158 protein-coding genes (1 of these 158 only partly in view) are annotated in these 186,311 nt (G+C 39.0%); 112 read left to right on the top strand and 46 right to left on the bottom strand.

Going from position 1 to position 186,311, the window contains the following annotated elements; translation table 11 throughout:
- Nucleotides 1-391: 391 nt before the first annotated feature.
- The 5 genes from H5118_RS06255 to H5118_RS06235 all read left to right on the top strand — a co-directional run bounded on the left by H5118_RS06255 (nt 392) and on the right by H5118_RS06235 (nt 7,683).
- Nucleotides 392-1,186, top strand: a complete 795-nt coding sequence (locus tag H5118_RS06255) for a VOC family protein (RefSeq protein WP_182748186.1) — start codon at nt 392-394, stop codon at nt 1,184-1,186.
- 88 nt (nt 1,187-1,274) lie between these two features.
- Nucleotides 1,275-1,640, top strand: a complete 366-nt coding sequence (locus tag H5118_RS06250; RefSeq protein ID WP_002959878.1) for a hypothetical protein — start codon at nt 1,275-1,277, stop codon at nt 1,638-1,640.
- Entirely contained in the window at nt 1,637-3,970 is a 2,334-nt protein-coding gene (locus H5118_RS06245) for a fatty acid cis/trans isomerase (RefSeq protein WP_182748185.1), read from the top strand. The genes H5118_RS06250 and H5118_RS06245 overlap by 4 nt, the downstream gene beginning before the upstream one ends.
- Before the next feature lie 132 nt (nt 3,971-4,102).
- A complete protein-coding gene (locus tag H5118_RS06240) occupies nt 4,103-5,830 on the top strand; it encodes a response regulator (RefSeq protein WP_182748183.1) in 1,728 nt (575 codons plus the stop codon).
- Between the two features lie 440 nt (nt 5,831-6,270).
- Nucleotides 6,271-7,683: an ATP-binding cassette domain-containing protein gene (locus tag H5118_RS06235; protein ID WP_182748181.1), complete on the top strand. Its 1,413-nt coding sequence runs from the start codon at nt 6,271-6,273 to the stop codon at nt 7,681-7,683.
- Here the strand turns inward: H5118_RS06235 and H5118_RS06230 are convergent.
- The 7 genes from H5118_RS06230 to H5118_RS06200 all read right to left on the bottom strand — a co-directional run bounded on the left by H5118_RS06230 (nt 7,673) and on the right by H5118_RS06200 (nt 14,993).
- Nucleotides 7,673-7,864 carry a hypothetical protein gene (locus H5118_RS06230; protein WP_182748179.1) on the bottom strand — a complete coding sequence of 64 codons (192 nt, stop codon included), beginning with the start codon at nt 7,862-7,864 and terminating at the stop codon, nt 7,673-7,675. The genes H5118_RS06235 and H5118_RS06230 overlap by 11 nt on opposite strands.
- 70 nt (nt 7,865-7,934) lie before the next feature.
- Nucleotides 7,935-8,813 carry a TraB/GumN family protein gene (locus tag H5118_RS06225; protein ID WP_182748177.1) on the bottom strand — a complete coding sequence of 293 codons (879 nt, stop codon included), beginning with the start codon at nt 8,811-8,813 and terminating at the stop codon, nt 7,935-7,937.
- A 49-nt stretch (nt 8,814-8,862) separates the two neighbouring features.
- A complete protein-coding gene (locus tag H5118_RS06220; protein ID WP_182748175.1) occupies nt 8,863-10,299 on the bottom strand; it encodes a HAMP domain-containing sensor histidine kinase in 1,437 nt (478 codons plus the stop codon).
- Nucleotides 10,280-10,954 (bottom strand): response regulator transcription factor, encoded by a 675-nt coding sequence (locus tag H5118_RS06215; RefSeq protein ID WP_182712166.1) that lies wholly within the window; start codon nt 10,952-10,954, stop codon nt 10,280-10,282. The genes H5118_RS06220 and H5118_RS06215 overlap by 20 nt, the downstream gene beginning before the upstream one ends.
- A gap of 63 nt (nt 10,955-11,017) precedes the next feature.
- Nucleotides 11,018-12,964 carry an LTA synthase family protein gene (locus tag H5118_RS06210; RefSeq protein WP_182748173.1) on the bottom strand — a complete coding sequence of 649 codons (1,947 nt, stop codon included), beginning with the start codon at nt 12,962-12,964 and terminating at the stop codon, nt 11,018-11,020.
- A complete protein-coding gene (locus H5118_RS06205) occupies nt 12,955-13,326 on the bottom strand; it encodes a diacylglycerol kinase (protein ID WP_007582120.1) in 372 nt (123 codons plus the stop codon). The genes H5118_RS06210 and H5118_RS06205 overlap by 10 nt, the downstream gene beginning before the upstream one ends.
- Complete coding sequence (locus H5118_RS06200; RefSeq protein ID WP_182748171.1) at nt 13,323-14,993, bottom strand: phosphoethanolamine transferase; 1,671 nt, start codon at nt 14,991-14,993, stop codon at nt 13,323-13,325. The genes H5118_RS06205 and H5118_RS06200 overlap by 4 nt, the downstream gene beginning before the upstream one ends.
- 540 nt (nt 14,994-15,533) lie before the next feature.
- Between H5118_RS06200 and ilvG the strand changes: the two genes are divergently transcribed.
- The 8 genes from ilvG to H5118_RS06160 all read left to right on the top strand — a co-directional run bounded on the left by ilvG (nt 15,534) and on the right by H5118_RS06160 (nt 24,651).
- A complete protein-coding gene (gene ilvG, locus H5118_RS06195; protein WP_024605308.1) occupies nt 15,534-17,183 on the top strand; it encodes an acetolactate synthase 2 catalytic subunit in 1,650 nt (549 codons plus the stop codon).
- Complete coding sequence (gene ilvM / locus H5118_RS06190) at nt 17,180-17,425, top strand: acetolactate synthase 2 small subunit (protein WP_002959893.1); 246 nt, start codon at nt 17,180-17,182, stop codon at nt 17,423-17,425. The genes ilvG and ilvM overlap by 4 nt, the downstream gene beginning before the upstream one ends.
- Before the next feature lie 103 nt (nt 17,426-17,528).
- On the top strand, nt 17,529-19,385 hold the full coding sequence (gene ilvD / locus H5118_RS06185) for a dihydroxy-acid dehydratase (protein ID WP_024596945.1): 1,857 nt from the start codon (nt 17,529-17,531) through the stop codon (nt 19,383-19,385).
- A 2-nt stretch (nt 19,386-19,387) separates the two neighbouring features.
- The gene (gene ilvA / locus H5118_RS06180) at nt 19,388-20,941 is read left to right on the top strand and encodes a threonine ammonia-lyase, biosynthetic (RefSeq protein ID WP_039485942.1); all 1,554 of its coding nucleotides are present in this window, start codon (nt 19,388-19,390) and stop codon (nt 20,939-20,941) included.
- Between the two features lie 97 nt (nt 20,942-21,038).
- Nucleotides 21,039-22,073: an ABC transporter substrate-binding protein gene (locus H5118_RS06175; protein ID WP_182748169.1), complete on the top strand. Its 1,035-nt coding sequence runs from the start codon at nt 21,039-21,041 to the stop codon at nt 22,071-22,073.
- A 60-nt stretch (nt 22,074-22,133) separates the two neighbouring features.
- Nucleotides 22,134-23,309 carry a methyltransferase gene (locus tag H5118_RS06170; protein ID WP_182693863.1) on the top strand — a complete coding sequence of 392 codons (1,176 nt, stop codon included), beginning with the start codon at nt 22,134-22,136 and terminating at the stop codon, nt 23,307-23,309.
- Nucleotides 23,310-23,339: 30 nt separating this feature from the next.
- Complete coding sequence (can, locus tag H5118_RS06165; RefSeq protein ID WP_002959903.1) at nt 23,340-24,002, top strand: carbonate dehydratase; 663 nt, start codon at nt 23,340-23,342, stop codon at nt 24,000-24,002.
- A 4-nt stretch (nt 24,003-24,006) separates the two neighbouring features.
- Nucleotides 24,007-24,651, top strand: coding sequence for an NAD(P)H-binding protein (locus tag H5118_RS06160; RefSeq protein ID WP_002959904.1), 645 nt, complete (start codon nt 24,007-24,009; stop codon nt 24,649-24,651).
- A gap of 217 nt (nt 24,652-24,868) precedes the next feature.
- Here the strand turns inward: H5118_RS06160 and ubiK are convergent, their stop codons facing one another.
- On the bottom strand, nt 24,869-25,132 hold the full coding sequence (gene ubiK, locus H5118_RS06155; protein WP_002959905.1) for a ubiquinone biosynthesis accessory factor UbiK: 264 nt from the start codon (nt 25,130-25,132) through the stop codon (nt 24,869-24,871).
- 161 nt (nt 25,133-25,293) lie between these two features.
- Between ubiK and rep the strand changes: the two genes are divergently transcribed.
- Nucleotides 25,294-27,312: a DNA helicase Rep gene (gene rep, locus H5118_RS06150; RefSeq protein ID WP_024596949.1), complete on the top strand. Its 2,019-nt coding sequence runs from the start codon at nt 25,294-25,296 to the stop codon at nt 27,310-27,312.
- A gap of 15 nt (nt 27,313-27,327) precedes the next feature.
- Here rep and H5118_RS06145 read toward each other — a convergent pair whose 3' ends face one another.
- The 3 genes from H5118_RS06145 to elbB all read right to left on the bottom strand — a co-directional run bounded on the left by H5118_RS06145 (nt 27,328) and on the right by elbB (nt 31,333).
- Nucleotides 27,328-29,892 (bottom strand): diguanylate cyclase domain-containing protein, encoded by a 2,565-nt coding sequence (locus tag H5118_RS06145; RefSeq protein WP_182724151.1) that lies wholly within the window; start codon nt 29,890-29,892, stop codon nt 27,328-27,330.
- A 164-nt stretch (nt 29,893-30,056) separates the two neighbouring features.
- Nucleotides 30,057-30,452, bottom strand: a complete 396-nt coding sequence (locus tag H5118_RS06140; RefSeq protein WP_002959908.1) for a cytochrome c5 family protein — start codon at nt 30,450-30,452, stop codon at nt 30,057-30,059.
- Nucleotides 30,453-30,685: 233 nt separating this feature from the next.
- A complete protein-coding gene (elbB, locus tag H5118_RS06135; RefSeq protein ID WP_182748167.1) occupies nt 30,686-31,333 on the bottom strand; it encodes an isoprenoid biosynthesis glyoxalase ElbB in 648 nt (215 codons plus the stop codon).
- Nucleotides 31,334-31,856: 523 nt separating this feature from the next.
- On the opposite strand from elbB, the gene polA reads away from it, so the two are divergent.
- The 3 genes from polA (at nt 31,857) to H5118_RS06120 (ending at nt 36,185) form a co-directional block, all read left to right on the top strand.
- Complete coding sequence (gene polA, locus H5118_RS06130; protein ID WP_138488411.1) at nt 31,857-34,592, top strand: DNA polymerase I; 2,736 nt, start codon at nt 31,857-31,859, stop codon at nt 34,590-34,592.
- Nucleotides 34,593-35,082: 490 nt separating this feature from the next.
- Nucleotides 35,083-35,670 carry a YceI family protein gene (locus H5118_RS06125; protein ID WP_182694000.1) on the top strand — a complete coding sequence of 196 codons (588 nt, stop codon included), beginning with the start codon at nt 35,083-35,085 and terminating at the stop codon, nt 35,668-35,670.
- The gene (locus H5118_RS06120; RefSeq protein ID WP_182696383.1) at nt 35,667-36,185 is read left to right on the top strand and encodes a DUF1285 domain-containing protein; all 519 of its coding nucleotides are present in this window, start codon (nt 35,667-35,669) and stop codon (nt 36,183-36,185) included. The genes H5118_RS06125 and H5118_RS06120 overlap by 4 nt, the downstream gene beginning before the upstream one ends.
- Before the next feature lie 9 nt (nt 36,186-36,194).
- On the opposite strand, the gene yihA is transcribed toward H5118_RS06120, so the two are convergent.
- A complete protein-coding gene (gene yihA, locus H5118_RS06115; RefSeq protein ID WP_002959920.1) occupies nt 36,195-36,863 on the bottom strand; it encodes a ribosome biogenesis GTP-binding protein YihA/YsxC in 669 nt (222 codons plus the stop codon).
- Nucleotides 36,864-37,144: 281 nt separating this feature from the next.
- On the opposite strand from yihA, the gene H5118_RS06110 reads away from it, so the two are divergent.
- The 3 genes from H5118_RS06110 (at nt 37,145) to H5118_RS06100 (ending at nt 39,643) form a co-directional block, all read left to right on the top strand.
- Nucleotides 37,145-37,777, top strand: coding sequence for a cytochrome c (locus H5118_RS06110; RefSeq protein ID WP_182682808.1), 633 nt, complete (start codon nt 37,145-37,147; stop codon nt 37,775-37,777).
- Nucleotides 37,778-38,530: 753 nt separating this feature from the next.
- Complete coding sequence (yihI, locus tag H5118_RS06105) at nt 38,531-39,115, top strand: Der GTPase-activating protein YihI (RefSeq protein ID WP_002959924.1); 585 nt, start codon at nt 38,531-38,533, stop codon at nt 39,113-39,115.
- Nucleotides 39,116-39,127: 12 nt separating this feature from the next.
- Complete coding sequence (locus H5118_RS06100) at nt 39,128-39,643, top strand: DUF2489 domain-containing protein (protein ID WP_002959926.1); 516 nt, start codon at nt 39,128-39,130, stop codon at nt 39,641-39,643.
- 76 nt (nt 39,644-39,719) lie between these two features.
- Here the strand turns inward: H5118_RS06100 and hemN are convergent, their stop codons facing one another.
- Nucleotides 39,720-41,093, bottom strand: coding sequence for an oxygen-independent coproporphyrinogen III oxidase (gene hemN / locus H5118_RS06095; RefSeq protein WP_182748165.1), 1,374 nt, complete (start codon nt 41,091-41,093; stop codon nt 39,720-39,722).
- A 123-nt stretch (nt 41,094-41,216) separates the two neighbouring features.
- Nucleotides 41,217-41,750 carry a ribosome biogenesis factor YjgA gene (gene yjgA, locus H5118_RS06090; RefSeq protein WP_002959930.1) on the bottom strand — a complete coding sequence of 178 codons (534 nt, stop codon included), beginning with the start codon at nt 41,748-41,750 and terminating at the stop codon, nt 41,217-41,219.
- Between the two features lie 144 nt (nt 41,751-41,894).
- Here yjgA and pmbA point away from each other — a divergent pair, with 144 nt between their 5' ends.
- The 3 genes from pmbA to H5118_RS06075 all read left to right on the top strand — a co-directional run bounded on the left by pmbA (nt 41,895) and on the right by H5118_RS06075 (nt 46,294).
- Nucleotides 41,895-43,244, top strand: coding sequence for a metalloprotease PmbA (gene pmbA / locus H5118_RS06085; RefSeq protein WP_165742846.1), 1,350 nt, complete (start codon nt 41,895-41,897; stop codon nt 43,242-43,244).
- Between the two features lie 72 nt (nt 43,245-43,316).
- Nucleotides 43,317-43,796: a DUF721 domain-containing protein gene (locus tag H5118_RS06080; RefSeq protein ID WP_002959934.1), complete on the top strand. Its 480-nt coding sequence runs from the start codon at nt 43,317-43,319 to the stop codon at nt 43,794-43,796.
- 422 nt (nt 43,797-44,218) lie between these two features.
- Entirely contained in the window at nt 44,219-46,294 is a 2,076-nt protein-coding gene (locus tag H5118_RS06075; protein WP_182748163.1) for a M13 family metallopeptidase, read from the top strand.
- Between the two features lie 36 nt (nt 46,295-46,330).
- Here H5118_RS06075 and H5118_RS06070 read toward each other — a convergent pair whose 3' ends face one another.
- The 4 genes from H5118_RS06070 to H5118_RS06055 all read right to left on the bottom strand — a co-directional run bounded on the left by H5118_RS06070 (nt 46,331) and on the right by H5118_RS06055 (nt 53,027).
- Complete coding sequence (locus H5118_RS06070) at nt 46,331-47,431, bottom strand: phosphotransferase enzyme family protein (RefSeq protein WP_182748161.1); 1,101 nt, start codon at nt 47,429-47,431, stop codon at nt 46,331-46,333.
- A 21-nt stretch (nt 47,432-47,452) separates the two neighbouring features.
- Nucleotides 47,453-47,851, bottom strand: coding sequence for an 8-oxo-dGTP diphosphatase MutT (mutT, locus tag H5118_RS06065; protein WP_007377262.1), 399 nt, complete (start codon nt 47,849-47,851; stop codon nt 47,453-47,455).
- Between the two features lie 68 nt (nt 47,852-47,919).
- Nucleotides 47,920-50,628, bottom strand: coding sequence for a preprotein translocase subunit SecA (gene secA, locus H5118_RS06060; protein ID WP_182672761.1), 2,709 nt, complete (start codon nt 50,626-50,628; stop codon nt 47,920-47,922).
- A gap of 371 nt (nt 50,629-50,999) precedes the next feature.
- Nucleotides 51,000-53,027: a methyl-accepting chemotaxis protein gene (locus H5118_RS06055; RefSeq protein WP_182682813.1), complete on the bottom strand. Its 2,028-nt coding sequence runs from the start codon at nt 53,025-53,027 to the stop codon at nt 51,000-51,002.
- A gap of 116 nt (nt 53,028-53,143) precedes the next feature.
- Here H5118_RS06055 and H5118_RS06050 point away from each other — a divergent pair, with 116 nt between their 5' ends.
- Complete coding sequence (locus H5118_RS06050) at nt 53,144-53,914, top strand: NADP-binding protein (RefSeq protein WP_182682814.1); 771 nt, start codon at nt 53,144-53,146, stop codon at nt 53,912-53,914.
- Here H5118_RS06050 and hutH read toward each other — a convergent pair.
- From hutH to hutC, 3 genes are all read right to left on the bottom strand, one after another.
- A complete protein-coding gene (hutH, locus tag H5118_RS06045) occupies nt 53,911-55,446 on the bottom strand; it encodes a histidine ammonia-lyase (protein WP_182748159.1) in 1,536 nt (511 codons plus the stop codon). The two genes, H5118_RS06050 and hutH, sit on opposite strands and share 4 nt — an antisense overlap.
- Before the next feature lie 2 nt (nt 55,447-55,448).
- Nucleotides 55,449-57,122 (bottom strand): urocanate hydratase, encoded by a 1,674-nt coding sequence (gene hutU / locus H5118_RS06040; RefSeq protein ID WP_182712155.1) that lies wholly within the window; start codon nt 57,120-57,122, stop codon nt 55,449-55,451.
- A gap of 66 nt (nt 57,123-57,188) precedes the next feature.
- Nucleotides 57,189-57,896 (bottom strand): histidine utilization repressor, encoded by a 708-nt coding sequence (gene hutC / locus H5118_RS06035; RefSeq protein WP_002959947.1) that lies wholly within the window; start codon nt 57,894-57,896, stop codon nt 57,189-57,191.
- A gap of 119 nt (nt 57,897-58,015) precedes the next feature.
- On the opposite strand from hutC, the gene hutI reads away from it, so the two are divergent.
- Together hutI and H5118_RS06025 are read left to right on the top strand one after the other, a co-directional pair.
- Complete coding sequence (hutI, locus tag H5118_RS06030) at nt 58,016-59,263, top strand: imidazolonepropionase (RefSeq protein WP_182748157.1); 1,248 nt, start codon at nt 58,016-58,018, stop codon at nt 59,261-59,263.
- A gap of 120 nt (nt 59,264-59,383) precedes the next feature.
- On the top strand, nt 59,384-61,048 hold the full coding sequence (locus H5118_RS06025) for an EAL domain-containing protein (RefSeq protein WP_182682819.1): 1,665 nt from the start codon (nt 59,384-59,386) through the stop codon (nt 61,046-61,048).
- Here H5118_RS06025 and H5118_RS06020 read toward each other — a convergent pair.
- Nucleotides 61,045-62,094: a formimidoylglutamase gene (locus H5118_RS06020; RefSeq protein WP_182748155.1), complete on the bottom strand. Its 1,050-nt coding sequence runs from the start codon at nt 62,092-62,094 to the stop codon at nt 61,045-61,047. The genes H5118_RS06025 and H5118_RS06020 overlap by 4 nt on opposite strands.
- A gap of 1 nt (nt 62,095) precedes the next feature.
- Nucleotides 62,096-62,593: a ribonuclease E activity regulator RraA gene (gene rraA, locus H5118_RS06015; protein WP_002959955.1), complete on the bottom strand. Its 498-nt coding sequence runs from the start codon at nt 62,591-62,593 to the stop codon at nt 62,096-62,098.
- Nucleotides 62,594-62,794: 201 nt separating this feature from the next.
- Between rraA and H5118_RS06010 the strand changes: the two genes are divergently transcribed.
- The 3 genes from H5118_RS06010 to H5118_RS06000 all read left to right on the top strand — a co-directional run bounded on the left by H5118_RS06010 (nt 62,795) and on the right by H5118_RS06000 (nt 66,352).
- A complete protein-coding gene (locus H5118_RS06010) occupies nt 62,795-63,334 on the top strand; it encodes a phosphatase PAP2 family protein (protein ID WP_024596307.1) in 540 nt (179 codons plus the stop codon).
- Entirely contained in the window at nt 63,331-64,362 is a 1,032-nt protein-coding gene (locus H5118_RS06005; RefSeq protein ID WP_002958362.1) for an MJ1255/VC2487 family glycosyltransferase, read from the top strand. Before H5118_RS06010 ends, H5118_RS06005 begins: the two co-directional genes overlap by 4 nt.
- A gap of 109 nt (nt 64,363-64,471) precedes the next feature.
- On the top strand, nt 64,472-66,352 hold the full coding sequence (locus H5118_RS06000; protein ID WP_165723718.1) for a methyl-accepting chemotaxis protein: 1,881 nt from the start codon (nt 64,472-64,474) through the stop codon (nt 66,350-66,352).
- Between the two features lie 29 nt (nt 66,353-66,381).
- Here the strand turns inward: H5118_RS06000 and H5118_RS05995 are convergent, their stop codons facing one another.
- The 5 genes from H5118_RS05995 to priA form a co-directional block, all read right to left on the bottom strand.
- The gene (locus tag H5118_RS05995; protein WP_182748153.1) at nt 66,382-66,756 is read right to left on the bottom strand and encodes a gamma-butyrobetaine hydroxylase-like domain-containing protein; all 375 of its coding nucleotides are present in this window, start codon (nt 66,754-66,756) and stop codon (nt 66,382-66,384) included.
- A 62-nt stretch (nt 66,757-66,818) separates the two neighbouring features.
- On the bottom strand, nt 66,819-68,147 hold the full coding sequence (hslU, locus tag H5118_RS05990) for an HslU--HslV peptidase ATPase subunit (RefSeq protein ID WP_024596310.1): 1,329 nt from the start codon (nt 68,145-68,147) through the stop codon (nt 66,819-66,821).
- Between the two features lie 11 nt (nt 68,148-68,158).
- Nucleotides 68,159-68,677 (bottom strand): ATP-dependent protease subunit HslV, encoded by a 519-nt coding sequence (hslV, locus tag H5118_RS05985; protein WP_002958366.1) that lies wholly within the window; start codon nt 68,675-68,677, stop codon nt 68,159-68,161.
- Between the two features lie 79 nt (nt 68,678-68,756).
- Nucleotides 68,757-69,284 (bottom strand): SPOR domain-containing protein, encoded by a 528-nt coding sequence (locus H5118_RS05980; protein WP_024596311.1) that lies wholly within the window; start codon nt 69,282-69,284, stop codon nt 68,757-68,759.
- 20 nt (nt 69,285-69,304) lie between these two features.
- The gene (gene priA, locus H5118_RS05975; protein WP_182696195.1) at nt 69,305-71,491 is read right to left on the bottom strand and encodes a primosomal protein N'; all 2,187 of its coding nucleotides are present in this window, start codon (nt 71,489-71,491) and stop codon (nt 69,305-69,307) included.
- 230 nt (nt 71,492-71,721) lie between these two features.
- On the opposite strand from priA, the gene rpmE reads away from it, so the two are divergent.
- Nucleotides 71,722-71,937 carry a 50S ribosomal protein L31 gene (rpmE, locus tag H5118_RS05970; RefSeq protein ID WP_002958369.1) on the top strand — a complete coding sequence of 72 codons (216 nt, stop codon included), beginning with the start codon at nt 71,722-71,724 and terminating at the stop codon, nt 71,935-71,937.
- Nucleotides 71,938-72,463: 526 nt separating this feature from the next.
- On the top strand, nt 72,464-73,705 hold the full coding sequence (locus H5118_RS05965; RefSeq protein ID WP_002958370.1) for a malic enzyme-like NAD(P)-binding protein: 1,242 nt from the start codon (nt 72,464-72,466) through the stop codon (nt 73,703-73,705).
- Nucleotides 73,706-73,769: 64 nt separating this feature from the next.
- Here H5118_RS05965 and metJ read toward each other — a convergent pair whose 3' ends face one another.
- Nucleotides 73,770-74,090, bottom strand: a complete 321-nt coding sequence (gene metJ / locus H5118_RS05960; RefSeq protein WP_002958371.1) for a met regulon transcriptional regulator MetJ — start codon at nt 74,088-74,090, stop codon at nt 73,770-73,772.
- Nucleotides 74,091-74,379: 289 nt separating this feature from the next.
- On the opposite strand from metJ, the gene metB reads away from it, so the two are divergent.
- Nucleotides 74,380-75,627, top strand: a complete 1,248-nt coding sequence (metB, locus tag H5118_RS05955; protein WP_039485856.1) for a cystathionine gamma-synthase — start codon at nt 74,380-74,382, stop codon at nt 75,625-75,627.
- Nucleotides 75,628-75,796: 169 nt separating this feature from the next.
- The gene (metL, locus tag H5118_RS05950) at nt 75,797-78,142 is read left to right on the top strand and encodes a bifunctional aspartate kinase/homoserine dehydrogenase II (protein ID WP_182748151.1); all 2,346 of its coding nucleotides are present in this window, start codon (nt 75,797-75,799) and stop codon (nt 78,140-78,142) included.
- A 64-nt stretch (nt 78,143-78,206) separates the two neighbouring features.
- Here metL and H5118_RS05945 read toward each other — a convergent pair whose 3' ends face one another.
- Nucleotides 78,207-80,699: a penicillin-binding protein 1A gene (locus tag H5118_RS05945; protein WP_182712150.1), complete on the bottom strand. Its 2,493-nt coding sequence runs from the start codon at nt 80,697-80,699 to the stop codon at nt 78,207-78,209.
- Between the two features lie 130 nt (nt 80,700-80,829).
- Between H5118_RS05945 and H5118_RS05940 the strand changes: the two genes are divergently transcribed.
- The 9 genes from H5118_RS05940 to H5118_RS05900 all read left to right on the top strand — a co-directional run bounded on the left by H5118_RS05940 (nt 80,830) and on the right by H5118_RS05900 (nt 89,757).
- Nucleotides 80,830-81,909, top strand: a complete 1,080-nt coding sequence (locus tag H5118_RS05940; RefSeq protein WP_024596029.1) for a pilus assembly protein PilM — start codon at nt 80,830-80,832, stop codon at nt 81,907-81,909.
- A complete protein-coding gene (locus tag H5118_RS05935) occupies nt 81,897-82,469 on the top strand; it encodes a PilN domain-containing protein (RefSeq protein WP_002958376.1) in 573 nt (190 codons plus the stop codon). The genes H5118_RS05940 and H5118_RS05935 overlap by 13 nt, the downstream gene beginning before the upstream one ends.
- Nucleotides 82,459-83,064: a type 4a pilus biogenesis protein PilO gene (locus H5118_RS05930; protein WP_024596028.1), complete on the top strand. Its 606-nt coding sequence runs from the start codon at nt 82,459-82,461 to the stop codon at nt 83,062-83,064. Before H5118_RS05935 ends, H5118_RS05930 begins: the two co-directional genes overlap by 11 nt.
- Entirely contained in the window at nt 83,061-83,600 is a 540-nt protein-coding gene (locus H5118_RS05925) for a pilus assembly protein PilP (RefSeq protein ID WP_182748149.1), read from the top strand. Before H5118_RS05930 ends, H5118_RS05925 begins: the two co-directional genes overlap by 4 nt.
- On the top strand, nt 83,587-85,692 hold the full coding sequence (locus H5118_RS05920) for a type IV pilus secretin PilQ (protein ID WP_182748147.1): 2,106 nt from the start codon (nt 83,587-83,589) through the stop codon (nt 85,690-85,692). The genes H5118_RS05925 and H5118_RS05920 overlap by 14 nt, the downstream gene beginning before the upstream one ends.
- A 184-nt stretch (nt 85,693-85,876) precedes the next feature.
- Complete coding sequence (aroK, locus tag H5118_RS05915) at nt 85,877-86,395, top strand: shikimate kinase AroK (protein WP_004589350.1); 519 nt, start codon at nt 85,877-85,879, stop codon at nt 86,393-86,395.
- Between the two features lie 27 nt (nt 86,396-86,422).
- Entirely contained in the window at nt 86,423-87,493 is a 1,071-nt protein-coding gene (gene aroB / locus H5118_RS05910) for a 3-dehydroquinate synthase (protein WP_182748145.1), read from the top strand.
- Nucleotides 87,494-88,846, top strand: a complete 1,353-nt coding sequence (locus H5118_RS05905; RefSeq protein WP_182748143.1) for an SPOR domain-containing protein — start codon at nt 87,494-87,496, stop codon at nt 88,844-88,846.
- Between the two features lie 53 nt (nt 88,847-88,899).
- Nucleotides 88,900-89,757, top strand: a complete 858-nt coding sequence (locus H5118_RS05900) for a Dam family site-specific DNA-(adenine-N6)-methyltransferase (RefSeq protein ID WP_002958383.1) — start codon at nt 88,900-88,902, stop codon at nt 89,755-89,757.
- On the opposite strand, the gene H5118_RS05895 is transcribed toward H5118_RS05900, so the two are convergent.
- Nucleotides 89,714-89,899, bottom strand: a complete 186-nt coding sequence (locus H5118_RS05895) for a DUF2970 domain-containing protein (protein WP_002958384.1) — start codon at nt 89,897-89,899, stop codon at nt 89,714-89,716. The genes H5118_RS05900 and H5118_RS05895 overlap by 44 nt on opposite strands.
- A 3-nt stretch (nt 89,900-89,902) precedes the next feature.
- Nucleotides 89,903-90,199 (bottom strand): hypothetical protein, encoded by a 297-nt coding sequence (locus H5118_RS05890; RefSeq protein WP_182748142.1) that lies wholly within the window; start codon nt 90,197-90,199, stop codon nt 89,903-89,905.
- Nucleotides 90,200-90,360: 161 nt separating this feature from the next.
- Between H5118_RS05890 and rpe the strand changes: the two genes are divergently transcribed.
- Genes rpe through trpS form a run of 3 tightly spaced genes read left to right on the top strand, consistent with a single transcriptional unit; the run spans nt 90,361 to nt 92,746 of the window.
- Complete coding sequence (gene rpe / locus H5118_RS05885; RefSeq protein ID WP_002958386.1) at nt 90,361-91,044, top strand: ribulose-phosphate 3-epimerase; 684 nt, start codon at nt 90,361-90,363, stop codon at nt 91,042-91,044.
- Nucleotides 91,044-91,709 carry a phosphoglycolate phosphatase gene (locus tag H5118_RS05880; protein WP_182748141.1) on the top strand — a complete coding sequence of 222 codons (666 nt, stop codon included), beginning with the start codon at nt 91,044-91,046 and terminating at the stop codon, nt 91,707-91,709. The genes rpe and H5118_RS05880 overlap by 1 nt, the downstream gene beginning before the upstream one ends.
- Nucleotides 91,710-91,741: 32 nt before the next feature.
- A complete protein-coding gene (gene trpS / locus H5118_RS05875) occupies nt 91,742-92,746 on the top strand; it encodes a tryptophan--tRNA ligase (protein ID WP_002958388.1) in 1,005 nt (334 codons plus the stop codon).
- Between the two features lie 114 nt (nt 92,747-92,860).
- Here trpS and H5118_RS05870 read toward each other — a convergent pair whose 3' ends face one another.
- Both H5118_RS05870 and H5118_RS05865 read right to left on the bottom strand, forming a co-directional pair.
- Nucleotides 92,861-93,781: a TraB/GumN family protein gene (locus H5118_RS05870; protein ID WP_182712146.1), complete on the bottom strand. Its 921-nt coding sequence runs from the start codon at nt 93,779-93,781 to the stop codon at nt 92,861-92,863.
- A 36-nt stretch (nt 93,782-93,817) separates the two neighbouring features.
- Nucleotides 93,818-94,183, bottom strand: coding sequence for a hypothetical protein (locus H5118_RS05865; RefSeq protein ID WP_024595272.1), 366 nt, complete (start codon nt 94,181-94,183; stop codon nt 93,818-93,820).
- 282 nt (nt 94,184-94,465) lie between these two features.
- Between H5118_RS05865 and H5118_RS05860 the strand changes: the two genes are divergently transcribed.
- Nucleotides 94,466-96,607: a transcriptional regulator gene (locus H5118_RS05860; protein ID WP_182748140.1), complete on the top strand. Its 2,142-nt coding sequence runs from the start codon at nt 94,466-94,468 to the stop codon at nt 96,605-96,607.
- 204 nt (nt 96,608-96,811) lie between these two features.
- Here the strand turns inward: H5118_RS05860 and uvrA are convergent, their stop codons facing one another.
- Complete coding sequence (gene uvrA / locus H5118_RS05855; protein ID WP_182692803.1) at nt 96,812-99,637, bottom strand: excinuclease ABC subunit UvrA; 2,826 nt, start codon at nt 99,635-99,637, stop codon at nt 96,812-96,814.
- A gap of 162 nt (nt 99,638-99,799) precedes the next feature.
- Between uvrA and H5118_RS05850 the strand changes: the two genes are divergently transcribed.
- From H5118_RS05850 to H5118_RS05825, 6 genes are all read left to right on the top strand, one after another.
- A complete protein-coding gene (locus H5118_RS05850) occupies nt 99,800-101,167 on the top strand; it encodes an MFS transporter (protein ID WP_149602041.1) in 1,368 nt (455 codons plus the stop codon).
- A gap of 20 nt (nt 101,168-101,187) precedes the next feature.
- Nucleotides 101,188-101,901, top strand: coding sequence for a single-stranded DNA-binding protein (gene ssb / locus H5118_RS05845; RefSeq protein ID WP_182712142.1), 714 nt, complete (start codon nt 101,188-101,190; stop codon nt 101,899-101,901).
- 263 nt (nt 101,902-102,164) lie between these two features.
- The gene (locus H5118_RS05840) at nt 102,165-104,894 is read left to right on the top strand and encodes a response regulator (protein ID WP_182748139.1); all 2,730 of its coding nucleotides are present in this window, start codon (nt 102,165-102,167) and stop codon (nt 104,892-104,894) included.
- A 184-nt stretch (nt 104,895-105,078) separates the two neighbouring features.
- Nucleotides 105,079-105,795 carry an arsenical resistance protein ArsH gene (arsH, locus tag H5118_RS05835; protein ID WP_182748138.1) on the top strand — a complete coding sequence of 239 codons (717 nt, stop codon included), beginning with the start codon at nt 105,079-105,081 and terminating at the stop codon, nt 105,793-105,795.
- Nucleotides 105,796-105,804: 9 nt separating this feature from the next.
- A complete protein-coding gene (gene arsB, locus H5118_RS05830) occupies nt 105,805-106,821 on the top strand; it encodes an ACR3 family arsenite efflux transporter (protein WP_024595324.1) in 1,017 nt (338 codons plus the stop codon).
- Between the two features lie 226 nt (nt 106,822-107,047).
- Nucleotides 107,048-108,736 (top strand): EAL domain-containing protein, encoded by a 1,689-nt coding sequence (locus H5118_RS05825; RefSeq protein WP_182712139.1) that lies wholly within the window; start codon nt 107,048-107,050, stop codon nt 108,734-108,736.
- Between the two features lie 3 nt (nt 108,737-108,739).
- On the opposite strand, the gene H5118_RS05820 is transcribed toward H5118_RS05825, so the two are convergent.
- Entirely contained in the window at nt 108,740-109,648 is a 909-nt protein-coding gene (locus H5118_RS05820; protein WP_182748137.1) for a 1-aminocyclopropane-1-carboxylate deaminase/D-cysteine desulfhydrase, read from the bottom strand.
- Between the two features lie 76 nt (nt 109,649-109,724).
- On the opposite strand from H5118_RS05820, the gene H5118_RS05815 reads away from it, so the two are divergent.
- The 25 genes from H5118_RS05815 (at nt 109,725) to tldD (ending at nt 138,900) form a co-directional block, all read left to right on the top strand.
- Nucleotides 109,725-110,648 carry a hypothetical protein gene (locus H5118_RS05815; RefSeq protein ID WP_024598058.1) on the top strand — a complete coding sequence of 308 codons (924 nt, stop codon included), beginning with the start codon at nt 109,725-109,727 and terminating at the stop codon, nt 110,646-110,648.
- Nucleotides 110,645-111,244 carry a PilN domain-containing protein gene (locus H5118_RS05810; protein ID WP_024594795.1) on the top strand — a complete coding sequence of 200 codons (600 nt, stop codon included), beginning with the start codon at nt 110,645-110,647 and terminating at the stop codon, nt 111,242-111,244. Before H5118_RS05815 ends, H5118_RS05810 begins: the two co-directional genes overlap by 4 nt.
- Nucleotides 111,241-111,918 (top strand): hypothetical protein, encoded by a 678-nt coding sequence (locus H5118_RS05805; RefSeq protein ID WP_024598056.1) that lies wholly within the window; start codon nt 111,241-111,243, stop codon nt 111,916-111,918. The genes H5118_RS05810 and H5118_RS05805 overlap by 4 nt, the downstream gene beginning before the upstream one ends.
- Nucleotides 111,896-112,222, top strand: coding sequence for an agglutinin biogenesis protein MshK (locus H5118_RS05800; protein ID WP_024594540.1), 327 nt, complete (start codon nt 111,896-111,898; stop codon nt 112,220-112,222). The genes H5118_RS05805 and H5118_RS05800 overlap by 23 nt, the downstream gene beginning before the upstream one ends.
- The gene (mshL, locus tag H5118_RS05795; RefSeq protein ID WP_182748192.1) at nt 112,206-113,864 is read left to right on the top strand and encodes a pilus (MSHA type) biogenesis protein MshL; all 1,659 of its coding nucleotides are present in this window, start codon (nt 112,206-112,208) and stop codon (nt 113,862-113,864) included. The genes H5118_RS05800 and mshL overlap by 17 nt, the downstream gene beginning before the upstream one ends.
- 2 nt (nt 113,865-113,866) lie before the next feature.
- Complete coding sequence (locus H5118_RS05790) at nt 113,867-114,769, top strand: ExeA family protein (protein WP_182748136.1); 903 nt, start codon at nt 113,867-113,869, stop codon at nt 114,767-114,769.
- Nucleotides 114,766-115,908: a tetratricopeptide repeat protein gene (locus H5118_RS05785; protein ID WP_024594537.1), complete on the top strand. Its 1,143-nt coding sequence runs from the start codon at nt 114,766-114,768 to the stop codon at nt 115,906-115,908. The genes H5118_RS05790 and H5118_RS05785 overlap by 4 nt, the downstream gene beginning before the upstream one ends.
- A complete protein-coding gene (locus H5118_RS05780; RefSeq protein WP_024594536.1) occupies nt 115,905-117,632 on the top strand; it encodes a GspE/PulE family protein in 1,728 nt (575 codons plus the stop codon). Before H5118_RS05785 ends, H5118_RS05780 begins: the two co-directional genes overlap by 4 nt.
- Nucleotides 117,619-118,839: a type II secretion system F family protein gene (locus tag H5118_RS05775; RefSeq protein ID WP_182733628.1), complete on the top strand. Its 1,221-nt coding sequence runs from the start codon at nt 117,619-117,621 to the stop codon at nt 118,837-118,839. Before H5118_RS05780 ends, H5118_RS05775 begins: the two co-directional genes overlap by 14 nt.
- 4 nt (nt 118,840-118,843) lie before the next feature.
- Entirely contained in the window at nt 118,844-119,428 is a 585-nt protein-coding gene (locus H5118_RS05770) for a prepilin-type N-terminal cleavage/methylation domain-containing protein (protein ID WP_182736318.1), read from the top strand.
- A 22-nt stretch (nt 119,429-119,450) separates the two neighbouring features.
- A complete protein-coding gene (locus H5118_RS20810) occupies nt 119,451-119,981 on the top strand; it encodes a prepilin-type N-terminal cleavage/methylation domain-containing protein (RefSeq protein WP_165739287.1) in 531 nt (176 codons plus the stop codon).
- 8 nt (nt 119,982-119,989) lie between these two features.
- Nucleotides 119,990-120,481, top strand: coding sequence for a type II secretion system protein (locus tag H5118_RS05760; protein WP_182694811.1), 492 nt, complete (start codon nt 119,990-119,992; stop codon nt 120,479-120,481).
- Nucleotides 120,468-121,007 (top strand): prepilin-type N-terminal cleavage/methylation domain-containing protein, encoded by a 540-nt coding sequence (locus H5118_RS05755; protein WP_121953562.1) that lies wholly within the window; start codon nt 120,468-120,470, stop codon nt 121,005-121,007. Before H5118_RS05760 ends, H5118_RS05755 begins: the two co-directional genes overlap by 14 nt.
- Complete coding sequence (locus tag H5118_RS05750; RefSeq protein ID WP_182748135.1) at nt 121,007-121,849, top strand: type II secretion system protein J; 843 nt, start codon at nt 121,007-121,009, stop codon at nt 121,847-121,849. Before H5118_RS05755 ends, H5118_RS05750 begins: the two co-directional genes overlap by 1 nt.
- Nucleotides 121,839-122,330 carry a hypothetical protein gene (locus H5118_RS05745; protein ID WP_024594530.1) on the top strand — a complete coding sequence of 164 codons (492 nt, stop codon included), beginning with the start codon at nt 121,839-121,841 and terminating at the stop codon, nt 122,328-122,330. The genes H5118_RS05750 and H5118_RS05745 overlap by 11 nt, the downstream gene beginning before the upstream one ends.
- On the top strand, nt 122,327-126,067 hold the full coding sequence (locus H5118_RS05740) for an H-type lectin domain-containing protein (RefSeq protein ID WP_182748133.1): 3,741 nt from the start codon (nt 122,327-122,329) through the stop codon (nt 126,065-126,067). Before H5118_RS05745 ends, H5118_RS05740 begins: the two co-directional genes overlap by 4 nt.
- Nucleotides 126,068-126,188: 121 nt before the next feature.
- Entirely contained in the window at nt 126,189-128,237 is a 2,049-nt protein-coding gene (locus H5118_RS05735) for a formylglycine-generating enzyme family protein (RefSeq protein ID WP_182748131.1), read from the top strand.
- Nucleotides 128,238-128,370: 133 nt separating this feature from the next.
- Nucleotides 128,371-129,414 carry a rod shape-determining protein gene (locus H5118_RS05730; RefSeq protein ID WP_002958401.1) on the top strand — a complete coding sequence of 348 codons (1,044 nt, stop codon included), beginning with the start codon at nt 128,371-128,373 and terminating at the stop codon, nt 129,412-129,414.
- A complete protein-coding gene (gene mreC, locus H5118_RS05725) occupies nt 129,414-130,256 on the top strand; it encodes a rod shape-determining protein MreC (RefSeq protein WP_173400216.1) in 843 nt (280 codons plus the stop codon). The genes H5118_RS05730 and mreC overlap by 1 nt, the downstream gene beginning before the upstream one ends.
- A complete protein-coding gene (gene mreD / locus H5118_RS05720; protein ID WP_002958403.1) occupies nt 130,249-130,728 on the top strand; it encodes a rod shape-determining protein MreD in 480 nt (159 codons plus the stop codon). The genes mreC and mreD overlap by 8 nt, the downstream gene beginning before the upstream one ends.
- Nucleotides 130,728-131,297, top strand: coding sequence for a nucleoside triphosphate pyrophosphatase (locus H5118_RS05715; RefSeq protein WP_002958404.1), 570 nt, complete (start codon nt 130,728-130,730; stop codon nt 131,295-131,297). Before mreD ends, H5118_RS05715 begins: the two co-directional genes overlap by 1 nt.
- A 1-nt stretch (nt 131,298) precedes the next feature.
- On the top strand, nt 131,299-132,771 hold the full coding sequence (gene rng / locus H5118_RS05710) for a ribonuclease G (protein ID WP_002958405.1): 1,473 nt from the start codon (nt 131,299-131,301) through the stop codon (nt 132,769-132,771).
- Nucleotides 132,771-136,628 (top strand): YhdP family protein, encoded by a 3,858-nt coding sequence (locus tag H5118_RS05705; protein WP_182748129.1) that lies wholly within the window; start codon nt 132,771-132,773, stop codon nt 136,626-136,628. The genes rng and H5118_RS05705 overlap by 1 nt, the downstream gene beginning before the upstream one ends.
- Nucleotides 136,625-137,464 (top strand): carbon-nitrogen hydrolase family protein, encoded by an 840-nt coding sequence (locus tag H5118_RS05700; RefSeq protein WP_182748127.1) that lies wholly within the window; start codon nt 136,625-136,627, stop codon nt 137,462-137,464. The genes H5118_RS05705 and H5118_RS05700 overlap by 4 nt, the downstream gene beginning before the upstream one ends.
- Nucleotides 137,461-138,900: a metalloprotease TldD gene (tldD, locus tag H5118_RS05695; protein ID WP_024597409.1), complete on the top strand. Its 1,440-nt coding sequence runs from the start codon at nt 137,461-137,463 to the stop codon at nt 138,898-138,900. The genes H5118_RS05700 and tldD overlap by 4 nt, the downstream gene beginning before the upstream one ends.
- A gap of 153 nt (nt 138,901-139,053) precedes the next feature.
- Here tldD and H5118_RS05690 read toward each other — a convergent pair whose 3' ends face one another.
- The 4 genes from H5118_RS05690 to gorA all read right to left on the bottom strand — a co-directional run bounded on the left by H5118_RS05690 (nt 139,054) and on the right by gorA (nt 142,261).
- Nucleotides 139,054-139,890, bottom strand: a complete 837-nt coding sequence (locus H5118_RS05690; RefSeq protein ID WP_024597410.1) for a mechanosensitive ion channel family protein — start codon at nt 139,888-139,890, stop codon at nt 139,054-139,056.
- 108 nt (nt 139,891-139,998) lie between these two features.
- Nucleotides 139,999-140,220, bottom strand: coding sequence for a hypothetical protein (locus H5118_RS20585; RefSeq protein ID WP_259397899.1), 222 nt, complete (start codon nt 140,218-140,220; stop codon nt 139,999-140,001).
- 52 nt (nt 140,221-140,272) lie between these two features.
- Nucleotides 140,273-140,635 carry a hypothetical protein gene (locus H5118_RS20580; RefSeq protein ID WP_259397898.1) on the bottom strand — a complete coding sequence of 121 codons (363 nt, stop codon included), beginning with the start codon at nt 140,633-140,635 and terminating at the stop codon, nt 140,273-140,275.
- 264 nt (nt 140,636-140,899) lie between these two features.
- Nucleotides 140,900-142,261, bottom strand: a complete 1,362-nt coding sequence (gene gorA, locus H5118_RS05680; protein WP_182712125.1) for a glutathione-disulfide reductase — start codon at nt 142,259-142,261, stop codon at nt 140,900-140,902.
- A gap of 78 nt (nt 142,262-142,339) precedes the next feature.
- Here gorA and H5118_RS05675 point away from each other — a divergent pair, with 78 nt between their 5' ends.
- From H5118_RS05675 to H5118_RS05645, 7 genes are all read left to right on the top strand, one after another.
- Complete coding sequence (locus H5118_RS05675; protein ID WP_138488457.1) at nt 142,340-143,014, top strand: DUF2461 domain-containing protein; 675 nt, start codon at nt 142,340-142,342, stop codon at nt 143,012-143,014.
- 86 nt (nt 143,015-143,100) lie between these two features.
- Nucleotides 143,101-145,140, top strand: coding sequence for an oligopeptidase A (gene prlC / locus H5118_RS05670; RefSeq protein ID WP_182748125.1), 2,040 nt, complete (start codon nt 143,101-143,103; stop codon nt 145,138-145,140).
- A gap of 140 nt (nt 145,141-145,280) precedes the next feature.
- Nucleotides 145,281-146,459, top strand: a complete 1,179-nt coding sequence (locus H5118_RS05665) for a response regulator transcription factor (protein ID WP_182716452.1) — start codon at nt 145,281-145,283, stop codon at nt 146,457-146,459.
- Between the two features lie 57 nt (nt 146,460-146,516).
- On the top strand, nt 146,517-147,272 hold the full coding sequence (locus H5118_RS05660) for a class I SAM-dependent methyltransferase (RefSeq protein ID WP_182748124.1): 756 nt from the start codon (nt 146,517-146,519) through the stop codon (nt 147,270-147,272).
- Nucleotides 147,273-147,596: 324 nt separating this feature from the next.
- On the top strand, nt 147,597-148,145 hold the full coding sequence (locus H5118_RS05655) for a TnsA endonuclease N-terminal domain-containing protein (RefSeq protein WP_259397897.1): 549 nt from the start codon (nt 147,597-147,599) through the stop codon (nt 148,143-148,145).
- The gene (locus tag H5118_RS05650; RefSeq protein ID WP_182748120.1) at nt 148,142-149,983 is read left to right on the top strand and encodes a Mu transposase C-terminal domain-containing protein; all 1,842 of its coding nucleotides are present in this window, start codon (nt 148,142-148,144) and stop codon (nt 149,981-149,983) included. Before H5118_RS05655 ends, H5118_RS05650 begins: the two co-directional genes overlap by 4 nt.
- A complete protein-coding gene (locus tag H5118_RS05645; protein ID WP_182748119.1) occupies nt 149,980-150,981 on the top strand; it encodes a TniB family NTP-binding protein in 1,002 nt (333 codons plus the stop codon). The genes H5118_RS05650 and H5118_RS05645 overlap by 4 nt, the downstream gene beginning before the upstream one ends.
- A 232-nt stretch (nt 150,982-151,213) precedes the next feature.
- On the opposite strand, the gene H5118_RS05640 is transcribed toward H5118_RS05645, so the two are convergent.
- Both H5118_RS05640 and H5118_RS05635 read right to left on the bottom strand, forming a co-directional pair.
- Entirely contained in the window at nt 151,214-152,110 is an 897-nt protein-coding gene (locus H5118_RS05640; protein ID WP_182748117.1) for a TIR domain-containing protein, read from the bottom strand.
- Between the two features lie 2 nt (nt 152,111-152,112).
- Nucleotides 152,113-152,397: a hypothetical protein gene (locus H5118_RS05635; RefSeq protein WP_182748115.1), complete on the bottom strand. Its 285-nt coding sequence runs from the start codon at nt 152,395-152,397 to the stop codon at nt 152,113-152,115.
- 601 nt (nt 152,398-152,998) lie between these two features.
- Here H5118_RS05635 and H5118_RS05630 point away from each other — a divergent pair.
- The 4 genes from H5118_RS05630 to H5118_RS05615 all read left to right on the top strand — a co-directional run bounded on the left by H5118_RS05630 (nt 152,999) and on the right by H5118_RS05615 (nt 155,901).
- Complete coding sequence (locus tag H5118_RS05630; RefSeq protein WP_024591674.1) at nt 152,999-153,604, top strand: DUF998 domain-containing protein; 606 nt, start codon at nt 152,999-153,001, stop codon at nt 153,602-153,604.
- Between the two features lie 338 nt (nt 153,605-153,942).
- A complete protein-coding gene (locus tag H5118_RS05625) occupies nt 153,943-154,635 on the top strand; it encodes a hypothetical protein (protein ID WP_182748113.1) in 693 nt (230 codons plus the stop codon).
- Nucleotides 154,632-155,447: a hypothetical protein gene (locus H5118_RS05620; protein ID WP_182748112.1), complete on the top strand. Its 816-nt coding sequence runs from the start codon at nt 154,632-154,634 to the stop codon at nt 155,445-155,447. Before H5118_RS05625 ends, H5118_RS05620 begins: the two co-directional genes overlap by 4 nt.
- A 52-nt stretch (nt 155,448-155,499) precedes the next feature.
- A complete protein-coding gene (locus tag H5118_RS05615) occupies nt 155,500-155,901 on the top strand; it encodes a hypothetical protein (protein ID WP_182748111.1) in 402 nt (133 codons plus the stop codon).
- Between the two features lie 244 nt (nt 155,902-156,145).
- On the opposite strand, the gene H5118_RS05610 is transcribed toward H5118_RS05615, so the two are convergent.
- Nucleotides 156,146-157,534: a DEAD/DEAH box helicase gene (locus H5118_RS05610; protein WP_182748110.1), complete on the bottom strand. Its 1,389-nt coding sequence runs from the start codon at nt 157,532-157,534 to the stop codon at nt 156,146-156,148.
- Entirely contained in the window at nt 157,528-158,112 is a 585-nt protein-coding gene (locus tag H5118_RS05605) for a hypothetical protein (RefSeq protein ID WP_182748109.1), read from the bottom strand. Before H5118_RS05605 ends, H5118_RS05610 begins: the two co-directional genes overlap by 7 nt.
- Before the next feature lie 156 nt (nt 158,113-158,268).
- On the opposite strand from H5118_RS05605, the gene H5118_RS05600 reads away from it, so the two are divergent.
- Nucleotides 158,269-158,523, top strand: a complete 255-nt coding sequence (locus H5118_RS05600; protein WP_182748108.1) for a helix-turn-helix transcriptional regulator — start codon at nt 158,269-158,271, stop codon at nt 158,521-158,523.
- 81 nt (nt 158,524-158,604) lie between these two features.
- On the opposite strand, the gene H5118_RS05595 is transcribed toward H5118_RS05600, so the two are convergent.
- Nucleotides 158,605-159,894 carry a pentapeptide repeat-containing protein gene (locus H5118_RS05595; protein ID WP_182748107.1) on the bottom strand — a complete coding sequence of 430 codons (1,290 nt, stop codon included), beginning with the start codon at nt 159,892-159,894 and terminating at the stop codon, nt 158,605-158,607.
- Between the two features lie 259 nt (nt 159,895-160,153).
- Here H5118_RS05595 and H5118_RS05590 point away from each other — a divergent pair, with 259 nt between their 5' ends.
- From H5118_RS05590 to H5118_RS20570, 10 genes are all read left to right on the top strand, one after another.
- The gene (locus H5118_RS05590; protein WP_182748106.1) at nt 160,154-161,767 is read left to right on the top strand and encodes a class I SAM-dependent DNA methyltransferase; all 1,614 of its coding nucleotides are present in this window, start codon (nt 160,154-160,156) and stop codon (nt 161,765-161,767) included.
- Nucleotides 161,757-163,310 carry a restriction endonuclease subunit S gene (locus H5118_RS05585; RefSeq protein ID WP_182748105.1) on the top strand — a complete coding sequence of 518 codons (1,554 nt, stop codon included), beginning with the start codon at nt 161,757-161,759 and terminating at the stop codon, nt 163,308-163,310. Before H5118_RS05590 ends, H5118_RS05585 begins: the two co-directional genes overlap by 11 nt.
- A 51-nt stretch (nt 163,311-163,361) precedes the next feature.
- On the top strand, nt 163,362-166,673 hold the full coding sequence (locus H5118_RS05580; protein ID WP_182748104.1) for a type I restriction endonuclease subunit R: 3,312 nt from the start codon (nt 163,362-163,364) through the stop codon (nt 166,671-166,673).
- Nucleotides 166,674-166,848: 175 nt separating this feature from the next.
- Nucleotides 166,849-167,613: a hypothetical protein gene (locus tag H5118_RS05575; protein ID WP_182748102.1), complete on the top strand. Its 765-nt coding sequence runs from the start codon at nt 166,849-166,851 to the stop codon at nt 167,611-167,613.
- A 70-nt stretch (nt 167,614-167,683) separates the two neighbouring features.
- Nucleotides 167,684-167,968, top strand: a complete 285-nt coding sequence (locus H5118_RS05570; RefSeq protein ID WP_182748100.1) for a hypothetical protein — start codon at nt 167,684-167,686, stop codon at nt 167,966-167,968.
- 68 nt (nt 167,969-168,036) lie between these two features.
- Nucleotides 168,037-169,332, top strand: coding sequence for a TniQ family protein (locus tag H5118_RS05565; protein ID WP_310736091.1), 1,296 nt, complete (start codon nt 168,037-168,039; stop codon nt 169,330-169,332).
- 4 nt (nt 169,333-169,336) lie between these two features.
- Nucleotides 169,337-171,424 carry a type I-F CRISPR-associated protein Csy2 gene (locus tag H5118_RS05560; RefSeq protein ID WP_182748098.1) on the top strand — a complete coding sequence of 696 codons (2,088 nt, stop codon included), beginning with the start codon at nt 169,337-169,339 and terminating at the stop codon, nt 171,422-171,424.
- 14 nt (nt 171,425-171,438) lie between these two features.
- Nucleotides 171,439-172,491, top strand: coding sequence for a type I-F CRISPR-associated protein Csy3 (csy3, locus tag H5118_RS05555; RefSeq protein WP_182748097.1), 1,053 nt, complete (start codon nt 171,439-171,441; stop codon nt 172,489-172,491).
- A gap of 2 nt (nt 172,492-172,493) precedes the next feature.
- Nucleotides 172,494-172,850, top strand: coding sequence for a type I-F CRISPR-associated endoribonuclease Cas6/Csy4 (cas6f, locus tag H5118_RS20575; RefSeq protein WP_259397896.1), 357 nt, complete (start codon nt 172,494-172,496; stop codon nt 172,848-172,850).
- Nucleotides 172,851-172,945: 95 nt separating this feature from the next.
- A complete protein-coding gene (locus H5118_RS20570) occupies nt 172,946-173,104 on the top strand; it encodes a hypothetical protein (protein WP_259397895.1) in 159 nt (52 codons plus the stop codon).
- A gap of 462 nt (nt 173,105-173,566) precedes the next feature.
- On the opposite strand, the gene H5118_RS05545 is transcribed toward H5118_RS20570, so the two are convergent.
- Nucleotides 173,567-174,016, bottom strand: a complete 450-nt coding sequence (locus H5118_RS05545) for an antitoxin Xre/MbcA/ParS toxin-binding domain-containing protein (protein WP_182748096.1) — start codon at nt 174,014-174,016, stop codon at nt 173,567-173,569.
- Nucleotides 174,017-174,374: 358 nt separating this feature from the next.
- On the opposite strand from H5118_RS05545, the gene H5118_RS05540 reads away from it, so the two are divergent.
- The 13 genes from H5118_RS05540 to H5118_RS05480 all read left to right on the top strand — a co-directional run.
- Nucleotides 174,375-175,142: a DUF1883 domain-containing protein gene (locus H5118_RS05540; protein ID WP_182748095.1), complete on the top strand. Its 768-nt coding sequence runs from the start codon at nt 174,375-174,377 to the stop codon at nt 175,140-175,142.
- A gap of 460 nt (nt 175,143-175,602) precedes the next feature.
- A complete protein-coding gene (locus H5118_RS05535; RefSeq protein WP_182672628.1) occupies nt 175,603-176,049 on the top strand; it encodes a hypothetical protein in 447 nt (148 codons plus the stop codon).
- 123 nt (nt 176,050-176,172) lie between these two features.
- The gene (locus H5118_RS05530) at nt 176,173-176,658 is read left to right on the top strand and encodes a hypothetical protein (protein ID WP_182748094.1); all 486 of its coding nucleotides are present in this window, start codon (nt 176,173-176,175) and stop codon (nt 176,656-176,658) included.
- Nucleotides 176,659-176,812: 154 nt separating this feature from the next.
- The gene (locus H5118_RS05525; RefSeq protein ID WP_182748093.1) at nt 176,813-178,030 is read left to right on the top strand and encodes a HEPN domain-containing protein; all 1,218 of its coding nucleotides are present in this window, start codon (nt 176,813-176,815) and stop codon (nt 178,028-178,030) included.
- 429 nt (nt 178,031-178,459) lie between these two features.
- Nucleotides 178,460-179,185 carry a tRNA (cytosine(32)/uridine(32)-2'-O)-methyltransferase TrmJ gene (gene trmJ / locus H5118_RS05520; protein WP_002958423.1) on the top strand — a complete coding sequence of 242 codons (726 nt, stop codon included), beginning with the start codon at nt 178,460-178,462 and terminating at the stop codon, nt 179,183-179,185.
- Nucleotides 179,186-179,422: 237 nt separating this feature from the next.
- Entirely contained in the window at nt 179,423-179,914 is a 492-nt protein-coding gene (gene iscR / locus H5118_RS05515) for a Fe-S cluster assembly transcriptional regulator IscR (RefSeq protein WP_007586371.1), read from the top strand.
- Nucleotides 179,915-179,938: 24 nt separating this feature from the next.
- Entirely contained in the window at nt 179,939-181,156 is a 1,218-nt protein-coding gene (locus H5118_RS05510) for an IscS subfamily cysteine desulfurase (protein WP_002958425.1), read from the top strand.
- Nucleotides 181,157-181,197: 41 nt separating this feature from the next.
- The gene (iscU, locus tag H5118_RS05505) at nt 181,198-181,581 is read left to right on the top strand and encodes a Fe-S cluster assembly scaffold IscU (RefSeq protein ID WP_002958426.1); all 384 of its coding nucleotides are present in this window, start codon (nt 181,198-181,200) and stop codon (nt 181,579-181,581) included.
- A gap of 12 nt (nt 181,582-181,593) precedes the next feature.
- Nucleotides 181,594-181,917: an iron-sulfur cluster assembly protein IscA gene (iscA, locus tag H5118_RS05500; protein WP_002958427.1), complete on the top strand. Its 324-nt coding sequence runs from the start codon at nt 181,594-181,596 to the stop codon at nt 181,915-181,917.
- 82 nt (nt 181,918-181,999) lie between these two features.
- Nucleotides 182,000-182,527: a co-chaperone HscB gene (gene hscB / locus H5118_RS05495; RefSeq protein ID WP_182748092.1), complete on the top strand. Its 528-nt coding sequence runs from the start codon at nt 182,000-182,002 to the stop codon at nt 182,525-182,527.
- A 41-nt stretch (nt 182,528-182,568) separates the two neighbouring features.
- Nucleotides 182,569-184,431, top strand: a complete 1,863-nt coding sequence (hscA, locus tag H5118_RS05490; protein ID WP_002958429.1) for a Fe-S protein assembly chaperone HscA — start codon at nt 182,569-182,571, stop codon at nt 184,429-184,431.
- An 11-nt stretch (nt 184,432-184,442) separates the two neighbouring features.
- Nucleotides 184,443-184,781, top strand: coding sequence for an ISC system 2Fe-2S type ferredoxin (fdx, locus tag H5118_RS05485; protein ID WP_002958430.1), 339 nt, complete (start codon nt 184,443-184,445; stop codon nt 184,779-184,781).
- Between the two features lie 252 nt (nt 184,782-185,033).
- Nucleotides 185,034-186,311, top strand: partial view of an NAD-dependent succinate-semialdehyde dehydrogenase gene (locus H5118_RS05480; protein ID WP_182748091.1) — the 5' portion only. It continues 150 nt past the right edge of the window; only the first 1,278 of its 1,428 coding nucleotides appear in the window; its start codon is at nt 185,034-185,036; its stop codon lies off the right edge, out of view.

Raw genomic sequence — 186,311 nt, 5'->3', positions numbered from 1 at the left:
GTGAAACGAAACAGCGCCGATGATAGTGTAGCATTTGCTATGTGAAAGTAGGACATTACCAGGCTTCAAATTGTAGAGAGCCCGACTAGAAATAGTCGGGCTTTTTTACGTCTGCAGAAAAGTGATTTAGGTATTCCTCTAAGCGAAGCGCTTCTTGGCGAATAATTTGTATCAATCAGCAATAATATTTAATCAATTTGAGGGATTAAATCTGACCCTAACTGCTTTAAAAACCTCAAATATGAAACAACTGGATAACGAATTTTTGTCCTTCTTTTATCGACTCCGCTTAGTTATTGCTCTAATCTCAATTTATGATCTGTTCAATTATGTAGTTTATAAAATGTGACAGAGTTCGTTTAGGTAAAATTAGAATAATAAGGGCTTAATCATGAGTAAAGTTGAAAACCACCCGCATGGTGTTTTTTGTTGGTCAGAGCTTTGTACGCACAATTGGAAAGACGGTAAGGCGTTTTATACATCATTATTTGATTGGGGGCATGACGATCAACCTATTGGAGAGAACATATACTACACCATGCTACAAAAGCAAGGTGATGATATCGCTGCAATGTACGAAATGCCTAAAGAGCAAATTAGTGCAGGTATCCCAAGTCATTGGTTGGCTTACATTGCCGTCGATAATATTGATGATTGTGCGCTAAAAGCAAAAGAACTAGGTGCTGAGGTTATTGCCGGTCCTCATGATGTTATGAATGCAGGACGAATGTTGATGCTAAAAGATCCAGTAGGCGCAACTGTTGCACTATGGCAGGGGAATGAGCATAAAGGTTGTAAGTACTTAGGTGAATTAAATACGCCTTATTGGCATGAGTTAGCAACAAGAGATAGTAAAGTAAGTCGAGACTTTTACTGTGCTTTACTAGGCTGGGAAAGCGAAATAAAGCCTATGGAAGGGATGGACTACATTTTATTTTTAGTCGATGGACAACCAATTGCCGGTATGCTTGAAATGACAAGTGAATGGCCTGATGATACCCCTGCTCATTGGATGATTTATTTTGCAGTAGAGAGTTGCGATGTAATTGTTAGTAAAGCCGCTAGCTTAGGTGGACAAGTATGTGTTCCTGCAACAGATATCCCCGATGTTGGTCGTTTTAGTGTTATATGCGACCCTCAAGGTGCTGTATTTTCGGTGATCGAATCTGTTATGGATGACGTTTAAACACAGTTAAATTAGCTTTAGCGTTAATTTGCTCGCTAGTTTGATATAATACTCGTCAATTAAATCGTCAGAAAGTGCAGAGAACGCAATGGAATTTGAACAAGATAGTAATTTAACCCTCCCTTTATTTCTATTAGATGAATCATTAAGTAATAGAGACTTAGAGCAGCCTGATTTTGAAATATCAATTGGACTTGATGATGAGTTACTTGCTCAAATTTGCCAGAACCCAAGTGAAGATAGCAGTGTCGCTATTACTGTTAGCGGTTATGAGTTGCTTATAACTAATCCTCTGTACTTAGCTATATTAGATCAAGAGCACGATGCGCAGATAACATTAACGCATGGCCCTCTTTTAAGTATTGTTTTGAATACTGAAGGTCAGAATACATTCGTTTCTCCTCAAATGGATATGATGCCCACCTTTGATTTAGGTGATGAGGACGACGAATGAGAAAAATACTAATAAGTACGATAGTACTCATTATTTTAAGTGGTTGTGCATATTTGGGAAATGCTCACTACGATGATCTTTTTGGACCTGAACAAACACAAGAGAGAATGGTGCCTCATACAACAGGTGCTGGTGCTGATTTCTTACAAAATGTAAAACCTGTACTCGATACCCGCTGCGTCGTTTGTCATGGTTGTTACGACGCACCATGTCAACTGAAGCTCTCATCCCCTGAAGGTATTGACCGAGGTTTGAGTAAAGAGCTCGTTTACGATGGAACTCGTTTATTGGCAACGACCCCAAGCCGTTTATTATTTGATGCAACTAACACTCAGCAATGGCGAGAAAAAAATTTTACGCCAGTGCTAAATGAGCGCGTACAAAGTGAAGAAGCTAACTTAGCAGGCAGTGTGTTATTTAATAGCTTAGTGTTAAAGCAAAGCCATGAATTGCCAGTAAATGAAGTGTTAGGTGATGAGTTTGACTTTTCGTTAGCGCGTTCGCAAACCTGCGCAACAATGGGTGAGTTCGATCGATTGGTAAGTGAACAACCTCATGGCGGCATGCCTTATGGTTTACCTGGTGTTTCGCGTGAAGAGTTTAATCACTTACAGAGCTGGCTTAAAGGTGGTGGTAAAATGTCACATATTCAGCCACCAAGTAAATATGATCAGAATAAAATAGCGGGCTGGGAAGCATTTTTAAATCAAGATAGCTTAAAGTATCAGTTATCAGCACGGTATATTTATGAGCATTGGTTTTTAGCACATATTTATTTTACTTCAGAAAACCCACAAAGCTTTTTCAAACTAGTTCGCTCAAGTACGCCTCCTGGTGAGGAAATAAAGTTAATTAACACGCGTCGCCCATACGATGACCCTAAAGTTAGCCGTGTTTATTATCGTTTTATGCAAGAGCGTACAACCATACTTTCTAAAACACATTTACCTCTTGAGCTTAATGAAGCTAAATTACTGCGTTTATATGAGCAGTTTATTGCGCCAGATTATACGGTTACGCAAATGCCGAGTTATGAGGCTAAGGCAGCATCTAACCCTTTTAAAACTTTCGAAGTTATTCCAATTAATTCTAAGTATCAATTTATGCTTGATGAGGCAGAGTTAATTATAATGGGCTTTATAAAAGGGCCTGTTTGTCGTGGTCAGATTGCTTTAAATGTTATAAACGATCATTTTTGGGTGGCTTTTGCTGATCCTAATAAAGTAGCGACTCCGGCTGTAGGGGAAATGCTAATGCAACATGAAGAGGCATTAGAACTTCCTGCCGCTGAGGAAAGTAATGCCTTACCCATTTCTAGCTGGGTTAAATATTCAGTTCGCGAGAAAAAGTATTTACAGGCGAAAGTTGAGCTTGCTAACAAAATGTTCAAAGGTGGTGAGCACCTTACAACAGACTTACTTTGGAAAGGTGATGGGCATAATAAAAATGCGGCACTAACTATTTTCCGCCATTTTGATAGTGCAACTGTAGTTAAAGGTTTTATTGGTCAAGAGCCTAAAACCACCTGGATATTAGATTATGCTTTGTTTGAGCGTATTCACTATTTGCTTGTAGCAGGCTTTGATGTGTACGGAAATATAGGCCATCAATTAGTGACACGCCTATATATGGATTTTTTACGTTTAGAGGGAGAGCAAAACTTTTTAGCATTGTTACCTGAGGCTAAACGTAATCAAATTAAAAAGCAGTGGTATCGTAATTCACCACCTGACTTATCTAAGTTCTTTAAAAATAATCGAGAATTTAGTCAGCCAAGTGGTATTAACTATAAAACTGATGATCCACAGCATGAGCTATATACTTTGATGAAAGAAGCCTTAGCGCCAGTTTTAAGTGAAAGATACAACTACACTGAAGTACCAAAGCCGTTAAATGTAGTAAGTAATATGCCAGCAAAAGCGGTAAACTTGTTACCCCAGCTTTCTTTTGTACTTGTAAAGCAAAAAGATAATAGTCATAAGGGCTACACTATTATTCATCATAATGCGCACTACAATATATCTAGTTTATTAAACGAAGATGGCCAACGTGCTTATGATGAAGATACCGCGACTATTGTTCCTGGCTTTATCGGTGATTACCCAGCAGCTATTTGGTATTTAAATAACGAGCAGCAAGTAAATGCTTTTGCCGAGCAATTGCCTATGATGCAAATAGAAGCCGATTATGGTGCTTTGAAATCTAAGTTTGGTATTCGACGTACTCATCCACAGTTTTGGCAATACAGCGATATATTGCACGATACAGCTAAAAAGTATCGTGGGATAGAATATGGAATGTTCGATTATAATCGATTAGAGAATCGCTAATATAATTTTACTACTATGGCCCAGCTTGATGCTGGGCTTTTTTATTGGGTATTAATAATTCGCTTAATTATTTTGACTGATTCTTCGTTTTAAAAAATTAGTCTACACTTATATAAAAAAACTGGTTTATACATGTTCAATATTATTAAAAGCGTGAGAACACGTTACCGATGGGCACTAATTGCAATAGCGCTATTAATAAGTGGCTCTGCTTTATTAATGCAGCATAGTTTTTCTGTTCAAAAGTTTGATGCAAAAATTATTAACATCGCTGGTAGCCAGCGTATGCTCTCACAGAAAATTGCTTGGCACAGTAATGCTATGATTAACATCAGTAATTACTCGCCCGCTCATACTGAGTCACTTGAAAAGTCCCTTAATACATTTAAAAAGTCCCATCAAATATTATTAACTAAAAACTCTGATGACGAATACATTTACTTAAATCCAGCGTTAGTAGACTTATATTTTGGTGAAACGATTGGGCTAGATAAAGCGGTATTTGACTATATAGAACAAACAGAGCGGCTTTTGTATCAGCAAGGAGAGATAAACCACTCAGTATTTTCTATAAAGCATGTTGAAACGTTATTAACAAAGCTTGATAAGGCAGTGAGCTTATTTGAATCTCAAGCTGTAAAAAAAGTAAATTGGGTCGCCATCCTAGAGATACTATGCTGGTTATTGGCAATGACATTATTACTTATTGAGTTAAGATTTGTTTTTATACCAATGGAAAAAGAGGTTTCAGACACGCTTTTAGAGCTACAAAAACAAAAAGATTTTGTTTATCAAACAAGTCAAAATAAAGAACATTTTATTGCCAGAGCTAGTCACGAATTTAGAACACCTTTGCAGGGACTTATTACGTCTATTGAGGAGCTAGAGGTTTCTGATAAACAGCAAAGCGTTAAAACCCAAGCTAACTATTGCGCGCTTAGGTTAATAGCCATATTAGATGAATTACAAGACTTGCAGGCTTTAAGTGCAGGTAAATGGGTACCGCATTTAAATGACGAAAACCTTTTAGAGTCGTGTAATAAAGTAGTAATAGCTTACAAGCATGCGTGTAAGCAAAAAGGCCTAAAACTAGTTAGCTCTTTAGATGAATCGTTAAATTGTGTATGTAAATTGGATCATCAACGTTTGCAGCACACACTTACAGAATTAATTAGTAATGCAATTAAGTTTACACAAAAAGGTGAAATTACTGTTTCAGCTAAGCTTTTAAATGATGAATTTCATTTGACAGTGAGTGACACTGGCAGTGGCTTTTCGAAGAATATTACCAGTCTTGAATTTGACTCATTTAAACAAACCAATCACTTTCAAGGGTTGAGAACAGGCCTAACCCGGGTTCAATACGTTGTAAAAGCACTGCATGGTGAAATTACTTTTACAAATAATAAAACTCATGGTGCTTTGGTGTCTTTGTATTTACCAGTGACAATAAGTAAAGCTCTCCCAACACCTCTTAAAGTAAACAACAAGCTAACGTGTTTAGTCGTTGAAGATAACCCATTAAACACTATGTTATTAACCCGCATACTTAGTTTATTAGGTTTAAGCTATGATTGCGCAGAAAATGGTAAAGTCGCGTGTGATATGGTGAGTGAAAATCAGTACGATATTGTTTTTATGGATCTAAATATGCCAGTAATGGATGGGTTTGAGGCGATTAAAAGAATACGTTCCGATCTTAATAAAGTAATGCCAATTATTGTTATAACAGCAAATACCTCACAAAATGATATAGAGCGAGTTTATGAATACGGAGCTAACCTCCATATCCATAAGCCAATAAGCCAGCAAGCAATTAAAGACGCATTAAATAGTATTAGCGTTGTTAGGGCGTGTTGATCTTTGGTAGTTAAATTTGCAGCAGTATGTTTGGTTTTTAGGCAAGGCAGAGCCTATGTAGTGTGGTTATTCCCCATAAATAGGCGATAACGCAGCATAAATACCAAACATGCGCTGCCCATTGGGTTCTTTCTAGGGACGATTAACTCTTTGTTGCCTACATGGATGTAGGTAAGGGGCGTGAGCAGGACGCGGAAGCTTTACTCGGTTTTGACTTATTCTTACATGGATGTAAGCCATTAGAATAACGCAGGAGCAGTTATCGAGCCCACTAGGTTACAAACCTCGCGCCGCGATTTAATCTTCCTTGGATTGAACAAATTTCAATCCACAAAGATCAATACGCCCTAGTGAAATAAATTAATTTTGCGGATAACAAGCTTGCTAAGCACTTTTAATATACGTTAACTTGCTGTTTTAAGGTTTATTAGGAAAAGTTAGTGCAGTCAATTACGCTTGAGCAATTTAATGGTTACTTACAAGGGCAAGGTAAAAGCCGTTACGATATATGCAACCTAGATTGGCAAGTAAACCTAGGAGAACATTGGTTACTTTTAGGTGCTAATGGAGCTGGTAAATCTGCACTGACAGCTGCGTTAATCGGTGAGGCTAAGTGCGAAAGTGGTAAGCGTATAAGTAGTATTAATAAGCTTATGCTCGTGTCTTCAGATTCGCATAAACAGTTACTAGCTCAAGAATTAGAGCATGATAAGCACACCCTCGTTAAAGACCTTGTTTTTACAGGGCATAGTAATAATGATGAGTTATTAGCGCAGCTAATAGAGTTATTTAAATTTAGCTCATTACTAAATAGGCATTTTAGAGACCTTTCAACGGGTGAAACTCGTAAACTCCTACTTATAAAAGCACTCAGCTCCCATAGTGAGTTAGTCGTGCTTGATGAGCCATTTCATGGACTCGACGTACAATCTTGCCAGCAGCTTAATAGAATACTCATAGAACTTAGCCAAACTATTACTTTTGTTTTTGTACTAAACCGCCTAGACGAAATCCCTTCATTCATTACTCACTATGGCTATGTAAACCAAGGTTGCTTGTTACATACTTTGGCAAAGCCAGACAGTGAGCAATTGAGTGATTTACTAAAACTACTTCATTTAGAACATACCTCATTGGATGTGCCATCTCCGGATACTGAACAAGAGCAAAAGGCATTCACCGGTAATACCTTAGTTAAATTGAGTAATGCTAAAGTTAGTTACAGTGATGTAAGCATATTCAAAAATCTCAATTGGACTATAGAAAAGCATCAGCATTGGCAGCTCAGTGGAGCGAACGGTTCAGGCAAAACATGCTTATTAAATTTAATAACAGGTGATAACCCACAGTGTTATAACAATGACATTGAAGTGTTCGGTTTTAAACGTGGGACAGGGGAGAGTATTTGGGATATAAAACAGCATATTGGTTTTATATCTAACGCGCTACATATGGATTACCGCGTAAGTATATCGGCTTTAAATACTGTTATTTCAGGATTTTACGACAGCATAGGTTTATATCAAAAACCGAGCGACGCACAAATTAATATTGCTAAGCAGTGGCTGGCATTTATTGGTTTAAGTGACAAGCAAAGCACCTCATTCACCCAGCTATCGTACGGCGATCAGCGTATGTTATTAATTGTGCGGGCTATGGTAAAACATCCAACGTTACTTATTTTAGATGAACCTTGCTTGGGCTTAGATGAAGCAAACAGGCAGCGTGTACTGTTACTAATAGAGAAAATTTGTGCTGCCAATACAAGTACTGTGATTTATGTAAATCATCATGCGGCAGACAAAATTAAAGGAATAGAGAATTACTTAAAAATGGAAGACTTTAGTTGTTAGTTCGTTTTTTATATTTTTTATTAATGCTTTCTATTAAGTTAATAACAATTTCAATCGCAATAAAAATAGAGGCAAGGATTAACCCACCACTTGGTTTAAAATACCCCTCTTGGTAGTAATATACTCCATTGATAAAAAGCATCGTGAGAAAAAATAAAATCTCAAATTGAAAACGTTTCATAATTTACCTAAACATTATGAGCTTACTTAGCGAGTTTGTTTACGTAAGCTCTATTGGGGTCATTTTTATTTTAAAGACGAGTAACGCTAAAGCCTTTATCTCGAAGTTGTTTAAGTAACCCGTGTTTTTCAGGTAAATGCAAAGCGCCTACAGCAATAAATAGCTGCTCGTTTGCTAAACGCGGTGTGAGTTGTTTAACCCAATTATTATTGCGGTTAGTTAGCATTACTTGCTCGCTAATTTCACCGTAATTACTGTCATCAAAACTCATGTTGTAGTAATCGGTTAGTGTGTCCATGTCACCGCTTTTCCAGGCATTAACTAACTTGATAAAGTAAGTATTAATATCGGCTAGTTGCTCAAAAGTTTCTTCAATCATTTCATTGCTTAATAGCGCCATACCATCAAACATTTGTAGTTGTTGTTCTAGGGTTTCAAGCTCGCCAATTTTAATATTATGCTCTTTAGCATAACTAAGCACTTGCTTGTCTATGCCGGTTTTATCTGAATATCCTGCATTTTGAAATTCAATTTGCATCATAGTCACCATAACAGCCCAGGGCTTTAAGCCATTAAACATAGCAATATCAATCGACTTTTTAGTAAAGTAATCTTTTAGCTTGGTATAATTTTGCTTTGAAAGCTCAGTTTGTAATGTTTTACCGTCACTTAGCATCATAAATGGCATTGAACGCTGCTGCATTTCAAGTGGAGTAAGTTTGCTTATATCAACTTCAACAATCACTTCTTTGCTTGCACTAATTGCATCGGTTACATTTTTAGGTAAGCCTTTCATGCTGGCATCACCAACGTGTACAGTGCCAAATAGGTAAGAGCTAACGCCATTTTTTTCTATTTTATATAAGGCAGGAGCTGCATAGCTGTTCAGGCTAAATGTTATAAGTAACGCCACAATAAAAAAGTGGCTAATACGGCTAAGAGCATTCATGGTTTGTCCTTAAAATCTCAAAATTAGTAGTGTAAATACTAACCTAAATTTACTTCAGAGGTAACGTTAATATAAACGTTAACGTATTGTTTTCGGTATTACTGGCCGTAATAGTAAAGCCATTTAAGTTACATAAGCTCTGTACAATTGATAATCCTAAACCATGGCGCTGATTATTAGTTCTAGATGAATCTAGCTGATAGAGCGGGTCAAAAATAGCAATTAGCTGTTCACCACTTAGTGGTTTATTTACTTTGTTACTAACAGAGATGCTCATGTTTGTGCTGTTATTTACGGCAGTTAATTTAATTGGTGCCTCAGGGAGTCCATAAAATAGTGCGTTATCGATTAAGTTACATAAAATGGTATTTAAACTAAATTCGTCAGCATTAAGTGTAAACTTGTCAGTTATCTCATTATTTAAACGCGTTTTGATACTTGGATGCTTAAAGGTCAGCTCATCAATAATTTGATTTACTAAGTTATTTAGCATGATATTTTGTGCATTCAATTGCATAGCACTACTACTTGAGCGCTGCAATAATAAGAGGTTGCTAACAATTGTTTTCATACGCTGTGAAATATTAAGCACATCACTGGTATAGGTGTCGCTAATGCGTTTATCGTCAGGGTAGCGAATAGCCACTTCTGAAAGGCTTATGAGTTCAGCTATAGGGGTTTTAAGCTCGTGTGCAATGTCGCTTGTTAGCCGTTTTTCATTACTATAGAGTTGCTGATTAACGGTAATAAACTTATTTAGCTCGTTACGTATAGGTTCTATTTCTTCTACTTTAAAGTCGCTTTCTATTGTTTGCGCAACACCGGTAATATCGAGTAACTTAATTTGATCGTTTAAGTTGTGTAGTGGGTGCAGGCCTTTATTTACAATACGTGTCACTAAATAGCGCACACCAAACACACCAAGTACACAGGTTAAAATAAAGACCACATCAATAATAATCAGTACTTTATTAAGTTCGGCTGTCGGCGCTGCAATCGCAAGAGTCATGGTATTAAAAACAGCAGAGTGAGTGGGATTTCTATCATCTTTTTGGGCTACAAAGTGACTTATAAGTGCGCGACCATTACGCCCGTTAGGAAGCTCGTAATCTATAATTTTAGATTCGTTTATCGGCATTTCTAAAAAAGGCAGGTTAGCATTTTCATAAAGCGCTAATGAGTCCGAGCGCTCAAACACATCACGGCCATGCCATAACTGGTAAAACTCCGTGGCATCTGCAGCTTCATACTCCGACATAAACTCACCAGCAAAATCAAATTCAACCACGTTGTTGTCATCTTCAACTAAGGTTTTTAAGTAGTTAGCTTTATTAGTTAAAGACTGATTGAACTGATCTTCCACCCAAGTATCAACACTTAAATCAACGGTTAAAAATATGGTGAATAAAATAACTGAGATCACAGCGCTAATATTATTAACGAGTTTACGTTTTATTGAGTGATTTTTATTTTGTTGTTGCGACATAACCAAATCCACGTTTATTTTTTATCGGGAGCTCGCCATCAAACTGTCTTACTTTTTTACGTATGGTTGAGATGTGTGCTTCAAGCGCATTTTTAGAGAGCATATCAAACTGACCTACCACCGCTTCACTTATAAGCTCGAGCCCTAATACTCGCTCTGGGGCGTTAAATAAGCATTCTATTATTTTGTATTCATTGCGCGTGAGCTCAATGGCATGTTGCTCGTAATGAAGAGTTTTAAGGGAGAGATCTAATACGCAATCTCCTACGGTTAGGGTATTTTGTTGGTTTTGCAGTGAACCGCGACGAAGTAATGCAAGGACACGAGCATGGAGTTCTTCAAACGAAAATGGCTTAGTTAAATAATCGTCAGCGCCTTTCATAAGGCCACTAATTTTATCTTGAGGCTCACTTCGTGCCGATAAAATTAGCACACGGCTTTGGCTATTACTGCTGCGCAGTGCTTGTAAAATACTCATGCCATCAACGCTCGGTAGCATTAAATCAAGTACGAGGAGGTCGTAGTTTCCACTCAGTGCCATACTCAACCCTTCTGAGCCATCACCAGTTTCATCTACAGTAAAACCAAGGTTGCTAAGGCCAACTTGCAAGCTGCGTCTTAGTGCTTCAGAGTCTTCAATAACGAGGATTTTCATGTTTACTCGGTTTATAAAAATAGCCTTGTTACTTTAACAAGGCTTTATTATCAAGTCACTTGGTTAATGATACCAACCATTTGTATAAGCTAGATTACCTAAGTTCGCGTGGGCTAGGGCTTTTTTAACTAGTTGCTCATCGTTTTCACATGGTACAAGCTGGTTATTGCTATACGTATAGGTGGTTGCTGGTTTTTGTGGTTGTAACACCACCACTTTATTATCGTGCATGTAGGCAAAGTTTTTGTCGTATTGCATCATTGCGCGTTGTTTGTTGTCGCTAATTTTTTTTGATAAATCATGACCTATCATTGGGTGCTTACCACTTGCGCCAATTAAAGACAGTAGAGTAACAGGAATATCGAGCTGACTGGCTAGTTGGCTATCTCGTTTATGGGTAATACCTTTTCCAAAAATAACGGCCGGAATTTTAAAGTGATCAACCGGTACTAAATTTGAACCCGATACGCGCGAGTCGTGATCGGCAATAACTATAAATACAGTATTATCCCAGTAGCTCGATTTTTTAGCTTTTTCGATAAAGGTGCCTAGTGCGTAATCGGCATACTTGGCAGCATTATTACGGGTTTGTTTTTGTTTATCGTACAGCGTTATTTTATCGTCAGGAAAGTCATACGGGCTATGATTAGAGCTTGAGAATATAAGGCTAAAAAAGGGTTTGTTTTGATTTTTAAGCTTAGTAAGTTCTATGTCGGCCTGGTCGTACAAGTCTTCGTCTGATGCGCCCCACGAGCCATTAAAGTCTATTTTTTTAAAGTTATTTGTATCTACGATACTTTTAAAACCGTTGCCTAAAAAGAAGCTGCGCATGTTATCAAAATGGCTTTCGCCACCATAAATGAACTGCGTGTTGTAATTTTGCTTCGCTAAAAAATCAGCAATGGTAAAAAAGTCACGTTGTGATTTATCAAGCTTAACAACTGCACGCGAAGGCGTTGGTGTAAACCCTGTAATTACAGCCTCAATTCCACGTACTGAACGTGTACCCGTGGCGTATAAATTATCAAACCCCCAGCCTTGTTTATAAAGGGCGTCTATATTAGGTGTAAGCGGTAAACCGCCAAGTGTGCCTACATAACGAGCACCTAAACTTTCTTGTAAAATAATGACTAAATTTTTGGGTTTACCTGTATTACTTGCGCCATGAAACGTTTTTGTAGGGGCGGTTACATCACTAAATGTGCCTTGCGTATTTTGCATGTTACTACGCACAATACTAAGTAATTCATCGGTGGGCATTTTACCGTAATAGTCTTGGCTCGATTGCTCATTAGAAAGTTGCTTAACTGCAAACGCGACGCTATAAAGTGAGTTAAGGGTTAAGTCGTTAAGTAAATGATCGGTAGAAAACGAGACCATGGCGGGGTTAAGTGGTCTGTGTCCTAATGAGTTGCGGGCGCCAAAAATAGTTAAGCATACTAAAACAAGCGCTAAAATTGATTGATTTAAACCTGTTAGTGATGACTTGCTTTGCCATTGATTGCTAAATATTTTACTTGCAAATTTACAGCTTAAAATAAGTGCTATAACAGCAATAAATACTTCTACCTTATAGCCTGAAAAAATCATTTTTGTGACTTCTTTAGGATAAATTAAATATTCTATAAATAAGCGGTTTGGGCGTAAATCGTACTCGTTTATAAACGTAGGCGTAATCACTTCAAAAAAAACAAGTAAAGCAGACATCGTCACTAAATAAATTTTAATGAGGCCGCGTACTTTATTTTGCCAACCTACGCTTTGCATCAGTAAAGTAAGTAGTAATGCGGGCATAATAATGTAGCTTAGAGTGGCTATATCAACTCTTAAACCACCTATAAATATAGATAACCACGCATGCAATCCAAATACACGCTCCCCTTGCCATACACTTAATCCAAAGCGAGCAAGTGTTAAAAAGCTAAGTGCCAAAACAGCAAATACAACAAAAATCCATACAGGGCCAAGTGCATTTTGTATTTTAGGTATAAAAGTTAGCTTTATGCCCATAACACAGCCCACCAAATAAGAGCGGCAATTAGCATAGCTATAAACACGCTTGCAGAGGCTATATCTTTAGCTAGCCCCGAAAGCTCATGGTATTCACTGCCAATTCTATCAACTACAACCTCAACTGCCGTATTTACCAGCTCAGCAAACAATACAAAAAGCAGGCTAGCTATAAGCAGTAATTTATCCCTTAGTGCAATTTCTTGTAGCCACACAAACACACCGAGTAATGAAAACAGTGCTAGCTCTTGTTGAAACGCCGCTTCAAATCGACTCATCCATTTTAAGCCGTTAAAAGAATGGCTTAAGGTAAAAATAAGGCGCATTAAGCCTTGGCGTTTTATAACGGTTTTATTACTCATAGTTTTATTTCGCTTGGTGTTGTTTGGCAGTTAGCAAGTAAATCAAGTGATGCCTGATACGTTTTGCTTTTAATGCCAATTAAATTTAAAAGGGTGTGAAAAATATTGTTGTGTGAGCGTGCAGCGCGGGTGTCTAAATTAGCTAAACAGGTATTAGTAATGCGCTGATTATGCTCATCAGCCCACATATAAAGAGGAACGTGCGTTTGTGTGCTAGGTGCAAAGCTATACGGAAAACCATGTAAATAAGCACCGGCTTCGCCAAGTGATTCACCATGATCAGAGACATATAAAAACTGCTTATCTATGTTGTTTGGCAGCGCTTTTAATTGCTCAATTACCTGGGCGTTAACAAAGTCGCTGTACGCAATTGTGTTGTCGTAGGTATTAACTAATTCATCGAGTGAGCAGTTTTGAATGTCGCTTCTGTCGCACGTGGGCGTAAATTGCTTAAATTTTTCTGGGTAGCGTTTAAAGTAGGTTGGTCCGTGTGAGCCCATCATGTGTAGGACGATAACGGTATTAGCTTGGTTTAAATTAGCGAGTTTGCGCTTAAGTGGAGCAAGCAGTGCTTCATCAAAACAATATTTTCCATCGCAAAGCGCTGATGGGGTGGTTGGGATATCAATGTTAACAACACGGGTGCATACGTTTTTACAGCCGCTGTTGTTATCAACCCACAGTACGTCGCTGCCAGCTTGTTGTGCTAAGTCAACCAGGTTTTGTTGGTTGTCGGCTGCTAAACGATCAAAGTTATCTTGTGTTTGCAGTGAAAACATACACGGCACAGACACAGCAGTAGCGGTGCCACAAGACGCCACATTATTAAAATACGTCACATTATACTTTTGTGTATAAGGGTTGGTGTTGCGCTTATAACCTTGATAAGAAAAGTTTTCTGCTCGTGCGGTTTCGCCAACAACTATAACTGTTACGCTGGTGGTATTAGCCGCAATTAGGGTAGGTGCTGCATCTATGTTTTTAAATTCCATATTGGTATACAGCAGCTGATCGCGCATATATTTATAACCGCTAGAGAGATACTGAAATGGGATGAGTTCTTTTTTCAAAATGCGGTTATTGCGGCCAGTGGCTGCGTAATCGGCGTAAAAGTTTACGACCACTAAAGCAATTAGTGAGCAGCACGCTACAATAAGTTTTATACGACTAATCGCTTCTTGGTGAGGGCGGGTAAAGTGTATTTTTACTTTGCTTAATATAAAAACAGGTAGCGCACAAAACAGTAGTAGAAAGCCTATGAGCTGCGGATTTAAATAGCTCAGTGCTTCGCTTGAATCTGTTTCGAACGTGTTTTGAATCATTGAATAGTCAAACACGACGCCGTAATTTAATGAGCCGTAAAGTACGGCACTCGAAATTATCAGTAAAAGGTAGTTAATTGGTTTTAGTAACCACCTAATCGACACTATTGAAAAGAAAATAATTAAAAGGCATAACAACAGCAGTGGCACTGAAAGTAAAAATAGCCATGAAAAAGATGCAAGGGAGGTGATGGCGCTAAACGAACCTTGAATAAAAGGAATGTTTATAACTAAACAGTAATAACAGGCAATCATCACTACAAAGGCATTTGCACTACAGTGAATGTAAAACCGCTTACTACGATTTGGCTTTTTTTGTGCTGGTGTTTGGCTAGTTATGTTCATATTTAGGCTCGTTTAAAATAACAACGCCATGCTATGCAACAACACTTAAGAGTCGCTTAAGAGAACCTACGCATTACCTGAAGGTGATAAATAATTTTATTTATAAAAATATTCTCAAAAATTAATCAAACCTTAAATAAGGGATATAAGAATAGTGAATTTCTGAGATTAAAATTAGAGCATAAAAAAACCACTACCAGCTTGTATAATGAATTTTAAAACCTGATAAATTGCCTTTTAGTCTTTTTGTTAGATTAACTTTGGTGTTGACTTAAAGGGCCTAGCGCGGTACTAATATAAAAAGAGAGCGAAGGAATAACCTTCGCGATAATTGAACAAAATTTGGTATTAATTACATGCTTACAAACGCACTTAACCTAGTCCTGATTATTATCGTGGTGATTATTCCCGCGAGGGCTTCGTAGTGCTTTAAAAACTTAAGCATTAAAAAAGCCCTCCGCACTTAACCGTTCGGAGGGCTTTTTAGTTTTAAGGGTAAAATTTGTAATTGGGTTGTCACTGAGGAATGAGGGTTTATTAATGACAGGCGCAGAACTAACAATCGACTTATTGGCCAAACACGGCGTAAATGAAGTATTTGGCTACCCAGGCGGAGCTATTATGCCAATTTACGATGCGCTGTATGGCGCGCCAGTCAAACACTACCTAACTCGCCATGAGCAAGGTGCAGGGTTTGCAGCAGTTGGTTATGCTCGCAGCACACGTAAATTAGGCGTATGTTTTGCAACATCTGGCCCAGGTGCAACTAATTTAATAACCGCTCTTGCTGATGCGATGATGGACTCAGTGCCATTATTGGCGATCACCGGCCAAGTGCCTACTGCAGCGATTGGTTCAGATGCGTTTCAAGAAATAGATGTACTAGGTATGTCGCTTTCGTGTACTAAGCACAGCTACATGGTAGAACGAGCTGAAGACTTAGCAGAGATATTACAAGAAGCAATTCATTTAGCGCAAAGCGGCCGCCCAGGTCCTGTACTTGTCGATATCCCAAAAGATATTCAAATGGCTCAAGTCCCTTTTAAACCTTGGCTAGCAGCTGATGAATACTTACCAGAGTTAGATTTAAAGCAAGTTGCTATTGCTAATCAATTGTTGAGTGAGGCTAAACAGCCTGTAGCGTATGTTGGTGGTGGTGTACAAGCCGCTGATGCGCAAGACGAACTAATGCAATTTTTAAATAAAACTCAGATGCCAGCTGTATCAACACTTAAAGCGCTGGGCAGTGTATTACCAGATTACGAACATTACTTAGGTATGTTGGGTATGCATGGTGGTCAAGCTGCTAATATCGCAGTGCAAGAATGTGATGTACTTGTATGTATAGGGGCACGCTTTGATGACCGCGTAACAGGCAACTTAGCTAAATTTGCAGCTAAAGCTAAAGTAATCCATTTAGATATAGATGCTGCTGAAGTTGGTAAGCGAAAACCTGCTAAAGCTTCATTAATTGCCGATTTAAAAACGTCGTTACCCGCACTTGAGTGCTTTGTAACACCTAAAGCTTGGTGTGACACAAATAAAGAAATAAATATTAAGCATGCGTGGCGTTACGACTACCCAGGTGAGAAGGTTTTTGCACCGTACTTATTAAACCAACTAAGCCAACGCATGCCAAAAACAGGGGTTGTGTGCTGCGATGTTGGTCAGCACCAAATGTGGGTAGCACAACACATGAAGTTTACTCATCCGAGTAATCATTTAAGCAGTGGTGGTGCAGGCACAATGGGCTTTGGTCTACCTGCGGCTATTGGTGCACAAGTAGCACGCCCTGATGACTTTGTTATCACTGTATCGGGTGATGGTTCTATAATGATGAATATTCAAGAGCTGGCCACTATTCGTCGTAACAATTTACCTGTAAAAATATTAATTTTAGATAACCAGCGTTTAGGGATGGTTCGCCAATGGCAAGAACTATTTTTTGAAGGGCGTTATTCTGAAACTAATCTGTCGGATAACCCAGACTTTGTGCAATTAGCTGCTGTATTTGGTATCCCAGGGCAAACAATTACTCACGCTAACCAAGTTGATGATGCGATAACTGCATTAGTTAACAGTAAAGGTCCGTACATAGTACATGCCTGTATTGATGATAAAGAAAATGTTTGGCCACTTGTACCACCTGGGGCTGCTAACGACGAAATGATGACGGAGAAAGCAAAATGAAACATAGCCTAACTATTGCATTAAAAAGCCAAAGTATAGCGGTAGAGCGCTTTTTACGAGTGGTGCGTCATCGTGGTTTTGACCTTACGCATTTTCAGCTCAATATGGACGATGGTTTTTATAATGTAGACATGACGGTAGATAGTGATAAACCAATTCACCTTTTAACCAGCCAGTTAAATAAGCTGGTGGATGTCAAAGAAGTCACTTTACAAAATTTACAGCAACAACAGGCTGTGTAATTACGAACTGAAAAACAATTTACGAGTAACTGAATCACTCGGTTACTCACCAATTTTAGAATGAGGAATGCCCGCTTATTTTGCGGCAAAAACTGAGGTAACTATGGCTAAATTAAGAAGTGCAACAACAACTGAAGGGCGTAAACGCGCAGGCGCTCGTGCATTATGGCGCGCAACAGGTATGACCGACACCGATTTTGGTAAGCCGATTATTGCCGTAGTTAACTCGTTTACACAATTTGTACCAGGGCATGTTCACCTTAATCAGTTAAGTGAACTTATGGCTGAAACCATTACACAAGCCGGTGGCGTCCCTAAAGAATTTAATACTATTGCGATTGATGATGGTATTGCAATGGGTCACGGCGGCATGCTTTATTCGCTGCCTTCACGCGACTTAATTGCTGACTCAGTTGAGTATATGGTAAATGGTCATTGTGCTGATGCGATGATTTGTATTTCAAACTGCGACAAAATTACTCCAGGAATGATGCTTGCAGCACTACGCTTAAATATTCCGGTAATATTTGTATCAGGCGGCCCAATGGAAGCAGGTAAAACTAAGCTTGCTAACATCGATATTAAACTTGATTTAGTAGATGCCATGGTTAAAGGCGCTGATGAATCGGTAAGTGATGCAGATTCAGAGCAAGTAGAGCGCTCTGCGTGTCCAACATGTGGCTCGTGTTCAGGCATGTTTACTGCAAACTCAATGAACTGTCTGCTAGAGGCGATTGGTTTAGCATTGCCAGGTAACGGTACGACGCTTGCGACTCATAAAGACCGTAAACAACTTTATGTTGAAGCGGGGGCTCGTATTGTTGATTTATGTCGTGAGTATTATCAAAAAGATAATCAAGATGTATTGCCACGTGCTATTGCTAACAAAACAGCCTTTATGAATGCAATGGTTGTTGATATTGCAATGGGTGGCTCGTCAAATACGGTATTGCATTTACTTGCTGCAGCGCAAGAAGCGGGCGTTGATTTTGATATGTCGCACATTGATGCGCTCTCTCGTAAAACACCATTTTTATGTAAAGTTGCACCAGCAACACCTGAATATCACATTGAAGATGTGCACCGCGCAGGCGGCATGATGGCAATCGTACGTGAACTTGGCAAAGCAGGCTTAGTTGATATGTCAGTTAATCATGTTGCAGGGTCAACTATGGCTGAGCTCGTTAAAAAATGGGATGCAACAGATCCTACTAACGAAGCAGCGCGCAAATTTTACCGTGCTGGCCCTGCGGGCATTCGTACCACTAAAGCAATGAGCCAAGAGTGTCGTTGGGACGAGGGCGATAATGACCGTGTTAATGGGTGTATCCGAAGTGTCGAACACGCTTTTCGCCAAGACGGTGGCTTAGCTGTACTTTCGGGTAATTTAGCAGTTGATGGCTGTATTGTTAAAAGCGCTGGCGTTGTTGATGAAATGCTACATTTTGAAGGTACTGCAGTCGTGTACGAGTCACAAGATGATTCTGTAGAAGGTATTTTAAACGATGAAGTAAAAGCCGGTGATATCGTGGTTATTCGTTACGAAGGCCCTAGAGGAGGCCCTGGTATGCAAGAAATGCTATACCCAACTAGCTACTTGAAATCAAAAGGCCTAGCTGAAAAATGTGCACTTATTACTGATGGTCGCTTTTCGGGTGGTACTTCGGGTTTATCAATTGGTCATGTGTCGCCAGAGGCGGCAAGTGGTGGTGCAATTGCTTATGTTGAAAATGGCGACAAAATCATTATTGATATCGCAACACGTGAAATCACATTAGCGTTAAGTGATGAAGAGCTTGAAGCACGTAAACAAAAACAATTAGCACGCGGAAAACTGGCGTACAAACCAGTTGATCGTGAGCGCTATGTATCGTCTGCTTTAAAGGCTTATGCATTACTTGCAACAAGTGCTGATAAAGGCGCAGTGCGTGACTTAGCTAAATTGGAGGCGCTTAGTTAATTATGGTCTCTCAAGAGCTCGATTATTTTCGCGCTATTATTCAAGCAAACATGGAGCCTTTGGCTAAAGTTACCGAGGTCAGCGAAATGGCTGAGCTCGGTGCTAAATTAGGTAACCATGTTTGGTTAAAGCGTGAAGACCAACAGCCCGTGTATTCATTTAAATTACGCGGTGCGTATAACAAATTAAATAAATTACCTAAAGGCTCAGTGGTTATCACTGCTTCAGCGGGTAATCACGCTCAAGGGGTTGCACTAAGTGCTTCTCACTTAGGGCATCAAGCTACAATTGTAATGCCAGTAACAACGCCTGAAATAAAAGTCAGTGCGGTACGTGCGCTTGGTGGTGAAGTTGTGCTACATGGACATCATTTTGATGCCGCAAAAGCACATGCGCTTGAGCTTACAGAGCAACGAAACGGTATATTTGTTCCACCATTTGATGACCCAGACGTCATTGTTGGTCAAGGTACTGTAGCACGTGAGCTTATGCAGCAATTAAACGAGCTCGATGCGGTGTTTATTCCTGTTGGCGGCGGCGGTTTACTTGCTGGGATGGCGGTTTATATTAAATCGCTGCGTCCAGATATAAAAGTAATTGGTGTAGAAGCCGACGAAAGTGCATGTTTACAAGCGGCACTTAAAGCAGGCAAACCGGTAGAGCTTGAACGCGTTGGTAGTTTTGCTGATGGCGTAGCGGTTAAAATTATTGGCACTGAAACATTTCGCTTAGCGCAAAAGTTTTGTGATGAAGTTATAACCGTCACCAGCGACGAAATATGTGCTGCCATGCAGGATATTTTTGTATCTACCCGTGCAATAGCAGAGCCTTCAGGTGCACTTGCAACGGCAGGGCTTAAAAAGTGGAGCCAGCAGTCGGGTTTAAAAGGGTTACATTTAGCGGCTGTTTTATCCGGTGCTAATTTAAACTTTGATCGCCTGCGTTATGTTGCAGAGCGCACTGCGCTGGGTGAAAAAAACGAAGCGTTATTAGCGGTTACTATTAAAGAAGAAAAAGGCAGCTTTAAACAGTTTTGTGCTTCTTTAGGTGGCCGTGCTATTACTGAGTTTAACTACCGTTATGCAGGACCTGGTGAAGCACAAATATTTGTAGGTATTGCCCTGCGCCAAGGCGAGCAAGAGCTTAATGAGCTAAAGCAAGACTTAACAAATAATGACTACCAATTTTGCGATCTGTCGGATAACGAACTCGCTAAATTACATGTGCGCTACATGGTTGGCGGAAAAGCACCCGAGCAATTACATGAGCGCTTACTTCGCTTTGAATTTCCAGAGTATCCAGGTGCGCTTGCACGCTTTTTAGATACTTTAGGTAGTAATTGGAACATTACCTTATTCCATTATCGTAATCACGGTGGTTCGATGGGGAATGTACTGGCAGGTTTTGCTATTGAGCCGAGTCAGTATGAGATGTTTAACGAGCACTTAAATCGTTTAGGTTACAGTGTACAAGATGAAACACAAAATCCGTGCTTTAGCCAATTCTTAACATCAAAGCCCCAAGCAGAAAAAGCCGAAAAACTCGCCTCAGTATAATCCTACTTTATAGGCAGGCACCTAACTAGGGTGCTTGCTTTATTACACGTTTTACATATAGTTACAGGTAATCGTCATACTTTTTGAGGACACCTAGTTGCTATTTAAAGGATTAATCATTGGATTGTGCTTTTTTTGTAGCCATATCGCGGCGCAAGAATCAGTCACATTACAGCTAAAATGGACACATCAGTTTCAGTTTGCTGGCTACTATATGGCAAAGCAAAAAGGCTTTTATAATGAAGCGGGCCTTGATGTAACCATTAAACAAGCTAATCCAATGAAACCTGATACCTTTGCTCCTGTCGCCAGTGGCGAAGCACAATTTGGAGTAGGGCACTCTGGTATTTTACAGCAACGTATTAATGGACAATCTCTTGTTGCTATGGCTGCCTTATTGCAATTTTCACCTTACTGCTGGATGGTTAAAGACACGTCTGATATTTTTCATCCACGTGACTTTGTTAATAAACGTATCACTGCGGTAAGCAAAAATGATGGTACCGAACTACTTATTATGCTTAAACGCAGTGGCGTTGATGTGGATAAACTCAAAGTTTACGATGGCGAAAATCCAGGCCAGGCTTGGATTGAAAACAAGCTAGATGCTATGCAAGTATATGTTACTACAGAGCCTTATTATATGACTCAACAAGGTGTAGCTCATCGACTTGTTTGCCCACAGCGTTATGGTATGGATGTATATAGCGACATTTTATTTACCAGCGAAAACATGCTTAAGAAAAACCCTCAAACGGTCGAAAAATTCTACCAAGCGAGCCTAAAAGGGTGGCGTTATGCAATGATGAACATGGATGAAGCCATTGCAGTCACCCAGCAAAACTATGCACCGGGTAAAAGCTTTTATCAGCTCGCTTTTGAGGCTGAAGTACTAAAAAGTTATATAACCCCACCCACTACCAGTTTAGGACATATGTCGATAGCAAAGTGGCGCTTAATTGCGGACTTATATGGCATACCGCAAAACGAATTTGACGAAGTGAAATCTCACTTTATTTATAAATATCAAGAGCCTGAAAAAATGCAGTTATCGTGGATGCTCATGGCAGCTATTTTGGTAAGTATTATTTCAATACCTTTGTATTTACGGCTGATTTTTAGTAAAAATTAACTGCTTAGGTAATTCACGAAACTGATATAATTAATTGTCTTTTTTATTTTTTAAGCTGTTATGACTTTAGCTGAGCAATTTTTAGCACTTGATTCTCTTTTAATACATCATCGTCAGTATTGGCAGTGCACTGCATTTGATTTTGACACTATACCTTGGCCAGAGCTACAAGGCATACTTAGCGAACTAACTGATGATCAGGTAAGCGTTCTTGATAACGATCAAAACCAGCTATACCAATTTTTTAGCCAGCACATAAACCAACTTGATGAACTTGCAAAGTTATGCGAGTTACCTAGCACAGCCCACTCTCGAGCTGATTATCCATTTTGGATAAGTAACGGCATTAAAGGTCGTAAGTTTGCACAGTTACAAGATTTTGTATCTGCACTACCTAATACCAAGCAACCTGTTTTAGAGTGGTGCGCGGGTAAAGGGCACTTAGGTCGAATGCTTGCGTTTAATGGCGCAAGTAATGTGCATAGTATTGAACTGCAACAAAGCTTATGCGAGCAAGGACAAAAAAGTGCACAGCAACAAGGCTTAGCAATGCACTTTAGCCAAGCCGATGTATTAAAAGACGATATCACTCAATTTTTTAATACAGACATGCATGCTGTAGCACTTCACGCATGCGGTGGCTTACACCAAGCATTTATGCGCCAAGCAAGTTTAGCGAAAGTACAGCAAATTAGCTTTTCACCTTGTTGCTACCATTTATTCACGGCTAATGAGTACCGTGCAATGAGTGAGGATGCAAATAAAAGTGAGCTTAATCTAACGCATCGTGATTTAAAGCTCGCATTACAAGAAACTGTCACAGCGCCTTCTCGTTTGGAAAAAGTACGTAAAACAGAACTTGAGTGGCGACTTGGTTTTGATGCACTAAGAAAGTCGATCACTGGCGAGCAATATTACGTAAGCGTACCTTCGGTCAACAAAGCTATATTCTCAGATTCGTTTAAATCGTTTTGTGCATGGGCTGCAGATAAAAAGGCATTAAAATTACCTCAAGATACTGATTATATTAAGTATTTAGAGGTTGGGGTGGCTCGAAAAAAAATAACTGACCGAGTTGAACTGGTTCGACATGTGTTCAGAAGGGCAATTGAAGTTTGGCTTGTGCTCGATCGTGCTTTATATTTGCAACAGCAAGGTTATCAAGTAAGCGTTAAAACGTTTTGTGAAAAGCAGTTAACGCCTCGTAATATTTTGATTCTTGCTAATGTCCATTAAATTTCCGTCCTCGACTTAATAAGAGATGCAATGAGAAAGTTAAAAAATTTATTCGATAACAACAAACGTTGGGCTGCTCGTACAAGTGAAGCAGACCCTGAGTTTTTTAAAATTTTATCTATGCAACAAAATCCAGAGTATTTATGGATTGGTTGTTCAGACTCTCGTGTACCTGCAAATCAAATAGTTGATTTATTACCAGGCGAATTATTTGTACATCGTAACGTTGCTAACGTGGTTGTACACACTGACCATAACTGTTTGTCGGTTATGCAGTACGCTGTAGAGGTTTTAAAAGTAAAACATATCATGGTAGTAGGTCACTATGGCTGCGGTGGCGTACAAGCCGTTTTAAACAATGCAAAATTCGGCTTTATTGATAATTGGCTACGCCACGTAGGGGATGTAAAAGAAAAGCATCTTGAACAACTTGATGCAATGCCAGAAAGCGAACGTTTAAGCCGCCTTATTGAGCTAAATGTAATTGAGCAAGTACGTAATGTGTGTCGTACTAACATTGTGCAAGATGCATGGGAGCGAGGCCAAGAACTAAGCGTTCATGGTTGGGTTTATGGTTTAGAAAACGGCCATCTTCATGATTTAGAATCTGTAGTAACGTGCGCGAGTGAAGAAACGCAAAGCTACAAAAAAGCAGTGCAACACGTATTTAAAAAAGTGGGTGAAAATAAATAAATCCATGACTAAAACGGCGGTGTTAATAGGTGCTACAGGCTTGGTCGGTAATGAGTTGCTCCATAAGTTACTTAATAGCGATCGTTATACAAAAGTAGTTACGTTAAGCCGTCGAGCTCTGCCTGTCACACATGCAAAGCTAGTTAATCACGTTATTGATTTTGAAAAATTAACTCAATATGTTGAGCTTTTTAAAGGTGATGTATTGTTTTCGTGTTTGGGCACAACCCGTAAACGAGCGGGCTCGATACACGCTCAGCGTAAAGTAGATTTTGATTATCAGTTTATAGCGGCGCAGTTAGCGGCATGTAATGGCGTTACGCATTATTGCTTAGTGTCATCAAGCGGGGCAAATACACACAGTAATAGTGCTTATTTGAAAATGAAGGGAGAGCTTGAGCAACATATTAAAGCACTCCCTTTTGATAAAATAAGTATTTTACAACCATCTTTATTATTAGGTGATCGTGAGCAATTTAGAGTGGCAGAAAAGATAGGCAGTATTATTTTTCCTGTTATTACACGATTTGCGTTTTTAAAGCGTTACAAACCAATAACTGGCGAACAAGTTGCGCAAAAAATGCTGAGTGTGAGTTTAGCTCAGCAGGCTAAGTTGTCTTATTATGTACTTGATGAGCTATTTGAATAAACTGAGTAAAACGCAAAAGGCAGCCTAAGCTGCCTTTTTTGTACATTATATTAATACCAATTTTATTAAAAAAATGATCATTTTAGCGTATTAAATAACTCACTAACTACGTTAAAAATTATTTATATAGAACAACTACGTACCATAATTTTAGCCTTGTTATTGAGCTATTTTCTTATCGCTATAATAGAACACTAATTTAATGCAATTGGTATAATTATTCAGCGTCAGTTTTAGCGCTAAGTTGTTGCTCAAGCAATGAAACTTTAGCTTCAAGTTCGGTTAACTTTTCGCGAGTACGAATAAGTACTTGGCTTTGCACATCAAATTCTTCACGGCTCACAAAGTCCATCTCAGCAAGCTTGTTTTGTAGAACTTGCTTTGTTTTACCTTCGAGTGTGTCTGCTAGGTTTTTTACACCTTGTGGCATATTGCTAGTAATTTGCTTAGCAATTTCTTCAAGTTTTGCTGGGTTGATCATATTTGTCCCTTCGGCATTGCCTAAATGATAATAACTAATATTACCTTATACCCACGGTATTTAACACATGATCATCTTTACCTTAATTAATTAAGGCAATTGCTATGCTCGCTGTAATGGTTACGTTAAAATTGCGCGTCTTTTAAATTTCTTTGGTCGTTATGAAACTCAATCCTAAACAAGATGAAGCCGTAAAATATATTAGTGGTCCCTGCTTAGTACTCGCGGGCGCAGGCTCTGGTAAAACCCGTGTTATTACGAATAAAATCGCTTATTTAGTGAAAAAATGTGAGTACAAAGCGCGAAATATAGCCGCCGTTACTTTTACCAATAAAGCAGCCAAAGAAATGCGTGAGCGAGTACTGCAAACGCTCGGTAAACAAGACGCTAAAGGTTTATGGGTATCAACGTTTCATACACTCGGTTTAGAAATAATAAAAAAAGAGTTAAGCACATTAGGGTTTAAACCCGGCTTTTCGTTATTTGATGATCAAGATACCAATCAGCTTCTTAGTGAACTCACCGAAGACGAGCTCAAAAAAGACAAGGACTTACTTAAACTACTTAAAATGGAAATTGGCAGTTGGAAAAACGAATTAGTACTGCCAGAGCAAGCAATACGCGAAGCGCGTGATCCGCAAAAAGCATTGTTCGCGCAGTTATATGGGCGCTATCAAAACCAGCTGCGTGCTTATAATGCACTGGATTTTGATGATTTAATTATGATCCCTACTTTGTTACTTACTAATAACGCCACATCTCGTGAGCGCTGGCAGCAACGCTTTAAATACTTGCTGGTGGATGAGTATCAAGATACCAACACAAGCCAATATCAACTTGTTAAATTGCTAGTAGGCGAGCGTGCCCGTTTTACTGTGGTAGGTGATGACGATCAATCAATTTACTCATGGCGTGGTGCTCGCCCGCAAAACTTAGTGTTATTAGGTAAAGACTACCCAGGGCTTAGACTTATAAAGCTTGAACAAAACTATCGAAGTGCAGGGCGAATACTAAAAGCGGCTAACATTTTAATTGCCAATAACCCACATGACATAGAGAAAAAGTTATTTAGTGAACTAGGTTATGGTGAGCCGATTAAAGTAATAGGGTGCCGCGATGAAGAGCATGAATCTGAGCGTGTGGTTGCTGAAATAATTTCACATAAGTTTATGAAGCGAACCAGCTATAAAGATTACGCGATTTTATATCGTGGTAATCATCAAGCACGTGGCTTTGAAAAATCACTAATGAGTAACCGTATCCCTTATAAAATTAGTGGCGGTATGTCGTTTTTCGCTCGCTCAGAAATTAAAGATATTATGGCGTACTTACGCCTATTAGTTAATCAAGATGATGACAATGCGTTTTTACGTATCGTAAATACACCGCGACGCGAAATAGGCACGGTTACCCTTGAAAAGCTTGGTACGCTTGCTAATGAAAAGCACGCGAGCTTGTTTGCTACCTGTTTTGATAACGATTTAGGCTACAGACTAAAAGGGCGTGGCTTTAATGCGCTTGCTGGATTTGCACGCTGGGTTGTTGAGCTATCTGATAACGCAGTACGCGGTGATACGCTCGAAGCTGTTAAAGACTTAGTGCGTAATATTAATTACGAGGCATATTTGTACGAGTCGTCACCGAGTGCAAAAGCGGCTGAAATGCGTATGAAAAACGTATCAGAGCTGTATCGTTGGATAACAGATATGTTGACCGGTGATGCCGACAACGAACCAATGACATTAGCCGAGGTTGTTAGCAAGCTAACCCTTCGCGATATGCTTGAGCGTAACGAAGAAGAAGATGAAACCGATGCAGTGCACTTATCAACACTACATGCATCAAAGGGCTTAGAGTACCCGTACGTATTTATGGTGGGTATGGAAGAGGGTTTACTTCCGCATCAGGTAAGTATTGATGAGGACAACGTAGATGAAGAACGTCGCTTAGCTTATGTTGGTATTACTCGCGCACAGCAGGAGTTAACACTTACTTATGCAAAGATACGTCGTCAATTTGGTGAAACTTCACAAACTGAATTAAGCCGATTTGTACAAGAGTTACCGCAGGACGATCTTGCGTTTGAAAACAAAAAGGCGCCAAATACCCAAGCAGAGCGCATGGAAAAAGGCCAAGCAAGAGTCGCTAACTTACGAGCGATGTTTAAAAAGCCTGAGTAATACCTCAGGCTAACTTTATAAAGACTGGGTTGCTTGCACTTCAGGTAACTCAGAGCATACTAAAGCGTGTTGTTTACCTACAAAAAATGCCAAACCGTGTTTATCTAATAAAGCTCTAAAATTAAGTATTGATGGGCCTTTAGCAATGACCTTCATTGCTTTGAGCTTTGTAATTGCAAGCACGCCCTGTAGCTGAAAATCGTATCTTTCTTGTTGTAAAACACGTTTACTAAAGGTCGAGCTAAGTAGTAAATAATCAAAATTAATATCGGTTAGTAAATTAAGTTCGCACCTGTCTTTAGCAAAATTGTTTAAACCAATTGAATAACCAAGTTGTGATAGCGTTTTGAGGTTTTTTATTTGCGTTGCACATGCGTGGCGAATTTCTTGTTCATCAAACAATAAACAGAGTTGGCTTTGTCCTTGTTGTTTATTTAGCGTATCGGTAAATAAAACAAATTCGTGTTCCTCAAGTAGCAAACCAGAGCAAGGAACCAATGCCATAGCTACATTTGCAGTAATTGCTTGTGCATAGGCGCGTTGTAATAGTTGTAACTCTACTTGCAGATGCTGCTCTTTATCTGATGCAAACTTTTTCAAAATATCAAAGCTAGTAAAGCCAAGTATTGGGTGTTCACCAAATGCTTCAAATAAAGATTCAGACTGTTGTTGCTCATCAAGCGTAATTATTTCTGAGCTTCTAAAACTCATAGGTAATATATCAAGGTGATGTTGTGCTTTTAGAGTCTGCGCAGGTATTGATTGCGTTAATAGCGGATGAAATAACTCGTAACGATTTTTTCCTGAGTTTTTGGCGTGATACATGGCGGCATCGGCATCACGAATAATTTCATCTGTATGCGTATAGCTTTTCTTTGAGTAGGTTATCCCTATACTTGCGCCACTTTGTAAAGACTCACCTTTAAGATAAAAGGGTTTTTTCATTAAATCTATAATACGATTTGCAACATCTTCTGCTTGTTGAGGCTCAGTTAAATGGGTTAATAAAATAACAAATTCATCCCCGCCTAAACGTGCTAGTAAATCATGCTCGCGTATACATTGGGCAAATAACTCACTTACGTTAATTAAAAATTGATCGCCTGCATGGTGGCCAAGCTGATCGTTAATATCTTTAAATTTATCTAAATCGATAAACAAAACAGCAAAGTGGTGCTCAGGAAAACGTTGATAATGTTGTAGCGTTTTTTCGAGCTGAGTTAAAAATAGACTACGATTAGGCAAGCTCGTAAGTGAATCGTGATGTGCATCATGATAAAGCTGCTGCTCTATTTTTTTTCGCTCATCTATTTGCATTTGTAAGTGCAGATTAGTTTGACGCAATTCTTTGGTTTTTTCGTTTACTCTAAATTCGAGTTCTTGATGGCTTTTTGCAATTGCTTGATTGACGAGCTTTGTTTGTAAAACAGCTGCAATTTGATGCGATACAAAGGTAATTAACTCGCAATCATCTCGGCTGAAAATATGTTTGTTATCGTAGGCTTGGCAAACAATAAGGCCGATAACACCTTGAGCTGTTTTAAGTGGAGCGCCTAACCAGCTAGTGGCCATTTGCTCTTTTGGTACAGGTGCTGAACGTTGTACCACACCGCTTACTATTAATTCTTTTGCTCTACATGGGTGTATTAGTTGTGTTTCTTCGGTGCTTATTACCAGTTCGCTATAACCTTTAGCAAAGCGTCTTGGCTGTGTATTTTCTTTAAATTCATCTACGCAATAAGGAAAACTAATCCACCCTGTTTCTTTATCATAAAGCGCAATATATAAGTTTTCTGCGTAGGTAATTGTTTTTATTATTTCGTGTATCTTAAAATAAGCGTCATCAAGGTTTTTAGCTTGTGTTGCTATCTCAGATATTTTAAATAGAATTTGTTGGCGTTGAAGTGCGCGTTTACGCTGCTCTATTTCAAGGTTTAGTGCATCGTTACTTTGAGTGAGTGCGCGGGTGCGAATTTTAACTTCTGACTCAAGAAGCTCTCGTTTTTTTACACGCTCTATTGCTGTAGCCAAATAAAGCGACATAAACTCAAGTAATTGTATTTGCTGTGAGCTATAGCCTTGTTTTGTATCGTAACTTTGCGCTGCTAAAACACCGATAATATTATGTTCTTGGTAAACAGGTACGCCTACCCAATGTTCGGCAGGAGTGCCTAATGCTTTAAATAAACCTTCTGCTGCAGCATCTTGCATTTGCTGCTTGGTAAAACATGTGGTTTTACCCTGTTTAAATACATAACCCGTGGCGCCTTCATCAAAGCTATTTGATTGGTTAAGGGCGACGGCAATACCATCTTTTTCATCTGAAAAGTAAGAAAGCTCTAGTGATTGGCTGTATTGATTTAGCAGCACCACATAAAAACTTTTACTAGGTACGTACTTTTGTAAAATGTCATGGATGGCGGGGTATAGCAGGGTTAGCTCGGCCACAGTACTTGCCTGCTCTGATAATTGGATCAGGGCATTTTGTAAGTGATGTGATTGTTTGTATTTTTCGAGAAGCGCTCTAAGGCGTTTATTTTGATACGCCAATTTACTCGATACTGATAGTTTATCTTCCAATGATCTAACCGGCTATTTTTATTGTATAGTTATTAGCCTTATACTTTCACTTTTAGTGCTTATCGTCAAGTTGATATTCCTACTAAAGCAGTAGCTAGACACACTATTTTAGGCATTAAAAAAGGCTTACAGAAGTAAACCTTTTTTGTATATTTCAATCGAGCTTATTTAGATGTCATAAAGTCGATAGCAGCGCTAATCTCATCATCAGAACAATCCATACACGTGCCTTTTGGAGGCATAGCATTAAAGCCATTTAGTGCATGCTCAAGTAAAGTGTCTTTACCTTTAGCAATACGTGGAGCCCAATCGTCAGCCGATTTAGGCGCGCCTAGTGCACCAGTGCCGTGACATGCAAAACATGCACCTTGATATACTTGCTCACCAGAGCGAGGACCGGTAGGCGCCGCTGCAACTGCAGCTTTATCGCCTTCAAGGTATACAGCACCAACCGGCGCGAGACGTGCTTTAATTGCATCTTCAGTCATAGAGTTATCATATGGCTGTGCGTATGCAGTGGTTGCTAGCAATAATAATGCTGCAGCTGTTAATTTTTTCATTTTGCCTTGCTCACTTCGATTTGAACGTGATCAATCACGATTAAAGATGACGGAAATTAAACCGATTATAACTCTCTGGGCCAATTTATAAAATGCTAAGAGCCGTTTTTATTAATAAAACTGACTACTTTTTGCGTTAACGCAATAAAATTTAATTATTTACTGTTTTTTGTTAAGCAATTTAATAAGCGTAATCAGTCATACAATTAACTTTTTAGATCCTAAGATCAAAATCAATTTATTGATAATACGCTACTAACTAGTTTTGCGATCCCTGCGTCGGCTTCAAGAATCGATTCTGCCAACATGTAAGCAGGGGTGGTAACTAACTTATTTGGTTCATCGATAACTACACCGTCAACCGCACAATCTATATGTTTAGCGCCTAATGTGCTTAGCGCTTGTGCTGTCTCTACATCGTTACCAATAGTAAGTGCGGCGTTATCGTAAATAAATGGGATCAATGCGGGTGCAATACACATATAACCTGCGGGTTTACTTGCTTTTGCGAATGCTTTACACGCATAAAGTACGTCTTCATTAATATTTGCTTGCGCGCCTTTAATTGCAAAATCGCATAAGTTTTTTGCAGCACCGAAACCGCCAGGTACAATTAATGCGTCAAACTGAGTCACGTCTAGTTCAATCAGCGATTTAATGTCACCTCGTGCAATGCGAGCAGCTTCTGTTAATACATTGCGTTTATCAGGCATTACTTCACCTGTTAAATGGTTAATGGTATGAAGTTGTTCAATATCTGGTGCAAAACACTGATACGTTGCGCCATTTTTGGCTATATGTAATAAAGTTAAAATTGCTTCATTAATTTCACTACCATCGTACACACCAGACCCTGCTAATATTACTGCTACGTTTTTCATGCTTTTGTCCCCTAAAGTCTTTTTTATAAGTCGATCGGATGAAGTTTAACATGCTCAAAATTTCTCGCGAAAATAAATTTTTAGTACAAAAATCATTCGCAGTGCAAGTCGTTTTGCGGTTTATGCCATTTGCGATCACTTTGCCTTTAAAAAAATTATAAAGGATCGCTATGATCTTCGATCCATTGTGCTAGAATACTCCTCCGGTTATTTAAATGGACGCGAATAATCAAAGTGAATAACAACAGAAGCAGTCGTTAGAAAACCTTTTTCCACATTGGTTTAAAATAATAAAAAAAGAACCTCGTATTATCTTTTTTAAATTAAAACATACAGTTAAAGTATTTTCTAGGCATTTTATAATGCTTTGGAAGAATAGCTCGTGGCTGTTATCTACACACTTATCCACAGCTTGCTCTAGTTTTAATAACACGATAAACAGTAATTCACAGTCGTTTTATTTACTACCTTATGGCATGCTTATAATTACCTTAATTTTTTGCATTTAGGATCCAAATTCACCATGGCTCAGATCCCCGAAAACCCACTTATTTTAGTTGATGGCTCGTCATATTTATTTCGTGCTTATCATTCTCCGCCGCATTTAACTAATTCTAAAGGTGAGGCTACGGGCGCTATTTATGGCGTGATCAACATGCTTAAAAGCTTGATCAGACAATATGATCCCTCACACATGGTGGTTATATTTGATGCTAAAGGCAAAACGTTCCGTAACGATATGTATAGCGAATATAAGGCAAATCGCCCGCCGATGCCGGATGACTTACGTACGCAAATAGCACCAATACATAGCATTATCAAAGCGATGGGTTTTCCGCTAATTAGTATCGAAGGCGTTGAAGCTGATGATGTTATTGGCACATTTGCACGCATTGCAACTGAGCAAAAACGGCATGTCCTTGTCTCCACTGGTGATAAAGATATGGCGCAACTTGTAAATGAACACGTTACATTAATAAACACGATGACCGACAGTATTTCAGATCCTGTTACCGTAGTTGAAAAGTTTGGTGTAGGCCCCGAACTTATTATCGATTACTTGGCACTAATGGGCGATAAGGTCGATAATATCCCAGGTGTTGAAGGCTGTGGTCCAAAAACGGCCGTTAAGTGGTTAGAGAAATATGGCTCGTTGCAAGGTGTAATGGATCACGCAAGTGAGATTAAGGGTAAAATAGGTGAAAAGTTAGCTGCAGCTCTCGATCATCTGCCTTTAAGCTACGAGCTTGCAACAATTAAGTGCGATGTTGAAGTTGAATCAGATCTTGATACGTTCAAACTACAAGAGCCAAATAAAGACGAATTAATTGCACTATATGGTGAGTGCGAATTTCGTCGTTGGTTAGCTGAGTTACTAGATAACCCTAAAGATGCAGAAACACATCTAGCTGTACCTACCGAAGCCACTGAATTACCAAAAGTAGAAGATGCCCATTACGAAACTATTTTAACGCAAGCGCAATTTGATACGTTAATAGAGCAATTAAATAGTGCCGAGTTATTTGCATTTGATACAGAAACTACCAGCCTTGATTACATGAAAGCGCAATTAGTGGGTATGAGTTTTGCCGTAAAAGCAGGTGAAGCTGTGTATTTACCTCTAGCGCATGACTACCCGGGTGCGCCTGAGCAATTAAGTCTGGAATTTGTAATGCAAAAGCTAGGTCCAATTTTGGCCGATGAAAACAAAGCTAAAGTAGGGCAAAACCTTAAATACGACAAAAGTGTATTAGCGAATGCAGGTTTTGCGCTAAATGGTATTAAGTTTGACACCATGCTTGAGTCATACGTATTTAATAGTGTGGGTACACGCCACGATATGGACTCGCTAGCACTTAAATATCTAGGTCATAAAAATATTAGCTTTGAAGATATTGCTGGCAAAGGTAAAAAGCAACTTACCTTTAACCAAATTGAACTTGAAAAAGCTGCGCCTTACGCTGCAGAAGATGCCGATATTACTTTACGCCTACATGAAGTGCTTTGGCCAAAAATAGCGGCTGATGAAAAGCTAAAATCTGTATTCGAAGATATAGAAATGCCACTTGTTAGTGTGATTTCTGATATTGAACGAACCGGTGTTGCAATTGATAGCAATATGCTTGCAGCACATAGCCAACGATTAGGCGAGCGTTTAATTGAGCTTGAAAAAGAAGCATTTGAAATAGCAGGCGAACCATTTAATTTAAGCTCTCCTAAGCAACTACAAGTATTGTTGTTTGAAAAGCTTGGCCTGCCTATTATCAAAAAAACACCTAAAGGTGCACCTTCTACCGCAGAAGAAGTATTGCAAGAGCTTGCTCATGATTATCCACTACCTAAAGTAATTATAGAGCATCGTGGTTTATCAAAGCTTAAATCGACTTATACTGATAAATTACCATTAATGGTGAATGAGAAAACCCAGCGTGTACATACGTCATATCATCAGGCAATTACAGCAACGGGGCGCTTGAGTTCAACCGATCCTAATTTACAAAATATTCCTATTCGTTCAGAAGAAGGGCGTCGAATTCGTGAAGCGTTTATAGCTGCAGATGGTTACAAAATTGTCGCTGCCGATTACAGCCAAATTGAGCTGCGTATTATGGCGCACCTTTCACAAGACAAAGGTCTATTAAATGCATTTGCTAACGGCTTAGATGTACACAGTGCAACTGCCGCTGAAGTATTTGGTGTAGAGCTTGATGATGTAACTACCGATATGCGCCGCAAGGCGAAAGCAGTAAACTTTGGCTTAATTTACGGTATGTCTGCATTTGGTTTAGCACGTCAACTAGATGTGCCGCGCCACGAAGCGCAGCATTACATAGATAAATACTTTGAGCGTTTTCCTGGTGTATTAGAGTACATGGAAACAACACGCGAAAAAGCAGCTGAAAATGGCTACGTTGAAACAATATTTGGTCGCCGCCTACATTTACCAGAAATAAACGCACGTAATGGCGCGCGCAGAAAAGGAGCCGAACGTGCTGCTATAAACGCACCAATGCAAGGTACTGCTGCTGATATTATTAAAAAAGCAATGCTGAGCGTTAACCGCTGGGTACACGAACAGGCGCCAAATACGATTAAGCTACTAATGCAAGTACACGATGAATTGGTATTTGAAATTAAAACAGACTGCGCACCTGAATACACAAAACATATTTGTGAGCTGATGTCGCAAGCTGCAGCGCTTGATGTGCCGCTTATTGTTGAAGCCGACGAAGGTGACAACTGGGAACAAGCCCATTAATGCAATTTGAGCATTTTAATTAAAGCGCCTTTTGGCGCTTTTTTTATGTTTAATAAAAATGGCGAATAACAGCTATTTAATTAGCTATATGCAAGCTTTAGTTAAAATAAGGTTAATTTAAGCAACTATTTGTATTAAATAGTTATATGTTCGTCAATTCGAGCTGTTTTACAGGAATATGATTGTATTTTAATGCGTGCTTTTGTTAAAGTCCCGCCTGTCCTATCCTGTAGGACATCCTGTTGATGATGCATCTGAAAGGGTGCAACAAATTGATAGCTTCTCCCCAGTTTGCTATACCGGCCTACCAACTTGTTTGGTGGGCCGTTTTTTGTTTTACGCCTAAAAATCCTATCTAATTAATTCTTTTTTGCGCTATACCAATTGTATTGTGCATTCGTCACTTCGAGGTGGTTTGGGTACATCGCAGGTGATACCATCGAAGTGCTATCATTTTTATTCTTTTCATTTTATTACTAAGGAGTGCGTTATGTTTAAAGCATTAGCTATTGCAGGTTTTTCTTTATCAAGTTTAGTTATTTCTAATGTTGCTCAGGCTAATTGGCAGCTAGTGAATGATAAAAGCCAACTAAGCTTTGTTTCAATTAAAAAAGATTCGATTGCTGAAGCTCACCATTTTACTAACCTTGAAGGTATGCTTTCTGATAAAGGTGAGTTTAGCGTTAATGTTGATTTAACATCAGCCGAAACTCTAATCCCTATTCGTAATGAGCGTTTAGCTACATTTTTATTCGAAGCGGCTAAATTCCCCAATGCTGTTTTAACTGCAAATTTAACTAAAGAGCTAAGTAATATCAAAAAGCCTGGTCAATATGTATTGAAGGGTATTACAGCTGAGCTTGATTTTCATGGTAATAAAAAACCATTGGCAATTGATGTACTCGTTAACAGCACGCAAAGTGGTGATTTAACGGTATCATCATTAACACCTATTATTATTAATAGTGATGATTTTGGTGTAACCGAAGGCGTTAAAAAGCTGCAAGAGCTAGCGGGCTTGCCTTCAATTGCAACAGCTGTGCCTGTTACATTTGCAATAACACTTAAAAAACAGTGATTTCTTTAAGTGAGCTTAGCAAGCGATTAAGCGAGCCAAGCAAACCTTTTGATAGTTGGCAGCCTAACCATTGTGGGGAGCTGCCAATTGTTATTAATAATGAAGGGAAATGGTTTTACGATGGCAGCGAAATAACACGCCCAGCCATGGTGAAGCTGTTTGCTTCTGTATTGTGTAAAGAAGGTGAGCAATTTTATTTAAAAACCCCTGTCGAAAAAATAACAATAACGGTTGAAGATGCGCCGTTTATTATTGTTGATTGGCGCTTTGAAAATACAGCGCAAGGGCAAGTGTTGTGTTGTATTGATAATTTAGCTAGGCAGTGGTTAGTGAGCGCTCAGCAGCCCTTGCATATAAAAGACTACAATGGTTCAAAGGTGCCTTATTTAAAGCTACCGTATGGTTGTAGTGCGCGAGTTTCACGCAGTGTATTTTATCAGTGGGCTGAAAAAGCCGAGTCTGATAAGCTCGGCTATTTTATTAAATCTGCAGGAAAGCAGTTTTATTTATCGTAACGCCAGCGTTTAAGCCTCTGGGTTGGTTTCGTCTGTGATTGTTTCATCGCTAGGTGGTACAGCAATAACAGGACCTAAAAACCATTCATCTAGCTTTTTAGCTACTTCTGGTAAACCGGTGCCCTTTAATGATGAAAACGCATGAACTGTAATATCCCCATCAAGCGTGCTTAATTCACGGCGAACTTGCAGTACTTGTGATTTACGAGGGCCTTGCTTTAGTTTGTCGGCTTTAGTTAATAGTGCCAATACTGGAATCTCACTACCAATTGCCCAGTTAATTAAATCACGGTCTAAATCTTTTAATGGATGACGAATATCCATTAAAATAACAATACCTTTTAAGCTTTGACGCTTTTGCAGATATTCACCTAACGACTTTTGCCATTTCTTTTTCATTTCGATTGGTACTTTAGCAAAGCCATAGCCTGGTAAATCGATAAGGCGCATATCGTCAACATCCGCTAAATCGAATGTATTGATTAGCTGAGTACGTCCAGGTGTTTTACTTGTACGTGCTAGCTTCTGATCGGTTAATGCATTTAATGCACTCGACTTACCTGCATTGGAGCGACCGGCAAACGCAACTTCAATTCCCGTATCAGCAGGTAATTTAGTAATGTCGGGAGCGCTTGTTACGAAAGACGCAGTATTATATTTGATACGAGATTTGAGCACAGGCTCTCCTAAAACTTAAAAAAATAACATTGAGTAAACCAAATTCACTCAGGGCGCGTATTTTATACTATAAAGGATGTATTAAAAAGCGTATTTAACCACCTAAAAACAGCACCTATGGTACATTTAAAACATGTTAAAGCTTAATCTAAGTCAAAACCCTGTAAATTATAAGCTTAATATGTGTAGAAAACGTGCCAGAGAATTTATTATCGTGTAGAATATATGTATTACAACATCACGATTGTAGATGATACAGGGTCGGAAACAGAGAATTCACCATGAAAAAAATAGCACTATCTTTAACAATATTGCTTGGTGCGTTGTCAGCAAGCAACGCAACAGCATTTGATGGCGATGTAAACGCAGGTAAAGAAAAATCAGCAACGTGTGCGGCTTGTCACGGCCCAGACGGTAATGCACCGGTTAATATTTACCCTAAAATTGCAGGTCAACATCCAGATTATATCCTTAAGCAACTTCAGGATTTAAAATTAGGTATGACGTCAGGCGGCAAAGAAGGGCGTATGGATCCAGTAATGAGCGCTATGGCTATGCCACTTAGCGAGCAAGACATGAAAGATCTAGCTGCTTATTTTTCTTCAATCAACATGACTGAAGGTGCTACACCTAAAGATGTTGTTGAAGTTGGCGAAATGCTCTTTAAAGCAGGCGATGCGGAGCGTGGGATTCCATCATGTGCAGCATGTCATGGTCCACGTGGTAACGGTTCATCACTTGCTAAGTTTCCAAAAATTTCTTTTCAGCATCCTGGATATATCAAGTCTCAACTTGAAAAATTCCGTGATGGAACTCGTCACAATGACTTAAATGGCATGATGGGCGATATAGCGAAGAAATTAACAGATAAAGATATTGAAGTACTTTCTCAGTACTTAGGTGGTTTACACTAAAGTCGTATTTATTTAGCAATTAATAATAAATACACTACAATGTTTTACAAAAAGCAGCCCAGGCTGCTTTTTTTGTGTGCAAAATTAACGATATCACCCGTTTAAATGTAAGACATTGACCATGCGTGAGTGTGAGAAAAGTCTTCTTTTTATTTTTTATTCATCATTAACCTATTGTATTTTATTGTTTATTTGATTTTAAAATGTAATAAGTATAATAAAAGTTATATAAACCAGTTGTAACAAAATCATTAACGAGTAAATTAACCACTGTCGCAAAAGAACAATAACAAAACGGAAACAAGCTATAAGGAAAGTGGCGCGGCATGACTACATAGCACAAGATTGGTGCTACTAAAGGAAATAATAAAAAAGTGTCAGGATGACCGAAAATAATAAAAAACTCATGGAAGTTTAATAACAAAAACAAAATGGAATGTAACAAGGAACGTAAAAATAATAACAATACGGACTGATAATAATAAAAATAATAAAGACTAAAAAAAGTCGAAGGGAGAAGTGTCCAGATAATGGCGCTCAGATTAGCAGGCGGTAGAGATGTTTTCTCTACCGCCTTTTTATTTGTCCTGTTACAATACCCACCGTTTAAAATTAGCGATTAATTAGCTAAGGCGCTTTTAAATGAGAAACCCAACCTCTATAGCGCAAACTGAATTCTTCTGGCTAGGCCAGCACTGCGATGCCCATTAATTTGCGCTTCGCTCAAAACCTCTTAAGTGAGATGATCAAGATATGAGTAGAACTAAAAAGTCACGCAAAAGCCCAGCAAACGGACCTGTTCGTTTAAGCCAAGATAAGCTTAAAGAAATGCGCGCATTAAAAGAGCAGCGAGTTAAAAAAACCAAAGGCGCAAAGCCCGGTTCTCGTAATGCGCCAGATTTACTAGATAGCGAAAGCCAAAATAGTAATCACGCGCCTAAAGATAAGCGTGTAGGCAGTAAAAAGCCTGTGCCGTTAATCGCAACCGCGCCAGAGCCTAAAGTTGAAATGAAACGCAACTTAAAGCCAACTATTGAGCTGAAAAAAGTAATCGAGCCTGAATTTACACCTGAACAAGAGCTAGAAGCACTTGAGAATGATGAACGTTTACTTAAATTAGTAGAGCGTCATGAAAAAGGTGAAATGCTAACAGGTAAAGATGCTAAGTACTTTAATAGTCGCATTGCCCGTCATCAGGCGTTATGTGAAATTCTTGGTATTGAAGATGAGGACGAAGACGAGTTTGAAGATGACCTTGAAAGCCAAGGCAATTCTGATTTCGATCAATACTTATCTGATGATTTAGCCAACGAATGGTTAGATGAAGACGACAAATAGTAAGGATAAATAATGAGTACCTCGGTAATTTTAGCCTTACTTTTAGGCGCTGCTATCATAGCTGGTTTGGCATTTTATGCGGGTCAGTTGCTGTATAAGTTAAATGCGCAAAAAAAGTTAATTGCTAAAACGCAGGCTGAACAAAAGCAAAAGCTTGAAAAGTCGCGTTTAAAGCGAAACGCAAAACTAGCCGATAGTATTCATTTAATCGCACGTGCAATGAATGAAGAGCAGTGTGAGTTTTCTGAAGGCTGTTTACGTATTTGGGTACTTATGTCTCAGTATGCCTTTGAAAGCGAGCGTGATTTAACGACGCAGTATCCTGGTATTTATAAAATGTATCAGGTAGTTAAAGAAATGCCGACGCACGATGCACGTAAAAAATACTCTAAAAAAGAGATTTTTAAGCTAGATAAGGCTCGCTGGCAAGCTGAAAAAACACTTAAAGATGAAGTTAAAGCGGATTGCGCTAAAATTATTATCGAGTTTAAAGCCGCTCCAGGTAGCGATAAAGTCGTTTTTAATTAAAGCTACAACTTAAATACAAAAAGCAGACCTAGGTCTGCTTTTTTTGTGCCGATGTATTTATTATCCAGAGTTCAGGCTAAATCACCCTTGAAAAGCGCGTTGCGTTAATTTGTTTTTGTAAGTGAGCATCGAAGCACATACAAATAATACGAATGAATAAGTTCCCGCGTGGTGTTACGCTAATTTTATTATCAATTATAGTGACTAGTTCATCTTTTATAAGTGGCGCCAGCGCTACTAATGCATCCTCAAAGTAGTCATTAAATATAAGCGCGTGTTTTTCACTAAAGTCTTGTATATCTAATTCAAATTGGCAAATGAGCTGTTTAATTGCATCAGCACGAATTACATCATCATGTGTTAAGTGCATTCCTTTATTAAGAGCACTACCGCTTTGTGTTTCTACGTTGTGGTAATAATGTTTTAATTCTTTTTGATTTTGTAAAATGGCGGTGCCGATTTGTGAAATTGATGACACGCCTAGACCTAATAAATCACAATTTCCATGGGTTGTATAACCTTGAAAGTTACGATGTAACTTGCCTTCATTTTGCGCAACAGCTAGTTCATTATCAGTTTTTGCAAAATGGTCCATACCAATAAATTGATAGCCTGCTTGCGTCATCTGCTCCAGCGTATTTTTAAACATGGTGAGCTTATTATGAGCACAGGGTAAATCTGCATCTTTAATCTTACGCTGTGCAGCAAAGCGCTCTGGTAAATGCGCGTAGTTAAACACTGATACTCTGTCAGGGCTTAACTCAATAAGTTGCTCTATAGTTTTCTTAAAGCTCTCTGGCGTTTGCAGAGGAAGCCCGTAAATCATATCTGCATTAATAGATTGAAATCCCAGCTCGCGAGCTTGTGTAATTAATTGCTTAACGGTATCTGCATTTTGCGGGCGATTAACAGCAAGTTGCACGTCGTCGTTAAAGTCTTGAATCCCAAACGAGACGCGGTTAAAGCCAAGCATTCTTAAATCAACAAGCATATTATCGGCAAGTGAGCGTGGGTCTATTTCAATACCGCGCTCTGTTGTGCATGTAAAATTAAAGTGTTGTTCTAAAAGTTTAATTAAACGGGTCATTTGTTTTGCGGTTAAAAAGGTGGGAGTACCGCCACCTAAATGCAATTGCTCAACCGTGTAGCTTTTAAATAAAGGCGCTTGGGCAGTAATTTCTTTTGCTAAAAAGTCGAGATACGTATCTGCCTTAGATTGATGACGGGTAATTATTTTATTACAGCCACAGTAGTAGCAAAGCTGACTACAAAACGGGATGTGAATATATAAAGAAAGAGAGCGACTTGTTGACGATTCTATAGCGCTTAGTAGGTCTTGTTGCTGGTACCCGTCACGCAGTGATAAAGCTGTGGGATAAGAGGTATAACGCGGACCAGACACATTATATTTGTTTATTAGGGTTTCATCCCATTGTGGAAGTTTAATCATCACGCGCACCTAAGTATTTATTTATTGGGGATTATAAAAAAGTACTCAGGAAGGCGGTTTGATCTATAACAAAAAAGGTGCCGAAGCACCTTTTTTAATAAAATATAACTTAATACGACCTAATTAATACGTAATAGTATGAGCATCTTTAAGGTATTGAAATAATTCTTTATAACCTTTACCCGGCTTTTCAGCTTTCGCTTCTTTTGCCGCATTTCGAACCAATTGGCGCATTTGTTGACGATCAAGAGATGGAAACTGCTCAATAGTCTCATTGATAAGGTCATCACCTTGCTCAATTAAATCTGAACGTAATTGCTCAATTTTTTTGACCAATACTTCAGCTTGGTTATTTTTATTAAGCATCACATCGATAATCGCTTTAATATCATCAATGTTTTCTACAGTACGCAGTGTTTTAGCGATGTAATTTAAGTGGCGGCGATACGCGTCGCTTTTGTTACTTATTTTATCAGCAACAACCATCGCTTCTTTTAAATCGTCATTTAATGGCAGGCGTTCGCGCTGTTTTTTACCCATTTTGGCAATTTCAGTACCTAACTGATGAAACTCTTGCGCTTCGCGTTTAAGCTCCGTTCTTGATACATATTCAATTTCTTCTTCAATTTCAGCAGGCTTGCCTTTTTTCTTTGCCATGGGGTGCTCTTAAATAAAAATAACTTTTGCCATTATACATGAATATGATACTTAGGAATATTAGCTGATGTGATGCATTGAGTGTGTTAGCATTTAAATATAAGAAATGCGTGCATTATGCCTCTAAGGCTCAGGACTTAATTTATGAAAAGCCAACAAAACGATCCAATTTATTCTCAAATATCGCAAGTTAAAGATGCGGTAGCAGAAGTACTCGAACATGCTAAAAAATTAGGCGCTACAGCTGCAGAAGCTGCGATGTCTAGCACGTCTGGTTTATCGGTTAGTACACGAATGGGTGAAGTAGAAACCATTGAGTTCAACCAAGACGGCGGCTTAGGCATTAGTGTATATGTTGGTAATAATAAAGGCTCGGCGTCAACTGCTGACTTAAATCCAAAAACATTGCGCACGGTAGTCGAAAAAGCGATTGATATAGCCAAATTTACATCTGATGATCCATTTAACGGCGTTGCTGATAAAGAGTTACTTGAATTTAATCCTAAAGATTTAGATTTATATCATCCTTGGGATGTAAGTCCTGAGGAAGGCATTGAGCTTTGTCATGCTGCTGAGCAAGCTGCATTAAATGCAGATGAGCGTATTGTTAACTCTGATGGTGCGAGTTTTTCATCGCATCAGGGATTACGTGTTTATGGTAACAGCCACGGTTTAATTGCAGGCTTTCCGCGCACTCGTCATAGTATTAGTACTATGGTAATAGGTAAAGATGGCGAACACATGCAGCGCGACTCTGCTTATACAGTTGCTCGCGATCAGGCTGGTTTAAATGATGCGGCGGCAGTGGGTCTTGAAGCGGCAGCTGAAACCTTAGCTAAATTAAACAGCCAAAAGTTAGGCACAATGAAAGTGCCTGTTATTTTTAGAGCCGATATTGCAAATTCATTGTTTGGTCACTTGGTGTCGGCAATTGGTGGTGGCGCGCTTTATCGTAAATCAAGTTTTTTACTTGATAGCTTAGGTACTCAGGTATTTAGTCATTGTGTGAATATTGCTGAGCGCCCACATATTTTAAAAGGGTTGGCATCGTCACCGTTTGATAGCGAAGGTGTTAAAACATTCGATAGAGAAATAATTCAAGGTGGCGAGTTACAAACCTATTTATTAGCAAGTTATGCCGCACGCAAAATGAATATGACGCCAACAGGGCATGCTGGCGGTATACATAACTGGCTCGTTGAGCAAACTCATAACGATTTAACTGCACTATTAAAAACCATGGGTACTGGCTTATTAGTTACAGAGCTAATGGGGCAGGGCGTAAATACCGTAACGGGTGACTACTCTCGTGGTGCTGCAGGTTTTTGGGTTGAGAATGGTGAAATTCAATATCCGGTAAGTGAAATTACTATTGCTGGTAATTTAAAAGACATGTTTAAAGGTATTTCCGCCATTGGTGGTGATATAGAACGCCGTGGTGGTATTCAAACAGGCTCAGTATTAATCGAGCAAATGCAAATAGCCGGCGCGTAGTATTAATACGCAGTGTATACTTAGACCCAGAGTATTATCTTTGGGTCTAAGTGAGTTTTTACGAGGTGTAAAATGGCTAAAGATAGATATGCACCAAAACCGCTAACCGATATTATGGCGGGGTTAAATAATCGTTTATCGGCTTATGCAGGCAAAAGCCAAGCACTTGATACACAGCAAACCTTATTAAAAGATTTTTTAGGCCCTAAATTGGGTGATAAATGCCGAGTTAGTAATTACCGAGACGGCACGCTAATGATAGAGGCGGTATCTGCGCCTATCGCGCTTAGGCTTAATTATTTAAAAATGGATATGCTTTCACACTTTAGAGCAGCTGGAATGGCAGAGCTTGGACAAATAAAAATAACTGCAAATCCTCAAGCAACTCAGCGATTAAGTACCGCGAATAAATCGGGCAGCCCTACAGTTACCAACTCTCGGAAAATGAGTGAGCAAACCGCTAATTACTTAAATGCGATAGCGGCTTCTGCCCCCCCTTCATTAAAAGAAAAACTAGAGCGTTTAGCGCTCCACGGGAAGAATAAAAGTTAGCCTTAGCCACCCGCTATATTGTTATTGGTAGGGCTATTTTTGCAGCTCACCGCATTCAAAATACTTTGTTACATATTCCATTTTATTGTTGGTCTAATGAGGTTTATGATACTGCGTGGTGTGCTTTATTATTTAAAGCTCCCTTGATACCCATTCCATTAAGTAAAAGCGTACAGGCAGTGCTATTTTTACTCCTGCTATATTCAAGAATTTAATGGAGTTGGTATGTGATACCAACCTGCATAAATCTTTGATCAATTTAACGAATTAAATTGCACTATAACGTCGTTAAAAATTTTTTATTTAGAACAACTAGATACAAAAACTTTTGCTTAGTTCTAGCGTAATTTTCTTAACGTTAATTAGACCCCATACATAAGCAGATTGGTATGATTTAATTCTAACTAACAAACGGAATCATTATGAATAAAGTAACAATGGCCGCTGCGAGCATAGCGCTTGCACTTGGTCTAGTAGGTTGTGGTGAAAAACAACAAGAAGCTAAAGTAACCGACACTCCTGTAGTAACAGCACCCGCTGAAAAGCCACTAGAGCTTGGTATTGAACTAGCGAATATGGATAGTTCAGTACGCGCACAAGACGATTTTTATTATCATGTAAATGGACAGTGGTTAGCAAAAACTGAAATACCAGGTGATAAGTCTAACTACGGTTCTTTTTCGCAGCTATATGATGAGTCACAAAAAGCGATGAAAATTGCCCTTGAAAACGCAGCCGCGAATAAGGCCGCTAAAAAAGGCAGTGATGAGTATAAAATTGGCGCATTTTATAAAAGCTACATGAATCAATCTGCGCGTAATGAGCTAGGTATTACGCCATTACAACCGTCATTAGATACAATTGATAGCGTTAAATCTAAAGCTGACTTAGTGGGTTTAATGGCTAAAATTCAAAAACAAGGCGGTACTTTACCGTTTGGTTGGTTTGTAAATAACGATGCTAAAAACTCGAGCGAGTATGCATTGTATTTATCTCAGTCGGGCCTAGGTTTACCAGATCGTGATTATTACTTAAACGATGACGAAAAATTCACTAAAATTCGCGCTTCTTACGAGCAATACATCACAGATGTTTTAGCAAAATCAGGCGTTAAAAATGCAGCAGAAGCTGCCAAGAGCGTACTTGCATTTGAAAAAACACTAGCTGATGCTCAATGGAGCCGTGTGCAAAGCCGTGACGCAACTAAATCTTACAACAAGATGACAGTAGCAGACGCAAGCAAGTTGATGGGGGAGCTTGATTTAGCTGCATTCTTTAAAGATGCAGGTGTGAGTGCAAGTGATATTATTGTACGTCAACCAAGCTACTTAGAAGCACTTGCTACTATTTATAAAGATACTGATTTAGCGACGTGGAAAAACTACTTAAAATTTCATTTTGTAAGTGGTTATGCAGAGCTACTTAGCGAAGATTTAGTTAACCTTAACTTTGACTTTTACAGCACAACACTTCGTGGCGTAGAAGAACAAGCACCTCTTTGGAAGCAAGCGGTTGATGCATCTAACAGTGTACTAGGTGAGATTTTAGGTAAGGTATACGTTAAAGATAACTTCCCCCCAGAAGCTAAAGCACGCATGGAAGAGTTAGTTGATAACGTAATTAAAGGTTATGGCGTTGCTATCGAAAATCTTGAGTGGATGAGCCCTGAAACAAAGCTTGCAGCGAAAGAAAAATTAGATAAATTTACGCCTAAGATTGGTTACCCAGACACGTGGAAAGATTACTCAGAGCTAGAGATTAACTCAGATGAGCTAGTAGGTAATTACATCCGTTATAGCGAATGGGCATACGCAGATATGATTGCTAAATTGGGTAAACCAGTTGATCGCTCTGAATGGCACATGACTCCGCAAACAGTCAATGCTTATTACAACCCAGTAAACAACGAAATTGTATTTCCAGCCGCTATATTACAACCACCATTCTTTAATTTAGAAGCGGATGATGCTGTAAACTACGGCGCAATTGGCGCGGTAATTGGGCATGAGCTTGGCCACGGTTTTGACGACCAAGGTGCTAAATACGACGGTGACGGTAACTTACGTAACTGGTGGAGTGAGACTGACCTTAAGCAATTTGAAGAGCGTACAGCGGCTTTAGTTGCACAGTATAACGAATATAAACCATTTGAAGATGCAAGTGTTAATGGTGAGCTAACGCTTGGCGAAAACATTGGTGACTTAGGTGGTTTAACCGTTGCGCATAAAGCGTATATGCTATCTTTAGGTGATAAAAAATCACCCGTGATAGATGGTTACACAGGCGATCAACGCTTCTTTATGGGTTGGTCACAAATCTGGCGTCGTAACTACCGCGATGAAGAGTTGCGTAATCGTTTATTAACAGACCCTCATTCACCAAGCCACTACCGTGTAATCGGTATCTTGTCGAACATGCCTGAGTTTTACGAAGCGTTTGACGTAAAAGAAGGTGATAAAATGTATATCAAACCAGAAGATCGCGTAAAAATCTGGTAATTGCATTGCTATAAATAACAAAAAACCAGTAAGTTTTTAGCTTACTGGTTTTTTTGTATCTTGAATTTGTTCATCGACTAAGCACGCGTGCATCCATTCTTCGTTACTCAGTATGCTTTTATAAAGCGCGAGTTGGTTTTGTGCTCGCTCTAAATTATGCTCTGCATGAGATACTTTAAAGTACACATCGTTATTTAAGTAATCAGTTAAAAAGCGCACACTTAACATGAGCGGCATTATTTTAGCGCCTAATAATAAGCTTTCTTGCTCTAGTATACTCATGCTGCTTTTTAATGGCGTTACATAGCCTTTTACAATGGCTGAAAATATATCTTTTCGAATAACAACGTTGTGTAAGTTTGTTGAATCCTCGGCTTCGGGGGAGCAAAATGTACGTACCATGTCGCCAAAGTCATAAAGCCAAAATCCTGCCATGCAGGTGTCTAAATCAATAACTGCTTTTGCTTTGTGAGTTGTATTACAAAACAGCATATTATTTATTTTTGTATCGTTATGACACACTCTAAGCGGTATGTGTTTAGCTACCTGACTAAGCTCAGTAATTAAATGCTGCTGCGTTAAGCAATATTCTATTTCGTCAGCGCAGTGCTTTACTCTATTAACTACGTTGTTAGTGATTGCGGTATTTAATTGCTCAAAGCGCATCGCTAAGTTATGAAAATCAGGGATTACAGTGTGTAGCTGTTGCACATCAAAATCTTGTAATGCATGAGCAAATACGCCAAAGGCGTAAGCCGCTTGCTCGCTCTGCTGGGTATTTTTAACAACGTCTTCGCTGTAGCTATCGCTAATATAGTTAAGGACGCGATAATACGCATTATCAATTTTTATTAAGTGTTCGTCGTTTTGTGTAGTTATATGTTTGATTATTTCAAGCGGGTAATTATTTTGCAGTTGTTTAGCATTTAAATGCTGCTCAATTAGTTTTGCATTACTCACTAACTGAGCAGGGTTTTTAAATACCTCAGTATTAAGTTTTTGCACAATAAATTGTTTATCAATACTTGTAAGTAGCCATGTACTATTTATATGACCGCTACCAATCGCACTAACTTGAGTTAACTCAGGGGGCAGTGCTAACAGTTCGCTTAGCTTATTTTGTATTGAGATATTCATTGTGCTCACTTATGCCCTTTTTTATGCGTATCGGGCAACTATTTTTTCGATAATTTCAGCATTCGCTTCAGGAAAATCATAATTTTCTAATTCAGTAATTGCTACCCATTCGCTAGGTTGCCCTTCAGCGCCATGTGCTTCACCGCTAAAGTTACTTACTACGTGTACATCTAATTTAACGCATTTATCGCCGTAGTCATGTTCAATCACCATCAATTGGCTAGAGCTGTGAATGGTTAGTCCAACTTCTTCAATAAGCTCGCGTTTAAGTGCAACAAACACACTTTCTCCAGCTTCAACTTTACCACCAGGAAATTCCCATAAACCGCCTTGATGTTGTTCATCTGCACGTTTACAAATGAATATAGCGTTATTTTTCTTAATAACACCAACAGCTACATGTACAATTTCTATAGTCATTACTTTAAAACTCCATAAAAAAAAGCGACGCTAGCGCCGCTTTTTAATAAGCTACTGACAATATTGGGTTATTTTAATTTACCGCAACACTGTTTGAATTTTTGACCTGATTTACAAGGACAAGGGTCATTACGACCTACTTTTGGTTCTGTACGAGCCATTACTGTCGCTGTTTCTGGCGCTTCGCCACCTACGTGCTCAGCTTCTTCATGTTGGTATTCGCGAGGAGCATTTTCACTTTTACGGTGTTGCTCTTCTACTTTTTCAACATCTTCTTCTGCGCGTACTTGTACTTTACTTAGAATGCTTACAACATCTACTTTCAAGTTTTCAAGCATTTCGGAGAACAGCTCAAACGATTCACGCTTGTACTCTTGCTTAGGATTCTTTTGCGCGTAACCACGTAAATGAATACCTTGGCGTAAATGATCCATTGCAGCAAGGTGATCTTTCCAATGCTGATCAAGACTCTGTAGCATAATCGCTTTTTCGAATTGACGTAAAACAGAATCGCCAACTTGCTCTTCTTTTTGCTTGTATGAATGCTCAACCGCCTGCTCAATACGCTCACGAAGCTTTTCTTCGTATAGTTTATTGTCATCTGCTAACCACTGAGTAATAGGTAACTCAATTAAGAAGTCTTGTTTTAAACGCTCTTCAAGGCCAGGAATGTCCCACATTTCAGCAAGGCTTTGCGGTGCAATGTACTGATCAATTGTATTGCTAAGTACGTCACCACGAATTGCAGTAATAGTTTCTGAAATATCACCTTCTTCAAGTAGTTCGTTACGCTGAGAGTAAACAACACGACGTTGATCGTTTGCTACATCATCGTACTCAAGTAGTTGCTTACGAACGTCGAAGTTACGTGCTTCTACTTTACGCTGTGCATTTTCAATCGCACGGTTTACCCATGGATGTTCAATTGCTTCACCGCGTTGCATGCCTAATTTACGCATCATGTTAGTCATGCGCTCACCGGCAAATATACGCATTAGCGCATCGTCCATCGATAAGTAAAAACGGCTTGAACCAGCATCACCTTGACGACCAGAACGACCACGTAATTGGTTGTCTATACGACGAGATTCGTGACGTTCAGTACCAATGATATGTAAACCGCCGGCATCAATTACTGCATCATGGCGAATTTTCCAAGCTGCTTTAATTTCAGCAATTTGCTCATCAGTTGGGTTTTCAAGTTTTTCAACTTCACTGTTCCAGTTACCACCTAACACGATATCGGTACCACGACCGGCCATGTTTGTTGCAATTGTTACTGTTCCTGGTAGGCCAGCATCTGAAACGATGTCAGCTTCTTGCGCATGAAATTTAGCATTAAGTACATTGTGCTTAATTTTTTCTTTGCGTAAAAACTGCGATAAATACTCAGAGCTTTCAATTGAAATAGTACCAACAAGCACCGGTTGTCCACGGTCTTGGCAGTCTTTAATATCAATTAAAATAGCTTCGTATTTTTCTTCTTGCGTTAGGTAAACTAAATCGGCGCGATCATCACGAATCATCGGCTTATTAGTTGGCATAACAACGGTATCAAGGCCGTAGATTGACTGAAATTCAAATGCTTCAGTATCGGCTGTACCTGTCATACCTGCTAACGTTTCGTATAAACGGAAGTAGTTTTGGAACGTAATAGAGGCAAGTGTTTGGTTCTCGTTTTGAATTTTTACACCTTCTTTTGCTTCAACAGCTTGGTGTAAACCTTCTGACCAACGACGACCTTCCATTGAACGACCCGTATGCTCATCGATAATAATTACTTCGTTTTCTTTTACAACGTAATCAACATCTTTTTGGTATAGCTTATGAGCACGAAGGGCGGCATAAACATGGCTTAGTAGCGTAATGCTTGCTGCTGAATAAAGCGAATCGCCTTCTTCAATTAAGCCGCGCTCAGTAAGTAGCTCTTCTACTTTAATTTGACCACGTTCAGTTAAATGAACTTGCTTAGATTTTTCATCAATCGTGTAATCGCCATCGCCTTCAATACCTTCTTCGTCTTCTTTTTCTTGAAGCTCAAGTAAAGGGACGATGGTGTTTATTTCAGTGTATAGCTCAGAGCTATCCTCAGCTGGACCTGAAATAATCAGCGGGGTACGTGCTTCATCAATTAAGATTGAATCCACTTCATCGACTACAGCATAAAATAATGGACGTTGAACTCGTTCATCAATGCTAAAAGCCATGTTGTCACGAAGGTAGTCAAAACCAAATTCGTTATTAGTACCGTATGTAATGTCGGCAGTATAAGCGAGCTTCTTTTGCTGCGGCATCATACCTGGTACGTTACAGCCTACTGTAAGGCCTAAAAATTCAAATAACGCACGGTTGGTTTCAGCATCACGTTTAGCAAGGTAGTCATTCACGGTAATTACGTGAACACCTTTGCCTGTTAAGCCGTTTAGATAAGCTGGTAGAGTAGCTGTAAGTGTTTTACCTTCACCGGTACGCATTTCTGCAATGCGACCTTGATGTAAAACCATACCACCTAATAACTGCACGTCGAAATGACGCATGCCATTTACACGCTTTGACGCTTCACGTACCACAGCAAAAGCCTCTGGTAGAATGTCGTCAAGGCTTTGTCCGTTATCGTAACGTTCTCTAAACTCAGCTGTTTTAGCTCTTAAATCTTCATCAGAAAGCGCTTCAAGTTGCGTTTCTAGCGCATTGATTAGCGCGACCGTCTTTCTTAAGTTTTTAATAGTGCGGTCATTGCGACTACCAAAAAGCTTGGTAAATAAATTAGATATCATGATAAAACCGTTACAATGTATTCTTTGTCAGCCGAGTATCGGCTAACCCATTTTTAACAATTGGTAATTAATATGTGCTTTTAAGTAACACTTAGAACATATTAATTAGCAATTTTGTATTAAACCGTTCAAAAAGCACTGTTTATTACGTGCGCTACTATACCAGACTCTGCCAAACAACAAACTATCTCAATAAAAAGATCGGTGTATAAAATCGAAAAATTTGATCTGGTTCGTAAAAATCACTTTGTATTACTCAATTACAGTAAAAATAGCAGCGAACTGTAAAGATATGGTGCTAAATAAATTAAAAACAAGGGTTATAGTTGCGCTTAAGTTTTACGCTTAAACACAACTATTAAATACATGTTTTATAATTTAAATTGATTAACCGTTTTGTTAAGCGCCGCAGCTAAATCACTTAAGTCACGAGCTTCGTCAGCGAGGGTATGCGCATGGTCAGCGGTACTGTTCACTAAGTTATTAATTGCCGAAAGGCTCGTATTAATATCTTCAGCAACAACAGTTTGCTCCTCGGTAGATGTGGCTATTTGATGACTTTGGTCTTGTACTTTAGTAACCGACTGCGCAATATTGTGAAGTGAGCTAAGCACTTCTTTAGTTTGAAGCACTGAGCCCTCGGTTTGATCTTGTCCTTGTTGCATCATTACTGAGGCTTGTTGAGCTATTTGCTGCAAGCGCGAAATCATATTTCGAATATCGTCTGTTGATTCTTGTGTGCGACTTGCTAGTGAACGTACTTCATCAGCAACAACAGCAAAGCCTCTACCGTGTTCACCGGCACGAGCAGCCTCTATAGCCGCATTAAGTGCAAGTAAGTTGGTTTGATCAGCAATGGAATTAATTACATCGACTAATGCACCAATGTTATTACTTTCTTGCTCAAGACCTGCAACCACTTTAGATGCTTCGCCAATATGTAATGCCAGTTCAGTCATTACTGTTTGCGCCTGTGTAGAACGGCTAGCTCCTTCAGCTGTAATTGCTTGTACTTCTTCAGCTGCGTTATTTGTGTGTTGTGCGTTACGTGATATTTCAAGCACAGTAGTCGCCATTTCAGTTACCGCTGCGCTCACGCTATCAACTTGCTGCTTCTCTTGCTGAATTTCAGAATTTGTTTTCTCAGAAACACTTCTTAGCTGGGCCGCTGCATTACTTAGTTGTTCTGCTTGCGCTGCGGTATCAAGCATCATGGCGTGCAACTTATCAATAAAAGTGTTCATGTGGTTGGCCAGCTGTCCCACTTCATCTTGACTATTAATATAAATTTTTTGAGTAAGATCGCCTTCGCCCGATGCTATATCACGCATAATGTGCGTAAGCGTTGTAATGGGTTTTGAAATCATGTGGGTAGCCCATAAAATCATGGCTAATATAATGATTAAGATAATAATTACCGCCGTTGTTGTAGCGGTTACTGCAGCATTTACGGGCTCTTCAATCATAGTAGTTGGGATAAGTAGACCTACATACCAATCTATATAAGGCTGCTCTAGCTGCAGACGATGGTAAACCACATAAAACTGCTCACCTTTAAAAGTAACCATTTGGCTGCCTTCAAGGTTATTTCGCATTTGTGTATTTAACTCTTTAAAGCCTGCTGTATTTGTAAATTGTTGCTCAAGCGCATCGAGCCCTTCTTTACCGTTTGCACCTTCATCTGTAATTGAAAGTTTATGCCCAGTGGCCTTTGAAAAATGAACTACTTTTTGATTACCATCGAGTAAAAATCCATAACCTTGGCCGTTAAAGCGAATATTTTCGACCATGTCGTTAATTTTGTTTAATTGTAAATCAACACCGCCCATACCAATGAGTTTTCGCTGAGCGTTATAAACAGGTTGTTGTACTACTGCGGATGCTACGCCTGTGGTTAAATCAACAGAGATTGGACCTACGTAAAGCTTGTTAACTTGCATGGCTTCTTGCCACCACCCACGCTTGTAAGCGTAATAAGGCTGGCCGTTGTAGTGACTTGTACGCTCGTTTTCTTTAAAGTATTCACCGGTGGTTGCTGAGGCAAAAAAGGCCGATAAAATGTTTTCGTCATTTGAGCTTAAACGCACAAAGTCTTGGTTTACTTCGTTGTAACCTGGCGCGCTTTCGAGTGCTTGATCGCGTGTATCCCAATTTTCAAAAAAGTTGATTAAATGTGGGTTATTAACAAAGGTTGATACCATTTTACCGTACATCGCGAAGTAACTTTGCATTGAAAGTTGCTCGGTCTGTAGATAACTTTGTGCTTCGTTTTCTATGTTTTCTCTAGAGAGATTGGCAATGTGTTTAACAAAAAATGTTGAGGCGATAATTAGTAAAACGGTAATTGTTCCACCAATCAATAATAATATTTTCTTCCGTAATGATAAATTATTTAGCATGAGTACACATATTTTTATTATTTATGAAATTATATCTAATCATATCTTACTTAAAATCTCTATAAAGTTAGATAGAAAGAACTAATTATGCGTTTAAAATAAAGGCTTATACAAAAATGACAAATAAAAGTAATAAATTAGTAGTATTAGGTGCAGGCTGGTTAGGACATGCTTTATGCGTAAGTGCACAAAAAGCTGACTGGCAAGTACAAGGAACGCATAGAACAGATATACACGAGTTTGACTTTGAGCGTCAGTTTACACTTGAAGATGGACAATTAAGGCATCAAGTTGATTTACAAGGTGCTTATTGGGTATGTGCTATTCCACCACGTAGCAGGCACAGTGAAAGTAATTATCCTGAAACACTCACCGCAGCGCTTAAGCTTTCAAAGGAGCTAAACGCAAAGGGCTTTTTATTGTGCTCATCAACCGGGGTGTACGATCAAGAGCCTGGTGTATATAGTGAAAGTAGCGATATTTCATGCACAAACGAGCGCCAAATAAAGCTTTACGAAGCTGAAGAGCAAGTGCTTGAACAAGATGGCAAAATACTTCGTTTAGCTGGCTTACTAGGGCCTAATAGAGAACCGGGGCGTTTTGTGGCAGGTAAAGAGCTCAATACATCAAGTGAGCAAGTGGTAAATATGGTGCATCAACAAGATGTAATTAATGCTATTTTTGCGGTGATAGAGCACTGGCAAGTAGGGCAAAATATTTATAATGTGGTTAATCCTGCGCACCCCACAAAAGCTGAATACTACGCTATGAAGTGTCAGCAACATGGTGGTGAAATGCCAACGTTTACAGGAACTGATTCGGCTGAGCGAAAAATATTAGGCTCAGCCATTGAAGCCTTAGGGTTTAGCTATCAGCACGGTATTTAATATGCTGAAGGCAGGGGACTGCTCTCTATAAAGTCGCATAGCTTACCTTCACTTAGTAATGTATTAGCAGCTTCGATATCGGGAGCAAAGTAGCGGTCTTTATCATAATAACTTACATGCTCGCGTAACAATGCTTTAGCGCTTTGCACTTTATCTGATGGTTCAAGCGGCTTTCTAAATTCTAGCCCTTGAACCGATGCTAACCATTCTATTGCCAAAACACCTTGGGTATTATTGGCCATTTCATCTAAGCGCCTTGCTGCAAAGGTTGCCATAGAAACATGATCTTCTTGATTTGCAGATGTAGGCAAGCTATCAACCGAAGCCGGATGCGCTAATGATTTGTTTTCTGATGCAAGCGCTGCTGCGGTAACTTGGGCAATCATAAATCCAGAATTTACCCCGCCGTTTTCAACTAGAAATGGCGGCAATTTGGATAGGTTTGAATCGATAAGTAATGCAATTCGCCTTTCTGCTAATGCGCCAATTTCGGCAATTGCGATTGCTAAGTTGTCAGCGGCCATTGCAACGGGCTCTGCATGAAAGTTTCCTCCCGATATTATGTCGCCTACATCGGCAAAAACTAGCGGATTATCGGTTACACCGTTCGACTCGCATAGCAATACTTCTGCGGCTTGGCGTATCTGAGTTAGGCAAGCACCTAGCACTTGAGGCTGGCAGCGAAGGCAGTATGGATCTTGTACTTTTTCACAATTGACGTGGGAGTTACTAATCTGAGAGTGCGTATCGAGTAGCTCTCTAAATACTTGAGCGGTGTCTATTTGTCCGCGCTGTCCGCGAATTTCATGAATACGTGCATCAAATGGCGCGCGACTGCCCATTGCAGCTTCTATGCTTATTGATCCGATAACGCAGCTTTGTGCATATAAGTTCTCGCTTCTAAATAGGCCTTGTAGTGCAAACGCAGTCGACGCTTGTGTGCCATTTAATAATGCTAAGCCTTCTTTGGCTGCAAGTGTTAGGGGTTCAAGTCCCGCTATTTTTAACCCTTGTGCTGCACTAATTATTTTTCCTTTATGTCGCATTTGACCTTCAGCTAATAAAGGTAGGCACATATGCGCAAGAGGGGCTAAATCCCCCGATGCCCCCACAGAGCCCTTTTTAGGCACGCACGGATATACTTCGCTACTAAGCAGCTGCATAAAAAATTGGATTACTTGCAGGCGAATGCCCGAATAGCCACGTGAAAGCGAGTTTACTTTTAAGGTGATCATTAACCTTACTGTGCTGTCATCCATGTATTCGCCAATACCCGCAGCGTGTGAAAGCACAATGGAGCGCTGTAATAATTCAAGTTGGTCGTCGGCAATTTTAGTATTGGCTAATAATCCAAAGCCGGTGTTAATTCCATATACAGTGCGGTGTTCATTAATAACATTTTGAACGGTTTGCGCGCTGGCTGCTATTTGCGACTCGGCATGCTTTGCAAGGCTCAGCTTTACCGGTGAATTATTAATTTTTCTTAGTGTGTTTAAATCAAGTGATCCGGGTGTGAGAGTAAGTTCGAACATGATCATTCCTCGTTTAACATAGGTAGGTCTAAATTTTGTTCTTTAGCGCAGTTTTTTGCTATGTCGTATCCGGCATCAGCATGGCGCATTACACCTGTTGCAGGGTCGTTCCACAGTACGCGAGCAATACGCTCTTTAGCTTCATCAGTACCATCGGCAACAATAACTACACCAGAGTGCTGACTAAATCCCATTCCTACACCGCCACCATGATGAAGCGACACCCAAGTAGCGCCACTTGCGGTATTAAGCAGTGCGTTGAGTAATGGCCAATCTGATACTGCATCTGAGCCATCTTTCATGCTCTCTGTTTCGCGGTTAGGGCTGGCAACTGAGCCAGAGTCGAGGTGATCGCGACCAATAACTATAGGGGCTTTAAGTTCGCCATTTTTAACCATTTCATTAAAGGCCAGTGCAAGGCGTGCTCTATCTTTTAGGCCAACCCAGCAAATGCGTGCAGGTAAACCTTGGAATTGTATGCGTTCCCGCGCCATATCAAGCCAGTTATGTAAATGTGCATCATCAGGAATAAGCTCTTTTACTTTAGCGTCGGTTTTATATATATCTTCAGGGTCGCCTGATAATGCTACCCATCTAAATGGTCCAATCCCTTCACAAAATAAAGGGCGAATATATGCAGGCACAAATCCAGGAAAATCAAACGCGTTGGTAACACCCTCATCAAACGCCATTTGACGAATATTATTACCGTAATCAGTAGTGGCGGCACCGGCTTTTTGTAGTGCTAGCATAGCTTTAACTTGGACTGCCATTGATTGTTTAGCGGCTTTTACTACGGCTTTTGGATCTTGCTCACGCATTTTTGCTGCGTACTCCATTGTCCAGCCTTGTGGTAAGTAACCATTTAATGGATCGTGAGCAGATGTTTGATCTGTGACTACATCAGGGGTAATGCCTGTTTTAACCAGTGTACTAAATACATCGGCAGCGTTACCTAGTAAACCCACTGAGAGGGCTTTACCTTTAACACATGCATCGGTTATTAATTGCAGTGCGTGTTCAAGATTTGTTGCTTTTACATCAACGTAGCCTGTTTTTATACGAAAATCGATACGGCTTTCATCACATTCAACAACCAGTGCACTAAACCCAGCCATTGTAGCTGCAAGTGGTTGCGCACCGCCCATACCACCAAGACCACCTGTTAATACCCATTTACCACTAGCGCTACCTGCAAAATGTTGCTTTGCCATAGCTACAAAGGTTTCGTAAGTTCCTTGTACTATGCCTTGCGAGCCAATATAGATCCAAGAACCCGCCGTCATTTGCCCGTACATCATCAAGCCTTTTTTATCGAGCTCGTTAAAGTGCTCCCAATTTGCCCAGTGTGGAACAAGATTTGAGTTAGCAATAAGCACGCGAGGAGCATTACTGTGGGTTTTAAATACACCAACGGGTTTTCCTGATTGTACAAGCAGGGTTTCGTCGCTTTCGAGCCTATCGAGGGTTTCTATAATTTTGTCATAACTTGGCCAATCACGAGCTGCTCGGCCAATACCACCATATACAACAAGTGCATGAGGATGCTCTGCAACTTCAGGGTCTAAATTATTCATTAGCATGCGCTTAGCAGCTTCTGTTTGCCAGCTTTTAGCACTTATTTTATCTCCATGAGGTGCACGTATTACGCGACTTGTGTCGAGTCGGTTGTTCATGTTTTGCTCCTGTTGTATATACAAGATGATTTGTTATAAAAAAAGCGCAGTAAGCGCTATTGTTTGTTATTTTTTAAATGTTAAGTGGCCACCTAAGCGATATTTACTGCCTGGTGATACAAGGCGCGCAAAGCTTACAATGCCTTTAACAGACCAGGTGCGTCGGATTACTTGTAAGCATGGCTCTTCATTATATAAATTTAACCATTGGCACATTTCGCTGTTTGGCATAATGGCCTCTACTGTATGCCTTGCTTGGGTAAGTGGGGCAACACTAGATAGATATTCATGAGGTGTAAGCATGCTAAAGTCTTGTTGTAAGTAGCCAGTCGCAAGGGCAGGGTTTACAAAACGCTCTTCTAGCTGCAAAGGACTGTCGTTTTCGTTATGCACAAGTACACTTCGATATACAACACTGTCAACCTCAACACCAAGTGCAATGGCAATAGGTGCGACTGCATTTATTGATTCGAGTATGAGTACGCTACAGGTGTAGTTGCCGTTACGCTCTTTTACTTCATCAGCAATATTTTTTATTTCAAGTAACGATGACTGCGATTTAAATGTAGCTACAAATGTACCTAACCCTTGGCTGCGGGTTAAAATGCCTGCCTCGGTTAATTCGCTTAGTGCTCTGCGGGCTGTCATTCTGCTTACACTAAATTGACTACTTAGTTCGTTTTCAGAGGGAACACGTTGGTTTTCTTGCCACGTACCGCTGCGTATTTTATCAACAATGAATTGTTTTATTTGCGCAAATTTAGGTGTCGTCATTAAATTTATGGTTACATTAAAAATAAACTATATAAATAAGATGACACAATTACCTTGTATATACAAGATGGGTTGTTAGACTATATTTTCATCACTCTGGGCGTAAAAAGGGCTAAAAAATGCAAAGCACAACACATAATTATGAGTTAGAAGAAATCGACTTACTTTTAACTGATGCCAATATTGCCACTATGGATAGCAATATAAATGCCCCTTATGGCGCAATTGAAAATGCTGCTATAGCCATTAAAAATGGTAAAATTGCGTGGATTGGAGAGCAATCAACATTGCCTAGTTTTGATGTGTTTGCAACGCCGACATTGAGTGTAAAAGGACAATGGTTAACGCCGGGCCTAATAGACTGCCATACTCACTTAGTATTTGCAGGTTCAAGATCGCAAGAGTTTGAACAGCGTTTGCAAGGCGTAAGCTATGAGCAAATCGCAGCACAAGGCGGTGGCATAGCAAGTACGGTTAAAGCCACAAGAGCAGCCGACCGTGAACAATTGTTTGTAGATGCAAAAGATCGCTTAAATACGTTGTTAAAAGAAGGTGTAACCACCGTTGAAATAAAGTCTGGTTATGGGCTAGATACTGAAAACGAGATAAAAATATTAGAAGTCGCTCGTTTATTAGGTGAACATCACCCTATTGATATTAAAACTACTTTTTTAGGGGCGCATGCTCTACCGCCTGAATACAAAGGCCGTGCTGATGAATATATTGATTTAGTGTGTACTGACATGCTTGATCAGGTAGTAGCTAATAATCTTGCTGATGCAGTCGATGTATTTTGTGAAAATGTTGGGTTTAGTTATTCGCAAACCAAACGTGTTTTCCAGGCGGCTAAAAAGCATAACCTCCCAGTAAAATGCCATGCTGAGCAGTTATCTAATCAACAGGGTGCTAAGCTGGTGGCGCAGTTTAATGGCCTTTCGGCTGATCATATTGAGCATCTAGATGAAGAGGGTGTAAAAGCCATGGCAGACGCTGGGACGGTAGCGGTGTTATTGCCAGGCGCATTTTATTTTTTAAGAGAAACTAAATTCCCACCTATTGAATTACTTAATCAATATAAAGTACCGATAGCTATTGCGAGTGACTTTAATCCAGGTACTTCACCGCTGTGCTCAGTGCACTTGATGATGAACATGGCATGCACATTGTTTAGATTAACACCTGAGCAAGCATTAGCTGGTGTTACTCGAAATGCAGCTAAAGCACTAGGTTTAGACGACCGTGGTATTTTAAAGGTTGGCGCAAGAGCTGATATTGCGCATTGGCAAATAAGTCATCCATCACAATTAAGTTACCAATTTGGCGTAAATAAACTGTTAAATTTATGGATTTTGGGTAGAATTAATTAGTTTGTATTATTTTTACCCACATATAACTTGGTTTAAACTTTTTTAGCGAATACGGATGCCGTTAATTTGAACATACTAACCGACAGTAATTTCCCAATATTTTTTAGTGGTGCACTATTAATGGCGATGATCGCCACTTTATTTGCTGTTAAAAATACCAGTATTAAATTTAGTTATTTATGCACAGCTGCTGTTGGTTTAGCTATTTTAAGCAGCGGTGCGGCTTGGCTTGCTATTTTACTAGCCTTTGGGTTTTGTTTTCACTTATGGCAAGCATTTGAGCGAAATAATTGGAGCATGATAATTACCAGCTCAATGGCTGGTCTTTTATTTGTTGTTCTATTTTCAGCTCATTTATTATTGGAAGTTCCGCTATTTTGGGTTGTGTTAGCAATATTATTATTAGCTATTGTAGGTTTTTTAAATGATGAAAGTGCTGAAATAGAAGTCGTTATAGAGCCAGAACCTGAAGGTGATGCATTTGTTGAAGAGTCTCCGCTTTCAGTTTTTGCAGATAGAAAACAGTTACGTCAAGGTTACTATACATGGTGCGACAACAAACAAATAAGCGCAGCGTTAATCGTTATTCGCCTTGAAGGCTTTGAGCAAGTTAACCAGCATATTGGACGCGACTTTGGCGATATACTGTTAGCGCAATCGGCTAATCGAATAAAAGAGCTACTTTCAAGTGACGAAATAGTGACTTTAACTGGACAAGAAAAGCTAGCCCACTTAGGGGGTCTTAACTTTGCATTTATTTGTAGTTTCGCGAATCAAAAACACTTACATGAATTAGTTATTGACCAAATACTGGGTGCAACGCTTAAGCCATTTAATGTTGCTAACTGCACTGTAGAAGTAAAAGCGAGAGCGAGTTATGTTGATTGTAATGAGCAAGATAACAACTTTGATAATTTAATATCGTACGCATATCTGGCACTCGATAGCCACCCAGATCGCAAGGTTGTGCCTTATCATCAACAAATGATGATTGAATTGCGAGAGCAACAAGCGCGACTAAAGGAATTAGCAAATATTGATTTTTCGAGCGAGTTAGAGCTTTATTTTCAGCCTATTATTTGTAACGAAAACGGTCAAATTGAGTTTTTAGAATTACTACTGCGTTGGCAGCACCCTAAGCAAGGGATTTTATCCGCTAACAGGTTTATCGACGACATTAGAATTGCAGGGCTTGGTTATCCACTCGCTAAATTTGTAATAGAGAGAGCTGCTGAGCTTGCAATGGCGCTTAGAATAGAAGGTATTTCTATACCGCTTAGCATTAACGTATTTGGTCCTGAAATGCTTAACGAAGAGTTTATTGAATTTGTTGATGTTGTTTTAAGTGAGCATCACTTGGAAGCTGGCGATTTAATTGTTGAATGCCCTTTGCATATTTTTGCGGGACTAGATGATAAAGGCAGAGGCATGATCGCAAGGCTTAATAACATAGGCTTAAAAGTATGTGTTGATGGACTTGGTGATAACCCGGTACTGCTTTCTAAGTTACCAAGCTTAGCGGTAGAGTATATTAAGGTTTCACCTTCACTCACTGCTGACTTTAGTAATCAAAATAATATACGCAGTTTAGTTAGCGGAATGGTTGAAATGCATAACCAACAAAAAACAAAAGTGATTTTTGAAGGGGTAGAAACACTTGAGCAACTTAAGTTTGTAAAAAGCTTAAAAGGTTATGCTGCCCAAGGTTATTACTTTGGTCACCCGCTAAGTAGTATTGGTTTAATGAGCTGGCTAAAAGAGTGGCGATTAGTTCAACAGCGCTAAGTGTTTTCTTTGGCTTGTAGATAGCTATTCACAAGTGCACTGATCACTTGTCCTACATGGGCAGCACCGGCCTCAACTCCGTTAGGGTGCTGGCTAGGCGCTGCTTCACATAAATGTAAGTACTTAGAGTGGCGATGGTTTGCTGCTAAATGCACAAAGTGCTCAGTGTCATTCACACTAAATCCGCAACATGTGTACGCACTCACCGGCATGTAAGTAATACTATCTAAATCAACTTCAATACCCAGTGGTAAATCGTTAAAATTACTTAATGCGTTTTCAATTGCCTGCGTGAGTGTAGTTTTTCGCTTAACTTGTATTGATTGATAGCTATCAAACGTAAAGTTAGCTTCACTCATTGCATCTATAATTGCTTGATTGTTTTTTATCTCATGTAAGCCAATAACGTGGTAATTACTTAGATGTTGCTCGTTATAAGCGTAGCGAAAGCCATTGCCGCTATGGCGACCTTCACATTCTCTAAAGTCGGCATGAGGGTCAAAGTTGATAGCATTAATAGGTGTATTTTTTGACTTACTCAGGGCACGGATAATTCCCAAGCAATTGTTATGACCTCCGCCAATAACGATTGGCTCAAGCCCCGCTTTAAAAATAAGGCTCAATACCGACTCTACGCGTTCATCAAGCTGTTGGCATAAATCTCGTAATTGAGTTAACTGCTGGCCTTGCTGATTATTAAGCTGGTTGCTTTGCGCCATTAAATCATCAGTATTAACTTCACCCAATAAAAGCACTTTTTGAGTGGCAATAAATTGATTGTGAGGTTGGTTTAAAAAGCGTTTTAAAAAAGCTGGCCATGCTTCGTTTGCACCACCATTTCCTAAGTTTGCTTTTGGGCCGATATCTTCGCAAATACCCAGAAGTACATAGCGGATACCAAATTGAGCAGCGTCAACAAGTGCTTGTTGCAGGTTTACTTGGGTGTCGAGCAAGGCCATTGATTGCCATGCTTTTTTCTCATTTGCGCGGGTAGAGCAAAGTGTTCTAACCGCGCTTTCATCATATACTTTTAAATGGAAAGTCACGTTATACTTCTACAACTTCCAACTCTAATTCTTCTGCAGATAAAACAATGCCTGTGCTATCAGCATAAATAAAGTCGTCATCAAAAAATGATACCCCAGCAAAGTTAACGCCTATAGCATCTTCACCAGCACCTTCGCTGTCGGCTGCAACAGGGATTGAAGCAATTGCTTGAATGCCTAAATCAAGCTCTTCAAGCTCATCAACGTGGCGTACTGCGCCGTAAACAACAATACCATTCCAGTTGTTTTCAAGTGCTAGCTCAGCCAGTTCAATGTCGATTAGTGCGCGACGAGTTGAGCCGCCACCATCAATAAGAAGTACTAGGTCTGTACCATCTTGAGAAAGTAATTCGCGGATGAGTTCATTATTTTCAAAACATTTAACCGTTTTAATGCGGCCACCAAAGCTGTGTCGACCACCAAAGTTGATGAACATAGGCTCTAGCACGTCAACCACGTCAGCAAAGTGGTCGCATAAATCAGAAGTGCTGTAATCCATTATTTTATCCTCAAAAGGTACATTAATTTATATCTCAGTATACCCTCCTTATAAGCAATAACAACGACTTAATCGCAGTAAATTTAGGCAAAACAAGCGCTAAATCATTAATCGCAATAATAGTGTATTAAAAGCGTCACTCAATTGTTATTTACAACACATAAGCTAAATCGGTGTTCATATGTTATGCAATAAGGGATGGTGATGAATAATAATATGCTTAAAAAGGTAACTCAGATAGATGAGCAATTATTTTTAACTTTGTTTAATTGCAATTCACCGAGGTGGTTTAAAACAATGGCCTTTGGTTTGTCTAAAAGCGGTGATGGTGGGCTTTATATATTAATATGCTTAGCAGTGTGGTGGCTTAGTAATAATGAACAGCACCAATTATTGCCTGTCACTATATTAATTGGTTTTGCTATAGAAAGACCTATTTACCTACTAGCTAAAAATAGATTTGCTCGGATCCGTCCATGCGACTGCTTAGTAACAAATGCCTATATAGTACCAAGCGATAAATTTAGTTTACCATCGGGTCACAGTGCTGCTGCCTTTTTAGTGGCAATTATATTAAGCCATTTTTTTCCAGAATATGCATTACTACTATTTAGTTGGGCTACCGGCGTTGCTATGTCTCGTGTGGTATTGGGTGTGCACTTTCCTGCTGATATTATAATAGGCGCAACGATTGGTAGTTTTTGTGGTTTATTTGCGTTAGCACTCGTGGTGCCTGCATGAAAATATTGTATGGAGTACAAGGTACCGGTAATGGTCATATAACGCGCGCTCGGGTTATGGCAAGCTGCTTTAATAAGCTCGGTATTGATGTTGATTATGTGTTTTCAGGGCGCGCAAATAAAGATTACTTTGATATGCACGAATTCTCAGATTATAAAGCGTATCGTGGTTTATCGTTTAGCACTGAAAATGGGCAAGTTAAAAATTTAAAAACACTTAAAAACATGCGAATTTGTAAGTTGGTGAGTGATATAAAATCGCTTGAGATAAAACAGTACGATTTTGTACTTAACGACTTTGAGCCTGTTACAGCATGGGCTGCAAAACGGGCAGGTATACCCGTTATTGGCATTAGTCACCAAGCAGCATTTTTGTCAGATAACGTACCTATGTTTGGTCGTGGCGTCCTGAGAAAATCACTTATCAAGCATTATGCACCAGCGACTACCTACTTAGGCGTCCACTGGCAACCATTTGCAAATAATATAATACCGCCTTTTATTGCTCATCATAATCACGACAACCCTGTAGCCGTAATGAACAAGGTATTGGTATATTTACCTTTCGAAAACTTAGATAGCGTTGTTGATTATTTAAAAGACTTTCCCGAAAAAGAATTTTATTGCTATCACCCAAATGCCAGCAATCAATCTTTTGGACATATACATTTACGAGCCCCCTCACGCTCTGGTTTTTTAAACGACTTAGCAAACACAAGTGGCGTTATTGGTAATGCGGGATTTGAGCTTGCCAGTGAAGCGCTTAAGTTAGGTAAAAAGTTACTATTAAAGCCTTTAGATGGTCAGTTTGAGCAAGCAGCAAATGCACAAACTTTATTTGCCATGGGCATGGCGCATGTTATGAACTATTTAAACCCACAAGCCCTTGATGATTGGAATAGCGCGCCGCAAAACAAGCAAATAAATTACCCCAGCGATCCCGCGCCTTTAATTGATTGGTTGGTTAAACAACAATGGAATAACACACAATCGTTACATAAAGGTTTGTGGGATAGTGTCGCCTTATAGCCATCGCATTTAAACTGTTTAGAATTACCAATAATAAAAAGTTAAATTAATTAGTCGCTTTTGATCTATTAGCTATAATACAAATGCATATTTAAAAAAGGCGTTAGCGATGAATTTTTTACAAAACTTAACAATTAAACGACGTTTACAACTAAACGCAGTCGTTGTTGGTTTAGCAATGGTGGTCCTTTTATGCGTGATTATTTTTGAATCACGTACAACCTTGAGCTTAAACAAGACTATTCAATTAGCAGAAGAGCTCAACGTACATGCATTAGCATTGCGTAAACATGAAAAAAACTTTTTGTTTTATAAACAAGAAGACGCGTTAACTGCATTTGAAACGGATTTTGAGCAGTTAAGTGATAAAGTAAAAAAGTTACAACAGTTAATGGCTAACCAAAGTATTGCACAGGAGCAGGTCCAGCGCTTTGAGCAACTAATAAATAGCTATAATAATGATTTTGAAACTGTTGTTAAGCTTCAAAAAGAGATTGGTTTAACCCCGACCGACGGGTTATATGGCAAGCTTAGAAGCTCGGTTCATGAAGTTGAGCAACTATTAAAAGAGCAGCAAAATTACCAACTGCTGTCGTCAATGCTGCAACTAAGACGCTCAGAAAAAGATTTCATGCTGAGATTTGATATTAAGTACCTAGGGCGTTTTAATGAGGGAATTAATACATTTAAGCAGCAGGTAGCTGCAGCACAGCTGCCAAGCGACTATAAAGCACAAATTAATCCTTTGATTGATATATACCAAAGCGAATTTCAAACACTTGTGCAGGCGCAAACTAAGCTAGGGCTAGATCTTGAGTCAGGCGCACTTGGAGTAATGCGTGACAGTGTAGATAAAAGCGACGCCATTGTTTCTAAAATCGTTAAAGACACTAAGTTACAAGTAGAGCAAAGTGTAGAGCAGGCTCAATTTTTAGCTATTTTGGTATTTGTGATTGCAGGTGTGATTGTATTAGCACTCGTTTATTTTACAAGCCACTCCATTATTGTACCTATTGAGCGGGTTTATCACACCATTAACGATATTCGTCGTAATAATGATTTGAGCGTGATGATAGAGCAAACTGGTAAAGACGAAATTACCACCATGACGGTCGACTTTAATAGCTTAATAGGCGATTTTAAGAACTTAATTAACGAAGTTAATGGTGCTTTAAACACGCTTAATGTAGCAACAGAGCATTTATCACAAAGTACCGCAGCAACAAGCTCTGGTATGCAAGAGCAACTACATGAAGCCGACATGGTTGCAACGGCAGCCACCGAAATGCAGGCGACGATTCAGGATATTTCACATAATACTGAGGCGGCTGCGAAAAAAGCAGAGTCAACAAATTTAAGTGCACAACAAGGGCGTAGTGAAGTAGATTCTACCGTTAAGCACATTAGGGCCCTATCTGATTCGCTGGGGAATGCATCAAATGTAGTGTCGCAACTTGAAAAAGATGGTGAAACAATTGGTTCAGTGCTTGATGTAATTCGAGGAATTGCAGATCAAACAAATTTACTTGCACTTAATGCGGCAATAGAAGCGGCCCGTGCTGGTGAGTATGGTCGTGGTTTTGCTGTTGTTGCAGATGAGGTTCGTTCATTAGCAAAGCGTACTCAAGAGTCTACAAGTGAGATTGAAGGTATTATAAGTACCTTACAGCAGCGTACTCAAGAAGTGGTGAGTATTATGCACAAATGTCGCTCTCAAGGTGATGAAAGTGCCTCGCAAGCAATTAAAGCAGGTGAGCTATTAGGTGCAATTACTGAAGATGTACAAACAATAATGGAAATGAGCTCTCAAATAGCAGTTGCTATTGATGAGCAAAGCCAAGTGGCATCAGAGGTTAATAAAAATGTAGTAAGAATTCGCGATATTGCACAAGACGCAACTGAACATGCTGCTAACAATGCGCAAACAAGTGAAGAGGTCTCTGAGCAGGCTCGCGTTCTGTTCACTGCAATTGATAAATTTAAGGTTTAATAACGCTTAATAGAACGGGCCTATAAAGTTTAAGGAACAAATTTTATAGGCACGCTATCTTTACTTTTTTCGTGTTCAGTTACCCGCGCTAAATATTCACTCCACAATGTATCTTGTTGCTGTTGTAGTTTTTCAAAGTAGCGCCAGCTAAATAGTCCGCTGTTATGGCCATCGTCAAAATCTAAACGAAGTGCGTAATGCCCAACAGGTACAATACTTTTTATTCCTACAGCTTGCTTATTAAGTACTAGCTTCATTGGGCCAGAGCCATGGCCCTGCACTTCAGCTGAAGGGGAGTGTACACGTAAAAACTCACAGCCAAATACAGCTTTACTGTCATCATCAAAGTAAACATCTAGATTTTTACTTACACTGTGGTAATGCACTTTTATTACGTGTTTCATTTAATATATCCCATTAAAAAGCCCCCAATCTGGAGGCTTTTAGTATAACGTTTATATTCGTTTTATAGAATAAAGCGGCTTAAGTCTTCATCTTCAACAAGTGCACCTAAGTGTTTTTCAACATAAGCGGCGTCGATTACTAATGACGAGCCTGCTTTTTCAGAAGCATCGTATGAAATTTCTTCCATCAATCTTTCCATTACAGTGTGTAGACGACGAGCACCGATGTTTTCGGTTTTCTCGTTAACTTGCCAAGCTGCTTTGGCAATACGCTCAATTGCATCGTCGCTAAACTCAATCGATACCTGCTCAGTTTTAAGCAGCTCTCGTTGTTGCTCGGTAAGCGATGCATGAGGCTCTGTAAGGATGCGTTTAAAGTCATCTGCAGTAAGTGCTTCAAGTTCTACTCGAATCGGTAAGCGGCCCTGTAGCTCTGGGATCATATCTGATGGCTTTGCCATCTGAAACGCACCAGAGGCAATAAACAGCATATGGTCAGTTTTAACCATTCCGTGCTTAGTATTTACAGTTGAACCTTCAATTAGCGGTAGTAAGTCGCGCTGAACACCTTCTCGGCTCACATCTGGACCTGAAGAATCGCCGCGCTTACAAATTTTGTCTATTTCATCAATAAACACAATACCGTTTTGCTCTACTGCAAAAATAGCTTGCTCTTTTAGCTCTTCAGGATTTACTAATTTAGCGGCTTCTTCTTCCGTTAATAGTTTGAAGGCTTCTTTGATTTTTAGTTTACGCTTAGTGCGCTTATCGCCGCCCATGTTTTGAAACATGCTTTGTAGCTGGTTGGTCATATCTTCCATACCAGGAGGCGCCATAATTTCTACGTTTGGTTGTGCTTGTGCTAAATCGATTTCAATTTCTTTATCATCTAGCTGACCTTCACGTAGCTTTTTACGGAACGTTTGGCGAGTTGATGAGTTATCATCACGCTGCGTTTCGCCGTATTGATCTTTCGCTGGTGGTAAAAGGGCATCTAAAATGCGCTCTTCTGCTGCTTCTTCGGCGCGATGTTTAAATTTCTTAGTCTGCTGTTCGCGAGTCATTTTAATTGATACATCGACTAAATCGCGGATGATAGTCTCAACTTCTTTACCAACATAGCCAACTTCAGTGAACTTAGTCGCTTCTACTTTAATAAAGGGTGCGTTAGCAAGTTTTGCTAATCGGCGGGCAATTTCTGTTTTACCTACACCGGTTGGACCAATCATTAAAATGTTTTTTGGTGTTACTTCGCTGCGTAAATCTTCTTTGAGTTGCATGCGGCGCCAGCGGTTACGAAGTGCGATAGCCACTGCTTTTTTTGCTTTAGCCTGACCTATAATGTGCTGATCTAGCTCGTGAACAATTTCTCTTGGGGTCATATCAGACATGATAGTTCCTATTATAATTCTTCGATTGTTTGGAAGTTATTAGTAAATACGCAGATGTTGCCTGCAATAGTTAAGCTTTTCTCTACTATTTCACGAGCGCTTAAATCTGTATTTTCTAAAAGGGCGGTTGCAGCTGATTGTGCAAAGTTACCACCACTGCCAATTGCAATTAGGTCGTTTTCAGGTTGAACCACATCGCCATTACCGGTAATAATTAAAGAGGCTGTTTCGTCTGCAACAGCGAGCAGCGCTTCGAGTTTTCGAAGTGCACGGTCGCTGCGCCAATCTTTAGCCATTTCTACTGCGGCTTTAGTCAGGTTTCCTTGGTGCATTTCTAATTTGCTTTCAAAGCGTTCGAAAAGAGTGAAGGCATCAGCAGTACCGCCGGCAAAACCAGCGATTACTTTGCCATTATAAAGACGTCGAACTTTACGGGCGTTGCCCTTCATTACTGTATTACCAAGAGACACTTGGCCATCGCCGCCAATTACAACCTTGTCGCCACGGCGTACACTTACGATAGTAGTCATGTTATTCCTCATCATCGAGCTGCAGAGGCAACTCGTAAAAAACGATTATGAAGAGGTTATATGGGTGAATGGTTTATTTTCAAGTCCAGCCCCAAATTCCGCAGCCGACTATTTTTACACGTTTAAGTTTGTTTTTATCACTTTCGGCTTGGCGTTTGGTTTTATATGGGCCTAAGCGCACTTTATACCAAGTACCATTGCTGCCTTCAGCCTGTTTTATTTCAGAAATGAGGCCTGCAAATGCTATTTTAGCTTTTAGCGATTCCGCTTGTGCGTGGGTTTTAAACGAACCACACTGCATAACGTAAGGACCTTTTTGCTCAAGTTCTTTCACTTCAACTTGAATCTCGTGGTTTCTAATTTCTTTAATAAACTCTGGTGTGCGTGGAATAACCACTTCTACTTTTGCGGGCGCAGTGGGGTTTGCTTGTTTTTCGACAAGTTTTGGATCTGCATTACTTTTTATAAACCATAATGTATAAGCAAAACCACCGACGAGTAAGATGGCTATGACAGCTAAAAGAATAGGAAATGGTTTTTTAGCGGGTGCGTTTTTTTTACTGTTTCTGCCTGCAGGCTTTTTGTTAATATAATCGTGCTGTGCCATGGTGTTATTTTGGCCTTAACCTAAATCATGTCTATAGGGTCTACGTCTAAGCTCCAGCGTACTTTTTGTGCAAGTTTACTTGAACTTAAATAATCAACCATTTGCGCAAGGTACTGATGTAATATGCGACGATCTTGCGCTTGAATATGTAATTGAAAACGATACATACCTGCGACTTTTTCAAGTGGAGCAGGGATCGGACCGAGCAATTGTATACCAGATACCCCATTCACAGGAACCAAATCCGTCAAAAAATCGACGACTAGCTTAATGCTGTGTCCTTGTGCACGGACAATAGCCATATTTGTAATGGGTGGTAAGTCTGCATCATCGCGTTCACTCAGTGCAAAGCGAGCAAAGTCTTGGTAACCATTATTAACTAAGTCTTGTAAAAGTGGGTGTTCTGGAAAGTGTGTTTGTAATAATACTTGGCCAGGCTCCCCTGAACGCCCAGCTCGCCCCGCGACTTGAGTAACTAACTGTGCTAAATGCTCTGTTGCCCTAAAGTCGCATGAGTATAAACCGCTATCTACGTCTAAAATTATAACAAGGCTTACATCTGCAAAGTGATGGCCTTTGGCAAGCATTTGTGTGCCTACTAAAATGCGTGCACCGCCTAGGTTTATTTCATCTAGTGCTTTTTCAAGGCTGCCTTTACGGCGAGTTGAATCGCGGTCTATGCGAGTAACGGGTGTATCTGGAAACTCGGTCGATAAAAACTCTTCAATTTGCTCTGTACCTTTGCCATTTGGAAATATTTGCGTGCTTCCACAATCAGGACATTGGTGAGGAACAGGGTATTGATCGCCACAGTGATGACAAATCATTTGCCCAATCGCTTTATGAAATGTGGCGCTGGTACTGCAGCGTTTACATTCACTTAGCCAGCCACATTCATGGCAAATAAGAGTGGGTGAAAAACCTCGACGATTCAAAAAAACCATAACCTGTTTACCGCGATTTAAGTGTTGGCGCATAGTTGCAAGGCTTGCATGTGCAATACCTGCTTGGTCGGGTTGGCCTTTCATATCGAGTAACTTAAATTGGTTGTCTGTCGCAGTTTGCGCGCGCTCGGTTAAACTTAGTAGCTGATATTTGTTATTAATTGCTTTGTGAAGTGTTTCAAGTGCGGGTGTAGCACTGCCTAATATAAGTGGTATTTTATGCTGAAAAGCTCTGTATGCGGCCAAATCACGAGCATGGTAACGAAGGGTATCTTGTTGCTTAAATGATGAATCGTGCTCTTCATCGACAACTATCATACCGAGTTTTAAAAATGGCAGAAAAATACTCGAACGTGTGCCTATAACTATTGCACAACTGCCTTTTTCGCAAAAACGCCATGTTTGCAATCGCTCGTTGTCGGTAAGGGCTGAATGCCAAAGCATAATGGGTGTATCAGGAAAGCGGCGACGAAAACGGTTTACAGTTTGTGGCGTTAAGCCTATTTCTGGCACTAATACTAATGCTTGCTCGCCACGTTTTAATACTTCTTCTAGGCACTGTAAATACACTTCTGTTTTACCACTGCCAGTTACGCCCTCTAATAAAAAGCTGCTAAATCCATTGCTTTGATTTATTGCTGTACAGGCAACCGCTTGTTCTTTATTAAGTACAGGTTTACTACCGACAGTTGGTGCAACGCTTTGCCATTGGTTATCGTGTTCAATAGTTTGCGTAATGAGTTCTTTATCTATTAGGCTATCTATTGTTTTTTTACTAAAGCCAAGAGCTTTTAATTCGGTTAACGATGATTTCCCCGATTGCGACAACTGCTTTAATAAATTGAGTTGTGTTTTGGCTTTTAATGACGGTACTTTTGAGCCTTTTTCTGTCAGAGCAACCATGTTAATACTGGTTTTATCTGGCGATTCACCTTGGCGAAGTGCACTCGGTAGCGCTATGTGAATAGTTTCGCCTAAGGGATAGCAATAATAGCGGGCAGTAAAGCTAAGGAGTTCTAAATGTTGGGCGCTTAAAATAGGGGTGTCGTCTATTACCTCTATAATATTCTTAATTTTATCTAAAGGGACGTCGGTACTGTTTTTAATACCCAGAACAACAGCTACTTTTTTTTGATTACCAAAAGGTACTAAAACCCGCATGCCCGGTAGTATGGGTGTTGATAAGCCACTGAGCTGCTCTTCTATTTTATAATCAAAGGTGCGTGGAAGCGGGACTTTAATAGCAACTTCAACAAAACTCATAACAACTCAACCCGTAAAATTAATGCTGTAATGTACTAAAAATACCGCTAAAAACCTACTAGCAATAGTACTTGAGAAAGAGATTGTTCACTTTTTTAGCGAAAAGATAAATAAATACTTGTGCAGGGGAAGGTTGTTGGATAAAATCCGCCACCAACAAATTTGTTTTAACGACGTATGGTGCCAGACTTCGGGTTTGGAGAGCGATGCGGCCTTAACTAGAGGTTCCTATGAAAGAAGGTATTCACCCTAAGTACGAAGTAATTTCTGCAACATGTTCATGCGGAAACAAATTCGAAACTAGCTCAACTCTTTGTAAAGACATTCACTTAGACGTATGTTCTGCGTGTCACCCGTTTTACACTGGTAAGCAAAAGATTTTAGACACTGGCGGCCGTGTTGATCGCTTCAACAAGCGCTTCGGTGCACTTAGCAGCAAGAAGTAATTATTGCTGTTTAGTTAAAAAAAGCACCTTAGGGTGCTTTTTTTGTGTCTAAAATTTACTACTTCTTATCTTATTTAGCTTGCTCGAGCTACATCACACCTTGCATAACTATTTCCTATTCTTATTCTGAGTATGCATAAACCTTTGCAGACAAATTGATAGATATTCTCTATATTTTAAATAGTACAAATTTTAACTAGGTTGATAAAAGTAGCTAACGTGGGCTTATCTGTTTTTAAAGTAGTGTAGTAGGCTGTTATTTTAAGTTTATGATGATACGTTAAACATACATTTTTTTAATATTTTAATAGACATAAACGCACCTCAAAACTTACTTTTTTGGTGAATTTTTATTTATCAAATGTTTATATAATCCTGCAAAGTTACTGAAAAACCTCTTAAAATTAAAGGATATAGCATATAACAGGATAGACCTGATATTGCTTGGAATTTAAAAATAATAAGGGTATCGTACCCCAAGACTCCACCTCTCACTTTAACTTAAATTGCAGGATACCATCGCGTTATGTCTGACTTTCGTGAACAAGCACTACATTATCACTCACATCCCGTACCTGGTAAAATTAGCATTGAGCTAACAAAACCAGCTGAAACAGTTCAAGACTTAGCCCTAGCTTATAGCCCAGGTGTCGCTGAGCCTGTACGTGAAATTGCCGCAGATCCTGCAAATGCATATAAATATACCGGTAAGGGTAACATGGTTGCGGTTATCACTAATGGTACTGCAATTTTGGGCTTGGGTAATTTAGGTCCTTTAGCGTCTAAACCAGTAATGGAAGGCAAGGCGTTATTGTTTAAACGTTTTGCAGGGCTTGATTCTATTGATATTGAAGTAAAGCACAAAACAACAGAAGACTTTATTAACACGGTTGCCAATATTGCTGACACATTCGGTGGTATTAACCTTGAAGATATTAAAGCACCAGAGTGTTTTGAAATTGAAAAAGCATTAATAGAGCGTTGTAGCATTCCTGTTTTTCATGATGATCAACACGGCACCGCTATTGTTACGGCTGCCGGCATGTTAAATGCACTAGAAGTACAAGGTAAATCAATTGAAGATGCAATAATTGTATGTTTAGGTGCAGGCGCTGCTGCAGTTGCGTGTATGGAACTGTTAATTAAGTGTGGTGCACTGCGTGAACACATTTATATGCTTGACCGCAAAGGTGTTATTCATACTCGTCGCGATGATTTAAATGAATATAAACAGCTTTTTGCTAACAATACCGATAAACGCACATTGCAAGATGTAATTGCAGATGCTGATGTGTTTGTTGGTGTTTCGGGTCCTAACTTGTTAGCTGCCGAAGATTTAAAACTAATGGCAGAAAAACCGGTCGTGTTTGCATGTTCAAACCCAGATCCAGAGATCGATCCTGCACTTGCTCACGGCGCACGCAACGATTTAATTATGGCAACAGGGCGCTCTGATTACCCTAACCAGGTTAACAATGTTTTATGTTTCCCGTTTATTTTCCGTGGTGCACTTGATGTACGTGCAAGCGCGATTAACGATGAAATGAAAATTGCTGCAGTTGAGGCTATTCGTAGTATTGCCAAAGAGCCTGTACCTGCAGAAGTTTTAAAAGCCGCAGGCGTAGATAAGCTAGAGTTTGGTGCGCAGTATATTATTCCAAAACCAATGGATCCGCGTTTACTACCGCGTATAGCTAAAGCTGTAGCACTTGCTGCGGTAGAGTCGGGTGTTGCGCAAATTGACTTGCCTGAAAACTATATGGCGTAATATATAACGCTTAAACAAAAAAACCTCAGCAATGCTGAGGTTTTTTGATTAAAAAGGTAACGATTTATTCTTCGTTTAAAATAGGCACTTCTAAACCCATTTCTTGCATTATCTTTTTAACTTCTTCTGGTACTTTTTCTGCGTTGTCTTTACGTAGGTCATCGTCATTTGGTAAAGGTTGGCCAGTAAATGCATGCAAAAACGCCTCACATAGCAATTCACTATTTGTTGCATGGCGAAGGTTGTTGATTTGACGACGCGTACGCTCATCCGTTAAAACTTTTAATACATTTAGCGGGATCGAAACGGTGATCTTTTTAACTTGCTCTGATTTTTTCCCGTGTTCTGCGTATGGGTGAATATACTCACCATTCCATTTAGCCATAAGATGTATCGTTGCCTCAGATTATTAATTTCTCACACGGTATAAAAAGCGTGTAAATATGCGTGAAATTCTATCGATTTAAAAAAGATAGTCAAATAATAGATACCAATCTATCTTAATAAGCCTATTTGGGATGTAAAAATAAGCTCACTTTTGTGAGCTAAAATGTGGTACTAGCAAACGCCTTTCCTAACTTTAGCCATCTAGAGCTTTAAAATACTTTGACTTATTAAAACGGATAACTTACTCTTTTAGACGTCTAAACATCCAAATTAATCAGGTGACGAATATGAGCGAAAAAAACAAAGCGACCATTGCTGTACGTAACGGCGTTGATGCTGATAAACATCATGGTGCAGTGGTGCCGCCAATTTATTTATCAACGACTTATTCGTTTGCCGACTTTGATACCAAGCGTGAGTATGATTATGGCCGCAGTGGTAACCCTAATCGTGATATTTTAGCAGAGACGCTTGCTAAGCTTGAAGGAGGCGCTCGCGGCATAATTACGGCCACTGGTATGGCAGCCGTGCATTTAGCTACTCAGCTACTTAACAGTGACGACACGTTAGTAATTCCACATGATTGTTATGGTGGTAGCTATCGTTTATTTACATCGTTACAAAAACGCGGACTATTGAAGCTTGAAGTATTAGATTTAACAAAAGAAGAAAGCCTTCAACAAATTTTAGCAATTAAACCTAAGCTTATTTGGATAGAGACTCCAAGTAACCCAGTACTTCGTTTAACCGATATTAAAGCGGTTACCGATGTTGCTAAGCAATGCGGTGCATTGGTTGCCGCAGATAACACGTTTTTGTCTCCTGCCTTACAAAACCCTATTAAGTTTGGTGTAGATATTGTGGTGCATTCAACTACTAAATATATTAACGGGCACTCAGATGTAGTGGGCGGCGCTGTTATTGCTGCAACACAAGAGCTTGGTGATGAGCTTGCTTGGTGGGCAAATAATATTGGTATTACGGGCGCTCCTTTTGATAGTTATTTAACGCTTCGTGGTCTACGTACTTTAAATGTGCGCTTAAGGCAGCACCAAGAAAATGCGCTAGCAATAGCTAAGTACCTTGAAAGTTCCAATTTTGTAAGCCAAGTTTACTATCCTGGACTTGAGTCGCATCCTCAACATGAACTTGCTAAAGCACAACAACTTGGCTTTGGTGGCATGGTTAGTTTTGATATTAAAGGCGATATAAACGACGCGGCAGCATTTTTAACTAGCCTTAAAACGTTTAGTTTAGCTGAGTCACTAGGTGGCGTAGAGAGCTTAATTTGTCACCCTGCAACTATGACGCACGCAGGTATGGAGGCAAAGGCACGTTTAGAAGCGGGTGTGGGCGATACGCTTATTCGTATTTCGGTTGGGATTGAAGATATACACGATTTAATAGCTGACTTTGAACGAGTATTTGAACTTGTAAAACCAGGGCAAAATAAAAATGTTGGCCGTGTAGGCAAAGGTGCTGGCACTTCTGGTGGAAACGTTAAATTAAGTGCAGCCCGTCCAGCGCTTTGGTAATTAATACCAATCCGCAATAATACCTAATCAATTTGAGGGATTAAACCGCACGATAACATCGTTAAAAATTCCTAATATAGAACAACTAAATAACGAAATTTTTGCCTTGTTATCGATACGGTTTTCTTACCTCAAAATAGACAACTTAATTAAGCGAATTGGTATAAATATGGTCAATTGTGTACATAAATTTGGTGGTTCAAGCTTAAGCTCTAGTGAGCGCTATCAAAGCGTAGCTAAAATAATTATTGGGCATACTCAGCCGGGCGACTGTGTTGTGGTGTCTGCTGCAGGTAAAACTACAGATACACTTGTGTCGTTGTGGCAAAGTTATCAGCTGCAAGACACGCAAGCTGTCGCTGATATTTTACTGCAGTTAAATAACCATCAAAGCGATTTAATTGAGCAGTTATTACAAGCTGATTTAAAGCGCTGCGCACTTAGAACACTAAATACCGAGCTTAGTAATATTGCAGAACTTGCTCAAGCTGAGCAGCTAAAAGAGGCTGCGTTACTTGCGCACGGAGAACTGTGGTCAGCACGTTTACTCGCTACTTATTTACAGCAGCTAAATATTGAGGCGTGTGCTCAAGATGCCCGTAGTCTTTTTACCTTAAACGATGGTGAATTAATGCATGCGCAAAATGCGCAGCAATGTCGACAGTCAATTTTACCTAATAAGATAAATATTGTTACTGGGTTTATTGCCGCCGATACGAAAGGTGAGACCGTAACACTTGGACGCAACGGTAGCGATTATAGTGCAACACTACTTGCAAATTACTGTGATGCTAAGCAGGTATGTATTTGGACCGATACACAGGGTGTGTTTAGCACTGATCCTCGAAAGGTAAAAAAGGCGATTAAGTACGGCAAAATTTGTCGCGGACAAGCTAACTTATTAGCTCGTTTGGGTAACCCTGTATTACATGCAAAAACACTATCGCCACTTAAAAACAGCGATATTAAGCTAGCTGTTCGTAGTAGTTTTGATGTGCAAGCAAGCCCAACAGATATAGTAAAAGAAGGTTCAGCAAAGAAAAAGCGCTTTATAACCACGCTGCAAAATGTTGATTTGTTAATGGTTGAAGGATTAAGTGAAGGTGAGGTCGCAAGCGTTAGTCAGCTTATTCAGCATAGCCTTCATCATTTTAACCATAATGGTGAAGTGTATTTAGTAGTACCGGCTGCACAAACATATCAAGTTATTAATTACTTTGCTGGTAGAGCTAATATTAGTGAGTCAAATTTAAATGGCTGTGCAATTATTGCCCCTGAGCAAGACGTTAGCGTATTAAAACTGCAAGCTTTAGAGGTATTAGCTGAGCAGACTATAAAACCGCGTTTTGTGCATCAAGATAATGGTTATGTTTTATTACTAACAGACCAATTTATAGATAGCGATATACAAAGCGCCTTACACGATAAGCTAATCAATAAAGGCCAAGAAATAGCCGTTATAGTTGCGGGCCTTGGCAATGTAGGCGATGCTTTTATTGAGCAGTTATCGGCACAATTTGAGCGTTTATCAGACGACTTTAGTATTAAATTGGTAGCGCTGGTTCGCTCTAAACATATGTTATTTAATGCAAGTGGCATAAATATATCGCAATGGAAAACTCAATGGCAGCATGAGGCGAATAGCTATGAAGCTGCGGATTTACTTAATGCGATAAGCGAGCTTGACTACGAACATAAAGTTTTAATTGATATTACTGCAAGTGAGCAGTTTAGCTTTTTATATACAGATTTTGTAGACCGAGATTGTCATTTAATTAGTGCTAACAAATATGCAGGTACAGCACCTACTTCTTGGTATAAAGCACTTCGTAGTAACCTTGGCGAACGTAATTTACATTGGCGATATAATACAAGTGTAGGTGCAGGCTTGCCTATCAATTTTACTTTGGCTGATTTGCAAAATAGTGGTGATAAAATTACGCGTATTGAAGGCGTGTTCTCGGGTACGCTTTCGTGGTTATGTAGTAAGTATGATGGTACCACTGCTTTTTCTGAGTTGGTATTAGAAGCTCAGAAAATGGGATTCACAGAGCCTGACCCTCGCGAGGATTTATCTGGACGAGATATGCAGCGTAAGTTACTTATTTTAGCCCGAGAGTTAGGTATAGAGCTTGAGCTTGATGATATTAGCTTATCGGCATTAATGCCCGGCGATCTTGCGCTAGGAAGCTGGGAAGACTTTCTAAACAATAAAGCCCAGCTAGATGCGTTCATTGAAGAGCATGCTGATACAGCAAAAGCTAATAACTCAGTACTGAGATACACAGGCCTATTAGATATAACAAAAACTGAAGTTATCGCTAAAGTAGGAATTACGTATGTGACCAATGGAGATGTGTTAGCAAACCTTACACCTGGCGATAATATTTTTGTAATTAATAGCAAATGGTATAGTGATAACGCGCTTGTGATTCAGGGGCCTGGGGCTGGGAAAGAAGTAACCGCTGCGGGTGTACACTCTGACTTATATTGGCTTGTTCAAAACTTAAAATAAGCCATTATTTAAATTAAAACGGCAGCTTAAATAAGCTGCCGTTTTTTGTATTACAGAGATATTATTAAAATAGCTCTTCTTCGGTTTTTGTGTCTTCTTCAAATATATCGTTTGGCTGAGATAGCACATACTTTGTCGGTGCAGTGCCTTTTTCGAAGTATTCAAAGCGGCTGGTGTAGTCATTTTTGTGGCTTAGCAAACCAGTGGCTAAATCAATACGAATCGAAACAAGCCCCTCAGGTGGCTCAATTGGCGCTTCAGGTGTTCCCTCAAGTGCGGCTTTCATAAATTCAATCCATGCAGGCTGCGCTGTTTTAGCCCCCGATTCAGCACCAGATATTTGGCTGCTATCTAAGTTGTTATTGTACGTAGAACGGCCAAGAGCGTTACCTGGGTTATCAAAGCCCACCCACACAGAAGTCATTACTTTACTGTTAAAGCCACTAAACCAGGTGTCTACAGAATCGTTTGTTGTGCCTGTTTTACCCGAAAGATCACGACGTTCTAAAGCTTGTGCGCGCCAACCTGTACCACTCCAACCCGTTTTATGGGCCCAACTACCGCCGCCCCAAATACCACTGTGCATTGCATCAGCAATTAAAAATGCATTCTGCTTAGAAATAATTCTCGGTGCACATTTTTTTGTTGGCTCCACTTCATCACTACTATTATGAAGTGAGAATTCATTATGTGTTGGTAAAGACTCTTCGTCACAGGCAAGGGCAGGGTTTGCTTTAAACAATACATTACCGTAAGCATCTTGAATTTCTGAAATAAAGTAAGGTTCAATTAAGTGGCCACCATTGGCAAATGCACTCATGCCACGAGCAAGTTCAAGTGGAGTAATGGAAGCACTACCCAGTGCTAGTGATTCACTGCGATTAATGTCTGAATCTTTAAAGCCAAACTTTAATAAATGATCAGCTGTACGTTGTAATCCAACGCCGCGTAGTAAGCGCACCGAAATAACGTTTTTAGATTGTGCTAAAGCACGGCGAATTCTTATCGGACCATTATATACAGCAGGACTGTTTTTGGGACGCCATGCTACGCCTTGGCTTTTATCCCATTGGTTTATAGGAGCATCGTTTAATATAGACGCAAGCGTGTAACCTTTTTCAAGTGCTGCTGAATATATAAAAGGTTTTATATTAGAACCTACTTGACGCTTTGCTTGTACCGCTCGGTTATATTGACTTTGTTCAAAGCTGTAACCACCTACAATAGCTTTAATTCTGCCATCTTGTGGGTCGAGTGACACAATAGCACTTGATGCTTCTGGTATTTGGCTTAGTAAGTAGCTGTCATCTTCATTTTTACGCACCCATATTTGCATTCCTGGCGTTAAAATATCTGTAGCTGCTTTTGGAGCAAAACTTTGGCGGTAACGAGTAATATATTTACGCGCCCATTTTAAGTTATCCCAAGTAAGAGTTGTGCGCTCGCCACTTTTAAGTAATACCGACGCTGTTTTATCATTAACACTAAGCACGGCTGCTGCTTTCAAAGTACCCAACTCATTTACGCTTTGTAATTTATTGAGTATTTGTTGCTCAGTTAAAGCAGGTTGTGTTTCAGGGTCCCATAAAACATCTGTTGGTCCTCTAAAACCATGGCGCATATCGTAATTATGTAAGTTATTTACAAGTGCGTTTTGCGCTGCTTTTTGAACTTTAGACTCTACCGAGGTGAAAATTTTAAAACCTGAGTTGTAAGCTTTATCTATTCCATAACGCGAGACCATTTCAGCGCGCACCATTTCAGAAATATACGGGGCGTATAAATTTATTTCAGCACCATGAAAATAAGCGGTGATAGGTTGGCTCGTTGCTTCGTTATATTCTTCTTGAGTAATATAATTTTCAGTTAATAAACGCCCTAAAACAACATTTCGGCGTGCTTTTGCACGCGTTGGGTTACGAATTGGGTTTAAAGCTGAAGGGGCCTTCGGTAAACCTGCAATCATCGCCATTTGTGCAAGTGTTAAATCTTTTAACTCCTTACCGTAATAAACTTGTGCTGCAGCACCAATACCAAAAGCGCGATTACCTAATTCTATTTTATTAAGGTAAAGCTCTAAAATTTCGTCTTTTGTTAATACACCTTCAATATGTAGCGCTATAAATATTTCTTTAACTTTACGAATATATGCTTTTTCGCGAGTTAAAAAGAAATTACGAGCAAGCTGCATAGTAATAGTACTTGCGCCTTGTTTTTTCTCGCCGGTAGATATAAGAACAATAGCCGAACGCACAATACCTATAGGATCTATGCCTATATGATCGTAAAATCGATTATCTTCTGTCGCTAAAAATGCATTAATGAGTGTTTGAGGAATTTCATCAATAGTCACTGGAATACGACGCTTTTCACCAAATTGATTGATTAAAAGCCCATCTTTTGTGAATACTTGCATAGGAGTTTGTAATTGCACGTCTTTTAAAACTTGCACACTGGGGATATCAGGTTTAACGTAGTAATAAAGACTGACCAAAGTGATCAGACCAATTAACACACAAATGATAAAAAATTGTAAAGTTCGTTTTAATAAAATCACTTATATTTCCCTAAATGGACTCCCAATTGCGAGTTTTGACTGCTAGTATATATTGATTAAAAAATGAATAATATTTTTTCAGATAAAAATTATAACTTGTTTATTATTAAAACAAAGGCCAAGTTGAAACATGCTAAGTCAACTATTTCAAAAACCGTCCCCGATGATGGTAGGAATTGATATTGGATCGCACTCTATCAAAGCGGTGCTTTTACGTGAAATTGAAACTGGATTTCGACTAGAAGCACTTGCAATTGAGCCGATGCCAAAAGGTGCGATGAGTGAGCGCACAATCCAAGATATTGAAGCGATTGGTAACGTTATTACAAAATTAAGAAAAAAATTACCGAAGTCGTTAAAATCTGCTGCAGTGGCTGTTTCTGGCCAAACAGTTATTACAAAAGTGATCTTCATGGATGTATCGTTAACAGATGCTGAACTTGAATCGCAAATTGAAATTGAAGCTGATAGTTTAATCCCTTACCCACTTGATGAAGTGAGCCTCGATTTTGAGAAGCTTTCGACGAATGAGGCCGATCCTAGCAAAATGAATGTTTTGCTTTCGGCTGCTCGTACTGAGAGTGTTGAAGCACGGGTGGGCGCTTTAGAAGCCGCAAATTTAGAGGCCAAAATAGTAGATGTAGAAAGCTACGCATTGAGCCGTGCTATGGACGTTTACTATCAACAATTACCTAGCGATGCATTTAATAAGTGTGTGGCTGTGGTCGATATTGGCGCAGTTTTAATGCTTGTGAGTGTTGTGCAAGCTGGGGAAACCATTTATACCCGTGACCAAGTTTTTGGTGGCGATCAATATACAAATAGTATTGTTGCTTATTATAATAAAGGCTTTGATGAAGCCGAAATAGGCAAAACATCAGGTGATTTACCGCCAAACTATACCTTTGAAGTATTAGCCCCTTTTCAAACTTCGTTACTTCAACAAGTTCGCAGAGCTGTGCAAATGTTTTTAACAACCAGTGGTAAAGAGCAAATAGATTATATTGTATTAACGGGCGGTACATCGATGATAAAAGGTATCGACCGATTGCTTATTGAAGAACTCGGTATCCACTCAGTTGTTGCAGAGCCTTTTGTAAATATGGAAATTTCCCCAAAGGTAGACCGTAATATAATGCAGCGTCACAAAACGCAGTTTGCAATTGCAACAGGGTTGGCATTAAGGAGTTTTTCAACATGCCACATATAAATCTACTGCCTTGGCGTGAATCACAACGCGAAGAATCGAAAAAGAAATTTGTAACTATACTTGTTGGTGTCGTTATACTTTGTTTTGCAAGTATGTATTTATTAAGCTCTTTTTATAGTGCCTTAAAAGACGGTCAAAACTTAAAGAATAATTATTTAAGCTCAGAAATTAGCATGCTAGATAAAAAAATAAGTGAAATACGAAGCTTAGATAAAAGAAAGGAAAATTTACAACAGCGTATGAGGCTCATTGAAGAATTGCAAAGCAGCCGTAACTTGGGTACGCAAATAATGGATGAAGTTGCCAAAATAGTGCCAGGTGGTGTTTATTTAACAAAACTGGAGCGCAAAGGCAGCCAAATACATGTTTTAGGACGTAGTGAATCTAATAATCGTCTATCAACAATGCTCCGCCAAGTACAAAGCTCATATTTACTAGAGAATCCTTCAATGCAGGGCATTGTTGCAGGCGATCAATCTTCGCGTTTACTTAGTGATTTTAATATGGAATTTTATGTAAAACCATTTGATAAAATTGGTGAGGTTAGCGATGAACCTTGATTTTAAAGCACTGAGTGAAATCGATTGGAATGAAATAGAGCTTGATAACATTGGTGATTGGCCAATTGCTGTTAAAGCAATTTGCTGCACATTTGTTGCGGGCCTTGTATTGTTTTTTAGTTATAGCCTATTAGTTTCTGATGAAATTGACAGCTACCATAGTGCCGTGGCAAAAGAAGTTGAACTACGAACAACTTATCGAACTAAGTATGCAGTAGCGAGCAAGCTTGAAATATATCGTCAACAAATGATTGAAATGGAAGATAAGTTTTCACAGCTATTAAAGCGTCTACCCACTTCGAATGAAACTCCTGGTTTACTTGATGATTTATCATATGTTGGGACAACGAGTGGTCTGACTTTTTTAAAAATAGGTTGGCTGCCAGAAGTTGAAAAAGAATTTTATACCGAGCTGCCTATTAAAATCGAAGTAATAGGTAGCTACCATGAGTTTGGTGAGTTTGTAGGTAAAGTGGCCCAGTTACCCCGAATTGTAAGCTTACATGACTTTTCTATTTTATCATCGGGCGATAAACAGTTAACATTCAGTGTTGTTGCAAAAACATATCGTTATGAAGAAGGGGTTAAAAAATGAAACTCCTTCGTGTAGTACCTTTAGCTATAGTATTTGTTTTAGCTGGTTGTAATGATGACACTTCTGAGCAAAAAGAATTTATTGATCAGGTAAAAGCAAGCACCACACCAAAGGTTGAGACGATTCCTGAACTGACAAAGTTTGAAATATTTGAGTACAGTGCTGGTCAGCTACGTAGCCCGTTTGTAGCGCCTCAGCCTGAGATTATTCAAAATAAACTAACGCAGGTAAAAAACTGTTTGCACCCAGATCAAGAGCGTCGCCGCGAACCGTTAGAGAAATACCCGCTAGATAATTTAGCAATGAAAGGCACAATTGGCTCTAGTGGACAAATATGGGCATTAATTACAGCAACAGATGACACTTTGCACCGCGTAACGGTAGGGAATTATCTTGGAAGTTATGATGGCAAAGTAAAAAGAGTAAGCAACGACTATATAGAATTAGTGGAATTAATCCCTGATGGGTCTGGCTGTTGGAAAGAGCGCCTGACGAAATTAGAAATGTTAGAGGCGGCAACAGATGGCGCAAATTAATAATAAAAAAGGTAAAAATAGGATGCATAAGGATGTACTTTGGCTTCATCGTATTTCACGGACATTACTGGCTGTTGTTGCTTTAGTCACTGTAAACTCAGCCATAGCTGGGCCATTGCTTTATGATGTTCGTTATAATCCATTACTTAAAGGCGAAACTGAATTACAGCTTGTTTTTGATGAAGAGTTAACCTTTGAACCAAAAGTTCAAGTGTTTAATAGCCCAGCCCGAATCGAAATGTTTTTTGATTCTGCAGAGTTAGAAGTTGGTTTAAATGATGTTGAAGTTAATCAAGCTGGAATTAGCAGTGTTACTAATGTTTTAACTAACAGTGGTTTAAAGGTAACGGTAAACTTAGATAGATTAAAAATTTATGAGACTGAAGTTCATAACAATTTAGTATCGATACGTGTCTCTGATAACCCTCTTACAGAACCTGAAAATGAAGATGTAGTGATGGACTCAGGTGATGAAAGTGGAAATTACATTAACCGTATCCAGTCAATTGATTTTAGACGTGGTGAGAAGGGGGAAGCAAAAGTACTTGTATTTTTACAAGACACTCAAGCTGCAATTGAAGTCCATGAAAGTGGCGGGAAAATTTACGCTGACTTTCATCACACCGATATTTTAGACGATCTACTTTATGAATTAGATGTATTAGATTTTGGAACTGTTGTAAGTAATATTGAGACTTTTAAAGAAGATGGTTTAAGTCGTGTTGTTATCGAACCTAATGCTCAGTTCACGTTTACGTATCAGCAAATAGATAATATTTTAACGTTGACAGTAGAAAAAGATGAAACGCAAAATGCGTACTTAGATGGTGGTGTTGAGTATCAAGGTCGCCCTATGACCTTAAATTTTCAAGATATCTCTGTGCGTGCAGCACTGCAAATTATCGCGGGTTACAACGACTTTAACTTAGTAACCAGTGATTCAGTAACGGGCAATATAACGCTGCGCCTAGATGGTGTACCGTGGGATCAAGCGCTTGACGTAGTACTACGTATTAAAGGGCTAGATAAGCGCATGGATGGCTCTATATTAATGGTAGCGCCTGCAGAAGAACTTGCAGCACGTGAAGCCAAAGATTTAAAAGCTAAACAGCAAGTTGAAGACTTAGAGCCTCTATATAGTGAATACATCCGATTAAACTATGCTAAAGCCGAAAATTTTGCTGATCTATTAAAAACAGATACAAACAGTATTATAACTGCCCGTGGTAGTGTATCTGTTGATCAACGTACAAATACTTTGTTAGTAAAAGATACTGTTAAGAGTATAGAAAACATTCGCCGCATGATTGAAACGCTTGATATTCCAGTGCAGCAGGTTGTAATAGAATCTCGAATGGTAACTGTGCGCGATAACGTTACTGAAGACTTAGGCGTACGTTGGGGCTTTAGTGACCAAGGCAGTAGTGTTGGTATTTCAGGCTCTCTTGAAGGCGCAGAAGGTATTTATAATGCGACATCTACTTCAGATGCACCAAGTATTTCAGACCGATTAAATGTAAATTTACCTATCACTAACCCTGCGGCTAGCATTGGCTTACACATAGCAAAACTGGCTAACGGCACGCTGATTGATTTAGAGCTAAGTGCGCTTGAGGAAGAGAATAAAGGCGAGATTATTGCTAGTCCACGTATAATAGCGGCTAATCAGCAAAAAGCCCGAATAGAGCAAGGTACTGAAATTCCTTATACTGAGTCAGCTTCAAGCGGTGCTACTACCGTAAGCTTTAAAAAAGCGGTACTGAGCTTAGAAGTTACACCTCATATCACACCTGATAATAAAGTAATTCTAGATTTAATTATTACTCAAGATACACGTGGTGATACTGTACAAACAGGTACTGGTGAAGCGGTGTCTATTGATACTCAAGAAATTCAAACACAAGTGTTAGTCGAGAATGGCCAAACCGTAGTACTCGGTGGTATTTTCCAACAGCAAATCATTAATACTACGAGTAAAGTGCCAATTTTAGGTGACATTCCTTACGTAGGAAGACTATTTAAAACCACAAGTGAGTTTAATGAAAAGCGTGAATTACTTATTTTCGTGACACCGAAAATACAAATTGATTAAAATACAGTGGTTTTATGTTAACCAACGGGTGATTATTTAGATTAATTGCTCGTTATATGGCTTTTTATTCTAATTGACTTGAAATACCCCTGCAATTACTGAGATAATCCCCTCCTTAATTTTGGGGCCAGGTCGTTAGGCGGGGTTTTATTTCAAATTTTAGAGTTTGTTTGTACTAAAAGATATGGCTGAGAAACGTAATATATTTCTAGTTGGCCCCATGGGGGCTGGCAAAAGCACGATTGGTCGTCACATCGCTGACCAATTACACCTTGAATTTGTTGATTCTGATCAAGAAATCGAACGCCGCACAGGTGCAGATATTGCATGGGTATTCGATCTTGAAGGTGAAGAAGGCTTTAGACTTCGAGAAGAGTCTGTTATTGGCGATTTAACCGAGATGCAAGGTATTGTACTTGCTACCGGTGGTGGTTCAGTAATGAGCAAAGAAGTTCGAAACAAGCTTTCGGCTCGAGGTATAGTTGTATACCTAGAGACACCTATAGAAAAGCAAGTTGCACGCACGCAACGCGACAAGCGTCGCCCATTACTGCAAACTGAAGAAGCACCTCGTAACGTACTAGAGCGCTTAGCAGAAGAACGCGAGCCCCTATACAAAGAAGTTGCCGATTTTGTTGTACGTACCGATGAGCAAAGCGCTAAAGTTGTTGCTAACCAAATCATCGAGAAATTAGATTTTTAAAAACCAATAATAAGGAAATAACTAAGCATGCTTAAATTAACAGTTAATTTGGACGAGCGAAGTTATCCTATTTATATTGGGGAATCTGCACTTCAAGATAATGGCCGCCTGGTTCACCACATTGGTGATTGTCGGCCTATCATCATTACTAATGACACAATAGCGCCTTTATATTTACAAGCGTTACTTGACTCATTAGCAGATCAAAATCCGCTATCTTTTATTATTCCTGACGGTGAACAATATAAATCACTTGAATGGTTTGAAAAAATATCAGCATTTTTACTACAAAATAACTGTGGCCGAGATACGTGTTTAATTGCGTTAGGTGGCGGTGTTATAGGTGATCTAACTGGTTTTGTAGCAGCGTGTTATCAGCGCGGCGTACCGTTTATTCAAATACCAACGACAGTGCTTTCACAGGTTGATTCATCGGTAGGTGGTAAAACGGCAGTAAATCATCCTTTAGGTAAAAATATGATAGGGGCATTTTATCAGCCTCAAGCGGTTTTTATTGATACACAAACATTACACACCCTACCAGCAAGAGAGTTTGCAGCAGGTATGGCTGAAGTAATTAAGTATGGTCTGATTTACGATACCGAATTATTTGCATACTTAGAGCGAAACGTAGCTAATTTGCAGCAACTAGATGAAACGTGCTTACAGCATATTATTTTTAGATGTTGTGAAATAAAAGCGCTTATAGTTGCGCAAGATGAAAAAGAGCATGGTTTACGTGCTTTATTAAACTTAGGTCATACATTTGCCCATGCAATTGAGGCAGAAATGGGCTACGGCGTTTGGTTACATGGCGAAGCTGTTGCAACAGGCATGGTATTAGCAGCTAAACTTGCCAAGACACGCCAAGATTTAAGCGCAAGTGAAGTTGATCGAATTATTAAGCTGCTTGAGCTATATAATTTACCAACAGAAATTCCAAAGCAAATGACTAGTGAGCAGTTCCTAACGCATATGCGTAAAGACAAAAAGAATAAAAGAGGCACTATACGCTTTATTCTACCTACCCAATTTGGCCAGTGTGCATTAGTTGATGATGTTTCTGATGACCAAGTTAGAGACTTAATCGAGCAGTAAATGCAGTCACAAATTTTACCAAGCCGTGCGGCTTTGGTGGATAGAATCGCACTGCAATTTGAGTACGGACAAAATTTAATAGTTTTACTTGGCACATCGGGGCTAGGTAAAAGTTATATGCTCGAAACCTTCATTACAGATAAATACAATGACTTTAATAAAGCGTTTGTGCAAGTAAGTGCACAAATGACTGACGCTCAGTTAATGAGCGATTTATTAGAGCAAAGCTTTAATTCCCCTTTAGTTGATCATAATTTAAGTTTACCTGAAAACTATTACCAGCTGCTTGAGCAACAGCAGTGCGGACCTTGTTTATGGGTGCTTGATGGCGGTAGGCAATTATCTGAAGAGATACTAATTGAGCTTGAGCTGCTTTCTAAAAATAGCCCTAATACGTTGTATATCATAATTGCATCACAGTCTAAACTTGCTTTAAATGATGCTGTCGAAATTTACTTGGAGCCACTGACGCTTCGAGAAAGCAAGATGTTATTGCAGTGGTACTTTACTGATTTACCTTATGATGAAGACCCTGTTTTTAGTACTTTTTTAGCCGAGGCTCATGGTAATCCCAGCTTATTGCTTGCTTGGCAACCTAGTGAGCACATAGCCGATATTATCGTTAAAGATAAAGTATCTTGGCGATTGCACTTATTGATTTTGATGTTGTTAATTATGCTTTTAATTATTGGTCTGCTTTATAAGTCTGATATGACGCAGTGGTGGCAACAATATTATCAGCAGGAAGAAGCGCAAGTCCTAAATACAGCAACATCTGTAGAGCAAGTAAGTGAGCCGGTTATAAAGCAAAATGAGTCAGTAGTTACCTTAAATGACCCTGAAGTAGTTGAGCCAGATATTGAGCCAGAGAGCGTACACATTAATGATGTGCCTGCTATCATGCAAAGTCTTACCGAACCTGCAAATACCGTTAAGGTATTAGACAATGCTATTGATAATAGCGTTAAAAACAAAAGCAGTGAAGCAGGTGAAGTTGTATCTAAAGCTCTAAAAGTAGAGAAAGTAAATACAGCAGAGCAAACTCAGATAAGCCAAGATAATATTTGGTACATGCAGCAAGCAGATACAAATAGTGTTATTCAATTATTAGCGGTAACTCAGCAGGAAGTTCGCGATAATTTCATTGCTCAATTCAATCTACAGCAGCAAGCACATTCTTACCAAACGAAGCGAAATAATCAAATATGGTGGGTTGTTACATTTGGCAGCTTTGAGAGTATAAACGAGGCAAAATCAGCAATGGATACTTTACCCCCTGGGGTTAGAAAAAATAAACCTTTCTATAAAAAAATTAGTAAAATAAAGCAAGAAATAGCAGTCGTTGATCAGTAAAACACACTGCTTTAGTGTAAAATCGCGCAACACCAGATTGAAGTAAAGAGCCAATGCAGCAAAAAAGTAGAGCCTTCCTTAAATGGGCCGGCGGAAAATACAGCCTAGTTGAAAACATTAATGCGCGATTAAACCAAGCTAGCAAGCATGCTGATACTTTGGTTGAACCTTTTGTTGGTGCAGGCTCTGTGTTTTTAAATAGTGACTTTAAGCACTATATCCTCAATGATATCAATGCAGACTTAATTAACTTATATAAAGAGCTTAAAAGCTCTCCAGATGAGCTTATTAGTGACGCTAAAAAGCTATTTGTTGATTTGAATAATCACGCAGATGCGTATTACGAATATCGTGTGCAGTTTAATCAAAGCCGTGATGTATACGAACGCTCAATCTTGTTTTTATACATGAACCGCCATGGTTACAACGGACTGTGTAGGTATAATTTAAAAGGCATTTTTAATGTGCCTTTTGGTAAGTATAAAAAGCCTTACTTTCCTGAAAAAGAAATGTATTTTTTTGCTGAAAAAGCACAAAAAGCAACGTTCACTTGTTTAGATTACGATGACGTTTTTAAGTTAGTGCCTAACAATGCTGTTATTTATTGCGACCCACCTTATGTACCATTAAGTAAAACGGCTTCTTTTACGTCTTACGCAAAAGGGGGGTTTAATTTAGATGATCAGGCTAACTTAGCTAATTTGGCAGAACAAGCCGCATTTGAAAATAACACACCTGTGCTTATTTCAAACCACGATACCGTGTGGACGCGTAAAATTTATAGCCAAGCATCGCTTGAACAAATTCAAGTAAAGCGCACTATTAGCCCCAAAGGTGGCTCTAGAAATAAAGTTGACGAGTTGATGGCTATGTATTTAGCACCCAAGCAACCACTGCGTAAATTGCGATAACAAAAGCAACAAATAGTACAATCGCAATTAAAATGATGGATAAAGGGGAATGTTGTTTAAAATCGACTTGGCGTTTATTTTCAGACTGAACACCAAAAAATGCAGCTAGCACACTTTGCAACGCGCTAAAAAATTGTAGCATTATTTAAAATAAAGGTTTTAAAGAAGGACTGTTTTTAGAATCTTCAGAACTAGTAAGTAGTTCCAGTAAATCAAGGTAATGAAACTGAGCACTACGGCTATCGCCAGTTAACCACGAAAACCATGATGACTCTTCTTCAGCTTTAATACACGCAGTTAAAGTGTTTTGAGCACTTACCACTTGTGTATTATGACAATTACTCACTGAGCTTAATTCTTGCTCAGAGCTTGAACCAAAGCTAAACGCCCCGATAAGCAGTAATGCCGACGCAATTAATATCCCAATTTTAAAAGCACGCATGATGAAATCCAATAATTTGTTACTTTTTTAATCATAGCAAATATTGGTTAAATATCAAACTTAAAGTTACCTAAAATGGGGGCTATTACGCCATATTACTTGGGTAACATCTTCAATTAAGTTACATTAACGCAATACACTATTTATTGATGGAGTTAATCATGTTTAACCCAGAGCAAAAATATTTAATAGCCCCTTCTATTTTGTCTGCTGATTTTGCAAAGCTAGGCGAAGATGTTGATAAAGTTCTCGAAGCGGGTGCTGATGTGGTTCACTTTGATGTAATGGATAATCACTATGTACCTAATCTCACAATTGGTCCTATGGTGTGTAAAGCACTAAGAGATTACGGTATTACAGCTCCTATCGACGTACATTTAATGGTTAAGCCTGTAGATAGCATAATACCTTTATTTGCTGAGGCTGGTGCTTCTATTATTACTTTTCATCCTGAAGCCAGTGAGCACGTCGATCGTACAATACAGTTAATTAAAGATCACGGCTGTAAAGCAGGCTTAGTGTTTAACCCAGCAACAAGCCTAAGTTATTTAGATCATGTTATTGATAAGCTAGATACCATTTTACTAATGTCGGTAAATCCTGGGTTTGGCGGGCAAAGCTTTATCCCTCATACGCTTGAAAAATTACGCCAAGCCAAACAGCGTATTATTGAATCAGGCCGAGATATTCGCTTAGAGGTTGATGGTGGTATTAAGGTCGATAATATTGCAGCAGCGGCTCGAGCGGGTGCTGATATGTTTGTTGCAGGCTCAGCTATTTTTAATCAACCTGATTACAAAGTGGTGATTGATCAAATGCGTGAGCAGCTTGGAAGTGTTAAGTAATGAAGTACGATGTCGCCTTATTTGATTTAGATGGTACTTTGGTTGATAGCGTTTACGACTTGTATATCGCTATTAATTTAACCTTGAGCGATTTTGCTTTTCCTATTGTTAGTCAACGCTTGGTTGAAAGTTGGGTTGGTAATGGTGTTGAAGTCCTTGTAAAACGCGCTTTGAGTGGCGATATGCAAGTGAGTGAAAATTTAGATGAGTCACTTAGTGGCGAAGCAATATTACAGTTCTATAAGTATTATGAACAACAAGTTGGTGAGTATAGTGTTTTGTACCAACATGTAGAAACAGGGCTTGCAGCACTTCGCGGTATGCCTAAAGCATTAATCACTAATAAGTCTCGAATTTTTACAGAGAAATTACTCGAAAAATTGGCACTAACGAGTCATTTTGATGTGGTTGTATGCGGTGACGATATGGCAAAAAAACCATCGCCAGAACCATTGCTATTTGCCTGCAAAAAACTAAATGCGGAACCTAATAAAGCAATAATGATAGGTGATTCTAAAAGCGATATACTTGCAGCTAAAGCCGCTAATATAGACGTAATTGCACTTAGTTATGGCTATAACCAAGGTGAAAGTCTTGAGGATTATAATCCGCAGTACCTATGCGATAACTTCTTAGATATAATACCTGTTCTAACGCAGCGTTAAATATTATTCATTAAGCAAAATAAAGGAAAATCATGAGTAAACCAGTAGTTTTAAGCGGCATTCAGCCAACCGGTGGTATGACAATAGGCAACTATGTTGGCGCTATTAACCAGTGGCTAAAGTTACAGGAAGACCACGAAAGTTTCTTTATGTTAGTAGACTTACACGCTATTACGGTTCGCCAAGAGCCTGAATTACTGCGCTCTCGAGTGTTAGATGGTATTGCTCTTTACGCGGCATGTGGCATTGATCCTGAAAAATCTGCGTTATTTGTACAATCGCAAGTACCTGAGCACGCACAATTAGCGTGGGTATTAAATTGTTACGCGCAAATGGGTGAGCTTAATCGAATGACTCAGTTTAAAGACAAGTCATCTAAGCACGCAAATAACGTAAACGTGGGCTTATTTTCATATCCGGTATTGCAAGCTGCAGATATTTTATTATACCAAGCTGATCAAGTACCAGTAGGGGATGATCAAAAGCAACACTTAGAGCTGACTCGCGATATAGCCACACGCTTTAATAATTTATATGGCGACGTATTTAAATTACCAGAGCCGTACATCCCTGAGTTTGGTGCACGCGTAATGAGCTTGCAAGATCCACTTAAAAAAATGTCTAAGTCTGACGAAAACCCAAATGGTTACATCATGTTATTAGATGAGCCTAAGCAAATTGTGAAAAAGCTTAAAAAAGCAGTAACTGATTCAGATGAACAAGCACGTATTTATTTTGATCGCACAGAAAAGCCTGGCGTATCAAACTTGCTTACTTTATTGAGTGTTGCAACTAAGCGCTCAATTGAAGACCTAGTTCCTGAGTATGAAGATAAAATGTATGGCCATTTAAAGAAAGATACAGCAGATGCAGTTGTAAATATGATTGAGCCAATTCAAGCACGCTTTAAAGAGATCAGAGAAGATCAAAACCTACTTGATGGCATAATGAAGTCAGGTGCTGAAAAAGCAAGTGTACGTGCTGAGAAAACATTGAAATCGGTATACGATGCGCTTGGTTTTATTCCTCGCGGGTAAGTTTATTAAAATAAAAAATGCCGCTTGTTAGCGGCATTTTTTATATAGCACATATCAACATGATGGACCCAAATAGAAACAGTAGCGATATAGCTAGTTTGTCTGTTTTATCCATTATTCAGCCCCTCTTACTGTTATATCTGCCGTGCTATCAATATCAACTAGAGAAACTTTATAGCCCTTATTTTCAAGTAAGGTAAGTAAACTATCTTGTCCTGCAAGATGGGCAACTCCAACAAGTACAAACTCATTTTTATCGTTGTTAAACATGGCTTCTACTTTTGGTAACCAATCATTATTTCTATCTGTAATGAGTTGTTTATAACTATTCGGATCATTTTTCTGCATATCTTCAAGTGCTACTTTATTTAGGGTGTCTGTATCACCTTTGCGCCAGGCAGCTAATAGTCCTTTAAACATATCGCCATAGTTGTGCAGCTCGGCTAAGTTATGTTTAATGAAGTCGTTTTCGTTGCCTTGACCCATTTTTTTAAAAAGCTCTAACTGAAATTCCATTGTTTCTAAGTAATTTTTTGTTTTGTTATCTTCAGTCGCTTTTTTAGTAAAATAAGCATCAACACCTTCACCCATTAAATTTTGCTTTTGAAGCTCCATCGACATTAAAACAATACCAACCATAGCAGGGCGAAAGCCATCTAACTTAGCGAGATTAGCGCCAAACTCGTTAAGCTTATTTTCAAGTGATGCCTTAATCTCGGGTTCTAGTTTTTGACTTAACGTTTCGTTATTTGTATACGATAGTGCGCCTAACATTTGCATTTGCGCATTAGTGTCGGCTGGGTCAGTTATCGGTGCTTCTAAAATAATTGTATCCGCTTGTTCATAAGCATGGTTAAACTCAGCGGGTAGTGGCATTTCAGCTTTAGGTAGTATGTGAACTGTACCGCCAATAAATAGTGAGTCATTACCATTGCTTACTTGCCATACAGAGCTTTGGGCCTGTGCTGTATTTGCTAAAAGACTACAGCTAAGTAATACGCTGGCAGATACTAATTTTTTTGTGAATTTTTTCATGATAATTCCTTTATGTAACTTTTAATTTTATTGTTTTTAGTTCGATAACACAGTGCTGAAATATGCAGTGATTGAGGATGTTAACTTTGAAAGGTTTTTATCAATTTGCGAGTTTATTTTGCTCATTGAAGAGTCAAGCTCAGCTGATATTTTTTCATCTATCGAAGAAAGTAACGTTTGTGTATCAACATTACTTTTTAAAGACTCAGTGGCGTCTATGTTGTTTGTTTCTTGCTGCTTTTTATTAGCTGGGTTAATCGCCTCTATACTTTCACCAATTATGCATTGATTAAAATTACTTTGAACGGTGTGTTGTTTAACGTCAGCTGCAATAACTGAAGTTGTATTAAAAGCAGTTGCTAGTAGTAAAGCCGGTAGTACTTTTTTCATTGTGCTATTCATAATTAAACCTTTTATATTTTTAATTGCAGCCAATTTAGAATCACAAATGATTTTTTACTAAGCTGCTTGTTGATGACGGTTTAAAGAATATCGCTGAATTTATTGAGAGTCGCTTATCTAGTTATGAGCAATTAATAGATAAGGTTTTTAAATTAAATAATTGTTTTAATTTAGAGGGTTAGCCTTAAACCTTATAATGCTAATATAAGGTTTAAAATGCTTTTTCTATAAAAGAAAGTGTAGATGTGATACGGTTTATAAAAATAAAAATACGTAAAAACTATGAATTATCAAATCGGACCTTGGCAATTTATTAGTAATCGCTGTGTGATTACTTCAAACCATTTAGAAAGGGAATTAGATCCACTTTTAGTAAAGCTATTACTTCACTTTATAGACAAGCCTCAACAAATTGTTTCCCGCCAAGAGCTTATTGAGAGTGTGTGGCAACAGAGCTTTGTTGATGATAATGCGATTAACCGTGCAATCTCAGAGTTAAGAAAGCAGCTTGCCCACCCAATTGAAAAAGCGCCGCTTTTAAAAACGCATTACCGTAAAGGATATAGCCTAACAGTAATACCTGAGCGTTTAACGCAAGCAAACGTTTTGAAAGAGCCTGTAAACATTTTGCCTGACTCACCGGGTATTTCTGCCAAAAATGAAGAGATAGCTACTGCAACTACTTCTCAACCAGTTCAAAAAAAGAATAGTAAAAATTTTTTGATTTATTCTTTACTCGTCATTATTTGCCTGTGCTCTTTAGTATGGTTTGGGTTGTTTTTTATTAATGCACCTTCTAGCGAAAAGATTAAACAGATCACGGTTAATAAGGTAGCAAGCACATGGAATATAGGCAGTGAGGTTCACCCTGAGATGTCCTCAGATAAACAATATTTAGCTTATACAAATGTTGAACCTGAAAATGACGTAATGCATGCATTTGTAAAGCGACTATCTGATCAAAGGGAGGTTGAAATTACCTATCCTGGCTTTCAAGTATCTATTTTATCGTGGCAGTTAAATCAGCACGCAGTGCTTATACAAGCTACAAACTTAAAACAACAGCAGTGCGAAATGGTACTGGTTGATTTAAGCCAGTTTCCTATTGTTGGTGAGGCTACATTAATTAAAAAGTGTGACCTTAGATACACCGGCTACGCACAAGTAGACGAAAATAGTGAATATATTTATTACACTGAATATAAAAATGAGCAAGATGGCTCAGGTTTATATAAATTTGATTTAGAGTTACAAAAAGAGTCCATTGTTATTCCACCACCAGGTGTAATGTATGGCGTAATAATGCCGCGCTTATCTTCTTCAGGTAATAAAATAGCATATATACTTAGTCAAAAGGGTAAGCCTTTTTCTGTATTTAGCTATAACTTTGAGACCCATGAAACCAACCGGTTATTTAAAGCAAAGAAAAGCATAATTAGCTTCGCGTTTGACTGGCTTGCAGACGATAAAGGCGTGATTGTTTTTGAAGCCTCTGACCTTTCAACCATTGTGTTTGATGAAAATAATATTATTAAACGCACACTAACGGTTACCCCAGCAATTTCACCTTATTATATTGCAGTTCAATCTGCTAATAGCCTCTTTTACTCAGCAAATAAAACACAAGCATTTTCGTTAATTAAAGCGACTAATCTTTTTAGCGATGTTCCTGAGTATGAAGCACTCTACAAAAGTGATGAAGACGACTACCACATTGTAGAAGTCATTAATGAGAAAGGACCAGCGCATATTTTTGTATCCGAGCGCTCTGGCAGCAGTCAGTTGTGGTTATCTCAAAATGGACTTACAAAGCAACTTAGTAACTTTACTTATGAAGGGAAATCTACCTTTGCTATTGGCGGGCTAAGAGTATCGAGTAAGCAAGATCGTGTTTTATTAAGAGTTAATAGCGATATTGCATTTTTTGACGTTATGTCGAACAAACTCTATACCATAGCTGAGTTTAAAGGGCGACAAATACTAAACTATGTATGGTCTAAAGATAATGAAAGTATAATTTATTTAGAGCGAAGTGGTTCAGAAAACCTATTTGCTCAGTTTAATTTATTAACGCGAGACACAACTATATTAGAGGATATTAAAGCCAACAAATTAATTTCAGGCGCTGACGGTACTAATTATGCAATTACTAATAATCAGTTAATTAAACTATCAAATAAACAGAGTTGGGAATTACCCAAAGACGCGCGACAAGCACAACTTTTTGCTATTAATGGTAATTACCTTTACTACTCTGATGCGATTTCAAGAGTTGCTCGGCTTAATTTAGAAGATAAGACAGTAAAAGATGTGCACGTGGATTTTAAACCCATCGCATTTTTTATTAGTGATAACAATCAAATTTTCTTTACAGAATCAAAATATAAAGACATGCAAATAATACAGATAAGTTGGAATAACTAGGGTCACTAGGGTCTGTTGATCTTTCAAGGTTAAATTTGCAGCAGTATGTTGCTTTTCTTTAATAACATTTTCGATTGTTATGTTGATAAAAGAAAAATTAGAGCCAAAAAATAGCGAGAAGTGAATCTTCTCGCCATTTTTAATTAAGTGTAATCTCGACAGTTAAATAACCTCAAAGCCGATTAATTTGTCACAACTGAACCTCTATTTATTTAATAGAGGTTTTAAGTAATGCCCAGTATGTGAACGCTCACATTCGGCCACTTCTTCTGGTGTACCTGCAATGAGTATTTCACCGCCGCCAGCTCCGCCTTCAGGTCCTAAATCAATAACCCAATCTGCTGTTTTAATAACATCGAGGTTGTGCTCAATAACCACAATGGTGTTACCGTGATCGCGCAGGCGATGTAATACAACAAGCAGCTGTTCAATATCAGCAAAGTGTAAGCCTGTTGTAGGCTCATCTAATATGTAGAGTGTTTTACCAGTATCACGCTTTGATAGCTCGCGTGCTAGTTTTACACGTTGCGCCTCACCACCTGAAAGCGTGGTAGCGGCTTGTCCTAAACGAACATACGATAAACCGACGTCCATCAGCGTTTTAAGTTTACGGGCAATAGCCGGTATTTTGTCAAAATACTCATGCGCGTCTTCAACAGTCATCTCAAGTACTTGGTGTATGTTTTTACCTTTGTATTGGACTTCGAGCGTTTCGCGGTTATAGCGTTTGCTCTTACATACATCACACGGTACATACACATCAGGTAAAAAGTGCATTTCAACTTTAATTAAGCCGTCACCTTGGCACGCTTCACAGCGTCCGCCTTTAACGTTAAAGCTAAAGCGACCTACTTTGTAGCCACGTGAGCGCGCTTCTTGTGTGCCTGCAAATAACTCACGAATACCGGTAAATATACCTGTGTAGGTTGCCGGATTTGAACGAGGAGTACGACCAATTGGGCTTTGATCAATATCGATCACTTTATCAAAATGATCTAAACCGCTAATTGATTTATACGGTGCCGCTTCGGCAGTGGTTGCGCCATTTAGCTCTGTATGAGCAAGTTTAAATAAAGTATCGTTTATTAGCGTTGATTTACCTGAGCCCGATACACCTGTCACACAGGTCATTAAACCAAATGGGATTTTTAAATCCACATTTTTAAGGTTATTACCCGTTGCGCCAAATAGCTCTAGCCATTTGTCGTTCGTTGGGTGACGCTCTTTTGGTATTTCTATTTTACGTACGCCTGATAAAAATTGGCCCGTAACAGACTCTTTGCTTGCTAAAATATCGTCGCGCGTACCTTGAGCAATAATATGCCCACCATGAACACCCGCACCTGGGCCAATATCAATAATATGATCTGCAGCACGAATAGCATCTTCATCGTGCTCTACCACAATAACGGTGTTACCTAAGTCGCGCAAATGGACCAATGTTTGTAATAAACGGTCGTTATCGCGTTGATGTAATCCAATAGATGGCTCATCTAGTACGTACATTACACCTACAAGACCGGCACCAATTTGACTGGCTAAGCGGATACGTTGAGCCTCACCACCTGATAATGTATCGGCGCTACGTTCAAGTGATAAATAATTTAGGCCAACGTTAATTAAAAACGATAAGCGGTCGCGAATTTCTTTTAATATTTTTTCAGCTATTTGGCCTTTTTGTCCGGTTAACTCTAAACCTTCAAAAAATTCCATGGCTTCACCAATACTCATGCATGTGATTGCAGGTAAGTTGGTTTGTCCAATAAATACATTTCGAGATTCTTCGCGTAAGCGCGAGCCATGACAGCTAGGACACGCTTGGCTTGTTTGGTATTTAGCAAGTTCTTCGCGTACAGAGTTTGACTCGGTCTCGCGGTAGCGGCGATTCATGTTGTTTAAAACGCCTTCAAACTCATGGTTACGCGTAATTAAATCGCCACGGTCGTTACGGTAATTAAACGCAATCTTAGTGCTACCAGAGCCATCTAAAATAATTTTTTTCGAGTCGCTGTCTAAATCTTGATAAGGCACGTCTAAATCAAAATTGTAATGATCTGCAACCGCTTGCAGCATTTGATAGTAATAAAAGCTGCGTTTATCCCAGCCTTTAATTGCACCGCCAGCAAGGCTTAACTCTGGGTTATGCACTACGCGATTAGGATCAAAATATTGACGTATACCTAAGCCATCACAGGTTTGACAAGCACCAGCTGGGTTATTAAACGAAAACAAACGCGGCTCAAGTTCAGTCATTGCATAGCCACAAGTAGGGCAGGCAAAATTTGCTGAAAATAGAATCTCTTCAGCGCTACTATCGTCCATGTATGCTACATGTGCAACACCATTAGACATTTCAAGTGCAGTTTCGAACGATTCTGCTAAGCGTTGTTGTAAGCCATCTTTTACTTTAAATCTGTCTACTACAACTTCTATTGTATGTTTTTTATGAAGCTCAAGCGTTGGTGGATCAGACAAGTCACATACTTCACCGTCTATACGGGCGCGAATGTAACCTTGGCTAGATAGCTGTTCTAATAACTTAACATGCTCACCTTTACGCTCTTTTACTATTGGCGCAAGCAGCATTAATTTACTGCCCTCAGGTAGAGCCAAAACAGTATCTACCATTTGGCTAACGGTTTGCGCAGCAAGTGGTAAATCATGTGTAGGACATCGTGGTTCGCCAACGCGGGCAAACATAAGTCGTAAATAATCGTAAATTTCGGTAATAGTACCTACGGTTGAACGCGGGTTATGAGACGTTGACTTTTGCTCAATAGAAATGGCAGGAGAGAGGCCTTCGATGTGATCCACATCAGGCTTTTCCATGAGCGATAAAAATTGTCTTGCGTACGCAGAGAGTGATTCAACATATCGCCGTTGTCCTTCTGCATAAAGCGTATCAAATGCAAGTGATGACTTCCCCGAACCAGATAGACCCGTAATAACTATTAATTTATCACGTGGGATGGTTAGGCTGATGTCTTTTAAATTGTGCGTTCGGGCGCCTCGGACTTCAATGTTTTCCATGCTATCTCGTTTGTTACCAAAATTATTTACTCAGTATCGCATAATACGAAGCAATATTAATCCTTGATCAATGAAAAATCCTTACTTATAGGCGATTAATTATTGCCAAGCTTATGGTAGAATCCCAACCTCAATTTTTCATAGAGTAAGATCACGCAGATAATGACCGCATCTTCACTTAATTCACGAGAAAAACGCGCCGCTGTATCACTGGCGAGTGTGTTTGCATTTAGAATGCTCGGCTTGTTTATGCTGATGCCTGTATTGGCTATTTATGGACAATCGCTTGAAGGTTTTTCGCCTATTTGGATTGGTTTTGCCATTGGTGCGTATGGTTTAACGCAAGCTGTACTACAAATACCTATGGGTCGATTATCCGATAAGATTGGTCGTAAAAAGGTTATTGTTGGTGGTTTAGTTGTATTTGCTATTGGCTCTGTAGTTGCTGCATTAGCTGACTCTATCCAAATGGTTACCGTAGGCCGTGCTTTACAAGGTATGGGCGCAATAGCCAGTGCGCTACTCGCGTTTGCTTCAGATTTAAGCCGCGATGAGCAACGACCAAAAGTAATGGCCGTTATTGGTATGAGCATAGGAATGAGCTTTGCCTTTGCTATGTTACTTGGGCCAATTGTCGCCGCTTCGTGGGGTATTGCAGGTGTATTTTGGTTGACTGCTATTTTAGCTGTCTTTGGTATATTTATAGTGACCATGCTAGTGCCAAAGGCGGTAAATAAAGCGCCCAAAGGCGATACATTAGCAAGCTTCAGCGACATTAAAAAATTAATTAAACACCCTCAGTTAGCACGATTAAATGCAGGTGTATTGTTATTGCATTTAACGCTAACCACAATTTTTGTGGTACTGCCGAGTCAATTAATTAAAGATGGCTTGGTTGCCGACCATCACTGGTATTTGTATATTCCAGTGCTATTTTTAGCATTTTTATTAATGGTACCAATAATGATTGTGGCCATTAAAAAAGAGAAAGAAAAACAAGCATTTATTGGCTCGGTAGCCTTGTTAACTATTAGTATGTTAGCAATGTCGGTATGGGTTAATAGTGTAGTAGGCATTGCTGTGTGTATGCTGCTTTATTTTGTGGCGTTTAACTTTTTAGAAGCCACTATGCCTGCGCTTGTATCGCGAATAGCACCTGCAAGCCAAAAAGGTTCAGCAATGGGAGGCTACTCATCTAGTCAGTTTTTAGGCGCCTTTTTAGGCGGTATGTTAGGTGGCTATGTAGCACAAACTACAACGACGCAAGCTGTGTTTGCGGCAGCGGCACTTGTTGGGTTAATATGGCTTATTATTGCGTGGAAAATGCAAGTCCCACCCAAAAGTAAAGTTATTAGTTTAATGACCAAATTAGATTCTGAAGAGCATGCTCAAGTACTTGCTTCTCAGTTAGTTGCTTTACCAGGTGTAATAGAAGCAACTGTAGTTCGCGATGAAAGTCGCAGCTATTTAAAGATTAATGATAAAGAATTTGACCTAGACCAAGCGCGTAAAGTCGCTGGTTTAATCTAACATTTATAGGAGATGGTTCCATGGCACGCGGTGTGAACAAAGTAATTTTGGTTGGTAATTTAGGGCAAGATCCTGAAGTTCGTTATATGCCTAACGGCAACGGTGTAGCAAATATTACCCTAGCAACTTCGGATAGCTATAAAGATAAGAACACTGGCCAAATGGTTGATAAAACTGAGTGGCACCGTGTTGTATTTTTTGGCAAGTTAGCTGAAATTGTTGGTGAATATTGTCGTAAAGGTTCACAAATTTATGTTGAAGGTAAACTTCAAACACGTAAGTGGACCGATCAACAAGGCCAAGAAAAATACACTACAGAAATAGTTGTAGATGGCTTTACTGGTCAAATGCAAATGTTAGGCGCACGTGGTGGCGATCAACAAAGTGGTGGTTACCAAGGTAATCAATCACAAGGTGGAGGTTACCAAGGCAATCAAGCGCAAAGTGCTCAACAAAGCGGTGGTTACGGTCAAAATAATCAAGGCCAAAATAACCAGCAACAAGGTGGTTATGCTCCACAACAGCAAGCAGCACCTGCAGCGCAGCCAAAACCGGCTCCAGCACCACAGCAGCAAAGTAATCAATACCAGCCGCAAGGCGGCTTTGCACCACAACAAAATAGTGCACCGCAGCAGCAAGGTGGTTTCGCTCCTAAACCACAAAGTGCTCCGCAAGGTGGTGCATCAAACCCAATGGAACCAACCATTGATTTTGATGACGATATCCCGTTCTAGATCATGGTTTATTTAAAAGTGTAAGAATAAATAGATTCTTGACACTTTTTACTCTAAACCCAGTATTCGTACTGGGTTTTTTATGCGTATTGCGCTGTGATGATAATCAAAAAACTATCAATATAAGACCTTATTAGGCTGTAAAGTGAAATAGTATTGTTGGCAATGTTAAATTACAGTAAATTTTATCTTGTATTTAATTGATATATATATCGTTAACACTTACCATTAAACTACTTTCCCCTGATTACACAATGAGAAACATGAAAACTAATATCTTATTTTTATTTCTTGTTTTTCAATTCTTGAGCCCTAGTTCACACGCTCAAACTCCTTCAAATGTTACTCATATTTTATTTATAAATTCAACAAATCAAGATATGCCTTGGTATAAAAGTGTTGAGCTTGGACTGCGTACAGAGCTTAAAAAACGTTCTTTTAGTTATGAACTATTTGTCGAAAATATGGATGTAAATCGCTTTGATGAAGTTAATCAAAAACAGTTAATGAAAGACTACCTCAAACAAAAATATAAAAATAAGCACATCGATATCATCGTTACTCAGTCGCCTTCTGCAGCGACGTTACTATCTCAATTAGATGATTTTTTTATAAATGTTCCACGAATATACTTAGAGCCAGGCGCCCAGTTTAATCTACCAAAAAAGACCAGCGGAGCTGTGATCCAAGCTAAATTAGATTATGCGCAAGCAACAGCAAATGCTGTTAATTTAATGAAGCCTAAAAAATTGATCGTGATTTTAGATACAAAAAACGATATTGGTATGAGCTTTCATCGAGGACTATTTTCGGTTATTAACCGTGATTTTTCGTATTTAAGTGTAGAAAAGTGGTTTGATATTCCATTACCAGAATTACTCACCAAAGTAAGAAATGCCCCAGCAGATTCAATTATTTTATTTACCCCCATTTTTAGGCGTTACGATAATAAATCACTTAGCCCTTATCAGCTAGTAGAGCGATTAACTGAAGAAAGTCCGGCGCCAGTGTTTAGCTATTGGGAAGTACTATTAGGCTCAGGTGTTGTTGGTGGGTATGTATTGTCGGGTGAAAAAATAGGTAAACGTATTGCCGATTCAATAGTTTTTTATAATGAAAATAAAGCGTTAAATGAAATTAGTGGTGAAGGGCTTAGTACATACTCATATGATTGGCGACAATTAAGTAAGTTTAATATTGCTCCGCAGAGCTTGCCAGAAGAGTCAATTATCTCTTATTACGAGCCAACTTACTTTGAGAAAAATAAAATATTAATTTACAGCGCTACTGTAATTATTTTTATTCTTAGCAGTTTTTTAGTTTTTGTTTTGTTTTTAAACCAACGCCGCATTCAACTTTTAAAAGAGCTTGATGAAGAAAAGCAAAGATTAGAGTCGCGCGTTGAAGAGCGCACTGAAGAGCTTATGCACGCCAAGGAAGAAGCAGAGCATCTGACATCCGCTAAGTCTGAGTTTTTAGCAAATATGAGTCATGAAATTAGAACCCCTATGAGTGGGATTATTGGTTTGACTAATATTTTGCTCGAAAAAGGTTTACCTGGTGAGTATGAGTATTATTTAGATAAAATTAAATACTCCTCAGATCAACTCCTGGTGGTTATTAACGATATTTTAGACTTTTCAAAAATTGAGTCTGGAAACATTAACCTTGAGGAATTTCCTTTTTCTGTAAATTCGATTGTTGATTATATCAAAGCAACCTTCAATGAATTGGCCCAAAGTAAAGGGGTCACATTTGATATTGTCATTGATGAGGCAGTTAAACTGGACTTAATCGGCGATGTAGTGCGAATAAATCAGGTGCTGTTAAATTTATGCTCTAACGCAATTAAATTCACCCCTCACGGCACTGTATCGGTTTTAATTGAGTCAAGAAAGTTATTAGACGATCCGCAAAGTGTTTGCTTATATTTTACAGTTAAAGACTCAGGTATTGGCATCGCTGAGGATAATCTTAGTAATTTATTTGAATCATTTACTCAGGCAGATAGTTCTACAACTAGGAAGTTTGGTGGTACAGGGTTAGGTTTAACAATTAGTAAGCGTTTATGCCAATTGATGGGTGGTGATATAACAGTACACAGCACTCAAGGTGTGGGTAGTGAGTTTGTAGCTTCGGTGGAAGTTAAATTGAACAACCAAGCGTTGATTGATGATACGCCTAACCTAATCTTTACTGATCCGTTTGATGTATTAATTATAGATGATAATGAAGAGGACCTTAAAGTAATTGAAAATCAGTTTACAGCTATGGGTTTAGCATGTACTGCGTGCTCGTCTGCTAAGCAAGCTATTGATATTATTGAACAGAATAAAGAAAAATTTAAAGTCATTATTGTCGATTGGATAATGCCAGCGATGAGTAGTGAAACATTTTTAACGCGTATTTATAATATTAATCCCCAGCTTTGCAGTAATATAATTGTACTTACAAGGGATCATGAGGTTTTACTTAATGATGTGGCTAACAAAATAAATATAAACACAATTTTGCAAAAACCTGTTTATTCGAGTGTCTTGTATAAGGAGGTGAGCAGTAGAGTGTTAGGTTTTTTTAATGAAGTGCCTAAAGTAAATACTGTGAGTGAACAGTCGCTGGCGGGTATTAAAGTATTAGTTGTGGAAGATAATTCAATCAATCGACTCATAGTTACCAACATACTAGAAAATAGCGGCGCTCAGGTTTACTTAGTTGATAATGGATTAGAGTGCATCCAAACAGTAAAATTAGAGCCGTTTGATATAATTTTAATGGATATTCATATGCCTATCATGGACGGTGTTGAGGCGACTCAAATTATTCGTAATGATAGTGATGAAACTATCGCAAATATTCCAATAATTGCCTTAACAGCTAATGTTATGAAAGATGATATTACACGATACTTATCTATTGGCATGAATGCTCATGTTGCAAAACCCATTAAAACACAAAAACTACGTGAAACTATAATTCGCTGTTTAAATAAATAGTTGCGCTATATAAGTAACTTAATATTTTTATCAAATACCTTCCGCCATCCCTTCCATTGGCTTGAGCCGATTTTTTAATAACTTAAAAAAATTTATAAAATAGAATTTGACTCACGCGTGTTTGCATGTGAAATTCCACATATTCGATTTTTCGTATATTCACTTGGTAAAGGTTGAGTTATAAATGTCAGAAGTTAATGGGTTACCAAATACAAATAAAATACACAGCGTTGTTCCACATACTAAAAATTTTAATGTTAGTTTTTCTGAGCACAAACCTAAAATTTTATTGTTATATGGATCATTAAGAGCGCGTTCTTATAGTAAGTTGGTAATAGAGGAGAGTGCACGTTTATTAACGTATTTTGGTGCTGAGGTTAAAATTTTTAATCCTGAAGGTTTACCTCAAACCGATAGTGAAGATGAATCACACCCTAAAGTACAAGAGTTACGAGATTTAATGCTTTGGTCAGAAGGGCAAGTATGGTGCTCTCCAGAACGTCATGGGTCAATGACGAGTATATTCAAAAACCAAATTGATTGGATACCACTCAATTTAGGTGGTGTAAGGCCAATGCAAGGTAAAACACTCGCAGTGCTGCAAGTTTGTGGTGGATCGCAATCATTTAATGTAGTGAATCAACTACGAGTATTAGGGCGTTGGATGCGTATGGTAACAATACCAAATCAGTCCTCAGTGCCACAAGCTCATTTAGAATTTGAAGAAAATGGGCGCATGAAACCCTCTCCACTTTATAATCGGATTGTTGATGTTATGGAGGAGTTGATAAAATTTACTTTGTTATTACGAGATCAAAAAGATTACTTTGTAGATCGTTATTCTGAACGTGTGGAATCTGCAGAAGAACTTAGCCAACGCGTTAATCAAAGCTCTATTTAGGACAGAACAATGGGATTATTTGAACGTTATCTTTCTGTGTGGGTAGCCTTAGCTATTACTTTTGGTATTGTAGCTGGTTCTATAATGCCAAGTGCATTTAGCTTAATTGCTGGTTTTGAATATGCCCATGTAAATATTGTAATCGCAGTACTTATTTGGTTGATGATTTACCCAATGATGGTGCAAATTGATTTTTCATCAATTAAAGATGTAGGTAAAAAACCAAAAGGGTTAGTGCTCACTATCGTTATTAATTGGCTTATAAAGCCCTTTACTATGGCGCTACTAGGCTGGTTATTTTTTAAGGGTATTTTTGCCGATTTTGTTGACCCACAAACAGCTACAGAATATATAGCTGGTATGATTTTGTTGGGTGTTGCGCCTTGTACCGCTATGGTGTTTGTGTGGAGTCAATTGACAAAAGGCGATGCTAATTACACCTTAGTGCAGGTATCAATAAATGACATAATTATGATTTTTGCCTTCGCACCTATTGCAGGGCTATTACTTGGTGTGACTGATATTACTGTACCTTGGGATACACTGCTATTATCGGTGGTATTGTATGTACTTATCCCGCTGGTGGCCGGTGCTGTTACCCGTAAAAAGCTTGATAAAGAAGATGACCATACGTGTTTAAATAACTTTTTAAAGGTAATGAAACCTTATTCTATTATTGGCTTACTCGCGACAGTAGCGCTATTGTTTGGTTTCCAATCGCAGATATTAATAGAAAAACCAGAGGCAATAGTTCTTATTGCAATCCCGCTTTTAATTCAAACTTACGGTATTTTTGCGATTGCTTATATTGCAGCTAAAAAAATGGGGCTTGCACATAACATAGCGGCGCCTGCATGTATGATTGCCACTTCAAACTTTTTTGAGCTAGCTGTTGCGGTTGCTATTTCATTATTTGGTTTACATTCTGGGGCTGCACTTGCCACTGTGGTGGGGGTGTTGGTAGAAGTCCCCGTAATGCTAAGCTTGGTATACTTTGCAAATAAAACACGCCATTGGTTTAATTAAGGCGGTATGCAGCATAATCTCTGCTGGCATACTTTTTAAAATGATCTGTCGATGGCTTTCATCTATTTACAGAATAAAGGGCATAGCTGTTTATTTTTGTAAGTTCTCGTTTATCTGAGTGTTTTTTGTTTAGTACTATTAATAAACGTTTAAACTTAGTTTGCAGCCTTGTGCTTCTATAGATATTGAACAACACTTTAGTTATCAATATAACGAGTGGCAGGCTATGCAAAAGAGTAAACTCTGGCTTTTAAAGTACTTCAAAGGTATCTCTTTTGTTTTGTTTTTGATGATACTTATTAGTTTTAATTTCATTTTAAATGATGCATTACATCAAAAAGCACATGTTTCTGGGCAGCAGTTTGTTAAACGCGTTTATGAATTAAATTTATCTCCCTCTATAAATAATGAAGTGTTGGTCGCATTAGCTAAAAATGAAGGCTTTAAGTTAGAGCTGCAAAATTCTTCTGATCACTTTAGGAACTTAGTAAATTTAGAACGCGAAGTTTTTACTTTTAAAACGTTAAGTTTGAGCCTTTATCACTATCCAGTGTGGGTAACACAAAGCTACTTATTTATATTTTTGAATCTGATTATATTAGGCGCTGCTAATTGGTCTTATCGCTGGTGGAGCCTGTTAAAAGTAAACCGTAAAGTAATGCTTAAAAATACAGTTATACAGACGACTAAAATTATTCAACAAAGGTATAAAAATACTCAACTAATCGAACAGGCAAAAAAATGTGATTTAAGTTCTTTGTATGGAGTTAATACTGCATCACATAACTTATTTTTACTTATTGAGTGTGATTGTAGCTATGATAAAAAAACGGATATAGAAGCCAATTTTAAAGTCTTAATTACTAAAAAATTAGCCGAACTTAAAGGTGTGTCGGTAAAAATACTAAACTCTAATTACTTAGCGGTTACCTTACCAAACATTTCTATTAGCGAGTTGAATAGCTACGTTGAAAAGCTTCATAAAAATGTGTTTTTAATATGTCAAAATCATCAAAAAAATATTACTCATAAAAATATTAAAATAGGTGCGTGTGATTATCAATTAGGCGCTGATCAAGTGGCGGTTTATAAGCTAGCAAAATCAGCACTCGCGCTATCACAAAGCAGCCTATTGCAGCATTGCCACCGTTTAACGTTAAATCACTGCCAAGAAAAACACCTCTCTAGCAAACAGGTTATAGAAAACATTAAAAAGAATAAATTTATATTATTCTTTCAGCCTGTATTTGAACTCTCTAGTGGAGATATCCTGCAGCATGAAGCTCTTATTCGGGTTAGGCATAGCCAACTTGGTTTACTGGCCGCTCGTTATTTTATTAAGCAGGTTTATAGTGATCAAGACGCTTTAATATTAGATAAAGCTGTAATAACACAAGTCAAAAAGCTAATGCTCAGTGAGTCTTCGGCTTTAACAGTTAGTGTAAATCTACACCCTAAAAATTGGTTTAATACTGTATTTTGGGAGTGGTTAGCCAATCAAATGGCAGAGCTTAAGTTAAATACTAAATTACAATTTGAAATAAGTGAGGCAGAATTTTTTACTCATAGAGAGTCGATAACTAATGCACTCAATGTTATTAAAAAAGGGCATTCACATATTGTGATTGATAATGTAAAAAGCAGTGAGAAAGTAGCCATGCTAGTTGATTATAACCAAGTATGTGGGCTTAAGTTATCTTACGAACTGGTTCATTTATTAGATGAAAAAACTCAAAGTCAAAAGAAAATAAAAAGGATAGTCGAAGCCGCTAGTCTTTTAAATCTACCCGTATACGCGGTGGGCGTAGAGACTCAAAAAGAGCTACTTACGCTTACCAAATTGGGAGTGGTAGGAGCTCAAGGTTTTTACTTTTCAGAGCCACTTCAAGAGTTTACGCAAGCGGTATTTAATTAAGGTCTAGATTAACCCTCTATATTTAAGCCCATTTAAGCCTTGAAGCCCGCCAGTATGAACAGCAATAATTTTACTCCCAGATGGGAAATAATCTTGCTCAATAAGCTGCCACAATGCATACATCATTTTTCCGCTATAAATAGGCTCAAGCGGTAGGTTGTGTGTGCGGCCTATATCTTGGCAAAACTGCCATAACTCAGGTGAAAACTTACCATAGCCACCATCATGAAACTCTGTGAGTAACTGCCAGTTAGTTTGATTATTAGCTTTAGCGCTCAGCTTTTTTATTTCTTCATTTAAATATTCAGCTTGTTTTAATACCGCGATACCAATAACTTGTGTTGTTGAAGCACTGCCTTCTATTAGTCCAGCAAGCGTGCCACCACTACCTGTAGGACAAACTAAGTAGCTATGTTCGGGTAAGCTTTGTACTAATTCTTTACACCCTAATAAAGCATGTTCATTTGTACCACCTTCAGGAATAATATAAGCATTTGGAAAGCGCTCTTGCAGAGCATTAAGGTAATCGATGTTGTGGCGTTTTCGATATTCTATACGATTAACAACATGCAGGTTCATACCACAATGTTTTGCAAATTGGATTGTTGGGTTGTTGTTATCCAGTTCTGGTCCGCGAATAATCGCGCGAGTTTTTATATTAAATTCTTTTCCTGCCGCTGCGCAGGCATGAATATGGTTTGAAAACGCACCACCAAAAGTCAGAAGCTCTGTTTTATTTATCTTTTGCATATATGCTAAATTGTATTTTAATTTACGCCATTTATTGCCACTTATTAGCGGATGGAGTAAATCATCACGTTTTATACCTAAACAAATATTTCTCTTTTTTAGAAACGAGCTATCTAATTGTTGAATATAGTTATTTTCATCTATTTTGAATTTTTCACGCATTTTATTGGTTTTCAATTTGGCAAAGTAGTTAAAATGTACGACACTTATTTCATACTCAATTAACAATAGTAGCTATATGAAAGAAAAGCTGTTTTCATGGTTAAATCGTAGTTTAGATCCAAATACAGCTATTGGTGTTGCAACTTACGCAGATACTGTTAACGCGGTATGTTTAAAAAAACAACGCGACCAATGGATGGTTCACAGTTCTCACAGTGTAAATGTGTCTGAGCAAACCGATTATACCGCTGCAATTGTTGCTTGTACAAATGAGGTGTCTACTGATATTTGTGCAGTTAATTTAGTCATACCGCACTACTTTTATCAAATAGTGCAAATGGATAAACCAAACCTTAGTGATGAAGAAATCATTCAGTCGCTGCCTTGGACTACAAAAGATTTAGTTGATATAGCTTCTGAAAACATTGTAGCTGACTTTATCGATTATCCAATAACGTTACCAATGCAAAGCAGCAAAATGAATGTATTTATTACCAATAAGCTGCAGCTACTTCCGTTTATAGACAGTTTTGAACAAACTAAACCAGTTTTGCGTGCAATGACCTCTGAAGAAATGGTTTTAGTAACTTTATTTGGCTCATACAAAGAGGCGCATATGCTGATTGTGCAGCATGCTAATCATGAACCTCGAATCTTAATTATTCGTGATGGACAATTAGTATTAGCTAGGCGATTAAATGGTTTTTTAGGTATTTCAGACAAGGATCAAAACCAAGAACTAGTAGAGGCGTTAGGGTTAGAAATTCAGCGTTCGATGGACTTTTTTGAAAGCCAGCTCAAGCAACCGCCAATTCGCAGCATACAGCTACAGTGCGATGATTTATCTTCATTAACTCTTAGAGCCGGTCTTGCAGAGTTTTTACAAGTAAAAGTTGTAGATTTTGCGCCTAACTTAGAATTAGCGCAGCAATTAGAGCCAAACTTTTATTATGCGCTCGGAGCAGCCTATCAATTAACAGATCCGGAGTCTGTGCTATGAAAACCCGGATTAATTTTTATCAAAAAACCTTACGAGTACGCCGAGACCCAGTCCCTTTATCGGGAATGATTACACTGTGGTTAGGTGCGCTATTAATTATTGCAATCACGTGGGCTTTTTACAGTTATAAAACTTATTCAAGTGAGCTTGATTTAGAACAAAAAAAGAAATATCTCAAACAAGGAAAAGCTCAGTTAGAAGTTGTAAAACAGCAGCTAGCAGAGAAGCAAAATAAAACAATTTTTATTAATGAGCTAAAAACACTTCAGCAAGAGGTTTTGCATAAGCAGCAAATATTTAGTTATTTAGAGCAAAGCTCAGATCAATCCGCAACCGACTATGCGCAGGTTATGCAAGATTTAGCCAAGTATCACGAGCCTAATATCTGGCTTACCCATATTAAATTTGTAGGGCAAAGTGTCACGTTTCAAGGGCAAGTATCGCAGTCAAAATTTTTACCTATGTGGTTTAATAATTTAAAGCAGTCACCTTTTTTTATTGATAAAGAATTTTCAGTTTTAGAACTGTCAACAAAAGATGGTCTGAGTGAATTTAATGTGGCGACCGACCTTGCTGATAAAGGCGCTAAACCATGAACAACAAGAAAGACAAAGGTTGGCCTATTTGGGCAAAGTATCGAGCTCAATTTGCATCGCTGCAAAAGCGTGAGAAGTATTCCACTGTATTTGTAGGCTTATTCATGGTGATTTACCTCGGCCTGTGGTTTGTTATTTTTCCACAGCAAGATGAAGTTGCTCATATTCGCTCTGAACAAAATGCAGCATTGCAGGAGTTACAGCAGATAAATGCGCAACTCTCCATGTTAAATCAAGCACTAAACTACGACTACACTAAGGTTTTACGCAGTCAAATTGCACAAACCAGAGATGAGTTAGCAGAAATAAATAATCAACTTAATAGTTTTAGCCAAGGCTTTGTAGCGGCTAAAAATGTACCTGCCGTTTTAAAAGATTTGCTCGTAGATAGTAGCGACGTAAAAGTGAGTAGCTTTAATGTCAAACCAGCACAGGCTATCGATGTAGAAAAACTAGGTGAACATGATACGCAAACATTATTTTTTGAGCATCAGATGGTCGTTACTTTAGAAGGTAGCTACTTTAGCTTACAAAAATATTTAGCCGCATTAAAAAATAATCAAGATAAGTTATTAATACAGGAGTTTAGTTATCAGGTACTAGAGTACCCTCAAGCTGAATTAACTTTACAAATTGCTACAGTGAGCGCTAATGAAAAATTTATCGCATTATAATTTATGTTTTTTATTACTTTTGTTCACTTTCGCACCCAGTGCATTAGCGCAATTACGCGATCCTACTCAACCAAATATGTATGTAAATAACAACAAGAGTGTAACTCAAAACACAGAACTTAAATTGCAATCTATTATTAAAAACAGTACAGCATTTAAGGCCATTATTTCAGGCCATATTTATCGAGTCGGTGATGCTGTAGACGATTTTCGGGTGCTAAGCATTAACTCAAAACAGGTTGTGTTAGCAAATGATGATAAACAAATAAAATTAGAATTATATGACTATGAAATTAAAAAATAATTTATCTCATCCGTGGCTTGTTCTTCTATTGTTACCTACATTTTTAACTGCGTGCCATAGCTTTAAACCAGGTAAAGAGGTTAAAACTCATATAGAACAAGAGCTGGCTGAAAAGCCTGTAGATACTAAAGCGATTGAGCCTTTACAGATGCCGAGTGAGCTTACCCAAAGCCTACTATCATCAATAAATAATGAGCAAACTATAAGTGATGATTTATCTATAAAGCGTTTTGATGTAGCCGCTAATGACGTTGAAATAGGCGCCTTTTTTGCAGGCTTAACAGACGATACGCCTTTTAGTGTTGCTGTGCATCCTGAGGTAAATGGCACAATTAGTTTAAATCTTAAAAGCGTTACTTTTAATGAAGTCATTGCTGTTATTAAGCGTATGTATCCTTTAGATATTGTTAATGAAGGACGAATAGTACAAGTACTGCCAGCCAAAATGCGCACAGAAACAATACCTGTAAATTATTTAATGATGCAGCGCCATGGTCAGTCTACAGTGAGTGTGGTTGCTGGTGGGGTTAGTCAATTTGCACAAAGTGGCAGTAGTTCGAATGGTTCAAGTTCAGGTAGTAGTAACCAGCAAAATAATGAGTTTGGCGGCGATAATCAAAGCTTAGATTTAAACGGTTCTCGAATCCAAACAATTAATAAAAATGACTTTTGGAAAGAATTAGAAGTCGCCCTTAAGTCTTTAATTGGCGCAAGCGATGGGCGCTATGTTGTTGCAAGCCCACAAGCTAGTTTGGTAACCGTAAATGCATTACCAAGCGAAATTAGTCAGCTAAAAGAGTTTTTGCGTCAAAGCCAAGAAAACCTGCAACGCCAAGTTATTCTAGAAGCAAAAATAATAGAAGTAACTTTAAAAGATGAGTACCAACAGGGAGTTAACTGGGAGCGTATAGCGAGTGGTTTAGAAGGCGGTATTTCGTTTGCTACAACAGCGGGTTCTACTATTAGTAATAGTATTTCAGCCGCAATTGGTGGAGCGTCATCGCTAACCATTCAAAAAGGAGACTTTAACGGGGTTATTAATTTGCTTGAAACGCAAGGTGATGTGCAAATGCTATCTAACCCTCGAGTTACCGCTACAAACAATCAAAAAGCAGTTATAAAAGTAGGGCAAGACGAATATTTTGTTACTAATGTATCAAGTACGACGGTAACGGGTACTGCTACAACGACCTCGCCTGAAATTGATTTAACGCCGTTCTTTTCTGGTATTGCCCTTGATGTAACGCCGCAAATTGACAAGTACGGCTCAGTTATTTTGCATGTTCACCCTTCAGTAACTGAAACAGAAGAGCAGCTAAAAGTAATTACATTAGACGATCAACGTTTTGAGTTGCCTCTAGCACAAAGTAACATTCGAGAATCAGATACTGTTATTCGCGCTCAAAGTGGCGAAATAGTGGTTATTGGTGGTTTGATGCAAACATCAACACAGGATGAAGAATCAAAAACCCCCGTGTTGGGTGATATCCCACTATTTGGCAATTTATTTAAAAGTATTCGTAAACGCCAAGAGAAAAAAGAACTGATTATTCTAATCAAACCAACGGTTGTTATGCCAGATACTTGGAAAAAACAACAAGGTGAAAGCCGTCAGCTTTTAAAAACATGGTATGAAAACTAACTATGTATTTAAGCTTTTTTAATTTAAGTGAAATGCCTTTCACGTTAACCCCTAACACAGATTTTTTTTGTGCACTTGAACCGCACCATGAAGCGATGCAAGTGTTAACAACAGCTATTGAAATGGGTGAAGGGTTTATTAAAGTCACTGGTGAAGTTGGGACTGGTAAAACGCTACTTTGTAGAAAGCTATTAAACCAACTTGAGCCAGATTACATTGTGGCTTATTTACCTAACTCTTATTTAAGCCCAGAAGAGCTTAGATGGGCGATTGCCATTGAGCTGGGTATGGATGTAGATAAAGCATTAGATCAGCAAGCACTAGGGCAGCTTATAAATCATCACTTACTCGACTTACAAGAAGATAATGAGCGTGTAGTGCTCTTGATAGATGAGGCGCAATGCTTGAGTTGGGAGACTCTAGAGGCGCTGAGATTATTTACAAACTTAGAAACAGAAAGTGAAAAACTAATTCAAGTTGTGTTATTTGGGCAACCTGAACTTGATGAAAAGCTGGCAAACAACAAAGTAAGGCAATTACGCCAACGTATCAGTTTTTCGTATAAATTACGGGCGATGACTGGCGCTGAGGTTGTTTATTATATTAATCACCGCTTACAAGTTGCAGGGTTTAATAGGCCTCCTTTATTTAATAATAGTATGGGGCTCAAAATTGCTAGAGCTAGCCGTGGAATTCCTAGGTTAGTTAATATTTTATGCCACAAAGCACTATTACAAGCTTACGGTGAAGGGTTAAATATAATAACAAATCGCCATATTCAACTTGCCATAAAAGATACCGAAGACTGCGCAAAGTATCGAACCGGACAATATTGGAGCTACAGTGCTTTAATGTTTAGTGTTTTAGCTATTGCTGCCATATGGGTATGGAGGCAGTTGTTATGAGCGTTATAAATAATATGCTTAAAAATATTGAGCAACGAGAAGCTAAACAAGTAAGTATTCAAGAAGGTATAAGTTTAAAGCCGATATATGATGTAAAAAATATTGCATTTAAAGCCGTAATTTTACTTATTATGCTAAGTGTCATTTTTTTAGCATACCTATATTTACCGACCGCCGACAAAAAAGAGACTCAACGTGAGTCTGTGTTACCACAGCAAAAAATGGTCGCGGTTCTAAGCTCTAATTTATCTGATTATCAAGATGAAAAAAGCAATGTAGAACCTTTAGTTGAGCAAGATGTTGTGAAAACGGTTGTGCAAGTTGAGCAAATAAAACCAGAAGTGAATGATTTAGCTGAATCCAAGTTGAGTGAAGCAACATTACTGGTTTCTCAACCAACGGCTGAGCCAGTTGTAATTGCCGAGGTTAAACAAGGCCCTGCACTAGCTAAAGATAATGTACTGGTAACTAGCGAAGCTATTGTCAGCAAACCAAAAATTACTCCAATGATTAAAACTAAGTCTCAAAATACTATGACTAAAAGCGTGGCAGAAGCTAAGTCGCCACAGGCTTTATTGATTGAGCAATTAGCCGCAGCTAAACAAGCAATACAGTTTGGCTTATACAATGAAGCCATTAGTGATTTAAATATTATTTTAGCGCAATTGCCTTTGCACGTTGAAGCTCGAAATTTACTCGCTGCAACTTACTTTAAACAACAAGATATAAATTCTGCGCAACAGGTTTTGCAAGCAGGTATTCGCCAAAACCCTAACGTACTTGAATGGCGTGTAATGCTAAGCAAAATACTTATTATGCAACAACAGTATGAAGGAGTATTGCTGCTTTTAAGTGATGAATTTGAGGCTCAAGCGAATCTTGATTTTTGGGTGCTACAAGGTACTGCTGCGCAAAGTGCGAGTAAGCACCATAAAGCACTTGAAAGCTTTAAACATCTTACACAACTACAGCCTAGTCAAGCTAAGTGGTGGCTGGCACTTGCAACCTCAAAAGATGCATTAGGAGAGTACCTCGATGCTAAACAGCTTTACAAAGTGGCTCTAGATTTAGGTGGATTAAATACAGCTATGACGCAGCATGCATTACAGCGTTTAGTTGCGCTAAAGGAGGCCGTATGAGACCTAGTTTAAAAATGCGCTTAGGGGACTTACTTGTTCATGAGCACATGATCACCGAAGCGCAACTAAGCGAAGCGCTAAACGTTCAAGCTGCGACGGGTCGTAAATTAGGTTCGACGCTTATTACACTTGAGTTTATTAGTGAACCACAACTATTACGTTTTTTAGCGCAGCAATTACAAGTACCTTTTTTAGATATATCACAGCGAAAAATATCAGCTGATGTATCTAAGCTTTTATCTGAGGTTTATGCACGTCGCTACAGAGCATTAGTAATTGAAGACAATGGTGACTCTGTTTTAGTCGGGATGAGCGATCCTGCTGATCTAAGGGGGCTTGATCAACTTGCAACTATGCTTGCTCCTAAACGAATAGATTTAGCTGTTGTACAAGAAAGTCAAATAATGGCTGCGTTTGACAACGTGTATCGCCGTACAGATGAAATTACCAACTTTGCAGCACAACTTCATGAAGAATATCAAGACGTAGAAGAGTTTGATTTAAATTCTTTAGGTGATGAGACATCAGATGCAACCGTTGTTAAGTTACTGCAATCAATATTTGAGGATGCAGTGCAAGTTCGTGCATCCGATATTCACATTGAGCCAGATGAAGGTTTGCTTCGCATTCGTCAACGTGTAGATGGCATATTACAAGAGCACACTCTTAACCAAGTAAAAATAGCATCGGCATTAGTGTTACGTTTAAAGCTTATGTCGGGATTAGATATATCTGAAAAACGCCTCCCTCAAGATGGCCGGTTTAATATAAAAGTACGCAGCCATAGTATTGATGTGCGTTTATCTACCATGCCGGTTCAGCATGGTGAGTCAGTTGTAATGCGCCTGCTTGACCAATCCGCAGGATTACTATCGTTAGATGAAACAGGCATGCCAGTACACATATTAAAACGTGTACGCAGCATTATAAAACGTCCTCATGGCATGGTTTTAGTTACTGGGCCAACAGGCTCGGGTAAAACAACCACACTATACGGTGCACTAAGTGAGCTGAATCAACAAGAAAGTAAAATTATCACAGTAGAGGATCCTGTTGAGTATCGTATTGGCCGTATTAACCAGGTACAAATAAATAATAAAATAGGGCTGAGCTTTGCAAGTATTTTACGGACCGCTCTAAGGCAAGATCCTGACATTATAATGGTTGGCGAAATGCGTGACCAAGAAACCGTAGATATTGGATTAAGGGCCGCTTTAACAGGCCACCTCGTACTATCAACGTTACATACCAATGATGCAATTACCAGTGCTATGCGTTTAATCGACATGGGGGCACCGGCTTACTTAGTGGCAAGTTCACTGCGCGCGATTATTGCTCAGCGATTAGTAAGACGAGTATGTAATGACTGCAGAGTACCGTACTTGCCAGATCGCCAAGAATTAAGTTGGTTAAAATATTTAGGCGAAGAGATTACAGATGCTCAATTTTCTAAAGGGCAAGGTTGCACCGCATGTAATCACAGTGGCTATAAAGGGCGTGTAGGTATTTTTGAGTTACTCGAAATGGATGATGCAATGATGGATGCATTACGAGTTAACGACACGCAAGGTTTTGCAAAAGCCGCTAAAAATAGCGCGAATTTTTCGCCGCTCTCAACAATGGCATTAAACTATGCTAAGCAAGGTGTTACCTCTTTAGATGAAGTATTTAAAGTGGCTGAATATATCCCAGAAATAGTAGGGGATATTGATGCAACTATATAGCTACAAAGCTAAAGACAGCAAAGGTATGTTGGTTAAAGGGCAATTAGAAGCGAGTAACCAAGCTGGCGTAGCTGATAGTTTAATGAAGCGTCAATTTATACCAATATCAATCTCTTTAGTTGAAACAAAAAATAACATCAAAATTTTTGATAATTTATTTGTCGAAAAAATAACGCTAGACGACATGATTATGTTTTCTAGGCAAATGTATTCGCTATTAAAAGCAGGTATACCAATTATACGAGCAATGGTTGGGTTGGCAGAAACAACACAAAATAAAAAATTTAAAAATGTACTAATAGAAGTTACCAAGCAGCTCGAACAAGGCCGCGACTTATCCAGTGCAATGGCGATACATAACGAGGTATTTAGCCGTTTAACAGTATCCATGGTAATGGTTGGTGAAGGCTCTGGACGATTAGAAGATGCGTTTTATCAACTCGCTATTTATTTTGAGAAAGAACAAGAAACCCGAAAGCGTATAAAAGCAGCTATGCGCTACCCTACTTTTGTTATTTTGGCTCTAGTAGCGGCTATGATTATTTTGAATATTTTTGTTATTCCTACCTTTGCCAGTATGTTCGAAAAATTTGATGCTGAATTGCCATTAATGACTCAAATATTAATTGGCACTAGCAGCTTTTTTGTTAACTACTGGTGGTTATTGTTGGTGATGGGTATTGGTTCTGTTTTTGCTTGGAGGCGTTATTTAAATACAGAGCCTGGACGCTTTAAGTGGGATCAATATAAATTAAAAATTCCATTTATTGGGGATATTTTAAAACGGACATTGCTTGCGCGCTACAGTCAAAGTTTAGCTATGGTATTGCGCTCCGGTGTGCCTATGACCACTGGTTTATCACTAACAGCGCATGCCGTAGATAACAGCTATATGGAAAAAGCGATTATTACTATGCGCCAAGATATAGAAAAGGGCGATAGTTTACTCAGAGCCTCAAAAAGTTCTCAGCTGTTTTCTCAGCTTGTATTACAGATGGTGGCGGTAGGTGAAGAGACAGGTCGGGTTGATGAGCTCTTACAAGAGGCTGCTGATTATTATGAGCGTGAAGTTGATTACGACTTACGGAGCTTAACTGCAAAAATAGAACCTATTTTAACTGTGTTTGTTGCCATTATGGTGCTGATTTTAGCGTTGGGTATTTTTATGCCGATGTGGAACATGATGTCCGCGATTAAAGGTAATTAACCAAGTGATTGCATCAAAGGCTTACTCAAAAGGTTTCTCATTATTTGAGTTAGTTATTGTTGTGATTTTACTGGCAGTAATTTTGAGCTTTGCTATACCTCAATATATAGGTATTAAAAATCAAGCGCATAATGCAAGCGTTGACGCTATAGCAGGTAGTTTCTCATCGGCCGTTGGCATGGTTAGGGGTCAATGGGAATTAGAAGGAAGACCAAGCAGTAGGTCAAACAAAACATTTGTTAATTATGGAGGTGTAATAGTTGGTGTTGATGGAATGTTAGGTACACCAACAAGTGATGAAACAGAAAAAAAAGATACTCGTGCAGAAGCTATAAATGCTAATAAATGTCGCCAAGTTTTAAATGTAATTTTACAAGACGCACCCAGTAGTACGTTAAGTAATGAAATATCAAGAATAAAAAGTGTAAGTTTTTTAGTTAGGTACAATGCAGAAAGTACGCAATGCGACTACTATTTAACTCATACCATTGATATTAAAAGTATACCTACTAATACGAGTGAAATATCAGGTTTAACAGGTTTTTCATACTTTGCTAAAACAGGCAAAGTAAAAATATTTAAAAATTAAGTAATTAAAAAGAGGCTTACTTATGAAAACGCAATCGTTAAAAAGTTTACCAATAAATAAACAAGCAGGTTTTACACTTGTTGAATTGATCATCGTAATTGTTATTTTAGGCATTTTAGCAGTTACCGCCGCACCTCGTTTTTTAAACTTGCAAGGTGATGCAAATGCTTCAACACTTGAGGGTGTACAAGGGTCGATTCGCAGTGGTATGAATATTGTGAATGGTAAGGCACTTATTGCTAATATACAAAATAAAGCAGAAACAGATACTCCAACACCTATTGTTGAAGGCGTAGCAATCCGATTTGGCTACCCTGTGGGGACTATTGATGCATTTGAAGCATTTTTAGATATAGATTTTGCAGATGTAACCGATGATCCTACTATCGCTGATAGTACTGACTTCAATTTGTCAGGAGGGGATGATGCTACAACTCCAGTCATTATTTATCCAAATAGCTACCTAGTCACAGACTCTTGTAAAGTTACTTATACTCCAGCTTTAAACAAAGATACTCCAGCAACAGTTGCTATCGATGTTAGCGATTGTTAATTACATAAATGATAAGCAGTAGTAAGCAACGATTGCGTGGCTTCACACTCATTGAGTTAATTATTACTCTAGTGATATTGGGAATACTGTCGGTAACGGCAGTTCCCAAATTTCTGGGCAGCTCAACAGAAGACGCCTATTCGTATAGAGATCGTACTTTAAATGCACTGAGAACAGTGCAGCTACGTGCAATGCAAAATACAGCCATTTCAAGTTGTCATACCCTTTATATTACCTCCACACTTATTGCTCCCCCCGCACCTGATACATGTAACGGTGGCGTTGATACCAACAACACCGATCATTTAGTGGTGCAAATAGACACACAAAGAAGTGATATAACATTTAGTGCTTTAGATAGTAACGCGAATATATTCACCCAAATTAGTTTTGATGCTTTAGGCAAATCAAATCAAACCTGCACTACGCAGTGTCGAATAGACGTTGGATTAGCTGGCGTATGCATAAGTGGTGAAGGGCTTATATATGCGTGCCCTTAAAGTAAAAGGTTTTACCTTAATTGAGCTTATTATTGGCATAGTTATGTTTGCGATTGCATTGAGCATTATTACAGCTTTAATTGCCCCACAAGCCAAAAAAAGTGCAGAGCCTATTGTGGCTTTAAGAGCCTCTGAATTTGGCCAATCACTAATGAACGAAATTCAAAGTAAATCATTTGATGAACACAGCGACAGAAGCTCTCCTTTTAAGCGGTGTGGCGAAATATCTATAGGTGCTGAGGCTTGTACCGCACCTGCTGACTTCGGAGTAGATAACTCAGAAACCAGAACCAGTTATAACGATGTAGATGACTATATTGCACTGTCTAACCAGCCTATTACTAATAGCTTAGGTGAGGTGTTAAGGGAGTACAGCGACTTTAATTTAGTTGTTACTGTTGAGTACGATAGCGACTTTAACGAATCGACCACCAACGATGGCACAACCTTTAAGCGTATTACTATTGAAGTAACATCACCCTTAGGCGAAGTTTACGGATTTAGTGCATATAAAGGGAATTACTAATGCAAAGAGCTAAATACCAAAATGCATTTACCCTTATAGAACTATTACTTGTCATGGTTATTATTGGTATTTTAGCCGTAAGTGCATTTTCATTTATTGGTGCTGGAGTCAGTATTTACTCACAAGGGGTTGAGCGCCAAGAAGCAGTAGCTCAGGCCCGCTTTTTAATAACGCGACTTAGTAAAGAGCTTCGCCACGCTACGCCAAATTCGTTAAGGCTTTCTTGCGATAACAGCACTAGCGGAGCGTGCAGTGCTCAGCAGTGCTTAGAATTTACGCCGTTTTTATCGGCGACTCACTATACAAATTACCTACCTACCGTAGCGCCTTTTAATGTTAGCGCTGTTGATTTTGAACTTAATAATTTAACGCAGCCGCAAGCTGGAGATTGGGCAACTATTTACCCATTAAGCAGTGCTGATATATATGATGAAAATAATAGTAAGCGTTTAAAACTATCAGCATTTAATAGCTCCACCACTAGTGCAATTGATGAGTGGCAATTTAGTAAAGCATTTGCCCAAGAGTCGCCGAGTAAACGCCTTTATTTACTCTCTCAACCTGTAAGTTTTTGCGTTGAAGGGCAGTATTTATATAGATATACCAATTACGGTTTTATTGTTAATCAATTAGATGCCGTGAGCTTACAAATAAGCAGTGGTGTTAAACGTGATTTATTAGGTATTTACATTGCCAATAATTTAGCGAGCGATTTATTTTTTACTCTTGATGCGCTCTCCCTACAAAGAAACGCTGTGCTTAATGTGAATGCGCAAATGCAATTTAACGATACTGAAGTAATGAATTTTAACCATGAGGTGCATATTCCTAATGTACCTTAAAAAAAATCATCACGGAAAAGCCTTACCCAGTAAACAAAAAGGGAACTTAATAATTGTTTCTTTGGTAATTATTGTTGCTTTATTAGCACTAGGGTTAGCATTAGTTAAAGTGCTTTCTGGTGCATCACAACAAAATACGATTGAGTATTATGGGGCTCGCGCTTTTATGGCAGCACAAAGTGGATTAGAAAGTGGTTTAACGCAACTCTTTCCAATAAATAGCTCAGTGCAAAGCTGTGCATCAGTTACAACTAATTTAACCTTTCAAACTGCATATTTAGCTAATTGTAACGTGCTGGTGAGTTGCGATGAATATATAGACCTACCCGACAGCAGCACAACAAACGGGCTTGTTAATATTTATTACTTACAAAGTAGTGCAACGTGCGCCGCAATTGATTGCCCTGCAGGAAATGATTGCAGAAAGGATTATTGGGAAACACAAAGAACACTCAGTGTGGAGGCTAAAACTTTACCATGATAAAAAGTGCATTAGTCATTATATTTTTTAGCTGCGTGTTACTTTGTAATCACGCAAATGCAGTGCCTCCAAAAATCGAGGGCCGTTATATAGAGCTGCAAGATACATACACATCGCCTGTTTGGACAAAAGTAAATTTTCAACAGCAATATATAACGCCTCCTGCTGTATTTATGCTCTCAACAAACCAAGGTGGAAACCCTGCAATAATAAGAATACGTAATATAACCACAACTAGCTTTGAGGCCTTACCGCTTGAACCTTCAGGAGAAGATGGTGGACATATTAGTATGGGGGCGCACTATTTAGCTGTTGAGTATGGTGTGCATCAATTTCCAGACGGCACAATTATGGAAGTGGGCAGTACAGACTTATTACTCGAATTACAGTATGGCTCTAAGTCTGGCTTTGCTCCACTGACACCTAAAGGCTATAAGTCTTTAACATTTGCTGAACCGTTTACTCAAAGGCCAAACTTTTTCCATTCGTTACAAACACTCAATAGCATAGACAGCAATCCACCTTCTGAGGCATTAATTCCGTTTTTAACAGTTGCAGTAGAAAGTAATTCGCTATCTGCCAGCGGCGTTAATATTGCTTTAGAGGCATCTGAAACAGCACTTGGGCTCATAAAAAACGAAACTGTTGCTTACATGGCAGTGGAGCCAGGAAGTAACCGCACATTTACTGACGATAATGGCGTTGAGGTATCGTGGGAAACTTTTTTCACAGGCTTTGAAATTGACGGTTGGAGCGATGGCTGTAATTACTTTAGTTTTACTAATAACTTTAGTGTGGCTCCTTTGGTGGTTGCAAGTAAAAACTCACGCCAAGAAGATGATGGCGGGTGGCTACGCAGCTGTAACCTAAGAACTGACAGGCTAGGGCTTGTTGTTGACGAAGACCGTGATGGCGATAACGAGCGCCGTCACGTAAACGAGGAAGCATCAATACTCGCCATGACCAGTACCTTTGTATTTAATGGTGATATTTTAGATTGTGATACGTTATTCCCAGGCGCTATTTCTACTTATAACAACGGTGAAGTACAGCTGGTGCAGGGGGTAGAAATAACCGATGGTAATGCGCAGTTTGTCACCACCACAAATTTAATTTCTACAGCGCTGACGAGCCCTCCTTTGTGTAATGGTCAGGCGTGTGTTGCTGGTGGTTATAACTCTTTAGAACCGAATCAAGCGGCGCAGGTGCCAACGGTTACAAATGATGGTAGCTCAACAGGGCCCGTACCTACTTCTTTAGCTGGCGACTATTATTACGATGAGTTGCAGTTAAGTATGCTGGAAACAGAGTACAGAGTAACAGCGCCTACACGTATTTTTTTAAAAGACACAACCTCACTTCTATCAACTTCATTTTTGAATATAGGTAAAACAAATATAGTAGTAGAAACTGGCGCGTACTTGGCTATTTATGTCGATGGTGCGGTTGCTATTGCAGCCGATGCAAATATTGCGGGCTATATTGTTGCCACTGGTGAGGTAAGAATCGCTCAAAATGTGACGTATCAGGGATCAATTACATCGGCTACTCAAATTATTACCGAAGGGAGCTCAACGTTTGACGCTCTACCAGTACCCGAAAGTATCCCTGGTTTTTGTGGTATTTATACACCAGAAACACTGGATCATTATCGTTTAACAATAAGCGATAACAATGCTCTAACGTGTGAAGCTAAAGAAATGACACTAACAGCCTGCGCTAATGATGCCTGCGACTTATTATTTGCGGAACCCTCTAGTTTAAACCTTTCTCCAGATAATAGTGGTCAGCAAAGTTGGGTTACAGGGGAGAATATTAATTTTACAGGCTCAACAACTGTTGAGTTTGCTAAACGTACAACTGGTAGCGTTACATTTGGATATAACACTGCTGATCCTTCTGCACCTCTTCGTTGTTATATCGGTGGTAATAATGTTGGTTTGAGTGGCTGTAAAGTTACGTTTTCTGATGCTGGATTTATTTTTAATAATGATACAGATGGAAATACTACAATTCCTACTCAGTTATCAGCAAAGCCTTCAAATACTGGATTTAATGCAAAAGCGCTATCTATTCAAGCGGTAAAAACAAATACCACTACGGGCGTATGCGAAGCTGCATTTCCCGCTGGTGGTGATGTAAGCTTAGATTTATCGTATACATGCAGTGCTGGTGCAAGTTGTTCTGATACGGTTTCACTTAGTAACAACAATAATACCTTTGCGGTCGAGCAAGCAGCTAAATCGTTCACGCTAAACTTTGATAGTGAGTCTAAAGCACCGATTGTTATAAATTATCCCGATGCAGGAAAGTTGAGTTTAAATGTAAACACCAATTTAATTTTAGACCCAGTCACTAATTTATCAGTAAATTTAACGGGTAGTTCAAATGAGTATGTTGTAAAGCCATTCGGATTAGCGATGGAAATTGCAAGTGATGGTTATGCAGCAGACGCTGATGGAAGTTTATTTAGATTAACTGGCGAAGCATTTGATTTAAAGATGAATGCGGTGCAATGGCAAACAGGGCAAGACACTAACAACGATGGTTACCCAGATAACTACAGCAATATAATAAATAATACCATTGCCAAGCACTTTATTACAGAGCAACCACTTGTAGAGGCATTACTTAAAGCGCCTACGCCAGGCGTTCAAGGTACGCTTGAAGCGATGAGCACTGTTGCCTTTAGTGACACAGGCAGTTTGAGTGAATCTATATCGCAGTATAATTACGACCAAGTTGGCATCATTGATTTAACAGCAGGTCTGCAAGATGCCGATTACTTTGGCGCGGGAGATGTAAAAGGTGAATTATATAATATTGGTCGTTTTGCACCTTCGCAGTTTCAGGTAGTGGGGGTTCAAGCTGCCGCACAATGCACGCAATACGGCAGTAATTTAACTTACCTTGATCAACCTTTTGAACTTGGCTTTACAGTACAAGCGCTAAATCAAAATGGTGAGCTAATGGCTAATTATAAAGAGGGCTTTGATAAGTCCAGTGTAGAGGTTAATGCCGAAAATAATGAAGTAGCTAACTATGTACCCGCAACTAATTTTGCTAGCCGATTAGTAAACCTAGGAAATAATAACTGGGGAGATATAAGTGACGGCCAGTGGCAAATGAGCCAACTTAACACGACACTCGAAAGATTAGGTGTAGGGCAAGCAGATGGACCGTTTGCTATGGTGAGTTTAATGGTAACGCTTTCTAACATAGAAGGAGCAACGCTCATTGATGCAAATGATAAACCTAATACACAAGCAGCATGCTCGGGTGGCTGTAATAGCGTAAGACTAAATACATTACCAATAGAGTTTAAATTTGGACGCTTAGTCCTTGGTAATAACGCAGGCTCCGATCTCGACCCTTTACTTATTCCTATGCAGGCTCAGTATTACAACGGCAATGGATTTGTAAATAACGCAGAAGATAACTGTAGTGTATTTGATCATACCCAAATCACTCAAATATCACCTAACAGCCCGCAGTTAGCCTATGAATATGGAACGGGTGTATCTGGCCAGTTAGAGGCGGGAGTGTATCCGGCAAACAATGGTATTTATGCACAGCCAAATGGTTTGGGTGAATTTACCTTAGAATATAATACTTATGATTGGTTAAAGTGGGATTGGCAGGGGGATGAAACACAGCTTGATCCTCGTACTATTTTACAATTTGGACGCTTTCGAGGAAATGATCGGGTTATTTACTGGCGTGAAACACGCGAATAGTTGTAAACTAAGATAATAATTGAACAAAGCTTGTGTTTTGTGCTGCAAGTACATAGCATAAGGCTTTAATTATAAAAAATAATAACGACCAAATAATTGCCGCTTTTTGGGACTGGAATATATGCGAATTACTCCTTTATCTCTGTTAATTTCAGCTAGTTTGTTAGCTAGTAGTGCATTTGCACAAGACACAGCTACAGTAACTGGAATTGAGTCAGAGATTAGTGTTAAACAGACAGAATACGATAACTCGACAAGAATACTTGAAAAACATCTTAAAGAAGAAAGTCAGTTACAAAATCAACTAGAGCTACTTCGTTCTCGTTCTACAGAGCTAGATAAAGAAAAAAACCAAGCGCTCGATGCGATGAACGAAATGTACCGTCGTTTAATTGACGATCCCACTATTAATATTAGTGCGGCTCAATCACGCTATCAAAAAGCGGTGATTGATCATAAGCAAAACAAAGATGATATTTCTATGCAGTTGGCGGCAATTGCATCCCACCGTAAAGATATAGAGCAAATTCGTGTTGCTAAGCATACGCTTTTAAATACTTTAGAAAGTTTAAAAGAGCAGTTAACTACAGCCAGAGTAGAGCGTTTACGTAACGAGTTTACACGTGAAGGCACGCTTGAAGTTAACCATACGATTAACTGTAAGCGAACAGAAACGCTAGCAGCGTGTGAGCAACGCGGTCAGCAAATGGGGCTACAAAAAGCAACTAAACGCTTTGTAGATCAAATATTTGCAAATTTAACAGAAGAGCGCATTGTTGAGCCAAAACGTAATTTGGCGGGCGCTCAAGTACAAATATTAAGTAGCCATGTAGTTAACAGTGCATTTAGCGGCCAAGGTAACTACAACGTTAACTTAAGCGTAACCATGCGCGGCGAAGTAAACAGTAGCCGTTTATGTAGCTTATTAAGCATTGATAACCGTTATTGTTCTGAGTACGGCACGCCACTTACTGCTGCTTATCAACCCGCGTATAACAATACATTTACTGATAGTCAGTTAACATTCAGTAATAGCGCGGATAATAGCAACACTGTGTCGGTTTCTCGTTTAGAAAAGCAGCCAGTACGTGATTATTCAGTTAAACCTGCAACGGTGAAAAAAGATTACCCTTCTATCCTTAATAAGAAGAAGGATCAATCAATAGAGCTGACATTACGATCAAACGTATACGACGATGAAGTGTTTATCGATGGTGTAAGCTTCGGCTCAACACGCTTGATCACACGTTTACCGCCGGGTATTCACAACATTGAAATACGTAAACTAGGCTATAAGCCTTATCAAGTTCGTGTTGATTTAAATAAAGCACAAACAATTAATGCAAATTTGGTAAAAAAGCCTAAGTCGATTGCTGCACCGACCTATACTCGAGAGCAACCAGAAGTAACAACACGCCAGGTTAGTGAAAACGTTAATGTATTAAATGCAAACGTTGAAACGCCGGTTGTCGTTATTCCTGCAGGCAAATTTAAAATGGGCGATATCAATGGCAATGGTTTAGCTAATGAACGTCCAGTAATTGAAAAAGTAATAGCAAATTCTTTCGCTATGCAAAGTAAAGAAGTAACCGTAGGTGCCTACGAAAAATTTGTAGCAAATACAGGTTATAAAACTCAAGCGGAAAAAAATAAAGGGTGTGCGTATTATTTAAATGGCGAACCAGTATGGGAAGCAAATTTAAATTGGCGTAATCCTGGTTTTGAGCAAGGCAGTGACTTTCCTGCTGTATGTTTAACTTATAACGATGCAAAAGCTTACGCTGAGTGGTTATCGGGTCAAACAGGGCAGCAATTTCGTTTACCTAACGAAGTTGAGTGGGAATACGCAGCACGTGCAGGAACCGAAACAGAATACCCTTGGGGTAACGAAATTGGTAAAAACCTAGCTAACTGTGGTTGGTGTGGTAGTGAATGGTCAAATAGACGTGCATCACCAGTAGGTTCTTTTTCTCCAAATGCATTTGGATTATACGATACCGTAGGCAATGTATGGGAATGGACCGATAAAGAATCAGGTGAGTCTGATGTAGCAGTAAGAGGCGGAGCGTGGAATTTTGCACCAAGCCTTGCTCGTGCATCTACGCGTTTAATTTTAGCGCCTGATTTTAGATCTAACTACATTGGTTTTCGCTTAGTTCGCGAACGATAAACTCAATTAAGGAAGCTTTGCTTCCTTTTTTCACAAATTCACAAAGGCGCTGCGCTTTATATTGCTCATATAGTTGAGCATGTTAAAGTGAGGCAGCTAATATAAGAACGTATTTCAAAGGTCATCCAGCCTCATGTTTAAAAAACTCCGTGGTATTTTTTCTAACGATCTATCGATCGACTTGGGTACAGCCAATACCCTAATTTATGTAAAAGAAGAAGGTATTGTATTAAACGAACCTTCTGTTGTTGCTATTCGCCAAGAACGCGCTGGTGGACCTAAAAGTGTTGCATCTGTAGGTACAGAAGCAAAACAAATGCTAGGCCGTACACCGGGAAATATTAAAGCAATCCGTCCAATGAAAGACGGTGTAATCGCTGATTTTTATGTAACTGAAAAAATGTTACAACACTTCATTAAGCAAGTGCATAACAATAACTTTATGCGCCCAAGTCCGCGTGTACTAATTTGTGTACCGTGTGGTGCTACTCAAGTAGAAAAACGTGCAATACGTGAATCTGCAATGGGTGCCGGTGCTCGTGAAGTTTACTTAATTGAAGAACCAATGGCAGCAGCTATTGGCGCAGGTTTACCAGTATCAGAAGCAACAGGTTCTATGGTTGTTGATATTGGTGGTGGTACAACTGAAGTGGCTATTATTTCACTTAACGGTGTTGTTTACTCATCATCTGTTCGTATTGGTGGTGATAAGTTTGACGAAGCTATTATTAATTATGTACGCCGTAACTTTGGTAGCTTAATTGGTGAAGCGACAGCTGAAAATATTAAGCATCAAATTGGCTCTGCGTTCAAAACTGATGAGCCAATCGAAATTGAAGTGCGCGGTCGTAACCTTGCCGAAGGTGTTCCGCGTTCATTCACGCTTAACTCACACGAAATCCTAGAAGCTCTACAAGAGCCGTTAATGGGTATTGTGAGTGCAGTAATGGTTGCACTTGAGCAATCACCACCTGAGCTGGCATCAGATATCTCTGCGCACGGCATGGTACTTACTGGCGGTGGTGCATTGTTAAAAGATTTAGACCGTTTATTAATGGAAGAAACGGGTATTCCGGTTGTTGTAGCTGATGATCCACTTACGTGTGTTGCGCGTGGTGGTGGTAAAGCATTAGAAATGATCGATGTTCATGGTGGTGACGTTTTTAGTTACGACTAATGAAATTAATGTTTGGACGCACAGTCTCTTTGCAACTGCGACTTTTTGTCGCAGTGCTTTTGAGTATCGTACTCATAGTTGGAGACAGATATACGCAAGGTGGTACCGTTGTTCGTACCAGCCTTAATACTCTAGTTAGCCCACTAATCTATGTTGCTAATTTACCCTACGAATTATTTAGCTTAAGTGCTAAAAGCCTGCATACGCGGGATCAACTTCTTACTGAAAACGAAGCGCTGAAAAAAAAGCAAATGCTACAAAGCGAGCAACTTCAGCAGTATCAATTTCTAGCCAGAGAAAATCAAAAACTGCGCGCCTTATTAGGCTCATCTGCAAAGCAATCAAATCGTAAAATTATTGCTCAGGTACTTTCTGTACATTCAAACCCGTATAGTCATCAGGTTGTTATTAACCGTGGTACAACTGACGGGCTTAGTGAAGGCCAAGCTGTAATTGATGAAATGGGTGTAGTAGGGCAGCTTACAAAGGTTGGTTCAACAACTTCACGCGTGCTACTAATGACCGACACCACACATGCCACACCTGTGCGTATACTTCGTAACGATGTACGAACGGTTGTTGAAGGCATAGGTAAAATTAACGTCGTTAAGCTCTCTCACGTTCCACACAGTTTAGATGTGCGAATTGGCGATGTACTTGTTACATCGGGTTTAGGGGGCACATTCCCTGAAGGATACCCGGTGGCAGTAGTAACTGAAATAAATCGTGATGAAGGGCGACCGTTTGCACAAGTTTTTGCAGAACCTATTGCGCAACTAGATCGCATTCGCTTGCTGGTTATTTTATGGCGTAATCAACAGGAGCAAATCAGCGATGATTAACCGTTATTCATTGTTAATTGCGCTAAGCATCTTTTTTGCGTTAATAATGGCACTAATGCCACTTCCATTTTCGTTTGAGCCATTTAGACCTGACTGGGTTTTACTTGTACTTATGTATTGGTCGCTAGCAGTACCGCATCGTTTAAATATTGGTACTGCTTGGGTCGTTGGTTTATTAATAGATTTAGCGTCTGGCTCACCGCTGGGCGTGAACTCGCTTACATTCTCGGTATGTATTTTTGTAACCGCGAGCAACTTTCAAAAAATTCGTAACTTTTCGCTTTGGCAACAAAGCCTACTAATTGGTTTATTTTTAACGCTGTATCACTTAATGCAGTTTTGGCTAAATCACTTTTTGTTAGGGGTTTATTTTAATCCACAGTACTTATGGCCAGTAGCAACCGGAATGGTTAGCTGGTTTTGGGTCTTTTTACTACTTCGTAAATATCGCAGACATTTTAGGATCAGGTAATGACTACCGCAGTATATTTGGCATCAGCCTCTCCCCGTCGTAAAGAGTTATTAAGCCAATTAGGTGTCGAATTTACACAATTTAGTGTTGATGCAGATGAAAGCCCACTTCCAAACGAGCAACCTAGAGCACTTGTTGAGCGTTTAGCGCGCTTGAAAGCCCAAAGCGGTGTAGAGCTTGGATATACCGATCGCCCTGTACTTGGTAGTGATACCGTGGTTGTTATAGACAACGAGTCATTGGGTAAACCTCGCGATAAAAACGATTTTACACACACGTTAAAACGCCTATCGGGTAACACGCATCAAGTTCTTACCGCAGTTGCATTTGCAACGCAAAATGATGTGCTTAGCTGTGTTGTAAGCACAGATGTTACTTTTAAAACCTTAACAGATGAAGAAATTAATGCTTATTGGGAGTCAGGTGAGCCACAAGATAAAGCCGGTGGCTACGGTATCCAAGGTTTAGGCGGCCGCTTTGTAACTCACATTGCGGGTAGCTATTTTTCTGTTGTAGGCTTACCTTTATATGAAACCGAACAATTATTAAAAACATTCTTAAGAAGGTAACATGAGTACAGAATTACTGATCAATGTCACACCGAGCGAAAGCCGTGTTGCCCTAATAGAAAACGGTGTACTGCAAGAAATACAGCTAGAGCGAATCGGTAATCTAGGTATTGTAGGCAATATTTACTTAGGAAAAATAAGCCGTGTACTTCCGGGTATGCAGGCTGCTTTTGTCGATATCGGCCTTGAAAAAGCAGCATTTTTGCATGCATCCGATATTGTAAATAGTGCCTCTATTGTTGAAGGCGTAGACGACGTACCAATAAAAAAAGTACAAGATATTAGAGAGTTAGTTCGTCAAGGCCAATACATTATGGTGCAAGTGGTAAAAGATCCGCTAGGCACTAAAGGCGCAAGGCTCACCACTGATATAACTATCCCTTCTCGCTATTTAGTGTTTATGCCTGATGCGACCCATGTAGGGGTTAGTCAGCGTATAGAAACTGAAGAAGAGCGCTCACGTCTTAAAAAAATAGTCGCAGAATATGGCGATGAAAATGGCAGCTTTATTGTACGTACAGCAGCCGAAGGCGCTAGCGAAGCTGAATTACGACACGATGCCGGCTTTTTAAGAAAATTATGGGAAAAAATAACATCACGTCGTAGAAAAACGAGTAAAGCCAGTATCCTACACGAAGATTTAACGCTTGCCTTTAGAACCCTGCGTGACTACGTAGGCGAAGATATGGAGCGCATTCGCGTTGACTCTAAACTCAGCTATGAAGAACTAAAGTTATTTACTGAAGAGTTTGTTCCACAGCTTTCTCAAGTGCTTGAATACTACCCAGGCGAGCGGCCTATATTTGACTTGTTTGACGTTGAAAACGAAATTCAAAAAGCACTACATCGTAAAGTTACGCTAAAATCGGGTGGTTATATAATTATTGACCAAACAGAAGCAATGACGACTGTTGATGTTAATACTGGCGCATTTGTAGGACATCGTAATTTAGAAGAAACCATTTTTAATACCAACGTAGAAGCAACCTCTGCAATTGCTCGCCAGCTTAGGCTGCGTAACTTAGGCGGTATTATCATTATCGACTTTATCGATATGGTAAGTGAGGATCATAAAAGGCGGGTGCTTCATTCACTTGAATCAGCCCTTGCAAAAGATCGCACTAAAACGAATATTAATGGGCTTTCAGCGCTTGGCCTTGTTGAAATGACGCGTAAACGTACACGCGAAAGCTTAGAGCATATTTTATGTGATGTATGCCCAGCATGTTCCGGTCGTGGTTCACAAAAAACAGTTGAAACGGTTTGCTACGAAATACTACGTGAAATAGTGCGTGTTAACCGAGCATACGCAGCAGACAAGTTTATGGTGTATGCAGCGCCTGCTGTAAGTGAGGCCCTACTAAACGATGAGTATCATAACCTTGCTGAGCTTGAACTATTTATTGGTAAGCAAGTCAATATTCAAACAGAGAGCTTATACAGCCAAGAACAGTTTGATGTGGTAATGATGTAATGAAAGCAAAAGCGGTCTGTTTTTTTTGTTTTAGAAAGTTATGGCAGACCTGCGCCATAATTTTGGTATTACTGGCCGTTATTGTTTCAATTTTAAAATATACCCTCCCGTATGCAAACGAATACAAAGGTGACATAGAAAGCTATTTACACGAAAAGTTTGAAATAAGCTTATCTATCGGTGAAATATCAGCTAGTTGGCAGGGCAGTGGTCCTGCATTAGTGCTAGAAAATTTATCGTTTAAAGATAACGAAACCGCGCCAATATCACTCACCATTGCTAAAACCAGCTTAGAGCTAAATCTATGGGAAAGCTTAAAAGCACTACAACTTAGATCTAATTATTTTGTTATTAATGGTTTTCATACCAGTGTAAATATCACCAACTTATTTAAAACCGGTGATAACGACGAAGTTTCTTTTGAGCAAAAAGAGCTAATTGAAGAACTGTTTTTGGGTAAAACGGGTCATTTTGCAATAGAAAATTCCAGTATTAACTTTATTTTAGAAGATGGTAAAGAACGTAAATTACTTCTTCAAAACATTGTTTGGCAAAATGAAGATGAGCAGCACCTTGGTAGTGGAAGCCTAGCACTGCCGGGTATTTCGGTCGGAGACTTTGACGCGCGCATAGCACTTACCGGGGATACTCTAGAGCAGGTTGCGGGCGACATCTATGTGCAGGCTAATAAGGTCGATGTATCTAACTGGTTAGCGCAATATATAAATACGCAAAAGCAGCAACTGCATAGCGATATTAATTTACAAGCATGGCTAAAACTAGATAAAGGTTTTGTAAGCGATGTGAAAATGCAGTGGTTACCAAGCTTTGTACGCTGGCAGCGAGAAGAGCAAAGCCACCAAGTTAGTTTGAGTGAAGGTGGATTCCATCTATATCCAGAACAAAATAGCTGGCACTTAAAAAGTACCGGTTTAACATTTAATAGTAACGATAAAGCATGGCCAAGTTTAGAGTTTGAAGCCCAACTAGGGCTGCAAAATAAAGTGTGGCTGCATCAAGTTGATCTTGAATTACTGAGTAACCTAGCCGGGCTAAGTAATTTTAATGCACTTGAACCATTTTTAGAACGCCAACCTAGTGGGCAAATAGATCAAGCTTATTTAAGTTTTTCTAATGCACAGCAATGGCAATTATGGTTTGAGGCTAACAATATTGGCTGGCAAGAATTAAGATCGGTACCAGCAGCGCAAGGGCTTAGAGTAAATGGTTTACTTACCCAAAGTACTGGTCGAATAAATTTATTTGGCGAAAGTGGCACATTAGTCACAGGCGAAAGCTTTAGTAACGACATAAATTATAATCAGCTAAATGTAGAGCTAGATTTAGCTAAGCGAGATGATGGCTGGCATATAAGTAGTGACAATATCTGGTTTGATAATGATGAAGTTACTCTTGCTGCAGAATTACAAATTAGCCTAACAAATGATCCTCGATTAGATCTTTACGCAGAAGCGTTCGCCCCAGATGCCAATATTGCAGATCATTACTTCCCATTAAAAGCGATGAGCCCTGAACTTGTTAGCTATTTAAATGATGCAATTAAAGGCGGAGAAGTATCTAAAGCACAGGTCTTATTTGCAGGGCCTTTGTCTGGTTTCCCATTTACTGATGGTAGTGGTCAGTTTGATGTATTAGCACAAATAGACAATGCAACCTATGAGTTTGACCCTGATTGGCCTGCGGTCACTAATGCTAATGTGCAGCTACATTTTGCTAATGAGCGGATGGACATATATAGCCAGCAAGGCAAGTTGGTTAATTTAGATATTGGTAATAGTGTACAGGTGAGCATTGCAGATTTAATGAATGCTGATGAACTTATTGTGCAAATTGATAAAAAAGCAGAGATGGAAAAGTTACATGACTTTTTTGCAGCGACACCTATTGCCAAACCTCTTGCTGAAATTTTTAAAGTTGTACAGGGCAAAGGCGAAGCCGATGCCAGTATTGAGCTTTTAGTAGGCTCTAAGTTTAAAGGCGGAGCCAGTGTTAGCGGCAAAGTTAATTTAAATGACTTGCCAGTATTTATAGCAACGCCAGGCATTGAGCTTAAAAACTTAACTGGCGAGCTTAATTTTAAAAACGACAATATTACACTTAAAAATGCGACTGCGAAGTGGTTGGGCATGCCGCTAAATATTAATTACAGCAGCAAAAGTGATGCTAAAAATTACCAAGCAAACATAGATATAAACGCCAAAATTGACGCCGATACACTAATTGATAGTGGACAAGGTATATTAAAAAATTATTTAAGCGGGCAAAGCGATGTTGATATTGGTTTAGTACTTAATTTTACCGAACAAGGCTTTAATTATCGTGCACAGGTAAACTCAGAACTACTTGGCTTAACGAGTAACTTACCCGCACCTTATAATAAAAATAGCGAACAAATGTGGGCGCTTGATGCAATAGTTCAAGGTGATGATATTTCTAATCTCATTACAGCAAACGCTAATCAACAGTTTTACTTTAATGCTATTTTAGAAAATGGAAAATCACAGTTTAGTAATGCCCATTTTGTGCTCGGAAAACAAGATTTAGGATTAAACCAAAAAGACTTAAGCGTAAATATAAATCTTGAGCAGAGTGAATTAGTGCCTTGGTTTGATCTGATTGATCAAATAATTAAAGCAGGTAAAGCAAATCCAGATAAAGAATCAAAAGGGATTATGCCACCGCTTAATGAGGTGGTCGCAAATATAGGTATGCTTGATGCGAGTAACATCATCTTTAATGATTTTGAAATGCGTTTAGCACCATCAAAAGACGATTTATACCTAAAGCTAAATGCTAAAGAACTTAGAGCTGGGGTTTTTATTCCTACATCACAGCCTAGCCAGCCTATACGAATTAATGCCGATTACTTAAGGCTTAATTTTGCACAGCCTAGCGAGCAATTAATTGAAATAACAGATGTACTTCCTGAGGAAGACTTGAGCTGGCTTACTAAAATACCTGCCATTGAGTTTGAATGTAGTGACTGCAAAATTGATCGCTACCAGCTTGATAAAGTGAGTGCGTCATTATTAGGAGATGGCGAGCGCTTATCGATATCAGAACTTGTAATCGATAAAGGAGATCATGTACTGCGCACTAAAGGGCAGTGGCAAAATGGTTTAACAACGCTAAGTGGTGAGCTTAAAAGTGATGATATAGGCGCATTGTTTGGCGAGTTTGATATTACCTCTGCAATTAAGGATTCTAAAGCTGATCTAAATTATGATCTTACTTGGCAAGCAGCACCTTATGATTTTGATGTGAAAACTTTAAGTGGTGAGGTTACTTGGGATTTAGGGGAAGGTCACTTAACTGAAATAAGTGATGGTGGTGCACGCGTATTTTCGCTGTTGAGCCTTGATTCACTCGTACGCAAACTGAAACTTGATTTTAGAGATGTATTTTCAAAGGGCTTTTTTTATAACAGCATGCAAGGCTCTATGCAGTTAGAAAACGGTATCGCTTACACTAAAGATACTAAAATGGACGGCGTACCCGCCGATTTAACCATTAAAGGTTATGCAAATTTAAACACGCTAGATATAGATTACGACCTTGCTGTAGCGCCACAAGTAACCTCAAGCATTCCGGTTATAGTTGCGTGGATGGTTAATCCAGTAACAGGGCTTGCTGCTTTAGCACTTGATAAAGTTATTCATTCTGCGCGCGTCATCTCAGAGATCAATTTTAAAGTAACGGGTAAAATGAACGACCCTATTGTTCAAGAACTCGACAGAAAAAGTCGTGAAGTTACACTACCTCAAGCTGCGCAAAATCAGCCACAAGCATCAGTCGATTTAAAACTTAAAGATGCACAAGTAACAGTAACGCAATGAACAAAACAGCAAGCATAAGCACACCCACAATAGTTGCCCTACAAATGTGTTCAGGGCTAAGCCCTGATGAGAACATAACAAGCTTAAAGCGCGCACTTAAAACTCTGCCAGGAACAAGGCCATTACTTGTTTGCTTGCCTGAGGCTTTTTTAGTGTTTAGTAAAACTGGTAACGATACGTTACGTGTTGCTAAGCAAGTTGAGCAATACAAATTACAACTTAGTGAATTGTGCCAACACCATAATATTTGGTTAAATGCAGGCACAATGCCTGAGCCATTTAACGAACATAAGTATTACGCAGCATCGCACTTATATAATAATCAAGGCGAGCTGGTTGCAACGTATAACAAAATACATTTATTTGATGTAACCGTAGATGATAAAACAGGTAGCTATCGAGAGTCAGATTTTACCCAAGCAGGTCGCGATGTAGTGGTTGTTGATTCTCCCTTTGGTAAAATTGGCTTAACAGTATGTTATGATCTGCGCTTTAGTGGCTTATTTAACGAACTAGTACGCCAAGGCGCCAATATTATTTTAGTACCCAGTGCATTTACAGTCCCTACAGGGCAAGCGCATTGGCAACCGCTATTAGCAGCTCGCGCAATAGAAACACAATGTTATGTAGTTGCAGCAGCTCAGTACGGTACACATGAAAATGGCCGACAAACATATGGCCACAGTATTATTATTTCGCCTTGGGGCAATACCCTGAGTGAATTGCCAACAGGCACCGGTTTTATAAGCTGCAACGCAGATTTAGACCAGTTACAAAAAATTAGACGAGATATGCCCGTGCAGTCTCATCAACGATTTAGAGAGCATTTATTATGAATTCGGTTGAACAGCATTTACTACAAGACAGCCAGCTAAATAGAGAAGAGCTCGAAAAAACGCTCGCTTACATACATCAGCATAAAGTGGATTACGCCGATTTATATTTTCAATCAAGCCACCACGAATCATGGGTGCTTGAAGACGGCTTAGTTAAAGAAGGCTCTTATAACGTTGAACGTGGCGTTGGTGTACGTGCTGTAAGCGGCGAAAAAACAGGTTTTTCTTACTCTGATGCAATAAATCTTGAAGCACTTAATAAGGCGGCTACAGCGGCTCGTAGCATTGCAGATGCTGGCGAAGATAGAGCGATTAAAGTATTTAGTGATGTTAAAGCTAAAGAGCAGTTTGCAGCGCATCAGCCAATTTCGAGTATGAGCGATACCGACAAGGTGAGTTTATTACGCGAACTTGAAAACTATATTCGTGAACTAGCACCCGATGCAGAGCAAGTAATTAGCTCAATGTCAGCGGTATACGAAGAAGTATTAATCGCAGCTAGTGACGGTACGTTTGCCACCGATATTCGCCCGCTTATTCGTTTAAACTGCTCAGTGCTGCTTGAAAAAAATGGTCGCCGTGAACGCGGTGGCGCAGGTGGTGGTGCACGTTTAGATTATGGTTACTTTAAAGAGCTTGTTGATGGTAAACCACGTTGGATGGAATTTGCAGAAGAAGCGGTACGCCAAGCTAAAGTAAACCTTGAAGCTATTGATGCACCTGCCGGCACGATGGAAGTTGTACTTGGTAATGGTTGGCCTGGCGTGCTTTTACACGAAGCAGTAGGGCATGGACTTGAAGGCGATTTTAACCGCAAAGGCGCGTCTGCGTTTAGTGGTAAAGTGGGCCAAAAAGTAGCATCTGAGCTGTGTACTGTTGTTGATGATGGCACTATGGCTGATCGCCGTGGGTCACTTAATGTTGATGATGAAGGCACACCAGCCGCTTACAACGTACTTATCGAAAACGGTATTTTAAAAGGCTATATGCAAGATAAGCTAAACGCGCGTTTAATGGGTGTAAATCCTACCGGTAACGCACGTCGTGAGTCTTATGCGCATTTACCAATGCCTCGCATGACTAACACCTACATGTTAGGTGGTGAGCACAGCCAAGCCGATATTATCAGCTCAGTTAAAAAAGGGGTATTCGCGCCTAACTTTGGCGGCGGACAAGTTGATATAACCTCAGGTAAGTTTGTATTTAGCGCATCAGAAGCGTATTTAATCGAAAATGGTAAAATTACCCAACCAATTAAAGGCGCAACGCTTATTGGTAATGGACCAGAAGTAATGCAGCAAATATCTATGGTTGGTAACGACTTAGCACTTGATAAAGGTGTTGGTGTTTGTGGTAAAGATGGTCAAAGCGTACCGGTAGGCGTAGGCCAACCAAGCCTTAAGATTGATCAGTTAACGGTCGGTGGTACAGCTTAAATATTACTCAAGCGCGAAGTGAATTTGCACCTACGTGCTTGATGTTTATTGTAGGTGAGGTTTTATACCTCGCTTTTTAAATACAGACTTAGAAATAGAGCGCGAAATAAATTCGCACCTACGATTTGTATTTTTACTTTGTGTAGGCGAGGTTTATGCCTCTCCTTCACCTTCTTTATTTTTTTCAGCCTCTTTGTACCATAACGCAAAAAAGCACTCTGTTAATTTGTGCTCTATCTCAAGCGCTTTTTCTGTCGGGCAAAACAAGGTAAAGCTTGCTTTAAATTCACCTAAATCGGTTGTACCAAAGTGAATTACCGGCTCTGGGCCAGATATTTTTGCATCAAGTTTACGCTCAATCATCGAATTATAACGGCTTGCTACTTCTTGAAACTCTTCGCAGTACAGTTTAGCTTGCTCAGTGAGTGTGTCGTGAATAGGGTACGGGTTAAAGCTCTCTCTTCGGACAATAATAAAATGATGTGTAACAAAGCGTTTTACAAAGTTTAAGTTTTTAATAGAGCTGGTGATCAGCTTATTATTAGGTATGTATATGGTTTTTCTAGAAAATTGATAAGTATGTATATCAATTTCATGCATGGTTGTTTTTATCCAATCCGTTTCAGCTACTTCACCAAAGTAATCACCTACTTGTATCCAATCACCCACTCTAAACGGGCGAGTTGTTACGAGGTAAAAAAAGCCTATTACACACTGAATAAACTCACGCGTTGCAAGTACAATTGCCACGGCAAAAGCAGCAATAGAAAGTGCAAAGTTTTGAATTTCAGTAGACCACACAAATAGCAGCGATATCATCATTACAAAATTAATAAAGTGCTTAATATTGTGTGCGATGTAACGGATGTCTTTTTCTTTTTTTTCTGCGCGACTTTTAGCAAGCTTATCAACAAGCACTTTTAGTACAAATGCAATTGTGATCATTACAATTGAAAGAAGAAACGGATGCAGCAATATATCTTTAGTCATGGTATCCAATTAAACGTGAGTTGATAAAAACAGGCTCAGTATATTGATTTATTAAACCAATTAGCAAATTTAGTGTAAAAAAAGTAACCAATAAAAAATTTAGCTACGTTATTGAGTTACTTGATCAGTGCAATGCTTGTGATTTTTAGCCATTCTTTTTCGGCATATGAGTACAAGCTCAATGGCTGAAATAAAAATCAAAGTATAGCCAAGCGTTTCTATACCTTCCTCAACAATGTTTTTTACCGCACGTACATAGTCATCACCCATTACTGAATGCCAAAATGCGCCTTTGCCCATCATTCGCGAAAATGCGAGTAAAGTAACCATGCCTGATAAGCAAATTCCATAACTAGGAGTGAGGCTATAGGCTTTTAAAGAGTTAAAAATACTTCCTCTGTTTGTTATTAAATAAATAAACAAACACGCCAGCTAAAATTGAATAGACGATACTTTGCCAAGCGCCATCAAAAAAGTATAAGTCGAGGTAGGTATCAAACTCTCTCACAAACATCATTGCCGATAACGCAGCTAGTAATACAGCCGGTATTTTGAGTTGAAAGTTAATTCGCGAAGCATAAAAAAATAAAATACAACTTAAAAAAGTTAAAACATCTTGCATATGTTCGGTAAGAGTTTCTTCACTGTAAAGTGCATCCTGTTTTAATTCAAACCCTTCAAGTTGAATTAAATGAGCAACACCCGCTAGGCATAATAAATAAATAAAAGATCGCAGTAAAAACATAAATAACCAAGAGAAACTATAAATGCGCGGGATTCTAATCGTTAAAATGCTTTAAAGCCAAAACAAAATTTAAACTTTTAACCTTTTTATTGGTCTAAAATTTTTGCTGTTAAAATAATGGCTTAGATGTTTTTTTAATGTTGAATGGATGTTTTTAATGTGACGTTTTAAGTGGTTTATTGTGCAAAATATAACAAGCATTAAAAAGCCCTTACTAATTACTTAACAAGGGCTTTTTATAATTGAGCGCTTAGAGTTTAGCGCCTAGCGCATAGTAACAAACTCTTCAGAACCTGTTGGGTGAATCGCAACAACGGCATCAAAATCAGCTTTAGTTGCGCCCATTTTCATGGCAACTGCAAAACCTTGAATCATTTCATCAACCGCAAAACCAATACCATGTAGGCCAACTACTTTTTCGTCTGGGCCGGCACATACAAGCTTCATTTTACAAGGTTGGCGATGTTTAGTTACCGCTGTGTACATAGCTGTAAAACCAGATTGGTAAATCTTAACGTTTTCTTCGCCGTATTGAGAAATAGCTTCTTGTTCAGTAAGGCCAATAGTACCAATTGGTGGGTGACTAAATACAACAGTAGGAACTAGGCTGTAATCCATTTTTAAATCATCAGGTAGTTCTTTATTAAATAAACGCTCTGATAAAGTACGCCCTGCTTTCACTGCTACAGGCGTAAGTTCAATACCGTTTTCGATAATATCGCCAACCGCGTATACATTTTTAGCTGTGGTATTTTGAAACTCATCAACTTTAACAAAACCATCGCTGTTAACTTCTACGCCGGCAGCGGCAACATTAATTGCATCTGTTGTTGGCTGGCGGCCAATGGCCCAAATTACTTGGTCGACGTTATGAGTTTTGCCATTATCTAGATGTAGCGTTACAGAGCCATCATTTTCTTTAACTAATTTATGAGGTACAGATTCTGTATGAAGAGTAGGGCCTTCAGCAGCCATAACATCAACAAGTGTTTCAACTATGTATGGGTCAAAGTTACGAAGTGGAGAATGCTTACGAACAAATAAATGTGTTTCAGTACCTAAACCATGTAATACACCAGCAAGCTCGACGGCTATGTAGCCTGCGCCAATAACTGCAACGCGCTTAGGTTGCTCTTTTAGTTCAAAAAAGCCATTTGAATCGATACCGTGTTCAGCACCTTCAATATGCGGAATACTTGGCCGGCCGCCTACTGCAATTAATATATGATCGGCTGTGTAGTGCTCGCCGTTTACTTCAACTGTTTTATTATCTACAAATTTAGCAAAGCCTTTAATTACAGTAACGCCATTGCTAGCAAGTCCACTGTCATAACCTTTATGAATTCGGCCTATATAGGCTTCACGGCTTTCTACTAACTTGCTCCAATCAAAGCCTTTAACTTCAACATTAAAGCCGTAATCTGGGGCATATAAATTAATTGCTTCAGCAACCTGAGCACCGTGCCACATTACTTTTTTAGGTACACAGCCCACGTTTACACACGTGCCGCCCATGTGTTTTGCTTCTATAAGTGCTACTTTAGCGCCGCGCATTGCCGCTCTATTTGCAGAGGCAATACCACCACTGCCACCACCGATTGCAATATAATCAAAGTGTTGTGTCATTTTATGTCCTTAGGCGTTGAGTTTTATGCGCATTAGCATAACATTAAGTTTTAAAAATAAAGAGTGTTTAGGTGACCTATGTTTAGTAAAAAAACATTCGAATTTCTTGCTCAGCTTGATCAAAACAATAATAGAGACTGGTTTAACGACCATAAATCACAGTATGAGGAATACGTAAGAGAGCCCGCTTTAGATTTCATTAGGCAAATGCAAGCACCACTTGCTGAGGTTTCTAGCCATTTTGTCGCATCAGATAAAAAAGTCGGCGGTAGTTTAATGAGAATCCATAAAGACGCGCGTTTTAGTAAAGATAAAACCCCATATAAAATTAATGTAGGAATTCAATTTCGCCATTTTATGGGAAAAGACGTACACGCCCCTGGTTTTTATTTTCACTTAGCAAATGACGAATGTTTTGTAGGTGCTGGTATTTGGCGACCAGAATCAAAGGCGCTTAATGCAATTAGAACCTGCATAGATGAAAACCCAAATAGCTATAAAAAAGCAATTTATGATGAGCAATTTAAATCTATATTTGAAATGTCAGGAGAGTCGCTAAAACGCCCACCAAGGGGTTTTGAAAAAGATCATCCCTTAATAGATGAGCTCAAACGAAAAGACTTTATAGCCATTAGCCCACTTACTCAAAAGCAAATATGCAGTAATAACCTAGTTGATACGGTACTAGAACGTTATAAAGTGGCCGACTCATTAATGGGTTATTTGTGTTTTGCTTTAGAGCAACCTTATTAAAATTAAACAACTTAAAAGCGGCTGAGTTGTTTTTTTACTTTTAGACCCAATTTAAAACGTAATGCATTAACGCAAAGAGAGTATTTATGAGCAACCCACTAATTGGCCTTGAAGGCTTACCACCATTTTCAAAAATAAAGCCTGAGTACGTAGTACCAGCACTAAAAGACGGTATTGAGCTTTGTCGTAAAGCCATTGATGACGTGCTAGCGAAAGGCTCGTACACGTGGGATGACTTAGTATTACCCCTTGAAGAAGCGGACGATAAATTATCGCGCATGTTCTCCCCTGTATCGCATTTAAATTCAGTAATGAATAACGACGAATTACGTGAAGCTTACGAGCAGTGCTTACCGTTAATATCTGAATATTCAACATTTGTAGGTCAGCATCAAGGATTATACAACGCGTATAATACGCTTTATAACAGCGACGAATTTAAAACGCTGACTACAGCACAGCAAAAAACAATTACTAATGCGCTTCGTGACTTTAAATTATCGGGTATTGCATTAGCGCCAAAGCAGCAAAAACGCTACGGCGAAATTAGCGCGCGTTTATCAGAACTTGCCTCAAAATTTGGCAACAACGTAATGGATGCCACACTTGCTTGGCACAAACATATTACTGATGAAAGCGACTTAGCTGGCTTGCCAGAATCTGCTTTAGCGCTTGCAGCTGATACTGCAAAAAGTAAAGAGTTAGACGGTTGGGTATTTACCCTTGATTTCCCGTCGTATTTACCAATTATGACCTATGCAGATAACCGCGAACTTCGCAGAGAAACTTACACCGCGTTTTCTACGCGCGCATCAGATCAAGGCCCTAACGCTGGTGAATTTGATAACTCCGAGATCATGAGTGAGGAGCTTGCGCTTCGCCATGAACTTGCACAGTTACTAGGATTTAACAGCTACGCTGAAAAGTCATTGGCAACTAAAATGGCCGAAACACCGGCGCAAGTATTCTCGTTTTTAGAAGACCTAGCGGCTAAATCAAAACCACAAGCAGAGCAAGAAGTGGCAGAGTTAAAAGCTTACGCTGAGCAAAAACATGGTATTTCTGAATTACAGGCATGGGATTTTGGTTACTACAGCGAAAAACTTAAGCAAGAAAAGTACGCTATTTCAGATGAAGTACTACGTCCTTACTTCCCTGCAAATAAAGTATTAAGTGGCTTATTCGAAACCGTTAACCGCTTATTTGCTATTAGCGTAAAAGAAGTTACTGATTTTGATACTTACCACAAAGACGTACGTTTTTTTGAAATTGTAGATAGCAGCAATACCTTACGTGGACGTTTTTATCTCGATTTATATGCACGCGACCGTAAACGCGGTGGTGCGTGGATGGACGACTGTATGGGTCGTAAATTACGTGCTAACGGCGAACTACAAACTCCAGTGGCTTATTTAGTGTGTAATTTTAATAAAGCGGTTGGCGATAAACCTGCATTGTTTACTCATGACGAAGTGACAACCTTATTCCACGAGTTTGGTCATGGTATTCACCATATGCTTACACAAGTTGATGCAGCCCCTGTTGCGGGTATTAATGGTGTAGCGTGGGATGCGGTAGAGCTTCCTAGTCAGTTTTTAGAAAACTGGTGTTATGAAGAAGAAGCACTGAGCTTTATTTCAGGTCATTATGAAACGGGCGAGCCGTTACCTAAAGAGCTACTTGATAAGCTACTAGCGGCTAAAAACTACAACTCAGGCATGCAAATGCTGCGTCAAATTGAGTTCTCGTTATTCGACTTTAAAATCCACAATGATTATAAAGCGGGTGAAGAGTGTCAAATTCAAGCAGTACTTGATGACGTACGCAGCCGTACCTCGGTTGTTAAGCCTCCTGAGTTTAACCGTTTTCAGCATGGCTTTAGCCACATTTTTGCAGGCGGTTACAGCGCTGGTTATTACTCGTATAAATGGGCTGAAGTACTCTCTGCTGATGCTTATTCTAAATTTGAAGAAGAAGGTATTTTTAACCCGCAAACCGGTCAAGCCTTCATGCAAAATATTTTAGAAAAAGGCGGCAGTGAAGAGCCAATGGAATTATTTAAAAAGTTCCGTGGTCGTGAGCCAAATGTTGACGCGTTACTACGTCACAGCGGTATTGCAGCTTAAAAATCTAATATTTAGCACAAACCAAATTAAAGCGCCTAAATGGCGCTTTTTTATTATTTGTAAATTATTATCTAATAATTTTTAGTAATTTCATCCTGTCGTACTATGCTTTTAGCACACCTATTAAAATGGATTAAGGCATGGCAAAGTTGGTATTAGCAATTGATGACGACAAATATGTTCATCATATAATTGAAGAGTCTTTAGCAGGGTTTTGTAAAATAATTCATGCAAAAGATGGCGATGAAGGATTAAGGCTAACCAATAAATATAACCCTGATATTATTTTACTCGATATTGAAATGCCAGGTATGTCAGGCTATGACGTATGTAAAACGATAAAGCAAAGTGAAAGCACTCAAGATATTCCCGTTATGTTTCTCTCATCTAAAATAGAGTTAAGCGATCGGGTAAAAGGTTATAGTGTTGGCGCATCTGATTACATTACTAAACCCTTTAACGCAGAAGAGTTAATAGCGCGTATAAAAGTGCTTTACGAATATCGACAGCAATGTGCAAAGCTAAAATTGGATATAGCAAAAGCGAATAAAACAGCGGAAATAGCGATGACAGAGTCGGGCGATATGGGCCGTATAATGCGCTACGTTGGACAAAGCTATCACGCTAATAACTTTCAATCGTTGAGTGAACACTTTTTTACCTTTTTTGCTCCTTTAAATTTAGATGTTGTGGTTGTGTTTTGGTATCAAGGAACAGGTGTTTTTTACAGCCAGCAAAGTGGTGTTTGCCCGTTAGAGCAAGAGCTGCTGGAGCAACACAGACAAGCTCAACGATTTGTTGATATTGGTAGTAGTACTATAATTAATTACCCCAAAGTATCCCTTTTAATAAAAAATATGCCAGTTGATAACGATGCTTTGTACGGGCGTTATAAAGATCTGTTCCCGCATATATTAGAAGTAACCAACGAGAAGGTTATTACCATGGAAAGAAGCGAAAGCAGTTATGAGCAGGCAGCTCAAATAAGTACAGCCCTTCAAGATATTGTTAAGCAGTTAACTACACAAAATATAGAGCAAAACAAAAGTACTAAAATATTTATAGAACAGCTACATGAACTTGACTGCGCCATTAAGCTACAACAAACACAAGCAAATCCCGCGGATCTCACTTTATATATATCCCAACTGGATCAAACGATGCAGTTATTTGTATCGGCTAATAGTGATTTAGCCTTTATCAAATATCAGCTTAAACAAGTTGCCGAAAGCCGCAATGAGCTTATATCTAATTTACGCACTAAAGCGGAAGCCGCAAAGGTCAATACTAATCATCACAGTGATATAGAGCTATTTTAGTGCTTTAAAGTAAAGCGGTTGATATACTACAGGCGTATTTTATCGTCGGAGTTTATTGTGGTTATTCAGTGTGCTTTTAAAGAGTTACGTCCTTATTTAAATGAATTAGAAACACGCTTTGGTTTAGCCCAATGGGCGCAAAATTGCAGTGGCTTTAGCTTACATTACGACGATAAAGGGTTAAGCCTATTTAAAACCGATGAGCCTAAACTAGGTGCAATTAATGTTGATTTTGTAACCGGTGCTGCTGCCCATAGGCGCAAGTTTGGCGGTGGTAAAGGGCAAGCTATTGCCAAAGCGGTTGGTTTAAATAAAGGTGCAACGCCTGTTGTACTTGATGCTACCGCAGGCCTTGGGCGAGACGGCTTTGTACTTGCCTCGCTAGGGTGCAAAGTTATATTACATGAACGTCATCCGGTTGTTGCGGCCCTTTTATACGATGGGTTAAAGCGAGCTTATAGCGATATTGAAATTGGTGTGTGGATGAAAGAAAACATGAGCCTAATATTTGGCTCAAGCCATACCTTGCTCTCTCAGTGCGAAAGCATGCCCGATGTTGTTTATTTAGATCCCATGTTTCCGCATCGCGAAAAATCAGCATTAGTTAAAAAAGAAATGCGCGTATTTCAAGAGCTTGTTGGTGCAGATACCGACGCTGACGATTTACTCGAATTCGCCTACCCACTTGCCAGTAAGCGTGTCGTTGTAAAACGCCCCGATTACGCGCCATTCTTAAACGAAAAAACCCCAAGTATGCAGATCAAAACCAAAAAGAACCGTTTTGATGTTTATGTAAAGGCGGCAATGGTTTAAACATCAAAACAAATTGGTGGTATATCCCTAGAATTTTGTCGCTGAAACCATAGTTTGACATAATACAACCATATAGTGACATAATTAAACCATACTTTGACATAAAACCCCTTATTAAAAATGATGGTAATAATTAATCTTGTTAAAATCAATGTATTGCATTTTTATTAAACCATAGTGTGACATAATTATTTTTTGTTTGTATAGTATGTGTACAATAGTAAAAAAATAGTTATTTCAGTCATGTATATACGCAACTTAAGAAAGCCATCTCCAAATAAAAATGTATTCAAATTTGCGAGCACTAAAGTCAGTAATGTAATTATGTGTGAAAGTACATTAGAGTTTGATGCATGTTTTCATCATGAATATAACGATGAAATTGAAAGTTATGGCAGTCAGCCTGAAGGCTTTAAATATGAGTTTATGGGTAAAAGCTTACCTTACACACCTGATGCACTGATTTCGTATACGAATAAAACCCAAAAATACCACGAATATAAACCTTACTCTAAAATTACTTCCCCACTATTTAGAGCAAAATTTGCTGCGAGACGAGATGCATCATTAAAAATGGGAATTGATCTTGTTTTAGTGACTGATAGGCAGATTAGGGTAAATCCAATATTAAGTAACTTAAAACTATTACACCGTTATTCCGGTGTTTATGGTGTTAATGGCATTCAAAACGAGCTCCTCAGCTTTATTCATAAATCCGGAGCAATCAAGCTAAATGATATAAGCTCTCAGATTGGGATACCAATTGGTGAAACACGATCTTTTTTATTTGGGCTCATGCATAAAGGGTTGGTTAAGGCTGATCTAGGGTGTGATGATTTAACTAATAATCCAACATTATGGGCTACACCATGACTGATTTTTTTAATGAATTTGATGAATCACTAGCGCCATTAAAGCCACAAACGCCCACACAATACGTCAAATTAGATGATGCCAACTTAATCAAGCGTGATCTGGATACCTTTAATGACGCTTTAAAAAGCCAAGCGTTACAAAGATATAAGCTAATAAGCTCTATAGATAAAAAACTTTCACGTGGGTGGACCCAGCAAAATTTAGATCCTATTTTAGACGATCTTTTTAAAGAGAATACTCAAGATCGGCCAAATTGGCGGACTGTTGCTCGTTGGCGTAAAAAGTATATTGACAGCAACGGGAATATTGCCTCTCTTGCTGATAAAAACCATAAAATGGGAAACAGAACCAAGCGTATAAAAGGGGATGATAAGTTTTTTGATAAAGCGCTAGAGCGTTTTTTAGATGCTAAAAGACCGACTATAGCAACAGCATACCAGTATTATAAAGACCTAATTATTATTGAAAATGAGAATATTGTTGAAGGCAAAATTCCAATCATATCTTACACCGCTTTTAATAAAAGAATTAAAGCAATACCCCCATACGCGGTGGCTGTAGCAAGGCATGGTAAGTTTAAAGCAGATCAATGGTTCGCTTACTGTTCGGCACACGTGCCACCGACAAGAATTCTAGAGCGTGTAGAGATTGATCATACACCACTTGATTTGATCCTGCTTGATGATGAGTTACTTATTCCCATTGGAAGACCTTACCTAACATTACTTATTGATGTATTTAGTGGTTGTGTCCTTGGTTTTCATCTTAGTTATAAATCTCCTTCGTACGTATCTGCTGCTAAGGCTATTACTCATGCTATTAAACCAAAGAAACTTGATGCTATGAGTATACAATTACAAAATGATTGGCCTTGCTTTGGTAAATTTGAAAACTTAGTTGTAGATAATGGTGCTGAGTTTTGGTCTAAAAACTTAGAGCATGCTTGTCAGTCAGCAGGAATAAATATTCAATATAACCCTGTACGCAAACCTTGGCTAAAGCCCGTTGTAGAGCGTTTTTTTAAAGTCATAAATCAGTATTTAATATCAGAATTTCCAGGGAAAACATTCTCAAATATTCTAGAAAAAGAAGAATATAACCCTGAAAAAGATGCAATTATACGTTTTTCAACGTTTGTAGAAGAGTTCCAGCACTGGATTGTAGATGTATACCATCAAGATAGTGACTCTCGTGAAACGCATATCCCAATCAAGAAGTGGCAACAAGGATATGATGTCTATCCTCCTTTAACTATGAATGAAGAAGATGAAGCGCGTTTTACTATGTTAATGCGCATTTCAGACTCAAGAACGTTAGCTAGAAATGGTATAAAGTTTGAAGAGCTAATGTATGACTCGACTGCTTTAGCTGATTACCGTAAACATTATCCGCAAACAAAAGAAACTGTAAAGAAACTGATTAAAGTCGACCCAGATGACATCTCAAAAATTTATGTTTACTTAGAAGAGCTTGAAAGCTACCTAGAAGTACCGTGTACAGATCCTACCGGTTATACGGATGGGTTAAGTATTTATGCGCATAAAATGATAAAAAAAATTAACAGAGAAATTATAAGAGAATCTAAAGACGTCTTAGGGCTATCTAAAGCTCGCATGGCTATTCATGAGCGAGTAAAACAAGAGCAAGAGTTTTTTATCGCATCAAAAACTAAAAGCAAGATCACAGCTGTTAAAAAGCAGGCTCAAATAGCCGATGTAAGTAATACAGGTAAAGGGACTATTAAAATCTCTGAAGAAAAAACAGCCCCGGTGCAAAAAAATATAGTTAACGATACATTTGATGATTGGGATGATGACTTAGAGGCATTTGAATGAATGTCTTAACAGAAATACAGATAGAACAGTTGTACAACTTTAGCGATTGCATCGTTATGCACCCGCAAATTAAAACAATTTTTAATGACTTTGATGAATTGAGATTAAACCGTAAATTCCAAACAGACCAACAGTGTATGCTATTAATTGGTGATACAGGAGTTGGAAAAAGCCATACCATTAATCACTATAAAAAAAGAGTTCTAGCTACACAGAATTATAGCCGAAACACTATGCCAGTTTTAATAAGCCGTATATCTAGGGGAAAAGGCTTAGATGCTACTTTAATCCAAATGCTAGCAGATCTGGAGCTATTTGGAAGTAGTCAAATTAAAAAGCGAGGCTACAAAACCGACCTTACTAAAAAGCTTGTAGAAAGCTTAATTAAAGCTCAAGTTGAGTTACTCATCATTAACGAGTTTCAGGAGTTAATAGAGTTCAAAAGCGTACAAGAACGGCAACAAATCGCAAATGGGCTAAAGTTTATTAGTGAAGAAGCCAAAGTGCCAATAGTACTGGTTGGTATGCCTTGGGCTGCAAAAATAGCTGAAGAACCTCAATGGGCTTCTCGCTTAGTTAGAAAAAGAAAACTCGAATACTTTAGCTTAAAGAACGACAGCAAGTACTTTCGCCAATATTTAATGGGTCTAGCGAAGAAAATGCCATTTGATGCGCCGCCTAAGCTTGAAAGTAGGCATACCGCTACGGCGCTTTTTGCAGCTTGTAGAGGTGAAAATAGAGCACTTAAACATCTACTGTTGGAGGCTTTAAAATTAGCATTGAGTTGCGATGAGTATCTTGAAAACAAACATTTGATTACTGCTTATAAAAAGTTTGATTTTTTTAATGATAAGGAAAAACTAAAATCAAAAAATCCTTTTAAACAAGACATTAAAGATATTGAAATTTATGAGGTAATCAAAAACTCATCTTATAACCCAAATGCATTAGCCCCAGAAGATATGCTCACAGATCGAGTGTTTGCAATAGTAAAGTAAATCGAACCAGCCTAGCCTGATTAAAGGTGTTAAAGCGGAGATTCAAACGGATAAGTCATCAGATTAGCTTCGTGTGATTAAATCAAGCCTGACAGTTGCATATGTGCCACATCATTCAAAAAGAAAGTGGAAAAAGCAAGACGCGATTCCATAGCCTTCCTATCCTTTCTCAATTAAATTCTCGCCAATTTAATAACCGCAATAGTGGGCCTTCGATTGTGGTGTGCGCATATCAAGCGCGCATTGCTTTGTTCCAATCTATACTGTGCCCAGCCGCTTCAAGTTCACGCGCGAGAGCCTGTTTCCAGCCGCCACTACTGTCCATTGTTTCCCATACAACACCCGCGAAATCACTAGGTATTTCTAACGTACCACGTTTGAGAGCACATACTTTTTCTCGGCCCAAGCGGCCAATGAAGTAACCCAGTTCCAATAATACATTTTGACGAGCTCGAGGCTCAAGTGCCCCTCCTTTTACACGGCCCTCATCATCCGGTGTGAGAAGGACTACCGCAAACCCAACATCGCTGTTTGCAACGACTTTTTCGATAATTGTTCTCCCTTGATTAGCCTGTTCATGGAGAATAACGGCCTCCAAACCAATGCGTTCCAGAAAACGAGCCACAGTTTCCCGAGCACCATTGTCGTGCCCATGAACGATAAACACCTTTCGTGAGACTGGTTGCTTCAACACAGTTTCAAAACTCCCCTTCGATTGAACATAGTTCTTGTAATCACGCGCAAAGGGAATAATGAGTTGCCCAGTGAGCGCATGGATACCAGCGATGATTTTATTTCCAGAGTAGAAGAAATGATGACTAAAGTTGATAGCGTAACGTGGGTCATTAGCCAGTTTATCTATAAGAAGCAATGTTAAACCCATCGTTTTTTTGAGGTCATCTGGCCAAGCAAGTTGGGCACTCCCGACCATGCTGCCCCCAGTTTTTTCGCTTTCAGCAATGAAAGCGTCGAAGTCAACTTCTTCCGTCAGTTCCTCATTGTAAGGTTCAAGGTCGGTATGCCGTAACAATTGCCCTAGCTTTTTCAATGGGCGTTCATAAGTCTGCAACTGCGAGTTCTGTAAGTCTAGGATTGCGTTGTTAATTTCTCCGAAAATATCTTGGGTCATCACTAATTCTCGTCAGGTTGCAATCTGGCCTCAGCGGCCTTTTGAAGAATCGTTTCTCTATAGCTTTCTTTCATTTGTTCGGTGAGCGAATCGACGATAGGGCTACTGGCATAAGGTTCAATGCGGTTATCAATAATTTGGCTAGCTGATTGGATGGCAGCTTCAATACTGGCAGGATCATGAGGATCAAAGTTAACGACGCCCAACTCTCCATCTAGTTCATTCAATGCTTGCTCTGCATTTTTTAGATCTTTCTGCAGTTTATCAAGCCCAGTAATTTTAAACATGGTTCCCTCCTGTTTATGGTGTGTCAGTGCATCTTTGAGCTTTAACGCCGCGCTCTGCAGCATATTTCTGCCGACTTAACGCTCATTTAACTATTTATATAGTTTTAACAAATAACCTAAGATATTACTATCACTAAGTTTTTTAAAACTTTAAAGTAAAGTTAAATAGAACAATATACGCCCGTCGCTTATTTTCATGAATATATGAGCAAAGAGCACTTTTATCAATCAGTTAACCATTACATTTAGCCTATCTCAATGACCGGTAATCGCTCTTTTGAGGCATTTGTCTCAACACGTTTTGGGGCAGAAACGAGTTACGGCTGATAGTCGGCTTATGGCACTTTTGCGAAGATCGGCTGTGAGCGATAACCGGACATTGATAATTGCGCTATATAAGTCGCTATTACTCAAGTGATACTGTGATAAGTCTTTCTCTTTTTTATATAATAAAATAACTTAACTCAGCATAATATTTATGATTGGCACTAACTTATACTATTTGCTATTAATAGAAGCTCATAAAATAAGGACGTTTTCACGCTAAAATAGGGAAAGTGTCCTCTGATAAAGCTGTTAGTTTACAAAAAGGATTTTGGTAGTGTTTGAAAGTATTGCGATCTATTCAGGGTTAATTGCAACAATCTGGATCTTCATTGGTGTTTATGTTGCGAGCCGATTTTATAATGGTTACAGCCATTCTAAACAATTTTGTAGTGAGTTAGGGGCAACAGGCAGCCCAACAGAAAAATTGTCTCCCTTAATTAATAATTACCCTCTAGGCTTTTTCTTTTGCTTTTTCGGTTGGTATTTGGCGCAGCTATCAAGCGTTTCAATTTTAGTAAATATTGCGGGTTGGTTAGTTATAGCTCATGGCATTGGTACATGGGTAGCAGGGTACTTTCCTATGGACGCTGATCCATTTACTAAAAATCCAACTTTTAATTGTAAGGTACACTCTTGGGCTGGTTTTATTATGTTATTGTCGCTAGTTGTAGCACCAATATTAGTAGCTATAAGTCCAACAACAGAAATTATCCCACTATATTTCCGTATTTTTTCAGTTGTTTCTGTTATCGCTGCTGTTTATTATCTATTTGCTATGGCTAAAGCCTTAAAATCTCAAAGTAACCCTGGAATTCATCAACGTATTTCTTATGGTTTTCAGCTAATTTGGCTAAGTGCCTTTTCATTAGTGTTAGCGTAATTGTAAACTAACAAGTGACTATGGTTACGACCGTCCACTCATGGCACTTAGCTAAAATTCGGCAAAGAGCGAAAACCGGCCATTGATAAATTATGATGTATGAAGTCAAGATTTGACCTCTTCGGTCTCTCGCGATTTAGCCCTTGCCATTCACTAGTAGTTATCGTTTAATAACAGTGCGTTATTTAAACGGTGTTCTTCCTACAGAGGACTTTCACCTCATCAGTCAATGCCCATGTCAGGCGTACACAAGGCGTTGCTACGGAAAATTTACTCGCTGTCGCTCCTAAATTTCCGCAGAGCGCGGCGTTAGGCTTCTTCAAACATAAGGTGCTCTCTTGACTCAAAAGTTTTTTCAAAGAGAAGGTGTACAAACCTCATTAATTGCCGGGGTTTGCCTTATTATTGGTAGTGCAGGCACTGCATATGTAAGCAAAAAGAGTGAACCTCCGAAGCAAATTGTTTATAACGTTGGTAATGCAAGTGAAAACATTGGGCAGTATTGGAAGCACTTAAACTTTTCCTTTTTAAGAGAGGAATTCGTTAACCCCAGAATTGTTGAAGAGCTTCTAGGCTGGATTAGCGACTCATCCGAAACAACCTCATCAATTGATTTAGTTTCGGCAAATAAAAGTAACAGGTTTAATGTCGAAATAGAGCATCGAAATGTTAATGGTAAAAATTTAATTGGGTACACGCGAAATAAAGGTGAAGGTTCTTTCTTCTATGAATATATAGGCACCACACCATCTGGAGTTCATATAGTCTTATGTATAGATCATGGAGGCGGGACAGGTGTGTTCATGAGCGTAATGCTATTGTCATTAAAAGCTGACAATACTTTAGAGGGATCATCTCAAGGGGTTACCACTAGAGAAAGAGTACATTTACACTCGGTTGGAACCATTGTTTTGGGTGATAGGTATTCAGGTGACATAACTTACGAAAACGAAATTTTAACTGTAGGTGAAGACCTTAGCCCAAAGAAGCACGGTCTTTGGAATACCGAACAGAAATTTAATATTAAGTGAAGCTCAAAAACCTAACAACACGCATCAAAAATGACGTCAAACGCTTGGCTGGCGCTCATTCTTCGCTAATTTTAGCCAAGCATTATCCGCATTTTATGCGGGAGTTAGCCGCCAAGGAGCAGGAAATGCCAATTTGTTACATGTGCAGCAAAGAAGGTGATACAGACGAGCATGTGCCACCAAAATGCCTCTTCCCAGAACAAAAGGATCTTCCGCAAGGCATGGATCTGCGGAAAGAGCTGATCACAGTACCTGCTTGCGAAGACCATAACAGTAAAAAATCGAAAGACGACGAATACATTCTTTATTGTCTAGTTGTTAATCTTCCCGCGAACCCAATTGCAGAAAACTATTTTCTGTCAAAAATAATGAGGGCTATTGATCGAAATCCATCACTCATTAATAGAATCGTGGAGAACCATGTCCCTGTTCTGGTCAACGATACTGAAAAAGAAGAGTGGTTCGAGACAGCAGCAGTGTCCATTGATACCGACAGGTTTTACTATGCGTTAGAGTGTATGGCTAGAGCGCTTTTCTTTCATTACTACAAAAGGCAATGGCTTGAGACAGTCCAAGTAGAGCCGGAGTTTTTGTTGGCCAGGGGCACACAAAATGATCGTTTGGTTACCGACCGGACAGAGAAGGTTTCGAGCTCTTCAGATATTGCTTTCAAAGAGGCTCAATACTATGGAAAGAATCCGGAAGTATTCACATTTCAAATTGTGGAAGGCAATGGCAAACTTCCATTTGCCATGCGTCTCCATTTTTATGGCAATTGTCGAGTCACAGTCGCGTTTCGAAACAGCGGCTAACAACCGCTTCCACGGGACGTTAGTAGTAAATTAGCTACGATGAGGATAAATAATGAGTGTGGGGACATATGAGGAACCATTGGTATGTGGAGGCAAGCTCAAGATTACAAAGGCGTCATGGGAGATCACGTATTATTTTTCCGGACCTGACTTGAGGTATAACGGAGAATTTGTTTCTATTGCAGGGAGTTCTGTTGAGCAATATATATCTGCCTTTCAGGAAAACTGGGCAGAATATAAAAAATTAATGGAAACGATACCCAAAGGTGGGGAATTCTCGAAAGGCGGTAAAATGGGCATGTCTATTCGTATTGGTAATTTCGCACAGGGTGTTTGTATAAAATCGTATCACATGCCCATTAGCTCTGAGCATCAGCTTGAAAAAGTAATTTCCGGTTATCGCTATGCTGTACAAAGAGCGCCAGAAATTCAACAATTCCTTGCCTCGTTGTAGATGATTGCGTTGCCTAACAAAGCCATTAAATACGCTCCCTTTTTTCGCCCGACGCTCCTGACGTCTCGCGGTTTATGGCGGCGTTACCAATGTGCGCTACTGGCACAGAACCGCCCGTCGACACTAACTCATAATTGTCCAAAAACGAGTTTACCCGACCGTCTGCCTCTCGCTCATAGGGGCTGCCAGATGAAACCTAAGCCTAATCATTAAAACTCTATGGACTGATGTGAATTGCTTCAAATTAACCTGCTAAAAACGTCTCTATCACCCGCTCTCTAAACCCGCCAAAGGCATGTAAAAAGCTTGCTTCTTGAGGCTCAGTTTTCAGCTGATTTGATTCGCTTTCTCTCCATGAAAACAATAAATCATCAATTTCAACAATCGGCTGACTATCGAGCTGAGTGGAGCCTGCCTTTTTATGGTTCTTTGTTCCAAAATACTCATTAGCTATGGCGTTATTTCTTATCAATACGCAAGTGTCGGGTAGCTCTTGGTCGATTCTATTTGCAAAGGTGCTTAGTGTTTCTTCGGCGAGGGTGAATAGCCAAGCTTCTTGGTTTGGGGAATTGTTTACTCTTAATATACGGCCAAGCACCTGCCTAAAATAAAGCTCAGTTTTAACTCTACTTAAATGGCAACATACTTGTAGTCTTGGTATGTCAGTACCTTCCGACACCATGCCAACACTTACAATCCATTGCGTGTTGCTAAAGCGAAAATGGTTAATTCTATCGCCAGCATCACTTTCTTTGTAAGTAACTATGGTTGCTGATTGATGAAAAAGGTCGGTGAGTACAGTCACTATCTGCTCTGCATGTTCAACAGAAGAGGCCACAATTAGTCCTGCTGCATTACTGTTTTTCTGCCTAATAGTGGCGAGCTTACTTACTCCTTGAGCAACAATGTAATTAATTACAGCTTCGTGCTTAATCAAGTCTTGGTAGGAAATCGATGGATCTTTTAGCAAAGACTTTAATGAGTTATAGGTTTTAGTTTCTTGTTTTGTGGTTGTTACCGAAATCTCTTCATTATCAATTAAAACAATTTTGGGGTTACGGCAAACGCCATCATTAACCGCCTGTTGCAGCGAGTAAGTGTAATTACATATTATTTTATTATCAGGGTCGCTATAAGTCGCCAGCGCAATTGGGAGAAGGTCAGAGCGCCAAGGTGTGCCTGTTAAAGCCAACGTGAAAGCAGCGTGGTGTTGAATGTTTTTAACAATATCTTGCCCCCATACATTGGCATCCTCAATGCTCGAACCAGCACAATGGTGTATTTCATCAAACACCACTAACACACGGTTGTTCTTTAATAGCTTCCAGTAGTCGTCATTAAAAAAGCGCATATTTTGATAAGTATACGAGCAACCAACTGAGCCAATAACACCGTCAAAATTACAATTTAATCGTTTAGCAAACGTCTTTCTAATACCATTAGCCACCTCGCTAGAGGGTGAAAAACAAATCACAAAGTCTATTTGCTTAGTTTCAAATAAATACGCTGCCACTTCTGCCGCCAACACGGTTTTACCAGCCCCAGGTGTAGCTAAACAAAAAAAGTGCTTATTACTTTGGGAGTAATGCTTTTTAACTGCCGATAAGCAGGCTGCTTGCCAACCTCTTAACATGGTTGTTTTTCTGTTATTTTATTACCCAATAAAGTCTGCAAAGCATTTATTTTGCCAAGTAATTTAATCGACTTTTCCTTTGCTTGAGTGTGATGCAGCTGCAACTGTTCTTGCAGCTTAGGGTAGCGTGCAGAAAGGCGCTGATACTCTTTAGCTTCTTCAAGTACAGTATTTAAATCAATCTCGTATGTTAATAAATCTTTTTTAAGTTCTTCTTGGTACTCTATAACTTTAACTGTTTCGGGCGAAATATCAGGAGCGCCAATATTTGCAGTATCTATTTGTTTTACTTTACCTCGCCTTGAAGTAGGAACGATTTCTAAACTTGAAAAAAGCTCTGTTGTTGAATATATAACCTCCTTAGCTCCCTTATTTAATTTATTGGTTCGTCTTAAGAGTCCATTTGCAACATTGCGAGTTAATTGACGATATACAAACTTTCGGGTTTCTACTAGATCAGTAAACTCAGATTGTTCACGCAATAAAGCATCTTTCGCTTGCGTCACAGTGAAATTATTCATCTGTTTGATTACCAAAAGAAAATGTAAAAATACATTCATATTCGCTTTTTTACTCATTGCTAAACCTTACTACTCACCATAAACTTAGGATTCCTAAGTATACATGCTCATGTAAAAACTAGACAATCATTTAAATGTGAGAATTACCAAGATGAAGCAACGGTGCAGGTTAAATCCTTTTTTACAGAGCGTCTTAAAGAGGCTCGAAAGCGAATGAAAATAAGCCAAAAAGAGTTAGGTATTAAAATAGGGATGGATCCAAGTTCAGCCAGCGGCAGAATGAACCATTACGAAACGGGTCGCCATATGCCCGACTTAGCTACTTTAAAAAAGCTAGCGTCCGAGCTAAACGTTCCCGTAAATTACTTTTTTTGTGAATCAGAAGAAAGCGCAACACTAGCGTGTTTAATTGAAAAGCTAGATGACGAAGGTAAACGTAAGCTTATTAAATTGCTTGAATCAGAATAGTATCTTCTAATTCAAGCTGGTTAATCAAAGCCATAAAGTTTAAAAGTAGCCGTATGGAGTACTTCATATTCCTAAGTCTTTTCAAATTCTAAAGCGATTACGTAGGCCAAGCCCAATTAAAAATAGAAATACAAATGACGAGCTGGCGTAAGCATAGCTATAAAGATAAAAGTTCTCAGGTAATTGCTTTTCAAATAGTACTTGTGCGCCATGCTCTCTGGCTTCCTTTGATATTGATAAAAAAGGAGTTATTGTAGCTATAGATAAAGTTGCAGCCGGCTTGTAAGCACTTTTTATCTCAATATCTGACTTTGAAATTATATACGAATTAAAAAGAAGAAAAGATATAGCGATCAGCAGCAGTGGACGCATTATACTTTGCCCATAGTTACTGATAACAGAATAAATTATATCCATAACTGACTGTATAATATTGAGCCTACCCCATCGTTTAGCTCTAAGTTCATCCGCATGAAAAGCCAGAGCCATATCATGACTCTTATTTTGTTCTGCAAGCTCTTTAAGTCTACATAGGCGTCCAATATCGAGTGTGTCAGTTGCTTTTTTTATTGGAGTAAAAAATATATTTTTGCGATTTAGTGTATATACCATAGAAGTTAAGTCAGTATGGTGGTTTAGCTTCGTACTTCTCAAATCTGGAATACATTTAAAGTGTCCACTAATATTAAAATCTTTTTCAAATACACTTCCTTTGAAAGACAGAGTTATTACTTTCTTTGCATCAAGTTCATCGAAGTCGAAGGTGTCTGTACAGTTTATATACTCAAAATAAACCTCTTTGCATAAGAATTTAGTATTTTTAAAGTGCGTACCGCCAGCAAAAGTTGAATGATCAAAACCTACAACTTCGTGAAATTTAGTACTTGGGAAGTAAGCCAGCATTTCAAAATGCGAACAAGTGAATAGTGTATTTCCTTTAAAATTACAATCACTAAAAACTACTGAATTTTGAAAGTCAGCGCTGTAAAAAGACGCAATACAATTAAACATAATACTATTGAATGAGGCATCTTGGGAAAATATAGCTCTTGAAAAATCAGCTGTTCCATTAAAAGTAGCATTGTCGAATATTGTAGGAATATTAAATTCAGCATTTGAAAAATCAGCTAAATGAGGGAAAGTGTAGTTAACGAATGTTAGATTTGAAAAATCACGTTCTGCATTTGCTTTTAATAAAACTTTATTATTGGGAACGATTTTTAGCAGTTCAGATATTGAGAATTTCACGCCGCTAAAATCAACCCCGATGTCCGGATTGTTCTTTGCCCACTCATTCCAAGCATCTTTCCCCTGAAGCCATAGAGCTACACTAGCTTCCTTACTTAATAAGTTTGGTTTTTTAAATTCCATTTTTAACAATATACCTTAAAGTAAACCCAGCCCTATGTTTTATCATAAGTAAAAAGCTATTTCATTTTTAGTCTTTAGTACACGCAGAGTTAATCCAAAGAAAACCTAAATAATCTTCTTCATAATTATCGTTGCTTAGTTAGTGCTTTAAATCTCTTTTTTAATACCAATTTATTACTAATTAACACTCAAAAATCCACGACCTTTGCGGTATGATAAGCCAATAATTTATATTGATATTCTTGCAAAGAGAGACCACATGGACGCTGCATCAAAAAAGCCTGCAACTAAAAAAGCCGCAAAAAAAACACAAGTCGGGTTTGAAGAGTCCCTTTGGGATGCCGCCAATAAACTGCGCGGGAGTGTTGAATCAGCCGAATATAAGCACATTGTTTTAAGCTTAATCTTTCTTAAATTTATTAGTGATAAATTTGAAGTGCGTAAAAAGGCTATCGTTGCTGAGTACGGTGATGAATACATCGACATGGTCGACTTTTACGCGATGGATAACGTGTTTTATCTCCCAGAAGACGCACGCTGGTCATATATTCAAATCAACGCTAAGCAAGGCGATATTGCCGTTAAAATAGATACCGCGCTGCACGCGGTCGAAAAAAACAATAAATCACTTGCAGGCGCATTGCCCGATAACTACTTTTCACGTTTAGGGCTTGATGCCAGTAAGCTCTCGGCGCTTATCGATACCATTAATAATATCGACACCATTGCCAACCAAAACGAAAAAACAGAAGAAGATTTAGTCGGCCGTGTGTACGAATACTTTTTAGGTAAATTTGCCGCATCTGAAGGCAAAGGCGGGGGCGAGTTCTATACGCCAAAATCAATTGTTACCCTAATAGCCGATATGATCGAACCATTCGAAGGTAAAATTTACGACCCATGTTGTGGCTCGGGCGGTATGTTTGTGCAATCGCTTAAGTTTATTAATAGCCATAATGGCAACCAAAAAAACATATCTATTTACGGGCAAGAGTACACCAACACCACTTATAAACTGGCAAAAATGAACCTAGCTGTGCGTGGTATTTCGGGCAACTTAGGCGATGTAGCGGGCGATACCTTTTTTAAAGATCAACACCCCGACCTAAAAGCCGATTACATTATGGCAAACCCACCGTTTAACCAAAAACAGTGGCGCGCCGATAACGAGCTAGTCGACGATGCCCGCTGGGCAGGTTACCCAACACCGCCTACCGGTAATGCCAACTATGCATGGATCATGCATATGATCTCAAAACTCAGCGAGCATGGCACCGCAGGCTTTGTATTGGCTAATGGCTCAATGAGCTCTAACACCAGTGGCGAGGGCGATATTCGCCAAAAAATAATCGAAAACGATTTAGTCGATTGTATGATAGCCCTACCAGGGCAGTTGTTTTACACCACACAAATTCCGGTGTGTTTGTGGTTTATAAGTAAAGACAAGCGCGGTAATAACGAAAAAGGCATTCTAAAACGTCGCGACCGCCAAGGCGAAACGCTATTTATAGACGCCCGCGAAATGGGCTCTATGGTTAACCGCACCTTAAAAGAACTCACCAACGACGACATAGCTAAAATAACCGAAACCTATCATATATGGCGCGGCGAAGAGCTTGCGACAGATAACGAGCAAGAATATGCGGATGTTGCTGGTTACTGTAAATCAGCCACCCTTGCCGATATAAAAGCGAACGACTACGTACTAACACCCGGTCGTTATGTTGGTGCCGCTGAACTTGCCGATGATGGCATTCCTTTCGAAACTAAAATGACTGAGCTCAGCCAAACCCTTTATAACCAAATGAACCAAAGCGATGAGCTTGATAAAGCCATTCGTAAAAACTTGGAGGCGCTGGGTTATGGGGAGTAAATATCTGATGAAGATAAGAGATATAGCTGAAGTTTTTGATGGCCCACATGCTACGCCAAAGAAAATTGATGTAGGTCCTTATTTTTTAAGTATATCAAGCCTCGTAAATGGTCAATTAGATCTTTCTAAATCTGCCCATCTTAGCGAGGAGCAATTCAAAAAGTGGACTAAAAGGGTAACGCCCCAAGTAGGAGATGTACTCTTTTCATACGAAACTAGGCTTGGTGAAGCCGCATTAATGCCTGCTGGCGTAACTGCTTGTTTAGGAAGGAGAATGGGGTTGCTAAGGCCGGATCAATCTAAAGTTCTCCCAGAATATTTACTATATGCTTACTTGTCACCTGTTTTTCAACAAGAAATAAAAAAACGTACAATTCATGGGGCAACAGTTGAACGAATTTCATTAAGAGAGTTACCAGACTTCGATATCCACATTCCTGAAATAAAAAAGCAACGAAAAGTTATTAATACTTTGAATGCTATTAATAACAAGATAAGTCTAAACAAAAAAAACAACCATACCTTAGAACAAATGGCGCAGGCGCTATTTAAAAGCTGGTTTGTTGATTTTGATCCGGTGTTCGATAACTTACTTGCCAGTGTTGATTTTAACTTAGACAACCTTGAAACTAGTCTGCCTGACGAATTAAAACAAAAAGCACAACGCCGCTTAGTGGCACTGAACAATTTAGAAAATGCAGTAGAATGCAAAGCATCACTCAGTGCGCTCGCTCACGAGTTACAAGTACTCTCAGCAACAAAAGAAGCAACAGAAGAAGCAACAGAAGCAGCAGTTTCAGCCGCTGAAACACCCGTTAAACCAAACTTTAACGCCAACCCTAAAATATTAGCGCAACACGCCAACACCCACGCCCACTTCCCCTGTGAGTTCGAACATAACGAACAACTAGGCTGGATACCAAAAGGCTGGGAAGGGAAATCTTTTAAAGAAGTCATAGATAAATATATTGATAATAGAGGGAAAACGCCTCCACTTGTTAATAATGGCATTCCTTTAATTGAAGTTAAGCATATTCCGGAAAGCAGCAATTTCCCTAGTTTTAAATCAGAAAAACAGTTTTCATTGGAAACTTATAATACGTGGTTTCGTGCTCACGTAGAGGAAAGAGATATATTAATTTCTACGGTAGGTACTATTGGTCGGACTACTTATGTCAAAGATACAAAATTTGGTATAGCACAAAATATATTAGGGCTACGATTTGGTAAGCATGTTAACCCTGAATACATGTTTTATTATATTAAATCACATCGTTTCCAATATGATATGGATGCAAGGTTGATTACAACTGTTCAGGCTAGTATTAAGCGAAAAGATTTAGATACGATTACTATTTTAGTTCCTGACGGCCAAATTCAGAACAGATTTTCAGAAATTATAAATTCAATACTAACTCAACAGTTCTCTAAAAAGCTTGAGTCGGAGCAACTAACTAAACTCCGTGACACTTTGCTACCCAAACTCATCTCTGGTGAATTGCAAATACCCGATGTAACCACTGATGAAGAAGTAGTCGATTAATAACCTTAGCTGAGCGTTTAAAGGCCACAAAAACAAGAATAAGGATGTTTGATGAAATTTACTGAAGCCAAATTAGAACAAGCGGTGGTTGAGCTATTAGGCGAGCAAGGCTACCCGCATTTGTTGGGCGGTGAGCTTACTCGCAATAATAGCGATGTATTAATTAAAGAGGACTTACGTGCTTTTTTAACCAAACGTTACGCTAAAAATAACATTACTACCGGCGAAGTAGACTCAATTATTGCAAAGCTTGAAAAGCTGCCAGCCAGTGACTTATACGAGAGCAATAAAACCTTTTGTAAATGGCTAAGTGATGGCTTTTTACTGACACGCGAGCGCGGCATGGTAGCAGGCAACGCAGCGCAAAAAGATTTGTATATTCAGCTGCTTGATTACGACAACGTTGAACAAGGTATTAAAAGTAGCCTAATAGTAGGGAATGCTATGGCTGCTTTGGATAATGTGAATGAAGCCAGTGTGACTTACCTGCAAGACGATAATATTTATCGCTTTGTTACTCAGTTAGAAATAGAAAGCCCCACAAGTTACGACAATATTGAGCTGCGTATTCCCGATGGCATTTTATATGTAAATGGCTTGCCATTGGTGGTGTTTGAATTTAAAAGCGCAATACGCGAACAAGCCCCAATTTTTGAAGCCTTTGAGCAGTTAACGGTGCGGTACAGGCGCGCTATTCCGCAGTTATTTGTGTTTAATACCCTGTGCGTTATAAGCGATGGCGTAAACAACAAAATGGGTAACTTATTTGCGCCGTACCAGTTTTTTTACTCGTGGGGTAAAGTAACGGGGCAAGAACTAACCGCGCAAGAGGGGATTAACTCGTTACATACCTTATTGCAGGGCTTGTTTGATAAAGCGCGCCTGCGCGATGTTATGCGCAACTTTGTATTCTTCCCTGATTCTGATAATAAAAACGCTGGCAAAAAAGAGATAAAAATTGTACCCCGTTACCCGCAATATTATGCGGCTAATAAGTTGTTCGAAAATATAAAACTGCATTTAAAACCACAAGGTGATGGTAAAGGCGGTACGTACTTTGGCGCAACGGGTTGTGGCAAAAGTTACACCATGCAATTTTTAACACGCTTATTGATGAAAAGCGTTGAACTTAAAAGCCCCACCATAATTTTAATTACCGACCGAACCGATTTAGACGATCAACTTTCGCAGCAGTTTGGTAATGCTAAAACCTACATTGGCGACGACACGGTAAAAACGGTGACTAGCCGTACTCACTTACGTGAGCTACTTGAAGGCCGTAATAGCGGTGGGGTATTTTTAACGACCATTCATAAATTTACCGAAGACACCCAGCTTTTAACTGATCGCACTAACGTTATTTGTATATCTGATGAGGCGCATCGTAGCCAAGTTAATCTTGATCAAAAAATTACTATCACCGAAAAAGGTGTAAAAAAGACCTTTGGTTTTGCTAAATACCTGCACGACTCACTGCCCAATGCTACTTACGTTGGTTTTACCGGCACGCCAGTAGACGCCACGCTAGACGTGTTTGGTGAAGTGGTTGACTCGTACACCATGACTGAGTCGGTTAAAGATGAAATAACCGTACGTATTGTGTACGAAGGCCGCGCCGCCAAAGTTTGTTTAAATAACAGCAAGCTTGCAGAAATTGAAGCCTATTACAAAGAATGCGCCGATGCAGGCAGTAACGAGCTGCAAATAGAAGACAGTAAAAAAGCCACCGCTAACATGAATAGCATTCTAGGCGATCCTGACCGCATTAATGTTTTAGCAAGGGACTTTGTTGAACATTACGAAAAACGCGCTGAAGAAGGCTCTACGGTTGCAGGAAAGGCTATGTTTGTGTGTAGCTCGCGTGGTATTGCCTATCAGCTGTATCAAGAACTAGAAGAACTACGCCCACATTGGTTTGATGTAGTAGATACCGACGACGCTCAAAAACTATCAGATACCGAGCGAAAACGTGCCATTAGCGAAGGCCGTATTGCAGCGCCTTCTGAAAAAGTAAAAATGGTGATGACGCGTGGCAAAGACGACGTTGAACGATTATATAATTTACTTGGCAGTAAAGACGCGCGTAAAGAGCTTGATAAACAATTCAAAAATGCTAACTCGAATTTTAAAATAGCCATAGTGGTAGATATGTGGCTAACCGGTTTTGACGTGCCATTTTTAGATACCATGTACATAGATAAACCACTGCAAAAGCACAGCTTAATACAAACTATTTCACGCGTTAACCGCCAGTTTGAAGGCAAAGACAAAGGCCTTGTGGTTGACTACATTGGTATTAAATCTGAAATGAATAAAGCCCTAGCGCAGTATTTAAAAACAGACGAAACCAACTTTGAAGATATTACTGCCTCGGTTATTGAAGTAAAAAATCACTTAGCGTTACTTGCCCAGTTATTTCATAAATTTGACAGCAGCCCATACTTTACCGGTCAAGCCGTTGCCCAATTAAATTGCTTAAACCACGCCGCTGAGTTTGCACTAATTACCGAAAAGCGCCAAAAGCGTTTTATGGATTTAGTAAAGCGTTTAAAAGCCGCTTACGATGTTTGTTGCGGTAGTGAAAAAATTAACGAAAACGAGCGTAACCACATCCACTTTTACCTCGCTATTCGCTCTATTATTTACAAGCTAACCAAAGGTGAAGCGCCCGATACCGCGCAAATGAACGCCAAAGTACGTGAAATGATAAGCGAAGCCCTGCAAAGCGACGGCGTAGAAGAAGTATTTAAACTCGGCAATGAAGATGGCGGCGAAATCGACATTTTTAATGACGACTACATCGCTAAAATAGAAAAAATAAAACTCCCGAATACCAAAATAAAAATACTGCAACAAATGCTAGCTAAAGCCATTGGCGAGCTTAAAAAAGTAAACCAAACCCAAGGCATCGACTTTACTAAACGTTTTGAATCGCTGGTACAGCGCTACAACGAACGAAAAGAAGATGACGTACTGGTAAGTAGCGTATTAGATGACTTTTCAGAAAGCATGGTTGATATGATTTACAGCGTACGCGACGAAATGAACGCCGGCGACGAGCTAGGAATCGATATTGAAGAAAAAGGCTTTTACGACGCGTTAAAAGCACTTGCCGTTAAATACGACTTTGACTACCCCGAAGATAAGCTAATAGAGCTCGCCCAAGCGGTAAAAGTAATTGTAGACGACAAAGTAAAATTTGTTGATTGGAACCACCGCGACGATATTAAATCAGCTTTAAAAGTAGAGCTGATTTTAATACTGGCTAAATTTAAATACCCACCAATCAGCCGCGATGAAGTGTATAAAGAAATATTTGAGCAAGCGCAGAGTTTTAAAGTAAATAGGATAAAAGATAATTAGAGAAACACCATAAGTGTGAATGAGTGGATGTTTTAAAAGTAAAGTTGAATATGTAGCTCATGAGATAACTTATTAAGTGATTCACTAAATATAGTTTGTTAAAACTAGTACAAAAGATAGACCTGTTTTTCAGGCAACAAGACACTTAAAACTTAAATTAAAAGGAATTTGGCTAATGACTAAAAACTACGAAATAACTAAAAGTGGTTTTACTGTAAAAGATACAAAAACAAATCATATTTTAAAGGTAACTTACAAAAATGGTGTTTATCAGGGGGTTGTTACAATGCCTGAGCAAAGTATACAGTTACCCTCATCAGATTGGAAAAAAGGAGAAAACCCTTTTAGTAATGACACTTGTTTTGAGGGAAGGCAAACAGGCTACTCACCACAAGGATACTGGTGGTTCAGCATAAATACGGCACTACCTTTTAGCCAAATTTTGGCTGAGGTTGAAGCATTAAGTAGTACGGGTAGCTTTTTAAAAAAATTATTTATGCCAAAGGTTAAAAATAAAGCAAAGCTACTAGATGTTGTTAAAAAGCAAAATCAAACAGGTTATATGTTTGTAGATATAATTAATGATCTTGGTGAGTCAACAGAAGGCATCATGGCTAGCTCTAAGCTGATTCAGATGACATATGGTTACGCTAGGAGGGCCGCTGCAATGGCCCTTTACCTTCAAGGTTTAATTGAAAAAGATGGGTATGATCACAATTTATCATTTTTTAAAGCCATACAGCTAAAGACTGAACAGTCAGTTGATTTTCAAGAGCAAGCCTTTACTGATGCTATTGAGTACATGCAAACATATAACCCTATTATTACCCGTATGCTAGTAAAAAAAATGGCTATGATAGCTCAAAACTTTGAAGTTCCTGATGAAGAATTAAATGACGGAGAATTGATAAGTATAATTATGGAAACTTATACAAATTAGCTTAATCATTTATTTTTCTTTTTGTTAAATAATTTCAACCAACCTTATAAAAGATAGTAAAGGTTATCCAATGACAAGATCCAAACTACAGCGAATAGCATTTGTTCAACTATCTCCAAATGGTAAGTTGTATCCTATGAAGTGTGATAGGGAGGATCTTGGAAGTGGTGACGATGTAGAAGTTCTAATGTCGGTAGGCTCTGAAAATGAGCGTTATCTTGAGGGAAAAATAATTTCAGTTTCTTATGAAAGATGGAATTGTAGCTGTTATGTAGTTAATCATGTGCGTGAAGTCAGTTATGAAATTGAAAATGAAGGATTTATTAGAACTGTTAATCTAACAGAAAAATCATAAACCTATATAGCGCTAATAAGAGTCAGTAATAGTATATAGGGCAGCTATACAATAATATTATTTATGATGTGGCTTGCATATTAAATAGGATAGCTTTATCTTTTAGCTTAGGATTTCTAAGTTTTAAGGCGTGTATGGCTTTTCTATTTTCTCCCAAGGCTCGGGCATTTTCTGACGAGTCGTTGGAAAGCTACTTGTTACGGGTCGTTTCTGAGAATTTTTTTGACTCGTATGAAGGGTTGAGCTTAGCTATACGAGAAGAGCTACATGATCTTGATTTTGAGGCGCATGGCGCATTCCCGATCGACTTAAAAAGGCTCAATGTTTACCACACCAAGCATAATAGCCACTTTAGAATGCGGGCTTTAGGGCTACTTGAAACATTATTAAATTTACCTCGATACGAGCTACAAAAGTTGGCTTTGCTAAAGTCAGATATTAAGTTCAATTCCTCAGTCGCCATATATAACAATGGCGTAGACATCCCACAAAGATTTATTCGTTACTATACAGAAGATGCCGTTGATTCGATTCCGGTATGCCCACAATGTCTTGCAGAAAAAGCTTACATAAAACAAAGTTGGCATATAAAGTGGGTAAATGCGTGCACTAAACATCAGTGTACTTTGCTCCATAACTGCCCAGAGTGCTGTGCTCCAATTAACTACATAGAAAATGAGTCAATTACTCATTGTTCATGCGGTTTTGAGCTTTCTAGCGCTAGTACCTCATCTGCAAAGACATTAAGTATTGAGCATTTAAATAAATTGCTGGATAAAAGTGAGCGTAATGATAGTAACCCGCTATTTAACAATACGACTCTTACAGAACGCTTTGCTGCGCTTCTTTGGTATCACGAGCGGTATTCTCAAACAGATAATTTTTGTTTAGATGTCGCTGTGGTTTATTTTAGTAAGTGGCCAGCAGTTTTTTACAAAGAGCTTGATGAATTAAGTAAAAATGCAGAAATGAAGCTAATAGATTTGTTTAATAAAACAGAGTTTAAGTTTATTTTTGGTGATGCTATTTTGGCTTGCCCCAGAACTCAAATGCAGAGGGAACTTCACTTTATTTATAGGGCTCTATTAGATTATTTAGTTACTTTGGTTGAGGGTAATCCTAAAGCTAAAAAACCAAACACAGCCGACTTATTGGTAAGCGTATTAGAGGCTGCAACTTTGTTAGGCACTTCAGTAGAGCAGGTTTATAGGTTGTACCAAGATGGTATTTTGCAAACGGCATTTCGTCATAAAATGAACCAGCGAATCAATCCCTATAAGGGTGTGTTTTTTTTAAGGCATGTTATAGAGTACAAAACTAGTTTTGGAAATGATAAAGCTAGAATGTATTTGTCGGCATGGTGAGTATATGCATTTAAAAGAACTGTTAAAAATTACAGACGCCACCGAGCGAGATAGGTTATTACGTCGTGCTTTTTGCCCTTATACGGCAATGATTGATATAACAGGCAGCGAAGCCATTGCTCTGATAATTTTGTTAAACCTGACTTACCGGAAAAACCAAATTGATGACTTACTGGATAAGCAGCTAGCAAAACAGGCTTTAAAAAGTGAAGATCATATTAATAAATGTATTAAGGAAATAGCGTGGTTTCATACTCATAATTTAAAGTACCCTGATATTAGAGTCAGTAAGCAAAATCTAGCTGTAGCGCCTCCACTACTAGACTCTTATGTTTTGAGTAGTGCTAACTATCCTAAAGCCTATGGCTGGTCACATGACTCAGCTAAAGTTAATTTTGCTAAATTATTTGTCAGTTACTTTAAATGGCAAAATCAAGTCAGTTGTCTGGCACAAGTATTAGCTACGAACTCGGATAACTGGAAATCCGCATTTACCTCTCTAGGGTTATCCGTTAAGGCATTTAAAAGCTTATGTGTAACCGTTAAAAATTCATTGCCTGAAGAGGCCATTCCCGATTCTGTTGACCGCTACTCTCGCCAAATTAGAATGCCTTATCATGATGGTTACTTAGCTGTTACGCCTGTAATTAGCCATGTTGTTCAATCAAAAATTCAACAGGCGGCAATTGATAAACGAGCTCGATTTAGCAATGTAGAGTTTACGCGTCCTGCTGCTGTCAGTATGTTAGCTGCTTCCTTAGGTGGGGTTGTTAATGTGCTTAATTACCCTCCTAAGATACGAAGTAAATATCATGGTTTAAGTAACTCACGAGCATTTAAATTAAATAATGGGCAAACAGTATTTAATGTTGAGGCACTATTAAAGCCGGAATTAATTAAAGCTTTAGAAGGTATTATATTTAGTAATAATGCGCTGGCTCTTAAACAGCGTAGACAACAAAAAGTAAAAAACATTAAAGAGCTGAGAAACACGCTTTTAGAATGGTTTTCACCTGTATTTGAATGGCGCTTGGACGTTATTGAGAATGGGCATGACTTAGAACAGTTTGAGAGTGCTTCAGACCGACTAGAGTACAAAATACTATCGCTGCCCGACGACGAACTCCCTTCGCTAACGGTTCCTTTATTTAGGTTACTAAATGAAATGCTTGGCGGTGTGAGCATGACACAAAGGTATGCGTTTCACCCTAAATTAATGAGCCCTTTGAAAGCAGCTTTACAATGGCTCCTTATCAATCTTACAGATCAAAAAAATGAACCGATTGAAGTAGATGAAGAACATTTTCGTTATTTACATTTAAGCGGTATACGTGTGTTTGATGCGCAAGCGTTATCGAACCCTTACTGCTCAGGTATTCCATCTTTAACCGCTGTTTGGGGTATGATTCATAGCTACCAAAGAAAACTTAATGAGGCGCTAGGGACAAATGTACGGTTCACATCTTTTTCTTGGTTTATTAGAGATTATTCTACTATAGCCGGAAAAAAGCTTCCTGAACTTAGCCTTCAAGGCGCTCAGCAAAGTAAGCTTAAGCGACCAGGAATTATTGACGGCAAATACTGTGATTTGATATTTGATTTAATAATACACATTGATGGTTATGAAGATGATTTACAGGCAGTAGATAGTGAGCCTGACATTTTGAAAGCGCATTTTCCATCTAACTTTGCAGGTGGTGTTATGCATCAGCCTGAGCTTAATTCAAATATAAATTGGTGCTGTTTGTATAGTAATGAAAATCAGTTATTTGAAAAGTTAAGGCGACTCCCTTTATCTGGTTGTTGGGTTATGCCAACTGAGCACAAAATACAGGATTTAGATGAGCTACTCTTATTATCAAATAGTTATTCTAAACTAAGCCCATCTATGATGGGGTATATGTTACTCACTGAACCGATGGCTAGAGTTGGATCACTTGAAAGACTGCATTGTTATGCTGAACCAGCAATAGGAGTGGTGAAATACGAAACGGCCATTAGTGTTAGGTTAAAAGGTATTGGTAACTATTTTAATAGCGCTTTTTGGGTGCTAGATGCACAAGAAAAGTTTATGCTAATGAAAAAAGTTTAACCGGAAAATACTTAATGGAACTATGTAATATATTAAAATATGATCGCTCGCTTTATCCTGGTAAAGCTGTGTTTTTTTATAAAACGGCTGACTCTGATTTTGTTCCTCTAGAGGCTGATGTTAATAAAGTTAGAGGCCCTAAATCTGGTTTTACTGAAGCATTCACCCCGCAGTTTTCACCAAAAAACATCTCGCCTCAGGACTTAACGCATAATAATATATTAACTCTAGAAGAGTGTTATGTACCTCCAAATGTGGAACATATATTTTGTCGGTTTTCTTTAAGGGTTCAGGCTAACTCGTTGGCCCCTTCAGGCTGTAGTGATCCAGAGGTTTTTTCTTTATTAAAAGAGCTGGCAGAAACATTTAAAGAGTGTGGTGGTTATAAAGAGTTAGCCACTCGTTATTGCAGAAATATTTTATTAGGTACATGGCTTTGGCGTAATCAAAACACCGGCAACACTCAAATTGAAATTAAAACTAGCAAAGGGAGTTGTTATTTAATCGATAACACCCGTAAGTTAGCTTGGGAAAGTAAGTGGGCTTCTGATGATCTAACAGTATTGGAAGAGCTTAGTAATGAAATTGAGAGCGCATTAACTGATCCCAATGTGTTTTGGAGTGCCGATATAACCGCGAAAATAGAAGCCTCATTTTGCCAAGAAATTTACCCAAGCCAAATTCTAAACGACAAAGTTAAGCAAGGAGAGGCCTCAAAACAGTTTGTAAAAGCTAAATGTGTAGATGGCCGATACGCTGTAAGTTTTAATTCTGTAAAAATAGGTGCGGCGCTTCAGTCAATAGATGATTGGTGGGATGAGGATGCAAGTAAAAGGTTACGAGTGCATGAGTTTGGTGCAGATAAAGAAATAGGCATTGCCCGACGTCTTCCCGATTCTGAGCAAAACTTTTATTCTATTTTTAAAAATACTGAATGGTATTTATCAGCTCTTAAAAATTGCATTACTAATAAAAATGAAAATATAGACCCAGCTATTTATTATTTATTTTCTGTATTGATTAAGGGCGGAATGTTCCAGAAAAAAGCAGAGGCTAAAAAGGCGTAGTTATGCAAAGGTATTACTTCACAGTCAACTTTTTACCAAAACAAGCCAATCTAGCTCTGCTTACTGGCCGTTGTATTTCTATCATGCATGGGTTTATTTTAAAGCATAATATTGAAGGAATGGGAGTTACGTTTCCAGCTTGGTCAGACTCATCAATTGGCAATGTAATTGCTTTTGTTCATAAGGATATGGAGGTTTTAAACAACCTTAAAGAGCAAGCATACTTTGTTGACATGCAAGATTGTGGCTTTTTTAAAATAAGCCAAATTTCAACCGTTCCTGACAGTTGCCAAGAAGTACGTTTTATACGTAATCAGTCGGTAGCAAAAATATTCCAGGTGAAAGTAGGAGAAGATTAAAGCGCCTGCAAAAAAGAGCATTAGCAAGAGGTGAAGATTTTAATCCTAAAAAGCTCGATGCTCCCCGAGAGATTGACATATTTCATAGGGTAGCTATGACTAGTAAGAGTTCACAAGAAGATTATATTCTTCATATTCAAAAGCAAGATGCCGATTGCCAAGCAGAGCCAGTCTTGAGTAATTATGGTTTTTCCTCAAATGAAAAGTTTAAGGGCACGGTTCCTGATTTATCACCTTTAATAGAAAGTAATTAACCTTTATTAATGTCTTCATTATAAGCCGTTGATAACAGAACCCTCTGAGCAAGCATATAAAAATATGGGTAAAATTGAATTTGCTTTTTAATTATATGAATTATATAAATAAGCTTAGCTACTTTTATAGTGATCTGCCGAGTAGGCAGCTGAGAATGGATTTGGATTACATGCGCCATCGAAATAAAGGTGACCTGCCGTATAGGCAGCTGAAGATAAAAACAATCGATTCGATGTTTAAGTTAATGTAATTCTGCCGAAAAGGCAGTGAGTAACAGTTTAAAAACCAGCCTTAAGTTAGAAGGCTGGTTTTTGATTTAAGAAGTCGAAATATATTTAAGATTACAGACTCTATTTTTAGAGAGTATTAAGTTCCCCAATTAATGATATTGGTGATATTGCGCTGTAAGTTCGAAGATTCTAATATCAAGCTACATCAAACAACATCTGAGATTTTTTAATTCAAGCATTATAACCATGGTTGAGGTTGTCTACAGTTTTTTTGATCAACTCCCGTCCGGCAATAGTGTTAACAAACGTCAAAGGCATTTCTGAACTAAATTGCAAAGAGCGTGTATTTAGCCATGTGTTCCACCGTTCAACACTCTCAAAGTAATCAATACAAGCCGATGCCAAATGAGCTAATTCAACGATATTTTCACTTAAGGTTACATTTAAACGTTTATGTTCTTTTATATAGCGTTCGAAAGCTTTTGTATTTGTACCAATCGCCTTAGTAAACGATTGCAGATCCCAGCGTAACTCAAGTCTAAATTTCTCAACACAGTTTATATCTAAGCCACGCTGAATCAATTCAATTTCATCCAAAGGGTTTGAGTTTAAATTAATTGTTCCATCGCTGAGTATCTCTACAAATTTACGATTAGCACTAGGTTGAATATAGCTAGGCATGCACATCTCTAAGCTTGCTAAAGTTATATTTAATATAGCATCTCAAGTAACTGGCTGATAGTCGGTTTAGAGCGAGAAGCAGACAATGAAAAAGTTAAATTTATTCCTGTGTTTTCAGTAGAAATCTAATTTTGTCCAATAACATTATTAAACGCCGTTTTGGGGCAAAATAACATGCTTAATTTCTAGCTGTTTTCATTACTTGTTTACAAACGTAATTATTGGTGAAATTATCATGGTATGTAATATACGCCGTTTTGGTGTGTTATAAACCACCACAATGGTGTTCAATAAGCTGTTATGCCTCTTTGCACCTACCAGCAAAGTTTTTCACTTCTAAATATGAATAAGGATATCAATGAACTTTTTACAATTTGACTTAGGAAACATTAAACGAGGTGAAATCGTCGAAGTTACGCTTACTCGCGGTGCCAATGTTAGGTTAATGACAAGCTCAGAATTTAATAATTATAAAAATGGAAGAAGACACCGTTATATTGGTGGGTTAGCTAAACGTTCTCCAATTAGATTACAGGCGACAAGCTCTGGCCGATGGTATGTTGCCGTTGATATGCAAGGCCTTCAAGGCTCCACTCAAGCTTCCGTAAGAATGCTTCCAGGAATGTTACCTGAAATACAAGAGCGTCCATTATCAGAAGTGCCTAGCTTAGTTAGAGATAATATTCCGCCTCCAATCGAATCTGGTGGTGAAACTCATGATGTATTCATTTCACATGCATCAGAAGATAAAGATGATCTTGTTCGACCGCTAGCAAATGCGTTAATAGCCTTAGGTTTAAATGTATGGTTCGATGAAATGACACTTAGAATTGGTGACAGTCTGAGGCAAAAAATAGATAAAGGTTTAGCTAATAGTCGTGTTGGCTTAGTAGTTTTGTCCCCATCCTTTATCAAAAAAGGTTGGACTAACTATGAACTTGATGGGATTGTCACAAGAACCGTATCTGGTGAACAAGTACTGCTACCAATATGGCATGACATTACCAAGCAACAAGTGGTTGATTTCAGCCCTTCATTAGCTGATAAAGTTGCACGTAGTACTGCAACCCATACGATTGATGAAATTGCCCAAGAAATATCTGAACTCCTAGAGTCTAAGGCATAACAGCAATTAAACAAGGACAAAAAACAGTTGGCTTTTGTTCCTTCGTCACTATTTTAGCCAACAATTTTTTGCCTGTTAATGTGGGCGTTATATGGCTTTAGGAAGAAAATGAAATCTGAGGGAACAACTTTATACTGGAACACACATAGGCGGGCAATCTTCACTATTGCTCTACTTAGTCTAATTCCTTCTAGCTTTATAGGATATGAACATGGCGGCTTACGTGGTTTCCTGTTTTTTGCTGGTGTTAATTGTATATTTTTAATCTCAACTTTAATTCCATTCCGGAAATCACTGAGGTCAAAATATGGTAAAAGCCCATTTTAAGGCCCAGCCAAATAACAAAACAATTAACTACATTCGTTTCACTCATTAGGAAAAAGCCTCGCTGTCACTTCGTGCCAAAGCTCTCGGTTTTTCCCGTTATTGTAAGCGTTATGTGTAAATGGAAGTTAGGTGAATGAATTCTAGTTTTGACCAATATATTTCTAATCTAAATTCAAATAAGGATATTTATCCAAATGAATTATTTGAATTCGCTTCAAATAGTGAGCGATATGAATTAAACCACCCTCAATCTCTTCATGATTCGTGGGTAACATCGATTACTATCGCTGAAAATAGAAATAAAATCCGCCCATTTGAACCATCATTATCTATTGTTTTAAATTTACTCGGTCAGCAACATGATCGTGATATTGTACTTAACTATTTTAATGTTAAGTCATATGAAATCTTGGGTTCTGAAAACCCATTTAATTATGGTGACACATTTCATGGTGATGTATTAACACATGAAATATCTATTGTTGACGGTTTATTCCAACATGTTTTAGAACTTCGTTCAGGCTCTACTTTTAAAGTTATCTTTAGTGAATTCAGCTGTTTGGAGCAAGTTTACACATAACAAGCCAATTAAGCGGGACTGCTAACAGTTTGCTCGGTTCCGCTTCGCTACACATTTTAGCAAACTATTATCAGCCCCTTATTGGGGCGTTATGTGTTTTTTAATATTGGAGATATATTCTTAATGAGATTACTTAGTTTTTTTGTTCTTTTTCTTGCAGGATGTGCATCGACTGAAGAAGGTAGAGATGTCATTTTTGGTAATAAGTTAGTTACGACCTACGAGCATCCAGCATACGGAAATGTTAAAGGTGATGACCCTAGATTGGCTAAAGATAGAGAGTTATGTAGAGAAAAGATATATAAAGATGGGGTATTAGTTGATGGAAAAGTTGTATTTGGGCAGAAAAAATTAAATAAGGTTCTCTCTGATTATAAGTTTAAGTACATAAAAAAAAGTACTAAAGATTACAGAAAAACACCTGAAAATTCAGAAGTCCAAGATATTGCAAAAACCTATGTTAAAAATGAGCCTATCTACATGTCAGAGATACGTAAAAAACAAAAGAATTTTGTAGGTTGTATTCGTATAGAGAAAGGTTACAAACTAATAAAAACTGATTTTATAAATCCTACCACCGGAGTAGTAGAGGAAACAATTAATCATTAACACATACAAGTTGCTAATTACATCGGTGCTATAAACACATAAGTCAATTCAGCAGGACAAAAAACAGTTGGTTTTGCTCCTGCGTCGCTAATTTTAACCAACTATTTTTTGCCTCTGATTGAGGCGTTAAGTTTCTATGGAGTAGCTATTTAGAATGGATGACTTTTTCAAAACTAAGGTCGGATTCACAATTGGTTTGTTAGCGGCAGTTTTCGCCTTCAAACCTCTAGTTGATGCTAATTCAGATCTTGGTTTTATGATTTTTAAAGTAAAAATCACAGTTGAATATGCTTATCTTTTTCTAACTGCATTTCTCGGCTTGGCTGTATATTTTATATCCTTGCAGTTTGCATCTTCTAAACATGTACGCTTATTAGATAAGGTTAGTGATACGTGCTATTCGATTGCACTTGCTACACCTCCAGTATTCATTGCTTTATGGTTTACAACATCGACTCTTGGTTTCTTAGGGAAGTTCGTTAGTCAGATACCTGAAACTATGATCAATTTCTTCGCAGGTGTATTAACTAGTATATTTGCGGCATTCATATATCAATTCCTAATCAAATCAATAAGAGAAAAGTTTTTAGCTGCTGAAAAGGTTCAGGAAAGAAAGGCAGATATAGAACAGCTTGCCCGTGCACAAGAACTTTTTAACTCTGGTATGTTTGATATGTCTGTTTTGGAATCAAGTAAAGTTCTTGAGTCTGTTGTCAGACGATTACTCCTAGCAAAAGGCATAAGTACTCAGCAAGGACATATGCATGAGTTAGTTAAATTATCAGAGAAGCACCGAATTTTGAGCTCGAGAGAGCTTGATATGCTTAATGAAATACGAAAGAAAAGAAATGAATCTGTTCATAAAATGGACGCAATTGACAGCAATACGGCCTCCAGAGTCCTAAACCTTTCTAGAGAGCTGATTCTAAAACTTGATGCAATTTCAACATCTTCAGGCTATGAGTGGCTAGAAAAGAATAGAGAAAAAGTTATCGAACTTTTTAAGACAGGTACATTAGAAAAATGTGAGTTCTCTATTCGAATGCTAAGAGAGGCATGGTGCAACCGAGATGGTGCTATTTGGTTAGAACTGTCTGAATTTTTTGAGGTTGCATTAATACACAAGCCAGAAGCAATAGTGAGAATGTTTGTTGGAGATGAGAAGTTACTTAATAGTTGGTTGGATAGTGCTGAAACTCAGTTGTTCACTGACTTTTTAGGTGGTGATACTCAAAGGCTAACATGCGTTCAGGAAGCTATAGTTTCTTCACTCGAAAGCTATTTAGTTACTGAAAAAATAGCCAACCGCAAAGATATAGCTCAGAAAATATTAGAAGTTATAAGAGACTCCGAAATTCGAGAAATTGACTGAAACTTAACAAGTGACTAAGGTTATGAGTGTCCGCAATTGGCACTTTTGCGAAGTTCGGTTTGAGCGAAAACCAAGTATTAGGATAGGCTGGAATTCAGCCCTATAATCGTAAATACTGAAATTCTACCTATTCTTTATGTACGTACTGACGATAGCGATTTGCCAACGGCAGCCTTAAACACACATAATCCTTAACTTCTATGTCATCGTATGGTTGTATTTTATGTCGGGGAATGGATGCAGGTTATTTTTAAGTGATTGATATGTATATTCGGTGTTTGTCACGCTTTGATTTCAGCGACAAATTTACCCATGTAAGAATCGTTATATTGGCTTGGATCTTAGGATCTAGCCTTTTGAATCTAGGATCTTATTACATTTTCATGTTAGAATTTGCGCAATTTTTTGGCATAGCAAAGTAGCACAGTAATGATCTTAGATGATATTCGCATTGTTTTAGTTAACACGTCACATTCGGGCAATATTGGTTCGGCGGCTCGCGCCATGAAAACCATGGGTTTATCAAAGCTTTATTTAGTTGATCCTGCTTGTGAAATAGACAGCCAAGCAAGTGCTTTAGCTGCAGGCGCAACTGATGTTTTAGGCAATGCAGTTATTGTAGGTACTGTTGAAGAAGCTATCGCTGACTGTACATTAACGATTGGCACAAGTGCGCGTTCTCGTACGCTTTCGTGGCCAATGGTTGAACCACGTGAATGTGGTGAAAAACTCGTTGCTGAAGCGGTAAATGGCCCTGTAGCGCTAGTATTTGGTCGTGAAAACAGTGGCTTAACTAATGAAGAGTTACAGCTTTGTAATTACCACGTATGTATTCCTGCTAATCCAGAGTACAGCTCGCTTAATTTAGCTATGGCCGTACAAACACTTAGTTACGAAACACGCATGGCGTTTTTAAATCAACAACCTAAAAAGGTTGAAGAAGACGATGCTGTTTACCCAAGCTCAAAACAAACAGAACTGTTTTATGAGCACCTTGAAGAGACGCTTTTCAAAACCGGCTTTATTATCAAACAGCACCCTGGTTTAGTTATGACTAAATTACGTCGTTTATTTAACCGAGCTCACCCTGAAGATGCCGAAATGAATATTTTACGCGGTATTCTCACCTCAATTAATAAGTCTATCCCTAAGTAACTTAGGTATAGCTATTAGTTATAAAAACCAATGGGTAAATAACTAGCTAATACTTGACTAAAATACTCAGGTAATTACAATGGCTGTAATACTTGACCAAAGAGGTCAAGTATTGAAAGTTTGTTAACTCTACAATTTAAAAAGTAAGAGTTTATAAATCAAATTTTTATCAAGTGATAATACTTGACTAATTTACTCTGGTAATTAAAATTTGCACTCTTTTGTGCAGGGGGCGTTATGAAGTTAACATCAAAAGGCAGATATGCCGTTACAGCTATGCTGGATGTTGCACTACACACAGGTGTAGGTCCTGTAGCCCTTGCTGATATTTCACAAAGACAAGAAATTTCTTTGTCTTACCTTGAACAATTATTTGCTCGTTTACGTAAAAATGGCCTAGTAAGTTCTGTTCGTGGACCTGGTGGTGGTTATTTACTAGGGCGTGAAGCGAGCGTTATCTCTGTTGGCGATATTATTAGCGCCGTAGACGAATCGGTCGATGCAACACGTTGCCAAGGTGCCGATACCGGCTGTCAGAGTGGTATGCGTTGTTTAACACATAATTTGTGGTCAGACTTAAGCGCACGCATAGAAGAATTTTTGAATAATATTACCCTTGCTGAATTGGTGGAAAAATCAGATGTGAAAGAAATAGCATCGCGCCAAGATAACAGTATCAATAATGCAATTAAGCAGTTGGAAAACATTCAAGTAAGCTGTCAACTTTAAGGTTGACCTGCAGCGGAGAGAGAAATGAAGTTACCGATTTATTTAGATTACGCAGCGACCACGCCTGTTGATGAACGTGTTGCTAAAGAAATGATGCAGTGCCTGACAATGGACGGTAAGTTTGGTAATCCTGCGTCACGCTCACACCGTTTTGGTTGGCAAGCAGAAGAAGCTGTTGACCAAGCGCGTACAGATATTGCTGATTTAATTAATGCAGACCCACGTGAAATTGTTTTCACATCGGGTGCAACAGAATCAAATAACCTTGCTATTAAAGGTGCAGCACAGTTTTACAAGAAAAAAGGTAAGCACGTTATTACCGCTAAAACTGAGCATAAAGCTGTAATCGACACATGTCGTGAGCTTGAGCGCCAAGGTTTTGAAGTAACTTACATGGACGTTGAAGAAAACGGCCTACTTGATTTACAAAAACTTGCCGACACAATGCGTGACGACACAGTACTTGTAAGCATCATGCACGTTAATAACGAGCTAGGTGTGATTCAAGATATCGCGACTATTGGCGAAATGTGTCGCGAACGTAAAATTATGTTCCACGTAGATGCAGCGCAAAGCGCGGGCAAAGTATTAATCGACGTGCAACAGCTTAAAGTTGATTTTATGTCGTTCTCTGCACATAAAGTGTATGGCCCTAAAGGTGTTGGTGCACTTTACGTTCGTCGTAAACCACGTGCTCGCCTTGAAGCGCAAATGCACGGTGGCGGACATGAACGCGGTATGCGCTCTGGTACACTAGCAACTCACCAATTAGTGGGTATGGGTACTGCGTTTAAAATTGCTAAGCAAGATTTCGAAAAAGATCACGCACACATCAGCGCCTTACGTAATCGTTTAATCGACGGCATTATGGCTGATATGGACGAAGTATACTTTAACGGCACACAAGACCAATCAGTACCGGGTATTGTAAACATCAGCTTTAACTTTGTTGAAGGTGAGTCGTTACTTATGGCAGTAAAAGACATTGCAGTATCGTCAGGTTCAGCCTGTACATCTGCAAGCTTAGAGCCTTCTTATGTATTACGTGCACTTGGCCGTAACGACGAATTAGCACATAGCTCAATTCGTTTTAGTATTGGTCGCTTTACTACCGAAGAAGAGATTGATTACACCGTCGAATTAATGAAAAACTCTATCGGTCGCCTACGTGAGATGTCTCCACTTTGGGAGATGCATCAAGAAGGTATTGATTTAGATTCAGTTGAATGGGCTCACCACTAATAGTGTGAGCACATACCCTAGCAGGTAATGAGGATAGAATAATGGCTTATAGTGATAAAGTAATCGACCACGTAGAAAACCCACGTAACGTAGGTACTCTAGATAAGAACGATCCGTCAGTGGCAACGGGTATGGTAGGAGCACCAGCATGTGGTGACGTAATGAAACTGCAAATTAAAGTATCTGCCACTGGCGTTATTGAAGATGCAAAATTCAAAACCTACGGTTGTGGTAGCGCAATTGCTTCTTCTTCACTTGTAACAGAGTGGGTTAAAGGCAAAACGCTAGACGAAGCAGCGACAATTAAAAACACTGATATCAGTGCAGAGCTTGAGTTGCCACCAGTGAAAATTCACTGTTCAATTTTAGCCGAAGACGCAATTCAAGCAGCAATTGCAGACTACAAAAGCAAACAAGCGAAGTAAGAAGAGAAACTCATGGCAGTGACATTGACAGATGCGGCAGCAAACCGCGTACAATCATTTTTAGCAAACCGCGGTAAAGGTTTAGGCCTGCGCGTTGGCATTAAAACGACGGGCTGTTCAGGTCTTGCTTATGTACTTGAGTTTGTTGACGATTTAAACGAAGACGATGAAACTTTTGCGGCTAAAGGTGTCACCTTAATTGTTGACGCTAAAAGCTTAGTTTACATTGACGGCACAGAGCTCGACTACACTAAAGAAGGCTTAAATGAAGGGTTTAAATTTAATAACCCGAATCAAGCAGATGAGTGTGGTTGTGGCGAAAGCTTTACCGTTTAAGCTTTAAATATCTTTGTAGTATAAATAAGCCCTGCCAGTTAATGTAGGGCTTTGTTATTTCTGAATATTATTGGTTGAAGTTATGCGTTACTTTGAATTATTTGCAGTCCCCGTTGATTACAATATTGATTTAGCAACGGTTAACAAGCACTACTTGGAATTACAGCGTACTGTACATCCCGATCGCCACGCGAATGCGAGCAGCCGCGATAAGTTAATGGCTGTGCAAAGCACTGCCGAAATTAACGATGCGCTACAAACATTAAAGCACCCAGTAAAACGTGCTGAATATATGTTGAGCGAGCTAGGCGTTGATATTCGTGCAGAGCAGCAAACCTTGCAAGATCCAATGTTTTTAATGCAGCAAATGGAACTTCGCGAAGAACTTGAAGAGCTAACATCAGCTAGCGATCCTGATACCGCCATTGCAAATTTTGAAAAACAAATTAAGCAATTAAACGCGCAATACAGTACACAACTTGCTGAGCAATTAGCAAGTAATGATGAGCAGCAATATCAACTTGCCGCAGATAATATTCGTAAACTGAAGTTTGTTTATAAGTTACGTGAAGAACTAGAGCGTATCGAAGACAGTTTATTTGACGATTAATTACTTGCTGCAAAGCGAGCAACACGAGTTTAAAGAGCATTATGGCATTATTGCAAATTGCTGAGCCGGGGCAAAGCGCGGCACCACACGAACATAAACTAGCAATTGGTATTGACCTTGGTACAACTAATTCATTAGTTGCAACAGTGCAAAGCGGCGAAGCCCGCACGTTAACTGATGATCTTGGCGCGGCTATGTTACCGTCGGTTGTTCGTTATCAAGCAGGCGGTATTACTGTTGGCGCAGAAGCTGCACAAGCAGCAACGCAAGACCCTGCTAACACACTTATTTCGGTTAAGCGTTTTTTAGGTAAAACTCAGGCTGAAATAGAGCAAAGTTATGGGCAACTACCGTATGAATTTTGTGAGCACAATGGTGCGCTAGCAATAGAAACTGCGGCAGGTAAAATTAGTCCAATTAAAGCATCAAGCCATATTTTAGCTGCATTAAAAGCACGAGCTGAGCAAAGTTTTGGCAACCAAGAAATTTTAGGGGCTGTAATCACAGTACCAGCGTACTTTGATGACGCACAGCGCCAAAGTACTAAAGATGCCGCAGAGCTTGCTGGTATTAACGTACTACGTTTATTAAATGAACCAACAGCAGCAGCAGTCGCTTATGGTTTAGACTCTGGCCAAGAAGGTATTATTGCTGTTTATGATTTAGGCGGTGGTACGTTCGATATATCAGTACTTAGATTACACCAAGGTGTGTTTGAAGTAATGGCAACCGGTGGCGACTCTAGCCTCGGCGGCGATGACTTTGATTCGCTCCTTGTTGATTACTTTAAGCAGCAAACAGGTGTGTCAGCATTATCACCTTCAGTTTTACGTTTATTTATCAATAAAGCAAAAGCGTGTAAAGAAGCATTAAGCCAATACGCTAAAGTAAACGTGGGCCTTGAGTTTGACGATCAAAAATACACCGTTGAAGTAACGCGCGAAACGTTTGATGAAATGGCTATGCCACTAATTAAAAAAACGCTGCGCTCGTGTCGTCGTGCTGTAAAAGATGCTGGCATTGAAAATGAAGAAGTGCTGCAAGTTATTATGGTAGGCGGTTCAACCCGTATGCCATTGGTACGTAGCCAAGTACAAAGCTTTTTTGATAAAGAGCCGCTAACTTCAATCGATCCTGATCGTGTTGTAGCCTTAGGTGCCGCGCTTCAAGCCGACGTGTTAATTGGCAATAAGCCCGATTCTGACATGTTATTGCTTGATGTATTACCGTTATCGCTAGGCCTTGAAACGATGGGTGGTTTGGTTGAAAAAATCATTCCGCGTAATACAACGATTCCGGTAGCACGCGCACAAGAATTTACAACGTTTAAAGACGGTCAAACAGCCATGTCATTACATGTGCTGCAAGGTGAGCGTGAGCTTGTTGATGATTGTCGATCGCTTGCTAAGTTTAGCTTAAAAGGTATTCCACCAATGGCGGCAGGCGCTGCGCATATTCGTGTAACCTTTAAAGTTGATGCTGATGGCCTATTAAGTGTTTCAGCTATGGAAAAATCAACAGGTGTACAAGCTGAGATTCAAGTTAAGCCTTCGTTTGGTTTATCTGATGACCAAGTAGCTAACATGCTAAAAGAATCAATGAGCAACGCTAAAGGCGACATGCAAGCGCGTATGCTTAAAGAGCAACAAGTAGAAGCGTTGCGTGTTATAGAAGCGCTTAACGCATCACTTGAAGCCGATGGTGCATTACTTGACGATATGCAACTAGCTAACTTACGCGCTGAAATTGCAGAACTGGTAAAAGTGCGCGAAAATGCACAAGAGCCTGGCGAAATTAAAGCAGCTATCGAAAAAGTCGATAATGCGAGTAGCGACTTTGCATCGCGTAGAATGGATGCATCAATTAAAAAGGCCCTTACAGGGCAGTCAGTAGACAACATTTAAGAGAGATTAGAATGCCACAAATTGTTTTTCTTCCACATCCTGAATTATGTCCTGACGGCGCTGCAATTGAAGCTCCTACAGGTCAAACGGTACTCGACGCTGCGCTTAAAAATGGTATTAGCATTGCGCATGCTTGTGAAAAGTCTTGTGCATGTACTACGTGTCACTTAGTGATTCGTGAAGGATTTGACTCACTTGAAGAAAGTGATGAGCTAGAAGACGACATGCTGGATAAAGCATGGGGCTTAGAGCCTGAGTCACGCCTTGGTTGCCAAGCAATTATAAGAGATGAAGACCTAGTGGTTGAAATACCTAAGTACAATCTCAATATCGTTAATGAAGAGCACTAGTTTTTAACGATGTATATATTAAAAGCCGCTGTTTGATATAGCGGCTTTTTTGTTTGTGAATTGTAGGCGTGACAAGCAAAGCTCGTATGTTATTTTGTAGACGCAAAGCTTGCTGGCGTTATGTGTTTTAACTCTAGGTTATAAATATAGAAGCTGCGCTTCTCACGTGAGCAAAGATCCTAAAATGTTAGCCTTGGCTCTATGCCACGCATTAAAAGCTAACACCTTAAAACGTAATTTTGGAGGTTTATTTTGAGTAATCTTATTTTTTCTGACTCATTTATTAACGGCGAATTTTATAAAACCGATACGCGCTTTAGCGTTAACGATCCCGCTACCGAAAAAAGTATTGTTGAAGTAAGTGATATTGACGAGCAGGGTGTAAATAGCGCAATAAACGCAGCTCAAGGGGCTTTTGTTAAGTTAAAAACGACAAATGCCACTGAGCGAAGCGAAACCTTGATGCGCTGGTATGAGCTAGTAATAAAACACAAGCAAACACTTGCAGAGCTAATGACCAAAGAGCAAGGCAAGCCACTCAAAGAATCTCTTGGTGAGATTGATTACGGTGCAGGTTTTATCAAATGGTTTGCAGAAGAAGCCAAACGTAGTTACGGAGATGTAATTCCGCCAACAGATGACTCGCATCGTTTAACTAGCTTTAAGCAGCCTGTCGGTGTTGTAGCTGGTATAACGCCGTGGAACTTTCCTATTGCTATGGTTACTCGTAAAGTAGCGCCAGCTTACGCTGCGGGCTGTAGCTTTATACTTAAACCTTCTGAACACACGCCACTTTGTGCTATCGCACTTGCTCATCTAGCCGATCAAGCTGGTTTTGTTAAAGGTGCATTTAATGTACTGGTTTCTCAAGATGCCAAAACAGTAGGTAAAATGTTGACTGACTCAGAAGTCGTGCGTAAGTTTACATTTACCGGTTCTACCGGTGTTGGTAAGCAGTTGCTATCGCAATGTGCAGACACAATTAAACGCACCTCGATGGAGCTTGGCGGTAATGCACCTTTTATTATTTTTGATAATGCCGACTTAGATGAAGCTATTGAAGGGCTAATGGCGGCTAAATTTAGAAATAGTGGGCAGGCATGTGTTGCTGCAAACCGTATTTTTATACAACGTAATATTCTCGATAAAGTACTGTCAAAAATCACGCCTAAGATTGCAGCATTAAAAGTGGCAAATGGTTTTGAAGACGATGTTGATATTGGTCCGCTTATTTACCCTAAAGCCAAAGAGAAAGTACAGCAGTTAGTACAAGACGCACTCGATAAGGGTGCGACGCTGATTGGCGATAATAGTGACTTAGGTGGCAGCTTTCAAAATCCATTAATAGTAAACAATGTCACCACAGAAATGGATATTTACCACGAAGAGGTATTTGGTCCGGTATTGACGGTTATTCCTTTTGATGAAGAGAGTGAAGTGCTTGCGCTTGCTAACGATGTACCATTTGGCCTAGCAGCCTATTTTTACAGCCAAAACATTAAGCAAGTCTACCGAGTGAGTGAAGGGCTT

The sequence above is a fragment of the Pseudoalteromonas sp. SR41-1 genome (assembly GCF_014164015.1).
GTDB classification, from domain to species: domain Bacteria; phylum Pseudomonadota; class Gammaproteobacteria; order Enterobacterales; family Alteromonadaceae; genus Pseudoalteromonas; species Pseudoalteromonas distincta.
Note: the sequence above shows the minus strand (reverse complement) of the source record. Positions and strands in the feature narration are given on the sequence as shown.

Excerpts from the sequence above, each read along its gene's own strand:
- H5118_RS05805 (WP_024598056.1), top strand. The coding sequence starts at position 111,241 with ATGAACAACAAGAAAGACAAAGGTTGGCCTATTTGGGCAAAGTATCGA.
- hemN (WP_182748165.1), bottom strand. The coding sequence starts at position 41,093 with ATGATTAAACTTCCACAATGGGATGAAACCCTAATAAACAAATATAAT.
- H5118_RS05510 (WP_002958425.1), top strand. The coding sequence starts at position 179,939 with ATGAAGTTACCGATTTATTTAGATTACGCAGCGACCACGCCTGTTGAT.
- hutU (WP_182712155.1), bottom strand. The coding sequence starts at position 57,122 with ATGAACAACCGACTCGACACAAGTCGCGTAATACGTGCACCTCATGGA.
- can (WP_002959903.1), top strand. The coding sequence starts at position 23,340 with ATGAGAAAGTTAAAAAATTTATTCGATAACAACAAACGTTGGGCTGCT.
- H5118_RS05665 (WP_182716452.1), top strand. The coding sequence starts at position 145,281 with ATGGCAAAGTTGGTATTAGCAATTGATGACGACAAATATGTTCATCAT.
- H5118_RS05840 (WP_182748139.1), top strand. The coding sequence starts at position 102,165 with ATGAAAACTAATATCTTATTTTTATTTCTTGTTTTTCAATTCTTGAGC.
- hscA (WP_002958429.1), top strand. The coding sequence starts at position 182,569 with ATGGCATTATTGCAAATTGCTGAGCCGGGGCAAAGCGCGGCACCACAC.
- metL (WP_182748151.1), top strand. The coding sequence starts at position 75,797 with ATGGTCAATTGTGTACATAAATTTGGTGGTTCAAGCTTAAGCTCTAGT.
- ilvA (WP_039485942.1), top strand. The coding sequence starts at position 19,388 with ATGGTCTCTCAAGAGCTCGATTATTTTCGCGCTATTATTCAAGCAAAC.
- H5118_RS20570 (WP_259397895.1), top strand. The coding sequence starts at position 172,946 with ATGACTAGTAAGAGTTCACAAGAAGATTATATTCTTCATATTCAAAAG.
- H5118_RS05645 (WP_182748119.1), top strand. The coding sequence starts at position 149,980 with ATGAATGTCTTAACAGAAATACAGATAGAACAGTTGTACAACTTTAGC.
- H5118_RS05760 (WP_182694811.1), top strand. The coding sequence starts at position 119,990 with ATGATAAGCAGTAGTAAGCAACGATTGCGTGGCTTCACACTCATTGAG.
- H5118_RS06210 (WP_182748173.1), bottom strand. The coding sequence starts at position 12,964 with ATGGGCATAAAGCTAACTTTTATACCTAAAATACAAAATGCACTTGGC.
- tldD (WP_024597409.1), top strand. The coding sequence starts at position 137,461 with ATGAATTCGGTTGAACAGCATTTACTACAAGACAGCCAGCTAAATAGA.
- trmJ (WP_002958423.1), top strand. The coding sequence starts at position 178,460 with ATGATCTTAGATGATATTCGCATTGTTTTAGTTAACACGTCACATTCG.
- H5118_RS05745 (WP_024594530.1), top strand. The coding sequence starts at position 121,839 with ATGTACCTTAAAAAAAATCATCACGGAAAAGCCTTACCCAGTAAACAA.
- H5118_RS06070 (WP_182748161.1), bottom strand. The coding sequence starts at position 47,431 with ATGAATATCTCAATACAAAATAAGCTAAGCGAACTGTTAGCACTGCCC.
- H5118_RS05820 (WP_182748137.1), bottom strand. The coding sequence starts at position 109,648 with ATGCGTGAAAAATTCAAAATAGATGAAAATAACTATATTCAACAATTA.
- hslV (WP_002958366.1), bottom strand. The coding sequence starts at position 68,677 with ATGACTACTATCGTAAGTGTACGCCGTGGCGACAAGGTTGTAATTGGC.
- H5118_RS06125 (WP_182694000.1), top strand. The coding sequence starts at position 35,083 with ATGTTTAAAGCATTAGCTATTGCAGGTTTTTCTTTATCAAGTTTAGTT.
- polA (WP_138488411.1), top strand. The coding sequence starts at position 31,857 with ATGGCTCAGATCCCCGAAAACCCACTTATTTTAGTTGATGGCTCGTCA.
- elbB (WP_182748167.1), bottom strand. The coding sequence starts at position 31,333 with ATGAAAAACGTAGCAGTAATATTAGCAGGGTCTGGTGTGTACGATGGT.
- metJ (WP_002958371.1), bottom strand. The coding sequence starts at position 74,090 with ATGGCTAAATGGAATGGTGAGTATATTCACCCATACGCAGAACACGGG.
- fdx (WP_002958430.1), top strand. The coding sequence starts at position 184,443 with ATGCCACAAATTGTTTTTCTTCCACATCCTGAATTATGTCCTGACGGC.
- H5118_RS05650 (WP_182748120.1), top strand. The coding sequence starts at position 148,142 with ATGACTGATTTTTTTAATGAATTTGATGAATCACTAGCGCCATTAAAG.
- H5118_RS05930 (WP_024596028.1), top strand. The coding sequence starts at position 82,459 with ATGAACCTTGATTTTAAAGCACTGAGTGAAATCGATTGGAATGAAATA.
- H5118_RS05750 (WP_182748135.1), top strand. The coding sequence starts at position 121,007 with ATGCAAAGAGCTAAATACCAAAATGCATTTACCCTTATAGAACTATTA.
- H5118_RS05865 (WP_024595272.1), bottom strand. The coding sequence starts at position 94,183 with ATGAATAGCACAATGAAAAAAGTACTACCGGCTTTACTACTAGCAACT.
- trpS (WP_002958388.1), top strand. The coding sequence starts at position 91,742 with ATGAGTAAACCAGTAGTTTTAAGCGGCATTCAGCCAACCGGTGGTATG.
- H5118_RS05575 (WP_182748102.1), top strand. The coding sequence starts at position 166,849 with ATGACTAAAAACTACGAAATAACTAAAAGTGGTTTTACTGTAAAAGAT.
- uvrA (WP_182692803.1), bottom strand. The coding sequence starts at position 99,637 with ATGGAAAACATTGAAGTCCGAGGCGCCCGAACGCACAATTTAAAAGAC.
- H5118_RS05585 (WP_182748105.1), top strand. The coding sequence starts at position 161,757 with ATGGGGAGTAAATATCTGATGAAGATAAGAGATATAGCTGAAGTTTTT.
- rraA (WP_002959955.1), bottom strand. The coding sequence starts at position 62,593 with ATGGATTACAGCACTTCTGATTTATGCGACCACTTTGCTGACGTGGTT.
- H5118_RS05940 (WP_024596029.1), top strand. The coding sequence starts at position 80,830 with ATGCTAAGTCAACTATTTCAAAAACCGTCCCCGATGATGGTAGGAATT.
- mshL (WP_182748192.1), top strand. The coding sequence starts at position 112,206 with ATGAAATTAAAAAATAATTTATCTCATCCGTGGCTTGTTCTTCTATTG.
- H5118_RS20580 (WP_259397898.1), bottom strand. The coding sequence starts at position 140,635 with ATGTTTTTACTGCGATCTTTTATTTATTTATTATGCCTAGCGGGTGTT.
- metB (WP_039485856.1), top strand. The coding sequence starts at position 74,380 with ATGAGCGAAAAAAACAAAGCGACCATTGCTGTACGTAACGGCGTTGAT.
- H5118_RS05605 (WP_182748109.1), bottom strand. The coding sequence starts at position 158,112 with ATGAGTAAAAAAGCGAATATGAATGTATTTTTACATTTTCTTTTGGTA.
- H5118_RS05890 (WP_182748142.1), bottom strand. The coding sequence starts at position 90,199 with ATGCGTGCTTTTAAAATTGGGATATTAATTGCGTCGGCATTACTGCTT.
- H5118_RS05560 (WP_182748098.1), top strand. The coding sequence starts at position 169,337 with ATGCATTTAAAAGAACTGTTAAAAATTACAGACGCCACCGAGCGAGAT.
- H5118_RS05900 (WP_002958383.1), top strand. The coding sequence starts at position 88,900 with ATGCAGCAAAAAAGTAGAGCCTTCCTTAAATGGGCCGGCGGAAAATAC.
- rpmE (WP_002958369.1), top strand. The coding sequence starts at position 71,722 with ATGAAAGAAGGTATTCACCCTAAGTACGAAGTAATTTCTGCAACATGT.
- hutH (WP_182748159.1), bottom strand. The coding sequence starts at position 55,446 with ATGTTCGAACTTACTCTCACACCCGGATCACTTGATTTAAACACACTA.
- arsH (WP_182748138.1), top strand. The coding sequence starts at position 105,079 with ATGTCAGAAGTTAATGGGTTACCAAATACAAATAAAATACACAGCGTT.
- hutC (WP_002959947.1), bottom strand. The coding sequence starts at position 57,896 with ATGACGACACCTAAATTTGCGCAAATAAAACAATTCATTGTTGATAAA.
- H5118_RS05920 (WP_182748147.1), top strand. The coding sequence starts at position 83,587 with ATGGCGCAAATTAATAATAAAAAAGGTAAAAATAGGATGCATAAGGAT.
- H5118_RS05755 (WP_121953562.1), top strand. The coding sequence starts at position 120,468 with ATGCGTGCCCTTAAAGTAAAAGGTTTTACCTTAATTGAGCTTATTATT.
- H5118_RS06255 (WP_182748186.1), top strand. The coding sequence starts at position 392 with ATGAGTAAAGTTGAAAACCACCCGCATGGTGTTTTTTGTTGGTCAGAG.
- ssb (WP_182712142.1), top strand. The coding sequence starts at position 101,188 with ATGGCACGCGGTGTGAACAAAGTAATTTTGGTTGGTAATTTAGGGCAA.
- H5118_RS05615 (WP_182748111.1), top strand. The coding sequence starts at position 155,500 with ATGAGTGTGGGGACATATGAGGAACCATTGGTATGTGGAGGCAAGCTC.
- rng (WP_002958405.1), top strand. The coding sequence starts at position 131,299 with ATGAGTACAGAATTACTGATCAATGTCACACCGAGCGAAAGCCGTGTT.
- H5118_RS06240 (WP_182748183.1), top strand. The coding sequence starts at position 4,103 with ATGTTCAATATTATTAAAAGCGTGAGAACACGTTACCGATGGGCACTA.
- aroK (WP_004589350.1), top strand. The coding sequence starts at position 85,877 with ATGGCTGAGAAACGTAATATATTTCTAGTTGGCCCCATGGGGGCTGGC.
- H5118_RS05610 (WP_182748110.1), bottom strand. The coding sequence starts at position 157,534 with ATGTTAAGAGGTTGGCAAGCAGCCTGCTTATCGGCAGTTAAAAAGCAT.
- H5118_RS06160 (WP_002959904.1), top strand. The coding sequence starts at position 24,007 with ATGACTAAAACGGCGGTGTTAATAGGTGCTACAGGCTTGGTCGGTAAT.
- H5118_RS05790 (WP_182748136.1), top strand. The coding sequence starts at position 113,867 with ATGTATTTAAGCTTTTTTAATTTAAGTGAAATGCCTTTCACGTTAACC.
- H5118_RS05545 (WP_182748096.1), bottom strand. The coding sequence starts at position 174,016 with ATGCCTAGCTATATTCAACCTAGTGCTAATCGTAAATTTGTAGAGATA.
- H5118_RS06205 (WP_007582120.1), bottom strand. The coding sequence starts at position 13,326 with ATGAGTAATAAAACCGTTATAAAACGCCAAGGCTTAATGCGCCTTATT.
- H5118_RS06080 (WP_002959934.1), top strand. The coding sequence starts at position 43,317 with ATGGCTAAAGATAGATATGCACCAAAACCGCTAACCGATATTATGGCG.
- secA (WP_182672761.1), bottom strand. The coding sequence starts at position 50,628 with ATGATATCTAATTTATTTACCAAGCTTTTTGGTAGTCGCAATGACCGC.
- H5118_RS05995 (WP_182748153.1), bottom strand. The coding sequence starts at position 66,756 with ATGAAACACGTAATAAAAGTGCATTACCACAGTGTAAGTAAAAATCTA.
- H5118_RS05715 (WP_002958404.1), top strand. The coding sequence starts at position 130,728 with ATGACTACCGCAGTATATTTGGCATCAGCCTCTCCCCGTCGTAAAGAG.
- H5118_RS05590 (WP_182748106.1), top strand. The coding sequence starts at position 160,154 with ATGGACGCTGCATCAAAAAAGCCTGCAACTAAAAAAGCCGCAAAAAAA.
- H5118_RS06215 (WP_182712166.1), bottom strand. The coding sequence starts at position 10,954 with ATGAAAATCCTCGTTATTGAAGACTCTGAAGCACTAAGACGCAGCTTG.
- H5118_RS06230 (WP_182748179.1), bottom strand. The coding sequence starts at position 7,864 with ATGAAACGTTTTCAATTTGAGATTTTATTTTTTCTCACGATGCTTTTT.
- ubiK (WP_002959905.1), bottom strand. The coding sequence starts at position 25,132 with ATGATCAACCCAGCAAAACTTGAAGAAATTGCTAAGCAAATTACTAGC.
- hscB (WP_182748092.1), top strand. The coding sequence starts at position 182,000 with ATGCGTTACTTTGAATTATTTGCAGTCCCCGTTGATTACAATATTGAT.
- H5118_RS06000 (WP_165723718.1), top strand. The coding sequence starts at position 64,472 with ATGAATTTTTTACAAAACTTAACAATTAAACGACGTTTACAACTAAAC.
- H5118_RS05800 (WP_024594540.1), top strand. The coding sequence starts at position 111,896 with ATGAAAAATTTATCGCATTATAATTTATGTTTTTTATTACTTTTGTTC.
- pmbA (WP_165742846.1), top strand. The coding sequence starts at position 41,895 with ATGAAAAGCCAACAAAACGATCCAATTTATTCTCAAATATCGCAAGTT.
- H5118_RS05540 (WP_182748095.1), top strand. The coding sequence starts at position 174,375 with ATGAACTTTTTACAATTTGACTTAGGAAACATTAAACGAGGTGAAATC.
- H5118_RS20585 (WP_259397899.1), bottom strand. The coding sequence starts at position 140,220 with ATGGTTACTTTACTCGCATTTTCGCGAATGATGGGCAAAGGCGCATTT.
- H5118_RS05860 (WP_182748140.1), top strand. The coding sequence starts at position 94,466 with ATGAATTATCAAATCGGACCTTGGCAATTTATTAGTAATCGCTGTGTG.
- H5118_RS05595 (WP_182748107.1), bottom strand. The coding sequence starts at position 159,894 with ATGGAATTTAAAAAACCAAACTTATTAAGTAAGGAAGCTAGTGTAGCT.
- iscA (WP_002958427.1), top strand. The coding sequence starts at position 181,594 with ATGGCAGTGACATTGACAGATGCGGCAGCAAACCGCGTACAATCATTT.
- H5118_RS06245 (WP_182748185.1), top strand. The coding sequence starts at position 1,637 with ATGAGAAAAATACTAATAAGTACGATAGTACTCATTATTTTAAGTGGT.
- H5118_RS05675 (WP_138488457.1), top strand. The coding sequence starts at position 142,340 with ATGTTTAGTAAAAAAACATTCGAATTTCTTGCTCAGCTTGATCAAAAC.
- H5118_RS05690 (WP_024597410.1), bottom strand. The coding sequence starts at position 139,890 with ATGACTAAAGATATATTGCTGCATCCGTTTCTTCTTTCAATTGTAATG.
- rpe (WP_002958386.1), top strand. The coding sequence starts at position 90,361 with ATGTTTAACCCAGAGCAAAAATATTTAATAGCCCCTTCTATTTTGTCT.
- H5118_RS05935 (WP_002958376.1), top strand. The coding sequence starts at position 81,897 with ATGCCACATATAAATCTACTGCCTTGGCGTGAATCACAACGCGAAGAA.
- aroB (WP_182748145.1), top strand. The coding sequence starts at position 86,423 with ATGCTTAAATTAACAGTTAATTTGGACGAGCGAAGTTATCCTATTTAT.
- rep (WP_024596949.1), top strand. The coding sequence starts at position 25,294 with ATGAAACTCAATCCTAAACAAGATGAAGCCGTAAAATATATTAGTGGT.
- H5118_RS06075 (WP_182748163.1), top strand. The coding sequence starts at position 44,219 with ATGAATAAAGTAACAATGGCCGCTGCGAGCATAGCGCTTGCACTTGGT.
- H5118_RS05600 (WP_182748108.1), top strand. The coding sequence starts at position 158,269 with ATGAAAATAAGCCAAAAAGAGTTAGGTATTAAAATAGGGATGGATCCA.
- H5118_RS06055 (WP_182682813.1), bottom strand. The coding sequence starts at position 53,027 with ATGCTAAATAATTTATCATTACGGAAGAAAATATTATTATTGATTGGT.
- iscU (WP_002958426.1), top strand. The coding sequence starts at position 181,198 with ATGGCTTATAGTGATAAAGTAATCGACCACGTAGAAAACCCACGTAAC.
- iscR (WP_007586371.1), top strand. The coding sequence starts at position 179,423 with ATGAAGTTAACATCAAAAGGCAGATATGCCGTTACAGCTATGCTGGAT.
- mreD (WP_002958403.1), top strand. The coding sequence starts at position 130,249 with ATGATTAACCGTTATTCATTGTTAATTGCGCTAAGCATCTTTTTTGCG.
- H5118_RS05815 (WP_024598058.1), top strand. The coding sequence starts at position 109,725 with ATGAAAGAAAAGCTGTTTTCATGGTTAAATCGTAGTTTAGATCCAAAT.
- H5118_RS05570 (WP_182748100.1), top strand. The coding sequence starts at position 167,684 with ATGACAAGATCCAAACTACAGCGAATAGCATTTGTTCAACTATCTCCA.
- yihI (WP_002959924.1), top strand. The coding sequence starts at position 38,531 with ATGAGTAGAACTAAAAAGTCACGCAAAAGCCCAGCAAACGGACCTGTT.
- H5118_RS06140 (WP_002959908.1), bottom strand. The coding sequence starts at position 30,452 with ATGAAAAAATTAACAGCTGCAGCATTATTATTGCTAGCAACCACTGCA.
- H5118_RS06170 (WP_182693863.1), top strand. The coding sequence starts at position 22,134 with ATGACTTTAGCTGAGCAATTTTTAGCACTTGATTCTCTTTTAATACAT.
- H5118_RS05740 (WP_182748133.1), top strand. The coding sequence starts at position 122,327 with ATGATAAAAAGTGCATTAGTCATTATATTTTTTAGCTGCGTGTTACTT.
- priA (WP_182696195.1), bottom strand. The coding sequence starts at position 71,491 with ATGAGTTTTGTTGAAGTTGCTATTAAAGTCCCGCTTCCACGCACCTTT.
- csy3 (WP_182748097.1), top strand. The coding sequence starts at position 171,439 with ATGGAACTATGTAATATATTAAAATATGATCGCTCGCTTTATCCTGGT.
- H5118_RS20810 (WP_165739287.1), top strand. The coding sequence starts at position 119,451 with ATGAAAACGCAATCGTTAAAAAGTTTACCAATAAATAAACAAGCAGGT.
- H5118_RS05535 (WP_182672628.1), top strand. The coding sequence starts at position 175,603 with ATGAATTCTAGTTTTGACCAATATATTTCTAATCTAAATTCAAATAAG.
- hslU (WP_024596310.1), bottom strand. The coding sequence starts at position 68,147 with ATGTCTGATATGACCCCAAGAGAAATTGTTCACGAGCTAGATCAGCAC.
- H5118_RS06220 (WP_182748175.1), bottom strand. The coding sequence starts at position 10,299 with ATGTCGCAACAACAAAATAAAAATCACTCAATAAAACGTAAACTCGTT.
- H5118_RS05895 (WP_002958384.1), bottom strand. The coding sequence starts at position 89,899 with ATGCTACAATTTTTTAGCGCGTTGCAAAGTGTGCTAGCTGCATTTTTT.
- H5118_RS06200 (WP_182748171.1), bottom strand. The coding sequence starts at position 14,993 with ATGAACATAACTAGCCAAACACCAGCACAAAAAAAGCCAAATCGTAGT.
- ilvD (WP_024596945.1), top strand. The coding sequence starts at position 17,529 with ATGGCTAAATTAAGAAGTGCAACAACAACTGAAGGGCGTAAACGCGCA.
- H5118_RS05640 (WP_182748117.1), bottom strand. The coding sequence starts at position 152,110 with ATGACCCAAGATATTTTCGGAGAAATTAACAACGCAATCCTAGACTTA.
- H5118_RS05980 (WP_024596311.1), bottom strand. The coding sequence starts at position 69,284 with ATGGCACAGCACGATTATATTAACAAAAAGCCTGCAGGCAGAAACAGT.
- H5118_RS05530 (WP_182748094.1), top strand. The coding sequence starts at position 176,173 with ATGAGATTACTTAGTTTTTTTGTTCTTTTTCTTGCAGGATGTGCATCG.
- H5118_RS05785 (WP_024594537.1), top strand. The coding sequence starts at position 114,766 with ATGAGCGTTATAAATAATATGCTTAAAAATATTGAGCAACGAGAAGCT.
- H5118_RS05700 (WP_182748127.1), top strand. The coding sequence starts at position 136,625 with ATGAACAAAACAGCAAGCATAAGCACACCCACAATAGTTGCCCTACAA.
- hutI (WP_182748157.1), top strand. The coding sequence starts at position 58,016 with ATGCAAAGCACAACACATAATTATGAGTTAGAAGAAATCGACTTACTT.
- H5118_RS06250 (WP_002959878.1), top strand. The coding sequence starts at position 1,275 with ATGGAATTTGAACAAGATAGTAATTTAACCCTCCCTTTATTTCTATTA.
- mreC (WP_173400216.1), top strand. The coding sequence starts at position 129,414 with ATGAAATTAATGTTTGGACGCACAGTCTCTTTGCAACTGCGACTTTTT.
- H5118_RS05525 (WP_182748093.1), top strand. The coding sequence starts at position 176,813 with ATGGATGACTTTTTCAAAACTAAGGTCGGATTCACAATTGGTTTGTTA.
- H5118_RS05730 (WP_002958401.1), top strand. The coding sequence starts at position 128,371 with ATGTTTAAAAAACTCCGTGGTATTTTTTCTAACGATCTATCGATCGAC.
- H5118_RS05870 (WP_182712146.1), bottom strand. The coding sequence starts at position 93,781 with ATGAAAAAATTCACAAAAAAATTAGTATCTGCCAGCGTATTACTTAGC.
- H5118_RS05580 (WP_182748104.1), top strand. The coding sequence starts at position 163,362 with ATGAAATTTACTGAAGCCAAATTAGAACAAGCGGTGGTTGAGCTATTA.
- H5118_RS05965 (WP_002958370.1), top strand. The coding sequence starts at position 72,464 with ATGTCTGACTTTCGTGAACAAGCACTACATTATCACTCACATCCCGTA.
- H5118_RS06100 (WP_002959926.1), top strand. The coding sequence starts at position 39,128 with ATGAGTACCTCGGTAATTTTAGCCTTACTTTTAGGCGCTGCTATCATA.
- ilvG (WP_024605308.1), top strand. The coding sequence starts at position 15,534 with ATGACAGGCGCAGAACTAACAATCGACTTATTGGCCAAACACGGCGTA.
- H5118_RS05825 (WP_182712139.1), top strand. The coding sequence starts at position 107,048 with ATGCAAAAGAGTAAACTCTGGCTTTTAAAGTACTTCAAAGGTATCTCT.
- prlC (WP_182748125.1), top strand. The coding sequence starts at position 143,101 with ATGAGCAACCCACTAATTGGCCTTGAAGGCTTACCACCATTTTCAAAA.
- H5118_RS05655 (WP_259397897.1), top strand. The coding sequence starts at position 147,597 with ATGTGTGAAAGTACATTAGAGTTTGATGCATGTTTTCATCATGAATAT.
- H5118_RS06025 (WP_182682819.1), top strand. The coding sequence starts at position 59,384 with ATGGCGATGATCGCCACTTTATTTGCTGTTAAAAATACCAGTATTAAA.
- ilvM (WP_002959893.1), top strand. The coding sequence starts at position 17,180 with ATGAAACATAGCCTAACTATTGCATTAAAAAGCCAAAGTATAGCGGTA.
- H5118_RS05850 (WP_149602041.1), top strand. The coding sequence starts at position 99,800 with ATGACCGCATCTTCACTTAATTCACGAGAAAAACGCGCCGCTGTATCA.
- mutT (WP_007377262.1), bottom strand. The coding sequence starts at position 47,851 with ATGACTATAGAAATTGTACATGTAGCTGTTGGTGTTATTAAGAAAAAT.
- H5118_RS05635 (WP_182748115.1), bottom strand. The coding sequence starts at position 152,397 with ATGTTTAAAATTACTGGGCTTGATAAACTGCAGAAAGATCTAAAAAAT.
- cas6f (WP_259397896.1), top strand. The coding sequence starts at position 172,494 with ATGCAAAGGTATTACTTCACAGTCAACTTTTTACCAAAACAAGCCAAT.
- H5118_RS05775 (WP_182733628.1), top strand. The coding sequence starts at position 117,619 with ATGCAACTATATAGCTACAAAGCTAAAGACAGCAAAGGTATGTTGGTT.
- gorA (WP_182712125.1), bottom strand. The coding sequence starts at position 142,261 with ATGACACAACACTTTGATTATATTGCAATCGGTGGTGGCAGTGGTGGT.
- arsB (WP_024595324.1), top strand. The coding sequence starts at position 105,805 with ATGGGATTATTTGAACGTTATCTTTCTGTGTGGGTAGCCTTAGCTATT.
- H5118_RS05780 (WP_024594536.1), top strand. The coding sequence starts at position 115,905 with ATGAGACCTAGTTTAAAAATGCGCTTAGGGGACTTACTTGTTCATGAG.
- H5118_RS06050 (WP_182682814.1), top strand. The coding sequence starts at position 53,144 with ATGACAAATAAAAGTAATAAATTAGTAGTATTAGGTGCAGGCTGGTTA.
- H5118_RS05880 (WP_182748141.1), top strand. The coding sequence starts at position 91,044 with ATGAAGTACGATGTCGCCTTATTTGATTTAGATGGTACTTTGGTTGAT.
- H5118_RS05735 (WP_182748131.1), top strand. The coding sequence starts at position 126,189 with ATGCGAATTACTCCTTTATCTCTGTTAATTTCAGCTAGTTTGTTAGCT.
- H5118_RS06225 (WP_182748177.1), bottom strand. The coding sequence starts at position 8,813 with ATGAATGCTCTTAGCCGTATTAGCCACTTTTTTATTGTGGCGTTACTT.
- H5118_RS06005 (WP_002958362.1), top strand. The coding sequence starts at position 63,331 with ATGAAAATATTGTATGGAGTACAAGGTACCGGTAATGGTCATATAACG.
- H5118_RS05905 (WP_182748143.1), top strand. The coding sequence starts at position 87,494 with ATGCAGTCACAAATTTTACCAAGCCGTGCGGCTTTGGTGGATAGAATC.
- H5118_RS06110 (WP_182682808.1), top strand. The coding sequence starts at position 37,145 with ATGAAAAAAATAGCACTATCTTTAACAATATTGCTTGGTGCGTTGTCA.
- yjgA (WP_002959930.1), bottom strand. The coding sequence starts at position 41,750 with ATGGCAAAGAAAAAAGGCAAGCCTGCTGAAATTGAAGAAGAAATTGAA.
- H5118_RS05705 (WP_182748129.1), top strand. The coding sequence starts at position 132,771 with ATGAAAGCAAAAGCGGTCTGTTTTTTTTGTTTTAGAAAGTTATGGCAG.
- H5118_RS05810 (WP_024594795.1), top strand. The coding sequence starts at position 110,645 with ATGAAAACCCGGATTAATTTTTATCAAAAAACCTTACGAGTACGCCGA.
- H5118_RS05925 (WP_182748149.1), top strand. The coding sequence starts at position 83,061 with ATGAAACTCCTTCGTGTAGTACCTTTAGCTATAGTATTTGTTTTAGCT.